Consider the following 230686-nt stretch of genomic DNA (forward strand, 5'->3'; position numbering starts at 1 on the left):
ATGTTCATGAAACCATTGGCGTATCGGATGCGGCCTGCCAATATCGAAGACATTATCGGCCAGGAACATTTGGTCAAAGAAGATAAAATCATCGGCAGAATGGTGCGTGCAAAGCACTTATCATCCATGATCCTGTACGGACCGCCGGGCATCGGAAAAACGTCCATCGCCACAGCGATCGCAGGATCGACAAGCATCGCATTCAGAAAATTGAATGCCGTCATTCATAATAAAAAAGACATGGAGATTGTCGTACAGGAAGCGAAAATGTCAGGCCAAGTCATTTTAATCCTTGACGAAGTGCACAGGCTTGATAAGGGAAAGCAGGATTTTCTGCTGCCCTATTTAGAAAACGGCATGATTATTTTAATCGGCGCGACGACCGCCAACCCCTATCATGCCATTAACCCGGCCATCAGAAGCCGGACCCAGATCTTCGAGCTTGAACCGTTAACACCCGATCTGATCAAGCAGGCATTGGAAAGAGCGCTCACAGATGAACACCGGGGACTCGGTTCCTACAGCGTTTCGGTGGACGACGACGCGATGGATCATTTCGCGCAAGGGTGCGGAGGAGACGTCCGCTCCGCTTTGAACGCACTTGAGCTTGCCGTGCTCTCCACAAAGGAATCAAGCGACGGCACGATCCGGATTACACGGGAGACGGCGGAAGAATGTCTGCAGAAAAAAAGCTATACTCATGATAAAAACGGCGATGCGCATTATGACGTCTTATCCGCCTTCCAAAAATCGATCCGAGGCTCGGACGCAAACGCCGCCCTTCATTATCTGGCCCGTCTGATCGAAGCCGGCGACCTTGAAAGCATATCAAGAAGGCTTCTCGTGATCGCCTATGAAGATATCGGCCTCGCAAGCCCGCAGGCAGGCCCCCGGGTGCTGAGCGCGATTCAGACCGCAGAACGGATCGGCTTTCCGGAAGCGAGAATTCCGCTGGCCAATGCGGTAATCGAATTATGCCTCTCGCCAAAATCAAACTCCGCCATCTCAGCCGTTGATGAGGCGCTCAAAGACATCAGGACGGGTAAAATCGGCGATGTGCCGAAACATTTAAAAGACGCCCACTATAAAGGGGCCCAAGAGCTCGGACGCGGGATCGGCTATCAATATCCTCACGATTTCGAGAACGGATGGGTCGAACAGCAATATTTGCCTGATCCGTTAAAAAACAAGCAATACTATAAACCGAAACAAACTGGGAAATTTGAAGCCGCCATAAAGCAAGTGTATGAAAAACTGATGAAGCAGAAAAAATAACCGGACAAGAACACCCTATGTGTTCTTGTTTTTTTTGATACCGGCCAAAATCTTTCGTGTAAACGGCGGATTCAAATAAAAAAACAGCCTTTCCTGAAGAAGGCTGTTTTTCTTTTTATTTATCTTTAACCCGTTTAATGTCGATGTCCTTTAAGAGCTCCATGACAACATGTCCGCCCATAATCAGACCGGCCACTGACGGAACCCAGGCGTTGGAAGACGGCGGCATTTGCGCTTTGCGGATTTTCGCTTCATCATTCCCGACTTCTTTTCTGACGTCTTCACGGATGACGATCGGGCTTTCATCAGAAAAAATGACCTGTACGCCTTTTTTAATGCCCTCTTTACGAAGCCTTGTGCGGACAACTTTGGCAATCGGATCGGTATGGGTTTTTGAAATATCAGCAATCTGAAAGCGTGTCGGGTCTGTTTTATTCGCCGCTCCCATGCTTGAAATCAGCGGAACATTCCGTTTCAGACATTCTTTCATCAGATGAATTTTATAATGAATTGTATCCGACGCGTCAATGACGTAATCGAGCGGATACTCAAAGAACTGCTCATACGTCTCTTCCGTATAAAACATTTTTAAGGCGACGACGTCACAATCCGGATTAATATCCGCGATCCGCGCTTTCATCAAGTCTGTTTTCGGCTGTCCCACCGTCGACAAGAGCGCATGCAGCTGGCGGTTTACGTTTGTAATGTCAACATCATCTTTATCGACAAGCACGATCCGCCCCACTCCGGACCTCGCCAATGCTTCGGCTGCGAATGAACCGACTCCGCCGACGCCGAGAACGGCCACCGTGCTGTTTTTTAACGTGTCCAGCCCTTCTTTTCCAATCGCTAGCTCATTTCTGGAAAACTGATGTAACAAGAACCTCACTCCACATTCTGGTTTTATAAACTCGGCTTGTCAAAAAGCCGCTGGTTTTAGCGCACAAAAAATAAAGTCCCAATTGTGCCGTTGCAGCTTTCCTTCGTTTTGAACCCGCTCTCAGCAGGTGGGTGCCCTTTTTTAAATCTTGTAAGTCCTCTTAACGAATGAAAAGAGGCATGTACGCCATTTAAAAATGCGGGCTCCCAAATCAAAAAAATGTTCGGTCAAAACTAGGTGTACAACTAACACATCAGGACTTTATTTAACTTGTCAAAATCATATCACAGCAGATTTTGATTTTCAAGAAACAAACTGCTGATCTTTACTGTTTCACTTTTCTTTTGACAGAAAGGTGAAGTTCTTCAAGCTGGGCGTCGCTCACTTCGCCGGGCGCTTCCGTAAGAAGGCAGCTTGCGCTTGCCGTTTTCGGGAAAGCGATCGTATCTCTTAAGTTTGTGCGGCCTGCAAGAAGCATAACCAAACGGTCTAAGCCGAGCGCGATTCCGCCGTGCGGAGGGGCGCCGTATTCAAAGGCTTCAAGAAGGTATCCGAACTCCTCCTCCGCTTCTTCTTTTGTAAAGCCGAGAAGCCCGAACATTTTTTCCTGAACGTCTTTTTCAAAAATACGGATTGAGCCTCCGCCGAGTTCATAGCCGTTTAAGACAAGGTCGTAAGCCTGCGCTTTCATATCTTCAGGCGCCGTTTCAATCAGGTCAAGATCTTCACGGACAGGCATTGTAAACGGATGGTGAGCCGCATAGAAACGGCCTTCTTCCTCGTCATGCTCCAGTAACGGCCAGTCCACAACCCACAGGAAGTTGAAGAGGCTTTCGTCAATCAGGCCGCGTTCTTTGCCGAGCTTTAAGCGAAGCGCGCCGAGGGATTGAGCCACAACCTCAAACTTATCAGCGCCGAACAGGAGCAGATCGCCTTCAGAAGCATCAAGCGCTTCAGCCAGTTTTGCCTGCTTCTCTTCATCAAAGAATTTCGCAATCGGGCCTTTTACGCCGTCAGCTTCAACTTTCACCCAAGCGAGACCTTTCGCGCCGTAATTTCCGGCAAAAACGCCGAGCGCATCGATATCTTTTCTGGAATAGTCGCCGGCAGCGCCTTTGACATTGATCGCTTTTACAACGCCGCCGTTTGCCACGGCTGATGAGAACACCTTAAATTCAGTATCTTTCACTATGTCTGACACGTCCGTCAGCAGCATGCCGAAGCGGGTGTCAGGCTTGTCGGAACCGTAGCTGTTCATCGCTTCTTCATATGTCATTCGCGGAAGCGGCAGCGGTACTTCAACACCTTTTGTTTCAAGCATGACTTTCGCCATCATCTCTTCCGCCAGAGCCATGATGTCCTCTTGACTCATAAAGGACATTTCGATATCAATCTGCGTAAATTCCGGCTGGCGGTCGGCACGCAAGTCTTCATCGCGGAAGCAGCGGGCCACTTGATAATACCGTTCAAAGCCCGACACCATCAGAAGCTGTTTAAAAATCTGCGGCGATTGCGGAAGGGCGTAAAATTCCCCTTCATGCACCCGGCTCGGCACTAAGTAATCACGGGCGCCTTCGGGAGAGCTTTTTGTTAAAATCGGTGTTTCAATATCAAGAAATCCGTTTTCATCCAAGAAATGGCGGATAGATTTTGTGACTTGATGGCGCATTTGCAATGTTTGAAACATCGCCGGGCGGCGCAAATCCAAATAGCGGTGTTTTAACCGGACGTCTTCAGAAACCTCAGCCGCCTGGTCACTGATCGGAAACGGAGGCGTTTTCGCCGTACTGAGCACCGTCACCGCTTCAGCTTTGATTTCAATTTTACCGGTTTTCAGGTTGGAATTCACCGTGCCTTCTTCACGGGCAGAAACCGTGCCTTCGATATCAAGCACATATTCGTTTCTGATTGCTTCCGCTGCGGCAAGGGCTTCCTTCGATACGTCAGGGTTGAACACGACTTGCACAATACCCGAGCGGTCGCGCAAATCAATGAAAATCAAGCCGCCGAGATCGCGCCGCTTCTGCACCCACCCTTTCAGTTTGACGGTTTCGCCAATCGCTTTTTCAGTTATCTCGCCACAATAATATGTTCTTCCAAACATAGCGTTCCTCTCCTTCACTGCTTTTGATCTGCCTTTAACACTTGTATCAGCTCGTCTAACACCACTTCACGCTGTTCTCCTGTTTCCGCATCTTTTACATTGATTTTATTTTGGGCAAGCTCATCTTCCCCTAAAATCGCAATAAAACGTGCGCCGAGACGGTCAGCCGTTTTGAATTGGCCCTTCATCTTTTTATTTTCATAATCGATTTCACTTGAGATGCCCGCTTCTCTCAGTTTGTACACGAGGGAAACGGAATAATCCTTCGCTTTTTCTCCGAGCGTCACGATGTAGCAGTCAATCCCCTGATTGACGGGAAGCTCTGTTTTCTCAGCGTCAATGGCTGCCAGCAGACGTTCGATGCTCATCGCAAATCCGATACCCGGCGCTTCAGGTCCGCCGATCTGTTCAACAAGCCCGTCATAGCGGCCCCCGCCGGCAAGGGTTGTAATCGCTCCGAATCCTTCGGCATTGCTCATAATTTCAAAAGCGGTATGGTTATAATAATCAAGCCCTCTGACAAGGTTCGGATCTATTTCGAACGGGATGCCGAGATCGTTTAAGTATTGTTTTACTTTCTCAAAATAAGCGGCTGATTCTTCATTTAAGTAATCAAGAATGGACGGAGCCGTTTTCATCAGTTCATGCTCTCTGTCTTTCTTGCAGTCAAGAATTCTGAGCGGGTTTGTGTGCAGGCGCGACTGGCAGTCTGAGCAAAACTCTCCGATGCGCGGTTCAAAATGTTTGACGAGCGCTTCCCGGTAGGATTTGCGGCTCTCCTGGTCACCAAGGCTGTTCAGCACAAGCTTGACATGTTTCAAACCCGCTTTACGGTAAATACTCATCGCAAGCGCAATGACTTCTGCATCCACGGCCGGATCTTTGGAGCCGATCGCTTCGATTCCGAATTGATAGAATTGCCGGAAACGCCCCGTCTGCGGACGTTCGTAACGGAACATCGGTCCGACATAATAAAGCTTCGTCGGCTGCACCGGGTTCGCAAATAATTTATTTTCATTGAACGCGCGGACTGCAGCGGCTGTTCCTTCCGGCCGAAGCGTCAGGCTTCTCCCTTTACGGTCTTCAAACGTGTACATTTCTTTCTGCACGATATCTGTAGACTCACCGACGCCTCTTGCGAACAATTCCGTATGCTCGAAAATCGGTGTGCGGATTTCTTTATATTGATAAGTGCGGCACGTCTCCCTCATAATTTGTTCGACGAACTGCCATCTGTCTGATTCACCCGGCAGTATGTCCTGTGTGCCTCTTGGAATGTGATATGCCATGTTACAGGCCTCCTTAATGTCTTTCTTCAAATAAAAAAACTCCCGCTCCTACTATACATGTATAGTAGGGACGAGAGTTATACCCGTGGTGCCACCCTAGTTGGAATGCCGAAGCATCCCCGCTCTGACCTTTAACGCAGGTTCACGTCCGCTGCCTAATGACTTGCAAAAGCGTTCAGCAGGGAACCTCCGGAGTGTTGTTTCGAGAAAGATGCAGTGCGGATCCGCTTTCAGCCCGGGACGGTTCCTCTCTTCTCCATGCATTCTGACCTACTCTTCTCCATTATCGGTTCAAAATCGTTATCATGACTTATGTACATCAATTTCTATTATAATAATGGGATTGCACTCCCCTGTCAAGTTTTATTCCGTCTGTTTTTCCTTGCGACCGCTTCTTTCGATAAGAGACCGAACTCCGTCGCCGTCTCTTCAAGAAAACCCGCCTTTTCGCTATCGCTCTGATCACTGAAGTGCAGATTTCCTTCCGCATCGTGCAGCGCGCGTCCCATTTTTGGTTGATATTTCATGATTTGCACACCTTTTCGCTGTATTTATGACTAGTATAAACAAACCATTTTATTTTTATTTAACATTCAGCAAGGAAAATACGATATTATACAAGAATGTATTTTAGTTAGTTCAGAAAGGAGGACAGCCATGAAGAAGAGAACTCTTGCTCTTATTTTATGCGGCGTCATCATCACAGCGCTTCTTCCGTCATTCCACACCGCAATCGCCGCAGAGGGAGAAGCGGTCATCGCGACAGACAAGATCAATGTCAGAGGCGGTCCCGGCCTGAGCTACGGAATTAAGGCTGAAGTAAAAAAAGGGGAAAGATACCCGATCGCTAAGGAAGAGGGAGACTGGGTGCAGCTTCAGCTGAGCCCCGGTAAAACCGGATGGGTCGTTTCCTGGCTGATATCAAAAACAGCCGGGGGAGCAGACCATTCATCCGCAACAAGCGGAACGGTCACTTCCACCGATCCTGACCTCCGCATCAGAAAAGGCCCGGGGACATCGTATGAAGTCATCGGCAAACTTCCGCAAGGCGCACATGCATCCGTGCTGGACAAGAACAGCGGATGGGTGAACATTTCTTATCAAGGCACAACCGGATGGGTTTCTTCCGAATACGTCACCGCGGACAGCGGCGGATCGGATACGAAAGCAACTTCGGCCCGAAGCGGGTCAAAAAACGGGACTGTCGGCGTTTCTTCATTGAATGTCAGAAGTGCAGCGTCACATGATTCAGCGATTATGACTAAATTATCACGCGGAACAAAGGTTTCCATCTTAAGTGAAGACCACGGCTGGCTGAAAATTGAAGCAAACGGGCAAAAAGGCTGGGCAGCAAGCCACTACATCATAAAGGATTCTGACTCATCGGACAGCGCATCCGGCTCGGGAGACGGTTCTGCGGGCTCAGGCTCCTCGAAAAAAGCGTATATTGTTTACGGCGGCACCAACTTAAGGAGCTCGGCCTCGACTTCCGCTTCTATCGTAAAAAGAGCAGATAAAGGCGCAGCCTACCCGATTGTCGGCTCAAGCGGCAAATGGTATGAAGTCCGGCTTGAAAACGGACAAACCGCATATGTGGCAAACTGGGTCGTACAAACGTCAAAAAGCGGTGAGGAAACAGGTGAAGCACCTTCTCCCGCCACGTCAGGCGGCAGCGGCTCACTTAAAAACAAGACGATCGTCGTTGATCCCGGACACGGAGGAAAAGACAGCGGAACGATCGGCTACTCCGGAAAGTTTGAAAAAAACGTAACCATTAAAACCGCTAAGTTGCTGGCCCAAAAATTGCGGGCGGCCGGTGCAAACGTGTATATCACCAGACAGGATGATACTTTTATCAGCCTGCAGGCCAGGGTTTCAACCTCTCATTACCGGAATGCGGATGCCTTTATCAGCATTCACTATGACAGCTATGCCGATACGTCAACACGGGGAAGCACAGCTTATTATTACAGTCCGTCTAAGGATCGCCAGCTTGCCTCAGACGTCCATTCTGAAGTAGTGAAGCGTTCCTCTATCCCAGATCGCGGCGTTCTGTTTGGCGATTATTACGTCCTGAGGGAAAATAAACGGCCTGCCATGCTGTATGAGCTCGGCTATCTCAGTCAACCGCAAGAAGAAACAATCATACATAGCGGCTCTTATCAGGAAAAAGTGACAGACGGAATTGAAAGCGGATTGGAACATTATTTTCAATCATAAAAAAAAGCTGCCGAACGGCAGCTTTTTTATTGTTTAGAATCCATAATCAATGTAATCGGCCCGGAATTCGTCAGCTGAACATCCATCATGGCTCCGAATATTCCGGTTTCCACTTTGACTCCTTTTTCCCGAAGGAGTTCGTTCCACTTTTCATAAAGGAGCACAGCCTGATCCGGTTTAGCCGCATTCATAAAATTCGGGCGTCTCCCTTTCTTCGTTTCGCCGTAAAGCGTAAACTGGGAAACGGATAAAATCTCCCCGCCCGTATCCAAAAGCGATAAATTCATCTTGCCGCTTTCATCATCAAAAATCCGAAGATTCACGATTTTATCCGCCAAGTAAGCGGCATCTTCTTCTGTATCTTCATGAGTGATGCCGACAAGCGCCATAATGCCGGGTCCGATCCGGCCGGCAACAGCGCCGTCAACCGTCACACTTGCTTCTGTTACACGCTGAACAACTAATTTCATAGCAAGCTCCTTTTAGTTCATTACCCGCCGGACTGAATAGATGTCTCTGATCTGTTTAATCCGCTCGACCACTTTGTGCAGATGGTTGATGTTTTGAATAAAAATCGCCATATGAATCGTAGCAACTTTATTGCGGTCGGATTTGCCGGAGACAGAGGAGATGTTGGTTTTCGTTTCATTTACGGCTTGGAGCACCTCATTTAAAAGCCCGAGACGGTCATACCCCAAAATCTCAATCTCAACGTTATATTCTTTGCGTCTTTGAACCTGTGATTCATGCTCCCATTCAACGGGGATCAGACGTTCCTGCGCTTCATTCGTTTTGACGTTCGGACAGTCATCCCGGTGAACGGATACACCGCGCCCTTTTGTAATAAAACCGACAATATGGTCGCCCGGCACCGGGTTGCAGCATTTCGACAAGCGGACGAGAAGGTTGTCAATGCCTTTTACGCGCACACCCGCTTCCCGTTTTCTCCCTTGCGGATAATGTTTCGGCTCGGAAGTGACTTCCTGAACGATTTTTTCCTGCTCTTCCTGGTCACGAAGCTTCCGTTCTTTTTCGGTGAGCCTGTTGGCCACCTGAAGAGCGGTAATGCCGTTATACCCGACCGCCGCGTACATATCCTCTTCATTTGAGAAATTGAACTTGTCGGCAACTTTTTGAAGATTTTCGAGTGTTAAAACATCTTTCACTTCAAAATCAAGATTTTTAATTTCTTTCTCGACAAGCTCACGGCCTTTTTCGACGTTTTCTTCACGGCGCTGTTTCTTAAAGAATTGGCGGATTTTGTGTTTCGCCTGAGACGTCTGCGCCAGTTTAACCCAGTCTTGACTCGGACCGTATGAATGCTTGGACGTCAGAATCTCGACGATGTCGCCCGTCCGGAGCTTATGGTCAAGCGTCACCATTTTTCCGTTCACTTTCGCCCCGATTGTTTTGTTGCCGATCTCCGAGTGGATCCTGTAGGAAAAATCAATCGGCACAGAGCCTGACGGCAGTTCAATGACATCGCCTTTTGGCGTAAATACGTATACCATGTCAGAAAACAGATCGATTTTCAGCGATTCCATAAATTCTTCCGCATCCGTAGACTCGTTTTGGAATTCCAGAATTTCACGGAACCAGGACAGTTTTTTCTCAAATGTCGCTTCTTCGTTTGCAGCCTTGCCTTCTTTATATGCCCAGTGTGCGGCCACCCCGTATTCAGCGATCTCATGCATCTCAAACGTTCTGATCTGCACTTCCAGCGGATCGCCTTTAGGCCCGATTACGGTCGTATGCAGCGACTGATACATATTCGGTTTAGGCATTGCAATATAATCTTTGAATCTGCCCGGCATCGGCTTCCAGCACGTATGAATAATGCCGAGTACGGCGTAGCAGTCTTTAATGCTTCCGACAAGAATACGGACGGCGAGCAGATCATATATTTCATTGAACTGTTTATTTTGCAGCGCCATCTTGCGGTAAATGCTGTAGATGTGCTTCGGACGTCCTGAGAAGTCCGCTTTGATATTTACTTCTTCGACCCGTTTTTTCACTTCATTGACAACCTCTTCGACATAAAGTTCGCGTTCCGCGCGCTTTTTCTTCATGAGGTTGACGATTCTGTAATATTGCTGAGGATTCAAATAACGGAGAGCGGTGTCTTCCAGCTCCCATTTGATTTTAGAAATCCCGAGCCGATGGGCCAGCGGAGCGAAAATTTCCAGCGTCTCATTTGAAATTCTCCGCTGCTTTTCCTGCGGAAGATGCTTTAACGTCCGCATATTGTGAAGGCGATCCGCCAGCTTGATCAATATGACTCTGATATCCTGAGCCATAGCGACAAACATTTTTCGATGGTTTTCCGCCTGCTGCTCCTCTTGAGATTTATACTTAATTTTACCGAGCTTCGTCACGCCGTCGACAAGCATCGCCACTTCTTCAGAAAATGCTTCCTTCAGGTCGTCGAGGGTGACATCCGTGTCCTCTACCACGTCATGCAGAAATCCGCCCGCAATTGTGGAAGGGTCCATTTCCAGATCGACGAGGATCCCCGCCACCTGAATCGGATGAATGATGTACGGCTCACCTGATTTGCGGTACTGTTCGCGATGCGCGTTTTGCGCATACAGGTAAGCTTTCTCAACAAACGCAATCTGCTCCTCCGGCAGATAAGTGCGCGCTTTATCTATTACTTGCTCGGCAGTCAATACTTGTTCGTTCGCCATGGAATCACCTTTTTTAAATGTAAACTGTATTAGTTTATTATCAAGAAAAAAACGAGAGATGTAAAGGGCAGAAGTTCAAAACACCTAAAGAATCTGTCAGGATGATGAAATAATAGGAAAAAAGCACCCTGACACGAGTGCTTTTTTCCATATGCGGTTAATATTTCATTAATGTTAAAATATCGTAATCGTCAAGCTTGTCTCTTCCGTCAAGGTAAGAAAGCTCGATTAAGAACGCAATACCGGCTACGACGCCGCCCAGTTCTTCGACCAGCTTAATCGTTGCTTCGATCGTGCCGCCTGTTGCAAGCAAGTCATCAGTAATCAGCACGCGCTGTCCCGGCAGAATCGCATCTTTATGAATCGTCAGTACGTCTTTTCCGTACTCCAAACCGTAATCGACTTTAATGACCTCACGCGGAAGTTTTCCTTCTTTCCGAACCGGCGCAAAGCCCACTCCGAGAGCGTATGCAACCGGACAGCCGATAATAAAGCCGCGCGCTTCAGGCCCGACAACTAAATCAATTTCTTTTTCTTTTGCATATTCAACAATTTGGTCAGTGGCGTAACGGTATACGTCGCCTTTGTCCATCAATGTCGTAATATCTTTAAATTGTACGCCTTCTTTCGGGTAATCGGGCACAATTGTTACGTATTTTTTAAGATCCATCTGTTCTATGTCCTCCTCGTACTTTCATAAGCTTCTGAACCTTGGTTCATCAGCTTATTCAGCCATTCCTTCAGCTCATGGGCTGCGGAATAATTGAGCTTCTGGTCTAATTCCATCAGCTGCTGTTTTACCTGATAGGTTTGCGAATCTGCCAGGTCGCGTTTTTTCGCGCCGCTCACGACAGACAGCACACCATCTTCTATTTTAACAAAACCGAGATCAAAAAACACCTTTGTCATGAAATTGATTGTGTCAATTGACCATCCTCTGTGTCTCGCAAGCTCTGAACCATGCTTGCCGAAGTCAAAAGCGCCCCTTTTCAAGAGAAATGCGTAAAACCACTTGAAATCATTCCGCGATGGAAATGAGGACAGGAAATGTTCTTCATGATTGATAAAAACAAAATAAATCCGGTCCGGCTTCTTTCCGTCAAGCAAATGCTGCAGGCGATCCGCTGACGGCGGCACATCCAGAAAAACGGCATATTTTCCGTCAAGCTGGAGAGCTTCCGCCTCGGATTCCGATGTGATCCCGGCCAGCTCGCCCGACAGCTCTTTTGCACGGAGCTTCTGAGCGGTTTTTTCGTTAAAGCTGATGAGCACCCGTTTTTCCTTCGGCAGCGCGGTGACCGTGTCTTCCCACGTCCGCTTGCCCCTGATATCAAAAAGCTGCCATTCCGGCACCGCAGCGTCTTTAATCATCAGCTGGGGCTTCTTTCTGTTGTTCCATTCATTAATGGACATCTCGCCGACAATGGAAATCGTTGATCCGGGGACAATTCCGGCTTCAAGCTCTCCTTTGTTAAAGCCGACGCAGTCAAGGACGGCGGAATCACTTTTCACCGTCATTTTCACGTGGTTTTTATTCGCTCCGATCAGGCGCACATCATCAAGTACGGCATTTTTCACCATCACATGCGGTTTAGGGTTAAGCATGCCGAACGGCGACAGCATATTCAATTCTGTAATGCTTTCAACGGTTATGTCTTCAACGCCGCAGACAAGATCAACCTCCTGAACGGGAATAAAATCCTCTTCCGTAAGGGTTTCTTCAGCCATTTGATTCAGCCTGTCCCTTAATTCCGCCACATCTTCAGCCTTCAACGTCATTCCTGCCGCCATCGGATGCCCGCCGAAATGAGGAAGAATGTCTCTGCACTGTGAAAGGCTCGTAAACAGGTTGAAGCCTCTGATGCTTCGCGCCGACCCTTTAGCGATTCCCTGCTCCTCATCTATCCCAAGCACAACAGCGGGACGGTAAAAACGTTCAGCCAGCTTCGATGCGACAATACCGACGACTCCCGGATTCCAGCCGGCTTTTGCCACTACAATGGCAGACGGGTTTCCGCCTTGCTGCTGAACCATTTCAACAGCCTCTTCGGTCATGGTTTTCACCATTTTCTGCCGCTCTTTATTCAGCCGGTCAATATCCGAAGCCAGTTCCTCCGCTTCAAACTGATCTTCGGTCATCAGCAGATGGACGGCGGGATCGGCCTGTTCTATTCTTCCGACGGCATTGAGCCTCGGCGCGACCTGAAATCCGATCGTTTCCTCATCAGCTTGTCCGATATCTCCGCCGGAAAGCTTAATCAGGGCTTTGAGGCCCGGCCGATTTGTCGTCCGAAGCCTTTCGATTCCGAGTGACGCAATTAATCTGTTTTCATCATGAAGAGGCACCAGATCTGCAACCGTACCGATTGCCGCCAAGTCCAGCATAGCTTCCGGCAAAGAACCCGTAAGCGCGTGGGCAAGCTTAAACGCCACACCGACGCCGGCCAATTCTTTAAACGGATAGCCGCAGCCCGGCTGCTTCGGGTGGATGATCGCAAATACGTCAGGAAGCTCGGGTCCCGGCTCATGGTGGTCGGTAATAATGACGTCTAAGCCCAGCTCTTTTGCGACTTCAGCTTCATGGACGGCGGCGATTCCCGTATCCACTGTAATGATCAGCGAAAATCCCCGCTCTTTTATGGAGCGGAAAGCTTGTTCATTCGGGCCGTAGCCTTCTGTGAAACGGTCGGGAATATAAAAGTCAACGTCCGCCGACAGCTGTCTCAGTGCCGTCAGCATCACCGACGTGCTTGTAACGCCGTCTGCATCGTAATCTCCGTAAATCATAATCGGTTCCCCTTGAGAAACCGCCAGTTTTATCCGATCAACTGCTTCCCGCATTCCCTTTAATTCATACGGGTCATAAAAGTCTGCATCCTTTGTATGTAAAAACAGCCTTGCGCTTTCGGCAGTATCAAAACCTCTTTTTACAAGCAGTGATGCCACAAGAGGTGTTATGTCCAATTGTTCTGTGAGTGATTTGACTTTTTCCTGATCCGGCTGCTGGATTTCCCAGCGCATTTTTGACGCTAACATAAATTCACCCCTCAACCACCCTATTATACTAGAGCGGACTGAGGGGTTTCAAATGTTATTCTGATCCTTTTTTCTCTTCAAGCATTTCTTCCGGCGGCGCGGCTGTTTTTTGGCCGTCCGAATCAGCCGTCAATTCAGCCGCAGATCTGTTTTCTTTCCGCAGCATTTTAATTTCGCGCTTCAGCTTCATCACTTGAAAGATACCGGCTGAAAACACGATCAGCGCTCCCATTAACACAGAACCTAAAATGACTAAAATCAGCGGCCATTCAGCGGTTCCGAACAGATAATCAACCTCAACCGCCCGCACGTTAATGACAGCAAAGATGGCGACAATCAAAGTAAATAGTAAAGCGAATATAATAGTCCATTGTTTATTCATGCGTCTGCCCCCAATTGTTCATTCTTATCTTTTCCCCCATTTTCCCGGGAGTAAACCCCGGTCTTAGGAAATCCGGGCCGTTAACTGCTCGCGGACCAGCTTTTTCAGTCCGCTCCTTTCTCCCGATATGACGAGGGTGTCCCCTTCTTCAATTACGGTATCAATGCCGGGGCTCAGCTGTTTTTGCCGGTTTTTCTTTACGATCGCAATAATCTGGGCGTTGTAATGTTTCTTGATCTCCAAATCTCCGATTGTGCGGCTGACAGCCGGTGCATGAGATTCGGCTTTAAACCACTCGATGACGAGGTCATCAAGCGCGACTTCCACAGATTCCAGCGCTTTCGGCTTATACGTCATCCCGCCTAAAATAGCGGAAATCTGCCTCGCCTCTTCGTCGTTAAATTCAACGGATGCCAAGCATTCGTCATGATCATTCTCATCGAAGTAATAGAGCTCTTTTCTGCCGTCATCATGAAGAATAATACTGATTTTATCATGATTTTTCGTAATGACTTCTACTTTCTGGCCGATGCCCGGAAGCTCCGACTCACGAACGTTCATAAGAACCCTCCTACATGTTTTTACAATGATGATTGATTATGTAAGCGTATGTCATTATAGCAAATGCAGGTTTTAAGTTCAATGCGGCCTAAAAAAACAGGCTGCCTTCCGGAAGACAGCCTGTTCCCATTTTACTCTTCGATTGATTTTTTCCCTTTAAATTCTTTACCTTTCCATACAAGCCACAGCTGCGCGGCGATGTAAAGAGAGGAATAAACGCCCGTCAATAAACCGACCAATAAGGCGACGGAGAAGTTTGTAATTGACGATGAGCCCAAAATGAGCAGCACGACGACAACAATCACAACGGTCAAGACCGTATTGATCGAACGTGTAAAGGTTTGCTGCAAGCTCAGATTCACGATATGTTCCAGATCGGCAAATGACTTCGGCTTACGTTTTTTCATCTGCTCACGTATCCGGTCAAATGTAACGATCGTATCATTTATCGAGTAACCGATTATGGTGAGAATAGCGGCGATAAAGGTGACATCGACCTCCAGCCTGGTAATGCTGAAAAACGCGACGATAAAGAAAGCGTCATACAGCAGGGATACAATTGCGGCGACAGCCATTCTGTACTCGAAACGGATTGACACGTAAATAATGATGCCGATTGATGCAATGGCGACAGCATATAAAGCATTACGGGCCAGTTCTTTTCCGACTGTCGGCGATACCGTGCTGACGTTCGGTTCAGATCCGTATTTGTCCTTAAAGTACGTTTTGATTTCAGCGATTTTTTCTTTAGATGGCTCTCCGACAAACCGGGCCGCGGCAACATGGTTCTCTTTACCAGAAAGCACGATGTTTTCCGGTTCCATGCCGAGAGAGTCAAAGTCTTTTTCAACCTGCTGCGCCGTCAATGCATGATTGCTCTGCACGTCAATCCGCGCACCGCTTGCAAAATCGATTCCCAGGTTGAGCTTAAAGACCAGTAAGATGATAATTCCCGCAATGGTTACAGCGCTTGAGAAAATAAAGAAATATTTTCGCTTGCTCGTGAAATCCCATTTTTGGAATGCCGTATGCGGTTCAGTATTTTCATCCGTTTTTTGAATGTCCATAATGTGTTTTTTCTTGACGCCGAACCAGCCTTTTTTCCGGTCAAGCCATCTGCTTTCCACGAGAAGGGAGAGCAGGAATCTTGAAAGGAAGACAGCTGTAATAAAGCTTGTCAGAATTGACAGAATCAGCATCGTCGCAAACCCTTTTACAGAGCTTGCCCCGAAAATAAAGAGCACGACCGCTGCGATGATCGTTGTAATGTTCGCATCGAAAATCGTCGCGAATGACCGTCTGTTCCCTGAACGGAAAGCTGAGCGGACGGATTTGCCGAGTTTCAGTTCTTCTTTTATCCGTTCATAGGTGATGATGTTGGCGTCAACCGCCATCCCGACACCCAAAATGAGCGCCGCAATACCCGGAAGCGTCAGCACCGCCTGCATCCAGTCAAACACTTGAAGCGTAATATATACGTATACAGAAAGCGTAATTACCGCTATGAGTCCAGGCAGTCTGTAATAAAGCAGCATAAATAAGAAAACAATTGCAATACCGATGATGCCGGCCTCTACCGTATCATGCAAAGCCTGCTGTCCGAATTGCGCCCCTACTGAAGTAGAGTATTTTTCGGTCAGTTTCACAGGCAGCGCGCCCGCGTTTAAAATATTGGCCAAGTCCTTCGCTTTTTGAACGGTGAACTGACCTTCAATCGTGACATCCTTCGTGTTTAATTCCTGGCTCACATTCGGAGCGGATACATATTTCGGATGTTTTTTGCCGACTTCTTTTTTAAATGAATCGCCTTTTTGGTAATCAAGCCAGATCACAAGCTGATTATTAGGCGCCATTTTCTTGACTTTTTTCGTCACTTCTCCGAACTTATCCGCATCCTTCAGCTTAACGCTGACAATCGGTTCGTTCGTCGTCGGATCAAAGGTTTGCTTCGCGCCGTTTTCCACGAGATCAGAGCCGTTTAACAGCTCTTTATCATTCGTATCCCTGAACGAGAGCTGCGCTTCCGTTGACAGAATTTCGCGCGCCCTGTTCTGATTCGTGACGCCCGCCAGCTGTACGCGGATGCGGTTATTTCCTTCAATCTGAATATTCGGCTCGCTTACGCCGAGAACGTTAGCCCGGCGGTTCAGCGCCTGCACCGTGCTGACGAGCACGTCTTTTGTGATTTTATCGCCTTTTTTGACGGGCTGCACATCGTACAGAACTTCAAACCCGCCGCGTAAATCCAATCCTAACGTAATATTATTGGCAGCCGGTTTTGTAAAATACCCCAGCCCTGTGCCGATCAATAATACGATCAGGAAAAACGCAATCAAGCGTCCTTTTTTCATTATGTATTTCCTCCTTAAACCTATGCCGTCAAATCATTATCTCAGCAGTTCATCCAAAGCTTGCTGACCCTCATCGCTTTCCAGCCAATTAGACGACTTAAAAGCTTCAACGGTTGCATAGTTCATAAAATCGCCAATTTTTACTGATAAAATATGACCGGCCAATTCATGCAGCGGCAGTTCCTTTTTCTGTTTCCACTTTTTATGTATTAAGTATGACCATAAACTCTCGTGCTCAACATCATCGTATCCGAGGATTTTGAACTCTTCAAGTTTACTGTACAAGAAAGGCCGCAAATGATCTTTGTACATTTCGGCGGGATGTTTCTCCACTGGGCGCTCGCTCCTTTTTCCATTTTTCTCGAAGACTTGTCATGCTCGGACGACATCGGCGCATATCTTTATTGTATATGATTCCAGGTAGTTTGAGAAGGCAGGGGTTTATAAAATGGCAAAACAGACTTTTTTAAGGGGCACTCTTATTCTCATCGCAGCCGGGATGATTACGAGAATGCTCGGCTTTGTCAACCGGGTGGTTATCGCCCGGTTTATCGGTGAAGAAGGGGTCGGTTTATACATGATGGCTGCCCCGACATTTTTCTTGGCCACCACTTTGACTCAATTCGGCCTCCCCGTTGCCATCAGCAAACTTGTCGCTGAAGCAAGCGCGCGGGGGGACAGGCAGAAAATGAAACACATTTTAGTGATGTCGCTTACCGTCACCGGGATATTAAGTCTCATCTTCACGCCGCTGTTTTTATGCTTTGCGCCGATTATGTCCGAAACGATGCTGACGGATCAGCGCACGGTTTACCCGCTTCTGGCGATTACGCCCGTCGTGCCGATTATCGCGATCTCCAGCGTGCTGCGCGGTTACTTTCAGGGCAGGCAGAATATGAACCCGCTGGCGTTTTCCCAAGTACTTGAGCAGATCGTGCGGATTTCACTTGTCGCAGTCTGCACGACGGTGTTTCTGCCGTACGGGATTGAATATGCCGCAGCCGGAGCCATGATTTCGTCTGTCATCGGGGAACTTGCCTCTCTTATTTATTTATTCATTTGTTTTAAAGCAAATAAAACAATCAGAATCAGAAAACAATTTTTCAAGTCGATCGCAAATGGAAAAGAAACCTTCCGCCAGCTGATGAGCGTGTCGCTCCCGACAACCGGAAGCCGCTTCATCGGAAATTTATCTTGGTTTTTTGAACCTATTGTCGTCGCGCAAAGCCTTGCGATTGCAGGAGTGGCCACCGCTGCCGCCACCAGCCAGTACGGGGAGCTGACCGGATTTGCCATGACGGTTTTGACGCTGCCCAGCTTTATAACCTATTCTCTGTCAACGGCACTTGTTCCTGCGATCAGTGAAGGAATGGAGCAAAAAAAGCTACAAGTTGTCGAATACCGTCTGGAACAGGCGATGCGGCTGTGTCTTTTAAGCGGAGGCATTTCGGTGGTTATTTTATTCTCTTTCGCTGATGAACTGATGTCCGTCATGTACGGATCAACGAATGCGGCGGTATTTGTTAAAGTGATGGCGCCGTTTTTTCTGCTTTACTATTTTCAGGGGCCCCTTCAGGCGGTGCTGCAGGCTCTCAATTTAGCCGGGGCCGCCATGATGAACAGTTTTATCGGCGCCGCTGTCAAAACTGGCCTAATTTTTGTTTTGGCGACCAGGCCTTCCTTGGGCATCATGGGCGCCGCACTTGCGATTGTAACGGGGATGGTCCTTGTCACCCTGCTGCATGCGGCCACCGTAAGCAAGGTGCTTCCGATCAGCATTAAAATAAAAGAATACGCGCTCTGTTTTGCCGTCATATTCATTTGCGGTTATGTCAGCCGCATCATCAAGCACACCGTTCATTTATCAGGGTCAGAGGCTGTTAATCTCACAGGCTGGATTGCAATGACCGCGATTTTGTATATAGCGCTTCTTCTGTTATTCAGGCTGATTAAAAGGGAAGAGCTGATCCGGATTCCGATCATCGGCAAGTTCGTGACGCGGTGAAACCGATTCATGGCTCCCCTTTTTCATCTTTAAGATCAATAAAAAAAGCGCCGTCCGTAAACGTGCAGAATGATATAACCGAAAGATCGCGATATCCTCTTTTTGCTAAATTTTTTTCGAGCCAGTGTTTATCTTTCCCGATTCTGTCCAGATGCTCGTTCTGAATGACCCCGTCAACGATAAGCGATGTTTCCATCTGCTTATCCTTATTGTTTTTCTTTTTGACGATCGACAGTTTGCCTGAAGACTCCAAAATGGCATATGACACGTCAGAGATTCTATCGATGTTATTCTCCCTCAGCTGCATAAGAAGATCGTCAAAATTGTAGCGCTGCGATCTCATCGCCCGTTCATCAATTTTTCCCTGTTTTATAATAATGGTGGGTTTTCCGTCAAGCAGCTGCCGTATTTTTTGGCTTTTGAGCGAAATAAAAGCAAGGCTTACTTGAATAATCATTAAAACGACAATCGGCACAATCGTATGCAAAAGCTTATCTTTTACATTTTCAATTGCCAATACGGCAATCTCGGCAATCATAATGGAGACGACAAGGTCTAAAATGCTCAGTTCTCCGATTTCCCGTTTTCCCATCAGTCTGAAAATCACAAGAATGATAAAATAAAGCACAATCGTACGAAACGTAATAATGAAAATATCTTCCATATCGCACCTCCAACGGTCATAGCATTTGCCATCGGCTCTGAATTATGTAAGAAACGGGCTGAACATCATGCATTTACGTCTAATTCGAACATTCAGAGAATACATTTAGAAAAAGACGGGCTCCGGCTTGTCATATATCAGGCCGCAGGGCGGAGAGGAGATAAAAATGGAAGAAACGAAACAAGTGGGAAGAGGCGTCTTGTACGGCTTAGTGGCTATCTTTGCGGTGATGCTTCTTACGAGTTTGGCGATTTCGCTTTTACTGACAGTTACCTCAATGGAAGAATCATCTTTCAGCTGGCTGATCACCGCGCTTTCTTTTCTTTCTTTATTTGCGGGAGGTTTTATATCGGGCGGCAAAGCGAAGGAAAAAGGCTGGATGATCGGAGCGTTAACCGCCGTCTGTTTTTCATTAATCATCTTGCTGTTTCAATATTTAGGGTTCGGAAAAACGTTTACATCCGGTCAGCTTTTGTTTCATCTCGGCTTTTTGGGAGTCAGTATGCTGGGCGGCATTTTCGGAGTGAATTTGAAAGGAAGCAGATCAGCGTAATAAAAAAAGAGCGGATTCTCCGCTCTTTTTTTGTATGTATGAGCTTCGCTGTTATTCAGCGGAAGCTTCTCTAATTGCGCGGCGGTCAAATGTTAAACGGGTGTTATCACCTGTTTTAATGACGACCTTGCTTTCATCAATTGAATCAACAGTGCCGTGCAATCCTCCGATTGTCACCACTGAATCCCCTTTTTTCAGCTCTTCCTGCATCTGGCGTACGGCCTTCTGCTGCTTTTGCTGCGGACGGATGAGCAGGAAATAAAGCACTGCAAACATTAAAATAATAGGAACGATTGTACCTAAAGTACCCATCTGTTTCCCTCCCTTCAAGAATGGTTTTATTTAGAAGCTTTTCGCATTTGGCTTATTATAGCCGTAACGCTCAAAGAACTCTTCTCGGAAATCACCAAGACGATCCTCCCGGATGGCTTGTCTGACCTGCTCCATTAAGTGTAACAGAAAATGAAGGTTATGGTAAGTTGTTAATCGAATTCCAAACGTTTCATTACAGCGGATCAAATGTCTGATGTAAGCGCGGGAGTAATTTTTGCATGTATGGCAGCTGCACTCTTCATCAATCGGACGGAAATCACGCTCATATTTGGCGTTTTTCATATTCAGACGCCCTTCATTCGTAAACACCGTGCCGTTTCGGGCAATCCGGGTCGGCAGTACGCAGTCAAACATATCCACGCCGCGGATGGCGCCGTCAATTAAGGCATCCGGTGAACCCACACCCATTAAATATCTCGGCTTGTCCTTCGGTAAAAGCGGAGTTGTAAACTCAAGCACTCGGTTCATGACGTGCTTCGGCTCGCCGACAGATAACCCGCCTATGGCATAACCCGGAAAATCAAGCGAAACCAAGTCTTTTGCACTTTGTGTCCGCAGGTCTTCGTATTCTCCGCCCTGTACGATTCCGAACAGCCCCTGCTCATCTGAGCGCCCGTGCGCCTCCAGGCAGCGTTCCGCCCAGCGGCTGGTCCGTTCCACAGAGCGTTTCATGTAATCATACTCTGCCGGATACGGCGGACACTCATCAAACGCCATCATGATATCAGAGCCGAGGGCGTTTTGAATTTCCATCGCTTTTTCCGGAGATAAAAACAGCTTGTCTCCGTTTAAGTGATTGCGGAAATGAACGCCTTCTTCTTCTATATTACGAAACTTGCTCAATGAAAAGACCTGAAAACCGCCGGAATCCGTTAAAATCGCGCGGTCCCAGTTCATAAACTTATGAAGCCCGCCCGCTTCTTTTACAATGTCGTGTCCCGGGCGGAGCCATAAATGGTACGTATTGCTTAAAATAATGCCCGCATCCATAGATTTCAGCTCGTCCGGAGACATCGTCTTTACCGTAGCAAGCGTGCCGACCGGCATAAATACAGGCGTCTCAAAGGAGCCGTGGGGCGTATGGACTCTGCCCAGGCGCGCTCCCGTTTGTTTGCATTCCTTTATAAATTCATAACGTATCGGTTGTTCAGCCACTTTGTATGAGGCCTCCTGTCATTCAAATTAGATAATCAGCATGGCGTCGCCAAAGCTGAAGAAACGATATTCCTCTTCTACCGCATGACGGTAGGCGGAAAGAACATGCTCTCTGCCGGCAAGCGCAGAAACGAGCATGATAAGGGAAGATTTCGGCAGATGAAAATTGGTGATCATGCCGTCAATCGCCTTAAATTCATATCCCGGATAAATGAAGATGGACGTCCAGCCGCTTGAAGCGGTAAATACGCCGTCATGCTCGCCGGCAATGGTTTCCAGGGTGCGCGTGGATGTCGTCCCGACCGACACAATGCGCCCTCCCGCCTTTCTGACCTCGTTTAAAGAGGCGGCGGTTTCTTCCGTCATTTCATAAAATTCCGCGTGCATGTTATGCTCTTCCACATCATCCGCACTGACCGGGCGGAATGTGCCGAGTCCCACATGAAGTGTGATAAATTCAATCCGCACACCTTTTTGCTTCAGCTCGTCCAGAATCTCTTCCGTAAAATGAAGTCCGGCCGTCGGAGCTGCGGCAGATCCGATTTCTTTTGAAAAGACGGTCTGATACCGTTCTTTATCATCAAGCTGCTCTTTAATATAAGGAGGCAGCGGCATTTCACCGAGTGATTCAAGCACTTCGTAAAAAATCCCGTCATACCGGAATTCTATTTTTCTGCCTCCGTGATCAAGCTCCTCCGTGCAGACCGCTGTCAGCCGGCCGTCGCCAAATGTCAGGACCGTTCCTTTTTTTACACGTTTCGCCGGCTTTACGAGCGTTTCCCATGTATCATTTTCTTCCTGTTTTAATAACAGAAGCTCCACTTTCGCTCCCGTATCTTCTTTTGTGCCGAATAATCTTGCAGGCAGCACACGGGTATTGTTCAAGACGAGGCAATCCCCTTCATTAAAAAAGCTTACAATCTCTTTAAATGAACTGTCCGTCAGCCCGCCCGTCTGTTTGTCGAGCACCATCAGCCGCGATGCGTCACGCTCTTTCAGCGGCACTTGGGCTATGAGGCGTTCAGGCAGTTCAAAATCAAATAAATCGACTTTCATCATTTCACCTTAATTCTGTCTATTGTTATTTCATTCTGCCGAAAAAATTAAGCAGAATGGATAGTATCACACTGATCACAATACAAGTGACAACGGGAAAGAAAAATGTAACATTTCCCTTCTTAACGAAAATATCTCCGGGCAGCCTTCCGACAAAGTGCCAGACTGCGCCGGCAATAAGCAAAACGGCACCGAAAACCATGAGAACCTTCGGAAAGTCAGTCACGGGCGGGCGCCTCCAATCGAAAATGTTCATACACAGCCGGAGTCACGACCCGTCCCCTCGGCGTCCTCTGAAGAAATCCGATCTGCAGCAGATACGGTTCGTACACATCCTCTATTGTATGCGGTTCTTCGCCGATTGTCGCGGAAATCGTATCAAGGCCAACGGGACCGCCGCTGAATTTTTCGATCATGCCCATCAGCAGCTTATGGTCGATATGGTCAAGGCCGAGCGCATCGACTTGAAGACGTTCGAGCGCATCGTGAGCGATTTCTTCCGTGATGCGGCTGTCGCCGAGCACCTGGGCAAAATCTCTCACCCTTCTGAGAAGCCGGTTTGCAACCCGCGGCGTTCCCCTTGACCGTCTGGCGATTTCCAGAGCCGGTGCTTTTTCGATATCCACTTCAAAAACGTCAGCAGTTCTTGACACGATATCTGTCAGCTCTTCCTGCGTATAGTATTCAAGGCGCGACAGCACCCCGAACCGGTCTCTGAGCGGTGCGGTCAATAATCCGACCCTTGTCGTCGCTCCTACAAGCGTAAAAGGGGGAAGGTCGAGACGGACGGAGCGGGCGGACGGGCCTTTTCCAATGACGATATCAAGGCAGAAATCCTCCATCGCCGGGTACAGCACTTCCTCAATTGAGCGGTTCAGCCTGTGAATTTCGTCTATAAACAGCACATCCCCTGGTTCGAGCGCCGTCAAAATGGCTGCCAAATCTCCCGGTCTTTCGATGGCGGGACCTGACGTCGTCCGCATCTCCACACCCATCTCATTGGCCACGATAGACGCAAGCGTTGTTTTCCCGAGACCCGGAGGCCCGTATAAAAGAACGTGGTCCAGCGTTTCCTGCCTCATTTTCGCCGCATCGATAAACACGCGCAGATTTTCTTTCACCTTCTTTTGGCCGATATACTGGGCGAGATTCTGCGGCCTGAGGCTTTGCTCGATTATTGATTCATGGCTGTCTGCTTCACTTGAAACGAGCCGTTCATCCATGAACATCACCTTACTTTAATAATTTTTGCAATGCTTTTTTCACATATTGATCTGTTGAAAGCGCCGTTTCCTCTTTTAAGTGTGGAAGCACTTTTTTAATTTCTTTTTCGGCGTAGCCGAGAACCCGGAGCGCTTCAAGCGCCTCGTCAAGCGCCGTTTCAGCCTCTTGTTTTTCAATGCGCGCTTCATGATTGAACAGGTTGTCAATCATTTCAGGCACGACGTCGGCCAGTTTGCCTTTCAAATCAAGAATAATCTGCCGCGCCGTTTTTTTGCCCACACCCGGAAATTTCACCAAAAAGGCTTCATCTTCCTGTTCGATCGCTTCGATGACGGCTCCGGGATCACCGGAACCGAGGATGGCGAGCGCCCCTTTCGGCCCGATGCCGGTGACGTTCAGCAGCTTTGTAAAAAGCGCTTTTTCTTCCCGGGTTGAAAAACCGTACAAAGAAAAGGCATCTTCTTTTATATGATGATACGTAAAAATGGTCTCTTGATTGCTTACCTTATAAATAAACGGATTCGGAGTGAAGACCTGATAGCCGATTCCGCCGTTTTCAATCACGATGTATTGGGGAGATACATAATCAATCGTCCCCTTCACGAATTCAATCACACCTATTCACCTCTTTGACTGCTTATCATTGTAACACAAAAACAGCCAAAGTCTTATAGAAAAGTTAACGTATGTTCGCTCTGACACCTTCCATTCAGAAAAAAAAGACATGTGTCACATGTCTTGCGTCAAAGTCAGCCGCTGTAAGTCTTAATATGATCGATCACGCTCTCAAACTCCGCTTTTGTCCTGTACGGTATGCCGTGTTCCAAGTGCTTTTGCAATCGGCTTTCCAGCCTTTCTATATCAATCTGGAAGAAAGACTGAATCGGCTCGGCCAGCGATCCGGGACGGCCGTGAAAAGTGGAGATGACGCCTCCGTCCGTGACGCCGATATAACCGTTAACCTTACTGAGCGGAGAAATGTCATCAACATGCTTACGGAAAAGGACGAAGCCTTTTTTCTGCTCAACGAGCGTCCAGCCGGCATATGAGGCCCAAAAATCCTCCATCGCCAAAACGGTTTCATCCGTATGTTCGATGCCGACATCACCGTCCAGATAGACCTTTTCCAGCTGGACGTGCACCCGAAGCGGCCCGTAATGCTCAACCTCCGCCCCGTATGCGCCTTTTCCTCCGCAAATCAGGACTGCAGCCGATAAGACAAGCATAAACAATAGACGAGCACCGCAAATTCGTTTCACCAATAACACCTCTTTATTCAATCAAACTCTTGATGCTAGTTTGACCAAAGATGCCGGTGCTTAATCGTTTTCTTTCATTTGTCTGTTTCAGCCGAAAAAAAGCAGCTCTCTAAATGAGGGCTGCTGCGATGATTATGCCCGGCCGGCTGAAATCAGTTTCATTTGTCCGGGCGTCAGTTTGAGCCGGTATCCCCTTACGGTCAGATACACAGTTTTTGCTCCGCGGCTTTTGTCATGCTCCGTTTTTTTCATCCCGGCCCCTCCGTTACGTTTTATTACTTTTATGTTAACACCGCAATATAAAGAGCGTTTTAAGAATATGTAAAGAAATGATGAAGCTTTATCCATAAAAATACTGCCGGATGAAATCATCCGGCAGTCCCGTTTAACGGCTGTTTCTGTTCATGTCTTGCAGCTTTGTAAAAGTAGCGTTGTCGGTAAACACTTGAATTGTACGGCCGTCCGCGAATTTTTTGGCCGCATGTTTGACATGTTTATCATCATTCTTCGTAAAAGGATGATTTGTTCTGACGGCAATGACGACTCTCGTGTCAGTCACGATGACCTGACTATCCTGTACGCCTTTTACTTTTTTCACGCGGTTTGCAACTTTTGCCGCCAACCTGATGTTTTCGGCGTTGTCATACCCATTATAAGACATTGCTGCCGGCGGCGTATTGACATTTCGGCCGTTATATGTGCCGTCCGTCGTTAACGGAACCCCGTCATTAGGCGCGTACTGATCGGACACGTTTGTCGTATTATGACGGCCGTTTCGGTTTTCCATCATTTCAGAAACGGGTCCTTGATGGTCCATTCCGTACTGGCCTCTGCCGTTACCATTATCATTCGAATAATATCCGACCGGACGTGTTGACTGGTTGTAGCGTCCGTCATTCATGGCATTATTTGCTCCGCATGCCGTTAAGCTTGCCGTCACGGCTAAAACGCCCGCGATCGTCATCAGTTTTTTACCCAATGGAAAAACCCCCCGTGGATTCATCGCTGTTTTGAGCGTTTTCCGCTCATGTTTAGGATGCGCGGCGGGCGGCGGGTTTAAGCTTGTCAGTTATGTCCATTCCTCAGTTGGACATAAAAAAAGGAACGACATACATCGTCCCGAAACATTAATCTTCTTCTTCCTCCGGCCGTCCGAATACTTGATTTGGACTCGGCTGATTCGGCGCGGCATTAGGATTTGCTCCGCCGTAAGGCATAAAATATCCGGCGTTTGCACCCATATTCGGATACGGCTGCACAGGCATATTTGCGTGATGGTGATGTGAACCGTGGTGATGGTGGTGGTGATGATGTGAATCATGGCAGCCGCAATCATCATCCTTATATTTTCCATCATGATGAGGCGCGTTTGCGTAATGTGACGAATATCCGCCGTAATACGGCATTTGACCGTACGGAGCACCGCCGAAACCAGATGCAGAACCATCATAATGCTCTGCATTTTCATGGGCCTGGTTTTCATATTCACCGTAACCCGCATGCGGCCCAAATCCCGGATGATGGAATCCGTACGGTAACGGCATCGGCATGACCGGAAAGCCTCCAAAACCTCCTCCAAAACCGCCGAAACCTCCGCCTACCGGGAAGCACGGATGGCATAGTCCCGAACCCGGCAGCATCGGTGTCACCGGAACCGGACAAGGACAAGGCATGCACGGCATCGGGTAATGCATAAAAGGCGGTTCAACGGCCGGCATATTCGGAAACGGGACATTCGGAATGTTTGGCATGTTCGGCAGATGATAAGCGGCGTTTTCTTCTTCCATCTTTCCGGCTTCAGGCGCCTTTGGCATATTCGGGTAATTCGCGTTTTCCATGTTGATCATTTCCTCCTGTTGTGGAATGTTATTGTCATGCTCTTTTTCTTTCGGCTCGACAAAATGTGTCACCGGTTCCTCCGGCTTAGGAGGCGACCACGGCTGAAACAGCTGATTGGACGGGTAATATTGGTTCATATCAGCTTCCGGCAGCACATTTTCATGCTTTTCAGGGATTGGCGGCACATACGGAATCGACGGCTTTGGTTCTTCCGGTATGGTGTCTTCAATGTCCACAACTGATTTCGGTTTTTCTTTGGCATATGGATGCTCATGCTTATGCGCAGACGTTCCGAAGCCGGCCTTAGGTTCTTTTCTGACCGGAACGGCTTCTGAAGGCACCTTTATCTTCATTCCAGGCATAATTAAGTCTGGATTGCTAAGCTGATGATTCAGTTTTTTTAACTCTTCAAGATCAACTCCGTATTTTTCAGCTATTTTCCAGAGCGAATCGCCTTTTTGAACGATATGAATTTTCAACGTTTTCCCCTCCTATGCACAAAACGTGAACGGTACATTTGTCATTACAATACGTTTCTTCACACTATATGCCGATGGACTGGGCATGATGATAAAAAATTTTGGGAAGGAGGGGGAATTTTTATAATTACGTATGACTCAGCATTCTGTTCAAAGCACGAAGCGCTTCTGTCCGAACCGCTTCCGGAACTTTAATGACACCCTTCGGCTCGCCTTTTTCAAGCTGCTCAAGCGACCACAATAAATGCGGCAGGTCGATTCTGTTCATAGTCAGACACGGACACATATCGGGATTCAATGATTCAATCTGTTTATCCGGATGCGATTGAATGAGGCGCTGAACAAGATTCATTTCCGTGCCGATCGCCCATTTGCTTCCCGGTTCAGCCTGTTCGATCGTATCAATAATGTATTTGGTAGACCCGCTGTCGTCACTGAGCGAGACCACTTCCCGCGAACATTCCGGATGAACGATAATGCGGATGCCGGAATCCCGCTGCCGCAGCTGAGAAATATTTTCCGCTGTAAACTTTTTGTGTACGGAGCAATGCCCTTTCCAAAGGATAACCTTAATGTTTTCCGGATGGTCAGTAAGCAATCGGTTCTGCACCGGGTCCCATACAGCCATTTCTGTCAGCGGAATGCCGAGGTCATAGGCCGTATTTCTGCCTAAATGCTGATCCGGCAAAAATAAAATTCTCTCTTTTTGTTTAAAAGCCCATTTCAGCACACTCCGGGCATTTGAAGAGGTGACGGTCGCTCCCCCGTGCCGTCCGACAAATGCTTTAATTTCCGCCGTCGAGTTAACATATGTTAACGGAATGATGGTGTTACCGTACAGTTCTTGAAGCTCTTGCCATGCTTTGTCCGTCTGCTGAATATCTGCCATATCAGCCATCGAGCATCCGGCGCGCATGTCGGGCAAAATGACGGTTTGGTTATCATCAGTCAGCATATCAGCGGTTTCCGCCATAAAATGCACGCCGCAAAACACAATATATTCCGCCTCTTTATTTTTTTCTGCCACTTGAGCAAGCTGCAGGGAGTCACCTGCCGTATCGGCGAATTGTATTACTTCGTCTTTTTGATAGTGATGCCCCGGAATGAACAGGCGCTTTCCGAAAGCCCGTTTAATGGCGGCGACCCGCTTTTCCATTTCTCCTGTGCTCATGTCTTTATAATGGCTCGGCATCATTTCGGCTGATGCAGTTAGCACGTCAAAAATAGACATCTTAAAAATCCCCCTGTTCCGCAGCCTCAACATCCATGCTGATGTCGGCGCTTTTTACTGAATGAGTCAGAAATCCGAGTGAAATATATTGGACGCCCGTTCCTTTAAAAGCGGGCAATGTGCCGAGCGTTATGCCTCCGGATGCTTCCGTTTTGATATGGCCCGGTGTCATGCCTGCAAAACGCCGGACGGACTCAGGCGGACAGTTGTCAAACATAATAACGTCTGCACCCGCTTCTATTGCCTCGAGCAGCTGCTGTTCGGATTCGATTTCGACTTCCACCGCAAGCATCTGCCCCGCCGTTTTTCTTGCCCGCTCCACGGCCGCCTTTATCGATCCGCAGGCGGCAATATGATTATCTTTAATCATGATGCCGTCATATAAGCCAAAGCGATGATTAAAGCCGCCTCCGACCCGAACGGCGTATTTTTCCAGCATTCTGAGCCCGGGTGTCGTTTTTCTCGTATCACAAAGCTTGATGGACGGATCATCAAGACGCCTTTTGGCCTCATCCGTCATTGTCGCAATGCCTGACATTCTTTGTATGAGATTCAGAATGACCCGCTCCCCCGTAAGAAGAGCCGCCGCCTGGCCTTCTATTTCAGCGAGCACGTCTCCTTTTTTCATCCGTTCTCCGTCTTTTTTCAAGGAGCGGATGCGGATGTCATCGTGTAAAAGCTTCCATCCTTCACGGATAACGGCTTCTCCGGCAAACACGCCGTCTGTTTTTGCGATGATTCGCGCTTTACATTGCTGATCAGAAAAAATCGCTTGTGACGTCGCATCACCCGTTCCGATATCTTCCTGAAAAAAATGAGTCAGCATTTGTTTCAGCTGCAGAATGTCCATAGTTCCCCAATCCTTTCGTTTTTTCTGATAGCTGTTCCAGATGTTGAATGAATGATTTGTTTTCCGTGCCACTCTTTCTCCGTCCCGGGAAAATCAGCGCGAAAATGAGCGCCCCTGCTTTCTTCCCGAATAAGGGCTGAGGTCACAACAAGTTGCGCAGTCTTCCATAGGCAGGATAGCTCGGCTTGTTCTATTGTGATATCCTTCACATTTATATGACGCACAGATACGTTGTTAAGCCAGGATGCCAGCGCCTGCATGTTTTCTTTTTCCCTGACGATGCCCGCTCCGGTTGTCATTTTGGCTTGGAGCACATGAAGCGTTGTGTCCGGCACTTGTAAGATGACGTCAGATTTCTTCGGGGTTTTTTTATATCTTCCGTTTAACGGTGTTTGAATGATATGTTCAGCACATCGTTTCCCGCTTGCCAGCGCTTCCAGCAGTGAGTTGCTCGCAAGGCGGTTCGCCCCGTGCAATCCTGTGCAGGAGGTCTCGCCTATGGCGTACAAATCAGGCACGGACGTTTTCCCCCAGGTATCAGCTTTTACTCCGCCCATTAAAAAATGCATTCCGGGTGCTACAGGAACCCCGCTTTCAAGATCAACACCGGCTGTTTGACAAATACCTGTTATGGTCGGAAAACGTTTCTTAAAATCGGCTATTCGGCTGCAATTTATAAAAACAGGATTTTCTTTCATCATTTCTTCATAAATCGCCCGTGAAACCACATCCCGGGGCGCCAAATCTTCAAGCGCGTGTCTGCCAGTCATGATCCTGCGCCCGAAGCGATCCGCTAAATATCCGCCTTCTCCTCTCACTGCTTCAGAAATCAGGCCGTACACAGTCCCGTTTTTCACAAGGAGGGTCGGGTGGAACTGGGTGAACTCCATATCCGTGATCTCAGCTCCCGCGCGGAAGGCAAGAGCGATTCCGTCTCCCGTTATGGCGGAATCATTTGTGTGATATTGGTACAGACTGCCGCAGCCGCCTGATGCAAGCACTACACAATCCGCTCTTCTGTAAGAAACGGCGCCTGAAGCATCCTTTACGGCAACACCTGCGCATCGTCCGTGTTCAATCAGCAGATCAACAACCGTCTCGTGTTCAATGATCCGTATGCCGTCCCTCAGCTGCTGAACCAGAAACTCAACCAACATCCGTCCGGTCGCATCTCCCCCGGCGTGAAGAATTCTCCTTTTGGAATGAGCGCCTTCCCTGCCGAGACAAAACGTCCCGTCCGACTTCGTATCAAAAGGGAAATGGCCTTCTATCAGCCTGTTTATCATGCTCTGTCCGCTTTGCAGCAAATGCCGCACGGCTGTCACGTCATTGTGTCCGCATCCCGCATACAGTGTATCGTTCACATGGGATTCTATCGAGTCATCTTTTGCGTATGAAACAGCAATCCCGCCTTGAGCATAATGCGAATTGCTGTTCGTTACGTTTCTCTTTGTGATGACGGTCACTTGGTATGACGGAGGAAATGAGGAAGCACAGGCAAGGGCCGCCGTCCCAGAACCAATGACGATAATTGTTTTTTCAGACATACATCACCCTCCTGTTATATTTACACCTGTCTTGACACCTATATTTACACAACAGTAAAATAAACTCAAGCTTTTTTTAACATAAACGGATAGGAGACGGGCTGTATGATTTATCTTGATTACGCGGCGGGAGCGCCTTTAAGCAAAGAAGCCGCGAAAGTCTTTCAGCATCTCAGCACAGAGGTATACGGCAATGCAAGCAGCCTTCATGACGCCGGAGGAAGAGCGGCGGACGTGCTGGAATATTGCAGACATTCTGCAGGCAAATTGATCGGCGGAGCGGCAGACGGCATTTACTTTACAAGCGGCGGAACGGAAGCGAACATCCTGGCCGTCCAATCATTGCTGCACGGCCTGCCCGATCACAAAAAACATTTTATTACGACCGCAATGGAACACCATTCGATCCATAATGCCGCGGCGTTTTTAGCTGATCGGGGAATTGATGTCACCATCATATATCCCGACGAAAACGGCCTTATAACCGAGGACATACTGGCGGCTCATATCCGTCCTGACACGGGGCTCGTTTCCATACAGCACGCCAATTCAGAAACCGGCCTCATCCAGCCTGTGAATCGTCTGGCCGCTTTTCTTCACCAGAGAAACATTTTGCTGCATTGCGATTGTGTTCAAAGTTTCGGCAAACTGCCGATTGATGCGGATCAGGAGGGAATCGACGCCCTTTCCGTCTCCGGTCATAAAGTATACGGCCCGAAAGGCACCGGGGCTGTTTACATTCGGCCCGGTGTCAGCTGGAACCCGGTTTATCCGCATACCGTGCATGAAAACGGGTTCAGGCCCGGTACGGTGAATGTGCCGGCCATCGGCGCTTTTACCGCTGCTGCGGAGTATGCAGTGAAACATATGGAGGAACACCGTGAGCATGCTGACAGGCTGAGGAATTATTTGTATGACCAAATTCGGCGTCAAGGCCTCCCCATTTCATTTTCAGAGGAAGAAACCGGCGGTGAATGCCTGCCCCACATTGTCGGGTGTTTTTTTCACTCCTTTGAAGGACAATATATTATGTTAGAATGTAATCGTAACGATATTTGCATCTCAACCGGGAGCGCATGTTCCGCCGGCAGCCACGGCCCTTCTTCAGCTATGAAGGCGCTGGGAAAAAACGAACGGGAAGCGCGGCAGTTTTTCCGGATCTCATTCGGAAACGAAACAACATGTGAACAGCTCGATATGCTGATACATACATTTACGGCGCTATGGGAGCAAAAGAAAGGAGAATCAGCAATTTGACAGAAGGAACGAAGCTTACTGGGGAGAAAAGACGCGACATGCTGCTTCATTGGCTGAAAGAAGCCGGCTCGCCATTAACAGGAGGCGAATTGGCCAAAAAAGCAAATGTCTCAAGACAGGTGATCGTGCAGGACATATCGCTTTTGAAAGCAAAAAACGAGCCGATTATCGCGACGAGCCAAGGCTACTTATACATCAGCATGAATGCCGGCGGCGAAAAAAATGCCGAACGGATTGTCGCCTGTCTGCACGGCCCGGAGCGGACGGAAGAAGAGCTTGAACTCATTGTCGATGAAGGTGTCACCATAAAGGACGTCATTATTGAACACCCCGTATACGGCGATTTAACCGCCGCCATAAGAGTCAGTACACGGAAAGAAGTCAAACAATTCATGGATCACATTAACTCGACAAATGCCGCTTACCTTTCACAGCTGACCGGAGGCGTGCACCTCCATACGTTAAGCGCCCCGACAAAAGAGCGGATTGTCCAAGCCTGCCAAGCGCTGGACGACGCGGGTATTTTAATAAAAGATTAAAAAAAAAGCCCCCTGAAGGGCTTTTTTTATATCGAATAGGATTGATATGTTCCCAGAAGCTTGACCCGGCAGCCGAGGGCTTCCATCTCTTGAACGGCACCGGGAATGAGAACCTGATCCATCGCCTGTTCAATATCAATAATAAAGAAATAGTTGCCGAGACCCGTTTTTGTCGGGCGCGATTCGATCTTTGATAAATTCAGGTTTCTCCATGAAAAAGCGGACAGCACCCTGTGCAGCGCACCTGATTGGTCATCTTGGGGAAGCGTTACCATCATCGTCGTTTTCGGCCGTGAAGACAGTTTCGCATTCACTTCGAATGAGACGTCTTTTTCAGGCGAAAGAATGACAAATCTCGTGTGGTTGTCCTGATAATCCTGAATATCCCGCTTCACGATGCTCAATCCGTATGTAGCGGCGGCCATTTCATTTGCAATCACGCCGATCGGAAGGTCCGAATGCTCACTGACATACTTGGCAGCCGCACCTGTTGACTTCGCATACTCATAAGGAACGGACGAAAAATGCCGGTGAAGAAATTTGTGGCATTGCGCAATCGCATGGGAATGAGAATAAATTTTCTCAAGCTTTTTCCACTCATTTTCTCTCGAAGGGTGAACGAGCAGATGCTGGTGAATCGGCAGCGTCATTTCCCCCACGATCGCAAGAGGCTGCTCATGAATCAAATAGTCAATCGTTAAGTTAACCGAGCCTTCCAGCGCGTTTTCCAAAGGAACAAATGCAAGATCAACTTCTCCCGCAACCGCCGCATCCATGCATGCCGGTATTGTTTGATAAGGTGCTTGTGTCACGCTGTTTTGAAAGCAGGAACTGACTGCTAGATGTGTAAATGTGGCTTCTGGCCCTAAATAACCGACTTTCATGTCTCTTCTCTCCTTACGCGCCTGACCCTAAGATCTCAACTTTTTCTATAAAATCAAATTTTCTCAGTTTATTCATTAACGTATGAATGTTTTCTTCCATTGCGGACGTACTGATTGAGAGCGTGACATTCGCCCTGCCCTGAAGCGGAATCGTCTGGTGAATGGAAAGCACGTTGCTTCCTGAGTCAGCCACCGCCTGCAATAGCTGGGATAACGCGCCTGACCGATCCTCCAAATGAAAGAAAAGTGTGATTATTTGTTCTTTAACCATCGTGTAAAAAGGGAAAACCGCATCTCGGTATTTGTAAAAAGCGCTTCTGCTTAAATCAACTTTCTGCACAGCATCTGCAACCGATTCAGCCTTTTTTCTGTCGAGCAGCTTTTTGACTTCAAGGGTTTTTCGCATCGCATCAGGCAGAACGTCTTCACGCACTAAATAAAATGTCTCTTCTTTCACCTGCACCCCTCCCTTTTACATCAGAGAGCCTGCATTGCAAGCTCTCCGTTTTTTTAATCAATAAATTCAAATTCAAATTCCAGAAGCCGGATGATATCGCCGTCTTTAGCACCGCGTTCTCTGAGCGCTTCATCAACGCCCATACCGCGCATCTGTCTTGCAAAACGCTTGACGGATTCGTCACGGGAAAAATCAGTCATTTTAAAGAGGCGTTCCAGGCTGTCACCTGAAAGCACAAACGCGCCGTCCGGATCACGCGTAATGTTAAATGGAATTTCTTCATCTTCCATCGTGTACATTACGCGGTTTTCCGCCAGTTCTTCTTCATCATACAGCGGGAATTCAGGCGTTGTTTCCAGCTGGTTGGCGACTTCAAACAGAAGATCGCGGAGCCCTTCTCTCGTCACAGCGCTGATCGGAAAGACAGGGTGATCATCCTGAAGCTTTTCTTTAAACGCTTTAAGATTTTCAGCCGCTTCGGGCATGTCCATTTTATTCGCAACGATAATTTGCGGACGCTCCGTCAGCCGCAGATTATATTCACTGAGCTCCTGATTAATGGTGACATAATCCTCATACGGATCACGGCCTTCCATCGCTGACATGTCAATGACGTGAACGATGACGCGCGTCCGTTCGATATGGCGGAGAAATTGGTGGCCTAAGCCGACTCCTTCATGCGCTCCTTCAATCAGGCCGGGCAGATCCGCCATGACGAAGCTTCTTCCGTCATCCGTTTCCACCATGCCCAGATTCGGAACAAGCGTTGTAAAATGATAATCGGCGATTTTCGGCTTTGCCGATGAAACGACAGACAGAAGCGTAGATTTTCCGACGCTTGGGAAGCCGACGAGGCCTACGTCTGCAAGCACTTTCAGTTCAAGCACGATATAGCGCTCTTTTCCGGGCTCTCCGTGCTCTGACAGCTGCGGTGCCGGGTTGGCCGGTGTCGCAAAGCGGGTATTTCCGCGTCCGCCGCGTCCGCCTTTTGCGATGACGGCACGCTGCCCGTGCTCAGTCAGATCGGCAATGACCTGTTTTGTATCGTCATCCGTTACGACTGTGCCGGGCGGAACTTTAACAACCATATCGTCCGCATTTCTGCCGTGCTGGTTTTTAGACATGCCGTGCTCGCCGCGTATCGCTTTGAAATGCCGCTGGTACCGGAAGTCCATGAGCGTGCGCAGTCCTTCATCAACCTCAAAAACGACGTCGCCTCCATTACCTCCGTCACCGCCGGCAGGCCCGCCTTTCGGCACATATTTTTCACGGCGGAACGCAACCATTCCGTTACCGCCGTCGCCGCCTTTTACATATACTTTCACCTGATCTACAAACATAATATCCTCCGTTCTAAACCGTAAAAAACCGCTAGTTCATTCCAATTTCGGCCACACATTCATGGCCGGTCAGCTCAAATTGCATGACATCAAAGTCCTCATGCCGGGATTTGCGAAATTCATCAAACACATCTGCATTTGCAATCGTTCCATGAAAATCGAGATATACAATAAGCTGTCTGTCAGGGTGATCCGTCTGCAGCGATACGGTCAGATGATTTTCACTTTCATTGTTTACCGCCAGACCGAACAGATGAAACAGTTTTCTCATCAGGTTCGACAGCTTTTGATCATATGCCGATAAATCTTTAATTTCTCCGAGCACTTCGTATTCGAGCCTCATATAACGGGACTTCCAATTAAATGTAAGAAAGTCAAACGCCAAGTGCGGGGTTTTCAGGTTTGAGAGCTTTGATTCGTGCTTTGCATCTATGACCATTTCGTCAATAATTTCAACGACCCTGTCATACTTCTGCAAACTTAAGTTTCCTTTTATCAGCTGCAGCTTATTCATCCAATCATGACGGAAATGGCCCATTAATTGGATCAGCTCATTGATCAGAGCCGCATCGCTTACAGGTTCTTCTTGTTTCTTCGATACATCCTTCATTTTCGCACTCCCAATCGTTTAATTTCTTTTTAGGAGTCTTGATAAGTGTGTACTATGAATTATAACAGAGAAGGCTTTGTTAAAAAAACACTTGTTTTTCCTGGTTCATCATGTTCCTTTTTCGGATCGCATACAATGCGGATGCCAGGCAGAAACATTTTTGGTATCACTGCTTGGGGAACATATCCAGTGGGTATGGGAAGCTGATGTCCTCATTCAAGGCGGGGTTCACTCACGCATCCTCTGCTTTTCATTCTTGATGTTACTCCGCTTACTGCAAAAAAACTCCAGTCAACGACCGGAGTTTTTTGTGTCATTATTGAGCTACAGGATATACGCTCACTTTTTTGCGGTCACGGCCGAAACGTTCGAATTTAACAGTTCCGTCGATTTTAGCAAAAAGAGTGTCATCTCCTCCGCGGCCCACGTTTTCACCTGGGTAGATTTTCGTTCCGCGTTGACGGTAAAGGATAGATCCGCCTGTTACGAATTGACCGTCTGCACGTTTAGCGCCTAAACGTTTAGATTCAGAGTCACGTCCGTTCTTTGTAGAACCTACACCTTTTTTAGAAGCGAAAAACTGAAGATCTAATCTAAGCATGTAACTCACCTCCTATATTTGGTTTGCAGTCAACCGTAAGTGTTCACTGTAATCCCGCTCGATCGTTTCAAGAGAAACAATCATGCCTTCAATCAGCAGCTGCGCTTTTTGCAAAGCTTCCTGATCAGCGGCTTCAGGGAATTCAAAGTAGAAATAACCCCCGTCCTCGCCTATATCAAGAATCGGTTCGAGAGGAGCCAGCGCGATAACCGCATTGACCGCTCCGAAAACGACAGCCGTGACCCCGGCGCATACGAGATCTCGTCCATGTTCAGCAAAATCGGCATGTCCCGTCATTTCAAAGGACAATATGCCCCCGTCATTCCGGGATCTTCGAATTGTTGCCTCAATCATGCTTACGCGTTGATTTTTTCGATTGTCAATTTAGTATAAGGCTGACGATGACCTTGTTTTTTATGAACATTTTTCTTTGGCTTGTAACGGAAAACAGTGATTTTTTTCGCACGGCCTTGTTTTTCAACTTTAGCTGTAACTGTCGCGCCTGCAACTGTTGGGTTGCCGACTTTCACGCTGTCTCCGCCAACAAACAATACGTCTTCAAACGTCACTGTTTCACCTGCTTCAGCAGCAAGTTTTTCGATGTAAACAGTTTGACCTTCTTCAACTTTGATTTGTTTTCCGCCTGTTTTAATGATTGCGTACATTCTCTGCACCTCCTATTAGACTAAGACTCGCCAGCAACAGGGGGCTTTAAAGCTCTTATCACCTGTCCCGAGCGGTTGTAGCATTGGTGCTACATCCATAACATTAAAAAATATATCAGAACCAAAAGGATATGTCAATCTATTTCTAGTAAGGCAGCAGCAGGTCTTCCATAGAGGAATCTGTCCGTTTATCGGCAAAATACGCATGAAGCACTTCATTTTCATCGAGCTGGCTGAGCTTTTCGCCGGCTTTTTCAACGATAATGGGGTGCTTGCATCCCCGTTTGAATTCGGCCATGACATGCTTTACTTTGGCATCGGCCGCGACCGTCAAAGGATGCAGCATGGCGACATCGCGGTTTTTGCCGTAGTATCTCTCCAAAAGAAACCTCAGCTGAATATAATGCCGCTTCCGGTATTCATCCCATAAAGAAGCGGCGAGAAAGACGAACAGCACCCATGCGCTGACCTGAAGGGGGACGGCCAGCACAATCCAGCAGCAGAGCAAAAGCGCGGAAACAGCCGATGTCTGCAGGCTGAGGAGATGCGCTTTTTGAAAAGCCATTTGTTTAGAGAAGTATAAAAACACGAACTTTCCGCCGTCAAGCGGCCAGATCGGCAAAAGATTGATGAAAAGAATGGAGAGATTATAAAAGGTAAACATCTCAAATGTCTGCTCACTTGCAAAGCCTGACATGAAAAAGAGCCAGGCTGCCGCCTGAAGCCACACATGCTGAAGCGGGCCCGCCAGAATGACCGCGAATTCCTCTTTAAGCGGCCGGTTTCCGTGCTCCTCCACCTCAACCGTCCCGCCGAAAGGGAGCAGAAAGATGCGTTTAATGCGCCACGAAAAAAACACAGCCAGAGCAGCATGCCCCAGCTCATGAACGGATACGACCAGCAAAAGACACAGCAGCGCTTTGATGTGCCCCGTCATAAGACCAAGCCCCATGATAATCCAAAGAAAAGGATGGACATGAATTTTAAAAAGGAGGATGAGCCATTTATTCATCAAATGTGATCACCTGGATCGGATCTATGAATTTATCGCCATCCTGGATCGCGAAATAGTACTGGCCTTTACTTTTATCGTTGAGCTTGATCGAACCGATCTTTTTCCCTTTATCGACAAAGTCGTACAATGAAACATTAACATCTTTTAGCCGGCCGTAAATGCTGCTGGTATTGTCGGCGTGCTGCACCTTCACCGTCAGTCCTGTTTTTTTATCTTTGCTCACTTCCATAATGTAGCCTTCTTTTACGCTGTCAATGGCTTCGCTGGCGGTTTCGACGACGACGCCTTCTCCGTTATTTTGAAAGTCCTGCTGGATTTTCCCCGCGGCAGGAACGGCCATATCCTGACTGACCGCCACCTGACCGTCCTTCTTTTTCGTTCCCGGGGTAAGAAAAGCGAGCGGGTTTCCGAAGGAAGATACGAACCAATTGCTTACGGCAGCAAACTGAAATTCTTTTTGAAAGGTTTGTGCGATCGCCGGTTTGATCTGACTCAGCGGCTGTTTGTCAGTTTTATAGGCAATAGCAGAGATCAGTACGAGACAGGCGGCCAGCAGGCATTTTAAAATAATAGAATGAGCGCTGATCAATGGGTGCCGTCCGTTAAATTCAGGCGGGTGTTCCGTTTGATATTCGTAGTCCGGTAGAAGCTTGTGCTTTTCCTGCTCCTTGACCGTCTGCCACGCGGGAAAATTCTGCGTTTGGGCGTTTTGAACGAAAGTCCGTTTTGATTCAGGCCGCTGTTTTCTTCTTTTGGCCAGTCTTTTTCTAATTTCATCAGCTCTGTGACTCATCGCCATCATCCTTTGCAATCGTTGGGTTTGTACATCCTATGTCTTGTCCATTGCAAATATGCGCTCTTGAAAAACAAAAAAGACCTGATAAGCTGGGCTTCATCAGATCTTTGTATTCTGGTATATATTATGAACGCACGCCGAAAAATGACTTGATTTTCGCCATCATCCCTTTTTGCTGCTCTTCAAGCACCTGCAAAGGAACGGATTCTCCTAAAATGCGCCGGGCGATATTGCGGTACGCAATGCTGGCGCGGTTTTTGGAATTCATGGCAATCGGTTCGCCGATATTTGAAGCCCTGATCACTTCATCATCGTCAGCAACGATTCCGAGGAGATCAATAGAGAGATGATGAACAACTTCATCCACATCCATCGTGTCACCGTTTTTCATCAGGTGATTTCTGATGCGGTTCACGATAAGGCGCGGCGGTTCGATATCTTCCTGCTCCAAAAGTCCGATAATGCGGTCAGCGTCCCGCACCGCTGATATTTCCGGCGTCGTCACAACAATCGCCTTATCAGCTCCGGAGACGGCATTTTTATAGCCTTGTTCAATTCCGGCCGGACAATCAATAATGACATAATCAAATTCCTGCTTAAGCTCCTGCACAAGCGATTTGATCTGCTCAGGGACAACAGCCGTCTTGTCGCTTGTCTGGGCAGCCGGCATTAAATGAAGCAGATCATCAAAACGTTTGTCTTTGACAAGCGCCTGATGCGTCTTGCATCTGCCTTCAATTACATCTACTAAGTCGTAAATAATTCTGTTTTCAAGACCCATTACGACATCAAGGTTGCGCAGTCCGATATCTGTGTCTACCAAACAGACGCGCTTCCCTAAAATGGCTAAGGCGGTACCGAGGTTTGCAGATGTTGTTGTTTTACCTACTCCGCCTTTTCCCGAAGTTATTACGATAGCCTCACCCAATTTCACATTCCTCCCTCAAGCCTTGTTAGATCAGGTCTTAAATGAGCCAATTGCTGAAGGCGTTCAATGACCATATTTCCGTCAGTATCTAAATAAGCACATTCCATGTCGTTCCCTTTTTGAATGTGGTCTGGGGAGCGATTTAACACGTGATTGATCCTCAATTGTGTCGGCATCATTTCTGATGCGGCGATCACAGCCCGGTTATTTCCGTTATAACCCGCGTGGGCAATCCCTTTTAATGAACCGAGAACAAATATATTTCCTCCGGCTCTGATCGTACCGCCGGGATTCACATCTCCGATTAAAAGCAAATCTCCCGTCACGTGAAGCACCTGGCCCGAACGGACAATTTTGGAAACAGAAACAATTTCCTGCTCCTCTTTCATCCGCTGCGCTTCTTCTTTGGCAATGACTTCACTGTCAATTGAATGCACGACTAAATCTTTCTTTGACGCGATCAGATCAGTCAGCTGCTCTGCCTGTTCCTGATACAGATACCGATGCCCGAGTTTAATATGAACACTGATTTTTTGGCCTTTGCCATCAGTATATTGTTCAATCGACAGCATGTTTTGAAGACCATCGAGAAGCTCATCAAAAGAACACGCATCATCCAGATGCAATGTTAAGCCGTTTTTTGTTCCTTTTATTGTTACATATTGCTGCTTTTTGGTCTTCATCAATGTTCACCTCAACAACATACTCTTTTCGTCAAAAAAAGATAAAATCCTTTTTACTCATCTCTTAATTCTTTCTTCAGACTTATATAAAACAGCCTGAAGGGCAGGACTAATATAACAGCTCCCGCAATATTCAGCAAAGCAGTCGGCAAGAACCGCTGAATGACAAAATCGTTAAACGTCATAGTGCCGCTGCGGATTAACGTCTGAATGCCGTAGACGTAAAATTCAAGCACACATACGCTCAGCACTGCAACCAGAATGACCATCAGGGCGTTTGTCTGCAGCACTTTAAACGCTTTGGCCGCCAGATAGCATAAACCGGCAAAACCAAACATATAAACGCCTAAAACACCCGTATAATTGATGTCATAAAGAAATCCGAAAATCAAACCGTAGATCACCGCATGCTTTTGGTTGATATAAGCGGACATAAAAATCAGCGCAAGCAAAAGAAAATGCGGAACGACCTGCTGCTCGACGGAAACGAAAGGAAAACGCACCAGATCCGTATAGATGCTTTCCGCACAAAAGACCAAAATCATAATCAAAGGGAGAAGGAAACGTTTCACGATCCTTCCTCCCCTGTTGCTACGCTTCGGTTCACGACGATGACATGGTCAAGATCGTACAGGTCGGCAGCCGGTTTCACGTAAGCGATTTTCGTCAGGCCGTAAGCATCTGATTCTACATCGGTCACTTCCCCGACCGTCAGCCCTTGAGGAAATACGCCGCCCGTTCCGGATGTCTCCACGAGGTCGCCTTTTTTCACTTCACGTTTTTCATCCGGCTCAAGGATGGTCATTTTCAGAGTCTGTTTCTTTTTATCATACCCTTCAATTAAACCGTAGCCTTTGCTTCCCTTTTTGCCGGAGATTTTGGTGGCCACTCTGTTATTGCGGTCAACATCGCTCAGCAGCTGAACGGCGGATGTGAAACTGTTGAGTCCGCTGCTTTTGATCTTCCCGACCAGCGCACCCTTTTCGTTCGTGACAGCCATGTCTTTGGCCACTTTCTGCTTCGTTCCCTTATTGATCATGATCTGCTTGTACCATTGATCAGGGTTTCTGGCGATAACGGTCGCTAAAATCGGATCATAGTCGGAAATTGATTTGACATGTCCGAGTTCATCACGCAGCTTCTTGTTTTCATCTTTGAGTTCTTGGAGCTTCGCTTCATATTGTGTCTGTCCGTCCAGCTTTTGTCTTAAGCGTTCGTTTTCCTTGTACGTGTTTTTCAGGTCTTTTATGTCCCCGAAGAACCCTGCAAAATATTCGGCAGGCGTGTGAAAAATGTTTTGAAATACTCCCGTCGTATCACCGATCAGCTTTTCAGGCCAGGTGGTATTACGGCCGTTCTTCAGCGAGAATCCAATCATAGCCACCAATATGATAATACACAGAAGTAATAGCATTAACCGTTTGTTCGGCATCGTGATACACCTCTTCTATTTAACTCCTGATTATCTTGTTTTTCCTTTGAAAAGATGGATGTGTTCCAGTGCTTTTCCAGTGCCGATCGCAACACAATCCAGCGGATCTTCAGCGATAAGAACAGGCATTTTCGTTTCGTCGCTGATGACTTTGTCGAGATTGCGCAGCAGGGCGCCTCCCCCTGTTAATACAATACCTCTGTCCATAATATCAGCGGCCAGCTCAGGCGGTGTTTTTTCAAGCGTGCTCTTCACCGCGTCAACGATTGAGAGAACTGTATCACGCAGTGCATTTGCAATTTCCGTTCCCGTGATTTCGATCGTTTTCGGCAGACCTGTCAGAAGATCGCGGCCGCGGATTTCCATTGACGCATTTTCTTCACCGGTTTCTGCTGAACCGATTTCCATTTTAATGGCTTCCGCCGTACGGTCACCGATCATCAGATTATATGTTTTTCTGATATAGCTGATGATTGAGTCGTCCATTTCGTCACCGGCTACGCGGATTGACTGAGACGTGACAATGCCGCCTAAAGAAATGATCGCCACTTCAGTTGTTCCGCCGCCGATATCAACGACCATGCTGCCCGTCGGCTCCCATACCGGAAGATTCGCGCCGATTGCTGCCGCAAACGGTTCTTCAATCGGATAAGCGTCACGTGCGCCCGCTTGTCTTGTCGCGTCGATGACCGCCCGTTCTTCAACGGCCGTAATACCTGACGGCACACACACCATAACGTAAGGCTTTCTCGCAAACAATCCTTTATTTTTCACAGCCTGATTAATGTAGTATTTCATCATTGTCGCAGTTGTTTCATAGTCAGCAATAACGCCGTCTTTCATCGGACGGAGAGCAACCACGTTGCCCGGAGTTCTTCCGATCATGTTTTTCGCATCGTTACCGACCGCAACGATTGACTTCGTATCCGTTTGCAGAGCAACGACAGACGGCTCTCTCACTACGATTCCTTTACCCTTAACAAACACAAGCGTATTCGCGGTTCCCAAATCTATACCAAGGTCTCTTGTACCAATTCCGAACATATGTATGTATCTTCCTTTCTTAAAGCAAAAATACCCTAAAGGGAAAAACTCATAAAATCTATTATATCTTAAATCAACGAAAAAAAAAGTGTTACAAATATCCTTTTTCCTTTAAACTCACAAATTTTTTGTCACCAATGACCAAATGATCCAGCAGCTCGATGCCGATTAAATTTCCGCACTCAAAAAGCCGCCTGGTTACCTCTATATCTTCCCTGCTCGGTGTAGGATCTCCTGAAGGATGATTGTGAACACAAATGAAGGACGCGGCGGATCGTTTGAAAGCTTCTTTAAACACCTCCCGCGGGTGGACAATAGATGAATTCAGACTTCCGATAAAAACGGTGCGTTTATGAATGACTTGATTTTTGGTATTTAAATATAAACAGACAAAATGCTCCTGGGATAAAAAGCGCATATCCTCCATCACATACTTCGCCCCGTCTTCCGGAGAGCGGATGACGCAATGCTCCCCGGCGGATGTCTTATGAATGCGGCTCCCCAGCTCAATTGCGGCAAGAATCTGAACGGCTTTCACCGTGCCGATTCCCGGAATGCTGGAAAGCTCCTGGGCAGAGGCGCCTTTTAACAGTCGCAGCCCGTCAAACGTCCGCAGCAGCCGGTGAGCGAGGTTCATGACGGACTCATGTTTCGTTCCCGTCCGCAGCAGGATGGCGAGCAATTCATTGTTAGAGAGATGTTCGGCTCCGAAGTGCAGAAGCCGCTCTCTCGGTTTTTCTTTTTCGGGGAAATCTCTTAATTTTAACGGCAGATCACGGATGATCAACCCCTCCTTGTTCCCCTTCCCGGTTTGAACATCAAGCTTTTATATTAAATTCTTTCAAGGCTCTCATTGTTTTAGCGACAGGAAGCCCGACGACAGAATAAAAATCACCGTCTATTTTTTTCACTAAAAGCGCGCCTTTTCCTTGGATGCCGTATGCACCTGCTTTATCCATCGGTTCTTTTGTTTCAATGTAGAGCTGTATGTCGTCTTCACTGAGCGGCCAAAACGTCACTTCCGTCGTGTCACAGAACGTTTCTTTCCGGTCATGCGTCTGAATGCTGACCGCCGTAATGACTTGATGGCTTCGGCCGGAAAGCCTCCGCAGCATGTGTGCCGCTTCTTCCCTGTCACGCGGTTTGCCGAGGCATTCGCCGTCTATGCACACCATCGTGTCAGCCCCGATAACGACTGCATCGGGATTTTCGGCCAATACAGCTCCGGCTTTTTGCTCGGCCAAACATTGGACGTTTTCTTCCGGCGAAAGGTTTCGATTTAATTTTTCTTCTGTGCGGCTTGCAATAATGCTGTAAGGAATCTGAAGAAGATTAAGGAGTTCTTTTCTTCGCGGAGATTGTGATGCGAGTATTAAGCGTTTTGTCATGATTGTCATCCTTTCAGGGTTTGCTTAAGAAAAAAAGATACTTGTCTATCCTACCAAATCAAACGGGCAACCACAATTTCAGAAAAATAACTTTTTGATGACAAAATAAAAAATCCCGCCGGATGACGGGAAATGAGATACTATTTTACAACACTTAAAAGCTCTTTTTGGGCTTTCCAGCCGGATTCCGAACCCGACGTTTCCAGTTCTTTCAGCGCTTGAAGGACGGCCTCTTTCTGCTTTTTGTCAGCGGCGTCTGCACCGTCTGCCGCTTTTGCCGCTTCAGCCACTTCCGTTTTTGAAAGATCTTTGCCGGTAATCGCTTTGGCGGAGAGCTCAGATGCCTGTTTAAAAGAGTCTTCCAGTCCTGAATCGACCGCAAAGCTGAGCTCTTTTCCGCCCCAAGCCTCAAAATCATGGTCTATCAGTGTCTGACCCAATTGCTGTGATAAGCTTTTTTCCGCTGCAAGCCCGGCGATCACGTATGTGTATCCGTCTTCTTTTGCCAGAGAGACGGCCGAGTATCCTTTTTCAGTCAGCTGGTCAACAAGCGTTTGCGCTCCTTTTTCTGATGAAAATTTTCCGGCCTGCACCGCATATGTTTTATAGTTTCCCTCTGAAGATTCCGCATCTCCTGTGCCGGCTGTTTCAGATTTGTCTTTAGAAACATCTCCCGCTTTCGCCGTCTGCCCTTGTGAACCTTTGTCAGCTGATGCCGGAGCGGAGGCTTCTTTACTTCCCGACATATTTAAGGCGACAAGGCCGAGCCCGGTGCCTAAAACAGCCGCAACGGCAATTGTCGTGACCGCTTTTTTAACTGGAGAAGACGGCTGCTTTTTTTTCGGAAAATGAGGGCCGTTTTTTTTCTTCTGGTATGGCGGAACGACTTTCGGGTCATCTTCAAATACCTCAGAATTCTTCTCATGATCCCAATTGAAATCTTCTTCTTTCGGATCTTCATGGGATGCGGCGGTCTCCTGCTCCGCCTTTTTTGTTTCTTCCCAATTTGAAAATGTGACGGTTTTCTCCCCGCCTGCTTTCACATCTTCTTGTCCATACATCGTTTCTTCTTGTCCGTTAATGGTTACTTTAAGGGCATTGTTTTTTGCGTTGCTGTGCTTTTTGCTCTTCCTTTTTTTCAACGTCTCTTCCCCCTTGCATTCGTCTTGGCCGTACCTTGAACTGATCATGGTTCACACTTTAGCATAGGCGAAAAAAAAAAGAACAAGACTTTTGTCGTCTTGTCCAAAAAACGTTCGCCAAATTTTTCAAGCCCCGCCTGAAGCGAGCTTGATGTAAAACGAAAACAGCTCTTCACCGTATAAATAACTCAAAGCGCTCCCGGCTGAGATGGCCGGCGCAAACGGAAATGGCTGCTTTTTACCAAGCCTGCCCCGGGCTGCGGCGCACATACCGTATACGGCTCCGATCATAACGGAAAGAAAGAATGCAATGAGCACGAGCTTCACGCCGAGCGTCAGGCCGATCACCCCAAACAGTTTCACATCACCTGCGCCGATGCCTCCTTTACTGACAAACATGATAAAAACAAGCAGAAAAAATCCGCAAACGGCTCCGGCAAACCCTGCATACCATGAATCCAGCGGAGAAAACATACGGCCAGCGATGAAAAGCGGAAGAAAAAACAGCAGAACCTTGTCAGGAATCAGCATATATTGCAGATCCGTCATAGTAACAATCATGAGCAGAGACAGAAATAACAGCGCGACTAACAGTTCTTTTGAGAAACCGAAATGAATGCCTGCAGCCGTGAATAAACACGCCGTCCAGCATTCCGCCGCCGGATACATAACCGACAGCTTCGCACGGCAGTTTCTGCATCTGCCTCTTTGCAGAATATAGGAAACGACAGGCACAAGCTCCCCCCAAGAGAGCGGCAACCGGCAAAACGAACAGGCTGAACGCGGCGAAATAACCGAAATTCGCAGCGGGATACGGCACGCTGCTGTATAAAAAAAAGAACCGAAAATCAAGCCGAGAAAAAACAGAATCAAAAGCACTCAGACCACACCTTTACTATCAATCTGGCTCAGATTATAGCAAAGAAAAACACCATGACTGAAATGGCTGAAAATATATTTTCAGCATAAAAACACCCGGCAAAACCGTAAAATGGTCTGCCGGGCATCCGAGGGGCTGTCAGATAAGCCGCTTTCTCATTTCTGAAATAAAATATAAGGAGCCGGTAATGATGATGACATCATCCGCCCCGTCTTTTTGTTCTATCCATTCTTTCACACTGTCCGGGTTCTCATCGAAGCTCTTATCCGCTAGACTGCTTGCGTTATAAAGGGCTTCGGCGCTTGAAGCACGCGGAAAGTCAAATGATACAAAGTGAATGGAGTCTGCTTCGGCTTCAAGCTTTTTAATCATTTCCTGATACGGTTTGTCTTTTAATGCGCTGAATACGACATGGACGTTTTTACCGGCAAAGCGCTGCCGGATCGTTTCTGTCAGCGTTTCAACGCCCTCTTCGTTATGCGCGCCGTCCGCAAACACTAAAGGGCGGCTTTGAAGACGTTCAAACCGGCCCGGCCACGATGCTTTTTTCAGGCCGTTTCGCATCGCTTCTTCAGAAATGGCTGCGGCTTCCAGGCGATTCAGCCATTCAGCGGCCAATATCGCCAATGCCGCATTCTGCCTTTGGTGAATGCCGATCAGCGACGTTTGAATGTTTTCATAGCATTTCGTTTCCGTTTCCAGCGAAAAGCTTTCACCGGACGGAAGCGCCGCTTCATTAAACAGTCTGCACGTTTTATATAGTGACTGATACGGAGCCTGCTTTTTTTCGGCTTCCGCTTCAATGACGCCGAGTGCTTCCGGCTGATTGACGCCCGTAATGACCGGAATGGAATTTTTAATGATACCGGCTTTCTGCCCGGCGATCTCCTCGATGGTATTTCCTAAAATCGCCATATGGTCATGTCCGATACTTGTAATGACCGACAGGAGCGGATTCACAATATTGGTTGAATCAAATGTGCCGCCGAGCCCCGCTTCAAAAATGACAAAATCGATATCAGCCCGCTTCGCAAAATATAAAAATGCACACGCTGTAATGATTTCAAATTCTGTCACCGTTCCGGCATCGGTCTTATCAAGCTCATCGACTATCGGTTTTATGTCATTAACGAGCGTTCTCCATTCCTCATCAGAAATCGGCGTGCCGTTGACGCTGATACGCTCATTAAACGTAATAATGTAAGGCGATGTGAACGTGCCGACCGTATAACCGGCTTCTTGAAGCACGGAACGGATAAAAGCGACGGTCGATCCTTTGCCGTTTGTGCCCGCCACATGAATGGCGCGAATGTTCTTTTCCGGGTGTTCCAGTTTTTCCATCAGCTTTTCCATACGGAGAAGGCCCGGCTTAACGCCGAACTTGAGTCTGCCGTGAATCCAGCTGATCGCTTCTTTGTACGTATTAAACAATGAAATCCCCTCTTTTATACGACAAGGCGGTTTCTTAGGAAACCGCCCCGCTGTTTTATCAGCCTTTCAGCTCTGCAATCCGCTGCCGGACAGCTTCGCGTTTTGCCGTGTAGTCTTTCTCTTTTCCGCGTTCTTCTTCAATGACATGCTCAGGAGCTTTTTTAATAAATCCTTCGTTGCCGAGTTTTTTCTGAACGCGTTCGACTTCTTTTGTCAGCTTGTCGAATTCTTTTTGCAGACGGGCGATCTCCTCATCAATGTTAATCAGCCCTTCAAGCGGCAGAATGACTTCCGCTCCGGTGACGACCGCTGTCATCGCTTTGTCTGCCGCAGTGATATCCGTCCCGATTTTCAACGTGCTCGGATTCGTAAAGCGTTCAACGTAAGAACGGTTCTTCTCAAGGCGGCCGGCAATGTCTTCGGTAGATGTTTTAATGTAAAGCTCAACCTGCTTGCTCATCGGCGTGTTGACTTCGCTCCGGATATTGCGGACAGAACGGATTAATTCAACGAGCAGTTTCATATCCGCCGCTGCCTCTTTATCCGTATGTTCCGGCACCGGAACCGGCCAAGAGCTGATCGTGATTGACTCGCCTTCATGAGGAAGGTGCTGCCAGATTTCTTCCGTTAAGAATGGCATAAACGGGTGAAGAAGACGCATCGTCTGGTCAAGCACGTATGCCAGAACAGAACGGGTTGTTTTCTTCGCCGCTTCATCTTCCCCGTACAGCGGAAGCTTTGCCATTTCGATATACCAGTCGCACACATCGTCCCAGATAAAGTTGTACAGGTGGCGTCCGACTTCGCCGAATTCATAACGATCCGCAAGCTGGGTTACGTCTTCTATCGTTTCATTCAGTCTTGTGAGGATCCACTTATCAGCAACTGATTTTTCACCGGACAGATCAAGCTCGTCATACGTCATGCCGTCCATGTTCATTAATGCAAAACGGGAGGCGTTCCAAATTTTATTTGCGAAATTCCATGTGGATTCCACTTTTTCATAGCTGAAACGGAGATCCTGTCCCGGTGAACTTCCGGTTGCCAGGAAATAGCGCAGGGAATCCGCTCCGTACTTGTCGATGACATCCATCGGGTCCACGCCGTTCCCAAGGGATTTACTCATTTTTCTGCCCTGCTCGTCACGGATTAAGCCGTGAATCAGCACGTCTTTGAACGGACGCTCGCCGGTAAACTCAAGACCTTGGAAAATCATCCGGGATACCCAGAAGAAAATGATGTCATATCCCGTTACAAGAACATCGGTTGAGTAATACCGCTTAAAGTCTTCAGCGTTTTCATCAGGCCAGCCCATTGTAGAAAACGGCCAAAGCGCGGAGCTGAACCATGTATCAAGCACGTCTGAATCCTGTTCCCAATTTTCACTGTCCTTAGGCGCCTCAAGGCCGACGTACACTTCTTTTGTTTCTTTATGATACCAAGCCGGGATGCGATGGCCCCACCACAACTGACGGGAAATACACCAATCACGGATATTTTCCATCCAGTGCAGGTACGTTTTCTCGAACCGGTCAGGAACGAAGTGAACTTTCTCTTCTTTTGACTGAAGGTCAACCGCAGCATCGGCCAGCGGCTGCATTTTGACAAACCATTGTGTGGACAGGTACGGCTCAACAACGGCGCCGCTTCTCTCACTATGTCCGACAGAATGCATATGGTCTTCGATTTTAAAGAGAACACCGGATTCCTGAAGATCTTTGACGAGTTTTTTGCGGCATTCAAACCGGTCCATGCCGTTATATTGCAGCGCTTTTTCATTCATTGTTCCGTCTTCATTCATGACGAGAATCCGCTCTAAATTGTGGCGGTTTCCGAGTTCAAAATCATTCGGGTCATGGGCAGGCGTGATTTTAACGGCGCCTGATCCGAATTCCATATCAACATAATCATCGCCGACGATCGGAATTTCGCGGTTTGTAATCGGCAGAATCACCGTTTTGCCGATTAAGTGCTTGTAGCGCTCATCTTCAGGATGAACCGCGACAGCCGTGTCGCCAAGCATCGTTTCCGGACGGGTGGTCGCGATTTCAATTGAGCCTGAACCGTCTGCTAACGGATAGCGCAAATGATAAAACGCGCCCTGTACGTCTTTGTAAATTACTTCAATATCGGATAAAGCCGTTTTTGTGGCAGGGTCCCAGTTGATGATATATTCGCCTCTGTAAATCAAGCCTTTTTTGTACAGCTTGACGAATACTTCCCGCACTGCTTTGTTCAGCCCTTCATCAAGAGTGAAACGTTCGCGCGAATAATCGAGTCCGAGTCCCATCTTGGCCCATTGGCTGCGGATGAAATCAGCATACTCTTCCTTCCACTTCCACGTTTCTTCTAAAAACTTTTCACGGCCGAGATCATAACGGCTTGTGCCCTGTTCGCGGAGTTTCGCTTCGACTTTTGCCTGAGTGGCGATGCCGGCGTGGTCCATGCCCGGAAGCCAGAGCACGTCATAGCCCTGCATGCGTTTCATACGCGTAACGATATCTTGCAGCGTCGTATCCCACGCATGTCCGAGGTGCAGCCTGCCCGTCACGTTCGGCGGCGGAATGACGACAGAATACGGCTGTTTCGTTTGATCGCCGCCCGCTTCAAAATATTTTCCTTTCAGCCAAAAATCATAGCGGCCTTTTTCAATCGCAGACGGATCATATTTTGTCGGCATTGTTTGTTCGTTTGTATCCATGATAACCCTCCAGCATGTTTAGAAATGGCTGAGCAACTAAAAAAGAGCCTTCATCCTGATAAAGGACGAAAAGCTCTTTCGCGGTACCACCTTTTTTCATGAACAGATTTGTTCATGCACTTAAACGGATAACGGGTGCGGCCCGAATTTCTCTACTGTATGTTCAAGAAATTATGCTCCCGGGCGACCTTCCAATGAGACGGCATAAGAAGCCTTTCAGCACAGTAGCTTCTCTCTCTTCATGCGTCTTTCTTGTACTCTTCCCGTTCAAAGCAGGTGTATTTATATCAGCTCATGATCTTATTTATTATGTTCTTTATTATAGTAAAAGTGTTTTTGATTCGTCAATCATCTTTTCCAAAAACCGCTGCCGTCATACATAAATGGGCATGCACCCCGCCCTTTCCCTTACATACGATACATAGAAAGGCGAATGTGAGGAGGAATTGCCCGTGAGAAAAAAATTCAATTCTTATTCGCTCCCCCAGTGGGCCAGACAGGTCCGCCTTGTATCCGTGCAAGTCATTATCCCGATTACGATCTTTCAGGGGATCAGGACGATTTTCTTTCCGACGACTTTTGATGTCCTGCTGCTTGCCATCCTGCTGTTTTTAGCGTGCGCCCTGCATTTGGAATGGATATAAAAAAACGAGTCCCGTTATGAAGAGGACTCGTTTTCCGCTTTTATTTTTTTCTCCCGCTCAATCTGATGAACCTTCATGAGAAAAGGCTCAACATTTTTCATCTGCCAAAACGCTCTTAATAATTGCGTGCACTCTTCTTTTTCAGAGCCCCTTTGGCCGGTCTGATACCGTTTCAGCACTTTGTACATGGCGGACGGATAAGCCATATAACTGAGAAACAGGCTGATTTCCGCTTCACGGAGCGGGAATGATTTGTGATACGTATAAAACCAGTCCAGACACTCCGGGCATGCTTTCGGATAGCTTCTGAACATTCTGGAGTAAAAGCCGAGCAGGTCGTTTTGCGGAGGGCCCAGCGCAGCTTTCTCGAAATTCGTGAAAAAGCCCGATCCCGCATCATTATACAGAAAGTGGCGGCTCGATAAGCTGCCGTGGTTGATCACCGCTCTCGTCTTGTCATGACCCTTTGCCGCGTCAAACCATTCTTCCAGACGTTCCAGAGCGAAATTGACGGCGGAAACCGTTTCTGTAAGATACGTAACAGCTTGCAGTTCAAAAGGTGAAAGGTACCACTCTTTTTCCGCCCGGTCGGCGAATTGTTCATAGACAAGCTTATCATTTTCCCAATCTCTTTTCGTTGCTTCATAAAAGCCGCTGATATCTTCAGTCCGGATGTGGATGTCCCGCACAGTCGCGGAGTGGAGCTTCGCGACCTCTTTAAAAAGGTAAACATGTTTTTGGTCCCGTTCCTCTTCCTGATCGTACTGAAGCCAAGGCATTAAATAATAAGAATTCTCCGTCTGTCTTCCCGCAAAAAAACCGCCGGCATACGTGCGGCAGATCGGCACAAATGATCGGTAGCCTTTCTCCTCAATCTCAATCATAAGATCCGTAAATTCACTGCTGCGGGCCGGCTTGAGCTGTTTCAAAGCAAAAATGCCGTAGTTTGAGTAGACCTTCCAAACATGCGGGCTGACAGGCTCAATATACTCAGCCGCCAGCCCGTATTCCTGAAGCACTGATTGGACTGCTTCCATTCCATTCACCACATTTTTACGGCCTCTTTGTGCTTACGCATGGCTGTTATTATATTCAGGTATATACAGAAGCTGACCTTCTTCAAGCTCGTCATCAAACGATAAAGCATTCGTTCTGATGAGCTGCTGGGATGTTATGTCATATCGTTCACACACCCGGTCGATAGTATCTTGCTGCTGTACGATACAAATTTTCATTCTTGAAAACTTTTCTTCTTCCCTTGTAAATAATTTTGTCAAGTAATGAGAGTTGTCATTTTCCTTCTGCTCGGTTCCCGGTGCCGCTTCTTCATTCTTTCTTTCAGACTTAAGCGGCTCAGGCGGTTCAGCTTGCGCCGGCTCCTCAGGCGGCAGTTTGGAAAACTGAAAAGACAAATCGAGAGGCTTCCCGGTTTCCTCCGGCGGCGCCATCTTCCTTACCTCAATTTCGAACCCTACTTCATCCTGAGCCTCTTCTTCAAGCAGCTTAGGAGCGCTGTAAAACTCCTCTTCCTGCTGTTCCGGAACGAACTCGCGATAAACGGGCGCCTGCTCTTCTTGAAAAACCGCAGGCTCATCTTCGTCTTCTGCCGCCTCATGATCGCTCTGACGGAGAAGCGGCTCGGCCTCTGGCTGCTCTTCTTTTTGAAGGAAGGGCTGTTCCGCAATTTTTGGCTTTTCTGAATGCGGAGTCAGAGTGAACGCAGGGAAAACCGGCTCGTTATCATCTTTTGGCTCTTCCTGCACTTCTGCTGAATCATCCTCAAATACAGGTTCATTCCTCACAGCCGACATGATTGCAGGCTCCTCAGCTTCTTCCGGCTCTTCTTCGTGTTGGAAGGAAACGGGAGGAGGAGGCTCAGTAAAGGAAACAGGTTTCGGCACCTCTTCCTGCTCCCTCAGAACCGTGGCGGTCTCCTGCTCTTCTTCTTCCCGCTTCCTCAAAATCGGGGCAGCTTCCTGCTCCTCTTCTTCCCGCTCCCTCAGAATCGGGGCAGTCTCCTGCTCTTCTTCTTCCTGCTCCCTCAGAATCGGGGCAGTTTCTTCCTCTTCTTCTTTGTGCTCCCTCAGAATCGGGGCAGTTTCTTCCTCTTCTTCTTTGTGCTCCCTCAGAATCGGGGCAGCTTCCTGCTCTTCTTCTTCCCGCTCCCTCAGAATCGGGGCAGCTTTCTGCTCTTCTTCTTCCCGCTCCCTCAGAATCGGGGCAGCTCCCTGCTCTTCTTCCTCCTGCCTGAGTAAAGGCGGGGTTTCTTCCTCGGTTTCTTGTGCTGCTTCTTTTGATACACTCAAAGGTATTTCAGGCTCATGGCGTATCATTAATTCTGGTTGGTTTTCGTCCTCCGAATGATGTCCGGCAAGATTGATCATTTCTTCTCTGGCAAATTCAGGCGCCACGTACAAAGGGATCTCCGGCTCTTTTGGCTCGGATTCCTCAAGCAGCCCTTCAATTGCCAAATCAGCCTGAATGGTTAAGATCCTTGAATCCGTCAGCTGATAATCAAAGGCATCGATAAATACGAAAACATCATTGAGGTGGCTCACTTTATTTTTCGGAATCGTAATGTCCACCGGGAAACAATGAATGAGCTCGGCCGTGCCATCCTCCCTCGCCCTCACTTCCTCTACATGCCTCAGCTCCCTGTCAAGCTCTTCAAAATGACTGCTGTGATCTATGTTGTACTCGCCAGTAAGTTCTAATGATCCTTTAATTGAGACATAATCATTTACTTCCTGCACCCTGATGTCAGGGTCTAATGAAATCGAAAGTAATTCAGAAACTTCCTGTCCTTTTTGGAAACAGATTGATTCTTCAACAGAAAATTGCAATCGGTGATTATGCGGCAAGTTCATATCCTCCTTTCATCTAATCCATACAATTAGATGTCACTAAAGGTGTATGCCGCAATCCGGGGAAATATGATAATGGAGGCATTGAAAAAAGCCGATACAAGTCTTGCTTGCATCGGCTTTTCGGTATCAGCGGCTGATCGCCTGGAACACTTTCTCAGCGGCTTGAATGGTTTTTTCAATATCCTCCATTGTATGCGCAGTGGAGAGAAACAATCCTTCAAATTGAGACGGAGGCAGAAATACGCCTGCATCAGCCATCCCTTTATAATATTTGGCGAACAGCTTTAAATCAGAAGATTTGGCTGTCTCATAGTTAATGACAGGCTCATTTGTGAAAAAGAAGCCGATCATTGAACCCGCCCGGTTAAACGTGTGCGGAATGCCATGTGCTTCAGCTGCTTTTGAAATGCCTTCTTCAAGCATATCGCCTTTTTTCACAAATTCTTGGTAAGATTCAGGTGTGAGCTGCTGTAACGTCTCAAGTCCCGCTGTCATGGCAAGCGGATTTCCTGACAATGTTCCAGCCTGGTAGATCGGACCGCTCGGCGCGATTCGTTCCATAATGTCAGCTTTTCCGCCATACGCACCGACAGGAAGACCGCCGCCGATGACTTTGCCGAGACACGTTAAGTCAGGCGTCACGCCGAAATACCCTTGCGCACAGTTATAATCCACGCGAAAACCGGTCATGACCTCATCAAAAATGAGCAGCGCGCCATACTGTTCCGTCATGTCGCGAAGTCCTTGTAAAAAGCCTTCCTGCGGCGGAACAACGCCCATATTGCCTGCTACCGGTTCAACAATGACCCCGGCAATATCTTCACCGTACTCCCGGAATGCGAGTGCAACGCTTTCCAAGTCGTTGTATGGAACGGTAATCGTATTCATTGCTATTCCTTCCGGCACGCCCGGGCTGTCCGGAAGGCCGAGTGTCGCCACTCCGGATCCCGCTTTGATCAGCAGTGAATCACCATGGCCGTGGTAACAGCCTTCTAATTTCAAAATTTTGTTTCGGCCGGTATATCCTCTTGCCAGACGCAGGGCGCTCATTGTCGCCTCTGTGCCGGAGCTGACCATCCGTACGATTTCAACAGACGGCACACGGTCAATGACCAATTTGGCCAGTTCGTTTTCCACTTCAGTAGATGCCCCGAAACTTGTCCCGTTCTCAGCTACTTTTTTCAGGCTTTCAACGACCCGGTCGTTCGTGTGGCCCAAAATGAGCGGCCCCCAGCTCAGGACGTAGTCGATATATTCATTGCCGTCAATATCAAATATTTTCGATCCTTTTCCGCGCTGCATAAAAATCGGGTCCATATCGACTGATTTAAACGCGCGCACCGGGCTGTTCACTCCGCCCGGCATCAGTTTCTGCGCTTCTTTAAAAGCGGCTTTTGATTTTTCATAGCTTCTCATCTGCCTCAGCTCCCGTCAAATGAAATCGTTACTCAGCAAGCCATTTTGCTGCGTCTTTTGCATGATACGTCATAATCAGATCGGCTCCTGCACGTTTCATGCTCGTTAAAATTTCCAGCACCATTTCTTTTTCTTTAATCCAGCCGTTTTGGGCTGCCGCTTTCACCATGGAATACTCCCCGCTCACATTATATGCGACCAGCGGCAGGTGATGGCGGTTTTTCACATCACGCATAATATCTAAGTATGACATAGACGGTTTGACGATTAAAAAGTCAGCGCCTTCTGCCGCGTCTGATTCAGCCTCACGAAGCGCTTCCAAGCGGTTGGCCGGATCCATCTGATATGTTTTTCGGTCTCCGAACTGCGGCGTGCTGTCAGCCGCGTCGCGGAACGGACCGTAAAATTCACTTGAATATTTCACGGCATAAGACATGATCGGAATATTCGTGAATCCTTCTTTGTCGAGCGCTTCCCTGATCACTGTGACAAAACCGTCCATCATATTTGAAGGAGCGATGATGTCAGCGCCGGCTTTGGCCTGGCTGACGGCTGTCTGAGCCAGCAGTTCAAGCGACTCGTCATTGAGGATTTCTCCGTCTTTCACGACGCCGCAATGGCCGTGATCCGTGTATTCACAGAGACACGTATCAGCGATTACGATCATTTCAGGATAATGCTTTTTAATTTCAGCAATCCCTTTCTGCACAATGCCGTGATCGTGAAAAGCCTGGGTTCCGCAGGCGTCTTTTTCTTCCGGCACGCCGAAAACGATGACCGACTTAATGCCGAGCGATATCAGCTCAGCCATTTCATCCTTTACCAAATCAAGTGATACATGATAAACCCCCGGCATGGAAGGAACTTCTTTTTTTCCTTCGAGCCCTTCAACGACAAATAACGGGTAAATAAAATCTGAGGGGTGAAGACGTGTTTCTTTTACTAAATCTCTCATCGCAGCGTTCGCGCGCAAACGGCGGTGTCTGTTAAATGTTTGATTCATCATTATCAATCCTTTCCCGACATACTGCACATGACGTCCAGCATGCCTTCAATCGTATAAGTGTCAGGCACATGGGATGAGATCCCGTATTCCAAGAGCGCTTTCTCTGTCAAAGGGCCGATGCTGATATAGCTCGCACCGCTGTTTTCCCACGCTTTTTCTCCGTCTCCGACCGCGTGCATAAACGTATGCACCGCCGATGAGCTGGTAAACGTAATAAAATCAAAATGAGAGCGGGATGCAGCCCGTCTCAGCTCGTCCATGCCTTTTTCATCCTGAATGGTATTGTATAACACCCATTCCCTTATTTGATAGCCAAGCGGCTCAAGCTCCGCTTTTATGACATCGCGTGATAAATTGCCCTTTATCACTGAAATGGGTTCGGCAGCTGATGCGTGCCGTTTTAAAGTATCAGCCAGACATTCCGCCACATACTCGTCAGGCATCGCATCCGTCCGGGCTCCCCGCTCTTTCAAGGCGCGCGCAGTCTTTTCACCGACGGCTGCGATTTTTTTCCGTCCCGAAAGCGCAAGACCGTGCCGATCAAGATAGGAAAAAAAGAACTGGACACCGTTTACGCTTGTAAACACAAGCCATCCCGGCTCAGAAAGGTCTTCCCGCAGACTGTCCGCACATTCATCCGGGAGCGCTTCCTGAAAAGCGATCAGCGAAGCGGAAACAGCCGTTCCGCCGAGCGCCTCTACTTTTTTTCGGAACGGAGCGGCCTGTCTTTTGTTCCGAGTGACAAGCACGGTCTTTCCTTGTAAAGGAAGGTCATTTGCCATCCTGATCGAGCTCCTGTTTCACGCTGTCGATTAGTGCTTTGGCTCCTTTTTCAGACATCATCGCCGCACAGCGTTTTCCAATTTCTTCCGGATCATGTCCCGCCGCTGTTTCTTTATAAATCGTCTTTCCGTCCGGAGACGCGACAAGACCGACCAATTCAACCTCATCCCGGTCATTGACGTACGCATACCCGGCTATCGGCACTTGGCAGCCGCCTTCCATCGCGTGTAAGAAAGCCCGTTCGGCTGCCACCGTGCGCTGCGTATACTCATCGGTAAATTGCGCAAACAGCTTCAAAAGCTCCTCATCCGACTCTCTGCATTCAATGGCAAGAGCGCCTTGGCCGACCGCAGGCAGACAGCGGTCCGGTTCGAGAAATTCAGATACGACATCATCTTTCCAGCCCATTCTCGAAAGTCCCGCAGCCGCTAAAATAATAGCATCGTAATCTTCCGTTTCAAGCTTTTGAAGTCTCGTATCGATATTGCCTCTGATCCACTTAATTGTAAGATCAGGGCGTTCAGCAAGAATCTGGGCGCTTCTTCTTAAACTGCTGGTGCCGATGATGCCTCCTTCTTTTATGTCGTCCAGCTTTTGATGCCCCTTTGAAATCAGCGCATCACGCGGATCCTCACGTTTCGGTATGCATCCTATGACAAGACCCTCAGGCAAAACCGCGGGCATGTCTTTCATGCTGTGAACCGCCATATCAATCTCCTGATGCAGCAGCGCCTGTTCAATCTCTTTGACAAACAAACCTTTGCCGCCCACTTTTGACAGCGTAACATCAAGGATGCGGTCGCCTTTTGTGACAATCTCCCGGATTTCAAAGTTATAGGAAGGGTTCAATTCCTTCAGTTTGTTAATCACCCATTTTGTCTGGGTCATAGCCAGTTTGCTCCGTCTGGAACCTACCTTAATCGTTCTCATTTTCTTTCCTCCCGAATCTGTTTGGGCGCGTGCGTTAACTGAACCAATGGAATTGCGACAGGCTTCCGAGCAGGAAGTAATTAATCATCAGCACGAGAAAACATGCTGAATTCCATAACGCCGCCACTTTTCCCTGCAGTTCCTTAATCATTCTGATATATAAGTAGTAGCTATATAAAAGCAGCACAATAAACGAACCGAGCACTTTTGAATCAAACCAGTACAGCGTTTCCAGCGACACATACGCCCAGATCACGCCTAATATCAGGCTCAACAGCAGCATCGGAACCCCGATGACATTTAAAACGTAAGCCATATAATCAAGTTTTGACAAATCTTCAATTCTCAACAGCCATTTTCCCCACTTTTTCTTCTTTAATAAAGAATATTGAAACTGATAAAGAAGCGAAAAGACAAAAGAAAGGGAAAAAGCGCCGTAAGACAGAATCGCCATTGTAATATGAATGACCAAAAGCTCTGAGACCAGCTGGCCGGAAAAAGCGGCCGAATGCTGATCCGTCGGTGAAAACGTATGGATCGCAATCATCGAGAAACCGATGACATTCGTGAAAAACACGATAAAATCAACACGCAGAATCTGAGTGACCACAAGTGAGAGCGTGACAAGCACCCACGCATAAAAGTAAAGGGCCTCTGTAATATTCAAGACCGGAAATCTGCCCGTCTGCCACATGAAATAAGAAAGATAGACGGTTTGCAGAGTCCAGACAATAGAAAGCAACCAGAAGGCCATTTTCCCAGCCTTCCGGTTGTGTTGAAGAAAATCTATAAAGTAAAAAAGGACGCTTACTGCATAAATAACAATTGTCGCTTCATTAAGTCTTGCCATTGCTGTATCAATCATACAGCCCTCACTCACTTACAAGCGGACGTAAGCCCGTTTTTGCTTCTGCCTTTTGAAACGAATGAACCGTCTGACGGTTATCCAGACTTTTGTCCAGCTGGCGGCCGGCCTCTTCCTCAATATCGAAAATCTGCATAAACAGCTTCAGCTTTTCATCTGAATCCGCTTCGGCCGCAAGCTCTTTCGCCTTCAGAATCGGGTCGCGCAGCATTTGGTTAATGATGCTTTTCGTATGTTTGCTGAGAAGTTTTTTCTCTCTTACCGTAAGATGAGGCAGCTTGCGCTCAATGCTCTGCATCGTATCGGACTGGATGGACAGCGCCTTTTCACGCAGCGCCGAAATGACCGGCACGACGCCGAGCGTATTAAGCCACTGCTTAAACTCAACAATTGCCGCTTCAATAAACAGCTCGACTTTTTCAGCGGTTTCACGGCGTTCTTGTAAGTTGGCTTCAACGATTCCTTCAAGGTCATCAATATCATACAGAAAAACACCTTCAAGATCGTTCAGCGCCGGATCGAGGTCTCGCGGCACAGCGATATCCACCATAAATAACGGGCGGCCTTTCCGCTGTCTGCCCGCTCTCTCCATCATTTCTTTAGACACGACGAAATCACTTGCGCCTGTCGAACTGATTAAAATATCAGCTTCAGCAAGTGCATGTTCAAGCTGGTTTAAGCTGCGCGCTTCTCCGGAGAAACGGTCAGCGAGCGCTTTTGCCTTCAAAAACGTTCTGTTGATGACCGTTACTTTGCCGATGCCCTGACCGTGCAGGTTTTCTGCGGCGAGCTCGCCCATTTTTCCCGCACCGAGAATCAAAATGTGCTTATTTGACAATGAGCCGAAGATTTTTTTCGCGAGTTCAACGGCGGCGTAACTGACGGAAACGGCATTGGCGCCGATATCGGTTTCAGCATGCGTGCGTTTGCCGACGGTCACCGCCTGTTTAAACAGCTCATTGAAAATGGTGCCGATCGTCTTTTCTGCCTGCGCCGTTTTAAAGCTTGAGCGGACCTGGCCGAGTATTTGCGTTTCTCCGATGACCATGGAATCCAAGCCGCACACCACACGGAATAAATGCTCGATCGCCGCGTCGCTCTCATAAAATTTCAGAAACGGAGACAGCTCTTCTTTCGGCAGCGAGAACCATTCGGATAAAAATGTTTTTATATAATAACGGCCGGTATGAAGCTGGTCGACCACCGCATATATTTCGGTGCGGTTGCAGGTTGACACGATAATGTTTTCAAGAACGCTTTTTTCTTCTTTTAAACGAAGCATCGCTTCTGCAAGCTCATCCGGCTGAAAACTTATTTTTTCGCGTATTTCAATAGGGGCGGATTTATAATCTACTCCCACAACAAGAATATGCATCGCTTTCATGCACCCCCGTACATCGCAATTTATTTATAATCATTCTAACATAGAATTTATTATTTATAATAATTATAACATAGTTTCTTCGGGAAAATGTGAACAGATTTCAAAAATGTTATGCTATAGTATAAAAAGCTCGTTTCCACTGTAATCATCATACTAAAAATCCTTTACTGCGGGTAGGTGACAGGATGAAAAAAACATCAATTTTATTACCGGGACTTCTGCTTGCCGCTTCATTATTCGCATGGCTTCAGAGCGGACAGGTTCACCTGTTTGAGAATCAGGGAGAATGGCCGGTGCTCCTTATGCTTTTGGGCGCCGTGCTCTTGTATCAGGGCAAAAAGGAAGCGGCCGGGCCTCACGTCCTGATCGGCATGCTTCTTTTCGGCATAGGTTTACACTTTTTCGCCAAACCTGAGCTCTCATGGTGGCCGGGAGATTTTGAAATGATTCTCTTCGTCTTCGGATTCTCCTTATTTGCGGCAGCCAGAAAAGAATATGTATACGAAGCGGTTGCCATGATTGGTTTTTCCCTCTTTTTATACTTCTTTAAACAAATTACGGCGTGGCTGGAGTCCGTCCATATTCCGACGGAACACTTCAAAACATACTGGCCGTATGTTTTCATCGGAATCAGCCTTTTATTATTGTTTATCAAGCGGAACAAAACTATACGATAAAACCCAAAACGCACTGCGTTTTGGGTTTTTCATTACCGGCTGATCATTTTTTTAATGGCTCCCCATGCTTCATCTTTGCCTTTTTTCGTTTCAGAGGAAAATAAAATCAGCTCATCTTCAGGATCCATATCAAGCGTCTGTTTGACAACCTTTAAGTGCTTGTCCCATTTTCCTTTTGGAATCTTATCCGCTTTTGTCGCGATAACGATGACGGGAATGCCGTAATACTTCAGGAATTCGTACATGTTCACGTCTTCAGCAGACGGCGCGTGCCTGAGGTCGACAATCTGCACGCAGGCTTTCAGCTCTTCGCGGGTCGTCATATAGGTTTCAATCATTCTCCCCCATGCTTCCCGCTCGCTTTTGGAAACTTTCGCAAATCCGTACCCGGGAACGTCGACAAAATGCAATTCATCATTGATGATGTAAAAGTTTAGGGTCTGTGTTTTCCCCGGTTTTGATGACGTTCTGGCCAAGTTTTTCCGATTGATTAATGAATTGATAAAAGATGATTTTCCTACATTTGATCTTCCCGCCAGCGCGATTTCCGGAAGCCCCCCATCAGGGTACTGTTCGGGTTTGACCGCGCTGATCACGATTTCTGACTTTGTGACTTTCATTTCTTCTCTCCTACTAAGGCATGTTCCAAAACGTCATCCAGGTGAGAAACGAATATAAACTTCAGTCCTTCTCTGACGCTTTCTGGAATATCCTCTATATCTTTTTCGTTATCTTTAGGCGCAATAATAGTGGTCAGGCCCGCTCTGTGCGCGCCGAGCGCCTTTTCTTTCAGTCCGCCGATCGGAAGCACGCGGCCCCGCAGCGTAATTTCTCCCGTCATACCGACTTCGCGTTTTACCGCACGGTCCGTTAATGCTGAAACGAGCGCCGTGGCCATCGTAATTCCGGCAGAAGGGCCGTCTTTCGGCACCGCCCCTTCAGGGACATGGATATGAATGTCATACTTCTCATGGAATTTCGGATCGATTCCGAACTGTTCCGCTTTCGAGCGGACATAACTGAAAGCGGCCTGCGCTGATTCCCGCATGACATCTCCAAGCTTCCCGGTCAGAATCAGCTTTCCTTTTCCCGGTGACAATGACACTTCGATTGACAGCGTATCTCCGCCGACCGTCGTATACGCAAGCCCCGTGACAACCCCGATTTGATCTTCGGTTTCCGCCTGTCCGTATCTGAATATCCGTTTTCCGAGATAGTCGGCCAGATTTTTCTCTGTAACGGTAATGCGTTTTCTCTCCTCAGACACAATGGCTTTTGCAGCCTTTCGGCAAATGGCGGCAATCTGGCGTTCAAGCGTTCTCACGCCGGCTTCCCTCGTGTAGTAGCGGATGATGTCCGTAATCGCCTGATCCCGAATCTGCAGGTTGCTCTTTGTGAGCCCGTGCTCTTTGATTTGTTTCGGAAGCAGGTGGTCCTTCACGATCTCCAGCTTTTCGTTTTCAGTGTAGCCTGACAGGCTGATAATCTCCATTCTGTCTCTGAGAGGTCCCGGGATGGAAGCAAGGTTATTCGCAGTCGCGATAAACAGCACTTTCGATAAATCGAACGTCTCTTCAATATAGTGGTCGCTGAATGTGCTGTTTTGTTCCGGATCCAGCACCTCAAGCATCGCCGAAGACGGATCGCCTCTGAAATCAGACGACATTTTGTCGATCTCATCCAGGAGAAAGACCGGATTTTGTTTACCGGCTTTTTTCATCCCCTGTATAATACGGCCCGGCATCGCTCCGACGTATGTACGCCGGTGCCCGCGGATTTCAGACTCATCGCGCACTCCGCCCAGTGAAATTCTCACAAAACGGCGCCCCATGCTCGTACTGATTGATTTTGCAAGAGATGTTTTACCGACTCCCGGAGGTCCGGCCAGACAAAGAATCGGCCCTTTCAGCGTTTTCGTCAGCTGTTTCACGGCCAAATACTCCAAAATCCGCTCTTTCACTTTGTCTAAGCCGTGGTGCTCTTTATCTAAGATTTCCCCGGCTTTTTTAATATCAAGTTTATCTTCTGTTTCATCCGACCACGGAAGGGCGATGAGCCAGTCAATATAGTTGCGGATAACAGAGCTTTCCGCTGAGCTTGACGGCACTTTTTCGTAACGGCTTAATTCCTTAAGCGCCGTTTCTTTGACACGCTCAGGCATGCCTGCTTCTTCTATCTTTTCCGTGAGCGACTGAACTTCGCCGGTTTTTCCTTCTTTGTCGCCAAGCTCCTTCTGAATGGCTTTCATCTGTTCACGCAAGTAGTATTCCTTTTGAGTGCGTTCCATCGAACGTTTGACGCGCTGACCGATTTTTTTCTCAATCTCCAGCACTTCTTTTTCATTATGAATGGAACGGATGACCTTATTCAGACGTTCTTTAATATCCGCCGTTTCTAAAATGTCCTGCTTGTCCTTTAATTTCAGCGGGAGATGAGAAGCGACGATATCCGCCATTCTGCCGGGCTCTTCAATATCAGTCACAGCCGCATACGTTTCTGCGGAGATTTTTTTAGAAATTTTTATGTACTGGTCAAAATGGTCCAGCAGCGTCCGCATAAGCGCTTCGTCTTCCACGTCTTTTGAATCATCCTCATGCATCAGCTGTATATCGACCGAAGTATAATCTTCGAGCTCGGTGTATTCAAGGATCTGCGCCCGCTGAATTCCTTCTACGAGCACTCTGATCGTACCGTTGGGCAGCTTCAGCATCTGTTTAATTTTTGTATAAGTGCCGACGGAGAAAATATCCTCTTCACCCGGTTCGTCTATCGAAATATCCTGCTGAGTGGCTAAAAAAATCATATGATCATGCATCATTGCCTGTTCAAGAGCCTGAACCGACTTGTCACGGCCTACATCTAAATGTAAAACCATTGTCGGGTATACCAATAAGCCTCTTAAAGGGAGGAGCGGGATGCTGCGTTTTGTATCTTCTGCCATGTGACTGACACCTCCGTGACTTTAGTATGAACCATTATAATACAACTTTTTCATCGTTGTACAATTCCGGGATCGGGCTTTAATCGGCTTATCCGCCTGCCCTGTATATAAAACAGTCTCTTCGTAGTATACCCTTTCTTTCTGTTCTGAAAAAGGAAAAGATGTCCTCCATAAAAAAACCCCATTATAAAAATGGGGTTTATACGGATTCTTTATTCATTTGGATATCAAACGGTTTTTGTTCTGAAGGAGGGTCAACCAATATGACGTCCAGCACTTCCTGGAACGTTTTTACCGCTTTAATGGTGATTCCGTCTATTCGTTTCAGAATGGACTGCTGATTTTCATATGGGATAATGACCGTTTTTGCTCCGGCCTGTTTTGCGGCTTTAATTTTCGGAATGACGCCGCCGATCGGTTTGACAAGCCCCGTCAGGCTGATTTCTCCCGTCATCGCCACCGTATGGTCGATCGGGATGCGGTGAATCGCGGAAAAAATCCCCGCGGCCATCGCGATACCTGCTGAAGGTCCGTCAATCGGGCCTCCGCCCGGAAAATTCACGTGAATGTCATAGTCTGAAGGTTTGATGCCCATTGTGCGCAGAACCGTCAGAACATTTTCCACAGATCCCTTTGCCATGCTTTTGCGGCGGATCGACTTCGATTGGCTGCCGATGCTTTCTTCCTCTGCAATTCCCGTGATATTCAGGCTTCCTTTGTCCTGCGCAGGTGTGACATTCACTTCGATTTCCAGCAATGCGCCGCTGTTCGGCCCGTAGACGGCAAGTCCGTTCACGATGCCGACTTGCGGTTCATCGGCGATTTTCTGCTCATTTTTAGGTGTAAGCTGACTGGAATGAACAACCCATTCTATATCTTCTGTCGTAATTTCTTTTCTGTCCTCAGTCACCGCCATGCCGGCGGCGATCTGGATCATATTGACGGCTTCACGTCCGTTTCTCGTATATGTGGTCAGCACACTGAGAGCTTCGTCAGAAATCTCTTTCTGAATTTTGTCGGCTGCTTTTTTCGCAACGATTTTAAGTTCATCCTTTTCCAGCTCGCGGAAAAATACTTCAAGACAGCGCGAACGGATGGCCGGCGGAATTTCATTCGGCATTCTCGTTGTCGCTCCGATCAAACGGAAATCTGCCGGAAGCCCATTTTGAAAAATATCATGAATGTGATTCGGTATTTGCGTATTTTCTTCACTGTAATACGCACTGTCTAAAAATACTTTTCGATCTTCAAGCACCTTCAGCATTTTATTCATCTGAATCGGATGAAGCTCGCCGATTTCATCAATAAACAATACCCCGCCGTGAGCATGGGTCACAGCCCCCTGTTTCGGCTGCGGAATGCCTGCCTGGCCCATCGCTCCCGCTCCCTGATAAATCGGATCATGCACTGAACCGATAAGCGGATCGGCAATCCCCCGTTCATCAAACCGCGCGGTCGTCGCATCAAGTTCAACAAAAACAGCCTGCTTTTGAAACGGTGACTGTTTATGTTTTTTCGCTTCTTCCAATACCAGCCGCGCCGCAGCCGTTTTTCCGACTCCCGGAGGACCGTAAATAATGACGTGCTGCGGGTTCGGTCCGCAAAGCGCTGCTTTTAACGCTTTAATTCCGTCTTCCTGGCCGACAATGTCCTGAAAGCTTTTCGGCCGCACCTTTTCTGATAAAGGTTCTGATAAACTGATGGCGCGCATTTTGCGCAGCTGTTCCATTTCTTTTTTTGATTCTTTATCTATCGTCACTTTTTGTGTACGCTGGTTTTTGAGCAGATTCCAAAAATATAATCCGATGACTATCCCGAAAAACAGCTGTACAAATAATGCGATCCCTGTCCAACTCATGCTGGTCCCTCCTGAAAAAACGATTTATGTATCCAATTCATTCCTCTGTCCGCTAGTATCTCCCAGCAAAGCCCGGAATAAACATTTTCAGAAGGGTCAGGACAAGAAAAAAACCTCCTGATCAATTCGGGTCAGGAGGTTTTGTCATGTTATGCTGATGTTTTATCTTGGCCGACAACTGTGCCGTCTTTTAATACAAGACGCGGTGCTTCACCGTCTGCGACTGTCGCTCCGGTAATGACACATTTTTCAATATCATCGCGGGACGGCAGATCAAACATGACGTCAAGCATGATGCCTTCAATGATAGAACGCAGGCCGCGTGCGCCTGTTTTACGCTCGATCGCTTTTTTCGCAATTTCAGATAATGCCTCGTCTTCAAATTCAAGCTCGACATCATCAAGTTCTAACATTTTCTTGTATTGTTTGACGAGTGCGTTTTTCGGTTTAGTCAGAATTTCAACCAGTGCCGTTTCGTCAAGCTGCTCAAGGCTTGCAATGACAGGAAGACGGCCGATGAATTCAGGAATCAGACCGAAACGGAGCAAGTCTTCCGGAAGAACTTTAGAAAGCAGTTCTTCTTTTTCCAGGTCTGCCGCTTTATTATCAGAGCCGAAGCCGATGACTTTTTGTCCGAGACGGCGTTTGATGATTTGTTCGATGCCGTCAAATGCACCGCCGCAAATGAACAGGATGTTCGTCGTATCGATCTGGATGAATTCCTGATGAGGATGTTTGCGTCCTCCTTGAGGCGGCACGCTTGCAACCGTTCCTTCAAGAATTTTCAGCAGCGCCTGCTGAACGCCTTCGCCTGATACGTCACGTGTAATGGACGGGTTTTCAGATTTTCGCGCTACTTTATCGATTTCATCGATATAAATAATACCTTTTTCTGCTTTTTCCACATCATAGTCTGCTGCCTGAATCAGCTTGAGGAGGATGTTTTCTACGTCCTCACCGACATATCCGGCTTCAGTCAGAGATGTAGCGTCCGCGATCGCAAACGGCACGTTCAGAATACGCGCAAGCGTCTGGGCAAGAAGTGTTTTCCCGCTTCCAGTCGGTCCGATTAAAGAAATATTACTTTTAGAAAGCTCGACATCATCCACTTTACTGTTGGAGTTGATGCGTTTGTAATGGTTGTATACCGCAACCGCAAGTGATTTCTTCGCCTGATCCTGTCCGATGACATATTCATTCAGAATCTCACGGATTTCCTGCGGCTTCGGAACGTCTTTAAATTCGACTTCTTCTTCCGTACCAAGCTCTTCCTCTACGATTTCTGTACAGAGCTCAATACATTCATCGCATATATATACGCCCGGTCCTGCAACCAGCTTACGAACCTGATCTTGCGTTTTTCCGCAGAACGAGCATTTCAATTGTCCTTTTTCCTCGTTGAATTTAAACATTCTTTCACCCCTTAATCTTGTCTCACTTTTTCTTTTACCTGAAGGGCAAAAGAAAACGGTTCTTGCTACGATCGAGTATGTATTGCATTTTACCATACTTTCCAGTAAGACGGTAACAATGTGTTTCGCACTTGCACATTCTATATGTATGACGAAAAACAGCCCGGCAATGACTATCTTGCCCCAAGAAAAAGAGTTATATCATAATTGTACAAAACAAGGCACGAATTAATCGCGCCCTGTTTTATTATGTCTATTATTATGAACCATATTAACGGTTTTCTACAAGAAAATCAATTGCTTTTCGAACTTTTAAATCTTCTTTCATCGCGTCAGTTGAACCGATTGCCTGCTTAATGTTTTCAACCGGCATGTTGTAAGCTTCAGCCATTTTAGTCAGCTCAGCTTCAACTTCTTCGTCCGTTACTTCAAGGTTTTCTGCTTGAGCGATCGCTTCAAGAGTCAGGTTTGATTTTACGCGTTTTGCGGCATCTTCTTTCATTTGCTCTTTTAACGCGTTTTCGTCTTGGCCTGAGAATTGAGTGTAAAGCTCAAGGTTCATGCCTTGCATTTGCAGACGCTGTTCGAATTCTTTCAGCATGCGGTCAAGCTCAGTGTCGATCATCGCTTGAGGAACATCAGCTTCAGCGTTTTCAGATGCTTTCAGAACAAGCTCTTCACGCAATTTAGCGTCAGCTTCGTTTTCTTTTGCTTCTTCAAGGCGTTTTTTTGTTTTCTCAGTTAATTCAGCAAGCGTTTCAACTTCTTCGTCAATGTCTTTTGCGAATTCGTCGTTAAGCTCAGGAAGCTCTTTCGCTTTGATTTCATGAATTTTCACTTTGAAAACAGCTGGTTTTCCGGCAAGCTCTTCAGCGTGGTACTCTTCAGGGAATGTTACTTCAACATCCTTTTCAGCGCCTGCTTCAAGGCCTGTTAACTGCTCTTCGAAGCCCGGGATGAATGAACCTGATCCTACTTCAAGTGAGTAGTTCTCAGCTTTTCCGCCTTCAAACGCTTCGCCGTCAACGAAACCTTCGAAGTCAAGAACGACTGTATCGCCGTTTTCAACAGCGCCTTCTTCTTTCACGACAAGCTCAGCCTGACGCTCTTGAAGCGCTTTAAGTTCGTTTTGTACATCTTCGTCAGTAACGGCAGTGTCATCTTTTTCGATTCCTAAGCCTTTGTAGTCGCCAAGTTTCACTTCCGGTTTTACAGTCACTTTTGCAGTGAAAATCAAGCTTTCGCCTTTTTCGATTTTTTCAACATCGATTTCAGGGCGATCTACAGGCTCAATGCCGGCTTCTTCAACCGCTTTAGGGTATTCTACAGGAAGTAAAATATCTAAAGCATCCTGGTAAAGAGCTTCAACGCCGAAACGCTGTTCGAATAAAGCGCGGGGAACTTTCCCTTTGCGGAATCCAGGAATAGAAACCTGTTTTACTACTTTTTTAAATGCATCATCAAGAGCTGTTTTGAACGTATCCGCATCAACTTCAACCGTTAATACGCCTTCGTTGCCTTCTTGTTTTTCCCATTTTACAGACATGTGTTTCCCTCCAAAAATCTATTCAGGTTGTGTCGGTCTTCCATTCTAAAGCAATCCGCGGCTTTGTCAAAGAAAAAACCGCTTTGAATCAGAATCATTATGTAATGAACTGGCAGCCTGTCCAACCGTAATTCTCATTTCAGTTAAACCGCTATACATAAATACAACCACTATATTATAACATAACGCCTACCGCTTTCAACTATATGGTGTGATTTACAAATAAGAAATTTCTTCAATATCCTTAATCATCGTGCAGGCTTCTTCAAGTTCGCGGCTGTCAAACTCGTACATCATATGAAGTTCCTCCGGCTCAATGTCAATGCCGTGCATCTCGTAACCGACCTTATGAAGCGCCGCCGCCCATAAATCTGCGTTCAAAAACTTCGGCATAAAAGGGTGCAGAACGTACAGATGCCTTCTCCACAGCTCTTCGACGGCAGCGTATAATGTAGGGTTTTCATTGCCGAGCGTTTCATCAAGCACCCGGAGAACGCGATGCAAAATCGGAGCCGCATCAGGCTGAACCGTTTCACTCGGAACCGCGGTCATTGAATCGCCGAATTTTGTAATATGGACCGGCTTGCTGTAGTCATGGTCCGCCATCAGCGTCAAAATCATCGTCTTGATAAGAGGATGAGCGCCCGGATCTTGAAGAATCGTTTTTAAGAGACCCGTGTATTTTGCAATATTGCGGTCTTTGAGAGAATGAATCAGATTCATTTGTTCAGCGGGGCTGTTCAGCACTTTTTCCGCATCAAGAATGTCCTCGTATTCCTCCTCCCACGCTTCATCCTGCTGGTCGGGATCGGTCATTTTGCGGCTGAATTCGAGCAGCCGGTAGAATTGCTCCGCACTTTCTGCGGGCAGCTGGTTTTCTTCCAGCACAGCTTCAATTGTGCTTTTGACTTCTTCATATTGTTTCAGCTGAATTAAAATGGTCATGTACACTTGCAGTACGGTGAAATAATGGCCGTACCCTTCATTCAGCATTTTCTCGCAAACTTGTTTTGCTTCTTCCAATTCCCCGAGTTCCAGAAAACAAATCGCCATGCCTAAATGTACGTCGGACTCGGTATCGCCGTGGCTTACCGCCTCTGAGAACAGTTCGAGGGCCTCCTGATACTGTTTATCCTTCATGGCGGCCATCCCTTTATCAACCAAGCGTTCTTTCAGACGGGGGAAAGGAATGATATCAGCTTTTTTCTTGTCATGCGTCATACTTTATTTCCTTTCAGGCGCTATTTTTTTCAAGTGTATCAACACGCGTCAGGAAACACAAGAAAGGATGGTGCGCACGGTAAAAAAAGCCGCCGGACAGATCCGGTCGGCTTTTTTCAGGCTTGAAGCCATGAACTTCTTTTCGATTCAAACTGCTGAATGTCGTCCTCCAGCAGAAGCGTTAATGAAATTTCATCATAGCCGTTTATCAGCATTTCCTTCCAGTGAGGATCGACTTCAAATGAAATCTCTTTTCCTTCACTGTCGTGAATGAGCTGGTTTTCCAAGTCAACCGTCATGTTAAGAGACTGATTTTCATATTGACCGGCGAGTTTTTTCCACTGATCATACGGCATACGGATGGGAAGCATACCGTTTTTAAAACAGTTTTGATGAAAAATATCGGCAAATGACGGAGCAATGATGATTTTGAAGCCGTAATCATCCAGCGCCCAAGGAGCGTGCTCACGGGATGATCCGCAGCCGAAATTCTCTCCGGCAATTAATATGGACGCGCCTTCATAGACTTTGCGGTTTAATTCAAATTCAGGATCAGGCTCACCGTTCTCAAGGTATCTCCAATCAAAAAACGCGAATCTGCCGTATCCTGTTCTTTCAATTCTTTTCAAAAACTGTTTCGGAATAATCTGGTCCGTATCGACGTTGATCCGGTTTAAGACGGCCGCTTTTCCCGTATGCGTTTTTAAAGGTTCCATCTTTTTGCGCACTCCTTACACAACTGTTTTTTCTTGATAAAACTTTCTTACATCGACGAAATGCCCGTGAATGGCCGCCATTGCCGCCATCGCCGGACTGACAAGGTGTGTTCTCGCGCCTTTTCCCTGTCTGCCTTCGAAGTTGCGGTTGGAAGTGGAAGCGCATCGTTCCCCTTCAGGCACGACATCATTGTTCATACTGAGGCACATGCTGCAGCCTGATTCTCTCCATTCAAAGCCGGCCTCGAGAAACACGCGGTGCAGCCCTTCTTCTTCGGCCTGCTGTTTCACGCTTTGAGAACCCGGGACCACAATGGCTCTGACGCTGTCGGCGACTTTTCGGCCTTTGATCATATCCGCAGCCTGGCGAAGATCGGTCATCCGCGAATTTGTACAGGAGCCAATAAACACATGCTCGACTTTAATATCTTCAATTTTTTGATTCGGTGAGATTCCCATGTATTCGTACGCGCGGATGGCTTCTTTTTTACCGTCTTCAGAATCAATCGTTTCCGGCGCCGGTATTTGGGCATCGACCGGAAGAACCATACCGGGATTGACGCCCCATGTTACCATTGGAGAAATCTCGCTGCCGTCTAGCACGATGGAATGATCGTATACGGCGCCCGGATCGGTTTTTAACGCTTTCCATTCTGCGGCGGCTTTTTCAAACTCTTCGCCTTTTGGCGCGTATTTACGGTTTTTACAATATTCGATCGTCGTTTCATCCGGAGCGATCAGTCCCGCCCGTGCTCCCGCTTCTATTGACATATTGCAGACGGTCATGCGTTCGTCCATAGACATGTTTCTGAATACTTCCCCGGTGTATTCAATGACATATCCGGTACCGAATTTCACCCCGTATTTTCCGATGACCGACAAGATGACATCCTTCGCGGTCACTCCTTTTTGGAGCGTTCCGTCAACGCGGATTTCAAGCGTTTTCGGCCGCTGCTGCCATAGTGTCTGTGTGGAAAGAACATGCTCCACCTCACTTGTGCCGATACCGAAGGCAAGCGCCCCGAATGCACCGTGAGTCGATGTATGGCTGTCTCCGCAAACGATCGTTTTCCCCGGTAGTGTCAGACCAAGCTCAGGCCCGACCACGTGAACGATCCCCTGGTCTGCGCTGTGAAGATCCGCAAGACGGACGCCAAACTCCTCACAATTCCGTTCAAGCGCGGTTACTTGGCGCTTTGCGACTTCATCTTTAATGTCAAAACGGTTGACGGTCGGAATATTGTGGTCCATCGTCGCGAATGTATTCTGCGGCCGTCTGACCTTTCTCCCCTTCTGCCTTAACCCTTCAAACGCCTGAGGAGACGTCACCTCATGAATGAGGTGCAGATCAATATAGAGAAGGTCGGGTTTTCCTTCACCGCTTTTTACAACATGCCGATCCCAAATCTTTTCGATGATTGTTCGAGGCATCATCTTTGTTTCCTCCCTCTACCTATGAACTAAGACCGCTTTCTTTAAAGCGTCACACTATAGATTTTGTATTCGAGCCGGCTAATGCGGCTTTTACTTTTTCAGTAATGTCATGCGTTCCGGCATATTGGCCGTCCCGGGCGATATCACGTGTACGGCTGCCGTCTGCAAGCACCTTTGCGACCGCTTTTTCCACCGCCTGCGCTTCGTTTTCAAGCCCGAAAGATGTTCTCAAAAGCATCGCCGCTGATAAAATCGCCGCAAACGGATTGGCCATCCCTTTACCGGCGATGTCAGGCGCAGATCCATGCACGGGTTCAAACAAGTGAAGACCTGAACTTGATAAGCTGGCTGACGGCAGCATGCCGAGCGAGCCTGTCAGCATGGAGGCTTCATCGCTTAAAATATCGCCGAACATATTCTCAGTTACGACGACGTCAAACTGGCTCGGAGCATAGATGAGCTGCATCGCGGCATTATCGACAAGCATATGTTCAAGCGTCACATCAGGAAATTCTTTTGCGATTTCATCCGCTGTTTCCCGCCAAAGCCTGCTTGATGAAAGCACATTCGCCTTATCAACGGACGTCACTTTTCCTTTTCTGCCGGCAGCCATCTTAAAAGCTTCTCTGACAACGCGTGCGATTTCTTCTTTCTTATAAAAAAGGGTATCGACCGCTTCCTTTTCTCCCGTTTCATTGACATACTGTCTGCTCGGTTCTCCGAAGTAGAGGCCGCCCGTCAGTTCCCTGACGATTACAAAGTCGACGCCGCTGATATATTCTTTTTTCAGCGGAGACGCCTCAGACAGGCTTTCAAATACGGTCACGGGACGCAGATTGGCAAACAGGCCGAGTTTTTTTCTGATGCCGAGCAGGCCTTTTTCCGGTCTGAGCTCCGGAGGATTTTGGTCCCATTTCGGCCCGCCGACTGCCCCGAGCAGGATGGCGTCGGATCTTTCACAAAGAGCCACCGTCTCCTCAGGAAGGGGGTTTTGATGGGCGTCAATAGCCGCTCCCCCGATCAGCCCGTTTTCAAATTCAAATTCATGTCCGAATTGTTCGGCAACGCTTTTCAATACATCTGCCGCTGATTCCGCCACTTCCGGTCCGATTCCGTCACCGGGCAGCAAAGCAATACGTTTTTTCAAATCAAACGTTCTCCTTTCTATTACGAGCCGACCGCAGTCTGTCTCTTTAATCCGTCTAAATTGCAATCCAGCACCAGCTGCCGGTTCACGGCGTTCAGATAAGCTTTAGCAGAAGCTTCCAGAACATCCTGCGCGATTCCCCGCCCTGATGTTTCTTTTCCGTTCACGGTCACTCTGACAAAAACTTGAGCCAGCGCGTCTTCGCCTTTCCGGTTGGATTGGATGCGGTAGTCTGTCAGTTCAATATTTTTATCGATGCAGCGCCCGAGCGTATTATAAACGGCTTCTACGCTGCCCGCCCCCGTTGCCGCCTCTTGAATCAGCTGTTCGTTTTCCTGATTTTTTAAAGAGACTGTTGCAGTCGGCACCTGAGACGTCCCGTAATGCACTTGCAGAGACAAAAATTCATAGCCGATTTTTTTGTCTGTCACTTTTTCTTCTAAAATAAGAGAAATCAAGTCATCATCGGTGATTTCTTTTTTCTTTTCGGTCAGTTCTTTAAACATCGTAAAAAATTTATTGATTTCCTCACTATCAAACTGGAATCCAAGCGCATTCAGGCGGTCTTTGAACGCATGGCGTCCGGAATGCTTTCCGAGTACGAGCGCATCAGCAGTCACGCCGACAAGTTCCGGTGAAATGATTTCATATGTTGATTTTTCTTTCAGGAAACCGTCTTGGTGAATGCCGGACTCATGTGCGAAAGCGTTATCTCCGACGATTGCTTTATTGCGGGGAACGGCCATGCCCGTCAGTTTGCTGACAAGATCACTCGTCCGCTTCAATTCATGAAGATTGAGGGATGAATCGGCTTGATGGGCGTCATTTCTGACATGAAGCGCAACAGCGATTTCCTCTAGCGCGGCGTTCCCGGCTCTTTCTCCTATGCCGTTAATGGCGCATTCAATTTGATCAGCGCCGTTCTCAATTGCCGAAAGCGAGTTGGCAACCGCCATTCCGAGATCATCGTGGCAATGGGCTGAAAGCTTTACCCGGTTGATATTCGGAACGTGTTCCTTCATATATTTAAAGATGTTTCCGTATTCAGCCGGCGTCAGGTAACCTACAGTGTCCGGCAGGTTGATGACGCTCGCGCCGGCATCAATCACTTCTTCAACGATTTCAGCCAGAAACGGAAGTTCGGTGCGGCATGCGTCTTCTGCTGACCATTGAACGATCGGAAAGCGTTCTTTTGCATACTTCACCATTTCAACCGCTTTTTCCTTAACCTCTTCCCGCGTCATTTTCAGCTTATGCTTCAGATGAATGTCAGAGGTGGCGATAAAGATGTGAATCCGCGGGCTGGCCCCGTCTTTCAGCGCTTCCCAGGCTGCGTCGATGTCACCTTTGACAGATCGGGCAAGCCCTGTTACCGAACAATTTTTAATCGTTCTTGCGATTTCCTGCACGGCTAAAAAATCACCTCGGGATGAAGCGGGAAATCCCGCTTCAATAATATCCACCCCGAGTCTTTCAAGCTGCTTGGCTATCGCCAGTTTCTCCCGGGAATTGAGGTTGACCCCGGGGGATTGTTCACCGTCACGAAGGGTCGTGTCGAAAACATTAATTTTGCGCAACGGAGACCACCGCTTCCTTCTTTTTGCCTTGTTTGACAAACGGCATCATTTCACGAAGCTGTCTGCCGACCTTTTCAATCTGATGCTCGTTTTCACTTGCATTGATCGCATTGAAGCGAGGACGGTTCACTTGGTTTTCCACGATCCATTCTTTCGCGAATGTACCGTTTTGAATATCTGTTAATACTTGTTTCATCGATTCTTTTACCTTCGCATCGACTACGCGCGGCCCTGAGACAAAATCTCCCCATTGAGCCGTATCGGAGATAGAGTATCTCATGCCCGCCAATCCTTCTTCATACATCAAGTCTACGATCAGCTTCAGTTCGTGCAGACACTCGAAGTATGCGAGTTCAGGCTGGTAGCCGGCTTCTGTCAGCGTTTCAAAACCCGCTTTGACAAGCGCCGTTAAACCTCCGCACAGAACAGCCTGCTCACCGAACAAATCCGTTTCCGTTTCTTCCTTAAATGTTGTTTCAAGAACGCCCGCACGCGCTCCGCCGATTCCTTTTGCATAAGCAAGAGCCGTATCTTTCGCTTCGCCTGATACATCCTGGTAGATGGCAAACAATGCCGGTACGCCCGCGCCTTGTTCATATGTTCTTCTGACAAGGTGTCCCGGTCCTTTAGGGGCGACAAGGAATACATCCACATCAGCAGGAGGCACGATCTGATGGAAATGGACGTTAAATCCGTGTGCGAATACTAATGACTTGCCCGCCGTCAATTCATCTTTGATTTCAGCTTCATATACTTTTTGCTGCTGTTCATCCGGAAGAAGAACCATAATGATATCTGCCTGGGCAGCCGCTTCTCTTACCGAAAAGACTTTATGACCGTCTTCTTGGGCCTGTGTAAATGATTTTCCTTGTCTGACGCCGACAATGACATCAATTCCGCTTTCTTTTAAGTTCAGCGCATGTGCGTGACCTTGTGAACCGTAACCGATAATCGCTACTTTTTTACCTGCCAATACGTTCTCTTTGATATCACCGTTATAATATACTTTTACCATTTTAATCTCTCCCTTTTTTGTGTTATACAATTGAAATTGTTTTATTGGATGACGCCTTCTGCTGGGTTCCCCTCGCAAAAGCCGTTGTGCCCGTTCTCGCGATTTCTTTAATGCCGTAAGGTTTGAGCAGCTCTATGAGCGCTTCGATTTTATTAGATTCGCCGGTAACCTGAACGACGATGCTGTCTCTTGAGACATCAACGACGGAAGCTCTGAACGGCTCAATGATTCCATTGATTTCCGTTCTGGCCGACGGTGCGGAAACAACTTTGATTAATGCCAGCTCACGCTGTACAATCGATTGGTTTGTAATATCCGTCACTTTCAGGACGTCAATTTGTTTGTTAAGCTGCTTTGTCAGCTGCTCTACGTCATTTTCGCCTTCCACATGGACGACAAATGTAATTCTTGAAACACCGCTTGTTTCCGTGTGGCCTACAGTGATGCTTTCGATATTATAGTGTCTTTTTGTAAACAGGCCGGTGATCCGGTTTAATACTCCCGAGCGGTTGACCACCGTTAATGTGATTATGCGTTTCAAGGTTTCACCCCCACCATTTCATGAAGTCCTTTACCCGGCGCAATCATCGGGAATACTTTCTCGCTTTTGGCGACCCGGACGTCAATAACGGCCGGTTCTTTTGATGAAAGCACCTTTTTAAGCTCTTCTTCCGCCTCTTCCTCCGATGAAATCCGGACGCCTTTAATGCCGTAGGCTTCTGACAATTTGACAAAGTCAGGCTGCGCCGAGAATTTGGATTCAGAATAGCGCTCTTCATAGAAGATTTCCTGCCACTGTCTGACCATGCCCAGACATTCGTTGTTTAAGATAACCACTTTGACAGGAAGATTCAGCTGCCGGATGACATCTAATTCCTGAAGGGTCATCTGAAAACCGCCGTCTCCGAGGATGGCAACGACCGTGGCGTTACGATCGGCCAGCTGCGCTCCGATAGCCGCCGGAAGGCCGAAGCCCATTGTGCCGAGTCCCCCCGAGGTCACCCACTTATCAGCCTTTCGGAAAGGATAAAACTGAGCCGCCCACATCTGGTGCTGGCCGACATCCGTCGCCACAATTGCCTCACCGTTTGTGAATTGGTGAATATACTCAATCAGCTTTTGGGGTTTCAAGCCCTCTTCTCTGTTGTCTGTATACCAAAGCGGATATTCTTCTTTCCATTCTGAAAGCTGCTGTTTCCATTCCTCTGTCTGTCCCTGTTTTCCGTTTTGCTTCAATAATTCCTGAAGGACGATTTTACTGTCGCCGACCACCGGAATCTGCGTTTCGATAATTTTTCCGATTTCAGCAGGATCAATATCGATATGCGCCACTTTGGCCGATTTTGCAAAATGCTTCAGATTTCCGGTCACGCGATCATCGAACCGCGCTCCGATGCTGATCAACAAGTCACAGTGGTAAAGCGCCATATTCGCTGTGTATGTGCCGTGCATCCCCGCCATTCCCAGAAAAAGAGGATGGTCTGCCGGGAAACCGCCCAGACCGAGGAGCGTGTGCGCTACCGGAATTTGCTGCTGTTCGACATAATTTTTTAAATCTTCTGAAGCTTTACCGTGCAAAACACCCGCTCCGGCTAAAATAACCGGCTTTTTCGCACTGCTGACAGCTTCCACGAGCTTTCGGATCTGCAGATAGTTAGGCTCTTTTACAGGCTGATAACCCGGAAGGCTGATCTCGTGATCATATCTGAACTCTCCTTCAAATGCTGCGACATCCTTCGGTATATCAATTAATACCGGACCCGGTCTTCCCGTCGTGGCGATATGGAACGCCTCTTTAATCACACGGGGGAGATCTTCCGGACGGCGGACTTGGTAGCTGTGTTTCGTAATCGGCATCGTAATTCCTAAAATGTCGGCTTCCTGGAAAGCGTCGCTGCCGATGACCGAAGTGGCCACCTGACCGGTAAACACTACGAGCGGCAATGAATCTATCATCGCATCCGCAAGACCGGTAACTAAATTTGTCGCTCCGGGTCCTGAGGTAGCAATCACAACCCCCGGCTTTCCGGAGACTCTCGCATACCCTTCTGCCGCATGAATCGCGCCTTGCTCGTGGCGGGGCAGGATGTGAACCAATCCTGATTGATACAGTTTATCGTAAATCGGAAGGACGGCTCCCCCCGGATAGCCGAAGATCATCTCGACATTTTCTTTCTTTAATGATTCAATCAGCATCAGAGCCCCGTTCATTGTTTTTGTACATTCGGCAGACAAAGAATCCGCCTGTACATTTGTGCCCATTTTCAGTTCCTCCTTTTCAATGTTCCCTTCTAAAATCCAATTCATAAAACGCAGCGCCGGCTGACGCAAATAAAAAAGCCTTCCCACCCACATTCAGCCAAGCATTTCATGCGATAGCCAAAAGGGGCGAAAAGGCTTTGCTTTCCGCGGTACCACCCTTGTTTACGGTCATATGCAGACCGTCTCATGGATAATGATTATCCGTTTTGATAACGAGTAAACATTGTGTTCACTCGGCCGAGTCCTACTCTTTACATTTCAGACCGGCACTCTGAGGGGAGTTCACTTTGATTTGTTTTACCGGCTCTCAGCGTTACCGGCTCTCTGTGAAAAACTTCAGCAAAGCTACTTATCCTCTTCTGCGCTTTTTATTATGGCAGCTCTTTTATTGAAAAAGAACCTTCATTTGTTTGTTTTTTCAGTGTTTTATGATTTTTCTTTTTAGCGTGAATCATTTATTTATTTTTGTTTGAACTCATATTACGCCCGTTTGCAGGCAGTGTCAACAGCATTTTTATAATTATTAGACAATTTAGATTAATCAATCTACTTTGTATACGCTTTCATTACTGGTACAAAGGGATCTGTAAATATTAAAAGTTTTTATCATTTTTTTATTAATCTCTCAAGATTACATGAAATTTTTCCGTTCATATACGAATATGTCACATTTTATTACACGATTTTTCTCTGTCCTTCCGGCATGCTTGTCAGATATTCCGTTCGATTGAACAGGCTCTTTATACAGACATACGCATACACTGTTCTTATCTCGTAAGAAATGAGTGATGTCATGAATAAGATGTTATCAGGCATGCAGGGCCTGCCTCCTGGATTTCCGCCTTTACCGGTCTTACCGCCGCAGTCTTATTATCCTCCGGCCCCGATGCATACAGCACCATATCAAGGCGGCCCTTCTTTTCAGCAGGGATTCCCGTCATCCGGATACGGACAGCAGACCCCGCAAAGCACGCTGTCATTCGCCGGGCAGCAATTCGTCCCATACCCTTATACAACCGGGTACTACGGCCAATCCTTCAGTGACGTCGGCGGAAGCCTCGGCGCCGGGGCGCATCCCGGCGCGCTCGGGGGCGGTTTCAGCGGCCATGCCGGGGGCTTCAGCGCTCCGAGCGGATTCAGATGATACAAAAACCGGTCTCACACGGCCGGTTTCTTTTCATATTCACAGGGTATAACGGTCATTCCATTGATTCATTTCCTGCTCCGTATAGTAATCAGCCCTTGAAACCTCAACAATGATTAAACCGCATTGAGTGATTAAAAATTGCTTCAGTTCCTCAAACAGCTCGTCTTTTCCGCAAAAGATCGTTTCTATATTGTGATTTTTATATGCAAATGCGTACTTCAAAAGCTAATTCCTCCCGCTGTCTTTCTATCATTCATTGACAAAATGCATGATAGAAATTAGAAAATTTATCACTCAAGGGCGCCTTAAGTATATTTATACATATATTTATTACGGTAAATATTACATTAAGTTTCATTTATATTAAAATTACTTTACAATTTTCATCAAATACGGAACTTTTGTTTCGTAAAATAAAAATAAAATACAAAAAAACCTCAAACCCATTGTCAGGGCTTGAGGTTTTTTATACGTCCCAGGAGAGATTCGAACTCCCGACCGACGGCTTAGAAGGCCGTTGCTCTATCCGGCTGAGCTACTGGGACATGAAAATCAAATTGTTCTGCTGATCATTTTATCATGATATCAGCGAATTGACAATATAGTCATCCGATAAAAAAGGCCAGCGGCATCAGTTTTCACTCTGATGTCACCAGCTCTTTTTTTGTACGTCCCAGGAGAGATTCGAACTCCCGACCGACGGCTTAGAAGGCCGTTGCTCTATCCAGCTGAGCTACTGGGACAGCTTTTGCTTTATGTATCAGCGACAAGATTTATTATATACAGGTTCAAATCATAAGTCAATATTTTTTTAAAAACTTTTGATGGAGAAGAATGAAATCTCCCCCATCACTTGTTAAAAACTGATTGTATTCCCCAAGTCCTTCAATTCCCGACCCGTTTCGTCGTAAAATGTCACAGCGCCTTCTCTTTCTGTAAGAGTAAGAATGGCATAGCTTTTCACATTGCGGACTCTCGGAAGACGGATGCTGCCCGGATTAATCAAAAGCTTGCCCCGAAGCTCTTCACTCCCGGCAATATGTGAATGGCCGAAGCAGACGATATCCGCCCCAAGCTCTTCCGCCCGGTAAAAAACAGTTAAAAGTGACTGTTTAATGCCGTGAAGATGCCCGTGAACGGCCAGAATTTTCTTTGAACCGGCGTCCAGAAGGAGTTCATCCTGAAACCCGCCGCCAAAGTCGCAATTGCCTTTTACCGTGTGATACGGCGTGAGCGCCGGATGTGCGGCGTCAAGCTCTGAATCACCGCAATGAATCATCAGATCCGCTTCGTCTTCGTGCCGCTTTGCAATCGTCTCCAGCTCGTCTTCAAGGCCGTGACTGTCACTTATTATCAGCACTTTCATTGCATACGCTCCCCCTTATGAATCAAGCAGCTTTGACAGTTTCTTGAGCGCCTCAGCCCTGTGGCTGATTTTGTTTTTCTCAGCGCTTGTCAGCTGGGCCATGGTTTTATCTTTATCTTTTACAATAAAAATGGGATCATAGCCGAACCCGTTATCTCCTTCGGGTCCTTCCGCAATATACCCTTCAACATGACCTTCGACCGTTTTTGTTTCCTGCCCCGGCATGCTGACGGCAAGGGCGCAGCGGAAACGGGCCGTGCGCTGCTCTTTTTCGATGCCTTTTAATTCTGACAGCACCTTGTCCATATTCGCCTTATCATCTTTTGCTTCTCCGGCATAACGGGCTGAATAAACGCCCGGTCTGCCTCCAAGGTTGTCCACCGATAAACCGGAGTCGTCTGCAATGACCATTTTGTTTACGGCTTTTGCCACGGCTTCCGCTTTTAAGATGGCGTTTTCTTCAAAGGTATGTCCGGTTTCCTCAATTTCTTCCGTAAATCCGATTTCCGCCAAAGAAGAGACGCTGTAGCCTTTCGGTTCGAGTATTTCCTTGAATTCTTTCACTTTTCCCTGATTGTGTGTCGCAATAATGGCTTCTTTCACGGTGATCAGGCCTCTCTTTCTTATTTCAGTTCAGGCAATGTTTCTCCCAGCACTTCTTTTTGCTTTTGAATAAGCGTCTGGATTCCTTTTTCGGCAAGGCTTAACAGTCCGTTTAAATCTTCACGGGAGAATGTGGCTTCTTCGCCCGTCCCTTGAAGCTCTACAAAACGTCCGCTTCCCGTCATGATAATATTCATGTCGACTTCAGCCGCCGAATCCTCTTCATAATTCAGATCCAAAAGAAGGCTTTCTTCTTTATCCATCCCGACAGAAATGGCTGCGAGATAATCTGTCACAGGAGAGGTTTTGATAACGCCGCTTTTTACGAGTTTGCCAATCGCAATGGCCATTGCCAAGAAGGCGCCGGTAATGGAAGCCGTTCTTGTTCCGCCGTCAGCTTGAATGACGTCACAGTCGATCCAGATCGTCCGTTCGCCGAGCTTCTCCAAATCAACGACGGCCCGGAGCGCGCGCCCGATCAGCCGCTGAATTTCCATCGTTCTGCCGGAGACTTTTCCTTTTGAAGATTCTCTTATCGTTCTTTGATTCGTCGCGCGGGGAAGCATGCTGTATTCCGCTGTGATCCAGCCTTTTCCTCCGCCGCGTAAAAATGGCGGCACCCGGTCTTCCACAGATGCATTACAGATGACTTTCGTATTTCCCGCTGTAATTAAAACAGAGCCTTCTGGGTGAGTGATAAAATCCAAATCAAATGTGATAGGGCGCAGCTCATCGTGCTGTCTTCCGTCGTGTCTCATATTTTACCTCCGATTATATGTACATAAACCTTTTGTTCCGGATTGTGAATAAAGAAAGAGGCAGCCGGAACGCTAACCTCTTTTTTACTAGTATATCAAAAATCGCAAATTAAAAACTACCCGTATTCACTTGTGACGGCCTCGAAACAGGTTTTGAAAGGGATTCTCCTTTTTCATTCACCAGTTCTGATTTTCCGTTTACTTTTATAGAAACACTTTTGATCGACGGCTGTTCGGTTAACGTGAGAACGATGCTGTCCAGTACGCCCGATGATACCATTTTTGTTTTTTCGTCGGCGCTTCCATAAATGGAGCTGTTAAAGTCCAGTGTAACCTGGCCGTCTTTTACTTTCGGCTTGCTGAGAAGCTTAACATCGTTATTAAAGTCCGTCAAAAGCCCGCTTGCTTTGCCCGGTCCGTCGGCGAGCTGTTCAACGGCAGCGGTGATGTCATTTGTTTCCGAATTGTCAATCCGCTTTGTGACAGGCACGTAGTATTCGCTCGTCTCTGTTTCCGCCAAATAATATACAGTCAGCGGATGGGTGTCTGTCAGATCATTCACTCCGGCCGTTTCAATATTAATCCCGTCTTTTCTGCTTAAATCGCCCGTAATCGGCGTGCCGCCCACAGGCATTTCTTTTAGTTCGTGCCCGTTGATTCTGATTTTGACTTTATCTATTGAGCTGAATTGGGTAAGCGTCCATGTAATCGATTGCAGGATTTTTTGTTCGTCTTCTTTTTTATAGTTTTTAAATTCCTTCGAAAAATCAGCGACGGCAGTGCCGTCTTTTTTAATATCGACATTTACCGTCGTATCCGCAGGGAGCACCGCTCTGAAGCCGTTCGGCAGGATTTCTGACACAGGCCCCCCCTGAACCAAATACTCAAGGGCCTGCTTTGCGGTTCCCTCACTGTTCGGAAGAGGCAGTGTCTGTGCTGCGACATAGCCGTTTTTATCAATCAGATACAGCTCTCGCATGACTGTATTGGCCGGCTGGTCGGCTTTAGAAGTGCCGTTTTTCTCTGACTGCTTTGGTTTTGCCTGAATTCCCGCTTCATCCTTTACATATGAAATGTCTTGAGGCGGGTCAATTTCCCCGGCTGTTTTATCGGATTGAAACAAACCGCATCCAGATAACACAAAAGCCGAAGTAAGACATGTTGCAGCAATGACTGCAGGTCCTTTTTTCAGCATACTTTTCCCTCCTAAGGCTGTTTGTACTATGATGTATACGAGCCCTGTCCGGGAAATAGACCGGGATGCGCAAAAAAACCCGCCGTAAACAGCGGGTTTTTTTGATTTATTTTCTGACCGGCTCTTGAAGGGAGATGCACTCGACATGGCCGATTTCGTGGCCGAACCAGTCTTCGGCAATTTTTGCGAAACCGTTCCGCTCTCCCGTTGTAAGAAATTGATGCTCCGGTGCATGTTTCGATTGGTTTAACAAACCTTTATAAGACAAGATGGTGCTCACTTCTCTCGCCGTCTCGTCTCCGGAGGAAATGATTTTCACATGCTCTCCCATATAGTTCTGAATCGGATCTTTTAAAATCGGATAATGCGTACATCCTAAAATCAAGGTGTCAATTGATGTACCTTTTAAAGGCTCAAGCGATGCTTCAACCGCTTCCTCCGCTGATTCCTGAAGAAACCGTCCGCTTTCCACAAACGGCACGAGCAGCGGACAAGCCGTGTTCTCAACTTGAAGTTCTGCGTTTAACCCGAGCAGCGCCTGCTCATATGCTCTGCTTTTAATGGTATTGACCGTGCCGATGACGCCGATATGCTGGTTTTTCGTGACCTTTATCGCCGTTCTCGCACCCGGCTGAATGACGCCGACAACCGGAATATCCGTTTTGCGCTGAATATCCTCCAAGGCAATGGCCGTGGCCGTATTGCAGGCGATCACGAGCATTTTGATATGGTGGTTTTCCAGCAGGTAATCGGTCATTTCCCACGTGTATTGAAGAACTTCTTCTTCAGGACGCGGGCCGTACGGGCAGCGTTTTGTATCTCCCACATAGATGATATTTTCCTTCGGTAGCTGTCTCATGATTTCCTTAGCAACGGTTAACCCGCCAACCCCGGAATCAATGACTCCTATCGGCTGTTCCAACAAAATCGCCTCATTTTCTTTTCATTTCATGCTGCAGTTTCAATAATGATTTTTCGAAAGCGGCTGTTTCTTCTTCGGAAAATGTCGCAAACATATCCCGCAAATAAGCCTGTCTTTTCAAAATCACTTCTTGGATAATGCGCTCTCCTTCAGCGAGAAGATGAATTCTGACGACCCGTCTGTCAGCCGGGTCTTTCACCCGCTCGACAAGCTTATTTTTTTCCATGCGGTCTATCAGATCCGTCGTCGTGCTGCAAGCCAAATACATTTTGCCTGATAATTCGCCTATTGTCATATCCCCCAATTCATAAAGCCATTGAAGCCCCACGAATTGCGGCGGTGTAATTGCATATTGGTTAAGGATTTCTCTTCCTTTTTGTTTAATGATCGCAGCGATATGGCGGAGTGATTTTTCGATATCCGCAACATGCTCTACAGATTTTGATGTCATTTGTCCATCCCTCACTCAAGGATCTTTATGGGCTATGCGCTCCGTGTCTATTTTCCTTCTTTTTTTAAGAAAATGCAAGACTGACAGAGAAAAAGGAAAAACCGGGATTTTCACCGCATGCCCATCAGCCCGGGCGCCAACGCAAATAACCGGCTCCTTCTCGAAAAGAAGGAAAACCGGCAAGAATCAGAGCTCTAGCTCACCCATTCTAAGAAGCTCGACAACAGCTTGCGAACGCCCTTTCACACCTAACTTCTGCATGGCATTTGAAATGTGATTCCGTACAGTTTTTTCACTGATAAATAGCTCGCTTGCAATTTCCTTTGTTGTCTTGTCTTGAACGAGCAATTCGAATACTTCTCTTTCTCTTTTGGTCAGCAGCGGCTTTGATTGAAAATCTTTCTCCTTCAAGTATTGTAACCCTCCTTGCTAAGGTGAGAGCGAATCTGAAACGAATGGGTTTATATAGTCAAGATATCATATGTAAAGGGCGCTTCGGAGGTGACGTCTCTTAGAGAAATAGTTATCCGTTCAGGCGAGCAGAATGCCTTTCTCCCGCTCCGTCCAGCTGACCGCTTTGCCGCTTTTCTTCGACACTTGAACCATAACGACGGAACCTGTAAAGCACGGCAGGCCCGACTCATTTTCTCCAAGGTAATGAAGGGTGACGGACGCATTTCCGGCAGCGCTTGCTTTCACATAAATCCGCAGATTTTCATACGGCATCACCTGACGCATATAGTCGCACTGCTGGCTTGCGACGACCGTCATCGTTTCAGAGTTTTGCGCCGTTATGCCTCGCTGTTTAAAATAAGCGATCCGCGCTTCTTCAAAATAGATGAAAGGGGTTACATTATTCATATGGCCGAACATATCCGTTTCTGAAAAACGAACCGATACTTCAGTAAAGAAAGAAAACGACTGTCTCCATTCTTCAAACGGGATATCTATATATTGCGGTTGTTTCATCACCTTCAGCTCCTTATAAAAAAACCTCTCCCGTGCGGAAGAGGCTCTTTTTCTCTTTCTTATACTCTGTCGCTTCCGAAGAAATTACGGAATGCTTGTAAATTGGTATCTCTGTTCAAAGCGGCGATTGAAGTCGTAAGCGGAATGCCTTTCGGGCAGGATTGAACACAGTTTTGTGAATTCCCGCAATCTCCGAGGCCGCCGTCTGTCATTAACGCTTCTAAACGTTCTGCTTTGTTCATCGCACCCGTCGGATGGGCATTAAACAGACGAACTTGCGACATCGGGGCAGGCCCCATGAATTTCGACTTGCTGTTGACGTTCGGGCAGGCTTCGAGGCAGACGCCGCATGTCATGCATTTAGACAATTCATATGCCCACTGGCGGCGTTTTTCCGGCATTCTCGGCCCCGGCCCCAAATCGTAAGTTCCGTCAATCGGCACCCATGCTTTCACTTTTTTCAGTGAATCAAACATTCTGCTGCGGTCAACCTGAAGGTCACGGACAACCGGGAATGTTTTCATCGGCTTCAGACGGATCGGCTGTTCCAGCTTATCAATCAGCGCCGTACATGACTGGCGCGGTCTTCCGTTGATGACCATGGAGCAGGCGCCGCATACTTCTTCAAGACAGTTCATGTCCCATGCGACCGGAGTGGTTTTCTCTCCTTTTGCATTCACGGGATTTCTGCGGATTTCCATCAGGGCGGAAATCACGTTCAGGTTCGGGCGGTAATTGATTTCGAATTCTTCATCGTATGGCGCGCTTTCGGGCGTATCCTGACGTGTAATGATAAACCGTATCTTTTTCTCACTCATGATTATTTCGCCACCTTCTTCTTCGAGTAGTCGCGTTTACGGGGCGCAATCAGTGATACATCGACATCCTGATATTCAAATTCCGGAGCTTCAAACGGACCGGCATGTTTAGCCATCGTCGTTTTGAGCCACTCATCGTCATTTCTTTCAGGGAAATCCGGTTTATAGTGCGCTCCCCGGCTTTCATTTCGGTTATATGCGCCGAGCGTGATAACTCTGGCAAGCTGAAGCATATTGGAGAACTGGCGGGTGAACATCGCCCCTTGGTTGCTCCATTTTGTCGTATCGTTGATATTGATTTTCTTAAAGCGTTCCATCAGCTCTTGGATTTTGTCATCCGTTTTCAAAAGCTTGTCGTTGTGGCGGACCACCGTGACGTTGGCCGTCATCCATTCTCCGAGCTCACGGTGAAGCACGTAGGCATTTTCGTCCCCGTCCATCTTCATAATATCGGCCCATTTTTCTTCTTCTTTTTTCACATAGGAATCAAATAATGAAGAAGACAGGTCTTCCGCTGATGTTTCAAGTCCGGAAACATATTTCACCGCATTCGGTCCGGCCACCATTCCTCCGTAGATGGCGGAAAGCAGAGAGTTCGCCCCTAAACGGTTTCCTCCGTGCATTGAATAATCACATTCACCCGCTGCGAACAGTCCGCGGATGCTTGTCATCTGATCATAATCAACCCACAGTCCGCCCATTGAATAGTGAACGGCAGGGAAAATTTTCATCGGAAGCTTGCGCGGGTCATCGCCCATGAATTTTTCATAGATTTCGATAATGCCGCCAAGCTTAACGTCGAGCTCTTTCGGATCTTTGTGCGACAGATCGAGATACACCATGTTTTCACCGTTGATGCCGAGTTTCTGATTCACGCACACGTCAAAGATTTCACGTGTCGCAATATCCCGCGGCACGAGGTTTCCGTAAGCCGGATATTTTTCCTCAAGGAAGTACCAAGGTTTTCCGTCTTTGTACGTCCAGACTCTTCCGCCCTCGCCGCGCGCCGATTCACTCATCAGACGCAGTTTATCGTCCCCCGGGATTGCTGTCGGGTGAATTTGGATAAATTCGCCGTTTGCATAATAAGCGCCCTGCTGATAAACGATTGATGCGGCAGATCCCGTGTTGATCATGCTGTTTGTTGATTTCCCGAATACGATTCCGGGACCTCCCGTCGCCATAATAACGGCGTCAGAACGGAATGACTCGATTTGCATATTGGTCAGATTTTGGGCTACGATACCGCGGCACGTGCGCTCATCGTCAAGAACGGCGCCGAGGAATTCCCAGCCTTCGTATTTTGTGACGAGACCCGCCACTTCATATCTGCGCACCTGCTCGTCCAGTGCGTAAAGAAGCTGCTGACCCGTCGTCGCTCCCGCGTATGCGGTTCTGTGATGCTGTGTACCCCCGAAACGGCGGAAGTCCAAGAGCCCTTCCGGCGTTCTGTTAAACATAACCCCCATGCGGTCCAATAAGTGGATAATGGACGGCGCCGCTTCACACATCGCTTTTACAGGAGGCTGGTTTGCCAAAAAGTCGCCTCCGTATACCGTGTCATCAAAATGCTCAAACGGAGAGTCTCCTTCCCCTTTTGTGTTGACAGCTCCGTTTATCCCGCCCTGCGCGCAGACCGAGTGAGAGCGTTTGACCGGAACGATGGAAAACAATTTAACGGCCGTGCCTGATTCCGCTGCTTTAATTGTCGCCATGAGGCCGGCAAGACCCCCGCCGACTACGATAATGCTTGATTGACTCATGATAGCCCCTCTCCCTCTAGTAATCTAGTTCTCTTACACAAACGCAAAAATCGCTTTTAAACCTACGTATGAAAGCGCTAAAAATATAATCAGCGTCACGTAAGTCGAAATTCTTTGAGAACGCGGCGTGACCGTGATCCCCCATGTGACCGCAAAAGACCATAAGCCGTTTGAAAAGTGAAAAATGACCGATAAAACGCCTACAATGTAAAAACCGAGCATAAACGGCGAGCTCAAAATATTCGCCATCATATCGAAGTTGACTTCAGCGCCCATCTGCGCGGCAATCCGCGTCTGCCATACATGCCAGCTGACGAAAATAAGGGTGAGAATACCAGTGACACGCTGAAGCACAAACATCCAGTTTCTGAAATAACTGTAGTGGCCAGCGTTGTTTTTCGCAGTAAATGCTATGTACACACCGTAAACCGCATGATAAATTAAAGGTAAGAAAATAATAAAAATTTCTAACGCATACCTGAACGGCAGACTGTCCATAAAGCCGGCCGCCTTGTTAAACGCATCCGCTCCCCTTGCGGCAAATTGGTTGACGACTAAATGCTGGATCAAAAAGATGCCGACCGGAATAACACCGAGCAAGGAATGCAATCTTCGAAAATAAAACTCTCTGTTCCCAGACATTACTTTACCCCCTGTTTGATTTAAGTGCGAAATGTACTAAAATCTCTGCCCCCACTTCGTTTCAATTGTAAGCACTTTATTAAAATTTATTGACAATTTCATTTTACTCCTCCCTCAAAAGGGCGTCAAGAAAACGTGTACATAAATTATAATTTTCGGAATTGATTATCTGGAGGGAAAATTTTATTTTCCTGCGATATCTTTCTCACATTTTTTCGCGTGTTTTATAGGATCATCCTGTAATCCTCCCCCCTGTTTAAGCTATAATAAACGAAGGAGAGAGGGGAATACATAATATGAAGAATAATTATGAAGCAGCTTTAGAACCTTTAACTGAACTCGACGTCAGCGCATACGGCTACGAATTAATCCGGGAAATCGTGCTTCCGGATATCCTCGGCCCGGAGCATTCATCGATGATGTATTGGGCGGGAAAACGCCTCGCCCGCAAATTTCCTCTTCAATCGTGGGAAGAAATCCCCGCCTTTTTTGAAAAAGCCGGCTGGGGAACTTTGACAAACGCAGGATCGAAAAAACAAGAACTGGAATTTGAACTGGAAGGACCGCTCGTATCCAGCAGGCTCAAACATCAGAAAGAGCCTTGTTTTCAGCTTGAAGCCGGTTTTATAGCCGAACAGATTCAATTGATGAACGATCAGATTGCAGAATCTTATGAACAGGTAAAAAAGAGAGCGGATAAAGTCGTCCTGACTGTAAAATGGGATATGAAGGACCCTGTATAATTGAAAAAAGGCGGTGACTCCAAGTCCCGCCTTTTTGCCTGCCCGTTTATACGGCAGACGGCTGTTTAGAAAGCTCAAACGCATCATGAAGCGCTTCGACCGCTTTCACCATATCATTTTCGCTGACAACCGCTGATACTTTTATTTCAGATGTGCTTACCATTTTGACTTGTACATTTTTTTCCGCCAGTACGGCAAACATGTCCGCGGCGACGCCGGGATTCGAAACCATGCCCGACCCGACAATGGAGACTTTCGCCAGTTTTCTTTCGGTTTCAATTTTTTCATAGTCAAGCGCGTTTTTATATTCTTCAAGCACGGCGACCGTTTGCGCGGCATCTTCCGTTTTCACTGAGAAAGAAATATCCGCTTCCCCATCGTCCGACTGTGTCTGAATAATAATGTCAACGTTGATGTTTCGTTTTGCCAGCGCGGTGAAGATTGTTGAAAGTGTTGTCAATCCGCTTGCAAGGCCCGTAACGGACACCCTCGTGATCTGGTCTTCAAATGCAATTCCTCTGACGATTAAATTCTGCTCCATTGATGATTCCTCCTCAATTAATGTTCCCGCTTCATGTTCCGTACTTGACCGCACTTCTAAAGGCACTTGGTAGTTTTTCGCGAACTCAACCGCCCGCGGGTGAAGAACACCCGCTCCTAGATTTGCAAGCTCCAGCATTTCATCATAAGAAATTCCCGCCAGTTTTCTCGCTGACCGGACATACCGCGGATCTGTCGTAAATACGCCCGGAACATCTGTATAAATGTCGCATTTATCCGCTTCCAGCGCTGCGGCAAGAGCGACCGCCGTCGTATCGGAACCGCCCCGTCCGAGCGTCGTGATGCCTCCGTCTTCCGTTACGCCCTGAAAACCGGCAACGACTGTAATCCTGCCTTCTGCAAGCTGCGAACGAATCGCCGTGATATCAATATCCGTAATTCTCGCATTGCCGTGAACGGCTTCCGTGCGGACACCCGCCTGCCAGCCCGTATAAGAGACGGCGTCATATCCTTTTTCCTGAAGCGCCATGGCCAAAAGCGAAATCGTGACCTGCTCTCCCGTAGACAAAAGCATATCCATCTCGCGTCTGCTTGGTTCAGATGTGATTTCAGCCGCGAGGTTAATGAGCGCGTCGGTTGATTTTCCCATTGCCGAAACGACGACTACGACGTCATGGCCTTTTTGCTTTTCAGCAATGGCGCGATTTGCGGCATTTTGAATTTTTTCGGCAGAGCCGACGGAAGTGCCTCCGAATTTTTGTACGATAAGACCCATACTAGACCACCCTTTACATTTTGGTTCGTGCGGGTGAGGAGAAAAGAGCGTTTTGTCCACAATAAAAAAAGCAATGAGAGGAATAGCTCTCATTGCTTTTTCATATCATTACGATTGATTATGAACAACGAGATAGCCCTCCAAGAAAATGAATTCTTGACAGCCTTACATTTATTTAATGCAAGGCCAGCGAATCACACCGATGGGATGTGATACACTTCGGCGACGCTCCCCTTTCAGCCTTTTTCGCAGAATCCATCATTCTCCAAAGGCTTACTATTGAAGTTCGCACCTCTATCTTCACCATATAACACGATCTTATGAAATTAGTTCACATTCTAGCAGATTTTTCAGAAAAGCACAATACTATTTTTTTAATTTTTCAAACAGCAGCTGGGCCGCCGCGGCCGGCACACCCGCTTTTTTGATATCGTCAAGGCTTGCTTCCTTCATCTTTTTGACAGATCCGAAATGTTTTAAGAGCATTTTTTTGCGTTTTTCGCCGATTCCGGGGATATCATCCAGAACGGATTGAAAGGCGCTTTTTCCCCGGATCTGTCTGTGAAAGCTGATCGCAAAACGGTGAACTTCGTCCTGAATGCGCTGAAGCAGGTAAAACTCTTGGCTGTTTCGCTCCAGAAACACCGGTTCAAGCGGGTCGCCGATCAAAAGGTTGGATGTCCGATGTTTATCATCTTTCGCCAATCCCGCTACCGGGACATCAAGGCCGAGCTCATTCTCGAGCACGTCGCGCGCCGCGTTAATCTGCCCTTTTCCGCCGTCAATGATGATTAAATCCGGCAGCGGAAGATTTTCGCGAAGCACCCTCGTGTACCTTCTTCTGACGACTTCCCTCATTGAGCCGTAATCATCCGGCCCTGTTACGGTTTTAATTTTATATTTGCGGTATTCCTTTTTATTCGGTTTTCCGTCAATAAAGACAATCATGGCCGATACGGGGTTTGTGCCTTGAATATTGGAGTTGTCAAACGCTTCAATCCGATGCGGCGTGTAAATATTCAGCGCTTCGCCGAGCCGTTCGGCTGCACCGATTGACCGTTCCTCATCCCGCTCGATTAACGAAAATTTTTCCCGCAGGGCGATTTTCGCATTTTTGTGCGCAAGCAAAAGCAGCTCTTTTTTCGGGCCTTTTTTCGGCTGATGCACGGCGGTTTCCAACAGCTCGGTGATCATGTCCCTGTCAACGCTGTCAGGCACCAGAATTTCCTTAGGCAGAAAGTGATTGTTTTTAGAGTAGAACTGGCCGATGAAGGTCAGAAATTCTTCATCCGCTTCCTGATACATCGGAAACATGCTGACGTCACGTTCGATCAGTTTTCCTTGGCGTATGAAAAAGACTTGGACGCACATCCAGCCTTTATCGTAGGCATATGCAAACACATCGCGGTCCAGAAGGTCATTCATGGTCATTTTTTGCTTCTCCATCGTCGATTCGATGTGAGCAAGCTGGTCGCGGAATTCTTTAGCCCGTTCAAATTCAAGCTTTTCCGCCGCTTCTGCCATTTTCGCTTCGAGCTCTTTTTTGATTTCGTTATGCCCTCCCTTTAAAAAACGGGTAATGTCTTCAACAATCTCGCGGTTTGTCTCCTCAGATATATCCTTTACACATGGGGCAAGGCATTGTCCGAGATGATAATAGAGACAGACGCGGTCCGGAAGCTTTGAGCATTTCCTGAGCGGGTAAAGGCGGTCCAGCAGTTTTTTCGTTTCCCGCGCCGCCTGCACATTCGGATACGGGCCGAAATAGCGTCCTTTGTCTTTTTTGACATTCCGGGTGACAATCAGCCGCGGATGGCGTTCATGGGTGATTTTAATAAAGGGATAGGTTTTATCATCTTTCAGCATGACATTGTATTTCGGATCGTATTTTTTAATCAGATTCATTTCCAAAATAAGCGCTTCAAGATTGGAGGAAGTCACGATATATTCAAAGTCCTCAATCTCCGTCACAAGCCGTTGGGTTTTTGCGTCGTGAGAACCGGTGAAATAAGATCGCACCCTGTTTTTCAAGACTTTCGCTTTCCCCACGTAGATGACTGTTTTTTGACGGTCTTTCATTAAATAACAGCCCGGCTGATCGGGAAGGAGGGCCAGTTTTTCTTTCAGTTGTTTATTCATACGTTACCCTTCCTTACATTCATTTCTCGTGTCCATTCAGTGTATCACGAACATTTGTTTTTCTCCATTCTCAGCTTTTGGAAGATCAAAAAAGGCGATTCCCTTCAAAGGAATCGCCCTGCCGTAACGGAAGCTTTCGGCTTACAGATGTTTGTTTACAAGCTCTTCAAGAGCTTCTTTCGGTTTGAAACCGACAGATGTTTCAACGACTTCTCCGTCTTTCAATACGAGAAGTGTCGGGATGCTCATGACGCCGTATTTACCGGCAGTTTCTTGGTTTTCATCCACGTCGATTTTGACGATTTTCAGTTTGTCTCCCATTTCTTGATCAAGCTCTTCAAGAACGGGCGCGATCATTTTACAAGGTCCGCACCAAGGAGCCCAGAAATCAGCCAATACGACACCTTCACTTGTTTCAGCTGAGAACGATTGATCAGTTGCTTTTACGATAGCCATTTTGTTATTCCTCCAATTGTCAAATGATGATTTTTAGTATAGCATCTCCCATTCGTTCATGCTAATTTAATGCTTATATTATTTTCTCCCGAACCCGCCGGAAATAATCTTTTTTATACAGTGTATTATAACCGGGCGGCAGGCGTTCAAAACTTAAGATGGATTCGCAGGCAGCGTGATTAGTACAACCGCCATCGGAGGAAGCTCCGCCTCAAGTTTTCCGCCCTTTTGAGCAAACCCGGAAAACGGCTTCGGTTTGACGTTTTCCGGACTGCTGAATGTATTGTGGGCATTCATTTTTTCCGCGTGAAGAATCGTTCCCGAAGGCTTCCCTGTCTTTTTCATGCCTCGCAGTTCAATCTTCACATCAGCTTTGTGCAGATGATCGATATTGCAAAGGCTGATATGTATGTCTCCGTTTTGCTGTTTGGACGCTGAAATGCTGACTTGCGGGAGCCGGCCGTCATTCCATTCGTACCCGGCTGCTTTTGTTTCTGTCGCCAAAAGAGAAGCGTCCTGATGCACCTTAAACATATCAAACACATGATACGTCGGCGTCAGCAGCATGTCTTTCCCTTCTGTCAGGATCATTGCCTGAAGCACGTTGACGGTTTGCGCGATATTGGCCATCTGTACGCGGTCTGCGTGCTGATGAAAAATGTGAAAATGCGTGGCTGCGACAAGGGCGTCGCGGATCGTATTCTGCTGATACAGAAAGCCCGGATTCGTGCCCGGCTCAGGATCAAGCCACGTGCCCCATTCATCAATGATCAGCCCGACTCTTTTTTCGGGATCGTACTGATCCATGATGGCACTGTGCCTTGTGATCAATTCATCCATATGCGCCGCTTTTTTCATCGTGATGAACCATTCATCTTCTGTAAACTCCGTCGCTGATCCTTTCCCCTTCCAGAAGTCGCCCGGTATTGTGTAATAATGAAGGCTCAGCCCGTCCATGAGATCAGCGGCTTTTTTCATTAAAGTTTCAGTCCAGCGGTAATCATCGACATTCGCGCCGCCGGCAATTTTATAGATTTCATTACCGCTGTAATTGCGGACATAGGTTTGAAAGTTTCTGTAAAGGTCGGCATAATACTCAGGATGCATGTTTCCGCCGCAGCCCCAGTTCTCATTTCCTATTCCGAAATATGTCAGCTTCCACGGTTTTTCCCGCCCGTTTTCTTTTCTCCAGTCGGACATCGGCGTGCCCGCTTCAAACGTCATGTATTCAATCCAATCAGCCATTTCTTTAACCGTTCCGCTGCCGACGTTTCCGGCGATGTACGGTTCGCAGCCGAGCAGTTCACAAAGCATCATAAACTCGTGCGTGCCGAATTCATTGGAATCAATCGTCCCGCCCCAATGGGTATTCAGCATGGTTTTGCGTTTCCCTACGCCGTTTGCCCAATGGTATTCATCTGCAAAGCAGCCGCCCGGCCATCTGAGGACGGGAATCTGAAGCTGTTTGAGGGCGGCGGCGACATCCGTCCTGACCCCGCCGGTATTCGGAATATCGGAATCTTTTCCGACCCAGATGCCCTCATATATGCCTCTTCCCAGGTGTTCCGCGAAATGTCCGTATATGTTTTTATTAATGGTTCCCCGTGTGATATCAGTTTGAATGACTGCCGTATTGTGAGACAAACTTGATCATTCCTTTCCCTTAATAAGAATGAAAGCACTACAGCCAATCTATGTATCTGGGATGTATGCTGAATGGATAAGTTTGTAAGCGCTTTACAAAAGCTTATTATATTGGTTCGTACATGTCAATCTCTTATTTTATAAACCTTTAATTTGTACGAACCAATTAACACAAATTAAAACCCTCTGACAAATAAGCCAGAGGGTTTATGATTATGAATGAATATTGGCATTTTTAAATTCTTGGGTCAGAAGCGGAACCACTTCGAACAAATCGCCGACAATTCCGTAGTCCGCTATTTTAAATATTTCCGCTTCCGGGTCTTTGTTAATGGCAACAATGACCTTACTATTTGACATGCCCGCCAAGTGCTGAATCGCTCCGGAAATGCCGCAGGCGATATACAAATCCGGCGTGACGACTTTTCCCGTCTGGCCGATTTGAAGGGAATAATCGCAATAGTCCGCGTCACACGCGCCGCGTGAAGCGCCCACCGCTGCTCCGAGCACCTCGGCAAGTTCTTTTAACGGTTCAAATCCATCTTTGCTTTTTACACCGCGGCCGCCTGCTACGATAATTTTCGCTTCTGATAAATCCACGCCGTCCGCCGTTTTTTTGACTACTTCTTCAATGACCGTCCGCAAATCTGCCGGAGGCGCCGCAAGCTCTTCGATATCACCCGTCCGGCTCGCGTCTTTTTCTAATGCCTGAATATTATTCGGACGAATCGTCGCCAAAATGAACGGATCGGTTGAAATTACCTGTTCAAAGGCTTTGCCGGAATAGATCGGTCTTGTAAAAACGATGTTGTCTCCGGTAACGCTTACATCCGTGCTGTCTGAAATCAGCCCCGTTTCAAACCGGGCCGCAAGCTTAGGTGACAAATCTTTTCCCATAGAAGTGTGGCCGAAAATAACCGCATCAGGCTTTTCATTTTCGATCAGATCCCCGAGAACCGCGGCATATCCGTCCGCCGTATACTGAGAAAGCCCCGGCGAATCGGCCGTAAATACTTTGTCGGCGCCGTACTGAATGAGTTCTGGTGCTGCATCAGCTGCGCCTTTTCCCATCAGCACGCCGATGACATTTCCTCCGCCGGAAATGGTTTTGCCTGCGGCTATGGCTTCAAAGGTGACGTTCCGTAAGGCGCCGTCACGAATTTCTCCGAGTACGATCACTTTTTTTCCCATTCTGACATCCCCCAGTTTCTTTAATATCGGTTTATACGACTTTGGCTTCTTTTCTCAGCAGTGACACAAGCTCTTTCGCCTGCTCAGCGGCTTCTCCTTCGATCAGTCTGCCCGCTTCTTTTTGCGGCGGCAGAAAACGTTCGATCGTTTTGAGCTTCGGTGCGGCATCATCTTCATCAATGTCGAGGTCATCGAGCTCAAGTTCTTCCAGCGGTTTTTTCTTCGCCTTCATAATGCCCGGAAGCGACGGATAGCGCGGCTCGTTTAAGCCTTGCTGTGCCGTGATGACTAAAGGAAGTGAGGTTTTAATGATTTCGGTATCCCCTTCATTGTCTTTCTCTGCCACAGCTTCATCGCCGCTGATTGTCAGTTTTGTGATCGTTGTGACGCAAGGAATGTTCAGCAGTTCGGCAAGCCTTGGAGCCACTTGGCCTGAACCGCCGTCAATCGCGACATTTCCGCCGAGAATCAGATCATATTCCCGGTCCTTGAAATAATGATATAAGATAGTTGAAATGGAGTATTGGTCAGGATCGCTCAGATCATCTTCAATATTGATTAACACCGCCTGGTCACAGCCCATCGCAAGGGCGGTTCTCAGTTCTTTCTCCGCATCTTCTCCGCCGACGGTTACGGCGGTAACGGTTCCGCCGTGCTCTTCCTTCAGCTGAATGGCTTCTTCAATGGCGTATTCATCATATGGATTAATGATAAATTCGGCCCCGTCCTCCTGAATCTTTCCTGCTTCAATGACGATTTTCTCTTCTGTGTCAAACGTCCGTTTCATCAGTACAAATAGATTCATAATCTTATCCCCTTTATCTTCGCCCACCGAATTGAGGCTTTCTTTTTTCGAGAAATGCCTGAATGCCTTCTTTTGCGTCATCTGATGCAAATGCTTCCCCAAAGCGCTTTGCTTCAAGCTTTAAGCCGCCGTCATAAGAATAGATCTTATTTGAATAAAGGAGCTCAAGCAGATAAGCCATCGACTGCGGGCTTTTTTCCGCAAACTTGCCCGCGAGCGTTTTCGCCTTTTTCAGCAGCTCTTCCTCATGTTCGGCGCCTATCGTGACAAGCCCGAGGCTGAGCGCTTCTTCTCCGGTCACAGGTTCTGAAGTGCCGATCATTTCAAGCGCTTTCGCCGTACCGACGTACCGGGGAAGCCGCTGCGTCCCGGCAAAGCCCGGAATAATGCCGAGATTCAGCTCGGGCAGGCCGAGCTTTGCATCTAATGTAGCGATTCTGATATGGCAGGCCATGGCTAGCTCAAGACCGCCTCCGAGCGCAGCGCCGTGAATCGCTGCGATAACGGGCTTCGGAAACCCTTCAATTCTTTCCATCAGCTGCTGGCCTTTATCCGCCATGGCAGAAGATTGCTCAAGATTTTCAAGCGACGTAAATTCCTTTATATCGGCGCCCGCCGAGAAAAATTTCCCCTCACCGCGAATGATGATGCTTCTGACGCTGTCATCTGTTTCACACCGGTCGAACAGACCGGATAACTCATCTAAAACCGCACCGGACAGCGCGTTGGCCGGCTGATGATTAATGGTGATCACCGCAACAGATTGTTCTACCGCCATCGAAAGGCTGTTCATCCGTCAACCCCCTTTAGTTTTGATGAATTCCTGACACCAACAGCTCCAATACCTTGTCTGACAAATCCGGAAGATCATATTTCTGATCGTTCATCACCCATGTTGTCACTGTTTCATCTATCGTCCCGAATATCATCTGCCGGGCGAGGCGGACGTCGAGATTGTCTTTCCATTCCCCCGACTTGATTCCTTCGGTCAAAATGGTGTCCAGCATGTTTAAATAACCTTTTAAAATATCATTGATTTTCAGGCGCAGCTTGATATTTGACTGTCTGAGCTCAAGCTGGGTCACAATCGCGAGGTGGCGGTCGTTGCCGAGCAGTGTGAAATGCTGCTTAATAACGAGAGCGAGTTTTTCTTTTGCCGTCGTTTTTTCTTTCACTTCTTCTTCCATGCGTTCAATGAACTGGCCCATCTTTTCTTTAAAAAGAGAAATGAGTATATCCTCTTTGTTTTTGAAATATAAATAGATGGTGCCGTCCGCAACGCCGGCCTGCTTGGCGATTTTGGACACCTGTGATTGGTGATAGCCGTTTTCCGCTATGACTTCTACTGCTGCATCAATAATCTGCATATACTTTGGCCGTTTTTGGTTCAATGTCATCGTTCCTTCCTTCGATAAATGAATGACTATTCATTCATAACTTCATGATAAAAAGGAATCCGGATTTTGTCAAGTTTTTCTTTTAAGGCACCTTGTTTTCACGGGATGCATCTTCCTCTTCGACTAAACGCCTTCTTAATATTTTTCCGACGGCCGTTTTCGGAAGCTCTTTTCTGAATTCGTAAAGCTTCGGGACTTTGTACGGCGCAAGCCGCTCTCTTGCAAACGCATTAAGCTCATCGGCATCTGCCTCGGCGCCTTTTTTCAAAACGATAAATGCTTTCACCGTTTCCCCTCTGTAGGAATCAGGGACGCCCGCTACGACGATTTCCTGAACGGCTTCATGCTCATAAAGCGCCTCCTCCACCTCCCGGGGGTAAATGTTGTATCCGCCGGCAATGATGATGTCTTTTTTCCTGTCGGCGATGTAGAAAAATCCTTCCTCATCCATATATCCCATATCTCCGGTAAACAGCCAGCCGTCTCTGATGACACGCGCCGTCTCCTCCTGCTTATTCCAGTATCCTTTCATGACCTGAGGGCCTTTTACGATCAGCTCGCCGTGTTCATACGGCCCCGCAAGCCCGCCTTTTTCTTCTGAATAGATTCCGGCGTCGGTATTGGGCCAGGGACAGCCGATGCTGCCTGGTTTATTTTTTCCCCAAATGAAGTTTGAATGGGTAACCGGTGATGCTTCGGATAATCCGTAGCCTTCCACAAGCTTTCCTCCGGTCACTTTTTCAAATTTCTGTTTGACCTCAACCGGCAGCGCCGCTGAACCGCTCGGACAGCTTTCAATGGAGGACAAATCATACTTATTCAGCTCCGGGTGATGCAACAGCCCGATGTAAATCGTCGGCGCCCCGGGAAAAACCGTCGGCTTCAGCCTATCGATTGTTTTCAGGGTATCCAAAGGATTAAATTTAGGAAGAAGGATCATTTCACATCCCTGCATAATGGAAAAATTGAGCACGGCGGTCAATCCGTACACATGAAAAAAAGGCACGATGCCGAGCACCTTTTCGGCTCCCTTTTTCATTTTGTACATCCAGGCGGCGCACATTTCTGTGTTAGCCTGAATGTTCCGGTGTGTGAGCATGACGCCTTTCGGATAGCCGGTTGTTCCGCCCGTGTATTGAAGCACGGCGATGTCATGGGCAGGGTCAATATCAAATCGCTCCGCTTCCTCCGCTCTTTCGTTTTTTAAAATATCCGCTAATTTGTGAATTTGTTCGCAGCCGTCATAATCAATATGCACCTGTTGTTTTTGTGTGAGCGTATAAAGCATATTTTTCGGAAACGGCAAAAAATCTTTTATACTTGTTGTAATAATGCGTTCGACGAGTGATAACGTTTTCATTTTTATCACTTTCGGAAACAGCATATCGAGGGTGATGATCACGCGCGGCGCACTGTCTTTCAGCTGATACTCAAGCTCGTGTTCCGTGTAGAGAGGATTGGTCTGAACGACAATGCCGCCGGCAAACAATACGCCGTAAAAAGCGATGACCGACTGCGGACAATTGGGCAGCATAATGGCGGCTCTGTCACCTTTTTTCAGGCCTGTTTTGCGTAAAAAAGCGGCTAGCTTTAACGAATCTGTGAGAACGTCCTGGAATGTGAGTTTTTTTCCGAGAAAATAAATGGCGGTATGGTTCGGGAATAGGGCTGCGGAGTTTGTCAGATTGGATGGCAGGGTTTGATCAGTAAATTCAAGCTCATGCGGAATCTCTTCGGGATATTGAGAAAGCCATGGCTTTTCAGACTGCATAATACCTCTCCCTTCTGTTTTCCTATACGCTATTATTATAGCAGAAGGGTGATTGGAATTGGAAAGCGTTTCATGTGAAATTTCGAGTTTCAGGAGGTGTTGAGTTTGCTGGAAACGCTGCATTTTGAAGAGGGAGTTCCTATCCTGCGCCAGCTGCCGAAGCCGTTTACGTCGGCCGCCTTTTTGCTCCATCCCTTTGTCCGGATGCCGGATGGGTGGGAAGAGCAAAAGCGCAAACGGCCTTATGAACATATGTATCCGAGTGATGAGGAGATCATCGCGATGGGCAGACCCGTTTCCTGGCAATCCGTCATGACCGTTTGCGGATTGCGCTCTGAAAAAGAGACGGCGCTTGCGCTTATGACTGCTGCCACGGCACTTCGGGATGAATATGCACATCCTGAATCCGCCAGGCTGTTTAATCGGCTTCATCCCGATCTGTACTTGCCGAGCGATGATGTCACTTCACCATTTTTAATTCCGGGACTTTTGGATGTGTTCCGTTCAAAAGGCATAAAGCGCTGCACTTATTATGAGCCGGTCGAAGAGAAAGGCATATTTTCACTCAATCAAACGGCGGCTTCGGATGTATGCGGACTGCTGCGGGCTGACATGATCATTGCCGACGAAAAACGGCGCGCCGCTTTTATGAGCCTATATGATTCTTTTACGACACTTTTTCTTATGGAAGATCAAGACATGCCGTCTGTCATCCGCGCCATGAGTTGGGAAGCCGTCATTTGCTCTGATACGGCCTGCATAAACTGGTATTCTCAATAAAAAAGGCCGCCGATTTTAGTTCGGCAGCCTTTTTTCAGTATTAAGATGTCATGACCAGATAAATAAGTCCGATGAACAGAAAAATTCCCGCTGCCGACAGCAGCACTTTCGCAAGCTTCTCCATTTTTCCCCGTCCCCTTAAATCCCGGCGGCCACCACAAATGACAGGCCGACTGAGATGACAAATGAAATAAAGCCGACAGCTCTGTTATCTTTTTCAATTTCTTTATCAATTTTAAACCGGGGCGTCAGAAATTCAAAGATAAAATAGCTGATTAAAAGCATAATAAATCCGTATACGCCCCAGCCGATCATTTGCAAAAGCGAATTATGCTGGGCGATGCTGTGCTGAAAGACATTTGCGATACCGAGAATTTTCCCTCCGGTCGCCATTGCCACCGCAAGATTGCCTTTTTGGATTTCCACCCAGTTCTTATAGGATGTCACCAATTCAAACACGGTCAGAAAAATGACGAGACACAAGACGGCTACACTGTAATAAGCCGCGATTTCAACAAGCTCATTTTCCCAAAAAGCATTCATGACGTTTACTCCCTTTTTATTTTAGTTCGACAATCGTTACGCCTGATCCTCCTTCTCCCGCTTCCCCGAACCGCGAGCTTTTCACGCTGCGGTGGTTTTTCAGAAGATCCTGCACCCCTTTTCGGAGGGCGCCCGTGCCTTTTCCGTGAATGATGGACACTCTCGGATGGCCGGCAAGCACCGCGTCATCTAAATATTTTTCGACGCGGCTGAGGGCGTTTTCGTAACGCTCTCCCCTGAGGTCAAGTTCAAGGGATACGTGATAATCCTTCCCTTTTACGGCGGTGATTGCTTTTTCTTTTTTCGGTTCAGGAGCCGATTTGAGAAACTCAAGATCTTTTTCCTTCACCTTCATTTTGAGGATGCCGATTTGGACGTTCCATTCTTTCTCGCCGGTTTTCTCAAGCAGCGCCCCTTTTTGTCCGAATGTGAGCACCTTTACTTCGTCGCCCGGCTTGAGCTCGCGTTTTTTCTCTGTCTTTCTTTCCGGCTGCTTTGATTTTTCAAAAGCCGGCATCGCGTCTCCGAGACGTTTTTTGGCGTCAATCAGCTCGTGTTCCTTAAAGGATCTGTGTTCTTGCTTGATGGACCTGAGCTCGCGGATAATCTGTTCGGCTTCATTTGCGGCGGCTTCCAGTTTTTCCGCAGCTTTCTGCTCGGCTTCTTCCATCATTTTATCTTTTTGGGCGTTCAGCTCAATGATTTGCTGCTGAAGCTCTTTGTGCAGTTTTTCTGCTTCTTTTCTGATTGATTCGGTTTCAGAAAGCTCTTCATCCGCTCTTTTTTTGCTTTTTTCAAGCGATGCGATCATCAGATCGACTTCGTTATGTTCGGCGGTCATTTCTGACTTCGCCTGGCCGATGATATGCTCCGGAAGCCCAAGGCGTCTTGAGATTTCAAATGCGTTGCTTCGGCCCGGCACTCCGATCAGAAGCTTATAGGTAGGCGAAAGTGTTTCAATGTCAAATTCAACGCTGGCATTCATGACGCCTTGTCTGTTATATCCGTATGCTTTCAGTTCCGGATAATGGGTTGTCGCAAGCACTCTGGCGTTTGTCCGGTGAACTTCGTCAAGGATGCTCATGGCAAGCGCCGCTCCTTCCTGCGGATCTGTTCCGGCACCGAGTTCATCAAACAGCACAAGACTGTTTTCAGACACGTCTTTTAAAATATTGACGATATTGACCATGTGGGATGAGAACGTACTCAGACTTTGTTCGATCGACTGTTCATCGCCGATATCGGCAAACACATTGTCAAATACTGCTGCTTCCGATCCCTCATCAGCCGGTATGTGCAATCCTGCCTGCGCCATTATCGTCAGCAGCCCGAGTGTTTTTAACGTAACGGTTTTACCGCCCGTATTCGGTCCCGTGATGACGATCGTTGAATAATCTCCGCCCAGTTCAATATCGTTGGCCACGACTTGATCTTGGGGCAGCAGCGGATGGCGCGCTTTTTTAAGACGGATAAAACCGTCTCCGTTCATGAGTGGTTTTGTCGCCTTCATCGCTTTTGCGTATCTCGCTTTAGCGAAAATGAAATCCAGTGTCTGCAGCACTTCCACATCTTGAGCGATTTCTTGTGTGTGTTCAGCCGTATGCTCCGTCAGCATCCGGAGAATCCGTTCGATTTCCTGTTTTTCTTTTACTTTCGCCTGCTGAAGCGAGTTGTTCATATCTACGATCGCCTGCGGTTCAATAAACAGTGTCGCACCGGATGAAGATGTATCGTGGACAATTCCGCCGTAGCTTGATCTGTATTCCTGTTTGACCGGGATGACAAAGCGGTCATTCCGAATCGTAACGATGGTGTCAGACAGCATTTTAGAAGCGGAAGATGAACGCAGCATCGATTCAAGCCGGTCTCTGACTCTTGATTCAAGCGTCCTGAGCTGCGTGCGGATTCCCCTTAAAGCGGGAGACGCATGATCAAGCACTTCACCATGGTCATCAATGCAGGAGTTAATCTCCCTTTCCAAATCGCCCAATGTAATCAGTTCTTCTGCATGGGCCTGTATCAGCGGAATGCCGACGCCGTCTTCTGTCATTTGGCTGATAAAATGCTTCATTTGTTTAACTGCATACAGCAGCCCGGACAATTCGGTGAATTCCGCCGGCGTCAGCACACTGCCGATTTCCGCCCGCCGTAAAGCGGATCTTATGTCGGTCAGACCGCCGAACGGAGCATGGCCTCTCAAGCGCATGACCGCGGATGCTTCTTCGACTTCATCCAGCTGTTTTTGAATGTCTGAGAGATCCGTCAAAGGTTTCAGCTGCAGAAGCTTCTCCCGGCCGAGCGATGAGGCGGCATGTGCGGTAATCTGTTCTTTTACTTTATGAAATTCAAGTGATGATAACACTTTTTGCTGCACGGTTTTGTGATCCTCCTTACTTAATCATTGCGCGTCAGAAATGCTTTGACCTCGTGTAGCGGCCGGGCGTTTAACACATGTTTTGTCTCCGTCCACCCTTTGCGCGCAGCGGTCACGCCCGTTTTCATATCATCGAGCATCTCGATATTATGGGCATCGGTATTAATGACCAAAGTCACGCCTTTTTCATTTGCTTTGATCAGATGCTCAGTCCGTAAATCAAGGCGCGCGGGGTTTGCATTCAGTTCAAGCGCCGTATTTGTTTTGGCGGCGAGTTCAATCAGCATGTCGATGTCGACTTCATAGCCGACCCGTCTGCCGATCAGGCGTCCCGTCGGGTGGGCGATAATGTCCACGTGCTTATTCGTCAGCGCCTGTTCAAGCCGTTTCATAATGACATGCTCCGGCTGGCTGAAGCTTGAATGAATAGATGCGATGACAAGATCCATTTCCGACAGAACACTGTCATCATAATCAAGCGAACCGTCGGGGAGAATGTCCATTTCTACGCCTTTAAAAATATGAAAATTTTCAAATTCAGCATTTAACGCGTCAATTTCTTCCGCCTGTTTTTTGAGCCGTTCGGCCGTTAACCCGTTGGCTACCTTTAAATATTGGGAATGGTCGGTGATCGCCATGTACTGATAGCCTTTTGCCATACACGCTTCTGCCATTTCTCTGATGGAAAAAGCGCCGTCACTCCAGGCTGAGTGCATGTGGAGATCGCCTTTTATCGCTTTATGCTCCACAAGATCCGTTTCTTCCCGGTACGTGTCGACCTCCTGACCGCTTTCTCTGAGTTCAGGAGGAATAAACGGCAGACCGAAGTGGGCGTAAAACGCTTCTTCGCTCGGGAATGTTTTGACGTCTCCCGTTTCTATGGTTTCTACTCCGTATTCACTGATCCGTTCACCGCGCTCTTTCGCCAGCTGGCGCATTTTAATGTTGTGATCTTTAGAACCGGTAAAATGATGCAGTGTGGTGGCAAACTGTTCCTCTGTCACAAGCCGGAAATCCACACTCGTCTCATATTCAAAGGTCAGGATGACTGATACTTTTGTATCCCCGCTCGCTATCACGTCTTTTACGTTCGGGAGAGAAAGAAGCTGTTCTCTGACAGCCTCCGGATGATCTGTAGCGATAATGTAATCCAGATCTTTTACGGTTTCCCGCGCTCTTCTGAGACTGCCGGCCCGGGAATATTTCTGAATATCCGTCAGCCGGGCCAAATGTTCTTCAATTACTGAAGCAATGCTGAGCGCATAGCCGATCGGAAACCGTTCCGGCTGTTTTCCGGCTTCTCCGAGAGCCTGAAGGATTTTCTCCTCCGTTTTTTTTCCGAAACCGGCGAGCCCCTGTACTTTTTGCTGCTCGCATGCTTCTTTCAGCGATTCCGCGTCATGAACGCCCAGTTCCTGATACAGCTTGGCGATTTTTTTGCCGCCGAGGCCCGGAAGCTTCAAAAGAGGAACCAAGCCTTCCGGAACTTCTTTCTGCAATTGGAGAAGCGTGCCGGACACACCTTCCTGCATATATTCACGAATGACGCCGTAGGTGCCTTTTCCGATTCCGGATAAAGACATCATGTCGTCGATTTCCGACAGGCTGCGGTCATCCTGCTCAAGCGCCGCTGCCGCTTTTCGGAAGGCTGATATTTTAAACGGGTTGTCCCCTTTCAGTTCCATATAGACCGCAATCGTTTCAAGCAGCCTGATGATATCTTTTTTATGCATACTGTTAACCCCCAGTCGTTTCCTGCTTTTCATCATACAAATTTTTCTCCTCCGGCACAACTGACGCAGAGCTTGAAAAAAACTTCTCCGGTCAAGAGAAGTTTTTTATGCCCCGTACTGGGCCCACAGTTCTTGCAGGAGCCCTGACAGATACGGCGTATGATGTGTGATGATATTTGCAAGCGTCGATTGTGCGAGCATATCCTGAAGCGCGCTTACCGGCAGTACGGATGCGACGTATAACAGGATAAACGCAAATAAATAGACTTCCAGAAACCCAAGCACCCCGCCCATCAGTTTGTTGATCTGTTTAATGACCGGAATGCCGGCGATGATATTAAGCGCCGCTCCGATAATCCGGAGCAGAATCTTTGCGATGATAAACAAAATGACAAACGCGATCGCGTTGTAATAAGCCGTCTCTACGTTTCCTTTAATAAAAGACAGAGCCGCCTGCCCGCCGGAAAAATCAGGCGCGGGTATAAAGCTCAGATGCGGGGCCAGGTTTTTGTAAAAAAGCGCCGCAAACGCAATCGAGAGGATGAAACTCGTTAAATATATAAATTGGAGGATAAATCCTCTTTTTAATCCAAGCAATGTGCCCATTAAGAGCAAAACTAAGATGATGATATCTATCATATGGTGTTCATTCCTTTTCTTTAAGCTGCCGCTCCAGTATTTCATATTTTTCTTGCAGTTTCATATAATCATGCACGACATTGACCGCAGTCAATACAGCGAGCTTATTTATATCAAGATATGGATTTTTCTCGTTGATTTCTCTCATTTTATCATCAACCACTCCGGCCACATGGCGCATATGCGCTTTGCTTTCTTCCCCGATAATGGTGAAGTGCTGGCCGTAAATGTTTACTGTCGTTTTGGTTTTTTTGCCGTCAGACAACGTTTCTCCTCCATTCCGCGAGAATCCTAGTTCCTATCATACCACGATTATCGTTTGAATGGAAAGACGAGCCTCGGGCTGTTATGATACACTGGTATATACAGTGAAAAGTGCCAAAAAAGGAGATTATATCGTGTCCCATTCTGTTATAAAAGTATCCGCTTCCGCTATGGAACAAATGAAACAATCCTATGCCGGCTCCCTTACTCCCGCCGTTCCGCAGGGCGCCGTCTTCCAGGCCAAGCCTCCGGGCTGTACCATTACAGCCTACCGCTCGGGCAAGGTTCTCTTTCAAGGAAAAAACGCCGGCACAGAAGCGGCCCGCTGGGGAACGGCTGAGGCGCCGAAATCAAAGAAAACCGTCAAAAAAGCGGCCGACCCGCTTTACGCTCCCCCGGCGGGCATTGCCTCCATGTCAGTGATCGGCTCTGATGAAGTCGGAACAGGCGATTACTTCGGGCCGATAACGGTTGCCTGCGCCTACGCAGACAAATCAAAGCTCTCTTTAATGAAAGAACTCGGTGTGAAGGATTCGAAGGATTTAAAAGATCCGCAGATTATTGAAATCGCCAAACTGTTAATTAAAACCATCCCTTACAGCCTGCTTGTGTTAAAAAACGAAAAATACAATCAGATGCAGGAAAAAGGCATGAGCCAAGGAAAAATGAAGGCGCTCCTTCATAATCAGGCGATTTCCAATCTGCTGAAAAAAATGAACGGCGTTAAACCGGAAGCGATTCTGATTGACCAATTCGCAGAGCCCGGCATTTATTTTAAGCATCTTTCCGGACGGGATATCGTAAAAGAAAAAACGTTTTTCAGCACGAAAGCGGAAAGCATACATCTTTCCGTCGCCGCAGCCTCTATCATTGCGCGATATTCTTTCTTAATTGAAATGGATAAGCTTTCCCGAGAGGCTGGGATGACGATTCCGAAAGGCGCGGGGCCCCACGTCGATGAAGCTGCCGCCAAGCTGATCATCAATAAGGGAGAAGGTGCGCTCAGAACGTTCACCAAACTTCATTTTGCCAATACGCAAAAAGCGAAACGCCTTGTTGAACGGAAGCGGTCATAATAAAAAAGCTTGCAGAGTGGGAACTGACCCCATAATATGAGACAAACAAAAAACACCTTCAAGTTTGAAAACGGACCGTTGTTATCCGAAATAAAACTTGGAGGTGTTTTTCTATGGGGACAAGAGTGAGTTATCCGGTTGAAGTCAAACAGAAGGCTGTAGGAATGAGATTGGCGGGCGTGCCTATGAAAGAGATCATGCAGGAATTGAATATCAAAAATAAGACTCAGGTTCAGACATGGGTTAGATGGCATAAGGCTGGGGATACCCACCGATTCGAACAGCCTGTTGGAAAGCAATATACTTATGGAAAGGGTCCGGAGTATTCTTCTGAATTAGAGAAACTCCAGGCAGAGAATCGTTATCTGAGACAACAGAATGAAGTGTTAAAAAAGTACAACGAATTGGAAAGGAAGCTGATAGGGAAACGACAATCAAACTGGTAGAAGAATTGCGCAAGACGATGACGGTACAGGACATCTGTGTCCATTTAGATATTTCACGCACTTCATATTATAGATGGAGAAAGAATCTGACTAAGAGTAATCCTAAGATACGACTGGAGAAACAAATCGGCACGTTGTGCCGAGAACACAAGTATCGATATGGATATCGAAAAATCACAGCCATACTAAAAAAGAGAATAAGTATTAATCATAAATCTGTTCAACGTATTATGCAGAAAAATCAATGGCAGTGTCGGGTTAAGATGAAAAAGCGTAAAAAAAGTGGGCAGCCATATTCTGTGGTCGATAATATATTGGATCGGAACTTTCAGTCTGATCGCCCTCTTGAAAAACTGGTAACGGACATCACATATTTGCCTTATGGACAGAAACAATTGTACCTTTCCAGTATATTGGATTTATACAATGGAGAAGTGATTGCTTTTACGATTGGAGATAAGCAGGACACAGACTTTGTCTTAGACACACTTGATCAGCTGCCAACACTTCCTGAAAACTGCGTGTTACATAGTGACCAAGGTTCTGTTTATACATCTTATGAGTATCAGAAAGCTGTTAAAACAAAAGGCATTACCATGAGCATGTCCCGCAAAGGGACGCCCGCTGATAATGCCTCCATCGAATCGTTTCATTCCTCACTAAAGTCTGAAACGTTCTATCTTAACAGCATTGATCGAACTACGACCGCCATCGTAGAACGCACTGCCATAGAATACATTCATTATTATAACAATATTCGTATTCAAACGAAACTAAACAGCCAATCGCCGATACAATATCGGCAATTGGCTGTATGAAGGTGTTTTGATCCCTGTCTCAAAAACGGGGGTCAGTCCCAGTGATCTGCAAGCTTTTTCTTTATCCTCTTAATACGGCCTGATACGTTTCTTCCAGCGCTTTCAGCACGTTTTCATGTACTTTTGTCACTTCTTCTTCTGTCAATGTTTGTTCAGGGTTAACATATTGGAGCGAGAAAGCGACGGATTTTTTGCCCTCTTCCATATGCTCACCTTCGTACACATCAAATACGGTGACTTCTTTCAGCAGCACGCCGCCGGCTTCTTTGATCACGGCTTCGAGCTGTCCGCTTGTAACGGTTTTATCTGCCACAAGCGCAATGTCGCGCGTGACGGACGGGTACTTCGGAATCGGCGTATACACGACAGGTTCTGTTTCCTCGGTCAGAAGCGCGTGCAGATCAAGCTCGAACACATACGTTTCCTTGATATCCAGCTCTTTTTCCATTGCCGGATGCACCTGGCCGATAAATCCGGCAAGCGAACCGTTCAATAGAATGTTTGCCGTCCGGCCGGGATGCATGTTTTTGCGTTCTGACTGGACAAATTCAACCCGGTCTGACACATTCAATTGATGCAGCAGGCCTTCAACGATTCCTTTGGCGACGAAGAAATCAACCGGCTTTTTCTCACCCTGCCATAAATTTTTTCGCCACAATCCGGTTACAGCTCCGGCAACCCGTTCTTTTTCAACCGGTTTTGTGTTTTCTTCTTTCGTCAGAAATACAGAACCCGTTTCATATAAAGCAACGGAATCAGTCTGTCTGGCCAGATTGTATGAAACGGCTTCAAGAAGATTCGGCACGAGGCTGTGTCTGAGAATGCTTCTTTCTTCGCTCATCGGCAGAGCAAGCATCGTGTTGAATGATTTTTCGATCGCAAAAGCGGCCGCTTTTTTATCATTCGTTAATGAATAAGTGGTCGCTTGTGAAAGACCCGCTCCTTCAAGGAAACGTCTCACTTTCCGGCGTTTTGCCTGATACGGTGTCAAGCCGCCTGTCGTGCCGGCCGTTTCCGGAAGCGTGGATGGAATATTGTCATACCCGTACAATCTCGCCGCTTCTTCAATCAGGTCTTCTTCTATTCTAATATCTCCGCGGCGCGACGGCACCGTTACGACGAGAACGTCTTCAGCTTCACCGACTGCAAACCCGAGGCGCTTGTAAATGCTGATGATTTCTTCTTTAGCGATTGTCATGCCGAGCACGGCGTTCACTTTTTCAACAGACACGTGAATATTGTTTGCTTCGATTTTCAGATGGTTTTCTTCAACCGTGCCTGAGAGCACTTCTCCGCCGGCATATGCCTGAATGAGACTGCAGGCCCGTTCAGCCGCCAGCAAAACGCGGGCCGGATCAATGCCTTTTTCATATCTGGCACTCGCTTCGCTTCTCAATCCGAGGTCTCTCGACGCTTTGCGGACGGTCTGTCCGTCGAAATAAGCGGCCTCCAGTAAAATCGCAGTGGTGTCTTCACGGACTTCAGACTCAGCTCCGCCCATGACTCCCGCAACGGCTTGCGCTTTTTTTCCGTTTGTGATGACCAAATGGCTGCTTGACAGCTTGCGCTCTTGTTCATCCAGCGTCACGATGGTTTCGTTTTCCGCCGCTTTTCTGACGACGACCTCTTTTGATCCGAACCGGTCGTAATCGAAAGCGTGAAGCGGCTGTCCGTACTCAAGGAGGACGAAGTTTGTAATGTCCACGACATTATTATGCGGGCGGATGCCTGCATTCATCAGCTTCGTCTGCATCCAAAGCGGAGACGGGCCGATTTTGACGTTTTTAATGATTTTTGCGGCATAATGCGGATTGGCCTGCGTATCTTCAACCTTAACGGAAACAGCATCCGCCGCTTTTTCTGCCGCTTTTTCATATGAAGCCTCCGGAAGCTTTACCTCTGCGCCGAGGATAGCCGCAACTTCATAAGCCACGCCAAGCATGTTCATCGCGTCGGCGCGGTTCGGCGTTAAGCCCAATTCTAAAATCGCATCATCAAGCTGAAGGGCCGCCATTGCGTCAGCTCCCGTTTCAGCATCATTCGGAAAAACGAAAATGCCTTCCGCATATTCTTTCGCCACGAGCTTGCTTTCAATGCCGAGCTCCTGAAGGGAACAGATCATGCCGTGAGACGCTTCGCCGCGCAGCTTGGCTTTTTTAATTTTGAAATTGCCGGGAAGCACGGCTCCGACCGTTGCAACGGCAACCTTCTGTCCTTTATCAACATTCGGGGCGCCGCAGATAATCTGCACGGGTTCCTCCGCACCGATATCAACAAGGCATTTGTTGAGCTTGTCGGCATTCGGGTGCTGTTCGCGCTCAAGCACGTGTCCGATGACAACGCCTTTTACGCCCTCCCCTTTATACTCGATACCCTCAACTTCAATACCGGCTCTCGTAATTTTTTCTGCAAGCACGGCCGGGTCGATTCCCTGCAAGTCAACGTAATCTTCTAACCATTTATAAGAAACAAACATGTGTATCCTCCTCTTACGCCTGTTTAAACTGCGAAATGAATCTGACATCATTGGTATAGAAATGGCGGATATCTTCAATGCCGTATTTCAGCATCGCGATACGTTCAACACCCATTCCGAAAGCAAAACCCTGGTATTCCTCAGGATTGAATCCGGCCATCTTCAGCACGTTCGGGTGAACCATGCCGGCGCCGAGAATTTCGATCCAGCCTGTTTTTTTGCAGACGGAGCAGCCTTGTCCGCCGCACTTAAAGCAGGTCACATCCACCTCGACAGAAGGCTCTGTGAATGGGAAAAAGCTCGGACGGAGCCTGATTTCACGATCTTGGCCGAACATTTTTTTGGCGACCAATTCAAGCGTGCCTTTCAGATCGCTCATGCTGATTTTGCGGTCGACGACGAGACCCTCGATCTGCATGAATTGATGGGAATGTGTCGCGTCATCGTTGTCGCGGCGATACACTTTACCGGGACAAATGATTTTGACGGGGCCTTTTCCTTTATGCTTTTCCATCGTGCGCGTCTGCACCGGTGACGTTTGCGTTCTCATCAGCATTTCTTCTGTAATGTAAAAGCTGTCCTGCATGTCGCGGGCCGGATGTTCCTTCGGCAGGTTCAGCGCCTCAAAGTTGTAATAATCCGTTTCCACTTCAGGGCCTTCTTCGACGGTATATCCCATGCCGATAAATAAATCTTCAATTTCTTCAATAACGACCGTCAGCGGATGGCGTCCGCCGATGTTTACCTGACTGCCCGGCAATGTGACGTCAATCGTCTGGCTGCTGAGTTTTTTATTCATTTCTTCTTGTTCAAGCTGTTCATTTTTCGCCGTAATGGCTGCTGCAATGCGCTCTCTCACTTCATTGGCGAGCGCTCCCATTTTCGGGCGCTCTTCGGCGGACAGTTTGCCCATGCCGCGGAGAACTTCTGTAATCGGCCCTTTTTTTCCGAGATATTGCACCCGAATGTCGTTAACTTCTTTTAATGAACCCGCCGCTTCTACTTTTTCTGCAGCTTCCAGTTCGAGCTGTTTAAGCTTCTCTTCCATCATGCATCCTCCTTTTATGTAAACCAAACCGTTCTATGCCTTTTTCAGAAAACAAAAAAACCCGCCCCTTGAGAGAAGGGACGAGTTGTGGCCGCGGTACCACCCTTTTTAAGGCAGACTTCATCTGCCGACAGCTTCATTGACATAACGGAAACGATCGTTCCGGTTCACCTTTACGCGCGTTTGGCGCGGTCCCGGTGACAACTCGAGAGGTGAAAATCAATTTTTGTGCTGCGATAAAAATGCTTTCAGTCAGCGGCATTTTCTCCCTGGAAGGCAGTGTGTGCAAAAATTGACGTCCTCTGTCACGGTTTTTACATTATTGCTATCTATTATAGTGAAATCCAAGGCTTTTCGCAACCTATCCTCTGAGATGATAAACGAGGATGGCGGCCGCTACCGCCACATTCAGCGATTCCGCCTGTCCGTACAGCGGAACGTACAAGTTGAGATCCGTTTTTTGCAGAAGGCCGGCGTCCACTCCCGCCCCCTCGTTCCCGACGATTAACGCGAACGATTCTTCAGACTTCACGCTTTGATAAGCCGCACCGTTTTCAAGCGCCGTGCCGTAGATCGCGACGCCTTGTGATTTCAGCTCATCGGTGAACTCATCAAGCGGACGTTTCAAAATGGGAATATGAAAATGAGATCCTTGTGCTGAACGCAGCGTTTTTCCATTGTATGGGTCTGCTGTTCCCTCACCAAGGACAACGGCGTCGATCCCCGCCGCATCTGCCGTTCTGATCATTGTTCCTAAATTCCCCGGGTCCTGCACGGCATCAATCAGAAGCAGCCGCTTCAGCTGATCAGGCCTCTTATCCGGCATATGGCAGACCGCGGCGATCCGCTGCGGCGTTTCTGTTTCCGTCACGGCTGAAAACGCGTCTTCGCTCAGCACGTAGCACGGAATGCTCATGTCCAGATCGGGCGGGATGGCGCTCTCATCGTTTACGAGAATTTCTTTTACCGTTCCCTTTGATTTGAGCGCTTCTTCTGCCAGATGCTCTCCTTCTATCAGAAATGTATTCGTTTTAAGTCTCTCTTTTTTTGTGTGAAGTTTTTTCCAGTCCTTCACTTTTTGGTTTTTTGCAGAGTCGATTCGTTTCACTTTATGTCTGTGCTCTCCTTTTTTCATGCATGTTGTTATTATATCTCAAGAACAGCACATAATAAACCGCGTGCGCGGTAAGAATATGCGTATCACATTCAGGAAAAAGGAGCGGTTGTAATGGATCTTAATTTACGCAACGCCGTTATTGCCAATGTAACCGGCAATAACCAGGATCAGCTGGAGCATACTATCGTTGACGCCATCCAAAGCGGAGAAGAAAAAATGCTTCCGGGCCTCGGCGTCTTATTCGAAGTTCTTTGGCAGCATGCGTCAGACTCAGAAAAAAATGAAATGCTCAAAACACTTGAAGGCGGATTAAAACCTGCGCAATAAGCATGAACCGGGTGATGGGACACCCGGTTTTTTTTGTATAATAATGGCGAGGGGGATCGCCATGCAGTTACAGCCGGAACTGGCAAAGAAATTGATTGCCGAAGTCAAACATATGTACAGCCGCGAAGTGATTATTGCCGATACAAAAGGCATGATTATCGCGGGCACCAACGCGGCGCGCGCCGGATGGTTTCATGAAGGCGCACTGATCTGCGCGCGCGAAAAACGGAATGTCATCATTACAAAAGAAGATGAAAAACGGCTCGAGGGCGTAAAAGCAGGACTGAACCTCCCTGTTTTTTCAGGCCATGAAGTGATCGGAGTATTCGGTCTGACAGGAGACCCTGACGATATCCTGCCTTTCGGAGAATTGCTCAGAAAAATGACGGAGCTGTTTATTAAAGAAACGCGCCATATGGAAGAAGCGCAGTGGCGTGCGAGAATGCTTGAATCCTTTATGGTTGATTGGCTGCAGCTGAAAGAATGGTCTCCGGGCTTTTTAGAAAAAGCAAAGCTCATCGGCGCAGACCTTTACGCATACCGCCGGATCATACTCATTCAAGGCCGTTATGAGCAATATAAAGCGGAGGAGCTCGGGCGGCTCTGGCAGTACGAATGCCCTGAAGATCTGTTTGTCCGCTGGGGAAATGAACGTATTCTCATTAATCATGAAGCAAATTCGGCTTCCAAAACACAGCTCATTAAAAAGATCGGCGCCGTTTTTGGGCAGCCTGTCACCGCCGGCATCGGACGGATCGTTCCGGGAGAACGCCTCACGGAATCATACGAACAGGCAGATAAAGCACTTTCAGCCGGCATAGGTGACAAGCAGGCCGTCTTTGAAGAGGATTTAAAACTGGATATGTGTCTTGCCGATATCGCACCCGGCACGAGGTCGGAATTTTCACGGCGGGTTCTCGAGCATGTACTGGACCGGGAAGAACTTCTGGATACGCTGCGCGCCTTTTTCGACCGGCAATTATCGTTAAAGCGCACCGCCGACGACATGCATATTCATATCAATACATTGCGCTACCGTCTTTCCAAACTGGAATCACTGACAAATATGAAGCTTGACCGCCCCGAAGATATAACGGCTTTTTATTTGGCGTTGCGCTTTTTAGATCAACATACAAAAAGAACGTAATCATATCATCATTTTTCATATGTTTCTCCATAGTGTGCGGAATCGTTTTTCTTTACAATTAAATGAAAACGCTTTTCTTATCAGGGAGGTTGGGAGAACATGATTTCACGAGAGGCAAAAGAAGCGTTCATCCGGACGGTCGGGAAGGAGAATTATGATGATTCGGCGGCGGGCCGTCTTGTGTATTCTTATGATGCGGCTCCTCAGCTGCAAGCCATGCCGGATGCGGTAATCGCCCCCCGCAGCGCGGATGACGTGTCCCGTATATTAACGATTTGCAGCAGGCATGACATTCCGATCGTGCCGAGGGGTTCAGGCACAAACTTATGCGGCGGCACATGTCCGTCTGAAGGCGGGCTTGTGCTTTTATTCAAACATATGAACCGCATTCTTGAAATCGATGAAGAAAATTTGACGGCAACCGTCCAGCCGGGCGTGATCACGCAAGATATGATCCGTGCGGTTGAACAAAAAGGTTTATTTTATCCGCCTGATCCGAGCAGCATGAAAATATCAACGATCGGCGGGAATATTAATGAAAATTCCGGCGGGCTGCGCGGGCTGAAGTACGGCGTCACCCGGGATTATATCCTAGGCCTTGAAGCCGTCTTGGCTTCAGGCGATATCATCCGCACAGGAGGAAAGCTGACAAAGGATGTCGCCGGTTATGATCTGACCCGGCTTTTCGTCGGATCAGAAGGGACGCTCGGCGTCGTGACGGAAGCGACCTTAAAGCTGGTTCCGAAGCCGGAAACGAAAAAAACGTTGCTTGCACTCTATGAACATATTGAAGCGGCTGCGGAATCTGTTTCTGCCATCATCGCTGAAAAAATCATTCCGGCGACACTCGAATTTCTGGATCAGCCGACACTGCAGGTCATTGAAGATTACGCCAAGATCGGGCTTCCGACCGACGCAAAAGCGGTGCTGCTGATCGAACAGGACGGTGACATCGAAACGGTCAGACGAGATATGGAAAAAATCGAAGCCATCTGTAAAAACGGAGCAGCCGTATCCGTCCAAACGGCTGAAACCGAGGAAGAGGCATTCGCGCTTACAGAGGCCAGGCGGTCCGCATTATCAGCCCTTGCCCGGCTGAAACCGACAACGATTCTGGAAGATGCGACCGTGCCGAGATCACAAATTGCCAGCATGGTCAAAGCCATTAACGAGATTGCAGAAACATACGGCCTGTCCATCTGCACATTCGGCCATGCCGGAGACGGCAACCTCCATCCGACGTGCACCACCGATATCCGAAATACAGAGGAGATGGAACGTGTCGAAAAAGCTTTTGCCGCCATTTTTGAAAAAGCGATTGAGCTGGGCGGGACGATAACGGGTGAACACGGGGTCGGCATCGTAAAAGCGCCGTATTTAGAAATGAAACTGAAAACAGAAGGCATCACCGCCATGAAAGCGATCAAACAAGCGCTTGATCCCCAAAATCTGCTGAATCCGGGAAAAATATTCGCCAATTCATCAAGGAAACGCGTGGTGGTGATGAAATGACAACGGCTAAAGAGCAGCAACAAATTCAAACAGAATTCAAAAACCGCATGGATGAAGGTGAATTGCTGAACTGTATGCGCTGCGGCTTCTGCCTTCCTTCCTGTCCGACCTATATCGAATCGGGATTTCAAGAATCCCATTCGCCGCGCGGCCGGATCGCCTTGATGAAAGCCGTCACTGACGGACTGATCGAGCCGGATGAAGATGTCGAGCGCTCACTTTCGCTGTGTCTCGGATGCCGGGCATGCGAGCCCGTTTGTCCGGCAGGGGTCAATTACGGACAGCTGCTTGAAGAAGCGAGGGATATCATTCATCAAAATAAAAAACATAAGCCGGGCGTGCGCCTCTTGCGGAAAGCCGCTTTCACCGGGCTTTTCCCTCATCAAAACCGCATGCAGACAGCCGTGAATCTTCTCGGAATATACCAAAGATCGGGACTGCAGACAGCCGTCAGAAAAACCGGTATGCTGCGCGTTTTGCCTGAACATCTGCGCACAATGGAACAAGTGCTCCCGCCCGCCCCGAAACGGAAAGACATGAAGGAAAGGCCGCGTTTTCTTCCTGCCGCGGGTCCCGTCCAAAAACGGGCCGCTTTTTTCTCGGGCTGCTTAATGGATACGATGTTTTTAGCGACAAATCATGCGACAACGGCGCTTTTACAGGCGGCCGGGTGTGAAATCGCGGTTCCGGACGGCCAGGCGTGCTGCGGCGCGCTTCACGGGCACAGCGGAGAAAAAGAGATGGGAAAAGAACTGGCCAAGCGGAATATCGCGGCTTTTGAAGCGCTTGACGCTGATTATATCATTACAAACGCCGGCGGATGCGGCGCCTTTCTTCAGGAATATCCCCATTTACTGAAAGATGAACCTGAATGGGCGGAACGTGCCGGACAATTCGTCCGGAAGCTCAAAGACTTTTCATCCGTACTGGTTGATCTGAAGTTCCATCAAAAAAACCTGCGGGCGCAGTCTCCTCATATCGTCACATATCAGGACTCCTGCCATCTTCGCAATGTGATGCATACGTCAGAGGAACCGCGCACGCTTTTGAAAAGCATTAAAGGGGCTGAGTACAGAGAAATGGAAAAGGCCGACAGCTGCTGCGGGTCGGCGGGAATTTATAATATAACAGAGTCAGAGATGTCTATGAAAATATTAGACAGCAAGATGAAAACCGCCGGAAAAACGGAGGCGGCCGTCATCGTGACAGCCAATCCCGGATGCCTTCTGCAAATGCAGCTCGGCATTTTGCGCGAAGGATTAACAGGCCGTGTCCGCGCGGTTCATTTGGCGGATTACCTTTTGGAAGCGGCGGATTTGTCATAAGGTGAAAGCAGAGAGACCGATCGGCTCTCTGCTTTTTTTATGATGCTGCAATGTTCGGACGGCCGCGGATTTATCCGGGTATTGAAGCTTCCAGTCTGGCACTTGGATCACGCCATACATTCGCCCATTTTTTCACAGCCGCAATGATAATCACAAGCCCGAGAATGAGCATGATAATGGATAAAACGCCATTCAGCACGTTGTATCCCGCCGCTTCGGGGTTCAAATACACATACCGCACCATCCAATAACCCGCATAGTTGACGGTCACGTACAAATAAGCGAGAGGAATCAGGCATGTCAGCATATAGCGCCGCTTATCCGCTATTTTTAATACGACGGTCGCACCGATAATTAAGCCGACAGACGCCATAAGCTGATTGGATACGCCGAACAGCGCCCAAATGGAGCTGATGTCGCCGGAATACAGAAGATAGCCCCACAGCAGGCAGGCGAGCGCGCTTGAGAAAATCGAGCCCGGCAGCCAGTCTGTTTTTTTCAGCGGCTTATAGACCTCTCCGAAAAACTCTTGAATCAAGTACCGGGCGACACGGGTTCCCGCATCAATCGCCGTTAAAATAAACACCGCTTCAAACATAATGACGAATTGAAAAAAGTATGAAGCCAAATGACTGAAAAACGGAATCTCCGTAAAGATATACGTCATTCCGACGGCAAGCGTAACAGCGCCGCCCGTTCTTCCTTCCAGACTGAGCCCGATTTCTTTACTCAATTCAGGCAGATGGACGACATTCATCCCGAGGGTGCGGAATATTTCAGGCGTGCTGTTAATAGCAAAATAGTCGGCGGGCTCAAGAGCGGCAGCTGCAATGAGCGCCATAATTCCGACGAGACATTCCACAAGCATCGCTCCGAAAGCAACCGGCTTTATATCACTCCATTTATCCAGCATTTTCGGCGTTGTGCCGGAACCGACAAATGCATGAAAGCCCGAAATGGCGCCGCAGGCAATCGTTATTGAAATAAACGGCCAGACAGGACCCGCGATCACCGGCCCTCCGCCGTGAATAAACTCCGTTACGGCCGGGAATTTAATGGCGGGATTGACGAAAAAGACGCCCGCGATCAAAGCGGCAAAAACCCCGATTTTCATAAAACTGCTTAAATAGTCACGCGGAGCCAGCAAAAGCCAAACCGGAAGCGCCGCGGCGAAAAATGCATAGACAGGAAGCGCCACTGCAAGCGTTTTCGCATCCAGTGTCAGCATGTCCCCGAGAGCCGTTGTCTGCAGCCACGGCCCGATTACAACACCGGCCATTAACAAAAGAAACCCGACAGTTGATGCGAGTTTGAGATTGCCCGTTTTTTTATAATAGAGGCCGACCCCCATCGCGATCGGAATCGTAATCCCCACCGCAAACGTTCCCCACGGGTTTTTCTCAAGCGCGTGCAGCACAACCATGGACAGCCCCGCCATCGTGATCGTAATGATAAACAGCATCGAGAGTCCCGTGCAAAAACCCGCCACCGGGCCGAGCTCTTCTTTGGCGACTTCAGAAAGCGTTTTCCCGTTTTTCCGCATTGATGCAAACAATACGACAATATCGTGCACCGCTCCTCCGATCACCGCCCCGATTAACAGCCATAAAAGCCCTGGCAGATAGCCGAACTGAGCTGCCAAAATCGGTCCGACAAGCGGGCCGGCAGCGGCGATTGCCGCGAAGTGGTGGCCGAATGACACCCACTTATTCGTCGGCACATAATCTTTCCCATCCTCAAGCGCATGGGCCGGAGTCGGTGTCTGATCATTGATTTTTAATACTTTGACCATCATAAAGGTACCGTAAAGCCGATAGGCGATCGCCAGAATACATATAGACGCTATGACGATTGTAATCGCATTCATTTAATCCCAGCCCCTTTTCTCTTTTTCTAAATATTATCACAATTATCAGATAACGGGAGATGATTTTTGCGTAAAAAAAAGCCGGCGACTAAGCCCGGCTTTTCGGAACATTATTTGCCTGATAAACGGATGACATTCCAGGACAGCGGAGTAAAATGAGCCGTTATCCCTTGAGCATTTGCCGAAGACGTTCCGTTTGAGTGAGGCGTGACTTCATTTCTGTTTTTTTGATTGGTCGCTTTCATATCCTGATGCTCCAGCACGATATGCTCAATGATGCGGTAATCTTCAAACCCTCTCAGCTTGATCTCCGTTTCCATCAGTTCCTTGCTTTTGTTGACGGCAAAAATGGTCAGGGCTTCATCCTCTTCATGGTAAACGGCCGCGGCATCAACATACGGCACATCCGTAAAGTCCGCCGAGTCGTATTTCGGGGAGGTAATCAGCAGCTTCATCGAAGTCCCTCTCCCGTAGACAGAGGCGTGCATGTAAGGGTAAAAGATCGGCTGCCTCCATGCTTCTCCGCCCTTTTCGGTCATGATAGGCGCAATTACGTTGACAAGCTGGGCGAGACAGGCGATCTTTAGTCTGTCCGCATGCTGCAGCATGGTAATCAGCAGTGAACCGATCAACAGCGCATCTTCAAAATTGTAGATGTCTTCAAGAATCGGCCGGGCCGTAATCCATGGCTCCACTTTTTTATCCGCTTCATTTGAGTGATACCACACATTCCATTCATCTAAAGAAAGGTGAATCGTTTTTTTGCTGCGTTTTTTCGCTTTCATATAATCACATACGGCTGTGACGGATTTAATAAAATGGTCTAAATCCATCGACTTCGCCAAATAGTTTTCAAGATCATTTTCATGGTTGCCGTAATACGTATGCAGTGAGATGTAATCCACATGCTCGTACGTATGCTCAAGCACCTCGGCCTCCCACTCGATGAAGGACGGCATGCCGCTGTTTGAGCTTCCGCAAGCCACCAATTCGATCGTCGGGTCCGTCCATTTCATCACCTTTGCCGTTTCAGCGGCGAGCCGTCCGTATTCATGCGCCGTTTTATGACCGATCTGCCAAGGGCCGTCCATCTCATTTCCTAAGCACCATGTTTTGATGCCGTAAGGTTTTTCATATCCGTGCGATTTTCGTAAGTCGCTCCAGTACGACCCTTCAGGATGGTTGCAGTATTCGACGAGGTTCCGGGCGGCATCGATCCCTCTCGTCCCGAGATTGACCGCCATATTCACTTCGGCGTTCACTTTTTTCGCCCACGTTAAAAATTCATTCGTCCCCACTTCGTTCGTTTCTGTCGTCTGCCATGCCAAATCAAGCCTCCGCGGGCGGTCCTTCACCGGCCCGACGCCGTCTTCCCAATTGTAGCCCGAGAGAAAATTCCCTCCCGGATAGCGGATGAACGGCACTTGCAATTCCTTGATTAACTCCTGCACGTCTGTTCTGAAACCGTCCTTGTCGGCTTTCGGGTGTCCGGGCTCATAAATGCCTTCATACACCGCCCGGCCCATATGTTCTATAAATGATCCGTACATCCGTTTGTCCACTTCACCGATGATATATTCTTTATCTGCTGTAATCCCCGCTTTTTTCATTATATTTCCTCCCTCTCTCTATCCCTTCACTCCGCCTACTGTGAGTCCGGAAATGAAGTATTTTTGGAAAAACAAGAATATGATGATCACCGGCAGTATCGCAAAAACGGACCCGGAAATCAGCATGTCATAGTTGTTGCCGTACGGACTCAGCAGCCCTGAAAGTCCGATTGGAAGCGTAAACATTTCTTTCGACCGAAGCACGATCAGCGGCCATAAAAAGTTATTCCAGCTGTTTAAAGATTGAAGAATGATCATTGCCCCGAATGCCGGTTTCATGAGCGGCGCCATAATTCTGAAAAAAATGCCGAATTCGGTGCAGCCGTCCATTCTCGCTGAATCAAGCAGATCCTTCGGAAGTCCGAGCGCATATTGCCGGAAAAAGAACACGGCGACAGGTGACACAATAAACGGCAGAATCACTCCCGTATAAGAATCGATCAAATGAAGACCCACCGTCAATTTGAACAACGGGAGCATCATCACTTCAAGAGGCACCATCATAATGATCAGCACAAGAACGAAAATAATATTTCTGCCTTTAAATTCGTAGACACCGAGTCCGTAGCCGATCAAAGAGGAAAAAAACAGCGTGAGAACCGTGGTGAGAACGCCGAGAAGCAGGCTGTTAAAAAACCATTTGAAATAAATGCTCCCCCCGTTGAACAAATAGGTGTAGTTATCAAGGCTCATCACATCCGGATCAAGGCGCAGATTCAGCCCGATGCGCATCAGCTCAGATGATGGCTTTAAAGAACCGAGCAATAGGCAGATCATCGGAAAGATATACAACAGGCTCAGCATGATAAAAAACAAGGTAAACGCGACTCTGTACACGGAAAACATGTGATTGTTACGCAACGCTTATCCCTCCCCTTTAAACGAACCGGACAGTTTCAGTGAAACAAGACTGACTAGTAAGATGACAAGCAAAAGGACAATTCCGATTGCGGCCCCGTACCCCATTTCGTTGTATGCAAGCCCCTGCTGATATAAATAACCGACAAGCGTGAGGCCGATATTGCCCGGGGAATTATTCTGCCAAAGCACATAGCTTTCCTCAAACATTCTGAAACCGCCGATAATACTGATCGTTAACACATAAACGGACACCGGCTTTAAAAATGGAAGGGTAATATGCCGGAACTTTTTCCACGTGCTCGCCCCGTCAATTTCAGCCGCTTCATACAATTCTTTCGGCACGTTTTGCAATCCCGCCAGAAAGTAAAGAATGTTAATCCCCATCCACCTCCATGACGCAAGCAGCACCATTAAAAACATGCCGGTACCTTTGTTGTTGAGCCAGTTTTGGGGTGATGCGCCAAGCTTCATCATCAGCTCGTTTGCAAGCGACGTATTCATTTCTCCGAACATCAGACGGAAAATAATCCCCGCTACGATCGTCGATGTTAAAGCCGGTACAAACAGAGCCGATTTAAACACATTTCTGAACCTGACGAGCTTCGAATTCAGAATCACCGCCAAAAGAAGCGGCACCGGAATCAGCACGATCAGCGTCCAGAAGGTATATTCCAATGTGTTAAATAATGCCGTATAAAAGGTTGGATTAAGAAGAGCGGTATAATTGGAAAACCCGACAAATGTAACTTCTCCCGGCAGTATCCGCTGAAAGCTCATGATAAACACGCTGATAATCGGATACAAAAAGAAAACGAGAAACGAAATGATAAATGGCGCCGTAAACAGATAAGGCGCCGCTTTTTTTGAATACAGCACATTGCGCCGGCGCGGCTTCTTCCGGACTGCAGAAACGGTTTGCGCTGTCTCTGTCTTTACAGGTCTCATAAAAGCTCCCCCGCTTTCACTGTTAAATAGGGCGGCTTCTCCTATTTCTCTAATTGCTCTGCCGCCTCGTCCAAGGCTTCCTTAGGTGTTTTTTCCTGCGTCTTCAGCGCATCGAACAGCACTTGTCTGACAACGAGATCAGCCGCTTTAGAGAAGTCTTCATGCAGATAAATCGGATTGATCTCATCTTTTATTTCAAGGAGCGAGGAAAAAATTGACGTACCGTTCCGGAAGAAATCCGTGTACTTGTTTTTCTCCTTCAATTCTTTTGAATCCCACACGTCCCAGCGGAGCGGGTCAAAGCCGAGCACCGTCCAAAGCTTTATATTCCCTTCCTTCGAACCTTTCGCAAAACCGAGAAATTCTTTCGCGAGCTTCAGATGTTCAGCCTGCTTCGGCACAACGGTGGCTGTTCCGCCTAAACCCGCTGATCTGTCACCGCCTTCTTTCCAGGCCGGCATAGGGTAAATCGCCATTTTGCCTTTTAAATCAGGCATATAATCGATAAACCGTCCCATGTACCAAATGGGCATCAGCACTGAGGCTGCCCCGCCCTGATTCATAAAACCGTAGTATTCTTCGCTGTGATGGCCGCCGCCGGGAGCCGGCAGAAGGGTTTTATCATTTACCATGTCCTTTACATAATTCAGTGTGTCTGTATTCGTCTTGCTGTTCAGAATCAATTTTCCGTTTTTGCTGTAGTAGCCTGACCCTTGCTGCGAAATCATGGATAGGAATGTGGCGGAGTCGTTTGTTTCAACCGTTCCCATCGGTTTCCCAGCGGCCTCACGCACTTTTTTCCCTGCCCGCCGGTAATCTTCCCATGTCTTAATGGAGGCGGGATCAACGCCCGCTTTTTTCATGATATCCATGTTGTAAAACATGACGGTCGTCCCCACATGTGTATCAAGGCCGTACAATTTTCCGTTTTTGCTGTATAAGGCCAGACGCGCTTCCACAAACTTATCGCGGTCTTTTTCAATCAGCGGCGTCAGATCGGCAAGCGGGATATCCTTCCCCTTCAGAAAGTTCGAAAACCGGCTTAATTCCACGTCGGCTATATCGGGAAGCCCCTCACCCGCGATCAGCGAAACCGATAAATTATCATGCATTTGTCCATAAGGATAAACAACGGTATTCAGCTTGATTTTGCGATCCGGGTATTTCTGATTCCATTCTTTGACCATTTCCTGATAAAACTGTTCGTGCAGACCGTTAAACGTCCAAAACGTCAGCTCCGTTTCTCCCGGCCGGCCGGCAGTCCGTTTTTGTGAACAGCCGGCGGTAAACAAGAAGAGCATCATCAGCACCAAACATACAGCGGTCGTTTTTTTCATGTCATTACCCCTTCCACTTTAGGCCGTGCGGCTATTGATGCAAATGATGTGCAAAGAGCGCTGCATTTTCATTTATGATGGTTAAACCGGTATAACGGTCTCTCAGTGTGTGCGCATGCTTAAGCGCATCGCTGACAAGGTCCTGTTTTACACCGATCTCATCGAAACAGGCGGGACCTCCCGCAGATGCGAGCCACCCGGCAATTGTCTTGCCGTCGGGAAGCCCTTCATATGCAGATTGAATCGCCTCGCGAAAGTGCGGCGGCAGTTCCGCAAGCTTTTCGTGACAAGCCAGTTCTTTGTAAATATCACTCAGCACCGCGCACGCACAGCCGACCTTCGCACCATGGAGAATCGGAGGCTGTTTTGCCTTCAGCATTTCCATCTCAATCCAATGCGAGATGTGATGTTCTCCTCCTGAGGCGGGGCGGGAGTGGTCAAGCGCAAGCATGACAAGACCCGAAACGATCAGCGCTTCCATCAGCATCTGAATGCCGGCCTCCGTTCCCATGGCAATAGCAGCGCGGTGATCAATGCACTGCCAAAGCGCGTCTTTCACAAGCTTCGCCCCGGCTTCTGAGTACGGCTCACCCGCAAGCCTGCGGGAAATCTCCCAATCTGCCAGCGATGTTATTTTTCCGAGCATGTCTCCGAAGCCCGCGGCTGTCATTGAACGGGGCGCTTCTTTTAATACATTCGTATCCGCAAATAAGGCGATCGGCGCTTTCGTTTGAATCGTCGTTTTGATTCCGTTTAATATGAGCGGCGCTCCCGCCGACGTAAAACCGTCGACTGACGGAGCGGTGGGGAATGAGATAAACGGCAATCCGCGCTGGCAGGCGGCAAACCGCGTAATGTCGTGAATCGTTCCTGAACCGGCCGCAATGATGACATCCGTCTCTTCCGCGAGATTGATCAGCGTATAGACCAGTGTCCTCTCATCAGCCGCGGCGGCCCCGGCTTCATGCTCCGGAATGATGACTTTTGACGCTTTGATCCCGCCTGCCCTCAATTCGTCCGCAAGCAGACGCCCCGCCGCCTCGTACGTGTTCCGGTCACAGACGATGACCGGATGATTCCAGCATTTTTTTTGCAGAAATCTGAGAAGCTCTTCTTTTGCATTCGCCCCGATCACGATATCTTCTATTTGAATCGGTGAGCGGCTGGCCCCTTCCTTGTCAAACTCGGATTGAATGTCCTCAGGAGAACGTTTCATGAAAGGATTCCCTCCTTCGCTAATTCTGTCAGGTCTTTAATAGAATCAAGGACGATGTCAGGTTCATATAGACGGGGCTCCCCAAGTTTGGCCGACCCCGTCAGAACCAATACGCTTTTCATCCCGTACAGGCTGCCCATTGCGATATCTGATTCGAGGCTGTCTCCGATAATGGCGCATTCCTCAGGGGAAGTCCGAGCGCTTCACATGCCGCCTCAGCCATCAGCCAAGACGGTTTGCCGATGACAAGCTCCGTTTTTGCTCCGGCGGATGCTTCAATGGCCCCGATCATTCCCGCGACATCCATGGCATGGCCGCCTTCATTCGGAAAGGAGCGGTCCCGGTTCGTGGCGATGATGCGCGCGCCGGAGGAAGCCGCCTTAAAAGCGAGATTCAGATCCTCATAGGTGACGGTTTCATGCAGGGAGATGACAAGCCAGTCTGCCGCCTGCGGGTTTTGCGCCAGGGCGACACCCGCTAAAGCGAGTTCATCAGTCAGCCCTTTCTCTCCTAACACCCACGCCTTTGACAAAGGATAATGCTTCTTTAAAAATGATGCCGTCACACTGGAGGACAGCACGATGCTCCGTTCATCCGTGCGGATACCGGCACCCAGCAGTTTCTTTCGGCACATTGCTCTTGATAGATTGCCGCGGTTGCTTAAAAAGACAACGGCTTTGCCCAGTGACTGAAGGGTATGAACGGCTTCTTTTGCGCCGTCAATCAGCTCCCGCCCCCTGAATACGGTTCCGTCTAAATCAATCAGAAACCCGGCTGCGTCAAGTTTGGCCATAATAAGCATTCGCCCCGTGTTTTCTGTAAAAATGCTTATCATGCAGCACTCTGTCGATCGGACTGAGCTGTTTGTTCAGCATAAGCGAATGGTAGGCCATTTCCGCTACCGTTTCGAGCACAACGGCGTTATGCAGGGCATTCAGCGCATCCGTTCCCCAGCAGAACGGGCCGTGGCTGTGGACGAGGACACCCGGATTTTGTTCATACGGTTCGTTTTGAAAGGTTTCGGCTATGACTTTGCCTGTATGATATTCGTAATCTTTCACAATTTCTTCTTCATACATTTCCCTCGTGCAGGGTATAGCGCTTTCAAAGTAATCCGCGTGAGTCGTTCCGAGAGCGGGTATGTCTCTTCCGGACTGCGCCCAGCTCGTCGCCCAGCGGGAGTGCGTATGAACGATTCCGCCGATAGCCGGAAACGCTTTATACAGATAAAGATGGGTCGGCGTGTCAGAAGACGGTTTCAGCGAGCCTTCGAGAATGTCTCCGTCCTCATTCAGGACGACCAGTTTGTCAGCGGTCAGCTCACTGTAATCGACACCGCTCGGTTTAATGACGATTCTCCCGCTCTCTCTGTCAATGCCGCTGACATTCCCCCATGTAAACGTGACAAGGTTATGTTCCTCAAGCTTCAGATTGGCAGCGAGCACTTCTTCTTTTAACGCTTCAAGCATGGCGGCTCCCTCCTTTCGCAAAATCACGGTTTTTAATGGCTTTCAGGCGTTTCATGACATTGTTTTCTTTGCCGAAGTAGTGAACGAGCTCTTTATATTCCGCATATAAGCTGTCATAAATCTCAGCTCTTTTTCGATCCGGGACATAAGAGCCGTCTTTTAATTTCCCCATATGCGCACATGCTTCAGCAATATTGGAGTATCCCCCGTTTTCCCGTCCCGCGGCGAGCGCTCCGAAAATCGCGGAGCCCAGTGCCGGCGCCTGCGGAGACCCGGATAATTGAATGTCCATATTTGTGATGTCTGCATAAATCTGCATGACAAACGGATTTTTTTCGGCGATTCCTCCGGCTGCGTAAAGCTCCTCGACCGGAACGCCGTTTTCCCGAAACGTTTCGATAATCATCCTCGTTCCGAACGCCGTCGCTTCAATCAATGCCCTGTAGATTTCTTCCGGCTTCGTGTGCAGCGTCATGCCGAGCATCATGCCCGTCAAATCGGCGTCCACCAAGGTTGACCGGTTTCCGTTCCACCAGTCAAGCGCGAGAAGGCCGCTTTCCCCCGGAACAAGTTCAGCTGCTTTTTTGCTGAGCAGCTCGTGAATGTCTATGTGTTTATCCTCAGCTTCCTTCTCATAGTCTCTCGGAACGCACGTTTTGACGAACCATTCAAAGTGGTCGCCGACACAGGACTGTCCCGCTTCATATCCCGCATATCCGGGCAAGATGCCGTTATTGACGACCCCGCACATACCGGGGACGATATGTTCTTCCTCGCCGAGCAGCACATGGCAGGTAGACGTTCCCATAATCATCAGCATTTTCCCCGGCTCTGTAATACCGACCGCGGGCACTGACACGTGGGCGTCGACATTGGCGACGGCAACGGCCGTCCCCGGCAGAAGCCCGGTCAGCTCCGCCATTTTTTCGGTCAAACCTCCTGCCTTTTCCCCGACTGAATAAATGGTGCCGCTTAATTTATCTTTTGTAATCGTTTTCATTAACGGGTTGAGCTTTTCAAAAAAATGATCCGGCGGATACCCCGTCTCCTCATTCCAGATTGCTTTGTAGCCGGCCGTGCAGTTGCTTCGCTTCAATGAACCGCACAATTGATAGACGATCCAGTCTGCCGCTTCCACAATCCGATCTGCCGCCTTGTATATATGCGGCGCTTCTTCCGCGATTTGCATGATTTTCGGGATCATCCATTCAGAAGAAATTTTACCGCCGTATCTTTTAAGGAATGTTTCTTTTGTGTCTTCGGCAATCGTGTTCAAACGGTCTGCATGTTTTTGAGCCGCATGATGCTTCCACAGCTTCACATAACTGTGGGGCTCCCGTTCAAATTCCGTCAGCATACAAAGCGGCTGCCCCGCACCGTCTATCGGCAAAATCGTGCAGGCGGTAAAATCAATTCCTATGCCGATCACGTCTTTTGGATCAGCGCCCGCCTCTTGAAGCAGGTTCGGAATCGCCGTTTCCAGAACTTCGATATAATCGGCAGGATGCTGAAGCGCCCAGTCCCGAGGGAGTTTTTCACCCGTCTTCGGCAGCGTGCGGTCAATGACGGCATGAGTATATTCTTTTACCGCAGACGCGATTTCTTCGCCCGTGCGGACATTGACAAGCACCGCCCGGCCGGACAATGTGCCGAAATCAACACCAATCGTATACGCCATATCAATTCCCTCCCAGCCGGTATAATACGTCATTCCATTTCAGCTCTTTTTTCAGCTCATGTATTTCGGTATTGCGGGAAATAAAGATGCTTTCAATGCCTGCCATCTCAGCCCAGTCAAGCATCTGTTCAGCCGTAAGCCGGAAGGACATACAAGTATGATGGGCGCCTCCCGCCAAAATCCATGCTTCCGCAGCTGTTTTCAGCGATGGCTCCGGCTTCCATAGCACCCGCGCCACAGGGAGATTCGGCATATCATGATCAATCTCCCTGCCTTCCGCTTCATTCAGAATGAGACGGAATCGCCCGCCGATATCAATGATGCTGGCGATGATGGCTGAACCACCGATTCCGTTAAAGACCAACCGGGCCGGATCTTCCTTCCCTCCGATTGAGAGAGGATGGACTTCGATTTTCGGCTGATCAAGGGCGATCGTCGGACATACTTCAAGCATATGTGATCCGAGAATCATCGCACGCCCCGGTTCAAAATGGTACGTATAATCTTCCATGAAGGAGGTTTGTTCTCCGTCCGCCATTATTTTCATCATTCGCACAAGGGCAGCCGTTTTCCAATCGCCTTCGCCGGCAAATCCGTACCCTTTTTCCATGAGACGCTGAACGGCAAGACCCGGAAGCTGCTTCATTCCGTGCAAAACTTCAAAGGAGGTCGAAAACGCTGTATATCCGCCCCGTTCGAGAAAGGCCGTTAATCCGAGTTCAATTTTCGCCTGTTCTTTAATGGAAGCAACTTTTGCTTCATCCCGTTTTGTTTCGCCGCTGATGACATACAATTTGTCGTATTCCTCATAAAGCGCCTCAATTTCTCCGTCGGTGACGTTGTTCATCACCTCGGTAAGATCGCCGATTCCGTACCCGTCAACCTGCCAGCCGAATTGGATGTGGGCGCCGACTTTGTCTCCGTCAGTAACCGCCACATTCCGCATATTGTCGCCGAACCGGGCTACTTTAATATTCCTGCTTTCATTCCAGGCGGCAGCAGTGTTCATCCATTGCGAAATGTCATGTTTGACTTCCTCATCATCCCAATAGCCTGCGATGACTTTTCTCGTCTGCCCCATTCTTGACTGGATATACCCGTATTCCCGGTCTCCGTGAGCGGATTGGTTGCTGTTCATAAAGTCCATATCAATCGTTTCCCACGGGATGTCGCGGTGATATTGGGTATGCAGATGAAGCATCGGCTTTTGAAAAGCGGAAAGACCTTCAATCCACATTTTCGCAGGGGAAAATGTATGCATCCATGTCACGACCCCGGCACAGTTTTCTTGATACTGCGCTTCCCGCAAAACCTCTCTGATCGTTTCAGATGACGTGACAACCGGTTTATGCCTGATCTTGTATCTTGATGACACCCCGCTGAGGCCGTCACATATTCCCTTTGCGTGTTTATCGACAAGCTGCAGCGTTTCCTCTCCGTATAAGTGCTGGCTTCCCGTTACAAACCAAAATTCATATTCTTTGTTCTGAAGCACATTCATTTCCCCTTCCCATCAAAATAAAGCGCTTGCATTTTTAAAAACATACGTACGAATATAAACTATAAAACTTTCATCCTTTTATTTGTACGAACAATTTTATTATAGTTAAGGAGGAATCAAACTGTCAATCTTTTATTGCAAGTAAAAAAGCCGGACACACATGCCCGGCTGATCAATTAATAGGAAGGCCAGCCTGAACTCCAATTGATATCATTGATGAGCATCTTCGGAATTCCGCTGTTTTCGGCATCATACGCATGACGCACTAAAATATTTCCGTTCACAATGTCTTGACCGCCCGGGCCTTTCCAGCGGTCATTGCCGGAGTCAAGAATCGTCCCTCCGCCTTCTGACATGCTTTTCCCGCTTTTATCGAGATATGGTCCGGTGATGCTTTTGGATCTTCCATAAGCGATTTTGTACGTACTATTCACGCCTGAACAGCATTTATCAAACGACACCATTAAGTAATAGTAGCCGTTCTGGTAGGTGATGGCCGGCGCTTCCAAAGCTCCGCCGTTATTCGGTCTGGCAGCGATGGAATAAAGTGATCCCGTCGGTTTCATTGTATTTTTATCAAGCTTTGTCAGCTTAATGCCGCTCCAAAAAGAACCGAAGGCAAGCCAAGGGTTTCCGTCTTTATCAATTGTCAGCTCCGGATCAATTGCATTGTAGTTATCGGCGCTTGTTGAACGGATGACGAGCCCTTCGTCCTTCCAGTTTCCCGAACTGAGGCTTGTAGATGATGCAAGACCGATCGCGGAGGTATTTTTGCCGAATGAAGAAACGGCATAATACAGCCAATACTTTCCGTTAAAATATTGAACATCGGGGGCCCATTGATTCAGCCCGTAATTCGGCACATAATTGCCCCACCATGACAGCGGGGAAGTAAAGATTGATTTCTGAACGGTCCATACGCCGCCGCTGCCCGCCTTTAAGACGCGAAGCCCCCTCTCCCCTTCCAAACCGGTTCCGAAAGCGTACCACGTGTTTCCTTCCTTCGCCATTGTCGGATCGTGAAGCAATTCATTTGATGCCCCCCAAAACGCGGCAGATGCCGGAGATGAAGACATCAGCAGCAGACCGGCTGTAACGGCTGCGCATGAAAAGCGGATCATGCGTCTGAATCTGTTTTTCATTTGTAAACCCTCCCCTTTTTTAAAGCGCTTTCAAAAAAAACGTGTTGTCAGATTTTTCTATGTCTTCTCTTATTGTAGACGCAGGGCTCATATTTGTACAGACAAAAAAAAGAATCTGCTTAAAAAAGCAGATTCTTCCGTATCTTTATTGATAAGTAATACGGTCAACCGTTTCCCGGTCTAATTTTTTAATCACTTCTGTGATCAATTTTACCGTATTCTCATAATCATCCCGATGCAAAATAGCGGCATGAGTGTGAATGTAGCGCGTCGCGATCGTAATGGACAGCGCCGGCACTCCGTTTGCGGTTAAATGAATGGAACCTGAATCCGTGCCCCCTCCGGCAATGGAATCGAATTGATACGGAATTCCCGCTTCTTCCGCCGTGTTCACGACAAGGTCGCGCAGCCCTTTGTGAGATACCATTGACGCGTCATACAGAATAATTTGCGGCCCTTCGCCGATTTTGCTTTGTGCCTCTTTTTCAGAAATTCCCGGTGTATCTCCGGCAATTCCGACATCCACACCGAACGCGATATCAGGCTGAATCGTATGTGCCGCTGTTTTCGCCCCGCGAAGCCCGACTTCTTCCTGAACCGTTCCGACCCCGTATACTTCATTCGGATGATCGCTGTTTTTCAGATTTTTTAATACATCGATGGCAATCGCGCAGCCGATACGGTTGTCCCATGCCTTCGCCAATAAATGTTTTTCATTGTTCATCACTGTAAATTCAAAATACGGCACAATCTGGTCACCCGGAAGAACGCCCCATTCCATTGCTTCTTCACGGCTGGACGCCCCGATATCGATGAACATCTCTTTAATATCGGCGGCTTTTTTTCTGGCGTCAGGAGGCAGAATGTGAGGCGGTTTCGAACCGATGATCCCCGTGATGTCCCCTTTTTTTGTCACGACGGTGACGCGCTGGGCCAGCATGACCTGAGACCACCAGCCGCCGACGGTTTGAAAGCGGAGAAAGCCTTTATCAGTGATTTGCGTCACCATAAAACCGACTTCGTCTAAATGCCCTGAGATCATGATTTTCGGACCGTTTTCTTTGCCGGTTTTTTTGGCGATTAAGCTTCCCAGCCGGTCTGTTGTGACATCATCAGCAAATGGTTCTATGTATGATTTCATCACTTGTCTTACTTCTCTCTCATTTCCCGGTATCCCTTTTGCATCCGTTAACGCTTTCAGCATGGTGAGCGTTTCATCTAATTTTGTCATCAATAGACCTCCTTTTTTTCACTACCCTTCTTATTATACAAAACCAATGCTGAAGCATACGATTAATTCGCCTGAAAAACGGGTAAATGTTTTTATCTATTTCTTTTAAAAAAATGAAACCTTTTGTTTTGTTTTTCGTATTACATCAGATCATGACAAAGGTGAGGAGGTGCCTTCACACATATGGCCATTACAGTATTGAGGATTGTCTTGCTTGCACTTCTTATTTATTTTATTTACATGGGCGTCAAATTTTACGCAAACCCGAAAAGAAGGCTCAGACTGGCGCAATCAAAAGAGAATTTTTATTTTATTGACGAACAGAAAAACACGCGAAAAAATCTCCAGCTTACTTATAAAGGAGTGCTCTTTGAAGGAGAAAAGCATATCCCTTCCAAAGATCATCCGCTGTTTATTCATACGATATTTGTATGGACCGAAAATCCGGAAAAGCTGAACTGCTTTTCTGCAGGTGATTTTGAAGAAGTCGAAAAAAAGGTATTGGAGCGGTATCCGAATTGCAAGATTGATTGGGACCAGCCCATCAAAAAAGCGAAAAAAGCAGGCGAGCGATAAGCTCTCCTGCTTTTTATGTTTTATACACCAAATACATCAGCACAAGGGCGGCTTCAGTGAGAAAAAGCAGCGGCACCCCGTATAAAAAGGATTTGTGTTTCGTCTTATGCCTGAAGGTGCGCATGCCGATCCATACGCCGAGTGAGCCGAACATGGCGGCTGTGAGCCATATTCGTTTCTCTGATATTCTCCACCGGTGCGCCTTTGCTCTTCTTTTATCAGCGCCCATGATCCAAAAGCCGTATCCGTTTATCAATACGGCGTAAATGAAGAGAGCCATTGATTGTCACCCTTTACGTAAAAAAACCGCTCCCGGAAAGAGAGCGGCTTTTTCAACTTACTTGTCTAACTGAGCTTTAGCAGCATCAGCAAGCTGATTGAAAGCAGTAAGATCGTTTACAGCAAGATCAGCAAGCATTTTGCGGTTTACTTCGATGCCTGAAAGCTTAAGACCGTGCATTAAACGGCTGTAAGAAAGACCGTTCATACGTGCAGCAGCGTTGATACGAGTGATCCAAAGCTTACGGAAATCACGTTTTTTCTGACGGCGGTCACGGAATGCATAGTTTCCTGATTTCATGACCTGCTGGTTTGCTACTTTGTATAATGTATGTTTTGAACCGAAATAACCTTTTGCTAATTTAAGAACCTTTTTACGACGCTTACGTGTAACAGTTCCGCCTTTTACTCTTGGCATTAGATTTCCCTCCTAATTGTTCCTTGTCCGATTACTTGATGTTGGCAAGCTGTTGTTTAATGCGTTTGAAGTCTCCTGCGCTCACAATAGCACCCTTGCGAAGCTTACGCTTTTGCTTTTGGGATTTGTTGGCGAATAAGTGACTTGTGTATGCATGAGAACGTTTTAACTTCCCAGAACCTGTCTTTTTAAAACGTTTAGCAGATCCGCGGTGAGTTTTCATTTTTGGCATGGGATTTCCTCCTTATTGCTTTTCGTTTTTCGGCGCGAGCATTAAGAACATGCTGCGGCCGTCCATTTTTGGTTTTGTTTCGACTGTCGCAACTTCCGCACATGCTTCAGAGAAACGGTCCAATACACGCTGGCCGATTTCTTTATGAGTGATTGCGCGCCCTTTAAAGCGGATAGAAGCTTTCACTTTATCGCCTTTTTCAAGGAATTTAATCGCATTGCGCAATTTCGTGTTAAAGTCATGCTCATCGATCGTCGGACTTAATCTAACTTCTTTTAAGTTAATGATTTTTTGATTTTTGCGTGCTTCTTTGTCCTTTTTCTGCTGCTCGAATCTGAACTTACCGTAGTCCATGATGCGGCAGACAGGCGGTTTTGCATTTGCTGCAACTAACACAAGGTCAAGATTTGCGCGGCCGGCGATTTCAAGTGCTTCCTGACGGGACTTGATGCCGAGCTGATCGCCATTTTGTCCGATCAGACGAACTTCACGTGCACGGATACCCTCATTAACCAATTGATCTTTGCTAATAATGAGCCACCTCCATAGTTTCTTCGAATTGATTCACAACGCTTGTTGACTGCATTCTGCAGGCAAACAAAAAGTGCGGGCATGACAACACACCCACACTACGAACATCTGCATAAATAAAAATGTACGGTCAACCTGCCAACTACATGAATGTGTCAATCAGGTGAGAAGCGGGTGCCTCTGCTTGTGATTTATATTCAATTCAATAACTATTCTACACAATACCGGATCATTAGTCAAGAATGACTTCTCCGGATCAACTTTTTCATTTTAACACGATGCCGGGGCGAGCGCAAGGAAAAATGTGAAATTTCGTTCTTTGCCGCCCGCGGACGTGCCAACACAATAAAAAACCCGGATCTATACCCGGGTTTATCCTCCGATGAGCTGAACGAATACCGGAATGACCAGCACCGTCACCACTCCTACGACGACAACCGCGATACTTGCCATTGCCGCTTCTACTTCCCCCATCTCAATACCGACCGCAACACCGAGTGCGTGTCCGGATGTGCCGAGAGCCAGTCCCTTAGAGATTGGGTGTTTCACTTTAAACAATTTTAAGAATAGAGCGCCCAGAGCATAGACGATAACGGCGTTGAAAATAACGGCGAAAGCGGTGATGTCGGTGATGCCGCCGATTCCTTTTGACAGCGGAAGGGCAATTGCCGTTGTCGCCGCCTGCGGAAGCATGCTTTTCATAACGGCCGCGTCAAGATGAATGCCTTTTGCGATCAAATAGACAATCGTGACTGAGCAGATAGAGCCGACAATGATAGAAGACATGATCTGCCACCAGTATTTTTTCAGTTTGTCACGCTGTTTGTATAAAGGGATCGCAAAAGCGATCGTCGCGGGCTCCAGGAAGAATTTAATAATGTCTCCCCCGCTTTTATAATCTTCATATGAAAAACCGCCGAGCTTCAGAAAAAGGATTCCAAGCACCATCGCGACAAACAGCGGGGTGAAGAGGAAAAAGCCTCTCGTTTTTTTAAATAAATACGTGCCGATGCCAAAGGCCGCAAGTGAAACGACAATACCGAAATATGGACTCATCCGATTTCCCTCCTAATGCTGCACAAGTTCTTTTTCCTGATTGGAACGGCGCACCGTTTGTTTTTCAGGAGCTGCCTTCTGACGTTTTTGGCTGACAGACAAGATCAGCTGAGAAAAAAGGCCCGTCGCCCCTAACAGAATGATGGTAGCGAGTAAGATGACGAGTGCGATCTGCACGCCGTACTGCTGCATGACGCCAAGTGAATTCATCACGGAGATGCCCGACGGGACAAATAAAAATCCGATCAGTGACGTTAATGATGTTCCCAGCGTTTCTACTTGTTCAAGCTTAATCACTTTCAGGCATAAGAGGACAAATAATAACACCAAACCTACTACGGAAGCGGGTATAGGAATGGGGACAATCGCTGCAATCCCATTAGATATGAGCATAATTACGGCAAAAATAAATGCTTGTGTCAGAAATCCGTACACTTTTTTCGCACTCATTTTCTTCACCTCTTTCTCTTTGTTAGGTTCATTATAAAAGAGAAATCGCCTTTTAAAGCGCTTTCATAACAAACGGCTGAATATTCATTCTGAAATGCAAAAAACGGCTGCTGAAATGCAAAAGCCGCCTCATATAATATGAAGCAGCTTTTTTAAGTCCTTGGCGTATGTACGGCTGACGGGAATTTTAGAGCCGTCTTTTAAGATAAGATTGTACGTCGAATTAAACCACGGATGAATTTCCGTAATATGCTCCGTATTCACGATGAACGCGCGGTGCACTCTCAAGAAACCCGTATCAGGCAGTTTTTTCTCAATGACCGCCAAAGTTTCATGAACGGAATAAGACGCGGCAAACGTTTTAACGGAAACGTGTCCGTCCTCCATGCCGGCGAAAATAATGTCCTTCGTATCTAAAATGACAATAGATTCACCGGCTGATACAGCCAGTTTATGCGCTCCGGCTGCGGACGGCTGCTCTGAGACGGCTCCTGCCCTGTCCCGCTTCACTCTTTTAAACTTTCTGATCGTCTGGCGCACTCTTTCTTCATCAAAAGGCTTCGTTAAATAATCGAGCGCGTCGACTTCAAAGGCTTTTAAAGCAAATTGGTCATACGCCGTCGCAAAAACGACGGCCGGCGGATTTTTCATGTTTTTCAGCCGTTTGGCAATGTCAAATCCGTTTTCTCCTGACAAATCAACGTCCAAAAACAGCAGATCCGGTTTTTGATCCATCATACTGTCAAAAGCGGATTCAATATTTTCAGCTTCGTTTATGTCACTTACTTCATTCGTCCGTTTCAGCAAATAAGCTAATTCATCTCTTGCCAGCATTTCATCATCAACGATTAACACCTTCAGCATGTTCTTCTCCTTTAGTCATCAGTTTCAAAGGCAGCTCAAATGATACGTCCGTACCTTTGCCGGCCTCACTTTCCAATCGCAGGGCTGCTTTGGGGCCGAACAGCCCGATCAGCCGTTGATTTAAATTGTAAAGCGCGGTTCCCGTCCCTTCTTTAGACGGCAGCGGACGGTTTCCGAGCACGGACAGCAATTCCGGATCAATTCCCCGCCCGTTATCTCCAACCCGCATTAAAACCGACTGACCGGCGGATACCACGCTGACATTGACGGCACAGCTGTCCTGCTTTCTTGAAAATGCATGGCGGAGCGCATTTTCGACGAGAATCTGCAGCACAAAAGGAGGAATTTCGATGTCCTCCAAACCGCGTTCGATTTCAAGACTGATTTTATATTTCCCGGGAAAACGGGCCTGCTCCAATGATAAATACGCCTGCAGATGGTTCAGTTCTTTAGAAAGCGGGATGAGCAGCTGCCTTGCCCCCTGCAGATTGGAACGGAAATAGACGCTCAGCTGCAGCAGAAGCTTTCGGGTTTTTTCCACATCCGTACGGCAAAGAGCAGAAATCGTATTGATCGCATTAAACAGAAAATGCGGATTGACCTGTGCCTGAAGCGCCTTTATTTCTGCGTCTTTCAGCAATTTGCTCTGCAGTTCCGCCTCGCCGAGTTCAAGCTGGGTGGAAAACAGCATGGCGAGTCCTTCTGCAAGCTCTTCTTCAACCCGGCTTAAACCTGACGGGCTTTTAAAGTACATTTTCAACGTCCCGATCGTTTTGCCGTTTGACGTCAGCGGCAATACGATCGCCGCATGCAGCGGACAGGGATCGTGCGTGCATTCAATTTCTTCCTTCGATGTCGCTTTCATAATATGACCCGTTTTAATGACACGTTTTGACAATCCGGTGATCAGGCTTTCAGACGGAATATGATGGTCGGCACCCGCGCCGACGTGCGCCAAAATCTTTTCGTTATCCGTAAGCGATACCGCGTCCGTTCCTGTTTGCCTGTGAATGATGGCGGCGACGCTTTTGCATGAGCTTTCATTCAGCCCCTGGCGGAAAAACGGAAGCGTCTGGTCTGCAATCATCAGCACCCTGTGGGTTTCAAGGGCTCTCGCCCGTTCTTCCTTCCGGATAATCGACTGAATGATCGAAAGAAAAATAAAAGTCCCTGACCCGTTTACCAATATCATCGGGATGCCGATGATGCTCACAAGCGTCCAAGCATCAGAAAACGGCTTGGCCATCAAGAGGATGAGCAGCATTTGCAGCGATTCCATCCCGAGTCCGACAAGCGCGGCCACCCGCGGTGTCGGCATCGCATAGCGTTTTCTGAAATACCGTCCGATCCAGCCGGACAAAATGCCCGCTAAAACGGATGAGACGGCACAGCTGACTGCGGTCGCGCCGCCGAGTGATAAACGATGCAGGCCGGCCAGTATGCCGACGCCGATCCCCACATACGGGCCGCCTAAGAGTCCGCCGATTTCAACGCCCATAATTCTTGTATTGGCAATTGAACCGGACGGATTAATTTGAAACACCCAGTCATTATTCATGATTGTATTCCGCTGAATTTCTATTCCCGTATAGTTGCTGATGATACTGAACAGCGAGAAAATTGAAATCAGCACCGCTTTGCCTTTATAGCTCTCAGGCTGCTGGAGCGCCTGTCTGAACAATCTAGTATGAGCCAGAACAAATCCCAATATGACGATAATTCCGACTCTTTCCAGCATCATGATGATCAAATGCAGCATACTTTTCACCTGTTCTTTCAAATTTTATTTTATCACGTTTTAGAGCCTGAGACAGAATCTGACACAAACCTGCCTGTTTTTTTCAAATCATCTGAAAACAAATCTTTCACAGTCTATATATCTATTGTAGAATAAACGGGAGCCTTGCGGCAGAGAGTTTCAGAATATAACAAAGAGGAGAAGATCATGAAAGCCGTATTTTTTGATTTGGACGATACACTGTTATGGGATGAAAAAAGCGTCAGAACAACATTCAGGGAAACATGTTTACAAGCGGAAAAAAAATATGGCCTTGACCCGCATACATTTGAAGATGCGGTTCGGAAAGCGGCACGGGAATTGTATATGTCATACGAAACCTATCCTTATACGGTCATGATCGGCATTAATCCGTTTGAAGGATTGTGGGCGAATTTTTCCGAGCCGGTCAGCGAAGGATTTAAACAGCTGAATCGGATTGCCCCGGAATACAGACGAAACGCCTGGACGAACGGCTTAAAAAGCGTCGGTATAGACGATGCGGCTTACGGCGAATATTTGGCGGAGTTTTTCGCGGCGGAACGCAGACAGCGTCCGTACGTGTATGATGAAACGTTTGCGGTGCTTGATAAGCTGAAAGGTGTTTATGAATTGCTTCTGCTGACAAACGGCGATCCCAGCCTGCAGAAAGAAAAACTCGCCGGCGTTCCTGAGCTCGCGCCTTATTTTAATGAAATCGTCATCTCAGGCGCTTTCGGAAAAGGGAAACCCGACGCCTCCATATTCGAACATTGCCTCGGGCTCCTGAACCTGAAAAAAGAAGACGCCATTATGGTCGGAGATAACCTCAATACTGATATATTGGGAGCGAAACGGGCAGGCATTACGACAGTCTGGGTAAACCGGACGCAAAAGAAAAATGATACGGACATTGCGCCTGATTACGTGATCAGCGATCTTCACGAGCTGTTTGCGATTATAGAGAAACAAAAAGAAAGATAATGTTATACGCAAAAAAACCCCATTCTGAATGAACGGGGTTTTTGTATTTCCGGTTATTTTTTCGCTTCGGCTACAGCCTTTTTCACAAAATCGTCCAATGAGACGGTTTCTGATTTCTGCTCGCCGTATTTCCGGACGTTTACCGCGCCGTTTTCCGCTTCTTGGTCACCGACCACAAGCATGTACGGGATTTTTTGCATTTGCGCTTCACGGATTTTATAGCCGATTTTTTCGTCCCGGCTGTCAAGCTCGACACGCAGGCCTTCGCGCTGCAGGCGCTCCTGCACTTTTTTCGCATAGTCAAGATGCACGGACGGTGATACAGGAATGACTTGGAATTGCACCGGCGCAAGCCATGTCGGAAGGGCGCCTTTGTGCTCTTCGATTAAGAAAGCAACGAAACGCTCCATCGTTGACACGACGCCGCGGTGAATAACGACAGGGCGGTGCTGTTTGCCGTCTTCTCCGACGTAAGTGAGATCAAAGCGTTCCGGAAGAAGGAAGTCAAGCTGTACAGTTGACAATGTCTCTTCTTTGCCGATCGCCGTTTTCACCTGCACGTCAAGTTTAGGGCCGTAAAACGCCGCTTCGCCTTCCGCTTCATAATAGTCGTGCCCCATCTCATCCATTGCCGCCTTCAGCATGGATTGCGCTTTGTTCCACATCTCATCATCATCAAAATATTTTTCCGTGTCTTCAGGATCGCGGTAAGACAGGCGGAATGTGTAATCATTCAGGCCGAAGTCTTCGTATACGTCTTGAATCAAACGGACCGTGCGGATGAATTCTTCTTTAATCTGATCAGGGCGGACGAAAATGTGCGCGTCATTTAACGTCATGCCGCGTACGCGCTGAAGACCTGAAAGCGCCCCGGACATTTCGTATCGGTGCATCGTTCCCAGCTCTGCAATCCGGATCGGAAGCTCGCGGTAGCTGTGAATGTCCTGCTTGTAAATCATCATATGGTGAGGACAGTTCATCGGACGGAGCACGAGTGTTTCATTGTCCATTTCCATCGGCGGGAACATCGTATCCTGATAATGATCCCAATGGCCCGATGTTTCGTACAGGTCTTTGCTTCCGAGAACAGGCGTATAGACGTGCTCATAACCGAGGCTCAGCTCTTTATCCACAATGTAGCGCTCGATCACGCGGCGGATGGTCGCGCCTTTCGGCAGCCAGAGCGGCAGACCTTGTCCGACTTTTTGAGAGTTGGCAAACAATTTTAATTCTTTGCCCAGTTTTCGGTGGTCGCGCTCTTTCGCTTCTTCAAGCATGCGCAAATGCTCTTTCAAGTCATCCTTTTTAAAGAAGGCCGTGCCGTAAATGCGCTGAAGCATTTGGTTTTTGCTGTCGCCGCGCCAGTATGCGCCCGCAAGGCTCAGCAGCTTAAATTCTTTAATTTTGCCTGTAGACGGCACGTGCACGCCGCGGCACAGGTCAAAAAATTCGCCCTGCTCATAAATGGAGACCGTTTCGTCTTCAGGGATGGCATCCAGCAGTTCAAGCTTCAGATTATCGCCGATTTCCGCAAACATGGCTTTTGCTTCATCACGGCTCACTTCTTTTCGGATAATCGGCAGATTTTCACCGACGATGCGTTTCATTTCTTTTTCAATCTTCGGAAGGTCATCCGGCGTCAGCGCCTGCTCCATTTCAATGTCATAATAGAACCCGTTTTCAATGACGGGGCCGACTCCGAATTTCACATCTTTATAAATGCGTTTAATCGCCTGGGCCAATAAATGCGCCGTGCTGTGCCGCATGATGTTCAAACCTTCTTCTGTGCCTTCTGTTATGATTTCTACGGCACCATCCTCTTGAATCGGCGTTCTTAAATCAATTTCCTGTCCGTTCAGTTTTCCGGCTAAAGACTTTTTCTTTAATCCCGGACTGATGGATGCCGCGATATCTTCTGTTGTTGTTCCTTTCGGAAATTCCTTTACCGCTCCGTCCGGAAATGTGATGTTGATCATATCTGACATCTTCGTCACTCCTTTTTTTATGCAAATCAAAAACCCCGCCCCCTATGAAAGGGACGAGGTTAAATAAACGGAATCGTGGTTCCACCCTTTTTTCCGCGCGGCCGATTGTTTCGGACCTGCGGCTCTAAACTCTGTAACGGGAGTTCCCGTCAGCTATTACTGGCGCTTCTTCCGGCGTTCACAGCTGAAGTTCAAAGGCGGTAAAGACAATGATCCATAGCTGGAAAGCTTTCAGCCTGGGCTCTCCTCTCTTATAAAGCCGGTATCAATGCTTCATGTCCTTATCAATACGTGTAGCAATCATTAATCTTTTATGTATTATAAAATGTCTGCGAGAAAAATGCAACTCGGTTTTCCGTCTGATTTCGCACAGACAGCCCTGCCGCTTACGCAAGGCCGTCCGTACGGCTATCCTTCCGTCTTCTCGGCTGCAAACGCGCCCAGCGGAAAAAGGCGCACCCTCTCCTGAAACACGTTTTGAATCGTTCTGGACATCATATGCTCCGGTTTGTCCGTATACAGTTCTACCGTCTCAGGCGCAATGGAGATCAGCGGCGCAAGGAGATGGGAATCTATATACATCGGGTGCTCCCGCACAAACCGTCTGTCTATGTATTTTTTCTGTTCCCGTTCTGACAAATAGCGCAGCTCCCACAGCGTAAAAGCCCGGTCATGTACGATGCGGACTTTCTTCATCCGCGGCGGATTGGATGTCACATAATCTCTCAGAGACTGGATAAAGTTTTGATATTCCTGTTCCATCCGATATTCATCTATCGCAGCCTCCGCGTATTCTCTGAGCCGCTCATAATACCTGCCGAGCCGGAACGTCTGAAACGAACGCACGGAAAAAACACCCGCATCAAGTGAAATCGTCCGGAGCGCATCTGAAATAAACTGTGTGCGCGGCTCTTTCTTCGGCTCGAACGGATGATCATCAAGCTCTCCTTCCATAATGCTGTGTGCAAGCTGAAGGATTTGCTGCTGTTCATCCTGATCGGTGAAGCAGTATGCATCCTCAATAAGCGAAAGCATATGCTCGTCTTCTTTGCATTCCAAAAAAAACCTGACAAGTATCGGCTCAATAAAGCGCTGAACGCAAAAAGCCGTTTCAGACCTTGCGATTCCGACTTTTTTTATGCCTTCACGGACAATAAAATGTCTCCGGTCGTCCGATTGCTGAATGAGATGTAAAAAAGCGGCAGTATCGTGGTCATCTTCAAAGATCACTTCAAGCATATTTGTCCCCCCTTACGGCATCTGTTACAAGTATATGGGGGATGTTTTTAAAATAGACGTAAAGGTTAGCTTTCACCGCCGAACAAATGGCGCACCTTCTTTTTAAATATAACGGGAAGCGATAAAAATACGATGTAAAGACAGATCACGCCGAGTACGGTCAGCACATTGCCGGACATAAAGCTCGCGCCGAGCACATTCAGGACGATCGTCCCCGGAATGATGCCCGCTGCGGTCGCCAAAAAATACGTCATCGGCCTGACTTTCGATAGGCCCGCGGCATAGCTGATCACATCAAAGTTAACAGGCAGAATACGCAGGATAAAAATATAAAAGAAGCCATTGGTTTTCATCTGCTTTTGAATGGCTTCCATTTTTCCATGACGGCTTTTCTCATTAAAGGCAAACAGCCCCGCCGCAAAAAAAGACGCGGCGGCAGCGCCCATTGAGCCCGCCAGCGTATACACGGTGCCGAAAAACGGGCCGAACGCCAATCCTCCGGCGACGGAAACGATTGATACGGGAAACAGCACAAAAGGCCTGACGATGGAAATTCCGATAAACACAAGCGGCGCAAAAACACCGAACGATAACACCCACAGCCGTATCTCCTTAGGCGACAGATTCAGATATTTGCGGTTTGCCCACAGCAAAAGGCCCGCTCCCGCCGCAGCCGCAGCCCAAGTGACAGCCTTCTTATTCCTCATTCCCTCAAATCCTTCCCATTGGACGCCGGCATCATGAACGGCGGCGGTTTTCCCCGTCAAGACGGACGGGCGAAGCCAAATATAAAATCCGCTCCATCAGTCTTGCCGCTTTTACTTCTTCCTTTTCTCCCCGCTGTGAATACGTAAAATGATGCTTCAGCTCGTCAGGTGAGAAATTAGACGAGAAGAAAGTGGGAAGCTGCTGGCTCATTCTGTGCTGAAGCACGGTGCCGATGACCTCATCTCTGACCCAGCTTGTCATTGACTCCGCTCCGATGTCATCAAGCATCAGTACGGGCGTCGTTTTCACCATATTCAGTTTCGCCTCCAACGACTGATCCTGGAGCGAGTTTTTCAGCTCTCTGACAAATTCGGGAACATATACGATCATTGATGAATACTCTTTTTCCGCCAGCTCATTGGCAATGGCGGCTAAAATAAATGTCTTCCCGATTCCGAATTTTCCGTACAGATACAGCCCTTTGCCTTTCCCCGTTTCATTATAGCTCTTCAGAAAATCCGTCACATGCTGGAAAATGCCGACTCTGCTCGGATCGGTAATGTCGATCTGCTGAAACGTCGCGCCGAGAAGATCCTGCTGGATATACATGCTCTTCATCAGGGACTTTTGCCTTTTCTGGCGGTCGAGCTTTCTCTTTTCCGGACATTCGTAATATTCAATATCGATGGAACGCCCGTTGATCACAAGCTTCGGATGATAGCCTTCAAGCAGGCTGTTCGTCCGGCTGTCTTTCGAACAGAAGGCGCACTGTTTGCTTTGCTGAACGAATTCGTACAGTTTATTTAACCCTCTGTCAATCATGCTTTGATTGATTACATCTTTCTGTTCCTTCAAAAAAGCCTGGACGTCTTCGTCGGCCATGACTTGCTGCTGCATTCGTTCCAGGCGTTTTTGAAAGTCAGGTCTTTTCGTCACGCCTTCTAAGGATCGGCTGATCGGTTCCATTCAATATCACCCCGCTTCTCTGTCTCAATAGGCAGAGTATTTTTTCAGTTTTTTCATTTCTTCCATCATTTTTTTCTTCTGTTCTTCAAGATCCTGCGCGGAAAGAGCCGGCTGTTCTTGTTTCTTCCCGGTTTCTTCTTTCATCCAATCAGGGCGCTTTTCTTCCCGGACGGTTTTTTTGCCGCGCGCCGCGCCGTTTGTTTTGCCGTCCGCCCAATCAAGATATTGCCTGTGCTCTTCTATTGCGAGCTTCATTGCTTCCCGTACCGTTTTGACTTTCTTTCTGGCCCAGTGGGCGGCGATTTTTTGGATATAGTTTTTGGACAGCTTCATATCCGTTTTCAGCATGACATAATAAATCAGCACATTGGTGACGCCGGGCTCAAGCTTTTGTTCGAACATAATATCGGCAATAATCTGCAAGTCGGCTTTTGACGGCTCGGTCCCGTCCGCAATGTCCTGAAGAAGCTTTCTCGGTGATATGGTCTCAAGCTGTGCGATGAGTTCGCCGTTCAATGAATCGTCCTTTTCCGTCCGGTTTTCTCTCAAGGTGACAGGCTGTGTTTTATCAATCAGTTCCGGAAGCTTACCGCTTCTTTCAATTTGGTACCAGTCGCTGGCCGCTTTCCTCAGCGCTTCGGCCGTTATCGTATCCTGTTCATTAATTGCGGTCATGACGACGTGCTGCATGGAGATAGGATCTATTCCGTATAAATATGAAAGCTTTTTAATGCTCTCCCGCACGTCCTGCGTGATTGATTTACGCGGTATCATCGTTTCTGACAGTCCCGCCATGAAAAGCTCAAAATCAAATACTTCCTCCGTCACCGTATAGGAAGGCGCTTGTCCGACAGACGCCGTCTCATAGTCCTCGGGGAGCTTCATCGCCTCTTCCATATCAGGCGTCATTTTCCATTCGCTCGGCTGAAAAGAGGCAAAAGCGTGATTAAACGGACGGGTAATTTCCCTTGCGCCCGCGCCGACGGAAGGGTGCGTGTAAAATTGTCTCAGCTGCTGGTATTTCGTTTTACCGACTCTGTTATAAAGAAAGACATTCAGCATGCCGTCTTCAAAAAAATCATTCGGTCTGAGCGGGGGCAGCAGCTCATAAATAAACATCCGCTCTTTCTGCTCGGACTCCCGGATATACACTTTCAGCAGCCCGATTCCTTCAAGCTTTCCCTGTTCATGATGAATCTTTTTTAAATTTGACTGCATCATGCCCATCAGCTGCCTGTGCGTGGATTCCGCTCCCCACAAGCGGTTCTGCTCAAGCTCCCCCCATAAGGTCATATAAAGGGAGAATGCAAAAGAACCGATCAGCGGCTGGTACAGATGTGTCAAAACCTGTCTGTCGACATCCTGAAGAAGCGAACGGCTTTTGACCGTATAAGGATCTACAGGTAATACGTCATTCCAATAGTCAGCCATGATTCTCAAACCTTCCGATATGTTTCTACTCTCATTTTACACCGTTTCTGCGATCTATCAAATGCCAATTTTGCTCATGAGAAAAGAGCCAGACACAATCTCTTAGCTCTCTCAGCGTTCTTTCTTTATTAAATCTTTCAATTCATCGATAAACACGTTTATATCCTTAAACTGCCGGTAGACGGAGGCAAAGCGGACATAAGACACCTCATCGATTTTCGCCAGACGGTCCATTACCATTTCTCCGACAAGTTCGCTTTTGACTTCAGATACACCTTGGTTTCTCAGCTCTTTTTCAATGTCAAAGCACATGTCTTCCAATGTTTTTAAAGGAACGGGCCTTTTTTCACAAGCTTTAATTAACCCGCGCAGCATTTTTTCACGGCTGAATTCTTCCCGGACGCCTTCTTTTTTCACGACGATCAGAGGCATCTCTTCAAACTTCTCAAATGTAGTGAAGCGGTAATGGCAGGCTTCGCATTCCCGCCTTCTGCGGATTGATTTCCCTTCGTCCGCAGGCCGTGAATCAAGTACGCGGGAACCGTTGTGCTGGCATGAAGGACATTTCAAATTGGATCAGCTCCCATCTGTTTCGTTGCTGTAATGCGGTTCGCAAGCTTCCGGTAAATGCCCGCCAACGTTTCTAGGATGAGCCTATTTGTTGGGAGAGCCGATAGACCGGCCTTATCTTTTCTATTTTACAAAAAAAATGCTTAAAGAAAAAGCAATGCTGTTTTTTTACATTAGAAAAGGAGCATCAGCTTCAAAGCGCGTAATGGCTTTTTCAGCTTAGCTCCCTTGTGTTTGCGTTTTGAAAATTACAGTACTTTCGCTTGTGCCTGTTTAATCTGTACAGGCCCCATTCCTCTCGGTATTTCAATGTTTTCTCTTGTATCTGCATGTAATGCGTCCGCAATGTAATCCGCAGCCACATTAGGATCCAGGTCTCCACAAGTATAAACATCAATGCTTGCATATCCGTGTTCAGGAAAACTGTGAATCGTTAAATGTGACTCAGAGATAATAACGACTCCGCTTACGCCTTGCGGTGCAAATTTGTGAAATGCGACCTCGCGCACTTCAGCTCCTGATTTCAAAGCAGCATTTACAAACGTTTTTTCAATAAAATCCATGTCATTGAGCTTATCAAAATCGCATCCCCATAGCTCGGAGATGACGTGACGCCCCATTGTTTCCATAATCATGGACCCCCCTTAACAAGAATTAAAAAAGTGAATTTCCGAGAACTGACCCGGCCATTTACCACGGGGGAAAGTTAGTCCGGAGAGGTCCTAACCCTTTAAGTAATTCCGAAGCAGTCACGAGCAAGAAGTTCACGAAAGATAGTATACTGTGTTTAAGTTTATTTTGCAAGGTGTGTTTTTTGCGAATATGCCGTTAAGGGTTTTTTTCTAACAAATGTCCATGATCTTTAGTCTACACAGCTGACGGGTGTTTCATTCGCGCGGCGACGTGACGGATAAGATCAACGACCCGGCAGGAATATCCCCATTCATTGTCATACCAGGCGAGCACCTTTACTTTTCGGTCTTCCATCACCATCGTTGTCAGACCGTCGATGATCGCAGAGTGTGAATTCGTATTATAATCCGAAGAAACGAGCGGCTCATCCGAATAATCAAGAATGCCGTACATCGACGTTTTTGCGGCTCTTTGGAAAGCGGCGTTCACTTGCTCGGCCGACACATCTGTTTTCAGATCGCAGACAAGGTCCACTAATGACACATTCGGAACGGGAACACGCAAAGCGAGACCGTGAAGTTTTCCTTTCAAATGAGGAAGCACGAGCGACAGCGCTTTGGCGGCGCCTGTAGAAGTCGGAATGATGGATTCTCCGCACGCTCTCGCCCTCCGCAGATCTTTATGCGGATTGTCGATATTTTTTTGATCATTCGTGTAAGCGTGAACAGTCGTCATCAGGCCGCTTTCAATCCCGAATTCCTGATCAAGCACTTTGACGACCGGCGCAAGACAGTTTGTCGTGCAGGATGCATTTGAAATAATGACATGTTCATCGGGATTGAACTGCTCTTCATTTACTCCCATGACAATGGTAACGTCTTCATTTTTGCCCGGAGCCGTTAAAATGACTTTTTTCGCCCCTGCTTCAATATGGCTCATTGCTTTTTCTTTTGAATTAAATTTTCCCGTTGCCTCTACGACGATGTCTATTCCGCATTCTTTCCACGGAAGCTCTCTCGGGTCCCGGCGATTGAACAGCATAATATGTTTTCCGTTGACGATCAGGCTGTCGTCGGAGGTCTCAACTTCTTGATCGTATTTGCCGTGAATTGTGTCATACTTTATCAAATGAGCAAGCGTTTCCGGGGGATAGCTTGCATTAATGGCTGTTATTTGAATTTGATCATCTTCCATTGCTTTTCTGAACACCATTCTTCCGATTCTTCCAAACCCGTTGATTGCTACTTTTACCTTCATGCTCAGGTCACCCCTTTTTAATATGCCACTCTAATTTACCTTTATTTATATATAGTATAACACATTAAAAGAAATCCGCCAGTACAACTTGATAAAAATCCACCCTTATACCGATCAATATGTTGTTCAATCGGTTTTTTTGCATATAAAATGATTTTTCTTCCATAAAAAAAGCAGGATCAGCGTCTCAGGCTGCCTGCTTTTTTCTTATATTTGTCCCGGTTCTTTAAATTTGTCATTTAAAATGCTGTCCTCTAAAACGGAAGACACCTCGCCGTACCGTTTAGCAATATGCATCGCGCCCCAGTCGCACAGCGCGTTTAAAATTCTTTCCAGACTGTGCCCGTATTCACTCAGCTCGTATTCCACTTTCGGCGGCACCTGATTGTATACGATCCGGTTGATGACGCCGTCAGCTTCCAGCTCCCGCAATTGCTGTGTCAGCATCTTCTGGGTGATGTCCGGCATAAGCCGCTTCAATTCGCTTGTCCGTTTTTTCCCGCGCATGAGGTGGCAGAGGATCACACACTTCCATTTTCCGCCGATCACTTCAAGCGCCGCCTCTACGGATATATTGTATTTTTTCTTCAGCAACGGTAATTCCTCCTCATCTATAGGAACTAAAAAGTGCCTATGGCACTTAAAAGTACGTTCTTTTCAATGACACTTCTATCGATCATAATGACATTTGCCGGCTGAAAAGGAATGTACTCTTATACTTATATCGTTTACCCGGCATCATTTCAACCATACATTATCGTTCAAGGAGGAAAACAGATGTCTTCACATCGCCAAAGCTATTTACCAGCGCTGCTGGCATTAGCCGTCAGCGCTTTTGCGATCGGCACAACCGAATTTATCAGCGTCGGGCTGCTGCCGCTTATATCTCAAGATCTGCATATACCTGTGACCACGGCGGGACTTACCGTTTCCATGTATGCTCTGGGCGTGACATTCGGCGCGCCGGTTTTAACGTCTCTCACATCCGGCATGTCGCGGAAAACGCTGCTGCTCTGGGTGATGTTAATTTTTATCGCCGGAAATACACTCGCAGCGAGCGCTTCCTCAATCGGCGTCTTACTGGCGGCACGGGTCATTTCGGCTTTTTCCCACGGCATTTTCATGTCAATCGGGGCAACAATCGCCGCCAATATCGTGCCGGAGCATAAAAGAGCAAGCGCGATTTCTATCATGTTTACGGGGCTGACGGTGGCTACGGTGACCGGCGTTCCATTCGGCACCTATCTCGGCCAGCAATTCGGATGGAGAATCGCATTTGCCGTCATTGTGGCGGTAGGAATCATCGCATTCCTCACAAACGCGCTTCTCGTTCCGTCACATTTGCGCAAAGGGACGAAAACCGCATTTGCCGAGCAGGTCAAACTCGTCACAAACGGCCGGTTATTGCTTTTATTTATCATTACCGCGTTAGGCTACGGCGGAACGTTTGTCGTGTTTACGTATTTATCTCCGCTTCTTCAGGAGGTAACCGGTTTTCAGAAAGAAACCGTCGCGGCCATCCTGCTCATTTACGGAATTGCGATTGCCATCGGAAACATGATTGGCGGCCGTTTATCAAACCGAAATCCGCTGAAAGCCTTGTTTTATATGTTCATTGTCCAGGCTGCTGTGCTGTTTGTTCTGACTTTTACCGCGCCGTTTAAAACAGCCGGGCTGATCACCATTATTTTCATGGGGCTGTTGGCGTTTATGAATGTGCCGGGGCTTCAGGTATATGTCGTGATGCTGAGTGAACGTTTTGCGCCAAGCGCCGTTGATACAGCATCAGCATTAAATATCGCGGCATTTAATGCCGGAATCGCGATCGGCTCGTTTGCCGGCGGACTCATTACAGACTCAATCGGAATCATTCATACCGCTTGGATCGGGTCGCTGATGGTGCTCAGCGCGGTCGTATTAACCGGATGGAGCAGGAAGCTTGAAAAGCGGGATCGCACTGCCCTTGAAAGGAGGTGAGTTTTTCTTCAGCGCATTTTGATTGTTTCAACAGACAACTAATAGGAGGAATATATACATGACAACACATTTACAAGCAAAAGCAACATTGCATAACGGAGTAGAGATGCCTTGGTTCGGCATCGGAGTTTTCAAAGTAGAGGAAGGCGCGGAACTCGTCAACGCGGTGAAAACGGCATTGGTGCACGGCTATCGCAGCGTTGATACCGCCGCGATTTACGGAAATGAAGAAGGTGTCGGCGAAGGCATCCGCCAAGGGCTGCAAGAAGCGGGATTAAAACGTGAAGACATTTTTGTCACGTCAAAAGTGTGGAATGCCGATTTAGGATATGAAGAAACGTTAAAAGCGTTTGACACAAGCTTAGAAAAACTCGGTTTAGATTATTTGGATTTATATTTGATCCATTGGCCTGTCGAAGGAAAGTACATCGATGCGTGGCGGGCGCTCGAAACTCTCTACCGGGATGGACGCATTAAGGCGATCGGGGTCAGCAATTTCCAAATTCACCATCTGAAACATCTCATGAAAGAGACGGAAATCAAGCCGATGATCAACCAGGTGGAGTACCATCCTCGTCTGACACAGAAAGAACTGCTTGCTTTCTGCACTGAACAAGGCATTCAGCTTGAAGCGTGGTCGCCATTGATGCAAGGTCAGCTGCTTGATCACACCGTCTTACAGGAAATCGCTGAGAAGTACGGCAAATCAGCCGCCCAAGTGATTTTGCGCTGGGATTTGCAGAACGGTGTCATCACCATTCCGAAATCAACGAAAAAACACCGTATTGAAGAAAATGCAAATGTCTTTGATTTCGAACTGTCAGCTGACGATATGAAGCGGATTGATGATCTGAACGAAAATCTCCGTGTCGGTCCTGATCCTGACAATTTTGATTTTTAACCAGAAAAACACCGTTCGGCTTTCCGAACGGTGTTTGTTTATGCCCAGCCGCTCAATACTTCCTCAAGCTGGTGCTTTGTATATTCAAGACTGCCGCTGTTATCAATGACGGCGTCAGCTTTTTTTGTTTTATCCGCTAAAGGCATTTGCGACGTTATCCGGCTCATCGCTTCTTCTTCTGTAAGGGAATTCCGCTCCATCAGCCGTTTAAGCTGAATGTCTGCCGGTACGGTGACGACGAGCACCTTGCCGACAAGATAATCAAGCCCGCTTTCATACAAAAGCGGTATATCCAAAACGACGAACTGCTCTTTTCGCGCAACGGCTTCATCCCGCTGTTTCAGCATTTCCGCACGTACTGCCGGATGAACGATCTGATTCAGCTTCAGACGCTTCTGTTCGTCAGTGAAAACGATAGAACCGAGTTTTTTTCTGTCAATACCGCCATTTTCCAGCAGGATGTCTTTTCCGAATGCCTCCACAATTTGTCCGTAAGCCGGCATTCCTTTTTCCACCGCCTGTTTTGCGATGACATCCGCATCAATGACTGTTATTTTTTTGTCGATCAGCATACGCGCTACCGTGCTTTTGCCGCTTGCGATGCCTCCCGTTAAACCGATGACCAAGCTCAAAAAGCCCACTCCTTCTTACATTTTCCAAATCCCGATGATAATCAGCAGGACTCCCGGCAAAAATGTCATTTTATCTATCCAATTCCATCTTGAAAGCAAATGCCCCGCGTTTATGCCGAGTGAAACAAACAGCGAGCTCATCAGCCCGACAGTCACGCTCATCATAACCGGAGAAAAGCCGAGAATGGCCGCTCCCAGCCCGGCGCCAAACGCGTCAATGGATAAGGCGATACCGAGCAGAAGCGCCTCGACTCCGTTAATGGTTCCGGATTGATCAATATCGGCGCTGGTCGGTTTTTTCAAAATATGAATGACGATGCCGAGCGATTTCACTTCAAGATTAAGTAACGTTTTTTCATGCAATAAGTAATCCGGCTCTTTAGCCGGTTTGAAAAATTGCCAGATGACCCATGCCCCGATTCCGATTAAGATCAGTCCGCCCAGTTTTTCCGTGACGGATACGGGAAAAATCTTTGTCAGAAAATGGCCGATCAGCATGGATATAAACATCACAGAGGCTGAACAGCAAGCGATCACGGCAATCGCTTTGAACGGGATTTTCATTTTTCTCAAACCATACGTAAACCCGACTGAAAAACTGTCCAAGCTGACAGCAAAAGCCAAAAGCAGCAAAGAAACAATCTCCATATCCGTTTCTCCCTTTCTCTTGATCGGCAATTGTGACATATGCCTATTGGGTGAATCACAATATATATATGGAGAAAGGTCATCAACTGTGTTAGAAAAAAGTCATTCTGCTGCCGCCTGCTTGAACCGCTTCAGTTTATGATTTTTTTTGGCAGCGGGCGCAAAAATGCGTACCCCTTCCGCCGACCACGATTTTAGAAATCATCGTGCCGCACGTTTTGCACGGTTCATCCTTTTTGCCGTATACGTAATGTTTGAGCTGAAACATTCCGATTTCCCCTTGAGAATTGATATAAGACCGGACGGTGCTCCCGCCCGCGTCAATCGCTTCCTGAAGGGTGTCTTTAATTTCTGTATGAAGCGTTTTTATCTGCCCGTCTGACAGACTGCTCGCTTTTGTCTCAGGATGAATACGCGCCCGGAATAAAGCTTCATCGACATAAATATTGCCGAGGCCGACGACCGCTTTTTGGTCGAGCAGGGCTGTTTTCACCGCGCGGTTCGTTTTTGCAAGCCGCTCTTTTAAATAAGCAGCGGTAAATGCTTCATCATCGGGTTCGGGCCCGAGCTGTGAAAGCGGTAATGCATTCAATTCCTCTCCCGGCGCAAACAAATGCATCGTGCCGAATTTCCGGACATCCCGGTAGCGGAGCTGTGTTCCGTCCGTCATGTGAAACACGACGTGCACATGTTTATCGTCAGGTTCATCGGCCTGATGAAGACCGTATTTCCCCTCCATCCGCAGGTGGGACACCATGACATAATGATCCAGATGGAAAAGCAAAAACTTTCCCCTTCTTCCGATGGATCGGATCGTTTCTCCTGCAATCTGCCGCGCGAATTCCTCCGGCTCGGCGGGTTTTTTGATGATATTCGGCCATCTGATATCCGCCGATTCAATCGTTTTCCCCTTCACAAGACCGGTCAGAGTGCGCCGGACCGTTTCAACTTCTGGTAATTCCGGCACAATCATCACTTCCTTTTTCTCTGTTTATTTTGCATCGTACCAAGACGGCCCTGAAGCATAATCCGCCTTCAGCGGCACGTCTAATGCCAAAGCATGCTCCATCACTTCAGGAACCAGCTTCTCTAATATTTCAATTTCTTCCTTAGGCGCTTCAAAAATCAATTCATCGTGCACCTGAAGCAGCAGTCGTGCCTTCAGGTTTTTTTCTTTCAGCTCAGCTGCCATGTCAATCATGGCTTTTTTAATAATATCGGCGGCGCTTCCCTGAATCGGCGTATTCATGGCCGTCCGTTCCGCAAAGCTCCGCAGGTTGAAGTTGCGGCTTGTCAGCTCAGGAATATAGCGGCGGCGCTGCATAAGTGTCGTGACATATCCTTTTTGCTTCGCTTCCTGCACCGACTCTTCCATATATGCCTTGACGCCCGGGAAGCTCTCCAAATAGCGGTCTATAAAAGCGCCTGCTTCTTTCCGGGTGATGCCGAGGTTTTGTGACAGCCCGTAATCACTGATGCCGTAAACGATGCCGAAATTGACGGCCTTTGCCTGGCGGCGCATCGCTTGTGTCACTTCATCTTCACTGACATGAAATACGTCCATGGCGGTTTTTGTGTGAATGTCCATGTCATTCGTAAACGCTTCGATCAGATTTTCATCTTTTGAAATATGCGCAAGGACCCTTAATTCAATTTGTGAATAATCGGCGGCGAAAATAAGCCAGTCCGGTTCGGAGGGTACAAAAGCCTGGCGGATTTTCCGCCCTTCCTCCAGCCGGATCGGAATATTTTGCAGGTTCGGATCCGTTGAGCTGAGGCGTCCGGTTTGAGTCAATGCCTGATTGAATCGTGTATGCACCTTATGAGAATCCTTGCGCGTGACTTTCAGCAGCCCTTCAATATAAGTCGATTGGAGTTTGCCGATTTGTCTGTATTGCAGAATGTGCGCGACGATATCATGTTTGTCTGCGAGCTTCTCAAGCACATCAGCTGAAGTGGAATAGCCTGTTTTTGTTTTCTTTACTGGCGGCAGGCCGAGCTTTTCAAACAGAATGACGCCGAGCTGTTTTGGTGAATTGATGTTAAACGGCTCACCGGCGATGTCATGGATTTTTTCTTCATATTCTTTCAGCTTTGCCTTGAGCTCTTCGCCCATTCGCTTCAGTCTTTCAACATCCACTTTGACGCCCATTGATTCCATTTCTCCGAGAATTAGCGCAAGCGGGAGTTCGAGATCTTCATATAATTCAAGCTGATTATTTTCTTCCAAAGCGTCGAGCAGTTTGTCACGGAGGCTGTTAACGGCAGACGCTTTCCGCGCGAGATGATCGGCAAGCTCTTTTTCAGCCGGAACGGCGCGCTTTGCGCCTTTTCCGTATACCGCTTCATCTTTTGAAACGATATTCAGCCCGTATTCTTTCGCTACGCTCGCGACATCGTCGTACGAATTGCCCGGGTTTATAATGTAGGCAGCAAGAAGCGCGTCAAATTCCGTTCCCTTCAGCTCAATTCCCTGCCAGCGCAAAGCGACGACGGAACGTTTGCTGTCGAACACCCACTTTTTCATCGATTCATCTTCAGCCCAAGATTTAAAAGCTTCAGACTGAATGGCGATTTCTTTCGGAATATAATAAAGACCTGTTTCATTCACGATGGAAAAGCCGAGGATCGGTTCTTCGTGATAGTTATCACCGATTTGTTCGACGACCAAAGCGGACGGCGAAACGAGCATATCTTCGGTGATTTCTTCTGCCGTTTCGACATTGATGTCTTCAAAATTTTCTTCCGCCGTTTCCCCGCTTTCTTCACCGAGCCGCTCAAGAAGCGTATTAAAACCCAGGTCTTTAAAAATGGCAACAACTTGTTCACGGTCAAACCCTTGGTAACCTAAATCTTCGGGCTTGACTTCAATCGGCGCATTTGTCATAATCGTCGCCAGCTCTTTGCTCATCAGGGCTTGTTCCTTATATTCTTCAAGCTTTTCTTTTAATTTTTTTCCGCTGACTTCATCAATGGAATCAAGCAGTTTCTCAACCGAATGGAACTGCTTTAAAAGCTTAATTGCGGTTTTTTCTCCGACGCCGGGGACGCCCGGTATGTTATCGGATGAATCCCCCATTAATCCCTTCATATCAATGATTTGCAAAGGGGTCAGACCGTACTTTTCTTGCACGTGCTCCGGCGTGTAATCTTCCACGTCAGTAATGCCTTTTCTCGTAATGGCAACGGTCGTTTTCCCGGTTGCAAGCTGGGTTAAGTCCTTGTCCCCCGAAACTACCTTTACTTCGAAGCCTTCTTTTTCAGCAGAAACGGCAAGGGTGCCGATAATATCGTCCGCTTCATATTCAGGAAGCTCGTAGCGGCTGATTTTGTAGGCATCAAGGAGCTCGCGGATGAACGGCATCTGTTCTGAAAGCTCCGGCGGCGTTTTTTGTCTTCCGCCTTTATATTCTTTAAACGTGCTGTGGCGGAAAGTGGTTTTTCCCGCATCAAAAGCCACCAGCATGTGGGTCGGCTTTTCATCTTCCAGCATTTTCATTAAAATCATCGCAAACCCGTATACGGCATTTGTATGGATGCCTTTTTCATTGCTTAAAAGCGGCAATGCAAAAAACGCCCGATACGCCAGACTGTTTCCGTCGACAAGCACTAATTTTTTTCGTTCCGTCATTCAATATCCTCCTAAGAGCAAAAGCTCGTCATTCCTCTATTTTTTAATCTCACAGCTTCTCTTATTTTAACAAAGTTCAATTTGAAAGGAAAATGAGCGAACCCCGTGAAAACGCAAAAAAGGACGGGAACAAGAAAACACGTTCCCGCCGTCAAAATTGGCTCCTTGGATGAAGGGGTTCTGTTACATCCTAACAAGATAGGTTTAACAGGTCATGAAGAAATTGTTAATCCTTTGTAAAGCTGATCACGCTTCCGGCTGCCGCTTCAGCGTCACGGTAAACACAGTCCCCTGTCCCGGCTCGCTTGTGACCTCGATTTTACCTTCATGGGCTTCTATTAAGTGCTTCACGATGGCGAGGCCGAGCCCGGTTCCTCCCGAGTTGCGGCTTCTGTCTTTATCCACGCGGTAGAATCTCTCAAATATCCGCGGGATCTCTTCCTTCTGAATGCCGATTCCCGTATCGGACACTTTGATATCGACAACGGTTTCTTTCACATGTACCGAAATTCCCACCGCCCCTTTTTCAGGCGTGTAGGTCAGGGCATTGTTCGCCAGATTCAAAAACACCTGCTTCAGCCTGTGCGCGTCACCCGTCACAAAAATCGGCTCTTCCGGGAGATCGAGCTGAAAGCTGATGCCTTTTTCCTCAGCCTTATGCCGCAAAAGCGCTTCAATTTCATGCAGAATTTTTGCGGCGTCAAAGGACTCTACGCGCATCGTAAAGTTTTGCTGCTCCATCTTGGATAAATCCAGTAAATCCTGCACGAGAGATTGGAGCCGCTCACTTTCTTTCAGAATGATAGACAGAAAGTCTGAAAGCGCCTTTTCGTCTTTCATCGCTCCGTCTAACAGTGTTTCCGTAAAGCCTTTAATCGAGGTGATCGGTGTTTTCAGTTCATGGGAGACATTGGCGACGAAGTCCTTTCTCATCTGCTCCAATTTTTTAATTTCCGTCATATCGTGAAAGACGAGGACGATGCCCTTCCATTCATCGTCAGGGCCCATGATCGGAACGCCGTCAACTTCAAAGTAGCGCCGCTCAATGTTGATGGGAAGTCTGAGCAGCTGGCATTTTTTCGTCTCCGTCATAAAAATGTCTTCGACAAGCCGAATGATCTCCTCATGTTCAAACGCATCATGGTAAAGACGCCGAAGCAGACGTTCAGGCTTTGTATGAAACTGCTTCGTGTATGACCGGTTCACGAGATTGATAAAACCTCTCCCGTCTATTAAAATCAAACCGGATCCGATATTTTCAATGACGGTTAACAGACGATCGCGCTGCATATCCTGCGTTCTCGTCATTTCCATTAAATCGACCGCCAGGCTGTTCATCGCACGCCCGAGACGGTCCGACCGCCTTGCGTAACCGCTGTAGGAGCGGGCGTCATAATTCCCCTTGGACAGCTCCGTCGCCACCTTTGTCGCGGCGTCGATGGATTTTTTGTAACGGGACGTCATGTTTGTATAAAAGAAAACGATAATGATAAAAGCGGTACAAAGACTTGCTGCCAGCATGCCCCACATTTCTCCGGTAACGCTTGAACCGCCGTTGATCTCAGAGGAAACGAGTACATACCCCGCAATTTTCCCGGCGTCATTTTTTACGGCAGTGCCGCGGATGACTTTGCTTTTCGACTGTACGGCTTCCTCGCTTTTATTGTGAGAAATGAACTCCTTTACGGCTGAATCATCAGCACGACTGCCGGAATGATATACGGCGTCACCCTTCTCGTTGAGCACGGAGACGTTTATACCGAGGGTGCGGCCGGCGTCACGGATTACCGTTTCATTGCTTTTATTGCCGATTCTGCCGGCGTCAAGAAGGCCCGCTATGTATACCGATTCCTTTTTCAGCTGATCCGCCGTTCTTTCTTCAGCGGATGAAGAAATAAGCTGCTGTAAAAAAAGGCCGAGAACACTGAAAACCAATATGATACATACAACGAGTAAAGCGAACAGACGCACACGGACTTTATTCATTCATTTTTGGCTCCTCCAGTTTATACCCCAAACCTCTGATTGTTTTAATATAGATGGGTTTTTTGGTATTTGATTCGATTTTGTCGCGCAGATGGCTGATATGAACGTCAACAATCCGGGTATCCCCGGCAAAATCATAGTTCCAGACCGCGCTCAGCAGAAGATCTCTCGTCAGCACTCTTCCCTTATGTTTTCCCAAATACAGAAGCAGTTCAAATTCTTTAGGCGTCAATTCCAGCTGTTCTGACTTAAAGTAAGCTTCGTAATGCTCCGGAAGAATTTTCAGCTCGCCGATGAGGATCTGCCCGTCCTTTTCCTCTTCTCTGCCTTGTGACAGCGAAGAAATGTCGGCCCTTCTTAAAATGGCTTTCACCCGCGCAGTGACTTCCCGCGGACTGAACGGCTTTGTCATGTAATCATCCGCTCCGAGCTCCAGTCCCAGCACCTTATCAAACTCCTCATCTTTTGCTGTCAGCATCAAGATCGGAACCATCATTTTCTGCTGTCTGAGCTGTTTACAGACGTCGATTCCGTCCACTTTCGGCAGCATGACATCCAGTACGATTAAATCTGGATTTTCGTTCTCTGCCTGCTCCAGAGCCTCTTCGCCGTCTGATGCGGTAATGACATCATAGCCGGACCGTTCCAGATTATACTGTAAAAGAGTAACGATAGATTGTTCATCATCTACAACTAAAATTTTTTTGTTCATGCTGCGCCCTCCGCTGTCTATTTTCCCCGACATCCAATTTTCTCTATTTTATGTGCTGCATATCACTTTATGATTTCATTTTATCCAATACTGCCCGTTCAGACAATTCGCCTTTTTGATCATTTTCAGAGAAAGGATCGCTCAGGGAAAAAGAAAACGCTTTCATTAATTGTAAAAAGAGGAAGGCTTCTGATTCGGAAGCCTTCCCTTTTTTCTTATGACAATACTTTCATCACGTTTTTGACAGATTCAACTGATTTACTCAGCTGCGCTTTTTCATAGTCTGTCAGTTCAAGCTCGATGATTTGCTCTAGGCCGTTTCCTCCGATAATCGTCGGTACGCCTAAGTAAATGCCTTCATGACCGTATTCGCCTTCTAAGTAAGCGATGGTCGGAAGCACGCGGCGCTGATCTTTCAAAATGGCTTCTACCATTTCAGTCAGTGATGCAGCAGGCGCGTAGTAGGCGCTTCCGTTGCCGAGAAGGTTGACGATTTCCCCGCCGCCTTTTCTTGTGCGTTCTACAATCGCATCAAGACGGTCTTTCGGGATAAGCGTTTCAAGCGGAATGCCGCCCGCATAGGAATAACGGACGAGAGGAACCATGTCGTCACCGTGTCCGCCAAGAACAAAACCGGTCACATCTTTTACAGACAGGTTTAATTCTTCAGCGACGAATGTTCTGAATCGTGCAGTGTCAAGCACTCCGGATTGTCCGATGACGCGTTCTTTCGGGAAGCCTGATTCTTTGTACACCGCATATGTCATCGCATCAACAGGGTTTGTCAATACAACGATAATGCAGTCAGGAGAATATTTCACGATCTCACGTGTGACGCTTCTCATGATTTTTTCGTTTGTAGATACGAGATCATCACGGCTCATGCCTGGTTTTCTCGCAATTCCGGCTGTGATGACGACGATATCAGAACCGGCTGTGTCCTCGTAGTTGGACGTGCCTGTGATTTTCGCGTCAAATCCTTGGACCGGACTTGCTTCGAGCATGTCTAGCGCTTTTCCTTTTGTCGGGTTTTCTAATTGCGGAATATCAACGAGCACAACGTCCGCAAGCTCTTTTTGAGCTGTAAGAAAGGCTGTTGTCGCTCCCGTAAATCCTGCTCCGATAACAGAAACTTTACTGCGTGTTTTTCCCATGATTCTCTTCTCCTTTTTTGGCTTCATTAGAAGTCTGCTTTAGGTTCAGTCCATGTTTTTGATTAGCTCTTCACCAAACTCTGAACATTTCACTTCAGTTGCACCGTCCATTAATCTAGCAAAATCGTACGTTACTACTTTTGAAGCAATCGTTTTTTCCATAGATTTAATGATCAAGTCAGCAGCCTCATTCCAGTTCAGGTGTTCAAGAAGAAGCACTCCTGAAAGGATGACGGATGACGGGTTGACTTTGTCAAGGCCGGCATATTTAGGAGCCGTTCCGTGAGTCGCTTCGAAAATCGCATGCCCTGTTTCATAGTTGATGTTCGCTCCCGGCGCGATTCCGATTCCGCCTACCTGAGCGGCAAGCGCATCAGAGATATAGTCTCCGTTTAAGTTCATTGTCGCCACGACGTCGAATTCGCTCGGACGGGTTAAGATCTGCTGAAGGAAAATATCAGCGATGCTGTCTTTGACGATGATTTTTCCTGCCGCTTCCGCGTCGCTCTGCGCTTTATCAGCAGCTTCTTTTCCGTCTTTTTCGACAATGCGGTCATATTCAGCCCAAGTGAATACTTTATCTCCGTATTCTCTTTCGGCAAGCTCGTAACCCCAGTTTTTAAATGCCCCTTCAGTGAACTTCATGATGTTTCCTTTGTGGACAAGCGTGACAGACTTACGGCCGTTTTCGATCGCATACTCAATGGCAGCTCTGACTAAGCGGCTTGTGCCTTCTTCAGAAACAGGTTTGATGCCGATTCCTGACGTTTCAGGGAAACGGATTTTGTTAACACCCATTTCATTTTGCAGGAAGCTGATCAGCTTTTCAACCTCTTCAGAACCTTTCGCATACTCAATTCCGGCATAAATATCTTCCGTATTCTCGCGGAAAATGACCATATCCGTATCTTCAGGTCGTTTGACCGGAGAAGGCACTCCCGTGAAATATCTGACAGGGCGCAGGCACGTAAACAAATCAAGCTCCTGTCTCAGCGCCACGTTCAGAGAACGGATACCGCCGCCGACCGGTGTCGTCAGAGGACCTTTGATGGCGATGAAGTACTCTCTGATGTCTTCCAGCGTTTCGGCAGGAAGCCACTCACCTGTTTTATTATAAGCCTTTTCACCGGCATAAACTTCTTTCCACGTGATTTTTTTCTCGCCTTTATATGCTTTTTCAACAGCGGCTTCCAATACTTTAGAAGCGGCGTTCCAAATATCAGGGCCTGTGCCGTCGCCTTCAATAAACGGGATAATCGGATTATTTGGTACGTTTAATACTCCATTAGAGACTGTAATTTTTTCACCTTGTGACACAATATTACCTCCCAGTATGTAATTCATATTTAGAAAACATTTTATTTTTCTTGTATAGAAAATAAAATGACTTTTCTCAAGATTCTATCAAAATTGTAAACCAATCCGGGCTTGATTAACAAGAGGCTAACGACATGAAAATCACCAGCCTCCCGTTTGATCAGGCTCTTTCATCAATCGGAACAAAAGTCTGCTTATCCGGACCCGTGTAATCAGCGCGCGGGCGGATGAGGCGGTTGTTATCGTACTGTTCAAGAATATGGGCGATCCATCCTGACATTCTGCTGACCGCAAAGATCGGCGTGAACAGATCGTGATCAATGCCGAGACTGTGGTATACAGATGCGGAATAGAAATCAACGTTAGGCGGAAGTTTTTTCTCCGACGTCACGATTTCTTCGACACGGATTGACATCTCGTACCATTTGCTTTCACCCGTCAGATTCGTCAGGCGTTTGCTCATTTCTTTTAAGTGTTTGGCGCGCGGGTCTCCATGCTTATACACACGGTGTCCGAAGCCCATTACTTTTTCCTTTTTCTCCATTTTGCTGCGGATATAAGGCTCGGCGTTTTCCACCTCGCCGATTTCTGTCAGCATTTTCATGACGGCTTCATTGGCTCCGCCGTGAAGCGGCCCTTTTAAAGCGCCGATGGCGGCAGTGATGCCTGAGTAAATATCAGATAAGGTGGCGACACATACTCTCGCCGTAAATGTTGATGCGTTCAGCTCATGATCCGCATGAAGAATGAGCGCTTTGTTAAACGCTTCCACTTCGATCGGAGAAGGCTCTTCACCGTTTAAGGTGTAAAGGAAGTTCTCCGCGATTCCGTACTCTTCCTTCGGTTCAACAGGATCAAGTCCTTTGCGGATTCTTGAGAAAGCGGCGACAATGCCCGGCACTTTCGCCTGCAGACGGATGGCTTTTCTGTAGTTCGCTTCCGGATTCATGGCATCGGCTTCACTGTCAGTCAGACCGAGTAATGAAATCGCCGTCCGGAGCGCAGCCATTGGATGTACGTTATTGAGGGGATAGGATTTGAAGTGCTCAATGATTTCTTGTGGAACGGCAGCTTCTTTCGCAAGCTGTTTTTTCAGTTCAGCAAGTTCCGTTTTATTCGGCAGGCGCAGATGCCACAGCAAATAAATGATTTCTTCAAAACTTGCATTCTCTGTCAAGTCGTCAATATCGTACCCTACATATGTAAGGGTATCGTCGATAATAGAGCTTACAGATGATGTTGTTGCTACAACCCCTTCAAGACCGCGTGTTGCTGTCATATTCAACCTCTCCTTTTCAATCAAAATTCCCCTTTAAAGAGTATATAAAACATACGGCTTACTTAAAATGAGTCATGCAAACACTCCCTTTCCCCTTCAAGAAAATGCTTACATTTCACTGGTTGCGGTTACATAACCGATATGCTTATAGAGGAACATAACAAATTCTTATAAGCTTATTTAAGTTTAAGCCTATTCTTATTATAAACAATAATCTGATTAATTTGTAGACTTTTAACTAAAAATGTTTTAAAAGCCCTATATATCAAGGCTTGGCGTTGATAAATTTAATCGTTTGCTTTCAGGCGCTTTGTAAAACAATGTATTCTCATGTTTTCATTTGGGGGAGTTTTGGAGGAGACTTTAAAAGGACAGGCGCGACAACTTCACCGCAAATTTAACCCCCTTCTTTACCGGAGAAGGGGGTTATTTTGTTTACTCGACTGAATCAATGTTCGGATCAGCTTCAGAAATCCAGGTCTTGGTTTTAGTTGGCTCCCCGCACATGGACTGGAATCGTTTGACTGCATTTGCGCTGTTTTCGGGCTGTAAATATCCTCATCAAACCGTTCATCAATTGAAACTGACTCATTTACTGATATAAGTGAATTTAAATAAATTGCAGAAAAAACCCTCCTCATCTCGAGAAGGGCTCTGACTTATACTTTTTTTCTCTAAATCAGTCCGAAGAAACTAACTGATGCCGCTCAACTTTTCAATCGAAGGGCTTCATCGGGTTCTCCAACTATTTGCCCCTATGCTTTTCTTTTGCTTTTTGTTTTCTGATTAAATATTTTTGTTCCTTTATCTTTTCTCTTTGTTTTCTATTCAGTTGTTTTTTCTTTTCTTTTCTTGCTTCAAGCTCCTGTTTTATCGCTTTTTGTGCCTTAGTTGATATCCCGATATTTTTCATTTCTTTAGAAGCTTGTCGTTGCAATCTTTTTGGGTTTAATTTCTTAGATTTTGCTTTAACACAAACCCCTTCTTGTTCAGTGTGGGAGAGAGTCTGTAAAAGTTGATTATTAACAAAATGCATTATTTCTGAATCCTTTGGCTCTTGTCCAAACAAATGACGAATTGCTCTTAATTTCCCGTCATTCACAACTTCAATGACTCCTACCCAAAACTGACCATCGTAGTAAACCGTTAATTTCATAACGATTCCCTCCTCCTAAATTTACTGAAGAATGATGGACATCCCGAGGAGGGGAAGGTTACTGACATTTTAAATCATGCATCCGGACTACCAACCGAATTGTGTTTTTTCATTCTCATTATAAATTTAACAAACTTTCAAATTGAAGGAAAGGGTCTCCGCTTATTTTAACAACACTTCAAGTTTTGCTTTGGTATCAGGCCCATAAATCCCATCAGCTTTTAATCTACTGCAATCGCTGTTTTCGCTCCATGTGCGCCGTCAATCCCGAAGCTCTTTGTTACATGGTAAGCCGCTTCATTCATCGGAATAATGTAAATGGCATTTGTCTGAACTACAAAATGCGCAAGTGCAAACTCTAATTTTCTCCACAAAAAAAGCAGCTTTACGCCGCTTTTTTACTTTACGAAGTGAATATTTTAACGATTTGCATGGCCAAGTAGGCGATTCCGGCGCCGATTAACGGGCCTACGGCGACGCCTCCGAAAAGCGCGACGGCAAGTATCGTGCCGATGACCAGCGCCGTTGTAATATGAGGGTCGTTTTCCAATAAGGTGAGACCGTTTTTGGCGATTAAGGCAACCGCGATCCCGGCACCGAGAGCGATCCACGCATAATATGATTTCATCGCTTCTCCGAGCTGTTTAAAACCGATATCACCTGTGGCAATCGGCACTAAAACGGCGATTGTAATGACGGTGACCCCCCAGTTGATGCCTTTTGACTGAATAACCGGAAATAGTTTCTGATCAAGACCGACAGCTTTTATCACAATGAGAAAGCCGACGGCAAAAAGCAATGACTGATTTTTGGCTACCAATGCGATGGCCAGCAATAATAGTAAAAATAAATTCGCCTGTGTAAACATCCTGAAAGCACCTTCTTTCATCATATCTGTATTCATATCCTTTTTTTTTGACGAATAAACTAATGTAATAGGACGTGCCGACCGAGAGGAGGATCGATGTGAACCCGCACTATGCAACTGTTTTTTTCCGCGCGCTGTTTGTACTCGCTGCGGCCGGCGGCGCTTTAGCGGCCGGTTACGCCTCATTTCCGTTAACTTATCCGTTTCTGATCGCCCTTATTCTGTCATCAGCGATCATTCCCGTTGTTGACTGGCTGGACAAACTGACGGGGATGCCCCGGTCAGTCAATACAGTCATTGTCCTGGTCTTCTTTTTGCTTATTCTTCTTGGCGCGACGACATTTCTCGTTGCGGAAATCATTTCGGGAACCGCCTATCTGGCCAAAACGCTCCCTCCCCATATCAGCGCCTTTATGACGTATTGCGAAGAGCTGTTCACTTCCCGCATTCAGCCATTGTACCACGAGCTGACCGTCTTATTTAACGGACTGGAAACCAACCAGCAGGCATCCATCGTGACGCATATCCAGACCCTCGGTGATACAGCCGCTAAAAATGCGGGGCTGATGCTTTCACATCTTTTGGAGCTGGTGCCGAAATGGATTGCCTTCCTTCCCAATACAGCTGCCGTCTTCATTTTCGCAATGCTGGCGACTTTTTTTATGACAAAGGACTGGCATAAGCTGAAGGCGCTGCTTTATTCCATTCTTCCGGAACGGGTTTCGGCAAACGCCAAGGCCGTATCGGGAGAGCTGAAAAAAGCGATGGCAGGTTTTATTAAGGCGCAGGCCGTGCTCATACTTTTCACGATGATCATTGTCTTTATCGGACTTTTTCTTTTAGGGATTGAGCATGCGGCAACCATCGCCTTTTTTATCGGCCTGGTGGACCTTCTCCCGTATCTCGGCGCCGGGTCGGTCTTTGTTCCCTGGATTATGTATTTGGCCATTGCCGGTCAGCTTCCTCAAGCGATCGGTCTCGGTATTTTATATATTGTGGTTCTTATCCAGCGCCAGCTGACGGAGCCGAAAATTTTAAGCAAGTCAATCGGACTTGATCCGCTTGCGACCTTAATCGCTCTGTTTGCCGGCTTTAAATTGTTCGGAATTTTAGGACTGGCTGCGGGGCCCGCGCTGCTCGTTTTCATTCAGGCCTTTATCACAACGGGCGCTTTAAAAGAAATATGGGCCTATATTACTGTTCAGTCCAAATAAAAACAGCAGCCCTGTAAGAAGGCTGCCGTTTTTATTTGATAATGATCCGCTTGTTTTTTGACATTCCTCTCAGCCATTTGAACAAAAGCGGCTTCATGCGGTTCCGAGTGAACGGAATCAGAAGACAGGCCCCTGCAATATCGGACAGAAAACCCGGAAGCATCAAAAGCAGGCCTCCGAAAAAGACGCATATTCCGTCAAGAAGCGCTTCCCCCGGCATTTTGCCGTGCTGCAGGCCGCGCATCACCCGATGATACACATCGGTTCCCTGTCTTTTTGCCACCAAGGCGCCTAACACGCCTGTCAAAATGATGAGAAGGAAGGTCGGAAAAATACCGAGCCATTTTCCCGCCAGCAGAAACAAACCGATTTCAATTGCCGGACACACGATAAACAGTAAGAATAACACTCTCATTTTTCTGCCCTCCTGCCCTTCTAAAAGCGCGTCACCGCCCGCATGGGAATAGGAAAATCAGCCTAAAGACAAAAGAGAAGGGAGAACCCCCCTCTCTTTTTTAAAGCTGTTTAAAGAACGCTTGCGCGGCCTTCATACACAGCGCCGCGGGCAGCGTCAACTGTGATAACCTGTCCTTCTGTTAAAACTGAAGTTGCGTTCTCCAGACCGACGATAACCGGAATGCCCAAGCTTAAACCGACAACGGCTGCATGGCTTGTCAGACCGCCTTCTTCAGTGATGAGCGCTGATGCTTTTTCAAGTGAAGCGATCATGTCGCGGTCAGTGCTTGAAGCAACCAATACTGCGCCGTCTGTCATTTTTTGTTCAGCTTCTTTCGCATTTTTTGCAACAACGACCGGACCGAAAGCAGATTTGCGTCCGATGCCTTGCCCTTTTGCGATAATGCTGCCGACAGTGTGGACTTTCATCAGATTCGTCGTGCCTGATTCACCGACAGAACCTGCTGTAATGACAATCAGATCACCGCGTTTCACGATGCCGCTGTCAAGTGATTTTTGAACCGCGTCTTCAAGCATTTCATCGGTTGAATTCGCGTTTTGGCCGCTTGCCGGAAATACGCCGAATACAAGGCCGAGTTTGCGTGATACAGACTCATTAACCGTAACGGCTACAATCGGAGCCTGCGGACGGTATTTCGCGATCATACGCGCCGTATGGCCGCTTTCTGTAGGGGTAACGATAGCTGCCGCACTCAGATTGATTGCCGTGTGCGCAACTGATTGGCCGATCGCATCGGTAATCGTCATGCCGACCTGATCTCTGCGTTTAGACAGAATTTCTTTGTAGTTCAGAGATTCTTCCGTGCGTGTGGCGATGTTAAACATTGTTTGAACCGCCTCGACAGGATATTGTCCTGCAGCCGTCTCACCGGAAAGCATGATAGCATCTGTGCCGTCGAAAATGGCGTTGGCAACGTCACTTGCTTCAGCGCGTGTCGGGCGAGGGTTGCGCTGCATGCTGTCAAGCATTTGAGTCGCAGTAATAACCGGTTTGCCGAGCGCGTTGCATTTTTTGATCATTTCTTTTTGCACGAGCGGCACTTCTTCGGCCGGAATCTCTACGCCGAGGTCTCCGCGCGCTACCATTAAGCCGTCAGATACTTCCAGGATCGCATCCAGGTTGTCCACGCCTTCCTGGTTCTCGATCTTAGGAATGATTTGAATGTCAGACGCGTTATGCTCTTCAAGCAGTTCGCGGATTTCCAGGACATCCGTAGAACGGCGTACAAATGACGCAGCGATGAAATCAACGCCTTGCTCGATACCGAATACGATGTCTTTGGCGTCTTTTTCAGTAATTCCGGGAAGGTTGACGCTGACGCCGGGAACGTTTACGCCTTTTTTATTTTTCAGCGTGCCGCTGTTTAAGATTTTTGTTTTGATTTCGTGTTTTTCCGGATTTGATTCTAGCACTTCCAATCCGATTAAACCGTCATCCAACAGGATGATAGACCCTGCTGACACGTCGTCTGCCAGGCCTTCATAAGAAACTGAGAATTTTTCAAGCGTTCCCAGCACCTGTTTCGTAGAAACGATAATTTCATTTCCCGCCTGAAGCTCAAGCGCGCCGTTTTCCATATCGTGCGTGCGGATTTCCGGACCTTTCGTATCGAGGAGAATCCCCACGTTTTTGCCGAGCTTTTTGCTTGCTTCTCTGATGTTTTTGATTCTTGCGCCGTGCTCTTCGAAATCACCGTGTGAAAAATTCAGACGAGCAACGTTCATACCCGCTTCCATCAATTTTGTCAGCATTTCTACACTTTCACTGGCCGGACCGATTGTACAAACGATTTTTGTTTTTTTCAACTCGTTCACTTCCTTCTGAAATCTTCAGCTTCTTCCGCCTTAAATAGACAGTTCTTTTGAAAGCTGATACATGTTTGGTTCAACAGTATGTTTTGATTCTAAAATTTCTATAATATCATGGTCTACAAGCTTGTTGTTTTGTATACCTACGCAGCGTCCGCCTTTTCCTTTAAGCAGAAGCTCAACCGCGTAAGCGCCGAGGCGGCTTGCAAGAACCCGGTCAGAAGCGCTTGGAGATCCGCCGCGCTGGATGTGCCCTAAAACGGATACCCGTGTTTCAAGGTTCGTTTCTTCTTCGATGCGTTTTCCGAATTCAACTCCGCTGCCTACCCCTTCTGCAACGATGATGATACTGTGTTTTTTGCCGCGGTCGTGCCCTCTCTTCAAACGGCCGATAATTTCCTGCATATCGTAGTCCGCTTCAGGAATTAAAATTGATTCCGCTCCGCCTGCAAGACCTGCCCATAAAGCAATGTCGCCCGCATGGCGCCCCATCACTTCAATAACGTATGTACGCTCATGAGACGTAGCGGTGTCACGGATTTTATCAATAGCATCAATTACGGTATTTAGCGCCGTATCAAATCCGATCGTAAAATCAGTTCCCGGGATGTCATTATCTATCGTACCCGGTACACCCACACACGGAAACCCGTGTTCCGTTAATTTTTTCGCACCCATGTATGAACCGTCTCCGCCGATGACGACAAGACCTTCAATGCCGAGTTTCTTTAAATTTTCGATTCCTTTTTCACGGCCTTCAACTGTTTTGAATTCAGGACATCTGGCCGTGTACAGCTTTGTTCCGCCGCGGTGGATGATGTCACCGACCGAACCAAGCTCCAGTTTCTCTATTTTACCGCTGATTAATCCTGAATAACCGTTATAAATTCCGTACACTTCGACGTCGTGGTAGATAGCTTTCCGCACAACCGCGCGCACCGCAGCGTTCATACCCGGGGAATCCCCGCCGCTCGTTAAAACTCCTATACGCTTCATTTCCTATTCACCTCAGCAACATATATATGTTAAACATATCATGATCATTGCCCTAAAACAATGAAAAGGGACGCCTGAGCTCCCATGAAACCTTACCTATTATACAATTAAATAAATTGTTTTTAAATAAAATTTAAGGAATATCACAAAAATCACAAAAAATAAACGTGAGCCATAGGCTTCACGTCTATTCAGTTTACCCCGATATATTGATCCTCAACCGAAACTTTCCCGATTGCTTTATATTTTTCATATCGCTGTGAGATCAATTCTTCGGCGTTCAATTGAAGAAGAGATTTTAACGTTTCTTTAAGTATACCGTCAATGTAGCCCGCCTGCTGCTTGATATCATGATGAGCTCCGCCCTTCACTTCTTTAATCATATCATCAATAATTCCTAATTCTAATAAATCGGGCGCAGTAATCTTCATGGTTTCAGCCGCTTTTTTCGCAAGGCTGGAGTCTTTCCACAAAATGGATGCGGCTCCTTCAGGAGAAATAACGGAATACGTCGAGTTCTCAAGCATCAGCATGCGGTTGCCCACACCTAACGCAAGCGCGCCTCCGCTGCCGCCTTCCCCGATGACGATACAAACGACAGGCACTTTCAGGCCGGCCATCTCGAACAGGTTCTTGGCGATGGCTTCACTTTGTCCCCGTTCCTCCGCCGCTTTACCCGGGTACGCTCCCTTCGTGTCGATGAAGCAGATAATCGGGCGGTTGAACTTATCCGCCTGCTTCATGAGACGAAGCGCTTTGCGGTAGCCCTCAGGGTGAGGCATCCCGAAATTGCGGACAAGGTTTTCTTTCGTGTCTTTTCCGCGCTGATGTCCGATAACGGTGACCGGCATGCCGTGATATTTGGCGACTCCGCCGACAATCGCCGCATCATCTCCGTATGTTCTGTCTCCGTGGCACTCAAAAAAGTCGGTAAACAGGTATTGAATGTAATCAAGCGTCGTCGGCCGGTCGGGAAGGCGTGCGATCTGCACTCTGTCCCACGGCTTCAGGTTTTTATAAATCTCATCCTGAAGCTTGCTGAGCCGGTCTTCAAGCCTTGCGATTTCAGCGCTTAAATCCATCTCCGAATCTTGGGTGAATTTTTTCAGTTCGGCGATTTTCGTCTGCAGTTCAATCACTGGTTTTTCAAATTCTAATCTTGCAGCCACTCATGCTCACCTCCTGTTTGGTGCATGTCCAGCAGAAATGCGAGTTTGTCTTTCATGTCGTTTCGGTGAATCACCGCATCAAGCTGGCCGTGCTTTAATAAAAATTCCGCCGTCTGGAAATCTTCCGGCAGTTTTTCCCCGATCGTCTGTTCAATAATACGTCTTCCGGCAAATCCGATCAAGGCGCCCGGTTCAGCGAAATTATAATCACCGAGAGACGCGAAACTGGCCGATACGCCGCCTGTCGTCGGATGGGTCATGACAGAAATAATCAGTCCCTGCTCCTCACTGAACAGTTTTAATGCAGAGCTTGTCTTTGCCATTTGCATAAGACTTAAGACCCCCTCCTGCATACGTGCGCCGCCGGAAGCGGTAAAGATGATAAACGGGACTTTTTCCTCTTTTGCTTTTTCAATTGCAAGCGTGATTTTTTCGCCGACAACCGAACCCATGCTGCCCATTCGGAATGTTGAATCCATGATCGCGATCACGGCCGGGAATCCGCTGATGGTTCCTTTTCCGGTAACCACCGCTTCATTCAGCGATGTTTTCTCACGGTCTTTTTCGATTTTTTCTAAGTATTCCGGGAAACCGAGCGGGTTTTCAGATATCATTCCCTGGTTGAATTCTTCGAATGAATCTTCATCCAGGAGGCTTTCAATGCGCTGCTTTGCATTCATCGGGAAATGGTGCCCGCAGTTCATGCAGACGCGCAGGTTTTTATCTAACTCTTTTGTGAGCATGATTTTTTTACATTTGGGGCACTTTGTCATAATGCCTTCCGGAACATCATGTTTTGCCTGCTCAGACGGCACGGAAGCATATTTTTTCTTTTTTGTGAATATATCCTTTAACAAATGATTACCTCCCTTTTGTGAAGGGTTCTCTTCACTGCATGTCTTCCGATTAGATAGACTTAATAATAACTTTACCGAAACTATTGTACTTTTTTTGTCAAACGGTGTCATCCTCCATTCGACATTTTTTGCTGCAAAACAGACGGAAACGGACGGATTTCATACCGTAAAAAGCGTTGTTCAGCCTTATCTGTCAGCGTTTTCAAAAGAAATAAGGATTCTGCTGAAATTTTTTTAAGACCTGCCCTTAAAAAAATGCCAGCAGTCCGTATATTGAACAGCAGCGCGTTGTTTTTTTCCAACGCGCTGCCATTTCATTTTTGTGTTATTATTCGCCGATGACCGTAAGCTGTCTTGTTTTTTCAGCCACTTCCTCAGGATCGACCGTAATTCTGGCGACGCCCGTTTCCATCGCTGCTTTCGCAACAGCTTTCGCAACGGCAGGAGCCACACGTTTGTCAAATGGAGCCGGGATGACATAATCAGCGCTTAATTCTTCCTCTGTAACAAGGGAAGCAATCGCTTCAACCGCAGCAATTTTCATTTCTTCGTTGATGTGAGTCGCGCGAACGTCAAGCGCCCCGCGGAAAATTCCAGGGAATGCCAGAACGTTGTTGACCTGGTTCGGGAAATCAGAACGGCCTGTTCCGATTACGCTTGCGCCGGCTGCGCGCGCGTCTTCAGGCATGATTTCCGGATTCGGGTTGGCCATTGCGAAGATAATCGGATCTTTCGCCATGCTCTTCACCATTTCTTTCGTCAGCGCGCCTTCGACTGATACGCCGATAAAGACGTCTGCATCTTTAATGACATCCTGAAGCGAACCGTCGTTGCGGTCTTGGTTTGTAAACTTCGCCACTTCGTTTTTCACTGCGTTCATGCCGGCCGGACGCCCTTCGTAAATCGCCCCTTTAGAGTCGCACATTACGATGTTGCGTACGCCGAAATGGTAAAGAAGCTTGATGATCGCGATGCCTGCCGCTCCCGCTCCGTTTGCCACAACTTTAATGGATGACATGGATTTTCCTGATAATTTCAGCGCGTTTACAAGTCCGGCAACGGTTACAATGGCAGTGCCGTGCTGATCATCGTGGAAAACCGGGATGTTTGTTTCTTTTTTCAGGCGCTCTTCGATAATGAAGCAGTTCGGCGCCGCAATATCTTCAAGGTTGACACCGCCGAATGTCGGTGCAAGCAGCTTCACAGTGTCAATGATTTTGTCCACATCGTTTGTGTCAAGCGCGATCGGGAATGCATCCACGCCCGCGAAACTTTTGAACAGCACCGCTTTCCCTTCCATGACCGGAAGTGAAGCTTCAGGCCCGATATTACCGAGACCGAGAACGGCTGATCCGTCTGTTACGACTGCTACCATGTTCCCCTTCATTGTATAATCATATACTTTGTTTTTATCGTCATAAATCTCTTTACAAGGCTCAGCTACTCCGGGAGAGTAGGCAAGGCTTAAGTCGTCCGCGTTTCTGACTTCTACCTTTGCTTTTGATTCCAGCTTTCCTTGATTTACTTTGTGTAAATGTAACGCTTCTTCTCTTAATGACATTCTAAACACTCCTTTTAAGTACTTTGTTACATATTCTGCCGCATAGACTGGTACAATCGCTGGAGGTGAAAAATTTCAGAATCTTTAAATAAGATAGCACAATTGTTTCAATTGTATAACAAAACGATTATTGTTACCACTATTTTAACACGACATTTTCGCGGCCCAGCAGCTCTTTTAAACGGTATAACGCCTGATGGTCCGCCTGAATATGAAAAGTATCCGGCAGCCTGATCGTCTGCTTGTCTTTTTCATAATAAAGATAAACGCCGTTTTCCCCTTTATGCTCCAGTAAAATACGCTTCATCTTTTCCAAAAACTCCTGATTGTGCCGGCTGCCTTCGATTTTGATGTAAACAGACGGCGCTCTGTCTGCCTCCGTCTGCTCAAGAAGAGAGGCGGATGACATGATGAATTGTGTCTTCTCCTGACGCTCTTCCATTTTTCCGGCGGCGAATAAAAGCGCGCCTTCTTCTAACAGCGGAGACAGCCTTCTATATTGGTCAGGAAACACGACGGCTTCCATTTCTCCCGTTTCATCGCTTAATGTGAGAAACGCCATATGCTGACCTGTCTTTGTCCGAATCGTTTTGATGCCCGCGAGCAAAGCGCCGATTGACAGCTGCCCCTTCGGCATCTGCCGCGCTGCTGTGATCGCTTGCGCCCCCCGTTTTTTCAGGAGATCCCTGAAAGCGGATAAAGGATGGCTTGAGAAATAAACACCGAGAGCTTCTTTTTCGAACCGAAGCTTGTCCACGAGCGGAAATTCCTCAGCCTCTACATATTTTGGCTTAATGGAGAACGATTCTTCCAAAAACAATCCCATTTGGTCATCGTCTGCACGAAAAAGTTCAGCGTGCTCTAAAGCCACATCAACGGAGGCCAGCAAGGCGGCGCGATTTTGATTGAATTCGTCCATGGCGCCAGAAAATATAAGGGCTTCGATAGCTTTCCGATTCACGCTTTTTGCAGGTACGCGAAAGCAGAAATCGAAAAGATCCTCGAACGGTTTATGTGTTCTTGCTTTATAAATATCTTTCACTGCCGAGACGCCTACGTTTTTAACGGCCCGCAAACTGTATCTGACGGCTCCGTTTTCCGGCGCAAACGGAAAACCGCTTTTGTTTATTGACGGCGGAAGGACTTGAATCCCGCTCCCCTTCGCTTCATGCAGATATTGCGATATTTTGTCCTCATTGCCGATGACGCTCGTCAACAGCCCGCACATAAAATATAACGGATAATGCGCTTTTAAATAGGCGAGCTGATAGCCGATCATGCTGTATGCGACAGCATGGCTTCTGTTGAATCCGTAGTTAGCGAATTTTACAATCAGATCGTAGACCTCGTTTGCAGTGACTACAGAATACTCCTTTTTTAAGCACCCTTCAACAAAATGGCTTCGCTCTCTGTCCAGAATGTCCTTTTGCTTTTTGCTGACAGCCCGTCTGAGCAGATCCGCTTCACCTAATGAAAACCCTGCCATGCGCGAGGCGATCATCATTATCTGCTCTTGATAGACGATGACGCCGTAAGTGTCACTGAGAATATTTCGTACGTCCTCGTGCGGCACTTCCACACGCGCCCGCCCGTGCTTCCGGTCGATAAATAACGGAATATTTTCCATCGGTCCCGGCCTGTAAAGCGCGTTAACCGCGACAATGTCTTCCAGTCTTGACGGCTTCAGGCGCTTCAGCACGTTTCTCATTCCTGATGATTCCAGCTGGAAAATACCCGTCGTATCACCGTTTGACAATAGCGAGAACGTTTTTTCATCCTGATAAGAAATCTCGGAAAAATCAATTTTCGTATTCGTCTCTTTTTCAATCATCGTTTTAATGGATTCAATAAGCGTCAAGTTGCGCAAACCTAAAAAGTCCATTTTTAAAAGACCGAGATCTTCCAAGTGATCCATCGCATACTGCGTTAAATACACGCCGTCATGCCCTTCTTGAAGAGGGACAACTTCAGAAAGCGGCTCTTTACTGAGAACGACCCCCGCCGCGTGTGTTGACGTGTGCCGCGGAAGACCTTCAATTTTCCTTGCGATCTGAAACACTTTATGAAGAACGGCGGATTCGGACAGCCTCCTGTTCAGCTGAGCGGACTGCCGCCTGGCTTCATCAAGCGTCATTCCCGGTTTTGACGGAATCAGGCGGGCAAGCTGGTCGGCTTCTTTCGGGCTGATTCCGAACACTCTCCCGGTATCCCTTAACGCCGCCTTTGCGGCCAATGTCCCGAAGGTGATAATCTGGGCGACGTGCATGGCCCCGTACTTATTTTGTACATACTGAATGACCTCATCCCTTCTCGTGTCAGGGAAATCGATATCAATATCCGGCATGCTGATCCGCTCGGGATTAAGAAATCTCTCAAACAGCAGAGAATGTTTAAGCGGATCCACGTCGGTAATGAAAAGGGAGTAAGCGACAAGCGAGCCTGCCGCGGACCCCCTTCCCGGGCCTGTCACAATGCCCTTTTCATGCGCGTACTTCATAAAGTCCCATACGATGAGAAAATAATCACTGAATTTCATGCGCCTGATGACGTCCAGCTCATATTCAAGCCGGCGGACAGCGCGCTCATCAGGAGTGCCGAAACGGAGGCGCAGCCCCTCATGACAGATCTCCGCCAAATAGTCATCGGCTGATTTGCCGTCCGGCGCCGGAAAAGACGGAAGCTGTGTCTGTCCGAGGCTGACATCGACCCGGCATTGCCGGGCGATACGCGCGGCTGCTTCAATCGCTTCCGGATGCCGCGTGTAAAGCTCTTCCATTTCTTCAGGCGCCCTCAAGTATAAGTCCGGCAGATTCCCGCTCTGATCCTCCCACTTCTCTCCGGCTTTAATAGCGCACAGACAGCGGTACGCACCTTGATCTTCTTTCTTGATATAACGGACATCCCCCGCAGCGCAGACAGCGATTTCCGTCTCGGCTGACAGACGGAGAATCTCTTCTGATAACGTCTCATGTCCTTTAAACGGCTGATACCCTAAATAAAAACGGCCGTCTCCGAACAGCTCCCGGAATCCTTCGGCAGCCCGGACCGCTTCTTCAAACTTCCCGGCTTGAAGCAGGCTTTCAATGTAGCCATTTTCACCGGGCGTAATGGCGATCAGCCCCTCATGATAGCTCTTCATCCATTTTCGCTTCATGCCGCCCTTTGCCATGGATTGCAGCGCACTTGAGATTTTCACCAGGTTCTGGTATCCGATGTTTGTCTCTGCTAAAAGAATGAGCGGATGTGCTTCAAGCTCCGTATCGTCCGTGTATATAGAAGCCGTCAGACCGATAATCGGCTTCATTCCGTTTGATTTGCATGCTTTATAAAACTCAATGGCGCCGTACATCACATTTTCGTCCGTCAGCGCCAATGATGAATATCCGAGTTCCTTCGCTTGTGTAACAAGCTCTTTTACAGAAGCGGCGCTGTTTAACAGACTGTAGCCGCTATGTACTTGCAGGTGAACAAAAGACAATGCCGCCACTCCTTTCCCATACGTTCATTTTGCCTTTCTACATTATAAGACGGGTTTTCTTAAGAAACAAATGTTCTTTTTTGACTCATCATCATACTTGTCCGTTTCGCTCAATATGATAGAAAAGTGAGGTGGTGTATATATGGATCAGGAAGCCGGATTTATGGCGAATTTCATCAGCAGTTATTTTATCGCCCTCGGTGTGTTGCTCGGCGGCGCGCTGATCGGCGGCCTCGGAGCTTATTTATCAGGCGAGCCTCCGCTGACGGCGATCACAAAATTGGCGAACAGGCTGAAGATCTGGGCGCTTGTCGCGGCCATCGGGGGAACATTTGACGCGGTATACAGTTTCGAGCGGGGGCTGTTCGAAGGCAACACGCGCGACATCTTCAAACAGCTTCTTTTAATTATTTCAGCAATGGGCGGCGCGCAGACCGGCTGGCTGATCATTTCATGGCTGACCCAGGAGAATATGTCATCATGAGAATTCCCGAGTATTATAAAAAACCGGGATGGCAGCGTTTTTTCGCGGGAATGATGTGCGGAGCTATCGTCAGCTGGCTGTTCTTTCTGTTTACATACGGAACGTTTCAGGAAGAACAAGTGACGTTAATTGAAAAGCAGCGTGAGCACGCGCGGGATTTAAAAAACCAAATCTCCATCTATCAGAAGGATCTTCATAAATTAAATGAGGATAATAAGCAAAGACTTCTCATCCAAAGTGTTGATGTGAAGCTGATCAATGGGGAAAAATACAGAATCGCCCAGCCTGACAAGATGAAATTTGAGGAACAAGTGAAAGATAATATTTCTGAAGTCATCACAAAAGATATTGAAAGCGTGTATAAAACAAAGGAGCTTTTAAAACGGACGATCGAAAACAAAATATACACCATAAATGAGAAGGAATTTAAAGCTGAAGTAAAGGAACTGACGATTTATACGAGATTGTCTGTCGAAATTCATATTTCTTTTGCGACGTAATTATGTCATTTTTAAAAATTTTCCATAGATCTGTCGCTTTTTTCTCCGCTTTTTTATAAACTGTAGATGAGACATTTTCAATGATTCTGAAGGGAGGAAGGGAAAATGGAGGTTTTTAGTGAACGACGCTTGGCAAAAGATCATGCAGCCCGAATCAGACAAGGCTATTCCGCATATGCAGAAACAGACACACTCGCTTCCCTCATAAAAAAAGAACTCCAAATCTGTAATCTCCGCGTCTACGAAGACCTGACTGATTTCGGCTGCTGGTTCATCCCCGTGACAGATGAACACTAAGAAAGAGGGTCTCCCCTCTACTTGTGTTCGTTACATACCTCTTCCAGATCAGCAAGAATCTGATCGGTTTCATCCCAGCTGAAGATGGATGCGCCGGCCGCAAGCGGATGTCCGCCGCCATTGTATTTCCGGGCAATTCCGTTGATGACCGGACCTTTTGAACGGAACCGGACTCTGATTTGATCGTCTTCTTCTACGAAAAACACCCAAGCGCGGATACCCGAAATATTTCCGAGTGTTCCGACAAGCTGCGACGCTTCAGAAGCGGTGGTTCCATATGTCTCCAAAATGTCTTTTTTAATGAACACGGAAGCGACGCCGTTTTCAGACAGTGACACATTTTGATAAATAAAGCCGTTAAGCTTCACCACATTTAATTTTGTTTCATACAATTGATTGAACAGCTCTGACGATGAAAATGGGAACTCAATGAGCTCTCCCGCGTATTTTAATGTCTTTTTTGTGGTGTTCGGGAATAAGAAGCGCCCCGTATCACCGACGATACCCGCGTAGATCAGCTCAGCTGCTTTCGTATTCAGTTTCCAGCCGTGCTGCTTTCCTTCCAGGTACAGCTCATAGATCATTTCGCTTACGGAGCTTGCATTCGTATCGACCCATAACAGATCGCCATACGGATCTTCATTTGGATGGTGGTCTATTTTCATGAGCTTTGCGCCGGAATGGTAGCGCTGATCGTCGACCCTGCCTTGGTTTGCGGTGTCGCACACGATGACAAGAGCATCTTTATAGGTTTCGTCATCCACCTCATCGAGGGAATATAAAAAAGACAAGGACGGCTCAGGCTGTCCGACGGCAAAAATATTTTTTTCGGGATACGTTTCCCGCAGGATTTCCGTAAGGCCGCACTGTGAACCGTAGGCGTCCGGGTCAGGCCTCACATGTCTATGTAAGATAATGGTGTCATATAATGATATGGTTCTGATCAGTTCGGATTTCATCGCTTTCTCCTTTTCGTTTTTATTCATTTAATCATACTCTTTATCCATGGAAAAGGAAAATCTTTCAGCAACGGTATAAACGGTTTTGCAAACTCATATAATGGAGGATTTCATTTATGCTGGTTTTTGTTTTTCTCATCGGGCTTTCTGCCTGCTTTTACGTGTATTACAAAGTAAAAGGAATCCAGACGAAACGGGCGCTGGAGAAGGAATGTTTTTCGGCTAAATCAAGTATGGCATTAGGCGCGCTGGTGTTTTTGTACGGAGTAAACCAAATGATTCTGTTTCACTCCGTCCTGACCCTGGTCATCGGCGGCGTCTTCATTTTAATCGGAGCAGGCAGCGCATGGGCCGGGTATAAAGCCTATAAGCATTATGAGCCCATCCATGCAAAGGAAGCGGAGAGGGACCACGCATAATGAATGCCAAGGGACCCGGGTGCGTCCCTTAACTTCTCTCCATCAGCTGCACCATGAGCATCGCTTTTGAAACGATGCCGCTTTGGCTTGACACTTCCACTTCCATTTTCCCGAATTTCCGGCCCGCCTCTAAAATGCGCGGTTTCACTTCAATGACCGACTCCATCTGTACGGGCTTCAGGAAGAAAATCGTAATGCTTTCAATGACCAGCTCGCCGCGTTTACGGGAACGTAAAAATCGGCTGGCGGCCTGGGTTAAAATCGTCGTAAACACCCCGTAAGAAATCGTGCCGAGCTGATTGGTCATTTGCGGCGTGACTTCATATTGATAAACGGCCGGCGTTTTGTCATCTTCGTCTTCTTTAAATCCCCTTGAAACAATATCATCCAGCTTTTCCCCGACCTGAGGCTGCTTTTGAACCATTTGAAGCGCTTTTAAGACATCCTGGCGGCTGATCATTCCGATCAGTTTGTGATGCCCGTCTGTCACCGGAAGCACTTCAATTCCTTCCCAAACCATCATTTGAGCCGCTGAGGCGACAGATGTTTTCCCGATCACCGTGACAGGGTTTTTGGTCATTACTTTTTCAATCGGAACTGACCGGTCATGCCCCGCGATATCTTTCGATGTAAGGATTCCGTGGATTTTCATCTGCTGATCGATCACCGGGAAGCGGCCGTGTCCGGTTTCATAGTTTTTTTCGTACCATTTCTCCAGCTTATCCTTAGGGGACAGCGTCACTGTCCGATCTGCGGGCGTCAAAATGTCTTCCACGAGCACAATCTCTTTTTTTATGAGCTGATCATAGATCGCCCGGTTGATCATCGCGGCTACCGTAAAGGTATCGTAGCTCGTGGAGAGAATCGGAAGCTCAAGCATATCGGCCAGCTCGATAATGCTGTCGTCGGTATTAAACCCTCCCGTTACCAAAACAGCCGCGCCCGCTTCAAGCGCCTGGCGGTGGGCGTTGATTCGGTTCCCGACGATTAACAGGTTCCCCGCCGCCGTATAACGCATCATCGCGTCAAGCTCCATCGCGCCGATCACAAACTTATTCAACGTTTTATGCAGACCGGCTTTTCCGCCGAGCACCTGGCCGTCTATCACATTGACGACCTCGGCGTATGTCAGCTTTTCAATATTTTCTTTTTTCTTCTGTTCAATCCGGATGGTCCCCACACGTTCAATAGTGGAAACGAATCCTTTGTTTTCGGCTTCCTTAATGGCTCTGTAAGCCGTTCCTTCACTGACTTTCATTTCTTTCGCAATTCTTCTGACCGAAATTTTTTCACCGACAGGAAGCGAATCTATGTATGATAGGATTTGTTCATGCTTTGTTGCCAAGCGTTTCACCTCTAAGGACAGTCTTCTGCTTTTATTATAAGGGTACGGGGGATTCATTCGCAATGAGACGCCCGAAAAAAGGCGGCATCACAAAAAGACCTTCTGAATGCTTGATTCAGAAGGTCTTTGACACATATGTCAGGCAAGCTCAATGGTCTCGCCGACCGCCATGACTTTGCCGACGCCTCCGGGCAGACTTTCGGCGAAAGCGTCAGGGTCCTGTTCAATGACAGGAAATGTATTGTAATGAACGGGAACGACCTGTTTCGCTCTCAGCCATTCAGCCGCGAGTTTCGCATCTTCAGGGCCCATGGTAAAGTTATCACCGATCGGCAGAAACGCCAGGTCAATGTGATTCAGTTCCCCGATCAGTTTCATATCTGAGAACAGCGCCGTGTCCCCGGCGTGGAAAATCGTTTTGCCGTCAATCGTCAATAAAATCCCGGCCGGCATCCCCGTGTACGTAATGGTTTTGTTTTCTTCATCAGTGACCGCCGATCCGTGGAATGCCTGTGTCAGTTTCACTTTACCGAAATCAAATTGGCGCGCCCCGCCGATATGCATCGGGTGGACCTTTAAACCTTTAAAGCCGAGATAAACAGCCAGCTCATTCGGCGCAATGACGAGCGCATCGTTTTGTTTAGCGATCTGCTCTGTATCTCCGACATGGTCATTGTGTCCGTGAGTAAGCAGGATGACATCCGCTTTCACTTCTTCCGGTTTCAAATTTGTCAGACTGTTTCCGGTCAGAAACGGATCAAAAATAATGTTATGGGTTTTCGTTTCCACTTGAATGACAGAATGTCCGTGATAAGTCACTTTCATCGTTTTCACCTCATAAAAAATTAATATTTATCAAGTTCCCTTTTTGACAAACGAAAAAACTTATAGGGATTGATGCCTGTTAATCACATTCAGCCCGCCTGTTGCTTCAATGACCGTTCCGGTTACAAGATCGGAATCTTCTTCACATAAAAAGGCGATGATTCTCGCAATGTCCTCTCCGGTTCCGGACCTGCCGATCGGCGTCTTTTCTTTGCCGATTTTCCGTCTTGCTTCCTCTATAGACGCTTCTTTCATATCTCCTACAATATCACCCGGGCAGACCATATTGGCCGTAATGCCTGATTCAGCTTCTTCAATCGCAATGGTTTTCGTTAACGAAGCCAATCCGACTTTAGCCGCTCCGAAAGCGGAACGGTGAAGCCAGCCGGGGGCATGGTCCGCTCCTTGAAAACCGTATGTAATAATCCGGCCGAACCGCTGCTGTCTCATGACCGGGATAACCGCTTTAAACAGATGGAAAACGGCGCTTAAATTCCCTTCAAGCATGCCATACCATTCGTCATCGGAATAATCGGCAAGCTTTTTGCGCTCAAATATGTACGGTCCGGCATTGTTAATCAGTATGTCAATCCTTCCAAACCGCTGAAGGGCTGCATCGGCGATCCGCATGAGATCTTCTTTCCGGGTTACATCGCCCTTAACGAATTGCAATCTGTCATGGCACCCGGGATAATCCGCCTTCAGACAGGCGACCGCTTCTTCGTCTTGTCTGTAATTCACCGTGACAGAAAAGCCTTTTTCCAGAAGCATTTCAGTCACTTTTCGGCCCAATCCCTTTGTACCGGCAGTGATTAGAGCATGTCGCACATTGAATACCCTCCCCAGGCAACGTTGCCGCTTCAATAAAATCAAGACGTTTCTCCCTCTACTTTACTATAAACAAACGGCAATATCACTTTTTTGCACTTCGTCCGCACGAAAAAAAAGCCGTCTTTACAGACAGCTTAATTTTCTGAAGGAGCAGAGGCTTCCTCCATGCCGACATAACCGCTTTGGTATGCCTCTGAGATGAGCCTGGCCGTTTCTTCACTTTCTTTTTCATCATAGATGTAACGGTCTTGTTCTTTGCGCATTCCTTCTACCTCCCATCTTTATAGATGTAGGGTGTCTGATATGATGGGAAAATATGAAGGAAATTTCAGCAAATTAAATGCCGGCGCAGGCTTTTGCTTTTACGAGCGCCTGTTCTACCTGCTGAAAACCCGTTCCGCCGGCGCTCATTCTTTTTTCAACCGCATGATGCGGATCGAGCACGGTATAGATGTCTTCTTCAAAGAGACTGCTGGCTTGAAGGAATTCTTCAAATGCCATATCACTTAAATAGATTCCTTTTTCAATGCAGCTGTACACAAGCTTGCCGACCACTTCATGCGCTTCTCTGAACGGCATGCCTTTTTTAGCTAAATAATCGGCCAGTTCCGTCGCGTTTGAAAAATCTTGTTTTGTCGCTTGTTTCATGATGTCTTTGTTTACTTTCATCGTTTCAATCATGCCCGTGAAAATCTGAAGGCTTCCTTCAACGGTTTTCACCGTGTCAAACATGCCTTCTTTATCTTCCTGCAGGTCTTTGTTGTAAGCGAGCGGGAGCCCTTTCATAATCGTGAAAAGCCCCATCATATCACCGTATACGCGTCCGGTTTTACCGCGGATCAGCTCCGCCATGTCGGGGTTTTTCTTCTGCGGCATCATGCTGCTTCCCGTCGCATACGTATCATCCAGTTCAATGAATCTGAATTCCTGCGAGCACCATAGAATGATTTCTTCTGATAAACGCGAAAGGTGCATCATCAGCATGCTGCTGCCGCTTAAAAACTCGAGAATAAAATCTCTGTCACTGACTCCGTCAAGACTGTTCTCATAAATGGAGTCAAAACCGAGCAGCTCCGCCGAATAGTTACGGTCTATCGGAAACGTGGTTCCGGCAAGCGCCCCGCATCCGAGCGGCGATATGTTAATCCGCTTCATAGCATCGCGAAAACGCTCTTTATCACGTTCAAGCATCCAAAAATAAGCAAGCAGATGGTGGGCGAAAGAAATCGGCTGAGCCCGCTGCAAATGGGTGTACCCCGGCAGAATGGTCTCGACATTGGCCTCCGCTTTTTCGATCAGCGCTTTTTGGAACTGTTCAATCAGCACGATGATATGTGAGACATGATCTTTCAAATACAAATGCATGTCGGTCGCCACCTGGTCATTCCGGCTTCTGCCGGTATGGAGCTTGCCGCCTAGCGGTCCGATTTCTTCGATCAGCATTTTTTCAATATTCAAATGGATATCTTCATAATCAACAGAGAATTCAAGCGTTCCTTCATCTGCTTTTTGCAGGAGGGTCTGCAGCCCCTGTCGGATGGCGCCTTCTTCTTCTTCCGTCAGAATGCCGCATTTTTTCAGCATTGCCGCATGAGCGAGAGACCCTGTAATATCCTCTTTGACTAAGTTTTGGTCGAATGTGATGGATGCGCCGAACTCATCGACCCACTTTTCCGGTGTTTTTTGAAAACGGCCTCCCCAAAGCTTCTTCATGCTTCAATCTGCTCCTTCTTTTTCACAATGCTGTTTACTTTTGTCGGCAGCCCCCAAAGCTCAATGAAACCGATTGCCGCGTGATGGTCAAAAGCATCGTCTTTTGTATATGTCGCAAGTTTTTCATCGTAGAGAGAATATTCCGACTTACGCCCTTCTACAATGGCATGGCCTTTAAACAGCTTGACGCGCACGACGCCGGTGACGTGTTTTTGGGTTTCTTTCAGGAATGCAAGCAGCGCGTCTTTTAACGGCGAGAACCATAAACCGTTATAGATGATTTCAGACAGTTTTTGTTCGATTGCCGGTTTGAAATGGGCCACTTCTTTTACTAATGTCAGATCCTCAAGCTCTTTGTGAGCCGTAATCAAAGTCATGGCGCCCGGGCACTCATAAACTTCACGGGACTTAATGCCGACCAGGCGGTTTTCCACATGGTCAATCCGGCCGATGCCGTGTTTTCCGGCAGTCTCGTTCAGCTTGAGAATTAAATCAGCGAGCGGGTAGGTTACGCCGTCGATTGAAACCGGAACACCAGCTTCAAATGCGATTTCGATGATTTCCGGAACGTCCGGCGTGTTTTCAAGAGATGCTGTCAGGTCATATGCCCCTTCAGGCGGCGCCGCCCACGGGTCTTCTAATATACCGCATTCATTGGCGCGTCCCCATAGGTTCTGGTCGATGGAATACGGGCTGTCAAGATTGATCGGAATCGGAATGCCGCGGCTTGCGGCGTATTCAATTTCTTCTTCACGCGACCATTGCCACTCACGGACCGGAGCAATGACCTCCAGATCAGGATTTAATGATTTAATGGATACTTCGAAACGCACCTGATCGTTGCCTTTTCCCGTGCAGCCGTGCGCTACGGCCACCGCGTTTTCCTTTTCCGCGACTTCAACGAGTTTTTTCGCGATTAACGGACGAGATAATGCAGATACGAGCGGATACTTGCCTTCATACATTGTATGGGCCTGCATAGAAATGAGCGCGTACTCCCGGGCGAATTCTTCTTTCGCATCAATCACATAGGAATTTACGGCGCCTACTTCCAGCGCTTTTTGCTGAACGAATGCCAAATCCTTTCCTTCACCTACGTCTAAGCAGCAGGCAACAACATCGTATCCCTGTTCTTGCAGCCATTTTATCGCTACAGAAGTATCAAGACCTCCTGAGTATGCCAATACAACCTTTTTTTGTTCTGCCATGTTAAAAGCTCCCTTTTGTATAAAAATTAGTTTTAATTAATAAAAATGCATTTTGTATGTATACACTGTAACAAGTAAATTCTGTTTTTTCAAGCCTTTTATAAAAAAAACCCCACCCAATTTTTTGAGCGGAGCAGAGCCTTTTTATACATTTATAAATCTTTTCGGATTTCCCGAAGCACATGGGGCAGTTCAGGAATAATCAGTTTACTCATTGCAAGCTTTACGGCGCCTGAGGAGCCGGGCGTGCAGAAGACTGCGGTATTTTGGATCACACCCGCTGCCGCTCTGGACAAAATGGCCGCGGAACCGATGTCCTCCGTATAACTCAGCATGCGGAACAGCTCGCCGAATCCCGGGAGTTCTTTTGAAAACAGCGGCGTGACCGCTTCAATTGTGACATCCCTTTCGGCAATGCCCGTCCCTCCGTTTAACAGCACCGCATCTGTATATTCATCCATACAGCCGGATAAAACGGCTTTCTGCAATTCATCTTTTTCATCTTTAACAATGTCATAAGCGACCGTTTCAAATCCCGCTTCCCTGAGGAAGTCCATCATGACGCGCCCGCTTTTGTCGGTTTCTTTCGTTCTCGTGTCGCTGACTGTAATCACCTTGCAGCGCACGGCTGACGGGGCTTCTTGTTTATGTTCATGCACACTCATTGCTTCACCTCATCGTTTATGTATTAAACATATCGTAACGTTTGATCCTGGGGCATTCAATAAAAAAGCACACCCTAAAAGGATGTGCTTTTTTTGATCATTACTGTGCAAGGCGGACAACGTCGCGTGCAATCATGACCTCTTCGTCAGTCGGAATGATCATGACTTTGACAGGAGAGTGAGGGTAGCTGATAAACGCTTCCTCGCCGCGCACGTTGTTCAGCGCAGGATCCCAATATACACCCATGAATTCTAAGCCGCGAAGCACGCGTTCTCTGACTTCAACGCTGTTTTCACCGATACCCGCAGTGAAAATAATCGCGTCAACGCCGCTCATTCTCGCAGCGTAAGAACCGATATATTTATGGATTCTGCTTGCAAACACTTCAAGAGCCGTTTCCGCTCTTTCGTTTCCTTCTTTTGAAGCTTCTACGATATCGCGAAGGTCGCTGGAGAAACCGGATACGCCAAGCAGTCCGCTCTTTTTATTTAACGTATTTAATACTTCATCTGCCGTCTGATCCGTTTTTTCCATAATGTACGGAATCAATGCAGGGTCGATGTTTCCTGAACGTGTTCCCATCGCAACACCCGCAAGCGGTGTGAAGCCCATTGACGTATCAATGGATTTTCCGCCTTCTACCGCCGCGATACTTGCGCCGTTACCAAGGTGGCAGGAAATCAGACGCAAATCTTCAAGCGGGCGGCCGAGAAGCTCAGCTGCGCGCTGTGTCACGTATTTATGAGAAGTGCCGTGGAAACCGTATTTGCGAATGCCGTATTTCTCGTAGTATTCGTACGGTAGGCTGTACAGGTAAGATTGTTCAGGCATCGTTTGGTGGAACGCCGTATCAAACACTGCAACCGCAGGCACATTCGGAAGCACTTCTTTAAAGGCTTTAATGCCGACGATGTTAGCCGGGTTGTGAAGCGGCGCTAGTTCTGAAATCTCTTCAATCTCACGGATTGTTTCATCCGTAAGCAAAACAGAATCGCTGAATTTTTCTCCGCCGTGAACCACACGGTGGCCGATTCCGTCAATTTCATTTAAATCCTTTATAATACCGAATTCAGTCAGCTTGTGAAGCAGCATCTTCACCGCAACCGCATGATCCGGAATATCTGTCACTTCTGTATTTTTTTCGCCGTTAACAGAGATTGTGAAAACGCTGTCGGCGATACCGATCCGTTCTACTAAACCTTTTGTTAGCACCTTTTCTGAAGGCATTTCGAATAACTGAAATTTTAAAGATGAGCTTCCTGCGTTAATTGCAATAATTTTAGACATAAATGACGCTCCTATCAAAATTCTTCTTCGTTTGTTCGTTCTTTTTTCCCAGACCATAATTGCAGTCCAAAAAATATCTGACTTTTCCATTTAAACATTGTCAACTCAGCATTTCAAGTCAACATCCACATTGGTACCGCTTACAATATGAAGTCGATATTTTCTGATAAATTTTATTTGTGCCAAATGGACAGCACGGCCTTACGGAATGTTATTTTCTTTCCTTAATTTGTGTTATCGTCCTGATTTCCATTCATTTTAAAAAGCAAAAGCAGTGCGGGATTTTGCATCTCACACTGCTTCTTCGCCATTATTTTTCTTTTTGAATCCATTGATCCAATTTTGCCGTCATTTCCCGCATCGCCTGCTGGTTCGCAAAGGAAGGAAGATTCGCCAAAAGCGCTTGTTTCGGCGGCTTTGCGTCTTCGCCTTTTTTCTGCAAGATTAAAATGCTCTTTGCCTGCGCTTCGTCTTTAAACATAGTAGCCGGCAGCTGAAGAAGGGCGTTGATATACACTTTTTCCGCAAAAAACCGCTTCAGTTTATCGCTTTGCGCGCTGTCAAACAGATGGTTCGGAATCATAAAAAATAAGTATCCGCCCGGTTTTGTATGTTTGACGCTCTGCTCAATAAATAAGTGGTGAGCAAAAGAGTGGCCTTCATCCGCTTTCAGCTCAAACGCTTCAGCGCCTTCGTCATTCGGATAGTAGCCGACCGGCAAATCGCAGATGACCGCATCGGCCGGTTCGATAAATAACGGCTGAAGACTGTCCTGGCAGAACAGCTCCATTTCTTTTTCCTGCAGATTCGCCTGAGCATAAGCGATCTTCAGAAGGACATCGTCGATTTCAATGCCGAAGCTTTTTGCCGCTTTGTCAGAAAGCTGGTTTGCCGCGGTCAGCAGAAGATTTCCGGTGCCGCAGGCGGGGTCCAGCAATGTCAGGCCTTTTCGGCCGCCCGTAAATTTATTCACGAGGTAACTGATGAAAATGCCGATCGTATCAGGCGTCATCTGTCTGTTCGGATGGGACTTATCTTTCAGCCCTTTTAAAATGGCGAGCTGGAACGCCTTGCGGATCCATTCATGCTCCCATTTTCTGAAGTCTGCTTTCGCAAGCAGGCTGTTAAGCTCGCCGGTTTGCTTTTCCTGAAGCGGAAGCTGGTCGGCCTTTTCAAGAAAATACATTTCTCCCGCTTCCGCAAGCCCCTCAATATAAGAAATCTGAAGGCCTTCTGCTATCACTTGGGCGGCTTCATCTAAAAGTTCATAAATCTGACCGACATGGTCGTGTTGCATGCTGTTTCCTCCTTGCCATGAAAAGAGCTCCGCGGCAGCACCCGGAGCTCTTTTTCTCTCTTTACTTGATTAACGCTTTTGCAGCTTCGATAGGCTTTTCATAATTCGGGTGGTTTGTCGCTTCGCTTACGTATTCCGCGTAAACGACTTTTCCGTCCTGATCAAGGACAAATACGGAACGTGCCAAAAGACGAAGTTCTTTGATGTGAACACCGAATGCTTCACCAAATGACATCTCTTTATGATCCGATAATGTTTCAACTTTATCAATTCCGTTCGCTCCGCACCAGCGCGCTTGTGCAAACGGAAGGTCGGCGCTGATTGTATAAACGTTCACATCACCGAGCTTTGCGGCTTCTTCGTTGAAGCGGCGTGTCTGCGCGTCACATACGCCTGTGTCAATGGAAGGAATAACGGATATGATCGTTACTTTCCCTTTCATATCTGCTAATGTCTTCTCTTCTAATCCGTTTGTCAGAACCGTGAAGTCAGGAGCTTGGTCCCCCGGTTTCACTTCTTGTCCGATCAGCGTCACGGCTCCGCCTTTAAATGTAATTTCAGCCATTCTGATTCCTCCCTTTATCTATGTATAGCTCTATCATAGTCGAGTTTTATGCAAACTGCAAAGGTTATGCCGCATCGTAAAAAAAGCTAACTGCGGGCGGCAGTTAACTTTTCTGTTATAAATCGATATCCGTTCTTTTTTGGTTCCGGCCTTTTTCATTCTTTTTAAACATATGCTGGATGCGTTCAATCGTTTGAGGCGCGGAATCTAACAGTTTATCAATCAGGTGGGTGTTTTCGTCTAAATGAAGCATACGCACGCCGTTTGTTCCGACAATCAGAAACGCAATCGGCGTAATGGATACTCCGCCGCCGCTTCCGCCGCCGAACGGGAGCTTCTGCTCTTTTCTTTCATCATCATCGGTTCTTTTTTCAGCCGGCTTTCCTCCAAACTCGCTTCCGCCCGCCGCAAATCCGAAGCCGACCTTTGAAACCGTTAAGATTACGCTGCCGTCAGGCGTTTCAACAGGATCGCCGATGATTGTATTCACGTCAATCATTTCTTTTAAATTTTCCATAGCGGTTTTCATTAAACCTTGAATGGGATGGTCTGCCATATGCGCTCCTCCTTAAACTGATGAATCATTCTTTGAAGCAACCGGAACCGGCTGTTTCTTTCGTATGATAGAAAGTCCGTTCCGCCCGTATTTGAGCAATTTGAAAGCTGCACCTATAAGATGTCCAAAACGAAAAAAGAATATACACTGCAAATGCGTCTTGGATGCAGGCACTTGAAAAGACGGAATGACTTCGCACACCGGTTTATGTATGAAACGCAGATGATCATACAGCATCGCCGTCAGGCCTCCCTTTACGGCCCACAATCCGCCGGCGGCGATTCCCGTAACGGCGGCGTCCTTTATTCCGATAACCGTCACCCATTCGAACTTCGTAACACGGACTCCCGCAAGAAATGAAGCGGCGATTTGGCGCATCTGAAAGACTTGGTGCAGAATCATTTCTATTCTGTGAATGCTCTGTTTGACATCTTCATATGTGATTTTTTTCTTCTCTTTTTTCTGACCTTTCATTTCTGATTTTGTGTCCTGTTTGACATCAATTGACGCGTCTTCGCTGTTTACTTTAATGACGGGCAGCGTTTTTTTAATACGGATCAGCCCGTATAAGGCCGAGATTTTAAACGTCAGTTTGTCGTTATCTTTATCGTGAAGATATTCGAAAGTCAGATGGATTTTCATCCTCATGAGCAGCCAGGCCAAAATGAGAATGAGAATAACAGCTGCTGCGGCATATCCCATAAGCTTCACTTCCTTAGCAGCATTATCGCCAAAACCAAAAAAAATAAACCCGGACGTTTATTCCGGGTTTACTGCTTTTATTTGCGGTACAGCGCTTCGTGAATTACCGTTGTGTCGGCGATCAGATCATGAATGCCCTGCTTTTTGGGCGTAAACGCAATGACGATATAGAGAATCCAGATTTTATCGATATAACGCCCCACCGCTTCTCTGAAAATGACGGTGCTCCAAGTCAGCGGCTTTCCGGGCGTCAAAGAAGTGACCTTTAACCCGAAGACCATCTTGCCGAGTGTCTGATGAAACCATTTCGTCATGAACACAAAATAGGCGAGGTAGACGATCAGGGTTGTGACGGAATAAGCTGAGATTGTAAACATTCCGCTTGTTGCCGGGAGCTTCATCAGCGTGAAAATCGGTGAAACGATGAGATGGTTAAGTCCCCAGACCACCAGCCAATCAAGAAGAAACGCCCAAAACCTGATCCAAAAGCCCGCATATGCCTGCTCGGGCGCCCTCTGTTGTTCGGCTTCCTCTTCTTTGCCGTGAAAGCCTTCGTAAGTCGCGTCCATTCTTTCTTCCCCCCTACTTTGCATAGAGATACATCATCCGCGGCGAACCGGATTGCGAAATGAGTTCTTTCATATTCAGAAAATCAATTTCGCTTTTAAACATTTTCGCTGCGCTCATGGAAAAGAGCGAGCCTAATCCGAATCCTTCCTCGTATGTGATGACTGAAGCGTTTTTCATATTTTTATGGTCCTTTTTCATCGCGCTGATCGTATCATCGTAAAAACCGAGCTCATCAACGAGGCCGATTTTTTTCGCTTGTCTGCCGTCGTAAACACGGCCGTCGGCAATTTTTTTCACATCCGCTTTTGACATGTGCCGGCCTTTTGAAATGACATTGACAAATCCTTCATAAGAATCGTTGACCATTGTCTGCATGATCTTTCTTTCTTCCTTCGTCATGTCGCGGGTCGGGGACATGATGTCTTTATGCGCGCCGCTTTTAATGGTTTCAAACTTGATGCCGAGTTCATCGGCGAGCTTGGAATAATTGACGCTTTCCATGATGACGCCCAGTGAACCCGTGAGCGTTTCCGGTGAAGCATAGATTTTATCGGCGGCCGTTGAAATATAGTAGCCTCCCGATGCCGCCATGGAGCCCATGGATACATAAATCGGTTTCTTCGTTTCTTTCTTTAGTTCTTCCAGTTTTTTATGTATTTCCGCGCTTTCGTACACGCCTCCGCCGGGGGAATTGATTTTCAGCACAATTCCTTTGACGCTTTTGTCTTCTTTCGCACGCTCAACCTGTTTTAAAAATGATCTGTGATCATACCCGCCTGAGCTGAGCAGGCCAGCGGACCCGCCGTTATCCTCAATCGTGCCGTCCACTTCAAGCACGGCGATTTTACTGCCGGGGCTGCCCTTATCCAGCGTCACTTCCTCTGTGTCATCTGTCAGTGATGCAAAGTCAGACCCTGTATCCCCGATATTCTTCAGCACCCCGACGGTCACACTTGCAATGACTGATACGCCGAAAATGCCGAGCGCGATGACGAGCGCAATCCATCTTTTTGCATTCATTTGTTCTCCTCCTTTTCTGTCAATATTCGTACGTTCCCCCGTAAAAAAAGATTCATTTTTTTCATGAAGCGCTTTCCCTTAACGGATAAACAGGAAACATGTTACACTATTGCCACAGGTATTTTAACACAATACCTGCTGGGAGAAAAACGTAAATATGACAGCAAAGGGGAATGGGGATATGACCGATCTTCGCCGCAATGTTTATTTTTTTCACAAACAAAACAACGAAACAAAAGAACAAGTCAGCTCTTTGAAGCAGCTTGCTGAATCGCACGGTTTTACAGTTGCGGCTCAACCGGAGGATGCCGGTATTATCGCCAGCATCGGCAGCGACGGCTCATTTCTGCAAGCCGTCAGAAAAACCGGATTCCGTGATGACTGCCTGTATGTCGGCATCGCTAAAAAAGGGAAAGCCCATTTGTACTGTGATTTTCACAGCGATGAACCTGAAAAAATGGCGGCCAGCATGACCGCGGAACAGCTTGAGGTCAGAAAATACCCGCTCATTCACGTAACGGTGGACGGCAGCAATCATTTTCACTGTTTAAACGAGGTTTCCATCCGTTCAAGCATTATTAAAACGTTTGTGATGGATGTGTTAATTGATGATCTTCATTTTGAGACGTTCAGAGGAGACGGGATGATCATTTCCACCCCGACGGGCAGCACTGCCTACAATAAATCTGTTTCAGGCGCCGTTGTTGATCCTTTGATTTCCTGCATGCAGGTATCCGAACTGGCATCGTTGAACAACAACACATACCGTACACTCGGATCTCCGTTTATTTTAAGCTCAGACCGGAAGCTGACACTGCAGGTGGTGCAAGACGGCAATGAGCATCCGATTATCGGGCTTGATAATGAAGCGCTCAGCACGCGGAATGTCAAAAAGGTTGAGATTAGACTATCCGATAAAAAAATCAAAACGGTGAAACTGAAAGACAATTCTTTCTGGGAAAAAGTAAAGCGATCATTTTTATCATAAAAAAAGAGGACGGGCATCACTGCCTGTCCTCTTTTTCATATACGATACGGCCGCCGACGACGGTTTTGACAGCTTCCAATTCATGAAGCTTTTTCGGGTCCGTCCTGAACGGATCACCGCTGAGTACGGTAAAGTCGGCATCATAGCCGGGGGCGATCCGTCCGCGGCTATGTTCTTTATGGATAATGGCCGCGCTTCCCTCCGTGTAAAGCTGAATGGCTTCGTACACGGTCAGACACTCTTTTTCATAATAGGCCGGACCTTCCGGGTGCTGCTTGCTCGTACGGAGCACAGCCGATTGAATACCCAGAAGCGGATCGGCCGGCTCAATCGGGGCATCTGAACCTCCGGCGCACAGCAGCCCTTTTGACAGCAGTGTTTTCCAGGCGAAAGCCGTTTTCATCCGCTCTTCTCCGAGCCTGTCAATCACCCACGGAAAATCACTGGCCACAAAATGCGGCTGAAGATCAAGTCCGATCGGCAGCCGGGCGGCTCTTTCAATCAATCCGTCATCTAATACTTGCGCATGAATGAGCCTGTCTAGCTGTCCGGGCTTTGCCGGGTATCTTTCGATAACATCCAGCACCTTTTCAAATGCAAGGTCGCCAATCGCGTGCACGGCGATCTCCATCCCTTTCTCTCTCGCTTTATAAACAAGAGCGGCAAGGGTTTCGTCATCATGCACCTGAACGCCGGAAACAGACGGATCATCATGGTAAGGCTTTTTCAATAGAGCGGTTCTGCCTCCGAGCGCACCGTCAGCAAAAATTTTCATCGCTCCGTATTCCAAATAAGGTCCGGTCGATTTATCCAGAGCGCTCCAGCTGTCGACGGCTTCGTGATGTACGAGCAGATGGGCGCGAAAAGGATAAAGGCCGCTGCCGGTTAATGACTCGTACGCGGCAACGGGAACGGACGCGTCTCCGTAGTATGCCAGATCTTCTGAATGCCCGCCGGTCAGGCCTTTTGACCAGCAGTCCGTAATCGCCGTTTGAAGCGCGCGTTTGACATAGTGATGTGAGACGGGCGGCAGGGCCTGTGTCACAAGCTCTTGGGCTTTATCCAGCAGGAGGCCTGTCGGACCGGTGCCGTCCCGGACGATAATCCCGCCGTTTGGATCAGGTGTTTCGTTTGTAATTCCCGCCGCGCGCAATGCGGCCGAATTAACCGCCGCGGCGTGCCGGCATACCCGCTTCAGCAGGACGGGGCGGTCGGGAAAGAGCGGGTCAAGGTCATGCTTCGTGACGTAATCCGGCTGTTCAAACAGATTTTCATCCCAGCCTTCGCCGATCAGCCATTCGCCATCTTCCAATTCACGCTCTGCTTCTTTTGCGGCCCGCAGTATCGCTTCTTTTGACGTCAGCTGCGACAAATCGAGGCGAAGCTGTTTTTCCCCGTGTCCGATTAAATGCATATGACTGTCCGTAAACCCCGGGAACATGACAGCCCCATGTAAATCGATTTCCTCCGTATCAGGCGAACCGTATGTTCCTTGGAGCTCCCGGAAGCTGCCCGTCTGCCTGACGACGCCTTCTTCGGTATAAATGGCTTCAGTGACATGATTCTTGTCCAGCATTGTATAGATGGTGCCGCCGTGCCAAATCGCTTTCATCCCCGCTCACCCTTTATCCTGTATTATGCTTTTTTATCAGCCTTCAGCCGTTCTTCACGCTGTCTCAGCTCCACACGTCTGATTTTTGCGGACGCCGTTTTCGGCAGGCTTTCGACAAACTCAATTTCTCTCGGATATTTGTAAGGCGCCGTAATCGTTTTTACGTGGTTTTGCAGTTCTTTGACAAGTTCATCACTGCGCTTTTCATCGTCTTGTAAAACGACATAGGCTTTTACGATTGAACCTCTGATTTCATCCGGGCTCGCCACGACGGCACATTCTTTCACTTCCGGATGCTTCACGAGCGCGTCCTCTACTTCAAAAGGCCCGATTGTATATCCGGAGCTGACGATGATGTCATCATTGCGGCTCTCAAACCAAAAGTAGCCGTCCTCGTCTTTTTTCGCGCGGTCTCCTGTAAGAAAGTAATCTCCGCGAATCTGCTTTTTCGTTCTTTCGGGATCTTTATAATATTCCTTGAATAAGGCCGGTGTGCTCAGATGCACGGCGATATCGCCCGTTTCGCCTGTTTCGCATATTTCGCCTTTATCGTTTATAATCTCCACTTGATTTCCAGGGGTCGGTTTGCCCATGCTTCCCGGCTTAATATCCATATCCTTCAGGACGCCGACTAACAGGGTGCTCTCCGTTTGGCCGTATCCGTCTCTCACTTTAATGCCGAAATGCTTCCGGAATACGTCAATGACTTCCCGGTTTAATGGCTCACCCGCAGAAACTGCGCTGTGAAGGGCAGAAAGATCATATTTGTCCAACTCCTCCACTTTTGCCATCAGGCGGTATTCCGTCGGGGTACAGCAGAAGACATTTACTTGATGGCGCTCCAGCAGCTCTAAATACGTCTTGGCGTTGAATCTGCCGTGATAAATGACTCCTGTCGCGCCGCTTCCCAGAACGGCGAGCAGCGGGCTCCACACCCATTTCTGCCAGCCGGGCGCCGCGGTGGCCCACACTGTATCGTCTTCAGAAATATCCAGCCATGCACCGGCTGATGTTTTTAAATGGGCAAAGGCCCAGCCGTGTGTATGTACAACGCCTTTAGGCTGGCCGGTCGTGCCTGAAGTATAGGACAAAAACGCCATGTCTTCTCTTGTTGTATCAGCTGTTTGAAAACTGTCTCCGTCCGCTTCAATCGTTAGGAGGTTTTTCCAGCCGGCATCATTTTCACCGATTGACAATGTCACCAGCTGATCAGTATTTACCTCGTCAAACGCGTTTATAAATGAAGGATAAACGATAGCGCCTTTCACTTCGGCGTGTTTGATCCGGTATTCAAGGTCTTTGGCGCGCAGCATTTCCGAGCAAGGAATGACGACCATCCCCGCTTTTAAGATCGCTAAATAAACGGCATACGCTTCAAGCACTCTCGGAACCATGACAATCAGCTTATCGCCTTTTTCAAATCCGAGACCTTTCAGGCGGGCTCCGATTTTATTCGTTTCTTCCATCAATTTTTCATACGTCCAGACTTTCTTGCCGCCTGTTTGATCTTCCCAAATAAGCGCGTTCTTCTCTTTGGAACGGCTGAACTTTTCGATTTCATTTACAAGGTTATAGTTCTTTGGGGCGATTAAATCTTCTCGTTTTAACACGAACAACTCCTCACTTTCTTTCCCCATTATACATAAACATAGGCCATTACAATAAAAATATGCATAAATTGCTTCCCGCCTTCTATCTATTCCCATGAAAAAAGAGCGGGGAATTCCCCGCTCTCTTAGCCATTATGTGAAGTTGTGATTAAAACTGCTGCTGGCTGCTTCCGCCCATGCTTTGCTGAGCAAAAGAGACAAGACGTTTTGTGATTTCTCCACCGACAGAACCGTTGGCGCGAGAAGTTGTTTCCGGTCCAAGGTTTACACCGAATTCAGAAGCGATTTCATACTTCATTTGGTCGATAGCTTGAGCAGCGCCTGGCACTAAAAGCTGGTTGCTGTTTCCGCTGTTTGATTGTTGTGACATGTGTATCACCTCCTTGTGAGTATAGAATGTGATAAAACACATGTCTTCATTCAAAAAAACTTTGGTAATTGTATACAGTTTTAAAACAGGCCGGCAAACTTATCTTGAGCTTCCTGCTCCGAGTAAACAGTGATGGTTTCGATGCCGGCAGCGGCCTCTGCAATCAGCGGTTCAAAATCAACGAAGCTTTCGAAGTGCTCGATTTTTTCTTTTTTCGGACGTGTTTTCGGACTTGGCGGCGTAAAGATGGTGCAGCAGTCCTCAAACGGCTGAATGCTCGTTTCATAAGTGCCGATTTCTTTTGATTTTTCGATGATTTCTGTTTTGTCCATTCCGATTAAAGGGCGCAAAATCGGCGTTGCCGTCACCGCATTGATCGCATACATGCTTTCAAGCGTCTGGCTCGCTACCTGCCCGAGGCTTTCTCCCGTAATGATCGCGAGCGCTTTTCGTTCTTCTCTGATTCTATCCGCGATTTGCAGCATAAGACGCCGCGTCGCCGTCATCGTATAGTTCTCCGGGATTTGTTTTTGGATGAGTTCCTGCGTCTTTGTAAACGGCACGATATGAAGTGTCATACTGCCGCCGAACTTCGCGAGGCATCCCGCGAGATCCATGACTTTCTGCTTTGCCCGTTCACTCGTATACGGCGGACTGAAGAAATGTACGGCTTCAACTGATAATCCCCGTTTCATCGCGTAAAAACCGGCGACCGGACTGTCAAAACCGCCGGAAAGCATCAGCATCGCTTTACCCGCGGAACCGACAGGAAGGCCTCCGGCGCCTTTTTCGTTACGAATCGTCAGGAATGTCGCTTCCTCCCTGATTTCAATCCGAAGCGGAATATCGGGATGTTTCACATCGACGGTTAATCCATCCGTGTTTTTCAAAATATGGCCGCCGATTTCAGCGTTCATCGCATTCGTATCTAATTCAAACTGTTTGTAAGCCCGTTTGGTCTCGACCTTAAACGTATTCCCCGGTTTATATTCGCCTTCTATCGCGGCTAAAGCCGTTTTTTTAATGTCTTCCAGCTTGCTTTCGCATTTAATTGCGAGACTAAAGCTTTGAATGCCGAATATATTCTTTAATAAGGAACAAATTTCCTCCGGGTTTTCTCCATTAAGAGTAATCGACATCCGGTCCCGGTTTGAAAAGTATTTTACTTTTTTATAATCCTTTAATACCAGGCGGATATTCTGTTTTAATCTTTCAATAAAACTGCGTCTGTTTTTTCCTTTTGTGGATATTTCACCAAAACGGATTAAAATATGATCGTAATTCATATGCTACCTCATCATTTTTTTTAGTTTTTGAACAGCCGGCACCAGCGCGGCCATAAACGGCTCCGTGATGTCAGCTGTATGGCTGAAGTTCAGGCTGACTCTTATGCTGCTTGATGCAATCTGTTCGCCTTTATTCATTTGCAGAAGAACACGGCTCGGTTTGTGCTCTCTTGCCGAACATGCCGCGGTTGTGGAGACATATATTCCTTTTTCCTCAAGCATGTGCAGCAGCACTTCCGCCTTCACGCCCGGAACGGAAAAATTAATGATATGCGGCGCGCTGTTTTCAGCGGGGGTGTTGATGACGACCCCGTCCGTCCCGCTCAGCCTTTCCATGAGCGCATTCTTGGCAGCCTTCACGGAAGAAAGCCGCTCATTCATGTCACGCGCGGAAAGATTGATCGCTTTCGCAAGGGAAACGGCGCCTGCCGTGTGTTCCGTTCCGGCGCGGACGCCTTTTTGCTGCGAGCCGCCCGTGATAAGCGGAATGAGCCGCGTTCCTTTTTTGACGATAAGCGCTCCGGTCCCTTTTAAGCCGTGAAACTTATGCCCTGAAACGGTGCAAAGGTCAATGCCCGCTTCTTCTATAGACAGCGGAACTTTATGAATGCCCTGCACATGATCAACATGAAACAGAATATTCCGGTGCTGCTTCAAAAACCCGCCGATTTCCTTTACAGGCTGAATGGAGCCGACTTCGTTATTGACATGCATGACGCTGACGATTATCGTATCCGGCCTGATAGCCGATTTGACGTCTTTCAAAGAAACGAAGCCGTTTTGATCGGCCGGAAGATATGTGACTTCAAAGCCGAACAGCTCTGTCAGCTGATCAAGTGTCTCCGTCACAGAAGGATGCTCAATCGCCGAAGCAATGATATGTCTTCCTTTACTCATGTTTGCCCAGGCTGCTCCCTTTAACGCAGCGTTATTCGCTTCAGTCGCGCCCGATGTAAATACAATATCATAATTTTTTAAACGCAAGGTTTTTTTTATTTGCTGAGCGGCCGCTTCAAGGAGCTGTTCCGTCTCAGTTCCTAACTGGTGCAGAGACGAAGGATTGCCGAAATAACGGCTGCTCGTCTGTTTGTACACATCCAAAACCTCTTCATACGGCTCGGTCGTTGAGCTGTTGTCTAAATATATCATTTTTTTTACTCCTTTAATGAAAACGGTACATCGTATGATATTTATGCTACCATAACAAAAGTAAATATAAATTCGCAATAAATCGAGTATTGACTTCTCTGTACATTGCCATATAATAAGTAATGTTCGTTTTGTTATATTATCTGACAATTAATTGACAGAATATTTCAACATAGTATTTAGGAGGATTTTTATGAAACACTCACTACCTGTCAAAGATACCGTTATTATCGGTTTCATGCTTTTCGCACTTTTTTTCGGGGCAGGAAATATGATATATCCGCCGGAGCTCGGGCAAGCGGCGGGGCATAATGTCTGGAAAGCGATGGGCGGTTTCTTACTGACCGGCGTTGGTCTGCCGCTTTTGGGTATTATCGCCATCGCATTAACGGGCAAAGACGCGAAAGGGCTTGCCGATAAAGCTCATCCGGTATTTGGGACTATTTTCACCGTTGTGCTTTATTTATCAATCGGGCCGCTTTTCGCGATTCCGAGAACCGGAACCGTTTCATATGAAATCGGTGCAGTTCCGTTTTTAAGCGGCATTCCGGAAAGATTATCTTTATTTGTTTTCACGTTGATCTTTTTTTCTATTACGTATTATTTAGCTCTTAACCCTTCCAAAATAGTGGACAGAGTCGGAAAGATTTTGACTCCTATTAAATTCGGTATTATTTTAATCATCGTCGTAAAAGCCATTGTCACTCCGATGGGCGGGCTGGGCGCCGTACATCAGGCATATTCCGGAACGCCGGTGTTCAAAGGATTTTTGGAAGGCTATAAAACAATGGATGCGCTCGCCTCAATCGTCTTCGGCGTCGTTGTCGTCAACGCTGTTAAAAGCAGGGGCGTCACCCAGCGTAAAGCGCTCGCCGCCGCTTGTATTAAAGCGGGTCTGATTGCAGCGGCAGGTTTGACATTCATTTATTTATCTTTGGCCTATTTGGGAGCGACAAGCACGGACGCTGTGGGGCCGCTCGGCGAAGGCGCAAAGATTTTATCAGCTTCATCTGATTACCTGTTCGGTTCACTGGGAAACATCGTTCTCGGCGCCGCCATCACCGTTGCGTGTTTAACGACAAGCATCGGGCTTGTCACATCTTGCGGCGAATATTTTTCAAAATTGATTCCCGCTTTATCATACAAAATGGTGGTTACGATTGTCACGCTCTTCAGCCTGGCGATTTCAAATTTCGGACTTGCTGAAATTATTGCATTTTCAGTTCCTATTTTATCAGCCATTTACCCGCTGGCGATTGTCATTATCGTCCTTTCCTTTATTGATAAAATGTTCAAGGAAAGACGCGAAGTCTATATCGCCTGCCTGATCGGAACGGGGCTGTTCAGTATCCTGGACGGTTTGAAGGCAGCCGGCATTCCGCTCGGATCATTAGATTCATTCTTAAACGCAAATCTTCCGCTTTACAGCATGGGAATCGGCTGGGTGCTTCCGGGCATTGCCGGAGCGATCATCGGCTGCATCATCACATTTTTTACCAGCCCGCCCATCGAATTAAATAAAGCAAAATCGTAACATTCAGCGCCTGCGGTTTGATGTATATCAGCCGCAGGCTTTTTATATTCCGTGAGAAACTAAAAAACTGCACCTCTGATTTCCATCAGGGTGCAGTTTTTGCTTGTGCGTCTATGAAGCAGATTGATCAGCTTTAATTTTTTTCACGGCGCCGGGAGCTGTTTTTTCAACAGCATCTGCCGCCATCTCATAAGCTTCATTATAGCTGTAAGCGTAAAACAGCCGTTCCGCTTCTTTCAGCTGTTCGGATAAAATATGATTCTGGCTTCGGAAGCGGTTGCCGTACTGGATGATCCGCTCAATCAGCTTCACCTGAATCACAAGATCTTCCGCCTCTTCGCTGACTTCCTCAACCACCTTTTCGGCTTCGGCCAGATGTTTGGCGGCTTCCTCCATGTTCAGCGGCAGCTCTTCCAATTGGCTGACGGTTTCTTCTATATGATGATTTGCCGTCTCGAGCTTGTCCTTGACTTGTTCAGGAATTCCCGGCACGTTGCTTTTTTGCAGCATTCGGGCTGTGTCAGAAATGGTTTTCCGAAGATGCATCAGCGTTTCCCGCGCCTGCAGTTCTTCTTTTCTGAGCGCCTGCAGATTTTCACGGTATTCGGCATGTTCTTTCTGAGCCTCTTCCATCTGCTTTTCGATGGCCTCGACTTCTTCAATCAGCAGAGAGTAAGCGACATGCTCGCCGTCAAGCTTTTCTCTCGCCTGCTCAAGGAGCCGGCCGATCGTTTCCAGCTGTTTTTCGAAGGCATGCTGTCTGCTGATTTCTCCCGCCGTCAGCTGATAGCTTTCCTTGACGAGCTCCGTTTCGGTTTTTGTGCGGTCTTTTTCTTCCTCAAGCTTCTCATACGCGATGATCAGCTCAGGCATTTTGCCTAATACGGACTGTCCGGCTTCCACTTCGCCTTCCAGCTGTTCATACATCGATTGAATGGTTTCATCAATCAGCTGAAGAATGGCGGACGCTTCGTCAACATCCAATTCTTCCAAAAGCGCGTTTTCGGCCCGTTTCACTTGATTTGTGAGGGTCTCCAGCTCTTTTTCGATTTGAATATGCTCCAATTTGTAGCCTTTTTCCGTCATTTCCCGGTAGCCGTCTTTCAGCTTGGCAATTTGGTTCGGCACGGTCTGTTTACAGTCGGCGAGCAGTTTCGGAACGTCATCTATGTATGTCTGAAGCTGATCCAGTCTGCGGTCCTGTTCAAGCAGCACTTTTCTCGCTTTGATGTAATTGCCGCTTTCCGTCTCTTCTTCGAACTCTTTTATGCCGCTCCAAATTTCGTCGAGATCCGTCTCCAGGCTGTTATAAAGCTCTCCGTAGAGATGGCTGTACGCCAGAAGATTTTTTCGCGCTTTTGAATACCGCTCACGCACCTGTTCAATCTCTCCGCGGCTTTTTTCCTCGCTCGTCACAAGGTCGCTAATCTCACGCAGTATGCCTTCTATATTTGATTCGGCTGCAGTGAGGAGGTCGTCGATGTGGACAAGCACCTGATTCGCTTTTTTAAACCGGTATTTGTCGGCGTTCTCTTCGGCATCATAAAGGAGCTCTTCTACTTTCGGCAGATGGGCTGTGACAATTTCATCCCACTCTTCGCGCCATCTTTCAAAGAACTCTTCCGTCTCTCCGGTCATTTTCAGATGTTTGATCTTGGACATTTCTTCCACTATCGAACGGTTTAAAATTTCAATCTTCCATGACTCCAGCCGGTCAATTTCCGTATAAATTTTTTTCCTGAAAAAGTAGCCCGCCGCAAAGAGCGCGAGCAGTATAACCAATAATCCGATGACTAACTCCATAATGAGCCCCCTTGTTGTTCTCTTAATCTGTCAGGGTGTTTTATGTATTCAGAAAGATTTCAATATATGTATTGAGAAAATCTGTCGTTTTCATTGTTATTATGATACCATGTAACCAACATTTTTTGACCAGAAATCAAAAACTTTTTGCATAATTTCGGCAGGATTCTGCAATTTTTTAATGGAGTGACACAAATGGAAAAACGAGACGCTCATATCCACACCCCTTTTTGCCCTCACGGCTCGAAGGATGCGCTGAAACAATATGTCGAAAAGGCCCTAGAAAAAGGCTTTGACTCGATCACATTTACAGAGCATGCCCCCCTTCCCCCGTCTTTTCAAGATCCCGTACCGCTTCAGGACAGCGCGATGGATCTCAGACAGATGGAGGTTTATTTGGAGCGGCTGTCACAGCTGAAAAAGGAATACGATGGACAAATCAGCATTCTGACTGGGCTAGAAACCGATTTTATCACAGGGTATGAAGAGGAAACCGCGGCGTTTCTGAACACGTACGGCCCCTCACTGGATGACGGCATTTTATCCGTTCATTTTTTGAAGACCGGCCCGTCTTATATATGCCTCGATTTTGACGAGCACGCGTTTCAGCAGCTTGCCGACCGCTTCGGAAGCGTTGAAGCCGTATATGAACAATACTATGAAACCGTGTATTCTTCCATTGTAACACCGCTCGGCCCCTTTAAGCCAAAACGGGTCGGCCATATCACGCTCGTCAAAAAATTCGCGCGCCTTTTCCCTTACAGCATGTCACCTCAAATAAGAGAGCTTGCGGCCCGCTGTCTTGACGCCGTGAAAGAACACGGAATGGAGCTGGATGTGAATACATCCGGGCTCAGAAAGAAGTTTGCCGGGGAAGTATACATGGAGGATTGGATGGCTGAGACGGCGAAGCAAAAAAAAATCCCGCTTATATTCGGGTCGGACGCCCATCAAGCGGAAGATGTCGGCAGTTCCTACGAAACGTACAAAAGCATCATTACTTCATAAGCGCCGCATCAGGCCGTCGGAACACGCTTTCGATCCAGATCTTCACCTCTTCAAAATACCTTTTATAAAAGTACGGCTCATGAGGCTGCATATAGAGCACCTCCGTAATATATTGAGGCTGGAGATACGGCATCATCAAGAGGGATTTCAATTGCAGAATAAAATGCGGCACGGGCAGCGTCAGCCGTCTATGGCGTGACTGCCCTTCTTCAATCACCAGCTGGAAAATATATTTTTCTTTCATTAAGTAAGTAGACATAATTTCCCTGATCAGCACGGAATCAATCGTCACTTCCCGGTATACAAACCGCGTTAATTGACGGTTATCGTGCTGATAGGATAAAATATCGAAAATCACCCGCAGGATGCGTTCCTGCGCGTCTTCACCGTTCATACTGACGGCGGCTTTTTCCAGCGCTTCAGTATAGCCTTCGTAAAACTCGGAAACTAAATGTTCCATTAATCCGCCTTTCCCTTTAAAATAGTAGGAGATGTGCGCAACATTTACATCAGCTGACTTTGCGATTTCACGGACGGACGTGCCGGAATAACCTTTTTGGTTAAACAGCTGGACAGCGGCGTTAATAATTTTGTCTTTGGTGCTTACTTTCATACGGCTCACCCCTTTATGTGTAACAATTCAAGCAGAAAGGCGCCGTTCCTGTAAGAACTTCTCGACAAATGCCGGCAGAACGGCCGGAACTTTGTTTGATATTATAGAAAAAGTGAGGGTTTTCCATGTTTCATGTCGAAAAACAATCCGGAGATAAAGAAAAAAGTTATCAGCTTCTGCTTAAACAGCTCGAAGCCATGACAGAAGATGAAACGGATGCGATCGCAAATTACGCGAATGCGTCAGCGCTTTTATACCATTCATTACATGAAGTCAACTGGGCGGGGTTTTACTTCGCTAAAGAGGGCGAGCTCGTGCTCGGACCGTTTCAAGGACTCCCTGCCTGTGTGCGCATTCCGTTCGGCAGAGGCGTATGCGGCACTGCCTACTCTAATGGCGACGTGCAGCGGATTGCCGATGTGAATGCGTTCCCGGGACATATCGCCTGTGACGCGGCTTCCCAGTCAGAAATCGTTCTCCCGATCCGCGTAAACGGTGAAGTGATCGGTGTGCTGGACATTGACAGCCCCGTGAAAAACCGTTTTGATGAAACGGACGAAACCTATTTAGCAAAGTTTGTTGAAACGCTTGAAAAACGATTAGGATAAAAAAAGGAGCCCGGCCGGCAGGCCGGCTCCTTTTTTATGTCGTCGTGCTGTTTTGATGGATGATCAGCCGGTTTTTGCCGTTCCGTTTGGCGATATAAAGCGCCTCATCCGCTTGCTGAACGAGCAATTTCAACGGCATCGGGCCGGTCTTTGACCAGCAGGAAACGCCGCAGGAAATCGTCACGCGCGGCTCGGTATTTTCCCGGATGGCGCGAACCAGCCTTTTAGCGATGCGTTCTCCGGATGACACGTTGATATTCGGCAGATAGACAGCCAGCTCCTCGCCCCCCCACCTCGCAGCGACATCATGCTCACGAATATGGTTCTTCATAACGGAGGCCACCTGAATCAGGATCGAATCTCCCGTTTGATGACCGTATGTATCATTAATATTTTTGAAATTATCGATATCAACGAGGATGAATACACCCCGTTTATGAATTTTCATGCTGTATTGAATTTTCTCATCCAAATAGGTTCTTGAATACAGCTCCGTCAGCTGGTCTGTCTGAACAAGATGCTCAAGCCTGTCGCGCAGCATGGAGTTCGTGACCGCCAATGTCGCATGGTGAATGAGCGCTTGAAAAAGCTTATACATTTCAAACGTAAAAGCATACAAATCCTTTTTCAATAAAATCGCGAACCCGAAGACGGTGTCATTTTCGATCATCGGCACCGCCATCAGCGAGCCGAAACCGTTTTCGCCGAATACAGTCTTTCCGCTGCCGATAAACACGCCCTTTTCTCCCTCGAACAGCTTTTCTTTCACAATGCTGATATAGGGGTTCGCACGTTCTGTCTTAAAAAAAGCGGTATGTCCCGGAAGCAGATTTTGCGTCTCAAAATGATCAATATGAAAAAAAGCCACTTCTTCCGCATGAAACGATTGGGTCATAATGGCGGCGAGCTCCCGCATCGTATCAGTGAGTCTGAGGCGCTGATTCAGCTGGCGCGATGTTTCATTAATGAGCTCCAGATTCGCAATGCTTTTTTTCGATTGCTCATAGAGCTGCGCATTTTCAAATGCTTTTCCCGCTGCGCCCGCAAGCAGCAGCATTTCACTGAGAGTACTGCACGAAAGAACGGCATCCTGCAGCCCCTCCGTCTTCAGAACCCCGTAAGTCCCCTGCTGGCCTTTGATCGGCAGATAAGCAGATGACCTGCCTTTTCTGAGCAGTCTCCCCGATAAATAAACCTTCAGGGCAGACGGATCGGCATCTTTTCCGTCCATATGTAATTCTTTTGCGGGAAGCTGTCTGTCCGTATCCTGATCCTGCGTGATAAACAGTGAAAAACGGAAAGACCGGAAAGCCGTACTCAAACTTGCCTGCAGTTTTTCCAAAACCTCATTTTGGTCCAAAAGCGAATGGAACATTTCTGTCATTCTGTGAATTTTCCGCTGATGCTTCGTTTTGTCAAACAGCCCGCTTTGTCTCACAGATTGATTGATAAACTGAGTAACGATCTCAGGCAATGATTCCGGGATCGGCAGCCCGCCTTCCGAGCACAGATAAAAGGATCTGCCGGAGGTCTGATTCCTGATCATAAAACGGCCGTCACTCTCTTTCAGCGGAGCATAATGCGGTTCATCTTCTGTTTTTATGGTGAAACGTGTTGATTCTGCCGGTGAAAGGGTCAATGAAAGAGATGTAAAGCAGGATTCTAGAGCTGAGGCCAGCCATAACAGCGAGTCGGATAATGAGACGGATTCAGATTTCGTTAAGAAAAAAGAAAGCATTTTCTGATGAAAGGCCGTCACTTCATCAATTGTTTGTTTTTTCATTTTTATCACCTAAACATGTACTACTCATTTTTGTACATTATATCATAAACCGGCACTCTTCATGGAGAAATGGTTGACGGCGGCGGGGAAAAATCATATAATGTTCTTTGTGTGAAATATTGCAGCCTTTTTGTTCAGCTTCTGTGTTTGCATTTTGTTCCTTAGCTGTAAGGTGTATCGTGTAACTCTCTGCTGCTGGAGCGAGGATACATGAAAACAAAATGTGCACGGTCGGATCGAACAGACGGTTTTTATTTTCCACAAAATAAAACCAAAGGAGGAGTCACATTATGGCTCGCTATACAGGTCCATCTTGGAAACTGTCTCGCCGTTTAGGAATCTCTCTTAGCGGTACAGGTAAAGAATTAGAAAAACGCCCTTACGCACCAGGCCCCCACGGTCCGGGACAGCGTAAAAAACTATCAGAATACGGTTTGCAATTGCAAGAAAAGCAAAAACTTCGTCACATGTACGGTGTAAACGAACGTCAATTCCGCACATTGTTTGACAAAGCTGCAAAAATGACTGGTAAACACGGCGAAAACTTCATGATTCTTTTAGATGCACGTCTTGATAACGTTGTGTACAAGCTCGGTCTTGCACGCACTCGCCGTCAAGCTCGCCAATTAGTTAACCACGGTCACATCCTTGTTGACGGAAGCCGCGTTGACATTCCGTCTTACCAAGTAAAACCTGGTCAAACAATCGGTGTTCGCGAAAAATCAAGAAACCTTTCTATCATCAAAGAATCTGTAGAAGTAAACAACTTCGTTCCTGAGTACCTTACTTTCGACGCTGAAAAGCTTGAAGGTACATTCACTCGTCTTCCAGAGCGCTCTGAGCTTGCTCCGGAAATTAACGAAGCGCTTATCGTTGAGTTCTACTCCCGTTAAGTAAAACGCTCTTTAAAGAGCATTGGATTAAACCCCGGACATGTTGTGATGACAATGTTTCCGGGGTTTTTCTTTTGGGCTGTCAGAATAATGGACAGATGCTCCCTCTCTTTATTAAAAAAAGCCCCGGACAGGGGCTTTTTTTATGTGCCAACTGGCTTTTCAGCTACATGTACATTAGAAAAACCCATTTGACAAGCAGAAGCGATTTTTTACATAATGAATCATCATACCTTACAAAAAAGGAGCGACTGAATGAACAGCATCCCCTCTATCGTCAGCAAACACAAAGCCTATTTTGCGGCGGGGCATACGAGACAGCTAGAATCGAGACTGAACATGCTGCAAAAGCTGAAACAAGCCATCAAAACACAAGAAGCCGATATAACAGCCGCTCTCTATCAGGATCTCCACAAATCCGAACAGGAGTCGTACACGACAGAAATCGGAATTGTACTGGAGGAAATCAGTTTTGTGATGAAGCGGCTGGGAAAATGGGTCAAACCGAAACGAGTCAAAACGCCTCTGACTCACCTAGGCTCGAAAAGCATCATTATCCCTGAGCCATATGGAACCGTTTTGGTGATTGCGCCCTGGAACTATCCCTTGCAGCTGGCGCTTTCTCCGTTGATTGGAGCCATTGCAGCGGGAAACACGGTCGTTCTCAAACCGTCAGAATATACGCCAGCGGTTTCCGCTGTTCTTTCCAAACTCATCAGCAGCGTTTTTCCTAGTGACTATGTCGCTATGGCGGAGGGCGGGCCCGACGTCAGCACTGTGTTATTACAGCAGCCCTTTGACTATATTTTCTTCACTGGAAGCGTTGCCGTGGGAAAAATCGTCATGGAGGCCGCCGCCAAACAATTAATTCCCGTTACCTTGGAGCTCGGCGGCAAAAGTCCCTGCATTGTCCATAAGGATGCTGATATACAGCTTGCCGCCAAACGCATCGTCTTCGGGAAATTTACAAATGCAGGGCAAACCTGCATCGCACCGGATTATTTATTTGTCCACCAAGATATCAAAACGAAGCTCACAGAAGAAATGAAGCGTGCGATCAGCGAATTTTACGGCCCTCAGCCTGAACAAAATCCGCAGTACGGCAAAATCGTCAGTGAACGCCACTATCAGCGGCTGCTCAGCTTTCTGAATGATGGCATCCCGCTCACAGGCGGACAATCTGATCCCGCTCATCATAAAATTGCGCCGACCATTCTCGAACAAGTGAGGGATGACTCTCCAGTGATGCAGGAGGAGATTTTCGGGCCGATTCTTCCGCTGTTTACATACGGCGATATCAATGAAGTCATCGAGAAAGTCCAATCACGCCCAAAGCCGCTCGCTCTGTATGTCTTCACCACAAACAAAGAAACTGAGCGCGCTGTTTTAGAGAATCTGTCGTTTGGCGGAGGCTGTATCAATGATACGTTAATGCATGTTGCGACGCCGTATTTGCCATTCGGCGGCGTCGGGGAAAGCGGCATCGGCAGCTATCACGGATTTGACAGCTTTAACACGTTTACGCACAAAAAAAGCGTCGTCAAACAAACGAATCGCTTCGACTTCGCTTTCCGTTATCCTTCTTCCAAAAACGGGCTGCGAATGATTCGGAAAATACTTAAATAAAAAAGCGCAGAGTATCTGCGCTTTTTATAAATCCTCTATACACCAATTAATCGGTTCGTCTCCTAAATTAAACCTATTTTTAAAAGTTCAAATCGAAGTCTAATAGTAAAAATGAACCAACCCAACTGTAGGAAAGGTTAATCCTCATCACCCTGGTGAGTCCTATAATAATTCTCAGCAGTATAAATATTCCATTCCCAAAAACTTGATCCCTGAGATAAAATATACCTATCTAAGAATATCTCAAAATTAAGTTTCATGGGTTCATACTCAACAAATCCGTGGAACCATAAATAGTTTGGGTCTGTGGACATTTTGGTTTTGTCAATTAACAAATAACATCCGTCTAACAGATGTGCGACGGGAATAAACTGAGGCTTTAAAAAACCATTTTGCATATACTTTTCAATCTCTTCTAAATTAAGAATATGCAAACCCCCACCTACATTCTCACCGTAAATCAACAAATCAAATATTCTGGCTCCGTTATGCAATTTTAAAAAGCTTTTATAATCTTCAGGAAGTGAGACTTTTATTTTCTTCTCAAAACTCTCAATCTCCAGATCTGTTGCACCTTTAGAGAAAGTACATTCTGTTTCTAAAAGAGTTCCTTCATTCCCTAAAATTTTTAAGCGGCCTTTTTCATCAATTAATTCTTTTAGACCTTGGAGCGTTTTTTCAACAAAAACTGCCATTGAAGCACCTCTTACTTATTAATATTTATCCCACCAAGGATTTAATAGGTTTTGGTGCATATCACGAGGGAGAGGGTACAAATTATTAAAATTATTCTTTCCCCCATACTTTAGCGGAAGCACATGGTGAATATCGAATGAACTCCAATTCCACTTTGGATCACCGTATGTGTCGATGTACTTCTTGATATAGTTACCTCGGTCCGTTCTGCTATCCCATTTTGCTCTTTTATCGACAGGTACAACCGGAAAATTTGCTTTAGCCGGTAAGGGCATTGTTTTTTTGCTGTGAGTATTTATTATCTCTGGATACAGCATTGCTATTTTATTCGCGAGAGCAGGAGCCAATGTTCCAGTTGAAGTATCAGGAAGTGAACCTTTCCATCCGGCTACCGAAGTATGTTGGGACATAAAAAACTTTGTCTTTTTAGGATAATACGACTTTGAATATGATTTACCTGCTTTAATATCCTTCCCTAAAAATTCTCTATTATGGAGAAAAACCCTTCCATATTTTCCGCTATAAGTGTTACTTTCATATAAATCGTTTCTGGCTTCGATAACTATCGGCTTTTCGCCAACTATGCTTGCTATTTTAATTGTGGTTGTGTGGATTTTTTGTTGGGGTCATATATTGTTGTGTAGGACATCGTAACTAAGCTAGCTGCTTTAGTGTGCGCTTTTCTTCTTTTTTCTCAACGTCTGGCACATTAACAATGTTGTTTTCTTCTTTGGCTAAGGGGTTCTTATAGGTTATTTCATTGTGGCTATCCTGTTTGGCAAGTTGTCGTGCCTCCTTAATGATGGAAGCCTGGCCATCATTATTGCTCTTAGCCACTCCATTCTTATCTACTGTTAAAGTTTCTTTTTCTTCAAAGGTTACTGGTTTTGCTAATCCAAACGAGTCCTCTTGTGTTGCTTTCGTTTGCGGCGAAAATCCAACAGCAATCAATAGAGTTGCGACAAGTAAACAGATTGAGTTTTTTAACAACCTCATACAAATCCTCCTTCATTTGTTTTCTGGTCTATCATGCTATATTTTTACTTTTATTTAAACAATTTGAAAATTAACCCTGCTCCCTTTAATAGGAGTTCCTTTTTGAGAAGTCCTAAAGTAACTGTTTAGTAGAGATTCGCGCTTTGCTTTTGTTTTAACCCTAAATGCCGTCAGGAGTCATGGATTGCATATGCCGTTTGTGAGCCATATACGCCGTTAATAAGTTCTTTACCTTTTTATCTAGGCAATGATGGAGATCTGCTGACAAGCCTAAATCCGAACTGAATTCCTGTAGTTGCGCTGCCATGTCTTTTTTATGGATAATAACAGGGTTGAGATTTGGCACCCTTTCAGCCGCACACCTCCCATTCTTTCCTAATTCCTCTAAGGCTTGACTAATTATTTTATGTAATCCCTCCAATCATATTCTTTCTAAACTGCCCCCGTACTCAGTCGTTAACCGCCAATCGTTTATCCCGAGATTTACCGGACGCAGTTTACAGAGAACATAAAACTTTTTTCATTACTCGAGAGACGAATACTGCCATAACTTTCTGGGAATATTTGATTTGTAAGAGAATACTGCTGCTGTACCACCCATAAGAGAAAAGCCTCCTACTGTGTTGACTCGCTTAACAGTTGGAGGCTTTTGTCCTTAAATTTAAAGCACCCTCCCCTGCGGGAAAGCGCCTGCCTGTTTATTAACTATTACCATAATACCTTATATAAAAAAATTAGATGAGTTTGCTTATATTTTAAATTTCTTCATCCTTCTAAAGCTGTATATTAAGCTCTATAAGCTTTTTTAAGTCATTCGCATTTCTTGTTTAATATGGAGATTTAAACCACTTATCTAATTTAATTTTTTGAGAACAATAGAAGCGTTTACGTTTGTTTGCGTTCCCCCTGCTAAAGTTTGAAGAGTAACTGCTGCTGCAGAAGTATGATTTACAAGAGTAAGAATGTCACCTGCTGCTAGAGTAATTATGGCCTGACCATTGTTCTGTTGAGTACCAGCTCCTGAACCGTAAACTGTGTTCGTCACCGGCCCTCCATTTACAAATAAAGTGAATTGGTTAGGCTCTACACCCGAGACTGAAAAAGTGACCTCGTAATCTCCTGGAGTGGTTACTATAATTTGAGCTGTTCCAGGGGCATGTGTAATGCCAGCAGTAGTGATTCCAGTTGAGTCAAAAATTACCGGAGCCTCTATAGCTACCGTTTCTGCACTTAGATTGTACACATAAGCATATTCTGATAGCCCAGATCCTGTGGCTCCGGTTGCTCCGGTTGGACCGATATCTCCTGTGGCTCCGGTCACTCCAGTGACTCCCGCCGCTCCAGTTACCCCGGTCGCTCCAGTGGCTCCTGTGACTCCGGCTGGTCCGGCTGGTCCGGCTGGTCCGGTGGCTCCGGTGGCTCCGGTTGGACCGATATCTCCTGTGGCTCCGGTCACTCCAGTGACTCCCGTCGCTCCAGTTACCCCGGTCGCTCCGGTGGCTCCGGTGGCTCCGGTTGCTCCGGCTGCTCCCGTGGCTCCGGCTGGTCCGGTTGGACCGATAGCTCCTGTGGCTCCGGTCACTCCTGTGACTCCCGCCGCTCCAGTTACCCCGGTCGCTCCGGTTGCTCCCGTGGCTCCGGCTGGTCCGGTTGGACCGATATCTCCGGTGGCTCCGGTCACTCCTGTGACTCCCGCCGCTCCAGTTACCCCGGTCGCTCCCGTGGCTCCTGTGACTCCGGCTGGACCGATAGCTCCTGTGGCCCCGGTCGCTCCAGTGACTCCCGTCGCTCCTGTGGCTCCGGCTGGTCCGGCTGCTCCCGTGGCTCCCGTGGCTCCTGTGACTCCGGTTGGACCGATAGCTCCTGTGGCCCCGGTCACTCCTGTGGCTCCCGCCGCTCCAGTTACCCCGGTCGCTCCCGTGGCTCCGGCTGGTCCCGTGGCTCCTGTGACTCCGGTTGGACCGATATCTCCGGTCGCTCCTGTGACTCCGGTTGGACCGATATCTCCGGTGGCCCCGGTCACTCCTGTGGCTCCGGCTGGTCCGGTTGGACCGATATCTCCGGTGGCCCCGGTCACTCCAGTGACTCCCGCCGCTCCAGTTACCCCGGTCGCTCCGGTGGCTCCCGCCGCTCCAGTTACCCCGGTCGCTCCTGTGACTCCCGCTGCTCCAGTTACCCCGGTTGCTCCGGTGGCTCCGGCTGGACCGATAGCTCCTGTGGCCCCGGTCGCTCCGGCTGGTCCGGCTGGTCCCGTGGCTCCGACTGGTCCGGCTGGTCCTGTAACCCCTGGAATCCCTCGCACCCCTCGTAATCCTCGTTGTCCTACAATAACTTTTGTATAACAGATGGGACAGCACTTACAGCAGTTTGGTTTCGGTAGTTTTTGTTTACATTTAGGGCATCTTCTATGCTGATCATAACCCATCAGCTGCTCATCTCCCTTAATGATTAATATATCATTATAATATGTTTAATTTATAAATAAGTGAGCACTAGTTTGATCCTCATTAAGTTTGTCAGCTGATCTTATATTATTTATCAATTTCTGTTTATAAATAACTCTTCACATTATTGTAATCCCTATTTGAATCGATGGGGACGCAGAAATATTTTGCCTTCCAGTCTACACTGCGGATTTTATCTGTTTCAACAATAAAAATTACATATTTGGCAAAAGATCTTCTCTTTGATGCGTCTGACCGTTTCGCGGGAAACGCCAGAATGCAGAGCGATTTCACGATATTTCACCCCGTCTACTACAAAGACAGTCCTGTGTTTCTCGTCAACTATTTCTTCAGTAGCTCAATCAAGAAAATCAACAATAGATTCACATTTCCAGAGCCATTTTTCTCGGCGGTCCACTTGGCGTAATTCTGCCTGACGTTCGCCCTCTGATCCCCTCGGCATCCCCGCTTCATCTCAAATCGATTCTCAGATAAAAGAGCATCCCCAAACCTTTTGTTTAATATCAGTAAGCATAGATACAACCCCTCCCTGTACCGATTCCTCAAAAAAGTTACTCACTCTATTATTCCCCTCCCTATACTGCTATCACAAAACCCGAATATATAAATCCCATTGTATCCTGAAACTTTCATTTCTATCAGTTGTTATTTTTAATTTTAAAATACCGATTCCTCTTTTTGCTTTTGCCGCTCGTACACTAGCAAATAAGCGTTCATCCTGTCTTTAAACTTCTTTTACAAGTAAAAGGTCAGCGTCTCTTCCGGATTATGCAACCGTACCGTTTTTTTCTCACACACCAAAAATCCGAGCAGCAGGATAAGTGAGCAATAAACTCGCGGGCCATGTGTTTTTAACATGCGGCACTTATTTCATTCGATAATTAAGCGAGTTGAGACAAAAAGTGGTTTTCCTCTACAGAGTGATTCCTCAGCAACCCTTCCTTGCAAGAGAATAAAAAAAGCACCCAGTCCGGATGCTTCATACATTAAAATCATCGTCCTTCCTTCTTCAATCACACCATACTCAGCTGCGGTTCAAATAATTCATAGTGAATGGATTCCGGCGGTGTATTGAATTCAGAAATCAGCTTTTTCATTTCTTTAATGAATGACGGTGATCCGCACAGGTAAAAATCAGCATCTTTATCTGTCATCACTTCTTCTAACAGCTGTTTGTCAATCCGGCCTTCCCGAAAACGAATGTTTTCTGAACGGTCTTGTTCGGACGGCTCGCTGTAAATAAAGAGGGTGTCAACGGATGAGTGTTCCGCGGCTTCTTCAGCTTCATGCCGCAACGCATGATACTCTCCGCTCCTTGCCGCATGGATAAAGAGAACGTTTCGCTGCGGCTGGGTTTTGGCAACCGTCTTTAACATGCTGATCATCGGGGTAATTCCGACACCGGCACTGATGAGAACCAGATTCTTTTTGGAATCAGGGTCTAATACGAAATCCCCGGCCGGAGCGCTGATCTCAATTGAATCCTTTTCGTGTAATTGGTCATGCAGATATGAAGAAACAATTCCGTCTTTTTTCACGGAAATCCTGTAATAATCCTTACCGGATACATCCGACAAACTGTACTGGCGGATATGCGTATAACCCGTGTCCGGAATGTATACTTTTACACTGATATACTGTCCCGCTTTGAACTCGGGGAGAACTTGTCCGTCTTCCGGTTTTAAATAAAACGACGTTATCTCCTTGCTTTCTTTTACCTTTTTATCAATTTTAAACGCCTTATAGTCTTTCCAGCCGCCTTTTTGCGTTTCCGCTTGTTCATACATGTCCTTCTCAATTCCGATAAAAGCGTCTGCAATGACGCCGTATGCTTTTTCCCATGCCTGAATGACCTCAGGAGCAGCCCCGTCTTTTAGCACATCCTTTATCGCGATTAACAAGTACTTTCCAACGATTGGGTAATGCTCGGGTTTAACACCGATACTCCGGTGTTTATGGCTGATTTGTTTGACGACGGGAACGATGTTTTCCAGCCGGTCAATATTGGCTGCGGCTGCAATCACAGCATTCGACAAGGCCGTACGCTGTGTTTTTTTCTTTTGATTCGTCTGATTAAAGATATTCAGCAGCTCAGGGTGATGCTGAAAAAGCAGGTCATAAAATCGGCCTGTGATTTCTTCACCATGCTCTTCTAAGACCGGCACTGTGCTTTTAATGATTTCAATCGTTGTTTCATCGAGCATTCTAAAAATCCCCCTAAAGATGTATGCATCTCGATTGACCTGAGAAAAGAATCGTTTTTGAATTCTTTTTTATAGATTTCCCCGTTCAAAAAGGGTTAGCCATTCCAATTTGAGACGGATTCAGGAAAAACCAGAAAAACGAAATTGCGGCTGGAAAATTGTGGACTTGCCATGGTGTACTTGTCCGATGCAAAACCCTCCTTGTCAGCATTTAATAAAGTACGGGAGGTGAGATGAATGGGTAAAAAATCGAAAGTGTATTACTGTGACCCTAAGTATATTGTGACTGACAAGTATACTGACAAAGAAGTGGTTTACGTCCATCCCATCAAACACATTAACAGAGAGCATATCCGTTATGTTCCCCGCCACGTTTATAAGGAAGAAACAATTCACGAAGTCATTGATCCGGGCGATCCGGGGAAATGCGGGTGTAAAAAGCAGAAAAAAAGACGCAAAAAGTAATTGGTTCGATTTCTTGCCTTATCTCAGGTTAAACACGTAAGTTTCAGCAGACCTCCGTACCTTTTGGCTCCTCTTTTTCAGAGGGGTCTTTTTTCATAAGCAAATACGTTGTGAGGCGGGAATCTGCCTGATATTCTTGTCATATACAAATTCACAGGAGGCATGATGTATGAGCAAAAAAATCGCAGTTCTGATGACAGATCAATTTGAGGATATTGAATACACAAGCCCGGCGGAAGCATTTAAAGAAGCGGGCCACAGTGTGGTGACAATAGATTTGGAAGCTGGGAAAGAAGTGACGGGCAAGCACGGTGAGAAAGTAAAGATCGATCAAGCGATCTCAGACGCAGACGCCAAGGAATTCGATGCGTTATTGATTCCCGGAGGCTTTTCACCGGATCTTCTGCGCGGAGATGACCGCCCGGGTGAATTCACTAAAGCATTCGTGGAAAATCAGAAACCCGTTTTCGCGATCTGCCATGGCCCGCAGCTGCTGATTGATACCGACCTTCTTAAAGGAAAAGATATCACGGGATTCCGCAGCATCCGCAAAGACTTAATCAATGCCGGCGCACATTATAAAGATGAAGAAGTCGTCGTGAGCCATAACATCGTAACGAGCAGAACACCTGACGATTTGGAAGCCTTTAATCGTGAATCATTGAACCTGCTGAAATAAGAGAAAAAAGCACAGACCCGTTCAGGGACTGACCCCATAATATGAGACAAACAAAAAACACCTTCAAGTTTGAAAACGGATCGTTGTTATCCGAAATTAGACTTGGAGGTGTTTTTCTATGAGGGCAAGAGTGAGTTATCCGGTTGAAGTCAAACAGAAGGCTGTAGAAATGAGATTGGCGGGCGTGCCTGTGAAGGAGATCATGCAGGAATTGAATATAAAGAATAAGACGCAGGTGCAGACATGGGTCAGGTGGTATAAAGCTGGGGACACACATCGATTCGAACAACCTGTCGGAAAGCAATATTCTTATGGAAAAGGTCCAGAGTATTCTTCCGAATTAGAGAAACTGCAGGCAGAAAATCGTTATCTGAGACAACAGAATGAAGTGTTAAAAAAGTACAACGAATTGGAAAGGAAGCTGATAGCGAAACGCCAGTCGAGCTTGTAGAAGCATTGCGCGGCACAATGACCATACAGGATATCTGTATTCATTTAGGTATCTCACGAGCATCTTATTATCGTTGGAAGAAGAATCTGATGAAAGATAACCCTAAATACCATTTAGAAAAACAAATCGGCACGTTGTGCCGAGAACACAAGTATCGATATGGCTATCGGAAAATCACAGCCATATTAAAAAAGGGAATGCGTATTAATCATAAAACGGTTCAGCGCATTATGAAGAAAAATCAGTGGCAATGCCGGGTTAAGGTGAAAAAGCGCAAGAAGAATGGGCAGCCATATGCCGTGGCCGAGAATATATTAGATCGGAACTTTCAGTCTGATCGCCCTCTGGAAAAGCTAGTAACGGATATCACATATTTGCCTTATGGGCAGAAACAATTGTATCTTTCCAGTATATTGGATTTATACAATGGAGAAGTGATTGCTTTTACGATTGGCGATAGACAGGACACAGATTTTGTCTTACACACACTTGATCAGCTGCCCGTACTGCCAGAGAACTGCGTGTTACATAGTGACCAAGGTTCTGTTTATACATCTTATGAGTATCAGAAAGCTGTTAAAACAAAAGGCATTACCATGAGCATGTCCCGCAAAGGGACACCCGCTGATAATGCCTCCATCGAATCGTTTCATTCCTCACTAAAGTCTGAAACGTTCTACCTCGACAGGTTGGAAAGCACTACGACGACCATCGTAGAGCAAACTGTCGAAACCTATATATACTATTATAACAACATTCGTATTCAAACGAAACTAAACAACCAGCCGCCGGTCACATACCGACAGCTGGCTGCTTAAAGGTGTTTTGATCCCTGTCTCAAAAACGGGGGTCAGTCCCTTCAGTCTGTGCTTTTTTTATGGACTTTTCACCGGCTCTCAAAAAACACCATCAGTTAGACTATTCTCCGGCCCATCCACCATAAGTAAAATAAAAAGAGAATGTTTTAAAACCCGACAGGAGGTTCGCTATGTGGATGATCATTTTGCTGCTTATCATTTTAGTCGGTTTTACCGGTAATATCGTCTCGCTTTTGAGAGCGCAAAAACACGCATCTCAAAGAATAATTGAGCTTTTAGAAAAGCAAAGCCGAAAATAATCTGTTAGCGCTGTGTTACCCATAATAGTAATAATAATTCCGGCAGATTTCCTGAAATATGATTTGATGCCCTTTCTCGTTCGGATGAAGACCTTCTGACATGCACATGCTGCGGAAAGCGGGATTATACGGGTCGATGAGATCAGTATCAAACAGATCGGCATATGGTACAGAGAGGAGTGTGCAGGCTTCTTTTTGGACTTTCACATAGTCAGCCAGCTTCAGGCCCAGTTTATTTTTATCAGTATCACGGCGGACGATTTTTCCTTTTGACATTTTGGCTTGTCTCGTTGGGGTCACCACAATGATGCTCGCGCCTTTATTTCCGCTCCGCAGCTGCTGGATCACTTGGCAGAAGCCTCCGTAAAATGTGGAGATATCCTTTTCATCTGTGCCGATGGGAATGTGGTTGCACCAATCATCATCAGTTCCCTGGACAATGATGACATCATGTCCCTTTGTTTTAAGCGCCTGCTGATAAATGTTATCGCTTCCGTTGTTGCTCATATTAACGCCGCTGACAGACAGATTGGTTATTTCAGCGTTTGTCCGGTCTTTCAGAATGTCACCAAAGCCGTATTCCGCACGCAGCCCCCGGGCGACGCTGTCACCTAAGATCGCGATTTTTGAAGCCTTCCGCAGCCTGCTTATGCTGATGAAGTCAACGCTGATATGCCCGCTGTCCGTGATATGCAAAAGCTTGCTGCTTATGTTTGGCAAAGAGACTGTCTTTCCTTCAGAGTTATAAAAATCCTCATTCAGCTTCATTCGGCGTCATCCCTTCCTTTTTATCCTCCGGCATCTTTTTTGACATAAAAAACGGACACGAACAAACAGCGCCATGTTGTCAGTTCAGTGTCCGCAGATGATGATACTGGATTTTTTATGCAGTTCTCTTGCCATTATAGCAGATCTCCGTTACTTGTAATAGAGTCTGCTGTCAGCATTTAAAACAGCGTTTGCGGGTACGTTTTTGATGAGACCGTCTGCTGTGGGAACGGTGTGTCCGGCGATGCGTCCGTCTTCTGCTGCGGGAACGGTGTGTCCGGTGATGCGTCCGTCTTCTGCTGCGGGAACGGTGTGTCCGGTGATGCGTCCGTCTTCTGCTGCGAGAACGGCGCGAACATTTTTTAGAAACCGGTTCTTGGTATAAATACTCCCCTAAACCTTCTCTTTCCGCAACGGCAACTCCATGTTCAATTTCTTTAACAGAAATAGCGTTCAATTCTGTTCACCTCCCTTTTTCTTTACAACATAACGTATGAAATGAACCCCTCACGTGTATAAGCTTATCTCTCATATGAGCGAGAAATAGTCATTTATACAACAAAAAGACCCGTGGGAACGGGCCTTTTGCAGGCATTTTGCCGGGAACAAACGCAAACTTAAGATCGATCTATTTCTTCCTCTCGCTCTCCGGCTCGGGGTGAATCATTACCTGTGCTTGTTTGAATTCATTCGTAATATCTCTTTCAATGCGGTCACACAGGTCATGCACGTCTTTAATCGTCACGTGAGAGGCTACGACCAGGTGAAAATCAATATACTCCTGCGGGCCGGAGCGTCTTGTACGAAAATCGTGAATTTCAATAAATTCCTGTTGAAATGTTTCAATAATCTTTAAAATTGTTTTTTCTTCCTCTTCCGACAAACGGGTATCAATCAGCGGCGGGAATGCTTCTTTCATTAACTTAAACGCTTCATATATGATATACACCGCCAGCACCATACCTATAATGGGATCAAGTATGTACCACTCCGTTACGGTAACGACCAAAAGGCTTGCCGCTACGCCTAATGATGTGTACACGTCAGTCAGTAAATGCAGGGCATTTGATTTCATTGCCACGGAATTAACCTTTTCGGCTTCTCTTTTTACGAACTTCGAAACGATCAAATTAATGAGAGCCCCCGCAAGCATCACAACAATTCCCAATACAGGCAGATGAACCGGCGCGGGGTTGACCAGTTTTTGAACGCATTCATATATCATCCAAATCCCTGCCGCAAAAATCAGAATCGTCTCGATAGTCCCCGACAGATTCTCGACTTTTCCATGACCGTACGGATGCCCTGTATCAGCCGGCTTTTTTGAAATCCTGACGGAGATAAAGGCAATGAAGGCGGCGATCAAATCTAAAAAAGAATGAATGGCTTCAGAAAGTATCGCGACAGATCCGGTTATGATCCCCACCACTATTTTGAGCATGACGACCAGGGAATTGCTTATAACCGATAAAAAAGCGATTTTTGAGGTGTTTTCCACCGTGATCCTCCTCTTTTTAACTTCTTGAATTTATCGTATCAAACGCATTCGTGTGGGTCTACGGCAACGTTTTTCACAAAAGCCATACATGTAACTCACCATAAACTAAGTTGGAAAGCGACAAAACAGGCGCACCTTTCTTTCAGCACTCAAGTCCCATTGACAAGATATAACCGCTTACATTATAGTAGTTTCATGAATAACCACTACGGAGGATGTTTATGGAGGATGTTCTGAAAGAATTACAGAAGTTTGGATTTTCTCAATATGAATGTAAAGCATATATCGGCTTGTTGAAACACTCGCCTGTTACCGGATATGAAATCAGCAAAAGGTCAGGCGTCCCCCGCTCAATGATCTATGAAGTATTGGGGAAATTAGTTGATAAAGGCGCTGTCCATATTGTGCCGTCTGATCCGGTTACATATGCTCCGCTTGCCGGAAAGGAATTAATCGACCGGCTCCGGCACGATTTCGAGAGCTCATTCGGCTACCTTGAGGAAAAGTTATTGGCACTGGAAAGCGAGCAGGAGATGAATGTCATCCGCCGCATCAGCACGAATGATCATGTCATCAATGAGATGAAGGATATGATTGAAAAAGCCGAGGAAGAGTTGTGGCTGTCTGTCTGGGAACAGCAGATTCCCTTTATTCAAGAAGCCGCTAACAAACGCGCCGCCGAACAATTGCCCGTCTTTTCGATTGTGTTCGGCCCTCCGGAAGTGAAGCTCGGAAATACGACAAATCATAATATGTCTCCTGAAGTGGCGGAGAAACGGATGGGCGGAAGATTAACGATAGCTGCCCGCGATAATAAAGAAGTCTTAATCGCCAATTTTTCTCCGCAGACGAATGCCTGGGCCATTAAATCAGAAGATCCCGCTCTCGTTCTCGTGGCCATGGAATATATGAGGCACGATCTGATGTTCGCGGAGCTTGTGAAAGAAGTCGGGGCTGAGAAAGTTGAAGGCCTGATGAAACAAAACCATTCGTTATTTCATGTCGTCACCGGAAATCGGTTCATATAAATGTGAACCGTATTTTCTTTGATTTTTTCATTAGTCGTTATCATTATAATCTCTATGAAAGGAGTATAAAAAATGATTAACACAGAAGTGCAAAAAACCGCCGTTTCCCGGGAAATGAACGATACGTTTTTACAGGGGGTGCGGGATTGTGTGCCTACGCTGCTGGGCTATATGAGCATCGGTTTTGCTTTCGGCATCGTTGGCGTTGCCTCTCATCTAAGCATTCTTGAAATTTGTTTGTTATCTTTGTGTGTCTATGCCGGCGCCGCCCAATTTATTATTTGCTCGCTCCTTGTTTCCGGGAGTCCGATTTCCGCCATTATTTTAACGACGTTTATCGTCAATCTGCGGCACCTTCTGCTGAGCCTGACCATCGCGCCGTATTTCACGAAATACTCTTTGGCGAAAAATATCGGCTTCGGGGCTTTGCTTACTGACGAATCTTTTGGAGTAGCGGTGAACAAAGCGGCTCAGAACGGCAGGTTATACGATAAGTGGATGAACGGCCTCAATATAACCGCTTACATGTGCTGGGTTATTTCCTGCGTGATGGGCGGGCTTCTCGGACAATGGATATCTGATCCTTACGCGCTCGGCCTGGACTTTGCTTTGCCCGCTATGTTTGCGGCGCTGCTTGTGCTGCAATTGCAATCGTCCGCTTCGGAAAAGCTGAAGCACAGCCTCTCCTTAATTCTCTATATGATCATTTTTATGGTCTTGTTATCGTATTTCGTCCCGTCACACATCGCGGTCATCGTCTCAACCGTGATTGTGGCAACGATCGGGGTGGTGACGGACAAATGAGCATCAGCACACAAATGATCTGGATTATACTCGGCTGCATGATTGTTACACTTGTGCCGCGCATTGTTCCGTTTATATTTGTCCGGAACATTCAGATGCCTGAGTTGGCTTTAAAATGGCTCTCCTTTATTCCGCTTTGCATTTTGACGGCTCTGGTAACGGAAAGCATGATTGTGAAAACAAACAGCGCTTTGACCTTTGATTGGAAAGCAATGATCGTTCTCATCCCGACATTGCTTTGCGCGATGCGGACAAAAAGCTTATCCATCACGGTCATCACAGGAGTCGTGCTGATGGCCGCCGTCAGGCTGATATGGTGACAATCAAAAGCCTCCATTCCGCAGAATGGAGGCTTTCCCTTTATGATGTCGGATTTTCTTCTTCCGTCTCTGATTCCTCGGCTTTGGCTTCGGCGTTTATGCTTTGCTGCTGTTCCCAATGATCCCGCTGCAATCTTTCTTTTGCGATGGTAAACATGAAATTCACGGCGCAGCACCCCTTCCCTGTTTTGCTTATACTATGTACTGTACTCATTTCCCCGTGCAGTATTCACAAAACATAAAAAAGCAGCCTGCCGCATTGAGCGGCCGGACTGCTTTTTATTTTCAGTACGTGATCAGGAAGTATTTTTTCTTTCCGCGGCGCAGTACGGTAAATTGATCTTCAATGCGGTCTTCCGCAGTCAGAAGATGCCCGATGTCCGTCTGGCGCTCGCCGTTAATGTAAACAGCTCCGTTTTGAATGTCTTCGCGGGCCTGCCGTTTTGAAGGCGACAATTTAGATTCCACAAGCACGTCTACTAAAGACAGTTCTTCAGAGCGGTCTTTTTCAAACGAAGGTACATCTTTAAATCCTACCTTGACGTCTTGAGCGGAAAGCTCTTTAATATTGCCGCTGAACAGCGCCTGGGAGATATGAACGGCCTGCTCAAGCGCTTCGCGGCCGTGTACAAGAACAGTCACCTCTTCAGCGAGACGTTTCTGCGCTTCTCTTTTCTCAGGAGCCGTCTCCGTTTTTTCAGCATAAGCTTCAATTTCCTCTTTTGATAAGAAAGTAAAGTATTTTAAGTATTTGACGACGTCACGGTCATCTGTATTGATCCAGAACTGGTAGAATTCGTACGGCGATGTTTTTTCTTTATCAAGCCAAATGGCGCCGCCTTCCGTTTTGCCGAATTTCGTGCCGTCAGCTTTTGTGACGAGCGGAATGGTAAGACCGAAAGCTTTCGCCCCTTCTTCTTCTGATTTTCTGATCAGTTCAAGACCGGCCGTGATGTTGCCCCACTGGTCACTGCCTCCGATTTGGAGTTTGCAGTTCTTTTCTCTGTACAGATTCAGAAAATCGTAGGATTGCAGGATCATGTAGCTGAATTCCGTGTAAGAAATTCCGGTTTCAATTCTTGAGCTTACAGTATCTTTCGCAAGCATGTAGTTAATTCCGAAGTTCTTTCCGACGTCGCGGAGAAATTCAATGATGCTCAGCTTTCCGATCCAGTCAAAGTTGTTCGCTATGACAGCGGGGTTTTCTCCGGCCTCGAAATCTAAAAATCGGGAAAGCTGATTTTTAATTTTTTGCGACCATTCGACAACGATATCCTGAGTATTTAACGTACGTTCCGCTTTTTTGCCGCTCGGATCGCCGATCAGTCCCGTCGCGCCGCCTACAAGCGCAATCGGATGGTGGCCTGCAAGCTGGAAACGGCGCAGTGTCAATATCGGCAGAAGGTGTCCGATGTGCAGGCTGTCAGCCGTCGGGTCAAACCCTGAGTATAAACGGATTTTTTCCTCGTTCAGCTGTTTATTCAGTCCTTCTTCATCCGTCATTTGCTGGATTAAGCCGCGGAATGATAAATCCTCTAATAAGTTAGTCATTTTGTCTGCTCCTTTGTTTATGAAAATAAAAAACGCCCCTTCGTTTAAAACGAAGGGACGATATAATCGCGGTACCACCCTACTAATAAAAGCATAAAAAAGCTTTTATCACTCTTTTTGATAACGGACCGTGTCCGTTCTTTCACTACTGAAAGCCTTGGAATGGCTTTGTTCGCAAAAGCGGTTCATGAGTGTATTCGGCATATCTTATGTGCTGATTTTCACCGGCCATCAGCTCTCTTGAACAATCAGATACCCTACTTGTCTCAATCAAAACCTTTTCGTATGAAGCTTACTCATTTTTAACATAAATAAGATACGATGTCAACGCCGGCTTTAATCTTCCATTGTGGACAGGTCGCCTGCCGGCAGGTTCAGCTCCCACGCCTTCAGCACACGTCTCATGATTTTTCCGCTCCGTGTTTTCGGAAGTTTATCTTTGAATTCAATTTCCCGCGGTGCGGCATGCGCGGCAAGCCCCTGTTTTACAAAGAGGCGAATGTCCTCCTTCAGCTGATCGGATGGCTCATGCCCTTCTCTGAGCGCGATAAACGCTTTAATAATTTCTCCCCGGACAGGGTCCGGCTTTCCAATGACGCCGGCTTCGGCAATCGCCGGATGTTCAACAAGTTTGCTTTCGACTTCAAACGGGCCGACGCGCTCGCCGGATGTCATGATGACATCATCGACTCTGCCTTGGAACCAGAAATAACCGTCTTCATCCATATAAGCAGAATCTCCGGAAACATACCAGCCGCCCGGCATGAAATAAGAATCATATTTCTCTTTGTTGTTCCAAATGGAATCCATCATCGACGGCCAGCCCTTTTTAATGGCGAGATTCCCCATTCGGTACGGCGGAAGCTCATTTCCCTGATTGTCAACGATCGCCGCTTCCACTCCCGGAATCGGTTTCCCCATTGAACCCGGCTTGATCTCCATGCAAGGATAATTGCAAATGAGCTGTCCGCCCGTTTCTGTCATCCACCACGTGTCGTGGATGCGCTTGCCGAATACTTTATGTCCCCACTTGATGACCTCGGGGTTCAAAGGTTCTCCGACACTCAGGACGTGACGAAGTGAAGTAAGGTCAAATTTGGATGCCATTTCATCTCCGGCGCCCATAAGCATTCTGAAAGCCGTCGGAGCGCTGTACCAGACGCTGACACCGAGCTTCTCAATTGTGCCGTACCAGTTTTCCGGACTGAATCTGCCGCCGACAATCACATTCGCCGCTCCGTTCAGCCACGGCGCAAATATCCCGTACACCGTCCCGGTCACCCAGCCCGGGTCCGCAGTGCACCAGTAAATATCGTCTTCTTTAAGATCAAGCACCCACTTGCCGGTCTGGTATTGCTGAATCATGGCTTCATGAACGTGGAGCACACCTTTGGGCGTTCCGGTAGATCCTGATGTGTAGTGAAGCAGGTAGCCGTCTCTTCTGTCCATCCATTCAATATCAAGTCTCGTGCTTTCTCCCTCAGCCGCTTTATCATAATGGATGATTTTATCTCCCGCTTCTTTGCTGCCGCCGACAATGAAAATATGCTCGAGGTCGGGCAGGCTGTCCGCCGGAATCCGTTCGGCCAGTTCAGGTGTCGTCACGACAACCTTTGCCTGGCTGTTCAAGAGGCGGTCTTTGACGGCGCCTTCCATAAACGCTTCAAATAAAGGACCGGCGATCGCACCGATTTTAATTGCGCCGAGCATGATAAAGTAAAGCTCCGGCGAACGCGGCATGAAAATAAAAACGCGGTCCCCTTTTTCCACGTTTCCATACCGTCTCAGTACATTTCCCGCCCGGTTCGATTCCTCCATCATTTCTTTAAATGTGTATTTTTCATCCCGGTTTGCGTCCTTGTAATATAGCGCTACTTTGTTTTTTCGAAATGATTCGGCATGACGGTCAATCGCTTCGTACGCCGCATTCAGCTTCCCCGTCTGATGCCAGGAAAACGCCGCTTCGACCTCTTTCCAATCGAAGCTGCGGTACGTTTCCTCATAATTTCGCAGATGATAATTCCCCTTTTCCGCCGGCAGCGCTTTCAAATTCATGCAACATCCCCCTTTGCTTATCTATAGACTAATTATAGTAGATGTTCACAGTTTTCTCAATTTTTAAAATATAAATTACAACACTATTGAAAACGCTTTATATTTTGTTATGCTTAAAAGAGATGTGTTTTTATTAAGAACCGACAGGCGGTGAATCAGTGAAACATCATAAAACGTACCATTCTTCATCAATTCAGACAGCAGCCGGTCCTCTTTTAGTAGAAGGGCCCGTTCCTCCAGAGGACCTAGCACAGTATGAGTTTCATGAAGGCCTGACAGCCTTTCGCCTTCCTCATGAACAGCACAAAGCGTTAATCGAGATCGCCGGGCTTCCTGAAGGTCGGATCATTATTGCCAGGGACGGACAGACGATTATCGGCTATGTGACGTATTTATATCCTGATCCGCTTGAACGGTGGTCTGACGGAAATATGGAAGACCTCCTTGAACTCGGGGCGATCGAGGTCGCTCCCGGCTACAGGGGCTGTTCTGTCGGAAAAACTTTGCTGACAGTCAGCATGATGGATGAACAGATGGAACGGTACATCATCATGACGACGGAATATTACTGGCATTGGGATTTAAAAGGAATGAAAAAAGATGTGTGGGAATACAGAAAGATCATGGAAAAGATGATGAATGCCGGGGGTCTTGTCTGGTTCGCAACGGATGAACCGGAAATCAGTTCTCATCCGGCCAATTGTCTGATGGCCCGCATCGGCAGGCACGTCAGTCAGGAGTCAATTGAACAGTTCGACAGGCTTCGTTTTTATCAGCGATTTATGTATTGACTGACATACAAAGGGGATAAAAAGATGATTGCAGAACAAATCATGAAACGGGACGTCATCACCGTCTCAAAACACGACTCCATTGAAACAGCCGTCCGTAAAATGAAGACATATCATATCCGCCATCTCCCTGTCATCGACGACGAGCTGCACGTCATCGGTATTGTCACAGACAGAGACATTAAACAGGCCGGCCCCGGCAGCTTTGAACAAAAGGAACGCGGCGCATTTCTGACAAACAAAGTGGAGACCATTATGAAGCGGAATGTCATCTGCGCCCATCCGCTTGACTTTGTGGAAGAAATATCCGCTTCCTTTTATGAGCACGGCATCGGCTGTCTGCCGATTACGGTAAACCATAAGCTGACGGGCATTTTAACGAAAACCGACGTGCTCCGGACTTTCGTCAGCCTGACAGGCGCGGCCCAGCCGGGATCACAGGTGGAAATCCTGGTGACGGATATGACAAAAAGCCTTGCTGATCTCAGCTGCATGTGCCGTGATCTTCAGCTGCAAATCCTGAGTGTGCTCGTCTATCCCCATGATTCCGCCGGGTCGAACATTCTCGTCTTTCGGGTGAAGACGATGAATCCGCTCCCTTTTATCCGTGCCGTTCATGAAGCCGGATACAATGTCTTATGGCCGAAACATTCGAGGGATCAGCCATGAGAGACAGCGTTTTTGTTTACTCGCCTTCTTATCAGACGTATCAATTTCATCAGGAACATCCGTTCAATCAGCGTCGTGTGCTTTTAACATACGATCTGCTTCAGGCGGCGGATGCGTTTGACGAAGGAGATATCGTCACACCGCGCACGGCCGCTAAAGAAGAGCTGGCTCTCGTTCATACGGAGGATTATATACAGGCGGTGGAACTAGCGGGTGCGGGCCGGCTCCCTGCCGCAGAAGGAGAAAGCTACGGTCTCGGAACGGAAGACACCCCCGTTTTTGCCGGCATGCATGAAGCCGCGTCACTTCTGGTGGGCGGCACCTTAACGGCGGCTGATTATGTCATGACGGGACAAGCCAGGCACGCCTGCAATTTAGGAGGCGGCCTTCACCACGGCTTCCGCGGCAGGGCCTCAGGCTTTTGTATCTATAATGACAGCGCCGTGGCCATCCAATACATCCAGAAGAACTACGGGGCAAAAGTGTTATACATTGATACAGACGCCCATCACGGCGACGGCGTTCAATTTACGTTTTACGACAGGTCTGATGTCTGCACTGTTTCTTTTCACGAGACTGGGCGTTATTTATTTCCCGGGACGGGACAGGTACTGGAAAAAGGAAGCGGGCAAGGCTACGGCTATTCTTTTAACATTCCGCTGGACGCTTTCACAGAGGATGATTCCTTTCTTCACGCTTACAATACGGCCGCCTCAGAAATCGCGGCTTTTTTCAAGCCGGATGTGATTCTTACCCAAAACGGTGCGGACGCCCATTATTACGACCCATTGACACACCTGTCCAATACAATCTCCATTTATCAGGAGATCCCGCGGCTTGCTCATTCATTAGCCCATCAATATTGCAGCGGCAGATGGATCGCGGTCGGCGGCGGCGGATACGATATTTGGAGAGTCGTCCCGAGAGCATGGAGCCGCATTTGGCTTGAGATGAAAGGGATTGATCCCGGGGAACGCATACCGCAGAAATGGATTGATAAATGGCAGAAGCACTCCCCCTGCACGTTGCCCGCTTTTTGGAGTGATCCTGAACAATTATATCCTCCGATTCCCCGCAAAGAAGAAATTTCAGAAAAAAATGCCCAAACCGTGGAAAAAGCACTTTTTGCCATCCGGTCTGAGCAGCGGTATAAAACAAAATAAAAAACGACCTTATGAGGAGGTCGTTTTTTTGATCACAATTTCTACACGGCGGTTTTCTTTCATATGTCCGGGACTTTTGTTGTCCTTCACAGGTTTCGTATCCGCATACCCGGCAGAGATAAACCGTTTGGCGGAAAAGTCTTCATTCGCGGTAAAATACCGGATCACACTCGCCGCTCTTGCAGACGACAGCTCCCAATTTGACGGAAATTGATAGGTGGAAATCCGGCGGCTGTCCGTATGGCCTTCTACCTGTATGTCATTCGGAATTGTTTTTAAAAGCACCGCGATCTGATGCAGAACCGGCTCGGCGTTTTTCAGCACATCCGCTTTTCCTGTCTGAAACAGAACGGCCTCCTGCAGCACCAGAACCACTCCGCGCTCATCGCGCTTCGCCGTCAATTTCGAACTCAAATGATGCGCTTTTATGTATGTCTTCACGTTTTGCAGGAGCAAATCCTGTTCTTTATTTTCATTTGCTTTGTCTGATGACGCCGGTTCACCCCCGCTGCCGTTTGTATGAATTGATGAAACGGCAGATTGAAATTTTTCCGCGTCTATTTGCGACATCGAAAAAAGCAATATAAAGAACACGAGAATGAGCGTGATCAAGTCAGCGAACGTCACCATCCATCTCGGCGAACCGCCGGAATGTTCCGGTTTGTTTCTTCTTTCAAAACGCTCTTTTCTAAGCTTCATGGACAGCGCCCTTTTTCTTGTTCGCAGGCTGTCCTTTACGCCAGTCTTCTCTTGAGCTGAAGACAACGAGCTGACTTTCGAGGTTGCGGGGATTTTTGCCCGATTGGATGCCGACAACCCCTTCGATCATGACCTGTTTGATGAAAATTTCACTTTCCGTTTTTTCTTCAAGCTTTGCCGCAATTGGGATAAATACCAAGTTGGCAAGCAGCGCTCCGTACAGCGTCGTCAATAGCGCAACAGCCATGTTCGGTCCGAGGGTATGCGGGTCATTTAAGTTTTTGAGCATGAGAACGAGTCCGACGAGCGTCCCGATCATTCCCCAGGCGGGTGCGAAATCACCGGCTTTTTCAAAAACGCGTCTTCCTTTTCTGTGTCTTTCTTCCATCGCGGCGATCTCAGAATCCATCACCAGCCGGATCGTTTCCTCGTCCCAGCCGTCAATCGCAAGCAAAAGGCCTTTTTTTAAAAACGGATCCTTGATCTCACGCGCCTGGTCATCCAGAGACAGAAGCCCCTGCCTGCGCGCCTGCTCCGAAAGGCTGACAAATACTCTGACAAGCTCTTTCACATTGTCATCCTGACGGGAGAATACCTGTTTCAGAACAGAAGGGGTTTTCTTTAAATCCCTCGGCGGAAAGCTGATAAAGATCGCCGCAGCAAGGCCGCCTGTGACGATTAAAAAAGAAGTCAGATCTAAAAATGAACTGATTCCCGCCAGTCCCGTCCCTGACAGAATACCGATTGCGACAATAATACAGCCTAACATAAAGCCAACGGGCGTCAGATAATCAAAACGTTTCATATCTTCTCCTTACTCAAGTAAAAAAGCAAGATTCCACCCCTCAGAGTGAAGCTTGCTTTTCCGTTTTTTTATGACTTGGTTGATTGTCTTAATTCGATGCGGTGAGGCAATTCGACGATCTGCTCTTCAACCGGCTCTTTGTTCATCAGTTTTGTCAAAAGTCTCATCGCCACGGCGCCGATATCGTACGTAGGCTGCACGACTGTTGAAAGCTGAGGGCGGACCATCAGGCTCAATCTCGTATTGTCAAAACCGATAATATCAAGATCATCAGGTATCGAAAGACCTTGATCTTGGGCCGCATGGATAATGCCGAGGGCCATTTCATCCGTCGCAGAAAGAATCGCCGTCGGTTTCCGGTCAAGGCCCATCAAGCTTTGAAGCGCCTCCATACCGGAATCATAGGTGTAATCGCCTTCCGCTACGAATTGCTCGTTAAACGGAATCGCCGCTTCTTCAAGCGCCCGTTTGTACCCTTGCAGTTTTTTCGAACGGTTGATCGGCTCTTGCATCGGTCCGGAGACGAATGCAATATCGCGATGCCCTTTATCAATGAAAAGCTTAAC

General features: G+C 47.4%; 219 protein-coding genes, 2 tRNA genes, 1 other RNA gene, 2 pseudogenes, 1 riboswitch and 6 other annotated features (1 of these 231 only partly in view). Of the genes and pseudogenes, 42 read left to right on the top strand and 182 right to left on the bottom strand.

What is annotated here, in order from left to right; genetic code table 11:
* Positions 1–6 precede the first annotated feature (6 nt).
* A complete protein-coding gene (locus tag NYE62_RS13810) occupies positions 7–1275 on the top strand; it encodes a replication-associated recombination protein A (RefSeq protein ID WP_015240288.1) in 1269 nt (422 codons plus the stop codon).
* Positions 1276–1390: 115 nt separating this feature from the next.
* Here NYE62_RS13810 and NYE62_RS13815 read toward each other — a convergent pair whose 3' ends face one another.
* The 5 genes from NYE62_RS13815 to NYE62_RS13835 all read right to left on the bottom strand — a co-directional run bounded on the left by NYE62_RS13815 (position 1391) and on the right by NYE62_RS13835 (position 6075).
* Positions 1391–2155, bottom strand: coding sequence for a tRNA threonylcarbamoyladenosine dehydratase (locus tag NYE62_RS13815; RefSeq protein WP_012118080.1), 765 nt, complete (start codon positions 2153–2155; stop codon positions 1391–1393).
* A gap of 71 nt (positions 2156–2226) precedes the next feature.
* A non-coding RNA gene (ssrS, locus tag NYE62_RS13820) (6S RNA) lies at positions 2227–2418 on the bottom strand.
* 62 nt (positions 2419–2480) lie between these two features.
* Positions 2481–4259, bottom strand: a complete 1779-nt coding sequence (aspS, locus tag NYE62_RS13825; protein WP_031378916.1) for an aspartate--tRNA ligase — start codon at positions 4257–4259, stop codon at positions 2481–2483.
* Positions 4260–4273: 14 nt separating this feature from the next.
* A complete protein-coding gene (gene hisS, locus NYE62_RS13830) occupies positions 4274–5548 on the bottom strand; it encodes a histidine--tRNA ligase (protein ID WP_007612829.1) in 1275 nt (424 codons plus the stop codon).
* 63 nt (positions 5549–5611) lie between these two features.
* Positions 5612–5844, bottom strand: a binding site (T-box leader).
* A gap of 60 nt (positions 5845–5904) precedes the next feature.
* A complete protein-coding gene (locus NYE62_RS13835; protein WP_012118083.1) occupies positions 5905–6075 on the bottom strand; it encodes a YrzK family protein in 171 nt (56 codons plus the stop codon).
* A 130-nt stretch (positions 6076–6205) separates the two neighbouring features.
* On the opposite strand from NYE62_RS13835, the gene NYE62_RS13840 reads away from it, so the two are divergent.
* On the top strand, positions 6206–7768 hold the full coding sequence (locus NYE62_RS13840; protein WP_242750423.1) for an SH3 domain-containing protein: 1563 nt from the start codon (positions 6206–6208) through the stop codon (positions 7766–7768).
* Positions 7769–7794: 26 nt separating this feature from the next.
* Here the strand turns inward: NYE62_RS13840 and dtd are convergent, their stop codons facing one another.
* The 8 genes from dtd to NYE62_RS13880 all read right to left on the bottom strand — a co-directional run bounded on the left by dtd (position 7795) and on the right by NYE62_RS13880 (position 17118).
* A complete protein-coding gene (dtd, locus tag NYE62_RS13845) occupies positions 7795–8238 on the bottom strand; it encodes a D-aminoacyl-tRNA deacylase (RefSeq protein WP_007408194.1) in 444 nt (147 codons plus the stop codon).
* Positions 8239–8250: 12 nt separating this feature from the next.
* Positions 8251–10455 (bottom strand): GTP diphosphokinase, encoded by a 2205-nt coding sequence (gene relA / locus NYE62_RS13850; protein ID WP_003152716.1) that lies wholly within the window; start codon positions 10453–10455, stop codon positions 8251–8253.
* A gap of 157 nt (positions 10456–10612) precedes the next feature.
* A complete protein-coding gene (locus NYE62_RS13855) occupies positions 10613–11125 on the bottom strand; it encodes an adenine phosphoribosyltransferase (protein WP_003152714.1) in 513 nt (170 codons plus the stop codon).
* A gap of 5 nt (positions 11126–11130) precedes the next feature.
* Positions 11131–13491 carry a single-stranded-DNA-specific exonuclease RecJ gene (gene recJ, locus NYE62_RS13860; RefSeq protein WP_242750425.1) on the bottom strand — a complete coding sequence of 787 codons (2361 nt, stop codon included), beginning with the start codon at positions 13489–13491 and terminating at the stop codon, positions 11131–11133.
* Between the two features lie 55 nt (positions 13492–13546).
* The gene (locus NYE62_RS13865; RefSeq protein WP_072177620.1) at positions 13547–13873 is read right to left on the bottom strand and encodes a lipopolysaccharide assembly LapA domain-containing protein; all 327 of its coding nucleotides are present in this window, start codon (positions 13871–13873) and stop codon (positions 13547–13549) included.
* A 63-nt stretch (positions 13874–13936) separates the two neighbouring features.
* Positions 13937–14434 (bottom strand): cation:proton antiporter regulatory subunit, encoded by a 498-nt coding sequence (locus NYE62_RS13870; protein ID WP_242750427.1) that lies wholly within the window; start codon positions 14432–14434, stop codon positions 13937–13939.
* A gap of 131 nt (positions 14435–14565) precedes the next feature.
* The gene (secDF, locus tag NYE62_RS13875; protein WP_199022065.1) at positions 14566–16785 is read right to left on the bottom strand and encodes a protein translocase subunit SecDF; all 2220 of its coding nucleotides are present in this window, start codon (positions 16783–16785) and stop codon (positions 14566–14568) included.
* Between the two features lie 36 nt (positions 16786–16821).
* Positions 16822–17118 carry a post-transcriptional regulator gene (locus NYE62_RS13880; protein WP_094032215.1) on the bottom strand — a complete coding sequence of 99 codons (297 nt, stop codon included), beginning with the start codon at positions 17116–17118 and terminating at the stop codon, positions 16822–16824.
* A 115-nt stretch (positions 17119–17233) separates the two neighbouring features.
* On the opposite strand from NYE62_RS13880, the gene spoVB reads away from it, so the two are divergent.
* Positions 17234–18790, top strand: coding sequence for a stage V sporulation protein B (gene spoVB, locus NYE62_RS13885; RefSeq protein ID WP_144663936.1), 1557 nt, complete (start codon positions 17234–17236; stop codon positions 18788–18790).
* A 7-nt stretch (positions 18791–18797) separates the two neighbouring features.
* Here spoVB and NYE62_RS13890 read toward each other — a convergent pair whose 3' ends face one another.
* Positions 18798–19454 (bottom strand): DUF421 domain-containing protein, encoded by a 657-nt coding sequence (locus NYE62_RS13890; RefSeq protein ID WP_003152699.1) that lies wholly within the window; start codon positions 19452–19454, stop codon positions 18798–18800.
* 166 nt (positions 19455–19620) lie between these two features.
* Between NYE62_RS13890 and NYE62_RS13895 the strand changes: the two genes are divergently transcribed.
* On the top strand, positions 19621–20007 hold the full coding sequence (locus tag NYE62_RS13895) for a TIGR04086 family membrane protein (RefSeq protein WP_003152697.1): 387 nt from the start codon (positions 19621–19623) through the stop codon (positions 20005–20007).
* A gap of 51 nt (positions 20008–20058) precedes the next feature.
* Here the strand turns inward: NYE62_RS13895 and yajC are convergent, their stop codons facing one another.
* The 12 genes from yajC to nadB all read right to left on the bottom strand — a co-directional run bounded on the left by yajC (position 20059) and on the right by nadB (position 30980).
* On the bottom strand, positions 20059–20319 hold the full coding sequence (gene yajC / locus NYE62_RS13900; RefSeq protein WP_003152695.1) for a preprotein translocase subunit YajC: 261 nt from the start codon (positions 20317–20319) through the stop codon (positions 20059–20061).
* Positions 20320–20349: 30 nt separating this feature from the next.
* Positions 20350–21495 (bottom strand): tRNA guanosine(34) transglycosylase Tgt, encoded by a 1146-nt coding sequence (gene tgt / locus NYE62_RS13905; RefSeq protein WP_007408186.1) that lies wholly within the window; start codon positions 21493–21495, stop codon positions 20350–20352.
* 27 nt (positions 21496–21522) lie between these two features.
* Positions 21523–22551, bottom strand: a complete 1029-nt coding sequence (queA, locus tag NYE62_RS13910; protein ID WP_003152692.1) for a tRNA preQ1(34) S-adenosylmethionine ribosyltransferase-isomerase QueA — start codon at positions 22549–22551, stop codon at positions 21523–21525.
* A 25-nt stretch (positions 22552–22576) separates the two neighbouring features.
* The gene (locus NYE62_RS13915; RefSeq protein WP_031378914.1) at positions 22577–22777 is read right to left on the bottom strand and encodes a DUF2905 domain-containing protein; all 201 of its coding nucleotides are present in this window, start codon (positions 22775–22777) and stop codon (positions 22577–22579) included.
* The gene (gene ruvB, locus NYE62_RS13920) at positions 22770–23774 is read right to left on the bottom strand and encodes a Holliday junction branch migration DNA helicase RuvB (RefSeq protein WP_007408185.1); all 1005 of its coding nucleotides are present in this window, start codon (positions 23772–23774) and stop codon (positions 22770–22772) included. Before ruvB ends, NYE62_RS13915 begins: the two co-directional genes overlap by 8 nt.
* A gap of 10 nt (positions 23775–23784) precedes the next feature.
* Positions 23785–24390 carry a Holliday junction branch migration protein RuvA gene (ruvA, locus tag NYE62_RS13925; protein WP_003152683.1) on the bottom strand — a complete coding sequence of 202 codons (606 nt, stop codon included), beginning with the start codon at positions 24388–24390 and terminating at the stop codon, positions 23785–23787.
* Positions 24391–24524: 134 nt separating this feature from the next.
* Positions 24525–25034: an intercompartmental signaling factor BofC gene (locus NYE62_RS13930; RefSeq protein ID WP_015417917.1), complete on the bottom strand. Its 510-nt coding sequence runs from the start codon at positions 25032–25034 to the stop codon at positions 24525–24527.
* Between the two features lie 385 nt (positions 25035–25419).
* Complete coding sequence (locus tag NYE62_RS13935; protein WP_014721606.1) at positions 25420–26013, bottom strand: YhcN/YlaJ family sporulation lipoprotein; 594 nt, start codon at positions 26011–26013, stop codon at positions 25420–25422.
* 148 nt (positions 26014–26161) lie between these two features.
* A complete protein-coding gene (safA, locus tag NYE62_RS13940; RefSeq protein ID WP_094032213.1) occupies positions 26162–27352 on the bottom strand; it encodes a SafA/ExsA family spore coat assembly protein in 1191 nt (396 codons plus the stop codon).
* A 127-nt stretch (positions 27353–27479) separates the two neighbouring features.
* Positions 27480–28583 carry a quinolinate synthase NadA gene (nadA, locus tag NYE62_RS13945; protein WP_342497004.1) on the bottom strand — a complete coding sequence of 368 codons (1104 nt, stop codon included), beginning with the start codon at positions 28581–28583 and terminating at the stop codon, positions 27480–27482.
* Between the two features lies 1 nt (position 28584).
* The gene (gene nadC, locus NYE62_RS13950; RefSeq protein ID WP_144663935.1) at positions 28585–29433 is read right to left on the bottom strand and encodes a carboxylating nicotinate-nucleotide diphosphorylase; all 849 of its coding nucleotides are present in this window, start codon (positions 29431–29433) and stop codon (positions 28585–28587) included.
* A complete protein-coding gene (gene nadB, locus NYE62_RS13955; protein ID WP_144663934.1) occupies positions 29415–30980 on the bottom strand; it encodes an L-aspartate oxidase in 1566 nt (521 codons plus the stop codon). Before nadB ends, nadC begins: the two co-directional genes overlap by 19 nt.
* A 105-nt stretch (positions 30981–31085) precedes the next feature.
* On the opposite strand from nadB, the gene NYE62_RS13960 reads away from it, so the two are divergent.
* Positions 31086–32237 (top strand): IscS subfamily cysteine desulfurase, encoded by a 1152-nt coding sequence (locus NYE62_RS13960; RefSeq protein WP_144663933.1) that lies wholly within the window; start codon positions 31086–31088, stop codon positions 32235–32237.
* A complete protein-coding gene (locus NYE62_RS13965; protein WP_094032210.1) occupies positions 32234–32776 on the top strand; it encodes a transcription repressor NadR in 543 nt (180 codons plus the stop codon). Before NYE62_RS13960 ends, NYE62_RS13965 begins: the two co-directional genes overlap by 4 nt.
* Positions 32777–32802: 26 nt before the next feature.
* On the opposite strand, the gene pheA is transcribed toward NYE62_RS13965, so the two are convergent.
* The 20 genes from pheA to NYE62_RS14065 all read right to left on the bottom strand — a co-directional run bounded on the left by pheA (position 32803) and on the right by NYE62_RS14065 (position 50773).
* Complete coding sequence (gene pheA, locus NYE62_RS13970; RefSeq protein ID WP_003152668.1) at positions 32803–33660, bottom strand: prephenate dehydratase; 858 nt, start codon at positions 33658–33660, stop codon at positions 32803–32805.
* Positions 33661–33673: 13 nt separating this feature from the next.
* The gene (gene thrR, locus NYE62_RS13975; RefSeq protein WP_007408173.1) at positions 33674–34117 is read right to left on the bottom strand and encodes a transcriptional regulator ThrR; all 444 of its coding nucleotides are present in this window, start codon (positions 34115–34117) and stop codon (positions 33674–33676) included.
* A 53-nt stretch (positions 34118–34170) separates the two neighbouring features.
* Positions 34171–35457: a GTPase ObgE gene (gene obgE, locus NYE62_RS13980; protein WP_007408172.1), complete on the bottom strand. Its 1287-nt coding sequence runs from the start codon at positions 35455–35457 to the stop codon at positions 34171–34173.
* Positions 35458–35488: 31 nt separating this feature from the next.
* Positions 35489–36067, bottom strand: a complete 579-nt coding sequence (locus tag NYE62_RS13985) for a sporulation initiation phosphotransferase B (RefSeq protein ID WP_007408171.1) — start codon at positions 36065–36067, stop codon at positions 35489–35491.
* 316 nt (positions 36068–36383) lie between these two features.
* On the bottom strand, positions 36384–36668 hold the full coding sequence (rpmA, locus tag NYE62_RS13990) for a 50S ribosomal protein L27 (protein WP_003152662.1): 285 nt from the start codon (positions 36666–36668) through the stop codon (positions 36384–36386).
* A 12-nt stretch (positions 36669–36680) separates the two neighbouring features.
* Positions 36681–37022 (bottom strand): ribosomal-processing cysteine protease Prp, encoded by a 342-nt coding sequence (locus tag NYE62_RS13995; protein WP_012118103.1) that lies wholly within the window; start codon positions 37020–37022, stop codon positions 36681–36683.
* 2 nt (positions 37023–37024) lie between these two features.
* Positions 37025–37333 (bottom strand): 50S ribosomal protein L21, encoded by a 309-nt coding sequence (gene rplU / locus NYE62_RS14000; RefSeq protein ID WP_003152660.1) that lies wholly within the window; start codon positions 37331–37333, stop codon positions 37025–37027.
* 13 nt (positions 37334–37346) lie between these two features.
* Positions 37347–37420: a sequence feature (ribosomal protein L21 leader region), on the bottom strand.
* A gap of 58 nt (positions 37421–37478) precedes the next feature.
* Positions 37479–38345 (bottom strand): M50 family metallopeptidase, encoded by an 867-nt coding sequence (locus NYE62_RS14005; protein WP_007408169.1) that lies wholly within the window; start codon positions 38343–38345, stop codon positions 37479–37481.
* A complete protein-coding gene (locus NYE62_RS14010; RefSeq protein ID WP_007408168.1) occupies positions 38338–39141 on the bottom strand; it encodes a M23 family metallopeptidase in 804 nt (267 codons plus the stop codon). The genes NYE62_RS14005 and NYE62_RS14010 overlap by 8 nt, the downstream gene beginning before the upstream one ends.
* A 127-nt stretch (positions 39142–39268) precedes the next feature.
* Positions 39269–40072 (bottom strand): septum site-determining protein MinD, encoded by an 804-nt coding sequence (gene minD / locus NYE62_RS14015; protein WP_016938784.1) that lies wholly within the window; start codon positions 40070–40072, stop codon positions 39269–39271.
* Positions 40073–40074: 2 nt separating this feature from the next.
* Positions 40075–40755 (bottom strand): septum site-determining protein MinC, encoded by a 681-nt coding sequence (minC, locus tag NYE62_RS14020; protein WP_003152653.1) that lies wholly within the window; start codon positions 40753–40755, stop codon positions 40075–40077.
* Between the two features lie 53 nt (positions 40756–40808).
* Positions 40809–41327 (bottom strand): rod shape-determining protein MreD, encoded by a 519-nt coding sequence (mreD, locus tag NYE62_RS14025; protein WP_007408167.1) that lies wholly within the window; start codon positions 41325–41327, stop codon positions 40809–40811.
* Positions 41324–42187 carry a rod shape-determining protein MreC gene (mreC, locus tag NYE62_RS14030; protein WP_007408166.1) on the bottom strand — a complete coding sequence of 288 codons (864 nt, stop codon included), beginning with the start codon at positions 42185–42187 and terminating at the stop codon, positions 41324–41326. Before mreC ends, mreD begins: the two co-directional genes overlap by 4 nt.
* Before the next feature lie 30 nt (positions 42188–42217).
* Complete coding sequence (gene mreB, locus NYE62_RS14035) at positions 42218–43231, bottom strand: cell shape-determining protein MreB (protein ID WP_003152647.1); 1014 nt, start codon at positions 43229–43231, stop codon at positions 42218–42220.
* 91 nt (positions 43232–43322) lie between these two features.
* Positions 43323–44018: a DNA repair protein RadC gene (gene radC / locus NYE62_RS14040; RefSeq protein ID WP_007408165.1), complete on the bottom strand. Its 696-nt coding sequence runs from the start codon at positions 44016–44018 to the stop codon at positions 43323–43325.
* A 31-nt stretch (positions 44019–44049) separates the two neighbouring features.
* Positions 44050–44619: a Maf family protein gene (locus NYE62_RS14045; RefSeq protein WP_015417926.1), complete on the bottom strand. Its 570-nt coding sequence runs from the start codon at positions 44617–44619 to the stop codon at positions 44050–44052.
* Positions 44620–44759: 140 nt separating this feature from the next.
* Positions 44760–45761 (bottom strand): SPOR domain-containing protein, encoded by a 1002-nt coding sequence (locus tag NYE62_RS14050; RefSeq protein ID WP_095352884.1) that lies wholly within the window; start codon positions 45759–45761, stop codon positions 44760–44762.
* A 126-nt stretch (positions 45762–45887) separates the two neighbouring features.
* Entirely contained in the window at positions 45888–46640 is a 753-nt protein-coding gene (locus NYE62_RS14055) for an A24 family peptidase (RefSeq protein ID WP_012118107.1), read from the bottom strand.
* Positions 46641–46779: 139 nt separating this feature from the next.
* Positions 46780–48072, bottom strand: a complete 1293-nt coding sequence (locus NYE62_RS14060; RefSeq protein WP_095352883.1) for a folylpolyglutamate synthase/dihydrofolate synthase family protein — start codon at positions 48070–48072, stop codon at positions 46780–46782.
* Positions 48073–48130: 58 nt separating this feature from the next.
* A complete protein-coding gene (locus NYE62_RS14065) occupies positions 48131–50773 on the bottom strand; it encodes a valine--tRNA ligase (protein ID WP_095352882.1) in 2643 nt (880 codons plus the stop codon).
* Between the two features lie 58 nt (positions 50774–50831).
* Positions 50832–51053, bottom strand: a binding site (T-box leader).
* A 172-nt stretch (positions 51054–51225) separates the two neighbouring features.
* On the opposite strand from NYE62_RS14065, the gene NYE62_RS14070 reads away from it, so the two are divergent.
* Positions 51226–51417 carry a hypothetical protein gene (locus tag NYE62_RS14070; RefSeq protein WP_003152639.1) on the top strand — a complete coding sequence of 64 codons (192 nt, stop codon included), beginning with the start codon at positions 51226–51228 and terminating at the stop codon, positions 51415–51417.
* Between the two features lie 14 nt (positions 51418–51431).
* On the opposite strand, the gene ysxE is transcribed toward NYE62_RS14070, so the two are convergent.
* The 8 genes from ysxE to hemA form a co-directional block, all read right to left on the bottom strand.
* The gene (gene ysxE / locus NYE62_RS14075) at positions 51432–52454 is read right to left on the bottom strand and encodes a spore coat protein YsxE (RefSeq protein ID WP_342497005.1); all 1023 of its coding nucleotides are present in this window, start codon (positions 52452–52454) and stop codon (positions 51432–51434) included.
* Between the two features lie 33 nt (positions 52455–52487).
* Positions 52488–54278 carry a LysM peptidoglycan-binding domain-containing protein gene (locus NYE62_RS14080; RefSeq protein WP_342497006.1) on the bottom strand — a complete coding sequence of 597 codons (1791 nt, stop codon included), beginning with the start codon at positions 54276–54278 and terminating at the stop codon, positions 52488–52490.
* A 132-nt stretch (positions 54279–54410) separates the two neighbouring features.
* Positions 54411–55700, bottom strand: coding sequence for a glutamate-1-semialdehyde 2,1-aminomutase (hemL, locus tag NYE62_RS14085; RefSeq protein ID WP_342497007.1), 1290 nt, complete (start codon positions 55698–55700; stop codon positions 54411–54413).
* A 28-nt stretch (positions 55701–55728) separates the two neighbouring features.
* The gene (gene hemB / locus NYE62_RS14090; protein WP_342497008.1) at positions 55729–56703 is read right to left on the bottom strand and encodes a porphobilinogen synthase; all 975 of its coding nucleotides are present in this window, start codon (positions 56701–56703) and stop codon (positions 55729–55731) included.
* 5 nt (positions 56704–56708) lie between these two features.
* On the bottom strand, positions 56709–57488 hold the full coding sequence (locus NYE62_RS14095; RefSeq protein ID WP_342497009.1) for a uroporphyrinogen-III synthase: 780 nt from the start codon (positions 57486–57488) through the stop codon (positions 56709–56711).
* The gene (gene hemC / locus NYE62_RS14100) at positions 57478–58419 is read right to left on the bottom strand and encodes a hydroxymethylbilane synthase (protein WP_342497010.1); all 942 of its coding nucleotides are present in this window, start codon (positions 58417–58419) and stop codon (positions 57478–57480) included. Before hemC ends, NYE62_RS14095 begins: the two co-directional genes overlap by 11 nt.
* 34 nt (positions 58420–58453) lie before the next feature.
* Positions 58454–59284 (bottom strand): cytochrome c biogenesis protein, encoded by an 831-nt coding sequence (locus NYE62_RS14105; protein ID WP_007408154.1) that lies wholly within the window; start codon positions 59282–59284, stop codon positions 58454–58456.
* A gap of 7 nt (positions 59285–59291) precedes the next feature.
* On the bottom strand, positions 59292–60659 hold the full coding sequence (hemA, locus tag NYE62_RS14110; RefSeq protein WP_060562760.1) for a glutamyl-tRNA reductase: 1368 nt from the start codon (positions 60657–60659) through the stop codon (positions 59292–59294).
* Positions 60660–60853: 194 nt separating this feature from the next.
* On the opposite strand from hemA, the gene NYE62_RS14115 reads away from it, so the two are divergent.
* A complete protein-coding gene (locus NYE62_RS14115) occupies positions 60854–61345 on the top strand; it encodes a hypothetical protein (protein ID WP_007612894.1) in 492 nt (163 codons plus the stop codon).
* 32 nt (positions 61346–61377) lie between these two features.
* Here the strand turns inward: NYE62_RS14115 and yihA are convergent, their stop codons facing one another.
* The 13 genes from yihA to ilvB all read right to left on the bottom strand — a co-directional run bounded on the left by yihA (position 61378) and on the right by ilvB (position 78474).
* The gene (gene yihA / locus NYE62_RS14120; RefSeq protein ID WP_003152626.1) at positions 61378–61965 is read right to left on the bottom strand and encodes a ribosome biogenesis GTP-binding protein YihA/YsxC; all 588 of its coding nucleotides are present in this window, start codon (positions 61963–61965) and stop codon (positions 61378–61380) included.
* Positions 61962–64286 carry an endopeptidase La gene (gene lon / locus NYE62_RS14125; RefSeq protein WP_342497011.1) on the bottom strand — a complete coding sequence of 775 codons (2325 nt, stop codon included), beginning with the start codon at positions 64284–64286 and terminating at the stop codon, positions 61962–61964. Before lon ends, yihA begins: the two co-directional genes overlap by 4 nt.
* Positions 64287–64485: 199 nt before the next feature.
* Positions 64486–66144, bottom strand: a complete 1659-nt coding sequence (lonB, locus tag NYE62_RS14130; protein ID WP_012118116.1) for an ATP-dependent protease LonB — start codon at positions 66142–66144, stop codon at positions 64486–64488.
* A 149-nt stretch (positions 66145–66293) separates the two neighbouring features.
* Positions 66294–67556: an ATP-dependent protease ATP-binding subunit ClpX gene (gene clpX / locus NYE62_RS14135; RefSeq protein WP_007408149.1), complete on the bottom strand. Its 1263-nt coding sequence runs from the start codon at positions 67554–67556 to the stop codon at positions 66294–66296.
* 271 nt (positions 67557–67827) lie between these two features.
* A complete protein-coding gene (gene tig, locus NYE62_RS14140) occupies positions 67828–69102 on the bottom strand; it encodes a trigger factor (RefSeq protein WP_042635396.1) in 1275 nt (424 codons plus the stop codon).
* Positions 69103–69318: 216 nt separating this feature from the next.
* Positions 69319–70323, bottom strand: coding sequence for a DNA damage checkpoint antagonist DdcA (gene ddcA, locus NYE62_RS14145; protein ID WP_059368019.1), 1005 nt, complete (start codon positions 70321–70323; stop codon positions 69319–69321).
* 116 nt (positions 70324–70439) lie between these two features.
* Positions 70440–71039 carry a 3-isopropylmalate dehydratase small subunit gene (gene leuD / locus NYE62_RS14150; RefSeq protein WP_007408146.1) on the bottom strand — a complete coding sequence of 200 codons (600 nt, stop codon included), beginning with the start codon at positions 71037–71039 and terminating at the stop codon, positions 70440–70442.
* A gap of 15 nt (positions 71040–71054) precedes the next feature.
* Complete coding sequence (gene leuC / locus NYE62_RS14155) at positions 71055–72473, bottom strand: 3-isopropylmalate dehydratase large subunit (RefSeq protein ID WP_342497012.1); 1419 nt, start codon at positions 72471–72473, stop codon at positions 71055–71057.
* Positions 72474–72522: 49 nt separating this feature from the next.
* Entirely contained in the window at positions 72523–73620 is a 1098-nt protein-coding gene (leuB, locus tag NYE62_RS14160; RefSeq protein WP_094032207.1) for a 3-isopropylmalate dehydrogenase, read from the bottom strand.
* A gap of 20 nt (positions 73621–73640) precedes the next feature.
* Positions 73641–75197: a 2-isopropylmalate synthase gene (locus NYE62_RS14165; RefSeq protein WP_032870763.1), complete on the bottom strand. Its 1557-nt coding sequence runs from the start codon at positions 75195–75197 to the stop codon at positions 73641–73643.
* On the bottom strand, positions 75184–76212 hold the full coding sequence (ilvC, locus tag NYE62_RS14170) for a ketol-acid reductoisomerase (protein ID WP_003152600.1): 1029 nt from the start codon (positions 76210–76212) through the stop codon (positions 75184–75186). The genes NYE62_RS14165 and ilvC overlap by 14 nt, the downstream gene beginning before the upstream one ends.
* Before the next feature lie 22 nt (positions 76213–76234).
* Positions 76235–76753 (bottom strand): acetolactate synthase small subunit, encoded by a 519-nt coding sequence (gene ilvN, locus NYE62_RS14175; RefSeq protein ID WP_003152598.1) that lies wholly within the window; start codon positions 76751–76753, stop codon positions 76235–76237.
* Complete coding sequence (ilvB, locus tag NYE62_RS14180; protein ID WP_007408140.1) at positions 76750–78474, bottom strand: acetolactate synthase large subunit; 1725 nt, start codon at positions 78472–78474, stop codon at positions 76750–76752. Before ilvB ends, ilvN begins: the two co-directional genes overlap by 4 nt.
* A 119-nt stretch (positions 78475–78593) precedes the next feature.
* Positions 78594–78845, bottom strand: a binding site (T-box leader).
* A gap of 422 nt (positions 78846–79267) precedes the next feature.
* Here ilvB and NYE62_RS14185 point away from each other — a divergent pair.
* Positions 79268–79618: a hypothetical protein gene (locus NYE62_RS14185; RefSeq protein ID WP_015417942.1), complete on the top strand. Its 351-nt coding sequence runs from the start codon at positions 79268–79270 to the stop codon at positions 79616–79618.
* 39 nt (positions 79619–79657) lie between these two features.
* Here NYE62_RS14185 and NYE62_RS14190 read toward each other — a convergent pair whose 3' ends face one another.
* From NYE62_RS14190 to sdhC, 14 genes are all read right to left on the bottom strand, one after another.
* Positions 79658–79843, bottom strand: coding sequence for a hypothetical protein (locus tag NYE62_RS14190; protein WP_007408136.1), 186 nt, complete (start codon positions 79841–79843; stop codon positions 79658–79660).
* A gap of 249 nt (positions 79844–80092) precedes the next feature.
* Positions 80093–80166, bottom strand: a tRNA-Arg gene (locus NYE62_RS14195).
* Between the two features lie 124 nt (positions 80167–80290).
* Positions 80291–80364: transfer RNA gene (locus NYE62_RS14200), tRNA-Arg, on the bottom strand.
* 113 nt (positions 80365–80477) lie between these two features.
* Entirely contained in the window at positions 80478–80987 is a 510-nt protein-coding gene (locus NYE62_RS14205) for a metallophosphoesterase (protein ID WP_071181914.1), read from the bottom strand.
* Between the two features lie 15 nt (positions 80988–81002).
* Entirely contained in the window at positions 81003–81599 is a 597-nt protein-coding gene (locus tag NYE62_RS14210; protein WP_087920775.1) for an XTP/dITP diphosphatase, read from the bottom strand.
* An 11-nt stretch (positions 81600–81610) separates the two neighbouring features.
* Positions 81611–82348 carry a ribonuclease PH gene (gene rph / locus NYE62_RS14215; RefSeq protein WP_342497013.1) on the bottom strand — a complete coding sequence of 246 codons (738 nt, stop codon included), beginning with the start codon at positions 82346–82348 and terminating at the stop codon, positions 81611–81613.
* Between the two features lie 109 nt (positions 82349–82457).
* Positions 82458–83543, bottom strand: a complete 1086-nt coding sequence (locus NYE62_RS14220; protein ID WP_014418573.1) for a GerMN domain-containing protein — start codon at positions 83541–83543, stop codon at positions 82458–82460.
* 106 nt (positions 83544–83649) lie between these two features.
* Positions 83650–84468, bottom strand: coding sequence for a glutamate racemase (gene racE, locus NYE62_RS14225; RefSeq protein WP_012118125.1), 819 nt, complete (start codon positions 84466–84468; stop codon positions 83650–83652).
* Positions 84469–84475: 7 nt separating this feature from the next.
* On the bottom strand, positions 84476–84916 hold the full coding sequence (locus tag NYE62_RS14230) for a MarR family transcriptional regulator (protein WP_003152580.1): 441 nt from the start codon (positions 84914–84916) through the stop codon (positions 84476–84478).
* 186 nt (positions 84917–85102) lie between these two features.
* Positions 85103–85327, bottom strand: coding sequence for a spore germination transcription factor GerE (gene gerE / locus NYE62_RS14235; RefSeq protein ID WP_003152579.1), 225 nt, complete (start codon positions 85325–85327; stop codon positions 85103–85105).
* 120 nt (positions 85328–85447) lie between these two features.
* Positions 85448–85885 carry a thioesterase family protein gene (locus NYE62_RS14240; RefSeq protein ID WP_012118126.1) on the bottom strand — a complete coding sequence of 146 codons (438 nt, stop codon included), beginning with the start codon at positions 85883–85885 and terminating at the stop codon, positions 85448–85450.
* Between the two features lie 59 nt (positions 85886–85944).
* Positions 85945–86703: a succinate dehydrogenase iron-sulfur subunit gene (gene sdhB / locus NYE62_RS14245; RefSeq protein WP_003152575.1), complete on the bottom strand. Its 759-nt coding sequence runs from the start codon at positions 86701–86703 to the stop codon at positions 85945–85947.
* A 2-nt stretch (positions 86704–86705) separates the two neighbouring features.
* Positions 86706–88466: a succinate dehydrogenase flavoprotein subunit gene (sdhA, locus tag NYE62_RS14250; protein WP_003152573.1), complete on the bottom strand. Its 1761-nt coding sequence runs from the start codon at positions 88464–88466 to the stop codon at positions 86706–86708.
* A 33-nt stretch (positions 88467–88499) separates the two neighbouring features.
* On the bottom strand, positions 88500–89108 hold the full coding sequence (sdhC, locus tag NYE62_RS14255; protein WP_003152571.1) for a succinate dehydrogenase cytochrome B558: 609 nt from the start codon (positions 89106–89108) through the stop codon (positions 88500–88502).
* 296 nt (positions 89109–89404) lie between these two features.
* Between sdhC and NYE62_RS14260 the strand changes: the two genes are divergently transcribed.
* Positions 89405–89851, top strand: a complete 447-nt coding sequence (locus tag NYE62_RS14260) for a YslB family protein (RefSeq protein ID WP_007612940.1) — start codon at positions 89405–89407, stop codon at positions 89849–89851.
* Positions 89852–89897: 46 nt separating this feature from the next.
* On the opposite strand, the gene NYE62_RS14265 is transcribed toward NYE62_RS14260, so the two are convergent.
* From NYE62_RS14265 to NYE62_RS14305, 9 genes are all read right to left on the bottom strand, one after another.
* Positions 89898–91127 carry an aspartate kinase gene (locus NYE62_RS14265; RefSeq protein ID WP_342497014.1) on the bottom strand — a complete coding sequence of 410 codons (1230 nt, stop codon included), beginning with the start codon at positions 91125–91127 and terminating at the stop codon, positions 89898–89900.
* 125 nt (positions 91128–91252) lie between these two features.
* Positions 91253–91432, bottom strand: a riboswitch (Lysine riboswitch).
* Between the two features lie 61 nt (positions 91433–91493).
* Positions 91494–93266 carry an excinuclease ABC subunit UvrC gene (gene uvrC, locus NYE62_RS14270; RefSeq protein WP_015417948.1) on the bottom strand — a complete coding sequence of 591 codons (1773 nt, stop codon included), beginning with the start codon at positions 93264–93266 and terminating at the stop codon, positions 91494–91496.
* A gap of 141 nt (positions 93267–93407) precedes the next feature.
* A complete protein-coding gene (trxA, locus tag NYE62_RS14275; RefSeq protein WP_003152560.1) occupies positions 93408–93722 on the bottom strand; it encodes a thioredoxin in 315 nt (104 codons plus the stop codon).
* A gap of 153 nt (positions 93723–93875) precedes the next feature.
* Entirely contained in the window at positions 93876–95366 is a 1491-nt protein-coding gene (locus NYE62_RS14280; RefSeq protein WP_015417949.1) for an alpha-N-arabinofuranosidase, read from the bottom strand.
* A gap of 213 nt (positions 95367–95579) precedes the next feature.
* A complete protein-coding gene (locus NYE62_RS14285) occupies positions 95580–96557 on the bottom strand; it encodes an electron transfer flavoprotein subunit alpha/FixB family protein (protein ID WP_015417950.1) in 978 nt (325 codons plus the stop codon).
* A gap of 31 nt (positions 96558–96588) precedes the next feature.
* Positions 96589–97362, bottom strand: a complete 774-nt coding sequence (locus tag NYE62_RS14290) for an electron transfer flavoprotein subunit beta/FixA family protein (RefSeq protein WP_007408121.1) — start codon at positions 97360–97362, stop codon at positions 96589–96591.
* Between the two features lie 13 nt (positions 97363–97375).
* On the bottom strand, positions 97376–98155 hold the full coding sequence (locus tag NYE62_RS14295) for an enoyl-CoA hydratase (protein ID WP_015417952.1): 780 nt from the start codon (positions 98153–98155) through the stop codon (positions 97376–97378).
* A gap of 13 nt (positions 98156–98168) precedes the next feature.
* Positions 98169–98753, bottom strand: coding sequence for a TetR/AcrR family transcriptional regulator (locus tag NYE62_RS14300; RefSeq protein WP_007408119.1), 585 nt, complete (start codon positions 98751–98753; stop codon positions 98169–98171).
* A gap of 88 nt (positions 98754–98841) precedes the next feature.
* Positions 98842–100530, bottom strand: coding sequence for an AMP-binding protein (locus NYE62_RS14305; protein ID WP_342497015.1), 1689 nt, complete (start codon positions 100528–100530; stop codon positions 98842–98844).
* Between the two features lie 105 nt (positions 100531–100635).
* Between NYE62_RS14305 and NYE62_RS14310 the strand changes: the two genes are divergently transcribed.
* The gene (locus NYE62_RS14310) at positions 100636–101310 is read left to right on the top strand and encodes a DUF2711 family protein (protein WP_203249388.1); all 675 of its coding nucleotides are present in this window, start codon (positions 100636–100638) and stop codon (positions 101308–101310) included.
* A gap of 138 nt (positions 101311–101448) precedes the next feature.
* Here NYE62_RS14310 and NYE62_RS14315 read toward each other — a convergent pair whose 3' ends face one another.
* The 5 genes from NYE62_RS14315 to zapA all read right to left on the bottom strand — a co-directional run bounded on the left by NYE62_RS14315 (position 101449) and on the right by zapA (position 106864).
* Positions 101449–101853 (bottom strand): DUF350 domain-containing protein, encoded by a 405-nt coding sequence (locus NYE62_RS14315; RefSeq protein ID WP_003152541.1) that lies wholly within the window; start codon positions 101851–101853, stop codon positions 101449–101451.
* Positions 101854–101869: 16 nt separating this feature from the next.
* Positions 101870–104227: an endonuclease MutS2 gene (locus NYE62_RS14320; RefSeq protein ID WP_144663900.1), complete on the bottom strand. Its 2358-nt coding sequence runs from the start codon at positions 104225–104227 to the stop codon at positions 101870–101872.
* A gap of 20 nt (positions 104228–104247) precedes the next feature.
* Entirely contained in the window at positions 104248–105960 is a 1713-nt protein-coding gene (polX, locus tag NYE62_RS14325; protein ID WP_342497016.1) for a DNA polymerase/3'-5' exonuclease PolX, read from the bottom strand.
* Between the two features lie 105 nt (positions 105961–106065).
* Complete coding sequence (locus NYE62_RS14330) at positions 106066–106599, bottom strand: CvpA family protein (RefSeq protein WP_144663899.1); 534 nt, start codon at positions 106597–106599, stop codon at positions 106066–106068.
* Between the two features lie 7 nt (positions 106600–106606).
* A complete protein-coding gene (gene zapA / locus NYE62_RS14335; RefSeq protein WP_007408114.1) occupies positions 106607–106864 on the bottom strand; it encodes a cell division protein ZapA in 258 nt (85 codons plus the stop codon).
* Positions 106865–106997: 133 nt separating this feature from the next.
* On the opposite strand from zapA, the gene rnhC reads away from it, so the two are divergent.
* Together rnhC and NYE62_RS14345 are read left to right on the top strand one after the other, a co-directional pair.
* Positions 106998–107939, top strand: a complete 942-nt coding sequence (rnhC, locus tag NYE62_RS14340) for a ribonuclease HIII (protein ID WP_144663898.1) — start codon at positions 106998–107000, stop codon at positions 107937–107939.
* A 113-nt stretch (positions 107940–108052) separates the two neighbouring features.
* Positions 108053–109203, top strand: a protein-coding gene (locus tag NYE62_RS14345; RefSeq protein WP_222835235.1) for an IS3 family transposase whose coding sequence is annotated in 2 segments (ribosomal slippage) — positions 108053–108326 and positions 108326–109203 — 1152 coding nt in all. Because the reading frame shifts where the segments join, the coding sequence is not laid out codon by codon here.
* A gap of 61 nt (positions 109204–109264) precedes the next feature.
* On the opposite strand, the gene pheT is transcribed toward NYE62_RS14345, so the two are convergent.
* From pheT to NYE62_RS14360, 3 genes are all read right to left on the bottom strand, one after another.
* Complete coding sequence (gene pheT, locus NYE62_RS14350; protein WP_241457604.1) at positions 109265–111679, bottom strand: phenylalanine--tRNA ligase subunit beta; 2415 nt, start codon at positions 111677–111679, stop codon at positions 109265–109267.
* 13 nt (positions 111680–111692) lie between these two features.
* A complete protein-coding gene (gene pheS / locus NYE62_RS14355; protein ID WP_003152530.1) occupies positions 111693–112727 on the bottom strand; it encodes a phenylalanine--tRNA ligase subunit alpha in 1035 nt (344 codons plus the stop codon).
* 361 nt (positions 112728–113088) lie between these two features.
* Entirely contained in the window at positions 113089–113835 is a 747-nt protein-coding gene (locus NYE62_RS14360; protein WP_342497017.1) for an RNA methyltransferase, read from the bottom strand.
* A 120-nt stretch (positions 113836–113955) separates the two neighbouring features.
* Here NYE62_RS14360 and sspI point away from each other — a divergent pair, with 120 nt between their 5' ends.
* From sspI to NYE62_RS14380, 4 genes are all read left to right on the top strand, one after another.
* The gene (sspI, locus tag NYE62_RS14365; RefSeq protein WP_003152527.1) at positions 113956–114171 is read left to right on the top strand and encodes a small acid-soluble spore protein SspI; all 216 of its coding nucleotides are present in this window, start codon (positions 113956–113958) and stop codon (positions 114169–114171) included.
* A 61-nt stretch (positions 114172–114232) separates the two neighbouring features.
* Entirely contained in the window at positions 114233–115318 is a 1086-nt protein-coding gene (locus NYE62_RS14370; protein ID WP_144663895.1) for a sugar diacid recognition domain-containing protein, read from the top strand.
* Between the two features lie 99 nt (positions 115319–115417).
* Positions 115418–116830 carry a glycolate oxidase subunit GlcD gene (glcD, locus tag NYE62_RS14375; RefSeq protein WP_144663894.1) on the top strand — a complete coding sequence of 471 codons (1413 nt, stop codon included), beginning with the start codon at positions 115418–115420 and terminating at the stop codon, positions 116828–116830.
* Positions 116827–118155: a (Fe-S)-binding protein gene (locus tag NYE62_RS14380; protein WP_144663893.1), complete on the top strand. Its 1329-nt coding sequence runs from the start codon at positions 116827–116829 to the stop codon at positions 118153–118155. Before glcD ends, NYE62_RS14380 begins: the two co-directional genes overlap by 4 nt.
* Before the next feature lie 70 nt (positions 118156–118225).
* Here NYE62_RS14380 and cstA read toward each other — a convergent pair whose 3' ends face one another.
* The 12 genes and pseudogenes from cstA to NYE62_RS14440 form a co-directional block, all read right to left on the bottom strand.
* A complete protein-coding gene (gene cstA, locus NYE62_RS14385; protein WP_144663892.1) occupies positions 118226–120022 on the bottom strand; it encodes a carbon starvation protein CstA in 1797 nt (598 codons plus the stop codon).
* Between the two features lie 110 nt (positions 120023–120132).
* Entirely contained in the window at positions 120133–121632 is a 1500-nt protein-coding gene (locus NYE62_RS14390) for an alpha-N-arabinofuranosidase (RefSeq protein ID WP_144663891.1), read from the bottom strand.
* Between the two features lie 18 nt (positions 121633–121650).
* Positions 121651–122478 carry a carbohydrate ABC transporter permease gene (locus NYE62_RS14395; protein ID WP_007612991.1) on the bottom strand — a complete coding sequence of 276 codons (828 nt, stop codon included), beginning with the start codon at positions 122476–122478 and terminating at the stop codon, positions 121651–121653.
* Between the two features lie 18 nt (positions 122479–122496).
* Entirely contained in the window at positions 122497–123438 is a 942-nt protein-coding gene (locus NYE62_RS14400) for a sugar ABC transporter permease (protein ID WP_039254282.1), read from the bottom strand.
* A gap of 41 nt (positions 123439–123479) precedes the next feature.
* Positions 123480–124775: an ABC transporter substrate-binding protein gene (locus tag NYE62_RS14405; protein ID WP_020956177.1), complete on the bottom strand. Its 1296-nt coding sequence runs from the start codon at positions 124773–124775 to the stop codon at positions 123480–123482.
* Between the two features lie 31 nt (positions 124776–124806).
* On the bottom strand, positions 124807–125991 hold the full coding sequence (locus NYE62_RS14410) for a sn-glycerol-1-phosphate dehydrogenase (RefSeq protein ID WP_007408103.1): 1185 nt from the start codon (positions 125989–125991) through the stop codon (positions 124807–124809).
* Positions 125988–126784, bottom strand: a pseudogene (locus NYE62_RS14415) (HAD-IIA family hydrolase). The gene NYE62_RS14410 and the pseudogene NYE62_RS14415 overlap by 4 nt, the downstream one beginning before the upstream one ends.
* Entirely contained in the window at positions 126771–127460 is a 690-nt protein-coding gene (araD, locus tag NYE62_RS14420; RefSeq protein ID WP_003152509.1) for an L-ribulose-5-phosphate 4-epimerase, read from the bottom strand. The pseudogene NYE62_RS14415 and the gene araD overlap by 14 nt, the downstream one beginning before the upstream one ends.
* Positions 127453–129138 (bottom strand): ribulokinase, encoded by a 1686-nt coding sequence (araB, locus tag NYE62_RS14425; RefSeq protein ID WP_144663889.1) that lies wholly within the window; start codon positions 129136–129138, stop codon positions 127453–127455. Before araB ends, araD begins: the two co-directional genes overlap by 8 nt.
* A 1-nt stretch (position 129139) precedes the next feature.
* Positions 129140–130633, bottom strand: coding sequence for an L-arabinose isomerase (gene araA / locus NYE62_RS14430; RefSeq protein WP_039063432.1), 1494 nt, complete (start codon positions 130631–130633; stop codon positions 129140–129142).
* Positions 130634–130815: 182 nt separating this feature from the next.
* Positions 130816–131781, bottom strand: a complete 966-nt coding sequence (locus NYE62_RS14435; protein ID WP_144663888.1) for a glycoside hydrolase family 43 protein — start codon at positions 131779–131781, stop codon at positions 130816–130818.
* A 145-nt stretch (positions 131782–131926) separates the two neighbouring features.
* The gene (locus NYE62_RS14440; protein ID WP_007408096.1) at positions 131927–133012 is read right to left on the bottom strand and encodes a M42 family metallopeptidase; all 1086 of its coding nucleotides are present in this window, start codon (positions 133010–133012) and stop codon (positions 131927–131929) included.
* Positions 133013–133195: 183 nt separating this feature from the next.
* On the opposite strand from NYE62_RS14440, the gene NYE62_RS14445 reads away from it, so the two are divergent.
* Entirely contained in the window at positions 133196–133588 is a 393-nt protein-coding gene (locus NYE62_RS14445; RefSeq protein WP_265451127.1) for a sigma-w pathway protein ysdB, read from the top strand.
* Positions 133589–133601: 13 nt separating this feature from the next.
* Here NYE62_RS14445 and NYE62_RS14450 read toward each other — a convergent pair whose 3' ends face one another.
* From NYE62_RS14450 to NYE62_RS14485, 8 genes are all read right to left on the bottom strand, one after another.
* The gene (locus NYE62_RS14450; RefSeq protein WP_060562715.1) at positions 133602–133868 is read right to left on the bottom strand and encodes a DUF1294 domain-containing protein; all 267 of its coding nucleotides are present in this window, start codon (positions 133866–133868) and stop codon (positions 133602–133604) included.
* Positions 133869–133925: 57 nt separating this feature from the next.
* Positions 133926–134285, bottom strand: coding sequence for a 50S ribosomal protein L20 (gene rplT / locus NYE62_RS14455; protein ID WP_003152495.1), 360 nt, complete (start codon positions 134283–134285; stop codon positions 133926–133928).
* Positions 134286–134316: 31 nt separating this feature from the next.
* On the bottom strand, positions 134317–134517 hold the full coding sequence (gene rpmI, locus NYE62_RS14460; RefSeq protein ID WP_003152493.1) for a 50S ribosomal protein L35: 201 nt from the start codon (positions 134515–134517) through the stop codon (positions 134317–134319).
* 12 nt (positions 134518–134529) lie between these two features.
* Complete coding sequence (gene infC, locus NYE62_RS14465) at positions 134530–135051, bottom strand: translation initiation factor IF-3 (protein WP_071543361.1); 522 nt, start codon at positions 135049–135051, stop codon at positions 134530–134532.
* A 58-nt stretch (positions 135052–135109) separates the two neighbouring features.
* Positions 135110–135240: a sequence feature (ribosomal protein L20 leader region), on the bottom strand.
* 180 nt (positions 135241–135420) lie between these two features.
* On the bottom strand, positions 135421–136104 hold the full coding sequence (gene lrgB / locus NYE62_RS14470) for an antiholin-like protein LrgB (RefSeq protein ID WP_007408093.1): 684 nt from the start codon (positions 136102–136104) through the stop codon (positions 135421–135423).
* A gap of 12 nt (positions 136105–136116) precedes the next feature.
* Positions 136117–136554 (bottom strand): antiholin-like murein hydrolase modulator LrgA, encoded by a 438-nt coding sequence (gene lrgA, locus NYE62_RS14475; RefSeq protein ID WP_007408092.1) that lies wholly within the window; start codon positions 136552–136554, stop codon positions 136117–136119.
* Between the two features lie 129 nt (positions 136555–136683).
* A complete protein-coding gene (locus NYE62_RS14480) occupies positions 136684–137418 on the bottom strand; it encodes a LytTR family transcriptional regulator DNA-binding domain-containing protein (RefSeq protein ID WP_007408091.1) in 735 nt (244 codons plus the stop codon).
* Positions 137396–139177, bottom strand: coding sequence for a sensor histidine kinase (locus NYE62_RS14485; RefSeq protein ID WP_007408090.1), 1782 nt, complete (start codon positions 139175–139177; stop codon positions 137396–137398). The genes NYE62_RS14480 and NYE62_RS14485 overlap by 23 nt, the downstream gene beginning before the upstream one ends.
* 186 nt (positions 139178–139363) lie before the next feature.
* On the opposite strand from NYE62_RS14485, the gene NYE62_RS14490 reads away from it, so the two are divergent.
* Positions 139364–140158, top strand: coding sequence for an HAD family hydrolase (locus NYE62_RS14490; RefSeq protein ID WP_015240354.1), 795 nt, complete (start codon positions 139364–139366; stop codon positions 140156–140158).
* A 53-nt stretch (positions 140159–140211) separates the two neighbouring features.
* Here NYE62_RS14490 and thrS read toward each other — a convergent pair whose 3' ends face one another.
* The 9 genes from thrS to NYE62_RS14535 form a co-directional block, all read right to left on the bottom strand.
* On the bottom strand, positions 140212–142143 hold the full coding sequence (thrS, locus tag NYE62_RS14495) for a threonine--tRNA ligase (protein WP_043021587.1): 1932 nt from the start codon (positions 142141–142143) through the stop codon (positions 140212–140214).
* Between the two features lie 408 nt (positions 142144–142551).
* Positions 142552–143382: a putative sporulation protein YtxC gene (gene ytxC, locus NYE62_RS14500; protein WP_015240356.1), complete on the bottom strand. Its 831-nt coding sequence runs from the start codon at positions 143380–143382 to the stop codon at positions 142552–142554.
* Between the two features lie 65 nt (positions 143383–143447).
* On the bottom strand, positions 143448–144089 hold the full coding sequence (locus NYE62_RS14505; protein ID WP_007408086.1) for a TVP38/TMEM64 family protein: 642 nt from the start codon (positions 144087–144089) through the stop codon (positions 143448–143450).
* A 31-nt stretch (positions 144090–144120) separates the two neighbouring features.
* On the bottom strand, positions 144121–145056 hold the full coding sequence (gene dnaI / locus NYE62_RS14510; protein WP_012118157.1) for a primosomal protein DnaI: 936 nt from the start codon (positions 145054–145056) through the stop codon (positions 144121–144123).
* 24 nt (positions 145057–145080) lie between these two features.
* Positions 145081–146487 (bottom strand): replication initiation and membrane attachment family protein, encoded by a 1407-nt coding sequence (locus NYE62_RS14515; RefSeq protein ID WP_015417981.1) that lies wholly within the window; start codon positions 146485–146487, stop codon positions 145081–145083.
* 111 nt (positions 146488–146598) lie between these two features.
* Entirely contained in the window at positions 146599–147057 is a 459-nt protein-coding gene (nrdR, locus tag NYE62_RS14520; protein WP_003152473.1) for a transcriptional regulator NrdR, read from the bottom strand.
* A gap of 248 nt (positions 147058–147305) precedes the next feature.
* Positions 147306–147686 carry an adenosylmethionine decarboxylase gene (gene speD / locus NYE62_RS14525; RefSeq protein WP_003152471.1) on the bottom strand — a complete coding sequence of 127 codons (381 nt, stop codon included), beginning with the start codon at positions 147684–147686 and terminating at the stop codon, positions 147306–147308.
* Between the two features lie 238 nt (positions 147687–147924).
* The gene (locus NYE62_RS14530; RefSeq protein WP_007408083.1) at positions 147925–148947 is read right to left on the bottom strand and encodes a glyceraldehyde-3-phosphate dehydrogenase; all 1023 of its coding nucleotides are present in this window, start codon (positions 148945–148947) and stop codon (positions 147925–147927) included.
* A 207-nt stretch (positions 148948–149154) separates the two neighbouring features.
* The gene (locus NYE62_RS14535; protein WP_003152469.1) at positions 149155–149541 is read right to left on the bottom strand and encodes a winged helix-turn-helix transcriptional regulator; all 387 of its coding nucleotides are present in this window, start codon (positions 149539–149541) and stop codon (positions 149155–149157) included.
* A 183-nt stretch (positions 149542–149724) separates the two neighbouring features.
* On the opposite strand from NYE62_RS14535, the gene NYE62_RS14540 reads away from it, so the two are divergent.
* Positions 149725–150924: an MFS transporter gene (locus NYE62_RS14540; protein ID WP_342497018.1), complete on the top strand. Its 1200-nt coding sequence runs from the start codon at positions 149725–149727 to the stop codon at positions 150922–150924.
* Between the two features lie 58 nt (positions 150925–150982).
* Positions 150983–151825 carry an aldo/keto reductase gene (locus NYE62_RS14545; protein ID WP_007408081.1) on the top strand — a complete coding sequence of 281 codons (843 nt, stop codon included), beginning with the start codon at positions 150983–150985 and terminating at the stop codon, positions 151823–151825.
* A gap of 38 nt (positions 151826–151863) precedes the next feature.
* Here the strand turns inward: NYE62_RS14545 and coaE are convergent, their stop codons facing one another.
* The 12 genes and pseudogenes from coaE to NYE62_RS14605 form a co-directional block, all read right to left on the bottom strand.
* Entirely contained in the window at positions 151864–152457 is a 594-nt protein-coding gene (gene coaE / locus NYE62_RS14550; protein WP_061890767.1) for a dephospho-CoA kinase, read from the bottom strand.
* 15 nt (positions 152458–152472) lie between these two features.
* A complete protein-coding gene (gene ytaF / locus NYE62_RS14555; RefSeq protein ID WP_003152461.1) occupies positions 152473–153105 on the bottom strand; it encodes a sporulation membrane protein YtaF in 633 nt (210 codons plus the stop codon).
* A gap of 136 nt (positions 153106–153241) precedes the next feature.
* Complete coding sequence (mutM, locus tag NYE62_RS14560) at positions 153242–154072, bottom strand: DNA-formamidopyrimidine glycosylase (RefSeq protein WP_326254566.1); 831 nt, start codon at positions 154070–154072, stop codon at positions 153242–153244.
* Between the two features lie 24 nt (positions 154073–154096).
* Positions 154097–156736: a DNA polymerase I gene (gene polA, locus NYE62_RS14565; protein WP_342497019.1), complete on the bottom strand. Its 2640-nt coding sequence runs from the start codon at positions 156734–156736 to the stop codon at positions 154097–154099.
* A 246-nt stretch (positions 156737–156982) separates the two neighbouring features.
* A complete protein-coding gene (locus tag NYE62_RS14570) occupies positions 156983–158722 on the bottom strand; it encodes an ATP-binding protein (RefSeq protein WP_199022089.1) in 1740 nt (579 codons plus the stop codon).
* Positions 158715–159434 (bottom strand): response regulator transcription factor, encoded by a 720-nt coding sequence (locus tag NYE62_RS14575; RefSeq protein WP_014418615.1) that lies wholly within the window; start codon positions 159432–159434, stop codon positions 158715–158717. The genes NYE62_RS14570 and NYE62_RS14575 overlap by 8 nt, the downstream gene beginning before the upstream one ends.
* A 215-nt stretch (positions 159435–159649) precedes the next feature.
* Complete coding sequence (mdh, locus tag NYE62_RS14580) at positions 159650–160588, bottom strand: malate dehydrogenase (protein WP_003152455.1); 939 nt, start codon at positions 160586–160588, stop codon at positions 159650–159652.
* A 45-nt stretch (positions 160589–160633) separates the two neighbouring features.
* Positions 160634–161905 carry an NADP-dependent isocitrate dehydrogenase gene (icd, locus tag NYE62_RS14585; protein ID WP_007408075.1) on the bottom strand — a complete coding sequence of 424 codons (1272 nt, stop codon included), beginning with the start codon at positions 161903–161905 and terminating at the stop codon, positions 160634–160636.
* Between the two features lie 160 nt (positions 161906–162065).
* Positions 162066–163184: a citrate synthase gene (gene citZ / locus NYE62_RS14590; RefSeq protein WP_039063400.1), complete on the bottom strand. Its 1119-nt coding sequence runs from the start codon at positions 163182–163184 to the stop codon at positions 162066–162068.
* Positions 163185–163929: 745 nt separating this feature from the next.
* Entirely contained in the window at positions 163930–164340 is a 411-nt protein-coding gene (locus NYE62_RS14595) for a YjdF family protein (RefSeq protein ID WP_015240369.1), read from the bottom strand.
* Positions 164341–164502: 162 nt separating this feature from the next.
* Positions 164503–164618: pseudogene (locus tag NYE62_RS14600) on the bottom strand (N-acetylmuramoyl-L-alanine amidase); the annotation flags it as partial.
* Positions 164619–164743: 125 nt separating this feature from the next.
* Positions 164744–165208: a DUF441 domain-containing protein gene (locus NYE62_RS14605; protein WP_003152447.1), complete on the bottom strand. Its 465-nt coding sequence runs from the start codon at positions 165206–165208 to the stop codon at positions 164744–164746.
* Between the two features lie 98 nt (positions 165209–165306).
* On the opposite strand from NYE62_RS14605, the gene ytvI reads away from it, so the two are divergent.
* Entirely contained in the window at positions 165307–166422 is a 1116-nt protein-coding gene (gene ytvI, locus NYE62_RS14610; protein ID WP_342497020.1) for a sporulation integral membrane protein YtvI, read from the top strand.
* A 31-nt stretch (positions 166423–166453) separates the two neighbouring features.
* Here the strand turns inward: ytvI and NYE62_RS14615 are convergent, their stop codons facing one another.
* The 7 genes from NYE62_RS14615 to dnaE all read right to left on the bottom strand — a co-directional run bounded on the left by NYE62_RS14615 (position 166454) and on the right by dnaE (position 176769).
* Positions 166454–166837, bottom strand: coding sequence for an FxsA family protein (locus tag NYE62_RS14615; protein ID WP_342497021.1), 384 nt, complete (start codon positions 166835–166837; stop codon positions 166454–166456).
* 110 nt (positions 166838–166947) lie between these two features.
* On the bottom strand, positions 166948–168705 hold the full coding sequence (pyk, locus tag NYE62_RS14620) for a pyruvate kinase (protein WP_031379141.1): 1758 nt from the start codon (positions 168703–168705) through the stop codon (positions 166948–166950).
* Between the two features lie 39 nt (positions 168706–168744).
* Positions 168745–169704 (bottom strand): 6-phosphofructokinase, encoded by a 960-nt coding sequence (pfkA, locus tag NYE62_RS14625; RefSeq protein ID WP_007408068.1) that lies wholly within the window; start codon positions 169702–169704, stop codon positions 168745–168747.
* Positions 169705–169895: 191 nt separating this feature from the next.
* Positions 169896–170873, bottom strand: coding sequence for an acetyl-CoA carboxylase carboxyl transferase subunit alpha (gene accA / locus NYE62_RS14630; protein WP_020956193.1), 978 nt, complete (start codon positions 170871–170873; stop codon positions 169896–169898).
* Positions 170858–171730 (bottom strand): acetyl-CoA carboxylase, carboxyltransferase subunit beta, encoded by an 873-nt coding sequence (gene accD, locus NYE62_RS14635; protein ID WP_003152441.1) that lies wholly within the window; start codon positions 171728–171730, stop codon positions 170858–170860. The genes accA and accD overlap by 16 nt, the downstream gene beginning before the upstream one ends.
* 328 nt (positions 171731–172058) lie before the next feature.
* Positions 172059–173291 (bottom strand): malic enzyme-like NAD(P)-binding protein, encoded by a 1233-nt coding sequence (locus NYE62_RS14640; protein ID WP_342497022.1) that lies wholly within the window; start codon positions 173289–173291, stop codon positions 172059–172061.
* A gap of 139 nt (positions 173292–173430) precedes the next feature.
* On the bottom strand, positions 173431–176769 hold the full coding sequence (dnaE, locus tag NYE62_RS14645) for a DNA polymerase III subunit alpha (protein ID WP_342497023.1): 3339 nt from the start codon (positions 176767–176769) through the stop codon (positions 173431–173433).
* A gap of 142 nt (positions 176770–176911) precedes the next feature.
* Here dnaE and NYE62_RS14650 point away from each other — a divergent pair, with 142 nt between their 5' ends.
* The 3 genes from NYE62_RS14650 to NYE62_RS14660 all read left to right on the top strand — a co-directional run bounded on the left by NYE62_RS14650 (position 176912) and on the right by NYE62_RS14660 (position 178050).
* Entirely contained in the window at positions 176912–177253 is a 342-nt protein-coding gene (locus NYE62_RS14650) for a YtrH family sporulation protein (protein ID WP_003152438.1), read from the top strand.
* Complete coding sequence (ytrI, locus tag NYE62_RS14655; RefSeq protein ID WP_007408062.1) at positions 177250–177753, top strand: sporulation membrane protein YtrI; 504 nt, start codon at positions 177250–177252, stop codon at positions 177751–177753. Before NYE62_RS14650 ends, ytrI begins: the two co-directional genes overlap by 4 nt.
* A 105-nt stretch (positions 177754–177858) precedes the next feature.
* Positions 177859–178050: a hypothetical protein gene (locus NYE62_RS14660; RefSeq protein ID WP_007408061.1), complete on the top strand. Its 192-nt coding sequence runs from the start codon at positions 177859–177861 to the stop codon at positions 178048–178050.
* A 17-nt stretch (positions 178051–178067) separates the two neighbouring features.
* Here the strand turns inward: NYE62_RS14660 and NYE62_RS14665 are convergent, their stop codons facing one another.
* The gene (locus NYE62_RS14665) at positions 178068–179009 is read right to left on the bottom strand and encodes a bifunctional oligoribonuclease/PAP phosphatase NrnA (RefSeq protein WP_003152435.1); all 942 of its coding nucleotides are present in this window, start codon (positions 179007–179009) and stop codon (positions 178068–178070) included.
* A 116-nt stretch (positions 179010–179125) separates the two neighbouring features.
* Here NYE62_RS14665 and NYE62_RS14670 point away from each other — a divergent pair, with 116 nt between their 5' ends.
* Entirely contained in the window at positions 179126–179428 is a 303-nt protein-coding gene (locus NYE62_RS14670) for a YtpI family protein (protein WP_007408059.1), read from the top strand.
* 28 nt (positions 179429–179456) lie between these two features.
* Here the strand turns inward: NYE62_RS14670 and NYE62_RS14675 are convergent, their stop codons facing one another.
* From NYE62_RS14675 to sppA, 14 genes are all read right to left on the bottom strand, one after another.
* Positions 179457–180773 carry a CBS domain-containing protein gene (locus tag NYE62_RS14675; RefSeq protein WP_012118175.1) on the bottom strand — a complete coding sequence of 439 codons (1317 nt, stop codon included), beginning with the start codon at positions 180771–180773 and terminating at the stop codon, positions 179457–179459.
* 138 nt (positions 180774–180911) lie between these two features.
* Entirely contained in the window at positions 180912–181598 is a 687-nt protein-coding gene (locus NYE62_RS14680; RefSeq protein WP_007408057.1) for a metal-dependent hydrolase, read from the bottom strand.
* Positions 181599–181658: 60 nt separating this feature from the next.
* Positions 181659–182426, bottom strand: a complete 768-nt coding sequence (locus tag NYE62_RS14685; protein ID WP_003152431.1) for an SDR family oxidoreductase — start codon at positions 182424–182426, stop codon at positions 181659–181661.
* A 137-nt stretch (positions 182427–182563) separates the two neighbouring features.
* The gene (locus NYE62_RS14690) at positions 182564–182692 is read right to left on the bottom strand and encodes a hypothetical protein (RefSeq protein ID WP_003152430.1); all 129 of its coding nucleotides are present in this window, start codon (positions 182690–182692) and stop codon (positions 182564–182566) included.
* 73 nt (positions 182693–182765) lie between these two features.
* Positions 182766–184142, bottom strand: a complete 1377-nt coding sequence (argH, locus tag NYE62_RS14695; protein ID WP_039254221.1) for an argininosuccinate lyase — start codon at positions 184140–184142, stop codon at positions 182766–182768.
* A complete protein-coding gene (locus NYE62_RS14700) occupies positions 184139–185350 on the bottom strand; it encodes an argininosuccinate synthase (RefSeq protein ID WP_003152428.1) in 1212 nt (403 codons plus the stop codon). The genes argH and NYE62_RS14700 overlap by 4 nt, the downstream gene beginning before the upstream one ends.
* A gap of 152 nt (positions 185351–185502) precedes the next feature.
* The gene (locus tag NYE62_RS14705) at positions 185503–186015 is read right to left on the bottom strand and encodes a molybdenum cofactor biosynthesis protein B (protein WP_007408054.1); all 513 of its coding nucleotides are present in this window, start codon (positions 186013–186015) and stop codon (positions 185503–185505) included.
* 100 nt (positions 186016–186115) lie between these two features.
* A complete protein-coding gene (locus NYE62_RS14710; protein ID WP_007408053.1) occupies positions 186116–187303 on the bottom strand; it encodes an acetate kinase in 1188 nt (395 codons plus the stop codon).
* A 310-nt stretch (positions 187304–187613) separates the two neighbouring features.
* Positions 187614–188600: a class I SAM-dependent methyltransferase gene (locus tag NYE62_RS14715; protein ID WP_007408051.1), complete on the bottom strand. Its 987-nt coding sequence runs from the start codon at positions 188598–188600 to the stop codon at positions 187614–187616.
* Positions 188601–188661: 61 nt separating this feature from the next.
* Positions 188662–189165: a thiol peroxidase gene (tpx, locus tag NYE62_RS14720; protein ID WP_007613091.1), complete on the bottom strand. Its 504-nt coding sequence runs from the start codon at positions 189163–189165 to the stop codon at positions 188662–188664.
* Between the two features lie 115 nt (positions 189166–189280).
* A complete protein-coding gene (gene ytfJ / locus NYE62_RS14725) occupies positions 189281–189721 on the bottom strand; it encodes a GerW family sporulation protein (protein ID WP_003152423.1) in 441 nt (146 codons plus the stop codon).
* A gap of 12 nt (positions 189722–189733) precedes the next feature.
* Positions 189734–190423, bottom strand: coding sequence for a DUF2953 domain-containing protein (locus NYE62_RS14730; RefSeq protein ID WP_007408049.1), 690 nt, complete (start codon positions 190421–190423; stop codon positions 189734–189736).
* Positions 190424–190500: 77 nt separating this feature from the next.
* Positions 190501–190992: an RDD family protein gene (locus NYE62_RS14735; protein WP_007408048.1), complete on the bottom strand. Its 492-nt coding sequence runs from the start codon at positions 190990–190992 to the stop codon at positions 190501–190503.
* A gap of 13 nt (positions 190993–191005) precedes the next feature.
* A complete protein-coding gene (gene sppA / locus NYE62_RS14740; RefSeq protein WP_003152419.1) occupies positions 191006–192013 on the bottom strand; it encodes a signal peptide peptidase SppA in 1008 nt (335 codons plus the stop codon).
* Between the two features lie 181 nt (positions 192014–192194).
* Between sppA and NYE62_RS14745 the strand changes: the two genes are divergently transcribed.
* On the top strand, positions 192195–193001 hold the full coding sequence (locus NYE62_RS14745) for an NAD kinase (protein WP_017418362.1): 807 nt from the start codon (positions 192195–192197) through the stop codon (positions 192999–193001).
* A 16-nt stretch (positions 193002–193017) separates the two neighbouring features.
* On the opposite strand, the gene NYE62_RS14750 is transcribed toward NYE62_RS14745, so the two are convergent.
* From NYE62_RS14750 to NYE62_RS14770, 5 genes are all read right to left on the bottom strand, one after another.
* The gene (locus NYE62_RS14750) at positions 193018–194613 is read right to left on the bottom strand and encodes an amidohydrolase (protein ID WP_095352864.1); all 1596 of its coding nucleotides are present in this window, start codon (positions 194611–194613) and stop codon (positions 193018–193020) included.
* Between the two features lie 23 nt (positions 194614–194636).
* Entirely contained in the window at positions 194637–196223 is a 1587-nt protein-coding gene (locus tag NYE62_RS14755) for an acyl--CoA ligase (protein WP_095352863.1), read from the bottom strand.
* Between the two features lie 148 nt (positions 196224–196371).
* Positions 196372–196593, bottom strand: a complete 222-nt coding sequence (locus NYE62_RS14760; protein ID WP_007408043.1) for an alpha/beta-type small acid-soluble spore protein — start codon at positions 196591–196593, stop codon at positions 196372–196374.
* A gap of 80 nt (positions 196594–196673) precedes the next feature.
* Positions 196674–197879, bottom strand: a complete 1206-nt coding sequence (gene thiI, locus NYE62_RS14765) for a tRNA uracil 4-sulfurtransferase ThiI (RefSeq protein ID WP_095352862.1) — start codon at positions 197877–197879, stop codon at positions 196674–196676.
* Positions 197880–197882: 3 nt separating this feature from the next.
* Entirely contained in the window at positions 197883–199028 is a 1146-nt protein-coding gene (locus tag NYE62_RS14770) for a cysteine desulfurase family protein (protein WP_144663878.1), read from the bottom strand.
* A gap of 193 nt (positions 199029–199221) precedes the next feature.
* On the opposite strand from NYE62_RS14770, the gene brnQ reads away from it, so the two are divergent.
* On the top strand, positions 199222–200562 hold the full coding sequence (brnQ, locus tag NYE62_RS14775; protein ID WP_007408040.1) for a branched-chain amino acid transport system II carrier protein: 1341 nt from the start codon (positions 199222–199224) through the stop codon (positions 200560–200562).
* A 111-nt stretch (positions 200563–200673) separates the two neighbouring features.
* Here brnQ and ezrA read toward each other — a convergent pair whose 3' ends face one another.
* Positions 200674–202365: a septation ring formation regulator EzrA gene (gene ezrA / locus NYE62_RS14780; protein ID WP_042635422.1), complete on the bottom strand. Its 1692-nt coding sequence runs from the start codon at positions 202363–202365 to the stop codon at positions 200674–200676.
* Between the two features lie 195 nt (positions 202366–202560).
* Between ezrA and hisJ the strand changes: the two genes are divergently transcribed.
* Entirely contained in the window at positions 202561–203373 is an 813-nt protein-coding gene (gene hisJ / locus NYE62_RS14785) for a histidinol-phosphatase HisJ (RefSeq protein WP_156240453.1), read from the top strand.
* Here the strand turns inward: hisJ and refZ are convergent.
* Complete coding sequence (gene refZ, locus NYE62_RS14790; RefSeq protein ID WP_007408038.1) at positions 203363–203986, bottom strand: forespore capture DNA-binding protein RefZ; 624 nt, start codon at positions 203984–203986, stop codon at positions 203363–203365. The genes hisJ and refZ overlap by 11 nt on opposite strands.
* Positions 203987–204111: 125 nt before the next feature.
* Between refZ and NYE62_RS14795 the strand changes: the two genes are divergently transcribed.
* Complete coding sequence (locus tag NYE62_RS14795; RefSeq protein WP_007408037.1) at positions 204112–204594, top strand: GAF domain-containing protein; 483 nt, start codon at positions 204112–204114, stop codon at positions 204592–204594.
* A gap of 34 nt (positions 204595–204628) precedes the next feature.
* Here the strand turns inward: NYE62_RS14795 and NYE62_RS14800 are convergent, their stop codons facing one another.
* Complete coding sequence (locus NYE62_RS14800) at positions 204629–206377, bottom strand: sensor domain-containing diguanylate cyclase (RefSeq protein ID WP_007408036.1); 1749 nt, start codon at positions 206375–206377, stop codon at positions 204629–204631.
* 290 nt (positions 206378–206667) lie between these two features.
* On the opposite strand from NYE62_RS14800, the gene rpsD reads away from it, so the two are divergent.
* Both rpsD and NYE62_RS14810 read left to right on the top strand, forming a co-directional pair.
* Positions 206668–207270, top strand: coding sequence for a 30S ribosomal protein S4 (gene rpsD, locus NYE62_RS14805; RefSeq protein ID WP_003152406.1), 603 nt, complete (start codon positions 206668–206670; stop codon positions 207268–207270).
* A gap of 255 nt (positions 207271–207525) precedes the next feature.
* Positions 207526–208896, top strand: coding sequence for an aldehyde dehydrogenase (locus NYE62_RS14810; protein ID WP_039063458.1), 1371 nt, complete (start codon positions 207526–207528; stop codon positions 208894–208896).
* A 137-nt stretch (positions 208897–209033) separates the two neighbouring features.
* Here the strand turns inward: NYE62_RS14810 and NYE62_RS14815 are convergent, their stop codons facing one another.
* From NYE62_RS14815 to hmpA, 4 genes are all read right to left on the bottom strand, one after another.
* Positions 209034–209591 (bottom strand): SMI1/KNR4 family protein, encoded by a 558-nt coding sequence (locus NYE62_RS14815; RefSeq protein ID WP_095352857.1) that lies wholly within the window; start codon positions 209589–209591, stop codon positions 209034–209036.
* Between the two features lie 655 nt (positions 209592–210246).
* Complete coding sequence (locus NYE62_RS14820; RefSeq protein WP_233162004.1) at positions 210247–210588, bottom strand: hypothetical protein; 342 nt, start codon at positions 210586–210588, stop codon at positions 210247–210249.
* An 853-nt stretch (positions 210589–211441) separates the two neighbouring features.
* Complete coding sequence (locus NYE62_RS14825) at positions 211442–211909, bottom strand: collagen-like protein (RefSeq protein ID WP_272928447.1); 468 nt, start codon at positions 211907–211909, stop codon at positions 211442–211444.
* A gap of 2157 nt (positions 211910–214066) precedes the next feature.
* Positions 214067–215257: an NO-inducible flavohemoprotein gene (gene hmpA, locus NYE62_RS14830; protein ID WP_095352854.1), complete on the bottom strand. Its 1191-nt coding sequence runs from the start codon at positions 215255–215257 to the stop codon at positions 214067–214069.
* 237 nt (positions 215258–215494) lie between these two features.
* Here hmpA and NYE62_RS14835 point away from each other — a divergent pair, with 237 nt between their 5' ends.
* From NYE62_RS14835 to NYE62_RS14850, 4 genes are all read left to right on the top strand, one after another.
* Positions 215495–215722, top strand: coding sequence for a hypothetical protein (locus NYE62_RS14835; RefSeq protein ID WP_007408759.1), 228 nt, complete (start codon positions 215495–215497; stop codon positions 215720–215722).
* Positions 215723–215891: 169 nt separating this feature from the next.
* Complete coding sequence (locus tag NYE62_RS14840) at positions 215892–216401, top strand: type 1 glutamine amidotransferase domain-containing protein (protein WP_007408760.1); 510 nt, start codon at positions 215892–215894, stop codon at positions 216399–216401.
* 118 nt (positions 216402–216519) lie between these two features.
* A protein-coding gene (locus NYE62_RS14845; protein ID WP_342497024.1) for an IS3 family transposase occupies positions 216520–217670 on the top strand; the annotation gives its coding sequence in 2 pieces (ribosomal slippage) (positions 216520–216793 and positions 216793–217670; 1152 coding nt in all).
* Positions 217671–217840: 170 nt separating this feature from the next.
* Entirely contained in the window at positions 217841–217969 is a 129-nt protein-coding gene (locus NYE62_RS14850; protein WP_256683608.1) for a hypothetical protein, read from the top strand.
* 15 nt (positions 217970–217984) lie between these two features.
* Here the strand turns inward: NYE62_RS14850 and NYE62_RS14855 are convergent, their stop codons facing one another.
* The 3 genes from NYE62_RS14855 to NYE62_RS14865 form a co-directional block, all read right to left on the bottom strand.
* On the bottom strand, positions 217985–218737 hold the full coding sequence (locus tag NYE62_RS14855) for an SGNH/GDSL hydrolase family protein (RefSeq protein ID WP_095352853.1): 753 nt from the start codon (positions 218735–218737) through the stop codon (positions 217985–217987).
* 179 nt (positions 218738–218916) lie between these two features.
* Positions 218917–219096: a hypothetical protein gene (locus NYE62_RS14860; protein ID WP_342497025.1), complete on the bottom strand. Its 180-nt coding sequence runs from the start codon at positions 219094–219096 to the stop codon at positions 218917–218919.
* Positions 219097–219365: 269 nt separating this feature from the next.
* On the bottom strand, positions 219366–220235 hold the full coding sequence (locus NYE62_RS14865; protein WP_014418648.1) for a cation diffusion facilitator family transporter: 870 nt from the start codon (positions 220233–220235) through the stop codon (positions 219366–219368).
* A 221-nt stretch (positions 220236–220456) separates the two neighbouring features.
* On the opposite strand from NYE62_RS14865, the gene NYE62_RS14870 reads away from it, so the two are divergent.
* From NYE62_RS14870 to NYE62_RS14880, 3 genes are all read left to right on the top strand, one after another.
* Positions 220457–221263, top strand: a complete 807-nt coding sequence (locus NYE62_RS14870) for a helix-turn-helix domain-containing protein (protein WP_007408765.1) — start codon at positions 220457–220459, stop codon at positions 221261–221263.
* A gap of 72 nt (positions 221264–221335) precedes the next feature.
* Positions 221336–222067, top strand: a complete 732-nt coding sequence (locus tag NYE62_RS14875) for an AzlC family ABC transporter permease (RefSeq protein WP_003152395.1) — start codon at positions 221336–221338, stop codon at positions 222065–222067.
* Entirely contained in the window at positions 222064–222387 is a 324-nt protein-coding gene (locus tag NYE62_RS14880; RefSeq protein WP_007408767.1) for an AzlD domain-containing protein, read from the top strand. The genes NYE62_RS14875 and NYE62_RS14880 overlap by 4 nt, the downstream gene beginning before the upstream one ends.
* A gap of 40 nt (positions 222388–222427) precedes the next feature.
* Here NYE62_RS14880 and NYE62_RS14885 read toward each other — a convergent pair whose 3' ends face one another.
* The 3 genes from NYE62_RS14885 to acsA form a co-directional block, all read right to left on the bottom strand.
* Positions 222428–222553, bottom strand: a complete 126-nt coding sequence (locus tag NYE62_RS14885) for a hypothetical protein (protein WP_007408768.1) — start codon at positions 222551–222553, stop codon at positions 222428–222430.
* A gap of 119 nt (positions 222554–222672) precedes the next feature.
* Positions 222673–223938, bottom strand: a complete 1266-nt coding sequence (gene tyrS / locus NYE62_RS14890) for a tyrosine--tRNA ligase (RefSeq protein WP_007613147.1) — start codon at positions 223936–223938, stop codon at positions 222673–222675.
* 50 nt (positions 223939–223988) lie between these two features.
* Positions 223989–224221 (bottom strand) — a binding site (T-box leader).
* Positions 224222–224274: 53 nt separating this feature from the next.
* Positions 224275–225993, bottom strand: a complete 1719-nt coding sequence (gene acsA, locus NYE62_RS14895; protein ID WP_007408770.1) for an acetate--CoA ligase — start codon at positions 225991–225993, stop codon at positions 224275–224277.
* Between the two features lie 158 nt (positions 225994–226151).
* Between acsA and NYE62_RS14900 the strand changes: the two genes are divergently transcribed.
* The 3 genes from NYE62_RS14900 to NYE62_RS14910 are packed head-to-tail and all read left to right on the top strand — an operon-like array spanning position 226152 to position 228616.
* A complete protein-coding gene (locus NYE62_RS14900; protein ID WP_015240397.1) occupies positions 226152–226784 on the top strand; it encodes a GNAT family N-acetyltransferase in 633 nt (210 codons plus the stop codon).
* A gap of 24 nt (positions 226785–226808) precedes the next feature.
* On the top strand, positions 226809–227453 hold the full coding sequence (locus NYE62_RS14905; protein ID WP_342497026.1) for an acetoin utilization AcuB family protein: 645 nt from the start codon (positions 226809–226811) through the stop codon (positions 227451–227453).
* Positions 227450–228616: an acetoin utilization protein AcuC gene (locus NYE62_RS14910; protein ID WP_043021714.1), complete on the top strand. Its 1167-nt coding sequence runs from the start codon at positions 227450–227452 to the stop codon at positions 228614–228616. Before NYE62_RS14905 ends, NYE62_RS14910 begins: the two co-directional genes overlap by 4 nt.
* Before the next feature lie 9 nt (positions 228617–228625).
* Here the strand turns inward: NYE62_RS14910 and motS are convergent, their stop codons facing one another.
* The 3 genes from motS to ccpA form a co-directional block, all read right to left on the bottom strand.
* Positions 228626–229315 (bottom strand): flagellar motor protein MotS, encoded by a 690-nt coding sequence (gene motS, locus NYE62_RS14915; RefSeq protein WP_003152387.1) that lies wholly within the window; start codon positions 229313–229315, stop codon positions 228626–228628.
* Complete coding sequence (motP, locus tag NYE62_RS14920) at positions 229305–230120, bottom strand: flagellar motor protein MotP (RefSeq protein WP_007408775.1); 816 nt, start codon at positions 230118–230120, stop codon at positions 229305–229307. Before motP ends, motS begins: the two co-directional genes overlap by 11 nt.
* 68 nt (positions 230121–230188) lie before the next feature.
* Positions 230189–230686: the 3' portion of a catabolite control protein A gene (gene ccpA, locus NYE62_RS14925; protein WP_012118209.1), read on the bottom strand. 507 nt of this gene lie beyond the right edge of the window; only the last 498 of its 1005 coding nucleotides appear in the window; its start codon lies beyond the right edge, outside the window; its stop codon occupies positions 230189–230191.

The sequence above is a fragment of the Bacillus sp. FSL K6-2861 genome (assembly GCF_038630725.1).
Lineage (GTDB): Bacteria > Bacillota > Bacilli > Bacillales > Bacillaceae > Bacillus > Bacillus velezensis.

Coding starts and splice junctions, on each gene's coding strand:
- motS (WP_003152387.1), bottom strand. CDS start 229,315: ATGAAGCTTAGAAAAGAGCGTTTTGAAAGAAGAAACAAACCGGAACAT.
- NYE62_RS14400 (WP_039254282.1), bottom strand. CDS start 123,438: ATGAGACCTGTAAAGACAGAGACAGCGCAAACCGTTTCTGCAGTCCGG.
- NYE62_RS13870 (WP_242750427.1), bottom strand. CDS start 14,434: ATGAACGTTCGTGAGTCGGAGCTTCCGGGCATCGGCCAGAAAGTAGAA.
- ytfJ (WP_003152423.1), bottom strand. CDS start 189,721: ATGGCAGACCATCCCATTCAAGGTTTAATGAAAACCGCTATGGAAAAT.
- NYE62_RS14730 (WP_007408049.1), bottom strand. CDS start 190,423: ATGGGATATGCCGCAGCAGCTGTTATTCTCATTCTCATTTTGGCCTGG.
- rpmA (WP_003152662.1), bottom strand. CDS start 36,668: ATGCTTAGATTAGATCTTCAGTTTTTCGCTTCTAAAAAAGGTGTAGGT.
- rpmI (WP_003152493.1), bottom strand. CDS start 134,517: ATGCCAAAAATGAAAACTCACCGCGGATCTGCTAAACGTTTTAAAAAG.
- NYE62_RS14285 (WP_015417950.1), bottom strand. CDS start 96,557: ATGGGAAAAAAAGTGATCGTACTCGGAGAAATTCGTGACGGCGCCTTA.
- NYE62_RS14115 (WP_007612894.1), top strand. CDS start 60,854: ATGAAAAAAACATCAATTTTATTACCGGGACTTCTGCTTGCCGCTTCA.
- NYE62_RS14330 (WP_144663899.1), bottom strand. CDS start 106,599: ATGATAGATATCATCATCTTAGTTTTGCTCTTAATGGGCACATTGCTT.
- NYE62_RS14505 (WP_007408086.1), bottom strand. CDS start 144,089: ATGAGGAATAAGAAGGCTGTCACTTGGGCTGCGGCTGCGGCGGGAGCG.
- NYE62_RS14615 (WP_342497021.1), bottom strand. CDS start 166,837: ATGAGAGTGTTATTCTTACTGTTTATCGTGTGTCCGGCAATTGAAATC.
- NYE62_RS14820 (WP_233162004.1), bottom strand. CDS start 210,588: ATGAGGTTGTTAAAAAACTCAATCTGTTTACTTGTCGCAACTCTATTG.
- NYE62_RS14490 (WP_015240354.1), top strand. CDS start 139,364: ATGAAAGCCGTATTTTTTGATTTGGACGATACACTGTTATGGGATGAA.
- mreC (WP_007408166.1), bottom strand. CDS start 42,187: ATGCCGAACAAACGGTTAATGCTATTACTTCTGTGTATTATCATATTG.
- NYE62_RS14575 (WP_014418615.1), bottom strand. CDS start 159,434: ATGAACAAAAAAATTTTAGTTGTAGATGATGAACAATCTATCGTTACT.
- ezrA (WP_042635422.1), bottom strand. CDS start 202,365: ATGGAGTTAGTCATCGGATTATTGGTTATACTGCTCGCGCTCTTTGCG.
- NYE62_RS14545 (WP_007408081.1), top strand. CDS start 150,983: ATGACAACACATTTACAAGCAAAAGCAACATTGCATAACGGAGTAGAG.
- sdhC (WP_003152571.1), bottom strand. CDS start 89,108: ATGTCTGGGAACAGAGAGTTTTATTTTCGAAGATTGCATTCCTTGCTC.
- tpx (WP_007613091.1), bottom strand. CDS start 189,165: ATGGCTGAAATTACATTTAAAGGCGGAGCCGTGACGCTGATCGGACAA.
- NYE62_RS14260 (WP_007612940.1), top strand. CDS start 89,405: ATGAAGAATAATTATGAAGCAGCTTTAGAACCTTTAACTGAACTCGAC.
- NYE62_RS14230 (WP_003152580.1), bottom strand. CDS start 84,916: ATGACATCAAAATCTGTAGAGCATGTTGCGGATATCGAAAAATCACTC.
- ilvC (WP_003152600.1), bottom strand. CDS start 76,212: ATGGTAAAAGTATATTATAACGGTGATATCAAAGAGAACGTATTGGCA.
- lrgA (WP_007408092.1), bottom strand. CDS start 136,554: ATGAGTGCGAAAAAAGTGTACGGATTTCTGACACAAGCATTTATTTTT.
- NYE62_RS14380 (WP_144663893.1), top strand. CDS start 116,827: ATGACAACGGCTAAAGAGCAGCAACAAATTCAAACAGAATTCAAAAAC.
- argH (WP_039254221.1), bottom strand. CDS start 184,142: ATGAAGAAGCTTTGGGGAGGCCGTTTTCAAAAAACACCGGAAAAGTGG.
- NYE62_RS14315 (WP_003152541.1), bottom strand. CDS start 101,853: ATGAATGCTTTTTGGGAAAATGAGCTTGTTGAAATCGCGGCTTATTAC.
- lon (WP_342497011.1), bottom strand. CDS start 64,286: ATGGCAGAAGATACAAAACGCAGCATCCCGCTCCTCCCTTTAAGAGGC.
- NYE62_RS14410 (WP_007408103.1), bottom strand. CDS start 125,991: ATGAAACGTTCTCCTGAGGACATTCAATCCGAGTTTGACAAGGAAGGG.
- NYE62_RS14715 (WP_007408051.1), bottom strand. CDS start 188,600: ATGCAACACGACCATGTCGGTCAGATTTATGAACTTTTAGATGAAGCC.
- NYE62_RS14800 (WP_007408036.1), bottom strand. CDS start 206,377: ATGAAAAAACAAACAATTGATGAAGTGACGGCCTTTCATCAGAAAATG.
- NYE62_RS14220 (WP_014418573.1), bottom strand. CDS start 83,543: ATGCTGAAAAAAGGACCTGCAGTCATTGCTGCAACATGTCTTACTTCG.
- NYE62_RS14640 (WP_342497022.1), bottom strand. CDS start 173,291: ATGTCATTAAGAGAAGAAGCGTTACATTTACACAAAGTAAATCAAGGA.
- uvrC (WP_015417948.1), bottom strand. CDS start 93,266: ATGAATAAACAACTGAAAGAAAAACTGGCCCTCCTTCCCGATCAGCCG.
- NYE62_RS13840 (WP_242750423.1), top strand. CDS start 6,206: ATGAAGAAGAGAACTCTTGCTCTTATTTTATGCGGCGTCATCATCACA.
- NYE62_RS13890 (WP_003152699.1), bottom strand. CDS start 19,454: ATGGAAGATATTTTCATTATTACGTTTCGTACGATTGTGCTTTATTTT.
- leuC (WP_342497012.1), bottom strand. CDS start 72,473: ATGATGCCTCGAACAATCATCGAAAAGATTTGGGATCGGCATGTTGTA.
- hemB (WP_342497008.1), bottom strand. CDS start 56,703: ATGAATCAAACATTTAACAGACACCGCCGTTTGCGCGCGAACGCTGCG.
- NYE62_RS14395 (WP_007612991.1), bottom strand. CDS start 122,478: ATGTTTTCCGTGTACAGAGTCGCGTTTACCTTGTTTTTTATCATGCTG.
- NYE62_RS14485 (WP_007408090.1), bottom strand. CDS start 139,177: ATGCTGCATTTGATCATCATGATGCTGGAAAGAGTCGGAATTATCGTC.
- pheS (WP_003152530.1), bottom strand. CDS start 112,727: ATGGAAGAGAAGCTTAAACAGCTCGAACTGGAAGCTGCAGAAAAAGTA.
- NYE62_RS14265 (WP_342497014.1), bottom strand. CDS start 91,127: ATGGGTCTTATCGTACAAAAATTCGGAGGCACTTCCGTCGGCTCTGCC.
- NYE62_RS14910 (WP_043021714.1), top strand. CDS start 227,450: ATGAGAGACAGCGTTTTTGTTTACTCGCCTTCTTATCAGACGTATCAA.
- sspI (WP_003152527.1), top strand. CDS start 113,956: ATGGATCTTAATTTACGCAACGCCGTTATTGCCAATGTAACCGGCAAT.
- lrgB (WP_007408093.1), bottom strand. CDS start 136,104: ATGAGTCCATATTTCGGTATTGTCGTTTCACTTGCGGCCTTTGGCATC.
- NYE62_RS14850 (WP_256683608.1), top strand. CDS start 217,841: ATGTGGATGATCATTTTGCTGCTTATCATTTTAGTCGGTTTTACCGGT.
- NYE62_RS14065 (WP_095352882.1), bottom strand. CDS start 50,773: ATGGATACAAACGAACAAACAATGCCGACAAAATATGATCCGTCTGCG.
- NYE62_RS14705 (WP_007408054.1), bottom strand. CDS start 186,015: ATGAGTGTGCATGAACATAAACAAGAAGCCCCGTCAGCCGTGCGCTGC.
- hemA (WP_060562760.1), bottom strand. CDS start 60,659: ATGCATATTCTTGTTGTGGGAGTAGATTATAAATCCGCCCCTATTGAA.
- NYE62_RS14660 (WP_007408061.1), top strand. CDS start 177,859: ATGGAGGTTTTTAGTGAACGACGCTTGGCAAAAGATCATGCAGCCCGA.
- ddcA (WP_059368019.1), bottom strand. CDS start 70,323: ATGACGCATGACAAGAAAAAAGCTGATATCATTCCTTTCCCCCGTCTG.
- ysxE (WP_342497005.1), bottom strand. CDS start 52,454: ATGGAAGCAGTCCAATCAGTGCTTCAGGAATACGGGCTGGCGGCTGAG.
- NYE62_RS14005 (WP_007408169.1), bottom strand. CDS start 38,345: ATGAATAAATGGCTCATCCTCCTTTTTAAAATTCATGTCCATCCTTTT.
- rph (WP_342497013.1), bottom strand. CDS start 82,348: ATGAGACACGACGGAAGACAGCACGATGAGCTGCGCCCTATCACATTT.
- NYE62_RS14540 (WP_342497018.1), top strand. CDS start 149,725: ATGTCTTCACATCGCCAAAGCTATTTACCAGCGCTGCTGGCATTAGCC.
- refZ (WP_007408038.1), bottom strand. CDS start 203,986: ATGAAAGTAAGCACCAAAGACAAAATTATTAACGCCGCTGTCCAGCTG.
- hisS (WP_007612829.1), bottom strand. CDS start 5,548: ATGGCATATCACATTCCAAGAGGCACACAGGACATACTGCCGGGTGAA.
- speD (WP_003152471.1), bottom strand. CDS start 147,686: ATGGAAACAATGGGGCGTCACGTCATCTCCGAGCTATGGGGATGCGAT.
- acsA (WP_007408770.1), bottom strand. CDS start 225,993: ATGAATTTGAAAGCGCTGCCGGCGGAAAAGGGGAATTATCATCTGCGA.
- NYE62_RS13985 (WP_007408171.1), bottom strand. CDS start 36,067: ATGAAGGATGTATCGAAGAAACAAGAAGAACCTGTAAGCGATGCGGCT.
- minC (WP_003152653.1), bottom strand. CDS start 40,755: ATGAAGACCAAAAAGCAGCAATATGTAACAATAAAAGGAACAAAAAAC.
- NYE62_RS13855 (WP_003152714.1), bottom strand. CDS start 11,125: ATGGATCTTAAAAAATACGTAACAATTGTGCCCGATTACCCGAAAGAA.
- NYE62_RS14795 (WP_007408037.1), top strand. CDS start 204,112: ATGTTTCATGTCGAAAAACAATCCGGAGATAAAGAAAAAAGTTATCAG.
- NYE62_RS14515 (WP_015417981.1), bottom strand. CDS start 146,487: ATGGCTGACTATTGGAATGACGTATTACCTGTAGATCCTTATACGGTC.
- NYE62_RS14840 (WP_007408760.1), top strand. CDS start 215,892: ATGAGCAAAAAAATCGCAGTTCTGATGACAGATCAATTTGAGGATATT.
- NYE62_RS14810 (WP_039063458.1), top strand. CDS start 207,526: ATGAACAGCATCCCCTCTATCGTCAGCAAACACAAAGCCTATTTTGCG.
- NYE62_RS14445 (WP_265451127.1), top strand. CDS start 133,196: ATGGCCATTACAGTATTGAGGATTGTCTTGCTTGCACTTCTTATTTAT.
- NYE62_RS14480 (WP_007408091.1), bottom strand. CDS start 137,418: ATGCTGAAGGTGTTAATCGTTGATGATGAAATGCTGGCAAGAGATGAA.
- thiI (WP_095352862.1), bottom strand. CDS start 197,879: ATGAATTACGATCATATTTTAATCCGTTTTGGTGAAATATCCACAAAA.
- dnaI (WP_012118157.1), bottom strand. CDS start 145,056: ATGGAACCGATCAGCCGATCCTTAGAAGGCGTGACGAAAAGACCTGAC.
- leuD (WP_007408146.1), bottom strand. CDS start 71,039: ATGGAACCTTTAAAAACGCATACGGGAAAAGCGGCCGTCTTAAACCGG.
- NYE62_RS14815 (WP_095352857.1), bottom strand. CDS start 209,591: ATGGCAGTTTTTGTTGAAAAAACGCTCCAAGGTCTAAAAGAATTAATT.
- brnQ (WP_007408040.1), top strand. CDS start 199,222: ATGAAACACTCACTACCTGTCAAAGATACCGTTATTATCGGTTTCATG.
- ilvB (WP_007408140.1), bottom strand. CDS start 78,474: ATGGGCACAAATGTACAGGCGGATTCTTTGTCTGCCGAATGTACAAAA.
- araB (WP_144663889.1), bottom strand. CDS start 129,138: ATGGCGTATACGATTGGTGTTGATTTCGGCACATTGTCCGGCCGGGCG.
- NYE62_RS14240 (WP_012118126.1), bottom strand. CDS start 85,885: ATGAAACAACCGCAATATATAGATATCCCGTTTGAAGAATGGAGACAG.
- yajC (WP_003152695.1), bottom strand. CDS start 20,319: ATGGGTACTTTAGGTACAATCGTTCCTATTATTTTAATGTTTGCAGTG.
- nadC (WP_144663935.1), bottom strand. CDS start 29,433: ATGGACATTCTGCAGCTGAAACAAATGCTGACTCATTTTTTTCAGGAA.
- NYE62_RS13865 (WP_072177620.1), bottom strand. CDS start 13,873: ATGAATAAACAATGGACTATTATATTCGCTTTACTATTTACTTTGATT.
- pheT (WP_241457604.1), bottom strand. CDS start 111,679: ATGTTTGTTTCTTATAAATGGTTAGAAGATTACGTTGACTTGCAGGGA.
- hisJ (WP_156240453.1), top strand. CDS start 202,561: ATGGAAAAACGAGACGCTCATATCCACACCCCTTTTTGCCCTCACGGC.
- NYE62_RS14665 (WP_003152435.1), bottom strand. CDS start 179,009: ATGAAATCCGAACTGATCAGAACCATATCATTATATGACACCATTATC.
- NYE62_RS14045 (WP_015417926.1), bottom strand. CDS start 44,619: ATGACAAAACGCTTAATACTCGCATCACAATCTCCGCGAAGAAAAGAA.
- araD (WP_003152509.1), bottom strand. CDS start 127,460: ATGCTTGAAGCGTTAAAAGAAGAAGTGCTCGCTGCCAATCTGAAGCTT.
- NYE62_RS13810 (WP_015240288.1), top strand. CDS start 7: ATGAAACCATTGGCGTATCGGATGCGGCCTGCCAATATCGAAGACATT.
- NYE62_RS14105 (WP_007408154.1), bottom strand. CDS start 59,284: ATGATTGATACAGCAATGGCAAGACTTAATGAAGCGACAATTGTTATT.
- NYE62_RS14760 (WP_007408043.1), bottom strand. CDS start 196,593: ATGTCACAACAATCAAACAGCGGAAACAGCAACCAGCTTTTAGTGCCA.
- ytrI (WP_007408062.1), top strand. CDS start 177,250: ATGAGAATTCCCGAGTATTATAAAAAACCGGGATGGCAGCGTTTTTTC.
- polA (WP_342497019.1), bottom strand. CDS start 156,736: ATGACGGAACGAAAAAAATTAGTGCTTGTCGACGGAAACAGTCTGGCG.
- polX (WP_342497016.1), bottom strand. CDS start 105,960: ATGCATAAAAAAGATATCATCAGGCTGCTTGAAACGATTGCGGTCTAT.
- NYE62_RS14570 (WP_199022089.1), bottom strand. CDS start 158,722: ATGAATAAAGTCCGTGTGCGTCTGTTCGCTTTACTCGTTGTATGTATC.
- NYE62_RS14450 (WP_060562715.1), bottom strand. CDS start 133,868: ATGGCTCTCTTCATTTACGCCGTATTGATAAACGGATACGGCTTTTGG.
- NYE62_RS14875 (WP_003152395.1), top strand. CDS start 221,336: ATGATTAACACAGAAGTGCAAAAAACCGCCGTTTCCCGGGAAATGAAC.
- rplU (WP_003152660.1), bottom strand. CDS start 37,333: ATGTACGCAATCATTAAAACAGGCGGAAAACAAATCAAAGTTGAAGAA.
- NYE62_RS14880 (WP_007408767.1), top strand. CDS start 222,064: ATGAGCATCAGCACACAAATGATCTGGATTATACTCGGCTGCATGATT.
- thrS (WP_043021587.1), bottom strand. CDS start 142,143: ATGTCAGATATGATCAACATCACATTTCCGGACGGAGCGGTAAAGGAA.
- rpsD (WP_003152406.1), top strand. CDS start 206,668: ATGGCTCGCTATACAGGTCCATCTTGGAAACTGTCTCGCCGTTTAGGA.
- NYE62_RS14595 (WP_015240369.1), bottom strand. CDS start 164,340: ATGAAATTAACGGTTTACTACGATGGTCAGTTTTGGGTAGGAGTCATT.
- NYE62_RS14690 (WP_003152430.1), bottom strand. CDS start 182,692: ATGCGCAAAGAACAAGACCGTTACATCTATGATGAAAAAGAAAGTGAA.
- dtd (WP_007408194.1), bottom strand. CDS start 8,238: ATGAAATTAGTTGTTCAGCGTGTAACAGAAGCAAGTGTGACGGTTGAC.
- spoVB (WP_144663936.1), top strand. CDS start 17,234: ATGGCAAAACAGACTTTTTTAAGGGGCACTCTTATTCTCATCGCAGCC.
- NYE62_RS14205 (WP_071181914.1), bottom strand. CDS start 80,987: ATGAAAGTGCTGATAATAAGTGACAGTCACGGCCTTGAAGACGAGCTG.
- pheA (WP_003152668.1), bottom strand. CDS start 33,660: ATGAAAGTCGGTTATTTAGGGCCAGAAGCCACATTTACACATCTAGCA.
- NYE62_RS14835 (WP_007408759.1), top strand. CDS start 215,495: ATGGGTAAAAAATCGAAAGTGTATTACTGTGACCCTAAGTATATTGTG.
- NYE62_RS13895 (WP_003152697.1), top strand. CDS start 19,621: ATGGAAGAAACGAAACAAGTGGGAAGAGGCGTCTTGTACGGCTTAGTG.
- mreB (WP_003152647.1), bottom strand. CDS start 43,231: ATGTTCGGAATTGGTACAAGAGACCTTGGTATAGATTTGGGAACCGCG.
- NYE62_RS14530 (WP_007408083.1), bottom strand. CDS start 148,947: ATGAAGGTAAAAGTAGCAATCAACGGGTTTGGAAGAATCGGAAGAATG.
- NYE62_RS14435 (WP_144663888.1), bottom strand. CDS start 131,781: ATGAAAAACAGATTCAGACGCATGATCCGCTTTTCATGCGCAGCCGTT.
- NYE62_RS14870 (WP_007408765.1), top strand. CDS start 220,457: ATGGAGGATGTTCTGAAAGAATTACAGAAGTTTGGATTTTCTCAATAT.
- sdhB (WP_003152575.1), bottom strand. CDS start 86,703: ATGAGTGAGAAAAAGATACGGTTTATCATTACACGTCAGGATACGCCC.
- NYE62_RS14750 (WP_095352864.1), bottom strand. CDS start 194,613: ATGAAAGCGATTTGGCACGGCGGCACCATCTATACAATGCTGGACAAG.
- NYE62_RS14405 (WP_020956177.1), bottom strand. CDS start 124,775: ATGAAAAAAACGACCGCTGTATGTTTGGTGCTGATGATGCTCTTCTTG.
- NYE62_RS14305 (WP_342497015.1), bottom strand. CDS start 100,530: ATGCAGTCTGAAAAGCCATGGCTTTCTCAATATCCCGAAGAGATTCCG.
- NYE62_RS14770 (WP_144663878.1), bottom strand. CDS start 199,028: ATGATATATTTAGACAACAGCTCAACGACCGAGCCGTATGAAGAGGTT.
- lonB (WP_012118116.1), bottom strand. CDS start 66,144: ATGAGTTGGACAGGGATCGCATTATTTGTACAGCTGTTTTTCGGGATA.
- citZ (WP_039063400.1), bottom strand. CDS start 163,184: ATGACAGCAACACGCGGTCTTGAAGGGGTTGTAGCAACAACATCATCT.
- secDF (WP_199022065.1), bottom strand. CDS start 16,785: ATGAAAAAAGGACGCTTGATTGCGTTTTTCCTGATCGTATTATTGATC.
- NYE62_RS14860 (WP_342497025.1), bottom strand. CDS start 219,096: ATGTTCGCGCCGTTCTCGCAGCAGAAGACGGACGCATCACCGGACACA.
- recJ (WP_242750425.1), bottom strand. CDS start 13,491: ATGTTAGCGTCAAAAATGCGCTGGGAAATCCAGCAGCCGGATCAGGAA.
- ytxC (WP_015240356.1), bottom strand. CDS start 143,382: ATGCTTGAAGTGATCTTTGAAGATGACCACGATACTGCCGCTTTTTTA.
- cstA (WP_144663892.1), bottom strand. CDS start 120,022: ATGAATGCGATTACAATCGTCATAGCGTCTATATGTATTCTGGCGATC.
- NYE62_RS14370 (WP_144663895.1), top strand. CDS start 114,233: ATGCAGTTACAGCCGGAACTGGCAAAGAAATTGATTGCCGAAGTCAAA.
- NYE62_RS13960 (WP_144663933.1), top strand. CDS start 31,086: ATGATTTATCTTGATTACGCGGCGGGAGCGCCTTTAAGCAAAGAAGCC.
- NYE62_RS14095 (WP_342497009.1), bottom strand. CDS start 57,488: ATGGCAAATGACCTTCCTTTACAAGGAAAGACCGTGCTTGTCACTCGG.
- NYE62_RS14670 (WP_007408059.1), top strand. CDS start 179,126: ATGCTGGTTTTTGTTTTTCTCATCGGGCTTTCTGCCTGCTTTTACGTG.
- NYE62_RS14710 (WP_007408053.1), bottom strand. CDS start 187,303: ATGTCTAAAATTATTGCAATTAACGCAGGAAGCTCATCTTTAAAATTT.
- tyrS (WP_007613147.1), bottom strand. CDS start 223,938: ATGACTAACTTATTAGAGGATTTATCATTCCGCGGCTTAATCCAGCAA.
- queA (WP_003152692.1), bottom strand. CDS start 22,551: ATGAAAGTCGATTTATTTGATTTTGAACTGCCTGAACGCCTCATAGCC.
- hemL (WP_342497007.1), bottom strand. CDS start 55,700: ATGAGAAGCTATGAAAAATCAAAAGCCGCTTTTAAAGAAGCGCAGAAA.
- relA (WP_003152716.1), bottom strand. CDS start 10,455: ATGGCGAACGAACAAGTATTGACTGCCGAGCAAGTAATAGATAAAGCG.
- clpX (WP_007408149.1), bottom strand. CDS start 67,556: ATGTTTAAATTCAACGAGGAAAAAGGACAATTGAAATGCTCGTTCTGC.
- rplT (WP_003152495.1), bottom strand. CDS start 134,285: ATGCCAAGAGTAAAAGGCGGAACTGTTACACGTAAGCGTCGTAAAAAG.
- NYE62_RS14855 (WP_095352853.1), bottom strand. CDS start 218,737: ATGAAGCTGAATGAGGATTTTTATAACTCTGAAGGAAAGACAGTCTCT.
- mdh (WP_003152455.1), bottom strand. CDS start 160,588: ATGGGAAAAACACGCAGTAAAGTTTCTGTTATCGGAGCAGGATTTACG.
- NYE62_RS14290 (WP_007408121.1), bottom strand. CDS start 97,362: ATGAATCTATTTGTACTGATGAAACGGACGTTTGACACAGAAGAGAAA.
- NYE62_RS14650 (WP_003152438.1), top strand. CDS start 176,912: ATGGATCAGGAAGCCGGATTTATGGCGAATTTCATCAGCAGTTATTTT.
- nadA (WP_342497004.1), bottom strand. CDS start 28,583: ATGTCTATTTTTGACGTGCTAACTGCATCAGCCGAAATGATGCCGAGC.
- hemC (WP_342497010.1), bottom strand. CDS start 58,419: ATGAGAACGATTAAGGTAGGTTCCAGACGGAGCAAACTGGCTATGACC.
- NYE62_RS14745 (WP_017418362.1), top strand. CDS start 192,195: ATGACCGATCTTCGCCGCAATGTTTATTTTTTTCACAAACAAAACAAC.
- nadB (WP_144663934.1), bottom strand. CDS start 30,980: ATGTCTGAAAAAACAATTATCGTCATTGGTTCTGGGACGGCGGCCCTT.
- glcD (WP_144663894.1), top strand. CDS start 115,418: ATGATTTCACGAGAGGCAAAAGAAGCGTTCATCCGGACGGTCGGGAAG.
- yihA (WP_003152626.1), bottom strand. CDS start 61,965: ATGAAAGTCACAAAGTCAGAAATCGTGATCAGCGCGGTCAAACCCGAA.
- NYE62_RS14735 (WP_007408048.1), bottom strand. CDS start 190,992: ATGGACGCGACTTACGAAGGCTTTCACGGCAAAGAAGAGGAAGCCGAA.
- motP (WP_007408775.1), bottom strand. CDS start 230,120: ATGAAACGTTTTGATTATCTGACGCCCGTTGGCTTTATGTTAGGCTGT.
- sppA (WP_003152419.1), bottom strand. CDS start 192,013: ATGAATGCAAAAAGATGGATTGCGCTCGTCATCGCGCTCGGCATTTTC.
- NYE62_RS14390 (WP_144663891.1), bottom strand. CDS start 121,632: ATGAAAAAAGCGGGGATTACAGCAGATAAAGAATATATCATCGGTGAA.
- NYE62_RS14185 (WP_015417942.1), top strand. CDS start 79,268: ATGAATAAGATGTTATCAGGCATGCAGGGCCTGCCTCCTGGATTTCCG.
- NYE62_RS14440 (WP_007408096.1), bottom strand. CDS start 133,012: ATGACAAAATTAGATGAAACGCTCACCATGCTGAAAGCGTTAACGGAT.
- NYE62_RS13835 (WP_012118083.1), bottom strand. CDS start 6,075: ATGAAATATCAACCAAAAATGGGACGCGCGCTGCACGATGCGGAAGGA.
- ytaF (WP_003152461.1), bottom strand. CDS start 153,105: ATGGAGATTGTTTCTTTGCTGCTTTTGGCTTTTGCTGTCAGCTTGGAC.
- NYE62_RS13995 (WP_012118103.1), bottom strand. CDS start 37,022: ATGATTGAGGCAACAATTCGAAGATCCCGGAATGACGGGGGCATATTG.
- NYE62_RS14905 (WP_342497026.1), top strand. CDS start 226,809: ATGATTGCAGAACAAATCATGAAACGGGACGTCATCACCGTCTCAAAA.
- ruvB (WP_007408185.1), bottom strand. CDS start 23,774: ATGGATGAACGGCTCGTTTCAAGTGAAGCAGACAGCCATGAATCAATA.
- tig (WP_042635396.1), bottom strand. CDS start 69,102: ATGTCTGTAAAATGGGAAAAACAAGAAGGCAACGAAGGCGTATTAACG.
- NYE62_RS14010 (WP_007408168.1), bottom strand. CDS start 39,141: ATGAGTCACAGAGCTGATGAAATTAGAAAAAGACTGGCCAAAAGAAGA.
- NYE62_RS14700 (WP_003152428.1), bottom strand. CDS start 185,350: ATGGCAGAACAAAAAAAGGTTGTATTGGCATACTCAGGAGGTCTTGAT.
- pfkA (WP_007408068.1), bottom strand. CDS start 169,704: ATGAAGCGTATAGGAGTTTTAACGAGCGGCGGGGATTCCCCGGGTATG.
- obgE (WP_007408172.1), bottom strand. CDS start 35,457: ATGTTTGTAGATCAGGTGAAAGTATATGTAAAAGGCGGCGACGGCGGT.
- NYE62_RS14295 (WP_015417952.1), bottom strand. CDS start 98,155: ATGAACAGCCTTTCGATGGCGGTAGAACAATCTGTTGCGGTGATCACC.
- NYE62_RS14605 (WP_003152447.1), bottom strand. CDS start 165,208: ATGTTTACACAGGCGAATTTATTTTTACTATTATTGCTGGCCATCGCA.
- aspS (WP_031378916.1), bottom strand. CDS start 4,259: ATGTTTGGAAGAACATATTATTGTGGCGAGATAACTGAAAAAGCGATT.
- hmpA (WP_095352854.1), bottom strand. CDS start 215,257: ATGCTCGATGAAACAACGATTGAAATCATTAAAAGCACAGTGCCGGTC.
- sdhA (WP_003152573.1), bottom strand. CDS start 88,466: ATGAGTCAATCAAGCATTATCGTAGTCGGCGGGGGTCTTGCCGGCCTC.
- NYE62_RS14680 (WP_007408057.1), bottom strand. CDS start 181,598: ATGAAAGTGACTTATCACGGACATTCTGTCATTCAAGTGGAAACGAAA.
- trxA (WP_003152560.1), bottom strand. CDS start 93,722: ATGGCTATCGTAAAAGCAACTGATCAATCGTTCTCAGCTGAAACAAGT.